Below are 230,686 nucleotides of genomic sequence, written 5' to 3'. Positions count from 1 at the left end.
TATTTGGGCAGACAGTGTAGAAGGAAAAGGCACAACGATAACTTTTACTCTTCCATATAAAGAGGAACAAGAGGATGATTGGGATGAAGCGTGAAAATATAAAAACAATATTACTTACGGTACTCGTCGTCATCAGTCTTGTTTTTACATGGAGCATATGGACATTTCAGCCTAATTTTTCTGAAGACTCGTCATCAGCAGAGTCTACGGTGCGTGAGAAGCATAAAATTGAAAAAAATATCCAAAAGCTGTCTGAAACGGTAAAACCGCGGGAAATGTTTATTCATGATGACGGTGCTCATTATAAGGTCGATGATGAAACGCTTTATGATGAAGTCTGGTCAGATTTGCCGCATTGGGATGTAAAAGGCATTAAAGATATATCGGATCAATATGATAAGGCCGGATTTAAGAGCTGGTTTTATGGAAGAGGCGGTTCTGCTGCCAAGCTTGATCTGCAATTCAGTGACACGATACCTATTGATATTATTCAAACGCTGTTTAAATGGTCCAATCAATCGTTTGAATACAGCTCGTTTGATCATATTATGATCCCATTCGATGAAACAAAAACGAATAAGAAGATTTATTTGGTATCTTACAGCAAGCAGCTTATTCTGGAAGTGACGGTTGAATCAGCAAACTACCGGAATATCATGAACGATTTAAAAAACAAAGAATCAAATATGCCTGCGTACAGCTTGTTCTCGATCGGCACAAAGAAAGAGTTTTTGCTTCCGAACAAATCGCTTACGATGGATAAAAAGGAATTTGTCACGGAATCAATTAAAACAAACACTTTTAAACAAGCGCTGTTCAGTGATCCGAGCATTGTAAGAGAAGATTCGAATTATAATAACAGAAATGTACTGACGGACGGCATCAGCCGTTTAGATGTCAGCCTGACCCAGCGGCAGGTTCAATTCCAGCAGCGTAATTTAGTGCAGAGCACTTCGTATCAAACAGGTGAATTAATCAAAAAGAGCCAGAAGTACCTAGAGGATACAGGAAGCTGGACGGATCACTATCAATTTTTTAATATCAACGACAGCCAGCAGCTGAGCTTCTATATCTTTATGGATCAGCTTCCGGTCATTAACAGCATGTCTAAACCGTTTGGCGGAACTTCGGCAATCACCGTCCAATGGGCCAATGACGATATTCTCAGCTATAAACGGCCGAACTACAGTCTTGGAACGAATCCGATTAAAACAAGTGAGACACAGCTGATGAGCGGCAGGGAAGTGAGGGTCCTTCTGTCCAAACAAACGGCGTATGATACGGACAAAATTGATCAGATTTTCCCTGCGTATCAGATGATCTCAACATCAACCAACGATGATCCTCTTGTTGAGCTTGAACCGGTTTGGGCTATGAAAATAAACGGAAAAATGGTGCCGATTACGAAGGAATTATTGACGAAGGAGGGGGCAGACAATGGAGTGGAATAAGACAAAAACAATCTTCATCGTTGCCTTCCTCATTTTAGATATTTTCTTAGGCTATCAGTTTTTTGAGAAGCGATCTAATAGTAAAGAATATGAAGTCATTAAAAATGATGTAGAGCATGACATGAAGGCAGACCATATCACGTATGAAGGTCTGGATAAAGAAGCGATAGAAGGCTATCGGATCACAGCGAATCAAAAAGTCTTCACGAAGGATGATATTGAATCACTCAAGGATCAAAAGCCTATGATGGATATGCCTAGTGATGATCATAAAGTAACGAACCTAAAGATGAAGTTTACGAGCCCGATTGCCCTTTCAAAGAAAAACATAGAGGACGATGCACAGGCGCTTGTGTCTTCTAAAATTCAAGATGGTGAAAAATATAAGCTTTGGAAGGTGGATAAATCTAAAAAAGAAATCATTTACTTCCAAACGTATGAAGGTCATTACATTTATCAGAAGACTGACAACTCCTCTAATATGATCGGACAAGTGATTTTGCACTTAAACGATAAAAACGAGGTTGTGTCATACGAGCAGTCGACGCTTGAAACCTTTAAGCAGATTCAGAAAGAAAACTTAATTACTGAGCTTGATGCGGTTGAATTATTGTACTATCAAAATCAATTAAAAGAATACTGCACCATAAAGAGTGTGAAATTCGGCTATGTGGCGCAATATCCGCTGACAAGCACGCAGGTGCTGGCTCCGGTATGGAGAGTTACGGTGGAGTATGATAAAAAAGTGAACGGCGAGAAAAAGAAAGTGCAAGAGTATTTTACTGTGAATGCTTTGGAGAGTACGATTTTAGATACAGACCAATCAAAATAATGGAGTGAACTGAAATGAGCTTGCAATTTAGCGTTCTTGCGAGCGGGAGTACGGGAAATGCGTTTTACCTGGAAACAGAGGATCACGCGTTTTTAGTGGACGCCGGTTTGAGCGGGAAAGCCATGGACGGATTAATGGCGCAAATCGGACGTAAGCTGGATGATGTGGACGGCATTTTTGTGACGCATGAGCATAGTGACCATATTAAAGGCCTCGGCGTCATCGCCAGAAAGTACAAGCTTCCGATCTATGCGAACAAGAAGACGTGGAAGGCGATGGAGAACCAGATCGGCAAAATTGATACCGATCAAAAGTTTGAGTTTCCGATGGAGACGGTGAAGTCGTTTGGCGGACTTGATGTAGAATCGTTTGGCGTCTCTCACGATGCGGCAGAGCCCATGTTTTATGTGTTTCATTGTAATGGGCGCAAGCTCGCTTTAATGACAGATACAGGGTATGTCAGCGACCGGATGAAGGGCATTATCCGCTCGGCGAATGTGTTCGTTTTTGAAAGCAATCATGATGTCGGCATGCTGCAAATGGGAAGATACCCTTGGAGCATTAAGCGGCGGATTTTAAGTGACGTCGGGCACGTTTCAAATGAAGATGCTGCGTTGGCGATGACTGATGTCATCGGCGACGAGACGTCTCGTATCTACCTCGCTCATTTGAGTCAGGACAACAATATGAAAGAGCTGGCCAGAATGTCTGTCCAGCAGACATTGGCTTCTAAAGGATTTGTGACAGGCGAAACATTTGATTTGTTTGATACCGATCCGAAAAAGGCTACTCCGCTTTGCGCTGTATAATTTTTTCTTGTGTAACATGACTATTATAGGAGTTTCTAATCCACAATATAACCATATCAACGTTCTCTGAAAGGATGGAATATGGTGGATTACGAGCGTGAGGAAGAACATAATACTCCTGAACAGCCGAAGAGAAGCAAAAAAGGTTATTTTCTTTCAAGCCTGATCGGGGTGATTGTCGGCGCTGTATTGATGGCGTTTATTATGCCGTACCTTTCAAATGAGGGGTTTGATACGGGCGAGGCGGATCAGCAGCAGACCAACGGCCGGGAATCAATTCGAACAGTGAATGTCAGTGTGAACAACGCTGTCACTCAGATTGTCAGCGATGTGTCGCCAGCTGTTGTCGGCGTCGTAAACATTCAAAAAACAGATATTTGGGGAGAAAGCGGTGAGGCTGGGAGCGGCTCAGGCGTCATCTATAAGAAAAATGACAACTCTGCTTATGTCGTGACCAATCATCATGTGATCGAGGGCGCTTCCCAAATTGAAATCAGTTTAAAAGACGGTTCGCGCGTGTCTGCTGAGCTTGTCGGCAGCGACCAGCTGATGGATCTTGCCGTTTTGCGGGTGAAAAGCGATAAAATCAAAGCTGTCGCTGATTTTGGCAATTCAGATAAAGTGAAATCAGGTGAACCGGTGATTGCGATCGGCAATCCGTTAGGCCTTGAATTTGCAGGTTCTGTCACACAGGGCGTCATATCGGGAACAGAGAGGGCGATTCCGGTAGATTCCAATGATGACGGTCAGCCTGACTGGAATGCAGAGGTGCTGCAAACCGATGCGGCCATTAACCCGGGGAACAGCGGCGGAGCTTTGTTGAATATGGACGGAAAAGTCATTGGCATCAATTCAATGAAAATCGCGGAGTCAGCGGTTGAAGGGATTGGCCTGTCCATTCCATCTAAGCTTGTGATCCCGGTGATAGAGGATTTAGAGAAATACGGCAAAGTGAAGCGTCCGTTTCTTGGAATTGAAATGAAATCGTTAAGCGATATTGCAAGCTATCATTGGGATGAAACACTGAAGCTTCCTAAACATGTGACCAATGGAGCGGTGATAATGGGTGTAGATGCCTTTTCACCTGCCGGAAAAGCGGGACTCAAGGAGCTGGATGTCATCACTGAATTTGACGGTCAAAAAATAAATGATATTGTGGATCTTCGGAAGCGGCTTTATCAGAAAAGAGTCGGTGATCGGGTGAAGGTGACGTTTTACCGCGGCGGAAAAGAAAAATCCGTTGAAGTGAAGCTGTCCTCCGCAGATCAGTTAGGAAGTTAAAAAGCAGTCTGGCACTGATGCCAGGCTGTTTTTTATGCAAAAAAACGGAACGGGGGTTACGTCCGTTCCATAGAAAATACATGGATGTTACACGTGAAACAGCATGTAAGGGCTTGTGAGCTGCAAATACTTCCGTTTTCTTTTGACAACGTAGAAGATTTCCCGGTACCTTTGTATTTGTAACCGCAATGCTATGTGCTTTTGCTTTTGTGATGGTTTCTGAACCTGATGCTTCATTACTTTCATGCTGCTGTGGACATTGAAGGTATGAAGTTTGCCATCTTCTCCAAGCACTTTAATGACATAGACGTATACGCCGTCCACTTTCTTCATTTGAGCTGATTGAACAGCTCCTTGGTATTTCCTCCTTATCATCAGATTTAAACGACAATTGAAGTGAAAAGTGAAATCGGAAGAGGAACGGTTTTTCTGATCCGGCTCCCCTCGGGTAAAGAAGATTGTTATTTTGCGTGCAGTGAAAACTTCTTCAGCCGGTATTGAAGGCTTTGTCTGCTGATGCCGAGCTCCTGAGCGGTTTTTGAAATGTTATGGCTGTGTTTTCTAAGGATGTTTTCGATCACATATTTTTCAAAGCTCTCCATTTTTTCTTTTAAATCAGCGGCGGGCTGATGCCCTGCGGGTTCCGTCTTCGAGATGTCTGCCGGCTTGATTTTCATGCGGTATTGATATGGCAGATGGTTGGCCGTAATCGTTTGTTCATCTGTCATGAAATTCATCGCACCCTCGATCATATGCTCAAGTTCGCGAATATTTCCCGGCCAATCATAGGATAAGAAAAATTGCTTCACATCTTCACTGATATGTTCGACATTCATTTGAAACAGGTGGTTGTTTTTCTGGATGAACTCTGACGCGAGAAGCAAAATGTCCTCTTTGCGTTCCCGAAGCGGCGGGATGATCAGTGTCACGACGCTCAGCCTGTAATACAAGTCCTTGCGCATTCGTTCACCCGCAATGGCATCAATCGGGTCTTCGTTCATCGTGGCGATAATGCGCACGTCAATCGGTGTATCCTTGGTCGAACCAATGCGTCTGATTTTCCGTTCTTGCAGGGCGCGCAGCAATTTTGCCTGCAAGCTCAAATTCAGTGAGTTGATTTCATCTAACAGAAGTGTGCCGCCATGCGCTTGCTCAAACAAGCCAGGCTGGTCAACGGCACCTGTAAACGCGCCTTTTTTCGTACCGAACAGGATGCTTTCCACCAGGCTGTCCGGCAGAGCCGCACAGTTTTGAGAAATGAACGGGCCGCTTGATCGGTCGCTGCCGTTATGGATACTTTGTGCGAACAGCTCTTTTCCCGTGCCGGTTTCACCTGCGAGAAGAATCGATGAAGACGTGCGGGTCGCCCGCTTGGCATTTTCGATGACATCCTGAATCGCCGGACTGGTGCCGAGAATGCTGTCAAATGTGTAAGTCGCGTTTCCTTTTTTATGCATATTCTCTCTGATCAGGCGTTCCAGCTTTGTCACGTCCTTGGCAATTTCGACAGCGCCTTTGATGTTGCCGTCTTGGACGATCGGATATGTATGATTGATTGTCGTAATTTCCTGGCCTTTATTATTGAAATAGCTCTGCTTTACATTTTTGATCGTTTTGCCTTCCTGAAGGGCTTGCACAAGTGTGCTGTCCTGCTGCTTCGAAAACATAAATACATCCATCAGGTTTTTATTTAAAACGTCCTGCTTCTCCATATCTTCAATTTGCATCATTTTGTTGTTATAAACAATCGTGTTTCCATGCTCGTCCACCACGTGCAGGCCGACATCAATTTCATCCAAAATGCTCTGAAACACTAATGTGAGGAATTCGCTGTCTTTGACCAAAGTATAAACCTCCCTCATTTATTTTCTTAATATTGCTTCTATTTTATAAAAGAATGGAGAGGATATGCAAAAGAATTTTGCACTATATGAAAATCCCGCTCAAAATATCTGAATATTTTTGCACCCTTGCCTCGAATATTGTAGAAAATACACGAATGTGCGAGTTGGCACGAAACTTGCATTTATAAAAAGGGAAAGCAGGATATAGTGTTGAAACAGAAAACAAGGGGGAATTCAAATATGCCAGCTTTATCAAAATCCAAAGAAATTATTGATCAGACGTCTCATTACGGTGCCAACAATTATCATCCGCTGCCGATTGTTATTTCTGAAGCGCTGGGTGCTTGGGTAAAGGACCCGGAAGGCAATGAATATATGGATATGCTGAGTGCTTATTCTGCGGTGAATCAGGGGCACAGACATCCGAAGATCATTCAGGCGTTAAAGGATCAGGCTGATAAAATCACGCTGACGTCTCGCGCGTTTCACAACGATCAGCTCGGACCGTTTTACGAAAAGGCGGCTAAGCTGACGGGCAAAGAAATGATTCTGCCGATGAATACGGGGGCTGAAGCGGTTGAGTCTGCGGTGAAAGCAGCGAGACGCTGGGCTTATGAAGTGAAGGGCGTGGCGGACAATCAGGCGGAGATCATTGCGTGCGTCGGAAATTTCCATGGCCGGACGATGCTGGCGGTTTCTCTTTCTTCTGAAGAAGAGTATAAAAGAGGGTTCGGCCCGATGCTTCCGGGAATCAAACTAATCCCTTACGGAGATGCGGAAGCGCTGCGCCAGGCGATTACGCCAAACACAGCGGCATTCTTATTTGAACCGATTCAAGGCGAAGCGGGCATTGTGATTCCGCCTGAAGGATTTTTGCAGGAAGCGGCGGCAATTTGTAAGGAAGAAAATGTGCTGTTGATTGCCGATGAAATTCAGACGGGTCTCGGACGTACAGGTAAGACATTCGCTTGTGACTGGGATGGCATTGATCCTGATATGTACATTTTGGGGAAAGCGCTTGGCGGCGGTGTGTTCCCGATCTCATGCATTGCGGCGGACCGCGACGTTTTAGGCGTGTTTAACCCGGGCTCACACGGCTCCACATTTGGCGGAAATCCGCTGGCATGTGCGGTGTCCATCGCCTCACTGGAAGTGCTGGAAGATGAAAAGCTGGCGGAGCGTTCTCTTGAGCTTGGCGAGTATTTTAAACAAGAGCTGGAGAGCATTGATAACCCTATCATTAAAGAAGTCCGCGGCAGAGGGCTGTTTATCGGTGTGGAACTGACGGAAGCGGCGCGTCCGTATTGTGAGCGTTTAAAAGATGAAGGACTTTTATGCAAGGAAACGCATGATACCGTCATTCGTTTTGCACCGCCATTAATCATTTCCAAAAAGGATTTGGATTGGGCGATTGAAAAAATTAAGCATGTGCTGCAAAAGGCATAAATCCGCATCATGGCGGGATATTCACTTCGTTTGTATAAATTTACAACAGAAAAATTAGCACTCCCTATTTGCTCAGCTACAGTATTTTAGTATAATGTATCTTTATGAGAAGAAGTGAATTTTATATTAAATAGATAGAGACTCTTTGGACAGCAAACTGGGATACGCACCATGTAGATGTTCCAGCTTAGATCCAATACAAGTTGCTGAAGGGGTGCAGAATGTGAATACGAACCAAGATAACGGAAATCAGCTCCAGCGGACAATGAAATCTCGCCACTTGTTTATGATTTCATTGGGCGGAGTGATCGGAACCGGTTTCTTCCTGGGAACCGGGTTTACCATTAACCAAGCGGGACCGCTCGGCGCGGTTCTGTCTTATTTAGTGGGCGGCTTTATCATGTTTTTGACCATGCTCTGCTTAGGGGAGCTTGCGGTCGCCTTTCCTGTATCAGGGTCCTTCCAGACCTATGCGACAAAATTTATCAGCCCGGCCTTCGGGTTTGCATTCGGCTGGCTGTACTGGCTCGGCTGGGCAGTTACATGCGCAATAGAATTTTTGTCAGCGGGGCAGCTGATGCTCCGCTGGTTTCCGCACGTTGATGTCTGGATTTGGTGTCTGGTCTTTGCGGCCCTAATGTTTATCTTAAATGCAATAACCGCGAAAGCCTTTGCAGAATCTGAATTTTGGTTTTCGGGCATTAAAATATTGATTATCCTTTTATTTATTATTCTCGGCGGAGCCGCTATGTTCGGCTTCATTGACCTAAAAGGCGGAGAGCAAGCGCCGTTTCTGACGCATTTTTATGAAGATGGGTTATTCCCGAACGGCATAAAGGCAATATTGATAACGATGATTACCGTGAACTTCGCATTCCAGGGAACTGAGCTGATCGGGGTTGCAGCGGGAGAAAGTGAAAACCCTGAAAAAACGATTCCGCGGTCCATCAAACAGACAGTATGGAGAACACTTGTCTTCTTTGTTCTTTCAATCATTGTCATTGCCGGCATGATTCCGTGGAAACAGGCGGGTGTTGTGGAAAGTCCGTTTGTTGCCGTATTTGAGCAAATCGGAATTCCATATGCCGCTGATATCATGAACTTTGTTATTTTAATTGCGCTGCTATCCGTTGCAAACTCAGGTTTATACGCATCGACTCGTATCCTGTACGCGATGGCGAATGAAGGACAGGCCTTCAAAGCGCTCGGCAAAACAAATAAAAGAGGCGTGCCGCTGAACGCGTTAATTGTAACGATGGCTGTGGCCTGCCTGTCGCTTCTGTCAAAAGTAGCGGCGGCCGAAACCGTGTATATGGTGCTTCTATCCTTGGCGGGCATGAGCGCACAGGTCGGCTGGATCGCGATCTCGCTTTCCCAAATCAGATTCAGACGAAAATATATCCGTGAAGGCGGCAAGACGGAAGATTTGAAATTTAAAACACCGCTATATCCGGTGCTTCCGCTGATCGGCCTGACGTTAAATACAGTTGTTCTCATCAGTCTCGCGTTTGATCCGGAGCAGCGTATCGCGCTGTATTGCGGAGTACCGTTTATGGTCATTTGCTACATCATTTATCATGTCGTCATTAAAAAACGCAAGCAGGCAAATCGTCAGCTAGAGCTTTAAAAACGTTGTCCGCAAGTCATCTTTGTTATAACCCGCATAGGACATTATCTTATATGTTGAGGTGGAATCACAGATGGATAAAACGATTTCGGTTATTGGAATGCCAATGGATTTAGGACAAGCACGACGCGGAGTGGACATGGGACCAAGTGCCATCCGGTATGCCCATTTGATTGAGAGGCTGTCAGAAATGGGTTATACGGTTGAAGATCTCGGTGACATTCCGATCAGCCGTGAAAAGATCAAAAACGATGAAGAACTGAAAAACCTAAATTCCGTACTGGCAGGAAACGAAAAGCTCGCTCAAAAGGTGAACACCGTGATTGAAGAGAAAAAATTCCCGCTTGTCTTGGGCGGCGATCACAGTATCGCGATCGGCACGCTCGCAGGTACAGCGAAGCATTACGATAAGCTCGGCGTCATCTGGTATGACGCACACGGTGACCTGAATACGCTTGAAACATCACCTTCAGGCAATATTCACGGCATGCCGCTGGCCGTCAGCCTTGGCATCGGACACGAGTCACTGGTGAACCTTGAAGGATATGCGCCTAAAATCAAACCGGAAAATGTTGTCATTATCGGCGCCCGGTCACTTGATGAAGGAGAGCGCCAGTATATTAAGGAAAGCGGCATGAAGGTGTACACCATGCACGAAATCGACCGCCTCGGCATGACAAAGGTGATCGAAGAAACCCTCGATTATTTATCAGACTGCGACGGCGTCCATCTCAGCCTTGATCTGGACGGACTTGATCCAAACGACGCACCGGGTGTCGGAACCCCTGTCGTCGGCGGCATCAGCTACCGCGAAAGCCACCTGGCTATGGAAATGCTGTATGACGCAGGTATCATTACCTCAGCTGAATTTGTTGAGGTCAACCCGATTCTTGATCACGAAAACAAGACTGGTCAAACAGCAGTAGAGCTCGTAGAATCCCTGCTAGGGAAGAAATTGCTGTAGACATGTGAAAACCCCCGCATCCCAGCGGGGGTTTTCTTTATTATCCAATCATTTTCTCAGCGACTTTCATCTCTTGTGAGTGTGATTGATGATCTGCAATAAACCAGCCGGATAAAATCACTGCTGCAACGCCTGCGCCAATTAGAAATTTTTTCATTTACATAACCTCCGTTTGTTTAATGAGTTCCTCAATCTGTATCGCTTCATAAAAAAAGTGGGCAGCTTCTTTATAAAGCTCATTTTCCCTATACCGTTCGCCAGCCAAAATGGAAAGTTCTCTTACACTGTCGTATTCTCTCTCCGACATCAACACATCCATATGTTCTTTGCATAAGTGAAACGTTTCCGCATGACCTCCTTCTGCGTAAATGGCATATAACATATCAATTTTCGCCTCACATATTTTATTCGGCTCAGTATTTAATTTTTCCTTCAATTTTTGGTAATAAGCTAGGGCCTGTTCTTTCTTTTCAATCTTAAACAGCTCTCGTATCAGCAAGTAAACAGAATGATAGTAATAGGCAGATCGGGCGTACTCTTCGTTCTGTAAAGCCTCTTCTAATTTTGAGATGGCCTTGTCTGATTTACCGCTTTGGGCATGGAGAAGTCCAAAGTTATGTAAAAGCTGGGCCTCAAAAAAATGATCCTCTAATTCTCTCGTCATGCGAATGGCTTCATCCAAATAAGTTTCCGCCTCTTCAAACTGGTTCATCTCGGTAAAATTGCCTGACATCGTAATTAATGCGGAGGCGAGTTTCTTTTTGTAATCCGTTTCTTCTCTGAACGTTTTGACCGCTTGCCGTGTATGGTTGAGAGACACCATATTTTGTCCCAGCTTATAATAGAGCTTGCCGACCTTCAGATGAAATTCGGCTTTTTCGATCGGATCGGGGATGTTGCTGAGATACTGCTCCGCTTCTTTATAGAGCCCGATGGCAATTTCGTAATGATTTTTATAGGCTTCATACATGCCTTCAAACAGAAAAAAGTAATATTTCAGCATGTCTGACGTAGCATTCATATGAGGAGACTCCTCATGCTCAAAGCCCAGCCCTCTCGCTTCATGAAGCAATACTTTATGGCGCAATTCTAATAAGGAGAAGTAGGCAAGCACCTCCTGATCCTCTTCCATATCATCCAATAAAGGCTTCACTTCTTCAAAGATATGGGCGGACTCTTCAACTTCATGTTTCTTGATCGCAAGGTACCAATCGTTGAGCATGTTAGCGATTTCTGCGGGTGCAATCTTATTCATTTGAAACTCCCTTCTCTATTCATTTATCAATCTATTTGCTTATCTTGATAGTAACACCTCTTTCTATTTTATGTAAAATCCTCTAGTCAATAAATAAAGGAGAAGCTATATGACCATCACGCTAACCCCCATGCAGATCGAAGAATTTCGATCCTATCTGACATACACGACAAAGCATTATGCAAGAGAAAAGGTAAAGGCAGGATCGTGGCTCCCTGATGAGGCCATGCTTTTGTCCAAACAGACTTTTTCTGATTTGCTGCCGAATGGGCTGCACACGCATCATCACCATTTGTGGAGTATCATCCTGAACGGAAAGGAAACGGCTGGCTGGCTTTGGATTCACGCAGAACCGGAACACCCGCAGCAGGAAGCGTTTATTTACGATTTCGGGCTGTATGAATCATATCGGGGAAAAGGTTTCGCGAAGCAAGCCTTGAACGCACTGGATGAGATGGCGAGAAACATGGGCATTCGAAAGCTGTCTCTCCACGTATTCGCTCACAATGAGACAGCAAGGCGGCTGTATGAGCAAACTGGATTTCAGGAGACTGATGTGATCATGAGTAAGAAGCTCTAGGTCTGGGGAAGGCCTTTTTTTGTGAGACAACCTTCCTGTAAATGATTTCTAAAAATTCTGTAAATCACCTAGCTACCTTCCACATTTCCCTAATATAATGTTGATAAAGGAAATCATCTTTCCTAACACACATGAAAAGAGGAGATGTTATGAGTATTAAGGGAAAAATGTTTATTATTTTGGTAGCGCTTACAATTAGCGGCGGCCTGTTTATTTCTCCCGTCAAAGCTGTAAAGGCCACGAACTATGCTGAAGAAATTGCAGCGCTTCAGCCAGGCACGACCTCAGAAGAAATCACAAAATCCGCCAGCCAGATTGCCAAACAGCAGCGCGTAAAGACCGATGTCATTCTCAAACAGTTTTACAATGAAATCACCGCCGATAAAGCAGAAGGAGACCGGCTCGCCAAGGAAAGCGGCATGTCCATGATGGGCGGCTCATCCGGTACGAAAAAACTTCCCACAAGCTCGAAAGGAAACATCTACTACACCAACTCCTACACAGCCTACTACAACCATGGCCACGTCGGCATGTACTCCGCCGCTGACAAAATTGTTGAATCTGTTCCAAGCGACGGCGTCAGACAAATTGCTTATAATGCCAGAGACGTGGAAGACAACTCCATCGTACAGACAGTCAATGTCACCTCATCTAAAAAAACATCAGCTGCCGACTGGGCGGTATCAAGAGTCGGCGACCCATACTCATTTAACTTCGTCAATAACAGAAATACCGGCCATGACGGCGCAAAAAACTGTTCGAAGCTCCTATGGTCTGCATTTTTACTGAAAGCCGGCATTGATATCGACAGCAATAAAGGGTTAGGCGTTTACCCGCGCGACATCACAAGTTCTTCCTATACGACAACCGTCATGACGATCCATTAAGGAGGCGGATATGAAAAGTTGGATGATCACCATCGCCTTGCTGATGCTCGCAGGAATCGCATTATTTGTCTTCGTTTCTCCTCTAAAAAGCCATAAAGCCGTGAGTCAGCAGGATCTCCGAGACCCTGATTTTCTGAACGACAAAGAAGTCCTGCTGTATTTCTCAACCTCAGCGGATCAAGATGCATTCGGCGGCGGGAAAAGCTATGCCCTGTTTATCAGCCAAGACGGTTCGCTGTCGTCATTTAAGATGAAGGGCCTTGAGCTGGGCTCAGCCAAGGTTCACGGCGACAGTGTGATGCTGGAGGACAAAAACACGATTTTCACGATCAAAGACGGCCTGAGCTCCCATAAAAGAGCCTATCAGCACACTGGAGACAGCGCAGGCTTTCTGCAAAATACGGATGGTTTTTACACCCTCTACAATTCCGGCTACGACAAAAAGGGAGACGGGTACCGCTCAGAGCTGTACCGCCAGATGAACGGAGAGTGGAAAAAAGACGTCATTCCTTACTACATCCGAGCCTCCGGTTTTCACGGTGGCGCCATTTACGCACTTGTCCCGACAGACGACGAGAAAGGCTATCAGCTCCTTCAAATTCAGGCCGATCAAAAGAAGCTTACCTATCACGCCATCACGGAATGGCAGTATCGGGAAGGAGCCTCAATAGAGTCTCAGCTTGCTGCGGACGATCAAGCTGTATATGTGATGGTTCGGGGGCAAAAAGCCAGCAATCTCTATCAAATGGTGAAAATCAATAAGAAAAACGGCAAGGTGGAGCTTTACGATATCGCCGAATACAAAAACGACGAACAAACAATATACAGCTCCATGCCCTTCAGCTTCAAAAACAGCTTTTTCTCTTATGATAGGCACCTGTACTTCATTGACGGCTTCGGAAAGGTGTACAAAATCGATGCAAAGACAGGAAAAAGCCGGATTGCCTTCGCCCTTTCCCCAGAAAAAATGAAGGCCGATTTCAAAGAAATCACACAAAAAGGCAGCAGCCTCTTTTTCTTCACATACATCTACAACCAGCCTGCATACATTGAACAATACAGCTTGAAAACCGGAAAGAAAGTGAAGGAAAAAGAGATCGGGAAGGTAAAGGAGATCGTGGCGCCGAAAAGTCATTTGAAGCTGTATGATTTTGAGGTGATGAAGGATTTTTAAGGTGAAGGGGGTTCCGACTTGGGAGCCGTTATACTGCTCATCGTTTTTGTTTTTCCGATGATGTCAGGCGTAATTGGTGCAGCGGGTTATTTCATATGGAAGAAAGTTTGGATTGGTCCGCTCATCGTGCTTATTGCGAGTTTGATATTGTTGTTTACGTTAGCCTCTGGTAACAGTTCATTCATGTTTTGGGTTGTGCTTTATACTGCAATTGCGTTAGCAGCCAGTGTTGTCACATTATTTCTCAGGAAATTATTATTCAACTGACCGCTGTTTATGAAGAGACTTGTGAAGTCTCTTTTTTCTGTTGCGCAATTTGATACATATCAATGATAGAACGTTGTCCAGCCTCCATCTAAACGAGGTTCAAAACTATAAAGCTCGAATGGCCTTTTCAAGCAAACAGGTGTTAATTACTGTAAAATGGATATATAAAATGGATGCAGATAAAGGAGGAAGCATATGCGCACCAAACGGGTCATTCTTCTGGCAGTTATCATCGGCATCATCTCGGCGGTTGTTGTGTTCCTGTTGAATGGAGGAAAATTGGACTGGTTTGACCTCATCGGAACCATTATCGGCTGCTTTCTTGGCATATTTGTTGTTGTAAGAATACAGAAAAAGCAGGCGTGAAAAAGGGAAAGGGTCATGCCGAACCGAAGTCATGTTCAAGGACGCAAAGTCCAAACACATGAATGGGAGGAATGGCGTTGACAGGAAACAAAGCGGTTGTTTACAAAGGCAAAGGAAACGTGGCGGTGGAGGATATCGGCTATCCGGAGTTAATCTTGAGGGACGGGCCCGGCGTTCCGAAGGCGAATGTGAATCGGAAATGTGAGCACGGGGTGATTTTGAAGGTAATTACCACAAACATTTGCGGAAGCGACCAGCACATGGTCAGAGGCCGCACGACGGCCCCTGACGGCTTGGTGCTCGGGCATGAAATTACGGGAGAAGTCATTGAAACGGGTCGGGACGTTGAATTTATCAAAAAAGGCGACATCGTATCCGTTCCCTTCAACATTGCCTGCGGACGCTGTGTGATGTGCAAAACGCAGAAAACGCATGTGTGCCTGAATGTCAATCCGGACCGGCCGGGATCGGCTTACGGTTACGTCGATATGGGCGGCTGGGTCGGCGGCCAGTCTGAATACGTCATGGTGCCGTACGCTGATTTTCAGCTGTTGGTCTTCCCGGATAAAGAAAAGGCGTTGGAGAAAATTCTTGATTTAACCATGCTGTCCGACATTTTTCCGACCGGTTTCCACGGGGCGTACACAGCGGGTGTGCAAACGGGATCGACTGTCTATATCGCAGGAGCGGGACCTGTCGGCTTAGCCGCCGCGCACTCCGCCCAGCTCCTTGGCGCTTCCACAGTGATTGTAGGCGATTTGAATGAAGACAGACTGGCACAGGCCAGAAGCTTTGGCTGCGAAACGGTCAACGTACAAAAACACGACCGCCTCGGCGAACAAATTGAACAAATACTAGGGGAACCAACCGTGGATGCCGCAGTGGACTGTGTCGGCTTTGAAGCGTCCGGACACGGCAGCCAAGGAGAAGCGCCAGCAGCCGTACTGAACTCGATCATGGACGTCACCCAGGTTGGCGGAAGTCTCGGCATTCCAGGCTTATATGTGACCGAAGACCCGGGCGCAAGCGACGCAGAGGCCAAAAAAGGCTCATTAAAAATCCGATTCGGCCTAGGCTGGGCAAAAGCCCATACCTTCGTCACCGGACAAACACCGGCCATGAAGTATAACCGCAATCTCATGAAAGCGATCCTGAGCGGCAGAGCGCAAATCGCAAAAGCCGTCAACGCCACTGTCATTTCTCTGGACGACGCGCCAAAAGGCTACAGCGACTTTGACAAAGGAGCGGCGAAGAAATTTGTGATTGATCCGCATGGAGCATTGAAATAAAAAAAAGCCGGCGGTTCAATCGAACGCCGGCTTTATTGCTGATAATCGGTTTCTTCAAAGCGATCTCCTGATTCGTCTTGGACGATTAAATCCCCTTCGATTTTGTCCAGTCCAATCAGAATATAAGGGTTTTTCTCATTTTCCTCGGGAGCCGGCTTTCGTTTCACAGTTACAATCGTTTCTTTAGGCGAGTATTTGACGTCTGACACCTCAAGCTTCTTATCCTTCTCGCTGCTTCCGAGAGACACCACGACCATTTTTTTGCCTTCTGATATGGTGAAGACTTGGTATCCTTTCACATCATCATGTGTTTGAAGGTAATTTGCGTATAATTCTAGCTCGGAACTGCCTTCACCGATCCGCGCCTTCTCTAACACCCAATAAGACGGCTGACACCCAGCAAGCAACAACATGATCACAAAAAGCCAAACCCATCTGAAGCGCATATGCAGACCTCCCCAAACATCGGTTACATCCAAACTAACATACGAGCGAAATAGAGTCATCAACAGCTTGTTTGTCGATTTGTGGATAAAACTCAGCCCGAAGCACTACTAACATGTGAATAAATAGGTTATATTGGGAAGAGAATATTTGCGAAAATGCAAGAAACCATCGGAGGATTTGAACATGAAACAAACGTATTATTCCTGTGAAGAACACATCGAAACCGTGCTGGATATGTACATAGATGACCACGAGCTGCCGCCCGAAATCAGAAAAATCGAACATACTAACAGTTTATCCACAGCCTGTGAATTATGTGGAGACCCCGCAGTATATATAGTGGGGAACGAATGATCTTACACAAAATACAGAAAAGATATCCACAATTGTGGACAACGTATATGAATAACTTGTTTCTAAAGTGGGGATGACCTGTGAATATCAATATTGTGACTATCGGAAAACTAAAAGAAAAATACCTCAAGCAAGGCATTGAAGAATACACCAAACGACTTTCGGCCTACGCAAAAATCGACATCATCGAACTCCCGGACGAAAAAGCGCCGGAAAACCTAAGCGACCAGGACATGAAAATCATAAAAGACAAAGAAGGCGACCGCATCCTATCAAAAATCAGCCCCGACGCCCACGTCATCGCCCTCGCCATCGAAGGAAAAATGAAAACATCCGAGGAGCTAGCCGATACAATAGATAAGCTGGCTACTTATGGAAAAAGCAAAGTCACCTTCGTCATCGGCGGATCACTCGGATTGAGTGATGCAGTGATGAAGCGAGCGGATGAAAAGCTGTCGTTCTCAAAAATGACGTTTCCTCATCAGTTGATGCGGCTTATTTTAGTGGAGCAGATTTATCGGGCTTTTCGGATTAATCGTGGGGAGCCTTATCATAAGTAGATAATTTATGATAAAAATATAATATAAAGGTACATTAACCAGCTTCGTCTTAAGATAGTTTTTTAACATGAAGCTGGTTATCAAAAAGTATAATTAATGTTCCATTCTAGTATATGTTGTTAACAAAGAATTGGTTTCATATGGACTGTAAACAAAATGAAATTTGAGTTGTAAAGAGCTCGTATAAAAAGTAGACATTACTAAAAAAATTATTTATGTAAGGAGAAAAAAATTATGGAATTAAGCTTAGGATCAAATGATTTTCTAAAAGTTTTTAAGCTCCTAGATACCCATGATTTTAGCAATACCGGAAGTAAAGTGAACTTATTTTTATGTCCCATAAACGCCAATAAATTCGATTACAATAGGATCATTGATGAATTAATAGAACCTTTAGCAGATTTTGCTATATCAAGAAAAGTAAAAAAAACATATTCTAATAGACCTATGACTCTTTCTAAAGTAGCTCGTGAGAAGTTTGTTGAGTATAAAAAAAATACAGGCGAACTAGGAGAGTTTTTATTATATTGCTTTTTAGAAGGCCATTTAAAAGCTCCAAAAATTCTTTCAAAGCTGGAAATGAAAACTTCAACAAGTATGTATGTAAATGGTTCAGATGGAGTGCATTTTTTGAAAACTCCTGATAATAACTATCAATTAGTATTTGGTGAATCAAAGACTATAAAAGAACTAAATACAGCTATATCGGAAGCCTTTAAATCAATATATCAATTTATTAATGAGATTAATGATAAGGGTAATAAAAAAAGTGGAATTAACTTCGAAAAAAGGCTGATAAGTGATAATTTAGATCATGAAAGCTGGACAAAAGAGGAGCAAGAATTTTTAACAAAGTTAATTTATCCAACTACCGATGAAGAATTTTACGTAGATGACGCCTTTGGTATTTTCGTTGGATTTCAAATAACTCTTACCGACGAATTGAAACAAATGAATAGTTCTAATTATAGAATAACTATTGAAGAAGAAGTTAGATCACAAGTCAACAAAGAATTAAAGCATATTGATACTATAATAAAAAAATATGAATTATATGGATACTCTTTTTATATATATGCCCTACCATTTACTGAACTAGATAGAAATCGAAAAGAAATAATGAAAGGAATAACGACATGAGTTTTCTTAAGGTACTTGCTAGCAAAGCTCTTAAAGATCCCTATTTAGAATCATTAATTTACAAATTAGAAAAAATGTATGGCTATAAGCTTGTTGGGTACTCTGAAAAAGAAAATTTGAATAAAAAAGAGTACACTGACTTATTAAGATTTGCTGATATACTTTGTAGATCAGACGAGACAGAAGCCCGTAATCTTTCTTATAAGATTATCAGTTTATTGTACAGTTTTTATAATGAAGATCAATTTTTTAAAATGCAAGCTGCAACTGTAATGGTTAAACTAGGTAATTTCCCTTCACTTCAACTGGCAATTAATAATGAAAAAATACTCTTGGATGAAGTGAAAATAGAATCCATAATTAAAGAAACTTACCAAAAGGCCCCAAATTCAAAATATATATTCTCAGATCCTCAATATAAGGTTTTTGAAGAATTGAAAGAAAGTAATCACTTTAGTTTTTCTGGGCCTACCTCTTTCGGAAAATCATTTATAATTGAATCGTTTATAGAATATCTTATAAGAGAAAGAAATGCATCAGTTAATATTGTCATTCTTGTACCTACAAGAGCATTAATAAATCAAGTAAAATTTAAACTTATAAAAGAGATATCTGAGCCAAAATACAAAATATTATCTCAACCCACTGTACCTACACTCTATAAAAATAAAGGAAATAAGTATATTTTTGTATTTACTCCTGAAAGGTTAATTTCATATTTATCAAATGACAATCCCGCGATCAATTATATATTTGTAGATGAGGCACAAAAACTGATATCTGAAAATGATTCAAGAGCACCTCTATTTTATCATGCTTTAATGTTGGCTAAAAGGAAAAGTGTAAATCTTTATTTCTCTTCACCTAACATCAGAAATAGCGAAATATTTTTACAGTTATTTGGTAACAGTACAGATGAAACTCTAAGCATTACAGAAAATTCAGTATCACAAAATAGATTCTTTATAGATTGTATAGAAAAAAAAGCATTAATGTTTTCTGAAAATGGTAAGGAAATTGAAATTCCATATAACGCCTATTCTAATGAAGAACATACTAATTTAAGAAATGCTATTAAAATATTAGGAAGAGATGTTCAAAATATAATATATTGTAATACCATTGATGACACTATTAGTTATGCTTTACAATTTGCAAAGAGTTTGAACTTTAAAAATGATCCTCATTTGGATTCATTGATAGAATTGGTGCAAAAAACTATGCATGAAGATTATTATTTAGTCGATTGTCTAAAAAAAGGAATAGCTTTTCATTTTGGAGGGCTACCACAAAGAATAAGAGAAAAGATTGAATTATTATTCCGAGATAAAGTTATAGATAATATTTTTTGCACATCTACTCTATTAGAAGGCGTTAATTTACCGGCAAAGAATATTTTCATTTTAAGCAATGCTATTGGTCTCAAACCATTTTCTGATATAGATTTTTGGAATTTAGCAGGTCGTGCTGGAAGATTAACTAAAGATTTAAGTGGTAATATTATTTGTCTAAGGTTAATTAAGAAAAAAAATAGATGGGATAAACCTAAGGAGAATTTGTTGGTAGTAAAAAATAAAAAAGTAAGCAAGGCTAAATCTATTATAATGACAGATAAAGGAAGGTTTTATACAAATATAGGAAGATCATTAGAGGGAAAACCATTTACTAGAAAAAGTGTATCAGATAGTGAAAAAAAGATGCTTGATTCTTATGGAAATATATTAGCTTATCACAGTTTATCCAAGACGGATTCAATTTTAAGGAGTAAATTTATTAATAATAACAAAGATGGGACTTTAATTCTTAATAATATTGATAATAACAACGCTGTTCCAAAGGAAATTTTAGCACAAAGTATGAATATTAAACTAAAATATCAAAATAATATCTTAGATATAGGGAGTTTTTTGTCAGAAATCCCCGAAGAAGTAAACTACAGAAACTGCCTAGAAATTCTAAATCAACTTTATGACTATTACAATTGGCGATATGAGGAGTCAGGAGGTAGGAAACCTTTAGCTAAAAATAGAAGTATTCTAACATATTATGCTGTTTTAATGAATTCTTGGATCAATTCAAAACCCTTAAATTTAATTATTAGAGATGCAATAAATTATCTAATTCTCAATGAAAAAGAAATATTTATAACAAGTAACTTGTCAGAACCTTTTAATCCTACAAATAGAGTTCATATTAATAAAATTGTAAATAATGTTATTTCGGATATAGAGAATATATTACGCTTTAAAGTGAAAAATTATATGACAAATTATATTATGCTAATCGATTTTATAAATAAGAATGAAGGATTGAAACAAAGTGTTAACTGGTCAGATTTTTTAGAGTATGGAACAAATGATTATATAATAATAGAATTACAAAACTTAGGTTTCCCTAGGCATCTAGCAACATTTCTCAAAAAAAATTATATTGAGTTCTTTAATATAGAAGATAATACTATAACTGATTTTTCTGAAGAAGGATTGAAAAATAATTTTGATAAAGAAAGATATTATGAAGAATATATGGAATTAAAAGAGATACTTGACTGGTAATTTTCTAACAAATATGTTTTATAGAACAATTTAAGGCATTTCTAAGCTTCATTTATTTTCAATCCTTGTTTTAGCTATTGGTCTTAAAAATCTTAACTATTCTTTATAAGACCAAGAATACATTTCTTGGTCTTGCTTTTGGGTTCAGGTGTCGCTCTGTGTCTATTTTTCGTATTCCTCGTTTGTCATTTGCCATTGATCTATCTGATGATATGAGACTTGATGAATGCCTATTGATCTTGTGTAATCCTTTCTATATAGTCAGGCAAATCTTCATCATCTCATTCCGTTCTTCTAATGAAATGTTCTTCCGTTTGGTTATAATATGATTCTTTCTGCTCCTGCTATCTTTTAACGTTTTATAAATCATTATAAAACTCAGCCCATCTGTTCTGAGCAGATTTATTGGAAGTTTGATACTTTATCGTAATTTCTCTTTGGGAATAGCGTACGGATAAGAAGTGCTTGCCAGGGAGCTGTTTCAGTTGTGAAGAGTAGAACTAATGATTTGTAAAAAGTTTCAGGCTTTCAATGTCAGCTCCGGCTATGTCGTGCAATGTCTTCCATTCATGAATTGTTTCGGTCTGAATGCCATATTTTTTGCAATCTCTTTCATCGAAGCATTCCCCTGCTCATATCACGTCACATTCTGAATGTGTTTGTTTTGTCTTCTTTTGAGTGCGATTATCAAACCATGAAACCCCCCAAGTTATTTATCTGTCTACCTTGAGGGAATATATTATCTTCTCTGAACCCCACATCTCTCACTTCATATACCGATACTCCCGCAAACTCTCCAAAATCGCAACTTCCTGCAACAACTCCTCACCAACATTCGTTTCCTTCACTTTCTTCCGCTCAAGCTCTTTATCCACTAATCGTTTCACCGTTAAGACGTCGGTTCCGGTGCTTAGGACTTCTGCCTTGGAGTTGAAGTGTTTATGGGCGACGAGCTGCATGCCGTAGGAGTTGTATAGCAGCGTGTAGCCGGCGATGCCTGTTGTGGATTGGTAGGCTTTGGAGAAGCCGCCGTCGATGACGATCATTTTTCCGTTTGCTTTGATTGGGTCTTCTCCTTCGATTTCTTTTACGGGTGTATGGCCGTTGATGATATGGCCATGATCTGGATTGAGGCCGAATTCTGCCAGGATGTTTCGGCAGGTTGCCTCATCTTCGCGTAAATAATAATACGGGTTTTTCTTTTCTTTATGCGTTTCCTTTTCTTTAATGAAATACCGCTCAAATGTCGTCATGGCGCGTTTTCCGAAGAGGGAAGAGTACTCGCCTGTCCATAAATACCAAGCCATATCTGTGGCAAGATCATCGGTTTCTTCCGGGTGGGCAAATGCTTCCCGTAAGAACCGCTCAAATACATCGAGCAGCTCACGGCCCGCATACGGTTTATCCTCAATCATCATCGTTTCCATATTGCCGTTTTTATCGACAGGAATACAGCCATGGATTAACAGGTTGCCGTTATATTTTAAATAAAGGCTGCCTTTTTTCATCATAAAATTCATATGGCGGCCCAGCTTTTCGGAATGCTGGACAGAGAATAGCAGCTTGTCTATGACTTCTGCTTCTTCTTCTAATAGCTGATCTGGCTGTTCCGGATTGATTGTCGCAAAGCAGGTGTTTTCCAGCTGATATGTTTTTCCGTTCAGCGTGATTTCATTTTTATCATAATCAATTTTTTCCAGTAACAGCCGTTCCTCCATATTAAAGTTCGGCCGTCTCTTGATAATCGGGCTCTCAAGCTTGAATTGGATCATGGCAATGGCTTGATGGATTTTTGTGATTTGCTTAATCTCATCCTCTGGCCTGTTGTCGTCTGCTTTTGGACGGAACGCTGGATTATCTTCGTAATATTTTTCGGCCAGATTCATCAGCGGTCTTAAATTGATGCCGTACACGTCTTCAATAATATCCAGGTTGTCGTAGCGGGCACAGATACGGATAATATTGGCCAGGCACACTTTGGAACCGGAGTAGGCGCCGATCCAAAGGACATCGTGATTTCCCCACTGAATATCGACAGAATGATAGTTGATCAGCTCCTCCATAATCCTGTCTGGCTGCGGTCCGCGGTCGTAAATATCGCCGACCACATGCAGATGGTCGACCACCAATCGCTGAACGCTGTAAGCAAGGCCGGTGATCAGCTTATCGGCTTGGCCAAGTTCAATGATCTGGTCAATGATTTCGGAGTAATATTGCTCCTTGTTGCCAGCTTGTTCTGTTTTGTATAGCAGCTCCTCCGTAATATAAGCAAACTGGGCAGGCAGTGCTTTACGCAGTTTGGAGCGGGTATACTTCGAGGAGCAATAAGAAACAAGCCTAATCATTCGGTTAATCGTTTCTTTATACCACTCGTTTAACGCTTCTTTCGCATCAAAATCATGTTTGATTAACTTCAGTTTGTCTTCCGGGTAATAGACCAATGCTGCTAAGTCATCAATTTCTTTATCGTAAATGACACCGCTGAAAATGTCGCGTATCTTCTCTTTGACTCGTCCCGAACCATTACGCAGCACGTGCTGGAATGCCTGATACTCCCCGTGCAAATCACTGACAAAATGCTCGGTGCCTTTTGGCAGGTTCAGTATCGCTTTCAAATTAATGATTTCCGTTACCACTTTTTCTTCACAATCGTATTTTTGTGCGAGTAGATCTAAGTACTTGCTTTCCAAAACCGTCCATCCCCTTTTTAGAATAAACCCCTATTTATGAGCGTGTGCATATCAGGTTAATTTAAAAGTATGTCATTATTTTTCATCATTGGACCCTTATACGATAGTAACGCATAACTCCTTTTAGAGACAATGAAAATGAGGGAAAGAGGGTGGCGAAATGAGTGAGGATAAAATGGATGAATAAAGTGAAGCACAAAAAAACCAGATTTCAGTACAAATCTGGTTTCCTATAGCCGTTCAATGCTTTTCTTTCACCATCTTCATAAAGAGGAAAAAGATAATGAATACGATAAAGTAATTCATTGGATTCTTAAAGATGCTCATCTCTAGTGAAATCTGTAATAGTATCCAGAGCACGAAGATGGCTAGTATGGCAGGAATGATGATTTTGTACATGTCGACCACCTTCCATAGTTGATTGATAGAAGAGGGGTGTTTCTTCATTAGAAGCAAGGTGCAGCTGCCCTACAACAAAAAACTATTCGCCTGCACCACAAACTGCGACTGCTCATAATGATAAGAGATTTTCGAGAAATCAAACGGCTGCCCATTTGTCAGATGAAAAATACTTTCTATATAAAGCTTGGGCAGTCCTGCCTCCAGCCCCAAGTACTCCGCTTCTTCTTCATTAAGCTGACCCACGTGAAGAAACAAATCAGAAAAGCCAATCTTCAGTCCCAATCCTTCCCGGATGTAATGAAAGATTGAGTGAGAAACAATTTCCTTGTTCAAGTACGTTACGATGGATTTGTTGTAATAGGATTCTTCGTAGCATAGGGTTTGGCCGTTGATGTAGCGGACCCTTTTGACAAAGTAGATGTCCTCATCTTGTCCGATGTTGAGGTTTTCTGCCGCTTCCGGTGTTGGCTTTCTCACGTCCAGTTCAATGACCTTTGAGGTGACATTGAAATCCTCGAGATCTTTTTTAAATCCTTGATTCGACAGGAGGCTGAGGTAGCCTTTTCGTTTATGCTTTCGGACGAAGATGCCGCTTCCTCTGAGCTGAAAGATCGCGCCTTTTTGTTCTAGTAGATCCAGAGACTTTGTGATTGTGCTTTTGCTGACCTCAAACTGGGCCATGAGGGTTTCTAGCACTGGCAGCTTATCTCCCTGTTTAAGCTCGTGTTCTTCTATATACTTTTCGATCTCCGCTGCGATTTGCTGGTACTTTAACATACGCATTCCTCATTCATTCGTTTAGTTTCACTTATCAAAATTATAGCATAAACCGCTTACATAAATGATAAAGGTATAAATACTTTGTCAGAGTATTGATAAATTATACCGGTACAATTATAATGAAAGCGTAACCAAAACAAAGGGGTGGGTGAAAATGTCGGGGAAAGTGAGAGATTATACGAGACTAGCAAAAGACATTTTGGAGGCGGTAGGCGGGGAAGAGAATGTGATAGGGGCTTCTCGCTGCGCAACCAGGCTTCGCTTGGTGCTGAAGCGGTCTAAGCCGCAAGCGAAAGATATCGTTAAATCCATGCCCGGCGTAATTACGGTCGTAGAGAACAGCGGGCAATTTCAGATTGTTATTGGACAGCATGTAGGGGACGTTTTCGATGCGTTTTCGAAGCTGGTCAATATTGATCTGTCTGGTGACCAAAGCGAAAATAAAGGAACGATCCTGAACCGTGTTATTGCGACTATGTCAGCGGTATTTGCGCCATTTGTGTACATTTTGGCTGCGGCTGGTATTTTGCAAGGTGCATTAATTCTCATTAATTTACTGTTTGATGGCTTTGAGAAAACGGGAACTTATCAGGTTTTTAGTTTCATATCATGGGCGCCGTTTACGTTTTTGCCTATTTTTATCGCGATTACGGCATCAAAGCATTTTAAGACCAACACGTATATCGCTGTAGCGTGCTGTGCCGCGTTAGTCAGCCCGACATGGGCGGAGATGGCGACTCAAATCGCAGACGGAAAGAGCATTTCCTTCTTAGGGATTGCTTTATCGCAAACGACATACACATCTTCCGTGCTGCCGCCATTATTTCTAGTGTGGATGTTGTCTTACCTTGAACGATTCTTGAATAAGAGAATGAACGAAGTGATCAGACCGTTATTTGTTCCTTTCCTATGTATGGTCATTATGGTGCCAGTAACAATTGTCCTTATTGGTCCTGTGACAACGCTAGGCGCAAATGGGATTGCAAACGGTTTCAACTTCTTGGCGGAAAACGTGCCGGCTTTGGCTGGAGCCATCATCGGCGCATTCTGGCAGGTCATCGTGATCTTTGGCGTACATTGGGGCATTACGCCTATGGTATTGGCGAACTATGATCTATACGGACGGGATTCATTCCAGGCGTATCAAACGATTGCGGTGGTTGCACAGGTTGGCGCAGTGCTTGGCGTTATCTTAAAGGCGAGAAATAAGGAAACGAGAAAAGTCAGTGTGTCAGCTGGGGTGACCGGACTGTTTGGCATTACTGAGCCGGCGATCTACGGTGTGACCTTAAGATTTAAGAAGCCGTTTATCTTTGGCTGTATTTCCGGGGCGGTTGGTGCCATCACGGCCAGTTTCTTTAATCCGTATTACTTTGCGTATGCCGGACTTCCGGGACCTCTGACGATCGTGAATGGCATCAATGAACAATTCCCGACGTCCATCTGGGGTATTTTAATCGGTGCTGCGATTGCGGTGATTCTTCCTGTTGTGCTGATTCAGATCTTTGGCTACGGTGAAGATACTGCTGCACAGACGGAAAAGGATAATCTTCTGGCGGAACAGGCAAATGAAGAGACAGTCTATGCGCCATTTAGCGGCAAGGTCATTCCGCTTTCTAAGGTGCCTGATGAGGTATTCAGCTCAGGTGCCATGGGACAAGGCTTGGCGATCGAGCCATCCGATAATAAGCTCTATGCTCCGTTTGACGGAACCGTCGTCATGGTTGCGCCTACAAAGCACGCGATCGGCCTTCGTTCGGCGTCTGGCGTCGAATTGCTTGTGCACATCGGGCTGGATACAGTGACGTTAGACGGAACTCCTTTTGCCTTAAAGGTGAAAGAGGGAGATACAGTCAAAAAAGGCGAGGTGCTTGCTGAGTTTGATAAAGCATTCATTGAACAGAAAGGGTTAACAACGATTACCCCAGTCATCATCACGAATTCACATGCGTATCAGGAAATTCTCATCGAGGATCTTGAAGTAAGTGCGTTAGACCAAAAATTATTTACAGTCGTAAGCTAGGGAGGAATATAAGATGGAAAAAATGCCGAAGGATTTCTTATGGGGCGGCGCTTTAGCTGCCCACCAATTTGAAGGAGGATGGAATCAGGGCGGTAAAGGGCCAAGTGTCGTCGATGTGATGACAGCGGGTGCGCACGGCGTACCGAGAAAAATCACGGATTCCATTGAAGAGAACGAATTTTATCCGAACCATGAAGCCATTGATTTTTATCACAGATACAAGGAAGATATCGCTTTGTTTGCGGAAATGGGATTAAAATGCTTGCGGACGTCCATCGGTTGGAGCCGGATTTTCCCGAAAGGCGATGAGGCTGAACCGAATGAAGAAGGCTTGCAGTTCTACGATAATGTATTTGATGAATTGCTGAAGCATGGAATCGAGCCGGTGATTACACTGTCTCATTTTGAACTGCCGCTCCATCTGGCAAGAGAATACGGCGGCTTCAGAAATCGCAAAGTCGTAGACTTTTTCGTCAAATTTGCTGAGGTTTGCTTCAACCGATATAAAGATAAAGTGAAGTACTGGATGACATTCAATGAGATCAATAACCAGATGGATGTGAACAACCCTCTGTTCCTATGGACGAACTCAGGTGTCGTGGTCGGAGAAAATGAAAATGCCAAGGAAGTCATGTATCAAACGGCGCACCACGAGTTACTTGCAAGCGCATTGGCAGTGGCAAAAGGAAAGGAAATCAACCCTGAGTTCCAAATTGGGGCCATGGTGTCACACGTGCCGATTTATCCTTACTCCGCTAATCCGGAAGATGTGATGCTTGCTGAAGAAGAAATGAGACAGCGTTATTTCTTCCCGGATGTGCAGGTTCGCGGTTATTATCCAAAGTATGCGCTAAAAGAGTTTGAAAGAGAAGGATACAATATCACGATCGAAGATGGCGATGACGAGATTTTGAGAAATGGAACAGTCGATTATTTGGGCTTCAGTTATTATATGTCGACAACTGTGAAAAGCGATGTCGAAAATGACAATACGGGAGATGTCGTAAACGGCGGGCTGCCGAATAGTGTTGAAAATCCGTACATCACATCCAGTGACTGGGGCTGGGCGATTGATCCGACTGGTTTAAGATACACATTAAATCGTCTCTATGATCGATACCAAATTCCATTATTCATCGTTGAAAACGGCTTTGGGGCGGTTGATACGCTTGAAGAGGACGGTACCATCCATGATCCGGAACGTATTCAATATTTGAAATCACATATTGAAGCACTGGAAAAAGCGGTCACTTATGACGGTGTAGATTTAATCGGCTACACGCCGTGGGGCATTATTGATATCGTTTCCTTTACAACAGGCGAAATGAAAAAGCGCTACGGCATGATCTATGTTGATCGTGACAACGAAGGAAATGGATCCATGAAGCGGTATAAGAAAGATTCATTTGAGTGGTACAAACAAGTCATTCAAACGAATGGTGAGGAATTATAAAGCAGATGGCCCGAGTCGAGCACTTAACCGAAGTGCCTGGTTCGGGTTTTTTTGTGATCCGAACCGATATCCAGTAATGGGAATAGATTACCAACGCTGATTGCTGTGTTATGATTTCACCTGTAAGATTCTTTTTTGTATAATTTAATATTAGAACGGAAGAAAGGGAGAGAGTTTGTGAGTAAAAAGGGATGAAAGCGGGTGTCCGGCTGAAGGTTTTAAGATCATGATAGAGTTCCCTAAGCAAATCTCCTGACAAAAATTTGGCGAGGAAGGGGCAACATCACATTGAAAAACATTTTAATAAGAGCTGGCATATCACCATTTGATACATTTAATGCAGCTGAAATGATTGTTCGCAACTCCATCGGCGGCAACGTAGGAAACCTAGTGTATGCTTACAGTGTGTTTCGTACGCTGATGACGGAAGAAACAACAATTACTCCTGATTATTATCGAATTAATCCGGCAGATGCTGAACAAATCAATAAAAAGTATGATATGTACATTATTCCGCTGGCAGATGCATTCCGAGAGGATTTTGTGCCTTCATTACGGAAATATACCCAATTAATCAAAAAACTAACCATTCCGGTTGTTGTAATTGGTGTTGGGTTGCGTGCTCCATTTGAACCGAAGTTAAATGAGGGTTTCCCATTTGATCAGGATGTAAAGGCATTTGTGAGTGCGGTGCTGGAGAGATCCAATATGATCGGTGTCCGCGGTGAGATTACAGCGAAATACCTTTCCAGATTAGGCTTCCGTGAAGGTGTTGACCATACGGTAATTGGCTGTCCTTCTATGTATGCGTTTGGAAGAGAACTGAAGATAAGAGAAACCAATATCACATCAGAATCGATGGTGACGGTTAACTCGTCAAGGCTGTCTCCTAAGCATGTGCTGGACTTCATTACGAGAAGCATGAAAGAGTTCCCTAATCATTACTTTATCCCGCAATGGCGGAAAGAGATGATTCTGACATATGCCGGTGCCCCTGCTTTAGCGAAGCCTGCCGATAATTATCCGGTCAGCATGGGAGACCCTGCTTATCAGAATGATAGAGTGCGGTTCTTTTTAAATGTGCCGACTTGGCTGGACTTCCTGAAACAAGCTGATTTGAGCTTTGGCGCAAGACTGCATGGAAATATCGCAGCGACGATCGCCGGAACACCGAGCCTTTTGCTGCCGAAAGATGCCAGAATGCGGGAATTAGCTGAGTACCATCAGTTAACGCATGTCATGGCAAATGAGATAACGGCTCAGACAAAACTGTCAGAATTAATTGAAACACTTGATTTCCATCAGCCTGAGAAACGGCAAGCACAAAACTTTGACCATTTTATCAGCTTCTTAAATAAAAATGAATTGGAGCATATTTATAAAGAGAAGATGATTCCTGATACAGTTCCTTTTGACGAAAAGCTATCTAGTACGAAGCTTCTTCCGCCTGTGACTACAGTTAGCGGCTGCAGTTCTACAGAAACAGCTAAACGCTGGGAAGCGCTTGTGGCATTAGAAAATGCCAAAAAGGAAAAAACCATTAAAGATCTGAAAAACAAGGTCAAAAAGTATCAAGGTACTTTAAATAGAAAATCAGTGCGTTTCGCTTTAAAAACAGCAAATATGCTTAGTGTGAAGTGACGATTCACACTACAATATTACAATTCTATTACAAGTGGATAAAATATGCAATATGGTGTAAAAAAGAAAGCCTCTATGCTGCCAATCAGGCAATATAGAGGCTTTCTTGTATTAGTTACGGATAAGGTAATCAAACGCGCCTAAAGCGGCAGTCGCTCCTGATCCCATTGAAATAATGATTTGGTTGTAAGGACCGTCTGTGCAGTCGCCGGCAGCGAATAAGCCTGGGACGCTTGTAGCGCCATTTTTGTCGACTACGATTTCGCCGATGCGGTTGCGTTCAACGGTTTCGTCTAACCATTCAGTGTTTGGCACGAGACCGATTTGGACGAATACACCTTGGAGTTCAACGTGTTTTTCTTCGCCTGTTTCGCGGTCTGTGTATGTGATGCCGTTTACGCTCTGATCGCCTGTGATTTCTTTTGTTTGTGCATTTTTGAGTACAGTGACGTTTGGCAGGCTGTAGAGACGTTTTTGCAAGACTTCGTCTGCCTTCAGTTCCGGCGCGAACTCTAGCACAGTGACGTGATTAACAATACCTGCAAGATCAATCGCTGCTTCGATACCAGAGTTTCCGCCGCCGATAACGGCTACGTCTTTGCCTTCAAACAATGGTCCATCACAGTGCGGGCAGTATGCGACACCTTTGTTTTTGAACTCTTGTTCACCAGGTACGTTGACATTGCGCCAGCGGGCACCTGTTGAAAGGATGACTGTTTTACTTTTCAGGACAGCACCGTTTTCGAGTTCAAGTTCGAACAGATCTTTTTTCTCAAGTCGTTTTGCGCGCTGAAGGTTCATGACATCAATATCATATTCCTTCACGTGCTCTTCAAGACTTGCAGCAAGCTTCGGTCCTTCAGTTGCTTTTACGCTGATGAAGTTTTCGATGCTCATTGTGTCGAGAACCTGTCCGCCGAAGCGTTCAGCGACAACACCTGTGCGGATTCCTTTACGTGCCGTATAAATGGCTGCACTTGCGCCGGCAGGTCCGCCGCCGACAACAAGAACGTCGTAAGGATCTTTGTCAGCGAACTCAGATGCATCTGCGCCGCTGCCCATTTTCGCAAGAATCTCTTCGAGGGTCATACGGCCGCTTCCGAAGGATTCGCCGTTTAGGTAAACCGTTGGCACTGCCATAATGTTTTTGCTTTCAACTTCTGATTTGTATGCCGCACCGTCAATCATAGTGTGAGTGATGTTCGGATTCAGTACGCTCATCATGTTTAAAGCTTGTACAACATCAGGACAGTTGTGGCATGTCAGGCTGATATAAGATTCAAAGTGGTATTCACCGCTGATCTTCTTCACCTGATCAATGACTTTCTGATCTACCTTAGGCGGTCTGCCGCTCACTTGGAGCAACGCCAACACTAATGATGTGAATTCGTGGCCCAGAGGAATACCGGCGAAAGTGACGCCAGTGTCTTCTCCGACGCGGTTCACACTGAAGCTTGGCGTTCTGTTCAATTCAGCTTTTTCAACAGTGATTTTAGATGACATGGAAGCCAGCTCATCAACGAGAGCCAGCATGTCCTTAGAAGTGTCATCTTCACCTGCACTCACTTTGAGAACAATGTCGTTCTCAATTAGCTGCATGTATTGATTTAATTGTGCTTTGATATTTGGATCAAGTACCAATTGAATGCACTCCTTAGATTTTACCTACTAGATCAAGGCTAGGTGTAAGCGTTTCGCCGCCTTCTTCCCATTTAGCCGGGCAAACTTCACCTGGGTTTTGACGAACGTATTGTGCTGCTTTTACTTTGCTGATCAGGTTGCTTGCGTCACGGCCGATACCGCCTGCATTGATTTCAACAGTTTGGATCACGCCATCTGGATCGATGATGAATGTTCCGCGGTCAGCAAGACCAGATTCTTCGTCAAGAACATCGAAGTTGCGAGAGATCGTTTGAGATGGGTCACCGATCATTGCGTAAGTGATTTTGCCGATTTTTTCAGAGCTGTCATGCCAGCCTTTGTGTACGAAGTGAGTATCTGTAGAGATAGAGTACACTTCAACACCTAATTCTTTAAGTGCAACGTATTGGTTTTGAAGATCTTCAAGCTCAGTTGGGCATACGAAAGAGAAATCTGCTGGGTAGAAGCAGAATACGCTCCATTGACCTTTTAGAGATTCGTTTGTTACATCGATGAATTCACCGTTTTTGAATGCTTTTGCTTCGAATGGTTGTACTTCTTTACCGATTAAAGACATAATGTTATTCCTCCTAAAAATGGTTTAGAAAGCAATAGTGCTTTCAATAATAATTCTAATTATATATGAATTATTAATTAATATATATTTTTTGTCAAGACAAAACCCCTTAATTATTTTCTCTTTTTCCTTTCATCGTGTAGGAAAGTGCTGGTGTGATCAGCATAAATTACACTTTGACAAATATTCAAATTTTATATGTCTGATTCTCAATTAGTTGCGATATGTGAGTTTAGCCTATAAAAAAAGCTGGCAGCTGGTATAAAAGCTCCAGCTGTCAGCCTTATCTATTAGTTTGCATCAGACCAATTGGTATGGAAAACGCCATCCATATCTGTCCGCTCGTACGTATGGGCGCCGAAATAATCGCGCTGCGCCTGTAATAGGTTGGCGTTGGAACGCCCTGTGCGGTAGCCGTCGTAGTAAGAGAGCGCGGTGCTTAAGCATGGGAATGCGCTTCCGGCGTTGATTCCCTCGCAAACGACTTTTCGCATGCCTGTCTGATAAGCTTTAAGCTTTTCTGAAAAATAAGGTGCAATCAGCAGGTTTGAGAGATCTGGCTGCTCTTGGAATGCTTCGCTGATGACGTTCAGGAAATCCGCGCGGATGATGCAGCCGCCGCGGAAAATCAAAGCGATGTCTTTAAGCGGCAGGTTCCATCCGTAAAGCTCAGATGACATTTTATATTGAGCAAAGCCTTGTGCGTAGGCGCATACTTTTCCCATGTATAAGGCTTGTCTGACGTATTCAATCCAGAGATCCTTATCGTAATGTTTTTCCTCTGTTTCCGGACCGGCTAACAATTGCTCAGCCGCCATACGTTCTTCTTTTAAGGACGACAGGTAGCGGGCAAACAAGGACTCGGTGATAATAGCGGATGGAATGCCGTTATCAATAGCTTGCATGCTTGTCCATTTTCCTGTGCCTTTCTGGCCGGTTTTATCAAGAATGACATCGATCAGCGGCTGACCTGTATGTTCGTCCTTTTTCCGTAAAATCTCCGCTGTAATCTCTATTAAATAGCTTTTCAGCTCACCTTGGTTCCATGTTTCAAAGATGCTGGCGATTTCTTCGAGCGGCAGACGAAGCGTTTCTCTAAGAAATGTATAGGCTTCAGCAATCAGCTGCATATCTGCATACTCAATGCCGTTGTGCACCATTTTTGTAAAGTGCCCTGCCCCTTTTGGTCCGATGTAGACACAGCATGGGTCTTCTCCGACTTGTGCGGCGATTTTGGTCAGGATCGGAGCGGCTTTTTCATAAACGTCTCGATCTCCGCCCGGCATGATGGAAGGCCCTTTTAATGCGCCGACTTCCCCGCCGGAAATGCCGATTCCCAAGTAGCCGATTCCTTTTTCCTTCAGCTCGTCATATCTTCTTTCTGTGTCTTCGTAGTGGGAGTTGCCTCCGTCCATGATGACGTCTCCTTCATCTAGTAAAGGCATTAACGAATGGATGACGGAATCGACCGGTTTTCCCGCTGTGACCATCAGAAAAATTTTTCTGGGTGTTTCTAGTGATTGAACAAAATCTTGAAGCTCGTAGTACGGGCTCAGCGATTGTCCATCCAGCTTTTTCACAAGCTGGTCCGTTAAATCTCTGGTGTAATTATAGACGGCGACTTTTTCGCCTTTATTTGCCATGTTTAAGGCGATATTGCTTCCCATTACGCCTAAGCCTATGACACCAATTGTATTGAACATGTGTGTTACATCTCCTTCATTAATTTCATACAACTAAACTTAACAATAATATAAATCCTAGTCCAGCAACGGAGATAATTGTTTCCAGCAAGGTCCATGTGGCAAATGTTTCTTTCATGCTTAATCCAAAGTATTCTTTGAACATCCAGAAGCCGGCATCGTTGACGTGTGAAGCGATGACGCTTCCTGCGCCTGTTGCGAGCACCACTAATGCAAGGTTGGCATCGGACTGTCCCAGCAATGGAATGACGAGTCCCGTCGTGCTTAATGCGGCAACGGTTGCTGATCCTAAGGAGATGCGCAGGATCGCTGCGATGAGCCATGCCAGCAGAATCGGCGATAATGCCGTTTCTTTGAATAAATCCGCTACGTAGTCGCCGACACCGCCGTTGATTAACACTTGTTTAAAGGCGCCGCCTCCCCCGATGATCAACAGCATCATGCCAATTTGCGAGATGGCTGTAGAACAAGAGTCCATGACGGTTTTGATTGGAATATTGCGTGCGATTCCCATTGTGTAAACAGCGACGAGCAGTGAGATAATCATGGCAGTCGATGCATTCCCGATTAAACGGATGAAAGCCAGGAAACTGTTATCCGCAAATCCTATTGTTTCTTGAAGCAAATCAATGATGGTAGCGATCGACATGATGATAATCGGAAGCATTGCTGTAAACACACTGATTCCAAAGCCTGGTGTTTCTTCAAGCTTGAATGTTTTTTGTGTGCCGAGTGACGAAATATTTCCGTTTTTCGCAAATGATGCAGGAACGATTTTTTTCGCGAACTTTGTAAATATTGGCCCTGCAATCAGGACTGTCGGAACAGCAACAATGAAGCCGTACAGCAGCACTTCCCCGATATTTGCGCCGTATTCTCCGGCAATTGCTGTCGGTCCCGGGTGCGGCGGCAGGAACCCGTGTGTGACGGATAATGCTGCGACCATCGGAATACCGAGATATAAAATAGAAATCTTCAATTCTCTTGAAATAGCGAATACGATCGGGATTAATAGAACCAATCCTACTTCAAAGAACAACGCGATTCCGATAATAAAGGAAGCAATCACAACAGCCCACTGTATATTTTTCTCCCCGAATTTGTTGACGAGCGTCATTGCTATACGCTGTGCGCCGCCTGAATCAGCAATCAGCTTGCCCAGCATCGCACCGAGACCGAAGATGAGTGCGATGTGGCCAAGTGTCCCCCCTATACCTTCTTCAATGGAGCTGACAACTTTATCAAACGGCATCCCAAGTGCCAGTGCCACGCCGAATGATACAACTAATAAGGAAATAAATGTATTTAATTTCAAGCCCATAATCAAAAATAGTAATGCTAAGATCCCAAGTGCAACAATGATTAATGGCATGATAATGCCCTCCCCTTCATGTCATGTGCTATTTGTGTGTAATTAGGCTTCTTTGATAATTTGCAATTTGGGTGTATTGATTTTCTAATGATCTTGATAGATTGATGAATATCGGCATTAATGTTCTATATTCTTTGGCTGAGTCTTCGATTGGCGTATGTCTGTACGTGCTGCCGATCATGTCGGACACGGCATCGAACGAATCGATTTTCCCTGTCGCATACAGGCCTAAAATGCAGGCGCCGAGACATGAGCTTTCGTAGCTTTCGGGAACGACGACTTCAGATTCGAATATGTCCGACATCATTTGCCGCCAAACCTCTGATCTTGCAAAGCCGCCAGTCGCTTGAATTCGGGTGACCGGTCCGTCCATGCATTCTGTTAGCGCCAGGAACACAGTGTACAGGTTGTAAATGACCCCTTCTAATGCTGCACGTATCATATGTTCTTTTTTATGTGACATGGTCAGGCCGAAAAATGAGCCCCGTACATCAGAGTTCCATAACGGAGCGCGTTCCCCGGCGAGATACGGATGGAACAGCAGGCCGTCAGAACCCGGTCTGACGCGTTCAGCAATCTTCGTCAGCACGTCATACGGGTCAATTCCCAGTCTTGTCGCTGTTTCGATTTCTGATGAAGCAAATTCATCTCTGATCCAGCGAAGAACGATGCCCCCATTGTTCACCGGACCGCCGATAACCCAATGCTTGTCCGTTAACGCGTAGCAGAAAATTCTCCCCTTTTCGTCGGTTTGCGGCTGGTCGATAATGGTTCGGATAGCGCCGCTCGTACCGATCGTAACGGCGATTTCTCCTTTTTTAATGGCATTCACACCGAGATTGGACAGTACGCCGTCGCTTGCGCCGATGACAAAAGGTGTGTCTGGATTAATTCCCATCTGTACCGCTAATTTCGGGCTGCAGTGCTGAAAGATCTCAATTGTCGGCACGAGTTTGGATAAGTGATCCGGCGTAATGCCTGCGATCGTCAGTGCTTCCTCGTCCCAATCCAAGCTTTTCAGGTTCATCATCCCTGTCGCTGATGCCAATGAGTAATCGATTACATACTCATTAAATAGCTGTTTAAAAATGTACTCTTTGATGCCGATATATTTTTTGGCTTTAGAAGCAATTTCTTTTCGTTCGTTTGTAATCCATGTAATTTTGCTTAACGGTGACATCGGATGAATGGGTGTTCCTGTTCGTTTGTAAACCTCATGCCCATTGAGCTCATCTTTAATCTTATGCGCCCAGCCTTCGCTTCGGTTGTCTGCCCACGTGATGCATGGCGTCAGCGGCTGATCATTTTCGTCCATGGCAATGACGCTGTGCATGGCGCTGCTGAAGGAAATAAATGAGATTTGTTTTTCCGGGTGCTGTTTCGTGATTTTTGCAGTTGTATGGATGACAGCCTGAAAAATCTCTTCCGGATTTTGTTCAGCTGTTGAGATGTCCGGTGTATGGAGCGGGTAGCCGGTGCTTTCTTTCTGTACCACGTCTCCGTTTTCAGTGAATAATACAGCCTTTGTGCTGGTCGTACCGATATCGATTCCTAACATATAACTAGTCATTTTGGTGTTCAGCTCCTTTTGCCAGCATTTGTTGTGAGAGCCAGAGGTCCTCTACTTTTTCTTGCACATCGTCAAAATTCTGGTGCAGAGACTGAACCATCAGCGCCCTGTCCTTTGTTTTGATCGCTTGAATATATAGCTCATGGTTATCCAGAATCCTTGAGAAATCTTCGTACTTTTCCTTTAACCGTACCCGCATTGATAAAAGAATAAAGCTTTCCATTACGGGTTTTAGATTGTTCCAGATCATCTGAATGTATGAGTGATCAATGGCGCGGATAATCGTTTCATGGAATAACACATCCTGAAATGAAAACTCGTCCGCGTCCTCGTATTTGATGGAGACTTTCATTATTTCTAGAATCTTGCTGAGATCTTTGATTAAAGGCTCAATGTCAATTTTGACAAGCCGTTCAAAGACAAACGTTTCTAATAATAAACGCACGTCATATATTTCTGCGATTTCCTTTTCAGTTAACCCAATCACAACCGCTCCCATTCGTTCTAAACGAATGATTTTTTCGGAAGCCAGTATTTTTAACGCTTCGCGAACCGGCGAACGGCTTACGGAAAACTCAGCCGCGATTGTATTTTCTGATAGAATGGTACCGCTTTCAATCATGCCTGAAATAATCCGCATTCTCAGCTCGCATGCGACGCGAACGCCGGTTGACGCTTTTGAAAGCCATTTTGCGGGATACAACAGGTCCTTGGAGTCTAGCATACGCTCACCTTCCTCACTAAGGAGTATACTTGTATACAAGTATGATAACGTGAATGTTTCATTAATGCAAACACTTTCATTTCTAATTTTTAATAAAATTTTTCCTGATAAATTGGTATATATCCCCAAAAGTAATTATGGTAAATTGAAGAAAGACAGTGTAAATCATCACTTTTTGAAAGAGGCGATTGGATGAAAATCATTATTGCACCGGATTCTTTTAAGGAAAGCTTATCAGCGTTAGAGGCTGCTCACGCCATAGAAAGAGGCTTCAAAACGGTTTTCCCCGATGCCGAATATCGGAAGCTGCCGATGGCGGACGGCGGTGAGGGGACTGTCCAGTCATTAATTGATGCCACGGGCGGAACCATAACAGAGCAGATTGTCACGGGTCCGCTGGGGGAACCGGTAAAAGCGTTTTTTGGCATAATGGGAGACGGAAAATCAGCTGTGATTGAGATGGCTGCCGCATCAGGGTTGCATCTTGTGCCCGCAGAGAAGAGGAATCCGCTTGTCACTTCTACTAGAGGAACAGGAGAATTAATCGCTGCTGCTCTTGATGCGGGTGCAGAGCGTTTGATCATCGGAATCGGCGGAAGTGCCACAAATGATGGCGGAGCCGGGATGGTTCAGGCGCTGGGCGGAAGGCTTCTTGATGAATCAGGCTATGAAATCGGCCCCGGAGGCGGTACGCTTTCTCAGCTTTCCTCAATAGATGTGGCAGGACTTGATCCCAGATTACGAAATGTGAAAATTGAAGTCGCCTGCGACGTGGATAACACGTTAACAGGGCCAAGAGGGGCTTCCGCTGTTTTCGGTCCTCAAAAAGGCGCCACGCCTGACATGGTGCGTATACTTGACCGGAACCTGTCTCACTTTGCGGATGTGGCAGAAACAACGCTTGAAACAAGCTTCAGGGAAACAGAGGGCGCCGGTGCAGCAGGCGGTCTCGGATGGAGTCTGTTTACTTTTCTTCGTGCTGATTTGAAAAGAGGCATTGATATCGTCCTCGATGCGGTTCAGTTTGAAAGCAAGGTTCAGGATGCAGATCTTGTGATTACCGGCGAAGGGCGGATTGACAGCCAGACAGTTTACGGCAAGACGCCGATTGGCGTGGCCAAAGCGGCTAAGGCATACGATGTGCCTGTCATTGGACTTGCGGGATCAGTTTCGCGAGACAGTGATGCGGTCTATGCACACGGGATGGACGCCCTTTTCAGCATCGTGCCGGGAGCCGTGCCCCTTGCAGACGCACTTGAGCATGCAGCCGAGAATATGGAAAGAACGGCAAGAAACATTGCGGCATCCTTAAAACTGGCGAAAACGATGTATCTGATATAAAGCCGGTCAAGCACATGCCCGTGCATATACACCCTCCTTTCTGGGTACAGACAGATAACCAAGCACAACCTAGAAGGAGGACACAGACATGACTGTACAAGAAATCAAAGGCAAAAAACTAGTAAAAGGGATCGCACCGAATGTAAAACCCGAAGCCTTATTAAATGATAAACGAAAAGTATTTTTGTTTGGTTCTCCGAGTTACACAAACATCGGAGACCAAGCGATTGCGTATGCGGAAGAGAAATTTATTAAAAATCATTTTCCGTACTATGAATATATTGAAATTATGGACTACGCGACGGACGAAGGCATTGAATTGGTGAAGGAGATCATCCGTGAAGACGATATTGTCTGCTTTACCGGCGGAGGAAATCTGGGGAACCTTTACCTTGATATTGAGGAGGACAGAAGGAAGGTCTTTGCAGCGTTTAAAGACTATAAATCCATTTCTCTTCCGCAATCCGTCTATTTTGAAGATACAGAGGACGGAAACAAAGAAAAGAAAAAAACACAGGATGCGTATCATCAAAATCCAAATTTAACGATTGCCGCGCGGGAGACACAGACGCTCGATGTTGTGAAAGAAACCTTCAATTCAGATGTCATCTTTACACCGGATATGGTGCTGTCTTTGGATATCGTACCGAAAGAGCTTGAACGGGACGGCGTTCTTTTTATTTTAAGAGCGGACAAGGAGAAGGTAACCGATGAAGATTTTATTTCACACATGATGAAATGGGCAGAAAAAACAACCTATGCGGAGCGTACAGACACGGTGCTTGATACGGTCGATATGATTGATTACGAGGATCGGGAAAAGCATTTCATGGAAATGCTCGACCGCATTGGTTCCAGTAAATTGGTGGTGACAGACCGCCTTCACGCTATGATCTTCTCGATTATCACAAAAACGCCATGCCTCGTCTTTGGAAATAGCTACGGCAAAGCTAAACATTCATACCGAGATTGGCTTGAAAGCTTAAACTTCATTGAATACACAGATAAAAACGATATTGAGGAATTAGAGCAAATGATTGACCGCCTGCTTCAAGCAGAGCCGAATGACGTTGATTTGTCTAAGGATTTTCAGCCGCTGATTGATTTCTTTAGATCGTAATGGGAAAAGCAGACTGGGAACAGTCTGCTTTTTTCTGTGCTAATGATGTTTTTCCAGACGCACAGTTTCATTCGTGATTCGTTCTCGCTGCGCCACTTCGTCGGAGATGATATCTTCTTTATTTTAAGCTATATTGACTCTCTACCTTATAAGCCAATGGAATTGATTACACTCGAAACATCGGAATGAACTTTATCAAATGAAAGGTGATCTTTCATTTTATCAGTGACACTATCTATTGCTTTTCCAGACATATGATGGTTGAGGATTTCTCGTTTTGTCTTTATAGCCTGCTCGGCATCAGTAATATTTTCAAGGATCGAAGACAAATTCTTACGGTCTTCCTGAAATGCATAGCTTAATTGTTTTTTGATTGAATTCATCAACGCCAATTTTTGTTCTTGTCTCTTCTTCTCTTTGAACGCCGCCAATTGTTCAGGTGTCATTTCAGAGGTATTTACATTAGTGTTTGAAAAAATCGAAGTGCTTGAATGCTGACTCGTCACTCTTTGCATAAAACGGTCAGCATCTGTTGGTTTCTTATTCATAAAATCCATGTTTCTTTCTCTCCTTATGAAATCCCCATTCGACTGGCCGCTGCCAGATCTGCATCATGATACGCATGTCCCATATGTCCGAGATCATCTGCAATCATCTGTAGAAAGTGTTGCAGATTGAGCGCTGCATCTACTGCCTGATCATATTTTTCTTTTGAGTAAAAAAGGTGGTGCGGTTTGTTCATTTTGATCTTATTGATCAGATCATCGACATCGGAAACTGATAATTCATCATAGGCGCCAAAACCAACCATTCGTGCATGCATATTCCTGACATCCTCAATTGAATCCTTTACTTTGTCATCGATTCTTTCAATCTGGCGTATCATTTTTGACCATTCCGTTTCGGCAATATGCTTCAACTGAGTACTTGTATTCATTAATACATGTGATTTGATCAGAATCGAAACACCTGTATTGGCCTTTACATTCGTTGATTTCATTTGCTTAAGCATCGCTAATGCAAAGTCAGGGTTGTTCTTTAAAACATCATCCACAGTTTGGACAGAGCCATCTGAATGGAAGCTGTATCGATCCAAGCCGTGACTTCCCATCAAGGCTTCAGCAAATAGTGTAATATCAAGAGATTGATTGCCATAATGTTTAAGTCCAAGGCCCAGCATTTTCACTTCATCAGGGAGGCTATTATTCTGTACACCATTCGGCAAAGCTTCGTCATACATCACTTTTACTTTGCCTACTTCAGCAGCATCCCGATTCAGCAAGGATAATCCATCATTTAAATTAATATATTCTGTTAAACGGCTGCGAAACTCTCCCTTTAACACCCGGGCTTTTACATCCTCAGGCAGGTTTTCATATATGTTAGGATTCTCGAAAGTGACACCGCGTTCTATAAAGTCATTCATCACGACTGCATAGCTTGCATTAGATCCGCCTAATGAGTGACCCGTTACTTGAATGTCAGCATTTTTAAAGTCTTTATGTATTTTTTTTGCATATTGATCTGCCTGAATGGCCTGGTTATCTGTTCCATCATCAAACGGCTTTTTGCCAACTAGATAACTAGTATCCATGTGAAGCCAATCTTGGATGATTTCATTTGCATATTCAGAGAAACCTGTTACTGAGTCAAAAGAAGACCCATCTTCTTCAGCTGGAATATTGATCCCTTTTTTCTCTAGTTCTTTAATGAGCTCTTCTCTTTTTCCACGCTGATTTGTTTCCTTAATCGTTTCTTTTAATTGGTTAGTGCTGATAGGTTCTGACCCGCGGTATGCGATGATGGCGTTTTGGATTTTTTCAGGGTGTTTGCCTTCATGAGAATTACGGTAATCCTCACGAGAAACAAGAGTAAGAGCGTTAAGGCCCTTTTCTGTTTTTTTATAATCGATAACGTATAGCTTTTGCCTGTTACTAGTATATATAATCTCACCAATATGATAGTTTTGAATATCGTAGGCAGCACTCGATATACGGTTATAATCCTCATCCGTAATTTTTATAGACTTATTCTTAGCCAATTACGCCACTCCTAATCTTTGTACATATCTTGTATAATAAAATAAAAAGGATGAATTGCCAATGATAACCATGAGGAAAATGATAAGTGCAGGTGCGATTATAATAATTTTAATTGCAGGTGCCTTATACTTTTATTTTGATAAAACCAATGAAAAAGAAACAACTGGAGGCAACAAAAATATGAACAGTGAAGAAAAGAGCGATCGAGAAAAAGCAGAAGAATATGCTGAAAAAATGAAGCCTAAAGTAGAAGAGACATTAAAGAAAGAAGACATTCATCATTTTATAAAAACGATAACCTTTGAAAAAGAAATAGAAATAAACCCGATGGGGAGAATCATTATAGATGGCTATGTAAACGGGGACCCAGAAAAGTTTCATTTTTCTGCTGATTTAATCTATAATTCTAACAAGGTTGATGGCATGAGTTTCTCTAAAGACTTAGCGGATCGATTTGAAAACTGGGATGATTTTGATAAAGAGGTTAAAGAAGACTTTTTAAATAGTTTGACGAAAGAAGAACGGGAACAATATTTAAAAGACATTGGAGAATTAAAATAAACAGGCGAAATGCTTGTTTATTTTGATCGGTTTACTTTCTCCTCTTTGCCATTTTCCAAGACGCCAGTTCGGCATCAGCAGCGTAAAATAGATATGGAAAAAGACTGCCCACTGAAGGCAGTCTTTTTTTGTTAAATATGAAACAGCCAGACGACGAGCGGCCCAAAGAATGAGCCGAGTACCGCACAAAGTGTCATTGAGACCGAACTCATGGATACAGCCAGTTCTCCATATTCAAATGCTTTTGAGGTGCCGAGTGCATGGGAGGCGCTGCCTAATGCGATGCCTTTTCCGAGTGAACTGCGGATACGAAGCCAGTTTAGGATCAGCGGCCCGAGAATGACGCCTGAAAAACCCGCGATCATGACAAATACGACTGTCATGGAAGGAACACCGCCAAGGCCGGCGGCAATTTGGATAGCAACTGGGGTTGTGATCGACTTCGGCAGAATGGACAATACGAGGTCATGATTGATCCCGAATGCTTCTGCGAAAATGAGTCCGCTGATCATCCCCATACACAACCCGACCAGCACACCGCCTATAATGGGAATACTGTATTTCATAATAATGTGCCGTTGTTTATAAAGCGGATATGCCAGTGCCACAACAGCCGGCCCAAGCAAAGAATTGATCCATTTTCCCCCGATCATATAGCCTTCATACGAAATATGGAACATCGCCAAACACGCGACAATCAAAATTGTCGTTGTCAGAACAGGGATAAGAAATGGAAAAGGGAATCGCTTGTAGAGCTGTACCATCGCTAAGTAAGCCGCAACTGTCAAAAGAATTATAATGATTGCGATACATGCTTGCTGCATTTCTTTTTCTCCTTTCGTTTGTTGGCTCTCTTTTCCAGAACTTGGCTGGCGGCTCCTGCTGCAATGATCGTGAAGATGGTGCTCAAAACGACTGTAATCAGCAACATCAACCCATTTAATGAAACGAGAGATGGATACTTCATCACCCCGGTCATAGCTGGAATGAATAACAATGGCAGAAAGGACAATAAAAACCCGGCTCCGTCTTCAATAATGGCAACCGGCACAATACGGAGGGCTAAGCAGATCAGCAGCAATACCAAGCCGACTATGCTTCCTGATATCGGTAAATGAAACAGATGCTGAAGTGCTTCTCCGATGATAAAAAACACATATAATATCAACACTTGCAAAATTATTCGAATGATTTTCACAGCAAGTACTGCTCTCTATTAGAACAGCTTCCTCCTTTCTGATTGACTTCCTTTTTGTTTGTTCTGAGGAATGACTTTACTTTCTTTTTATATGGTTGTACTATACAAGTAAATAAATAGATTTTATCATCCAATACTTATTCATACAGATCTTATACATTTGTATTATACAAGTATATAGAATGCTGTCAATGTCAAACATCGGAATGGGGAGCGAAAGCCATTGCAAAAACAGAATCCAGTCGAATTGATTGAATATGAGCTGACCACGTTTATCAGGAGAGCTGTTTATCTGGATCAATCAGAGAAAAGAACAGGGAATTTGGAGAGATCCTCTTACTTATTATTGAGACAATTGGATGAGTTTGGACCCGCTCGTGTAAAAGAGCTGGCGGAGTCGTTTAAGCTTGATATTTCTACTCTTTCCAGACAAGCTGCAGCTTTAGAGGCCAAGGAGCTCATCTATCGTTTTACCGATCCTTCCGATAGAAGAGTCAGTCTGTTTACCATTACAAAACTCGGCAAACAAGCATTAAAGGCAGATCAGCAGATGCGCTTAGAACGTTATGAACAGATGCTGAAAGAGTGGTCAATACATGAAAAAGAGATGTTTGGCGAACTTCTGCAGCGTATGAACAAGGCCTTTGTCGATTAACATCAAAAAACCCATGCGTTATGTTAAATCTGCATGGGTTTTTATGGTGTGCAATCAAATGATGGAAGGTCTCATTTGGTGCGTTTAACGGCAGCCCAGACACAAGCAAGCCCGACAGCCGCAGCCGCAGTTACCGCTGGGCGCTTTGTGGCCTTTACATAATAGCTTCTTGACCGAAGCCACCCTTTATTTGTCCCCCTGTCATGCATGCCGTAGCCCGCATGGTAAAGCGCGCTTTCTTCACGCGGTTTGGACGGTCTTTCCGCATGCTGGCTGCAGTACATGATTTTTTCCATCAGTCTGTCGGTCAGCCGGGGAAAGAGTGCACCCAGCATGGCGATGGCTTTTGCCTGCGAGCCGATGTACATGTCGCGTTTCGGATGTTCAGCGGCAAACAGGATGGCTTCGGCTGCAGCTTCCGGCGGGTAGATCATAGAGCGGTAATGAGCCGGCTGTTTGTCCAGGTAGCTTCTGGCGTGTTCGTTGTAAGGCGTGTCGATTCTGCCTGGATGGATGAGTGTGACCGAGACGGGTGCCTGTTCTTTTTCAAGCTCCATTCGGATGCTTTCTGTCCATCCGTGAAGCGCGAATTTCGCAGACGCGTAGGTGGATTGTATAACGGTTCCTCTGTCGCCGAACAGGCTTCCTACATTGATGAGAGCACCCGGACCGCCTCTGCTTGTAAAGTGTTTGACGGCTGCCCTTGTTCCATAGACCGGACCCCAGAAATTGGTGTCAAACACGCGCTTCATGTCTTCGGTGGTAACATCCATGGCGTGTCCGAAAACCGAAACAGCGGCGTTGTTAACCCATGTGTCAAAGCGGCCGAATGTGCTGATCGCGGTTTCTGCGATGCGGTTGACGTCTTCTTCTTTTCCCACATCCGCTTTTACATAGATGGCTTCGTGCCCTTTTTTCTTTACTTCATCAACGAGCTCCTGAAGTCTTCATTTCGGGCTGCTGCGACGACTTTTGCTCCTTTTTCGGCCGCCATTCGCGCGGTGACGAGGCCGATTCCGCTTGTAGCACCGGTAATGACGATGACTTGATCCTTTACTTTTTTCAGTTTGAGCTTCGTTTTCGGGTTTTGCTGTTTTTCAAGCTGTTCAGTATTGGTGACCGTATCATCAGTTGTCATCGAGAATCCCCTCCTAGACATGTTTGTCTACATTTACCCCATCCAGGAGGTTCTTACCCCTTTTGACAATCCCATGGTTCTTTTTTATATTATATAAGTCGCTCTACCATACCTAGGAGGGAATGTTTCAATGACTAGCAGAGGAGATTCACGTGAAAAAATCCTTCACACAGCGTCACGTCTGTTCCAGCTGCAAGGATATCACGCGACGGGCTTAAACCAGATTGTGAAGGAAAGCGGTGCTCCTAAGGGATCGCTGTATCACTTTTTTCCGAATGGCAAAGAAGAATTAGCAATTGAAGCGGTTACATATACGGGTAAGATCGTTGAACATGTGATACAGAAAAGCATGGATGAATCCTCTGATCCTGTTGAAGCGATTCAGCGTTTTATCAAAAAAACCGCCAGCCAGTTTGACAATACGGAAAGCATTCAAGGGATTCCAGTGGGCTTGCTGGCGAGTGAAACGGCGTTAATCAGCGAGCCGCTGCGCACGGTTTGCATGAAGGTGTTTAAAAGCTGGGAAGCGGTTTTCGCCAGAAAATTAATGGAAAAGGGATTTGCAGAAGAAGAAGCAAACCAGCTGGGAATGCTGATTAATTCGATGATTGAAGGCGGCATTATGCTTTCTTTAACGAATAAAGACAAAACGCCCCTTCTTCTCATTGCCGAACAAATTCCAGTATTGGTGAGGAAAAAAGGGTAGCAATTTGTTATCCTTTCCCCTACAACTATATAGAACGGTCTAGTCGGAAACCTAAAATATATAGACTGGTCTAAATTGGAGGAAACAACATGAAAACGTTAAGTAAACATTCACTGCCCAAAGAAAAAATGCCTTACTTGCTTCGCAGCGGAGAGGGAGAGCGCTATTTGTTCGGCAGACAGGTCGCGACAGTGATGGCAAACGGAAAGAGCACGGGAGGTTTGTTCGAGATCGTGCTGCTTTCTGGGGGAAAAGGAGATGCCTTTCCGCTTCATATTCACAAAAATACGCATGAAGGGCTTCTTGTTCTTGACGGTAAGCTTGAACTGACGCTTGATGGAGAACATCATCTTTTAGTAGCTGGTGATTATGCGAACATTCCGGCCGGAACGCCGCACAGCTACCGGATGCATAGCCACAGAACACGGCTGGTGTCTTACACAATGAAAGGGAATGTCGCACATATGTATTCCGTGCTTGGAACGCCGTATGATCACGCTGAACATCCACCGCACGCAAGCGAAGAGGTATCAAAAGAGCGTTTTGCAAAAGCGGCTGAGGCGGCGGACATTATATTTGCGGAGGATGAAACCCCTGCCGGTGCTCCAAAACTAGTGGAGAATACAGAACTTCCGGCTGGCGTTGTTCCATATGTGCTTGAGTCTGGAGAAGGAGACCGCCTATTGACGGGCGATCAGCTTCACCGCATTGTGGCTGCGCAAAAGAATACGGACGGGCAATTTATCGTTGTATCATCTGAAGGTCCTAAAGGCGATCGCGTCGTTGATCATTACCATGAGCATCATACAGAAACTTTCTATTGCCTTGAAGGGCAAATGACGATGTGGGCCGATGGTGAAGAAATTCAGCTTAATCCTGGAGATTTCCTGCATGTTCCTGCCAACACTGTACACTCATATCGCTTGGATTCTCACTATACAAAAATGGTGGGTGTATTGGCTCCGGGCTTATTCGAGCCGTTTTTCCGCACGTTAGGAGATCCGTATGAAGGGCATATTTTCCCGAGTGAGCCTCAAGCTTTGCGATTCGACCGTGTCTTGCAGAATATCGAGACATTAGATTTAAAGGTCATGAAACCATAATATCTCCGCCGGGCTTCCTGTGAAGCCTGGTTTTTATTGTGAAGGTGACGAGATTGTAAGGTTTTTCCTTTGCGCTGCCACCTAAATCGATGTTTCTTCGCTTCTTTTTTTCATACGATTGAGGTATAGAAAAAAGGAGCGTGATTCATATGGCTTCATTACAGCCGACTCTGACAAATGAGCGGATTGGTGTGCTTGACGTGTTAAGAGGAATTGCCATTTTCGGCATCCTATTTGTGAATTTGGCGCACTTCAGTTATCCGGATATGTATTTGTCTATGCTTGGAAAGGATAATTTTTTCACGGAAAAGTGGTCTGGTGCAGACTTTGCTGCAGCAGAAATATTGAAATTTTTGATTCAAACCAAATGTATTTTACTGTTTTCATTTTTATTTGGGTTTGGCATGGTGGTGATGATGGAGAGAGCGTTAAGCAAAGGAAAACGTTTTGTCCCGCTTTATATCAGAAGATTATTGGCACTCTTCATCTTTGGAACCATTCATGCTTTTTTGATATGGGACGGGGATATCTTAACGGAATACGCCCTGCTTGGTTTGGTTTTACTTTTGTTCAGAAAAGCAAAGCCGAAAACACTGTTGATATGGGCAGTCTCTTTGTATCTCCTGTTTTCTCTTCCGTTCATTTTGGCAAGCTTTCATCAAGCAAACGGACAAGAATGGGCACAAGCAGCCATTCAGCAAGCGAAGCAGGCGCTGCATGCTTACGGAAACGGCAGCTTGAAAGATATTGCGGAACAGCGAATCCACGATCGGCTCGTTTATATGTCAATGAATGGCATGCTGACCTATAATCCGCTGAATTTCTTTTTTGCCTCCATCCCATATTTCAGTATGTTTTTGCTGGGCGCCGCGGCGGCAAAATCAAGATTGCTGCATCAGCCGGAAAAGCACCGCAAAGCGTTAAAAAGAGTATGGCTGTTGGGGCTGGTCATTGGCATCAGCGCTCATATATTGTACAGTGTGACCGAAATAGAAGTATTTTTGCTGGTTGGAGCACCTTTTCTTATGTTTTTCTACGTCACAACGATTGTGTATCTTTATCATAAGACAAGACTGGCTAAGCCGCTGCAATACTTTTCCGCAGTCGGGAGAATGGCATTTACCAACTATCTCATGCAATCAATCATTTGTACGTGGATTTTCTATCATTACGGGTTAGGGTTATACGGAAAAGTATATCCGGCTGCGGGCGTGCTGATCACGATCGCGGTATGTGCCCTTCAAATGATCACCAGTCACCTTTGGCTGCGGGCATTCCGAATGGGACCGTTTGAATGGTTTTGGAGGAGTCTTACGTATATGAAGTGGCAGCCAATCTTGAAGAAATCATAGATAAATAAAAGTCTAGACTCATAATTGACGTCTAGACTTTTTCATGTTTTCAATTATTTATATACAACCCGTGTACGGCAAATGATGTCATGAAGGCCTTTTTTCTCTCCGAATGCCACCATGATAAAACCGATATAAAAGATAATTCCAGATACTATGTACGCAAAGTAACGGCCGATTGCCTGCCCGATAGACACGCGTCCGCCTTGTTCATTGACTACTTTCAGCCCGAGAATTTTCTTGCCGAGCGTACCTTGCATTTTAGAAGCTGTAAGCAGCCCGTAATATAACACACTGATGACGATCATAATCAGCATGGCTGGCAAAAAGGCAAGCGTTAAGTATTTCACCATATATTCGTCTTTTGTCATGTATGGGTCTGTTGCGATGGATCCAGCGATAAATACGGAATTGATAATAAATAGAATAATATAGCTAGGAACAGATACAATAATGCCATCAATCAAATAAGCTAAAACACGAATCCAAAATCCTGCCGGTTTTTCCATGTATATTTCTCTCTCCTTTGAATTAATCTGGAACAGTATACTTTGTAAAAAAAGCTTTTGCAATATGATATGGTGATAAAATCCTGATATTACTGAAAAATGAGTCTTTTATCCTTTCTTTTTTACTATATAAATCTACCACGGACGGTGAAAAAACAATCTTCATACATTAAAAGAAGTCATGGAGCAGTGCCAAATGGCTGAGGATGCGGTTCGTTATGATGAGAAAATCGGCTTGCTTCCTCCGGTTAAACGAAAGGCGAACGGCCATGTCTTTAGAGGAAATGAAGCCGTTCCTCAGCCTGCAGGAACAGACAGATCGCTTGGATGATACTCAGCGCGAGCTGCTAAGAAATTACCAGGAGAAATTGAAACAGAAGCAAAGTGACTTGCAGCAGGTGTGGGAGCTGATCGAAGCGAAGCTGGAGAAATTAAAGCGGTTTGCTGAACAAAAACAAGCGGAGCCGGCACAGGTCGCTTTGTCATGGCTGCTGCATCAGCCTGGGATTGATTTGATCATCCCTGGAGCCACTCGGCTTGGCCAACTCAAGACGAATATCAAAACAGCAAATCTTCATTTATCAGAAGATGAACTGAAACAAATGGATCAGATGTTCAGTTCTTAACATTTTTTCCAGTTATACTCTATTTCAAATGAATGGAGTATATCTTTTTTTATGGGTGTTTTTAGAAATCCCATCGATTTCTATTAGTTTTTCCTTTATGATAATAAAGGTTAATATTCCTATTTTAGGAGGTGTCAATTGATCATGTCCAGAAAAAATCGCGTGGTGATCATGACTGCGATTTCTGCATTCCTTTTTTGCGCTATGATTGCTGCGGCTTCACTTTCTCCGCTGGCAGACACGGGGTCCTCAGCCAATCAGTTCAACTCTATCGGTATGTGGTCGGCAATTGGTATGATACTTGTTTTCTATCTCATTCCTATCCTCATTTACATGCTGGGTGTGGATGCAATGAGATATGTGATGGCGGCGCTTTGCGGCATGGGTTTGCTGATTCACTTATCTACTGCCGCCCTTGTGCTGATGGTCAGTATATTCAGTGACCATCCGCTCTCTGATGTGATCACTGTGATGGGGCTCTGTCTCGCTTCAGCGGCTGTAAACATCATTTGGTTTTTTGCAACGTTTCGTTCTGCGCCAAAGAAACCTGTCACAAGGGATTTTACATAGTTTTCTATTTTGTGTTAATGCATGATTTTTCTGTGAACTACATTTATTTATTGTTATGAAACTTTGTCGGGGATGATAGAAAAAGAGAACCTGCAAGATGATGCAGATTCTCTAAATCATGTTTATTTAGCTGCTTGAATAAACACACCTTTTTCATGAGAAAACTCTTTAAATCCGTATACCCCATGGTAAGAGCCGATTCCGCTTGTATTTACGCCGCCGAATGGCAGGTTGACGTCACTGAAATGAACGACGACATCATTGATCGCTGCATTTCCTGATGTGGTGTGCTGAAGGACGTTGTCGATCAGGTCTTGGTTGTGGCTGAATACATAAAGCGCGAGCGGTTTATCGCGGTCATTTACGTAATCAATGACCTCATCGATGTCTTCATAGTTCATCATCGGCAGGATCGGTGCAAAGATTTCTTCCTGCATGATCTTCATATCTGGCGTAACGTTTTTTAAAACGGTTGGCGAGATCGTACGGTCGCTTGCATCAAATACGCCGCCGAACACGACTTCGGCGCCTTTCTCGATGGCATCGTCGTATAAAGCTCTGACGCGGTTAAAGTTGCGGTCATTGACAATTTGCGTAAATTTGTTTCGATCCGGCGTGTAATCATCTTCCATAAATCCTGCGTTGACAATGGTTTGTAAAATGCCTGCGAACTTGTCCTGCACGTCTTTTTTAATGAAGATATAATCCGGTGCGATGCAGGTTTGGCCGGCATTTACGAACTTGCCGACAGCAATTTTTTTCGCTGCGTCCATTAAGTCGTATTCACTGTCGATGATGGTCGGACTCTTGCCGCCAAGCTCAAGCGTGACAGATGCCAAGTGTTTGGCGGCGGCTGTCATGACGATTTTTCCGACATTTGTGCTTCCGGTGAAGAAAATGTGGTCGAACGGCTGATCAAGAAGCTCAGTGGCCACTTCAACCTCTCCTTCAAAAATGGCAACTTCTTTTTCGTCAAAAGCATCTCGGATGACTTTTGCGGCAATGTTGCTCGTGTTCATCGTAAAATCGGACAGCTTTACAATGGCGCTATTTCCTGCTGCGATAGAAGCGGCAAGCGGCGCCATCGTCAACATAAACGGGTAGTTCCACGGACCGAGTATAAGCGTGACGCCTTTAGGCTCGTACATAAGGATTCCGTTGGCATCAGAGCTTAAGGATGAACCGACTTCTTTGGGTGCCATCCATGTTTCCAGGTTGTTCATATTATCTCTGATCGCTTTTTTTGTACCCTCGATTTCCGCTTTTTTGACCTCGTGATATGGCTTCCGCACGTCTTTGCGGATCGCTTCGATGATTTCCTCTTCATGTGCAATGACGGAATCCAAAAAGCGCTGAAGCTTTTCTTTACGCTGTTCCGCTGTTGAAGCGCGCAGCACTTTTTGCTGTTTTTTCTGAAGCTGGAAGACGCGCTGAATGTCGTCTTTTACTTGCTGTTCCATTGTAAAATCCCCCTCATTTGCTTTCTGCTTATCTCGGAACTATTATAAAGTGGTATCTTTTCTATAAGAAAGACAACGGAGAATCATCTATACGTTACCGTACATATATCGAACATCTGTCTAAGTTTGGAGGTGACTCTTTTGCCGGAATCTGCTGAGGCTCAAATCAAACAGGCGCTTCTGGATTTATTAGAAAAAAGGGATATTCGACAGATTACAATGAAAGAAATTGCTGAACACGCACAAGTGAGCCGCGGGACACTCTATCTTTATTATGAAGACAAGTTCTCCATTATTGAGGATGTAATCGTAGACATGAAGGAAGGTCTGGGCGAGGCGCTCTATAACGCCTTCAAGCATATAGACACATTCCATTTAAATAAAAAACGGCACACCGTGCATCCGACTTTGTCTTTTGTCCACGAGCATCGATCCTTTTTTGGCACGATGATGAACAGAGGACAGTTTCATCGTTTTTTTAAGGATGTGTTTCAGCAGGATGTGTTGCTGGCACCGATTCATGTGAATTTGACGCCGATCGAACGGGAAATTTACGGACATTACCGGGCCTTGTACACGTACGCGATTATCCTGTATTGGCTGAATGAGGATGCGGAGGCGTCTCCGGAAGCCATCAGCCAAAAAGTATGGGAGCTCGTTTCTCAAAAGCGGTTTTATTGGCTGTTTGGACAGGCTCCGTCATGGGAGCGGCAGGAGGACAAGCAAATCGACAGGCGTGTGGTTCGAACGAGAGAAGCGCTGCAGAAGGCTTTGCTGGACGTATTGTCAGAGAAAAAAGACTACGCGGCCATCACGATTTCTGACATTACCCGGAAAAGCAATATCCGCCGCGCAACCTTTTATGATCACTATGCCAGTAAAGAAGAATTGCTGCAGACCATCATTCAGCAAGCGTGTGCGGAGATCATAGATCACCTGTCGATTGCCTTCAGTCCGAATGAGCTTTCTTTAGAGGAAGCGAGGGAGGCGCTCGCCAGCCTGCTTTCTGCTTTAGACCGCATGCCTATTGTCCATTTGCTCAATCGGGACTCGGGTGTTCCTCATGTGATACCCGAGATGCTCAAAGCGTTGGAATCATTTTATCTACATCAGCAAACTAATATTCCTGCGGAGAAAAAGCTTTATGCCTATTATGTATCGGCGATGATTATCGGGCTGATATTGTATCGGCTCGATGAAGGGAAGGCGTATGCGCCGGAAGTGCTGACGAGGGAGTTTTTGCAGTTTTTGGATGTGAAGAAGTATAAGGTTGTATTGCTTTGAAGTGCCCGGAGACTTAATCCGGGCTTTAGGTCGTTATGATACTTGGTCTTTTGATTTTCTTTCTTTTAAGGTGAGATTGAGAAATAGAAGAGACAAAAGAATAAAAACAATATTCACCGTCCAAGACTTCCAGCTTACAGTGGGGAACAATACTGTATTAAAGAAAAGGCGAACGATTGAAGAGAATAAAAAGAGTAAAAATAACAGTTTGTTTTGAAACATGATTCTATACGTCCTCTACCTTTCTTAAAAAAATAAAATGCCTCAAAGCAGATGCTCATCTGCTTTGAGGCATATATGCACACTTCTCTTGATGGGAATTAATGTAAGTTTAATGTATCTAAAAAATAATCAATATATCTTTTTGAATCAACAATAATAGATACATCAGTCTGCATGCCATTTTTTAAGTGTATTTTTGTTCCGTTATTTTTAACTATTTCTTTGCTTTCTATTTTGCTTTCAGCAATATAAAATTTTTGCCCATTTTGATCACTAATACTGTCTGGACTTATTTTGATAATGACACCTTTAATGGTTTGATTTGTATTTTCAATATGGAATCTTACTTCATCTTTTTCATTAATATTTGTGATCTCATGACTCGGAATATAAATGTTAGCTCTAAGCTTCTCTTTATCAGGGACAATAGTCAAAATAGCAGTGCCTGCTTGTAAATTGTCACCTGGAGATATATTTGTTAGTACATTAACATAGCCGTCACTAATTGCTTTTATTTTATATTTTTCTAATTGTAAATCTATCATCTTTAGATCATCTTCTTTTGATTTAAGAGTGGTCTGAAGATCTGTTTGCTTTTGAGATGTTTGATTTAGCAAGTTTGTTTTAAGCTGTTCAATTGAAAGCTTATAATTTGTTTCCTCTGAGTTATCGGAATCACTGTCAGAATCGTCACTTTTCATTGAACTGTTAATCTCATCAAGTGATTGATTTAATTCGTCTTTTTCTTCACTTAGTTTTACTAGCATATCTTGTTTTAAACTTTCAAGCTGTCCGTTTAGATTCTCTTTCTGCTGTGAGAAACTGTTTTTATCGAGCCCATCTTTCATCTTCCGTAGATCATCAAGCTGCTGCTCTACATTTTGTTTGTTAGTTTGATAACTATTATAGTAAGAATTGTACTTATCATCCTGTTTGGCAAAGGATTTATTGTTTTTAATGGAGTCTTGCAGATCAGAAATTCTTTGAAGCTTTAGTTTCACTTTGTTTTTTGTCTTATCCAGACTATTTTTTATGCTTATTTTCTGCTTCTTAAGTTTTTTCTGCTGAGTTTTTGCATTTTCTTTTGATGACTCTAACAAATTACTTTGTTTTTCATATGAGAGATATTGATCTTGATAACCCCAATGATCGTTCTCGCTGAATAAATTTTTGTCATTTTCAATACTTTTTTTTAGAGTTTTGTTTAACGCAGCTTGTTCTTTTAAATCTTTGATATCTTCTTTAACAGCTTTTTTCTGCGCTTGGATTTCAGTATTGTCTAGAGTTAATAGAGTATCTCCCTTTTTCACCTTATCAACCTGTTTAATATCAACTGTTTTTACTTTGCCGGCTACTTCGTTTGTTACGTTGCTGTTAGGCTTGGTATATTGGATGTCAGCTGTCGTTTTTAGAATCACTTCTTTCTTTCCATAGAAACTAAAAACAATACATGCAATAAGTAAAGCTATCAGTATATATGTAAAGAAAACACCAATTGGTTTGGGTTTTGATTCGTAGAATTCTCTGCTATCCCTCAAATCATTTAAATTGAAAAAGTTACGTTTCATCTAAATTGTCACCATCTCTCTCGATGGCATTTGGTTCTCCCACAACTCATAGTACTTGCCTTTTTTCTTCAATAAATCATTGTGGTTCCCATACTCTATGATTTCTCCATTTTCCATGACAAATATTTTGTCGCAATTCATAATTGTACTCAAACGATGAGCAATTATAATCGTAGTTACATCAACAGTCTGATCGTATATCATCTTTGATATTCCCTGTTCGGTTGTCGTATCGAGATTGCTAGTTGATTCATCCATTATGAGAATGTTAGGTTTTCTTAATAATGCTCTGGCAATTGCGAGTCTTTGCTTCTGGCCTCCAGATAAATTAGACCCGTTTTCTTCTACAAGAGTATCGTATCTCATTGGTAAATCATTGATAAAATCATGTACTTTAGTTTGTTTACATACTTCTATAATCTCTTCAAAGGTAAAACTGCCTGAGTTCCCAAGCAAAAGGTTTTCAAGAATTGATCCTTGTATAAAATGAGATTCTTGAGGTATATAACTTATGCTTTCCCTTAACGCATTGATGTGAATATCATTTATATGATAACCATTGATTGAAACCTCACCTGATTCAGCTGTATAAAATTTCATTAAAAGCTTAGTCAAAGTAGATTTTCCTGAACCGCTTTCTCCAACAAAGGCAACTTTCTCTCCTTTTTGAATATGCAGTGTAATATCTTTTAAGATGAGCCTTCGAGTTCCGTATCGAAAATTGATTTTTTTAAAAGAAAGCGGACCTGTAATTGACGACGTCGATGTTATTCGCGCCTCTTTCTCTATTAATTCGGGTTCTAGCTTTAGAATTTCTCCGAGCCTTTTGGACGCAACAGAAGCTGACTGAAGCTTAGATTGTAGGCCGATGATGTTTTGTAAAGGATTTAAGAAGTAGGTTAATAAGGCATTATATGTAATAAGCTGACCGATAGTAAGGGTGCCTTTCATGACCTGAGTTGATCCGATCCACAGTATCAATGCACCGCTTGCTAAATCCAAAAACATTTTTATGGAACTCTGAAGGTTATCAATAACTCCGTGTTTAAAAGCTGATCGTAAGTATTTCACAAATCTTTTTTCTGTTTCAAATGACATCATATATTCCGCATTGTATGCTTTAACAGTTTCGATGCCGTTAAGCGTCTCAACAATCTTTGAAGTCAGCTGCGCATTGTTTTCCATTTCTGTGTTATTTATATTTTCGTAGGGTTTTATAAAAATCCAAACCGTCAAAATATAAAAAGGTATGAAAGCCAATGTGATGAGAAATAAAGTAGTATTCTGCAGATATAAGAAAATACCAACCATAATAAGCATAATGGTATCGAGTATGACCGAAAGCGATGCACTGACAACCGCATCGATCACTTTATTAGCATCAGTAAATCTGGATATAATTTCGCCGACTTTTCTATTGCTGAAAAATTTCATTGGCAAAGTAAGCACATGTTGAAAGTATCCAAACATGATGGAGATACTTAATTTTTGACCTAGGAGAATCATTAGGTATTGCCTAAAACCTATTAAGAAAACCTTAAATAAATACATAATCAAAAGGCCGATTGAAAGAATATGTAATGTGTTACTTAATCCATTAGGTAGGATTTGATCGATGATCGTCTGAAAGTAAAAAGTACCGAGGATCCCGAAGACGGTAATAATAAAGGATGCTAAAAACGTATGTATAATCAACGATTTTTGCTGAAGAATCAACCTGAAAATATCGGCACTTATATTACTTGTCTCGGTCTGTTTTTTATAAGTCTCAGTAGGTGCTAAAAGTATTAAGATGCCTGTCCAAATCTTAAAAAAATCATCTTTTTGATATGTAACGAGCCCTTTTCCAGGATCCGCAATGATAATTTTATCTTTACTAATTTTATGTATAACAACGTAATGCAATAATTGTTGATCTATAATAATATGTGCAATTGCTGGAAGAGTAATGGACTGATCAAAAGCTGTATGCTCTGCACGCACAGCTTTTGCTGAAAACCCCAACTGTTCGGCGGCTTTTACCATTCCAAGAGCACTAGTACCTTGTGTATCAGTTCCAGCAATGTCACGTATATAAGCTAGAGAGAGCTTTGAGCCATAATGTTTTGCAATTGTTGATAGGCAGGCTGCTCCACAATCTTTTTGATCAAGTTGTCGTACACAATGATATCTATTAAAAAACATATACTACTCTCCATAATGAAGGTCATTTTTTAGAATATATATAATATAAAGAATAGACATCATTTTATTACATTTTCATGGTTTGTCAACCTTTTTAAGGTAAATATTTATTGTTATTTAGAGCTTTTGGCACGTTTATATAATATAAATGCGTAATTGATATAGATAAGATATAAAGCAAGATTAAATACACCTAAGTGAAAAAAATAAGAAAGAGATATACAAAATAAACCCCCTGCGATTATAAAGATATAGAACAATTTCATTTTACCAACTCCTATAAATGTTAAAATTCATTGTAAGATATAATAGACAAAATGTAAAATATATATGGATAAATGCAATATATAGTTTGCATAGGTTTTTTATATATGATATGCTACAGATAAATAAACCAATGGAGACTTGCCAATGAATAATAATTTGAAGTTGGAAAGAACAAGAGCGAATTTAACACAGGAACAACTTGCCGAAAAAATTGGAGTGACAAGACAGACGATTGGATTAATTGAAAAAGGGAAGTATAATCCTTCTTTACAATTATGTTTGAAAATTTGTATAGAATTGAAAGTTACTCTGAATGATGTATTTTGGACGCATAACAGGGAGGAAGAAACTAATGAAGGATGAGAGAATAAGTCATATTGAAAATAAAATAGGTCATGAAAGCTTTCTTTTAGTAATTGCTTTGGTTTTTGTCTCTTTTATACTTTCGATTATGTTTAAAATGCCGAGCACGTTAATGACAATTATCATATTGTTTGTTGGAAGCGGATATTATGGATTAAGAGCTATGTTAAAAGGCATTTTAAGAGTAAATCTGAAAAAGAAGAAGAAGAGTTCGTACTTTCTTTTAATTGTTTTTACTTTTATTCTGTATATGGCAACGTCGGTATTATTTAAAATCATTACATTCCCTTTTACAACTAAAGAATTCTTATTCCAAATTCTTATGTATATTTTATGGCTAATTCCTTTTAGTCTCATCATGTATACTACATATAAATTTTCAAACAGGCAGCAGAAAAAAGAATTAGAGAATTAATTAAGAGAGCTTAACCTAAATAACTGAATTAGGTTAAGCTCTCTTTTACTATATATAAATTGATCGATAGGTTATAGATGATTTTATGGAAAAAACTATTGATTTAGGATTTATTATGTAATATTATAATTCCCATGGTAAATTTATACTAGTTATTATTATTTACCTGAATAACTTTGAGGAGGAATATTGATGAACGCAAAAAGCATAAAAGACGTTGAACTTCAGGCATTGACTCTTGAAGAAGCTGAACAAATTGATGGAGGAAGTTATGCTAAATATCTTGGCAGTGCAGTAGTTACAGGTGCTGGCGCAGGTGTAGTCGGAGGAGTTCCAGGTGTTATTCTTGGTGCCCATGCAGGTGCAATTGCAGGGTCAGTTGGTTATTTAGGCGGGTCATTAATCGCAGGAAAATGGCTTTAAGGAGGGAATAGCATAAATGGAAAATAATAATCGTCTTTCAGAATTGAATGTAAAAGAAATGGAACAAATTGATGGCGGAGGTTGGAGAAGTGCCCTTGGCGGAGCTTTTTCAGGTGCATTAGTCGGTGCTTCAACAGTAGGCGTCGGTGGAGCAGCTGTTGGCGGACCCGTTGGTGGTGCCGGCGGAGCAATTACTGGCGGCATAGTTGGCGGTATAGTTGGCGGAATAAACGCTTGGTAATAAAAATACATAAAGAACTAGTTTGAACATTATGTAACAAGACCGGAAAGAGTATATCTTTTCTCGGTCTTGTTATATTTGTATTTATATATACATAATGTTTTGTAGCGTCTATTTATTATAAATTCTTTTAACTGACTATCTCAGTTATTTTGTTTCTTCCTTCCATTTCTCATCAATCAGCATCTTGCCAGGCCATGTATACGCCATGATGCCGCCGTCTGCGGTGATGTCTTCGCCTGTGACGTATGAGCTGTCGTCAGATGCGAGGAATAGCGCCACCGTCGCCATTTCCTTCGGCTTGCCAAGACGGCCGAGCGGCGTGATCCATTTGTTGGCTTCGCGGAATTTCTCGCCCATTTCCTGTTCCTTGGTGCCAGCTAATTTGTCAATAAGCGGCGTTTCAATCGTACCCGGTGAGATGGAATTGACCCGGATGCCGCTTCTTGCGTAATCAATTGCCATCGCTCTTGTCAGGTTTGTGATTCCGCCTTTTGCGGCGTTATAGCCGGAGCGGTCAAGGTCCGCAGCCCTGCCTGACATGGAGGAGGTGTTGATGATGGAGCCTCCCTTTTCGAGCATAAGCGGAATCAGATATTTGCTGCAAAGAAACGTGCCGCGCAGATCGACTGCGATTATGCGGTCAAACAGATCTACGGGATATTCGTGCACTTTTCCGCCTTCTTGATCGACGCCGGCGTTGTTAAAGAGAATATCAATCGTTCCGTACGCGTCTTTGAGTTGATCAGCAAATTGCTTTACGTTTTCTTCATCTGACACATCAAGGTGAAAAGCCTCAGCCTGTCCTCCGTTTTGTCTGATCGCTTCGACTGTCTCTTTCATTTGATCTTCATTCATATCGCCGACAATCACACGCGCGCCTTCATTGGCAAAAACCTCTGCCGTTGCTTGTCCAATGCCTGTCGCAGCGCCTGTGATCACAGCGGTTTTGTTATCAAGTCTTCCCATAACACGAATCCTCCTTTTTCTAGTTGTCTTCCCGCTGTGTGCAGTGATAAACATGTGAGAAAAGAAATGCCTGCATATGTTAAAATGAACTGGAAATTGTTGGGAGGTTTTATGTGTTTTGAAGATACAGCATAAGAAGGAACTTAAATTTTATTGTCTCATTACGATTCCGGCTGCGTTTGCTGTGCTGACTGTCATCTCTTTTTTATTGCAAGAGATTACGTTTCCGGTTACAGCTAGCGCATTTCTGAATGCTTCATGGCATAATCTATTGTTTCTGATACCGTTCTGTTTGTTTTTCTATCCGGTGCATATTTGGATGAAGCGGGAGTTTAGCCGATGGAATGATGCAGGACAAAAGAGAGGCTGATCCTCTCTTTTTCTTATCAGACTGTCTAGAAAAAATAGTGAAAACACCCCCAACTAATGTTAAATTTACATATATACGCATCTATTGATCTTTGATGAAAATCGTATTGACATGAGTCGTCATTTATGATAAATAGATGCTGAAAAGAGTTTACATAACATCACAAAGCATGAAAAAGGAGCGAGCTGAATGGCTAAAAAAGAGTTTAAAGCAGAGTCCAAACGACTGCTGGATATGATGATTAACTCCATTTACACTCAAAAAGAAATCTTTCTTCGCGAGTTAATTTCCAATGCGAGTGACGCGATTGACAAAATCTATTACAAAGCGCTGACAGATGATGCGCTAACCTTCGATAAAGACAATTACTACATAAAAGTCGCGGCTGACAAAGGCGCGAGAACACTGACCATCACGGATACAGGGATTGGAATGACAAAGGACGAGCTTGAACAGCACCTCGGTACGATTGCGAAAAGCGGCTCTCTTGCGTTTAAAAAAGAAAACGAACTGAAGGACGGCCATGACATCATCGGGCAATTCGGTGTCGGATTTTATGCGGCGTTTATGGTTGCCGATGTGGTGACCGTTATCAGTAAGGCGCTCGGCAGCGAAGAAGCGTATAAATGGGAATCTGCTGGCGCAGACGGCTATACAATTGAGCCGTGTGAAAAGGATTCTGTCGGCACAGACATTATCCTGAAGATCAAAGAGAACACGGAAGATGAGAGCTATGATGAGTTTTTAGAAGAATATCGTTTAAAAGCGATCATCAAAAAGTACTCTGACTTCATTCGCTACCCGATCAAAATGGATACAACGGTTAATAAGCCGAAGGAAGGCAGCGACAATGAATTTGAAGAGGTGCAGGAGGAACAGACGGTTAACAGCATGGTGCCGATCTGGAGAAAAAACAAGAGCGAGCTGACAGATGAGGACTATGAAACGTTCTACGCTGAAAAGCATTACGGATTTGATAAACCGCTCACTCATGTCCATATCAGTGTTGACGGTGCCGTGCGCTACAACGCCATTTTATTTATTCCTGAAAACATGCCGTTTGACTATTATTCTAAGGAATATGAGAAAGGCTTGGAGCTCTATTCCAACGGCGTGCTCATCATGAACAAATGCGCGGATCTGCTTCCGGACCACTTCAGTTTTGTGAAGGGTATGGTCGATTCTGAGGACCTGTCGCTGAACATTTCCAGAGAAATGCTGCAGCATGACCGCCAGCTGAAGCTGATTGCGAAAAACATCAGCAAAAAGATCAAAAGCGAGCTGCAGAGCCTGCTGAAAAAAGACAGAGAAAAATATGAGACCTTCTACAAATCGTTCGGCAGACAGCTGAAGTTCGGCGTGTACAATGATTTTGGCGCGAATAAAGATCAATTGAAGGATCTCTTACTATTCTACTCTTCCAAAGAGAAAAAACTGGTCAGCCTGGACGAGTACGTATCCAGAATGCCTGAAGAGCAGAAATATATCTACTACGCGACCGGTGATTCATACGATCGCATTGAAAAACTGCCGCAAACGGAAATGGTAGCGGACAAAGGCTATGAAATTCTTTACTTTACAGAGGACATCGATGAATTTGCGATCAAAATGCTCGCTTCATATCAAGAAAAAGAGTTCAAATCTGTATCAAGCGGCGATCTTGGCATCGATTCAGAAGAGGATCAAAAGCAGTCTGAAGAAGAGGAAAGCAAGTACAAGGATCTGTTTGAGGAAATGAAAAATATCCTGTCTGACAAAGTGAAAAACGTCAGAGTATCGAAACGTCTCAAATCTCATCCGGTCTGCCTTGCAGCTGACGGTGAAGTGACAATCGAGATGGAAAAAATCTTAAATGCGATGCCGGACAGCCAAAATGTAAAAGCGGACAAAGTGCTGGAAATCAACCCGAATCACGAGGTATTCAAGACGCTGCAGAACGCTTTCGAACAAGATAAAGAGAAACTAAGCCTGTACACAAATCTCCTGTATAACCAGGCGCTTCTGATCGAAGGTCTGCCGATTCAGGACCCTGTGGAATTTACGAACAATATGTGCAAGGTGATGGTGTAACCATAAAAAAGGAATCGTCCCGATGAGACGATTCCTTTTTCTATTTATGACGTCCGTTCATTGAGCATACGGCTTTGTCTGTTGTTCTTTCTTTTAAAACGTTGTTTCAGGCTTGCTTCAATTTCTTCTAAGCTTTTCCCTTTGGTTTCAGGAACCATGTAAAGGGCGAAGAAAAATGAGAGAAGACAAATGACTGAAAAAATTGTAAACACCCATGCGATGCCCATGGCGCTGAGCATCAGCGGGAAGACAAGCGACACGATCAGGTTGGTTGCCGATAACACCAAAGTGGTAAAGCCCGTCGCGGCCCCGCGCGCTTTGGATGGGAAGAGCTCAGGCATCAGAACCCATACAACCGGACCCCATGTTGCCTGGTAGAATACGATATAAACTCCGAGAAAAACAACGGTCAGCCAAGCTGTTGATGTTGAGAGCCCCAGCGTCAGGAGCACAGCCGATAGTGCGGCCAAGCTCAGCGTAATACCGACGCTTCCCCAGATCAGCAGCTTTTTGCGGCCGATGCGGTCGATTAAAATCATAGCTGTAATACACATGATGACGTTGAGTACGCCGATTCCCATTGTGCCGAGCACCGATGCCGATGTGCCGAGACCGGCCTTAGTGAAAATGGTTGGCGCGTAGTAGATAACCGTGTTAATCCCGACAGCCTGCTGGAAAACGGCGAGGCCGACGCCAATGAGAAGCATAGGGCGAATCCATTTGGCTTTTAGCAAGCCGAGTGTTGTTTCTTTTTTCTCTGCTTCCCCTTGTTTCATATCTGCCAGTTCACGTTCAATATCTTCTTGATCATGAGTGATTTTCATGATTCGTTTCGCTTCATCTTCACGTCCGCGCTTCACGAGCCATCTTGGTGATTCAGGCATAAAAGCGATCCCGATTAATAAAAGCACGGCAGGCACTGCAGCCAGCCCCACCATCCAGCGCCACGCTTCAAACGGTGTGAATAGATAGTTTACGATATATGCAAGTAAAATACCGGTGACAATCATTAAATTGTTCATCGTGCCGAGTGTTCCGCGGATTTTTGTCGGTGCCATTTCGGAAAGATATACAGGCACCAGCGCCGTTGAACCGCCTACGGCCAGGCCGAGAATGACCCGAGATGCGATCAGCATGGTAATGGTTTGAGAAAATGCACAAGCAAGCGCCCCGACGATAAAAATGATGGATAGAACAAATACGACTTTTCTCCTGCCCCAGCGATCGGAGCACGTGCCGCTTAAAGCGGAACCGAAAATCGCGCCGAGGAGCAGCATGCTGACAACCAATCCTTCTGTCAGTGTTGTTAAAGGGATATCATTGTTGATAAACAGCAGCGCTCCCGAGATAACGCCCGTATCATAACCGTAAAGCAGCCCCCCTAAAGCGCCGAAAAAGTAGATCATATATTTCCTTGTGTTTGTCTTCACAAATGTTCCTCCTCAGTCTTTGAGCCAATGAGTATGTACGATGTAACAAAGTTAATAGATTAGTACCCTTCTCCTAATCAATTTGAAACATTTGTTTGAAAAAAGATTGATTTCACAAAAGGAAATTTAAAGCCAAAACGAGGGATATTGGCGGTTTTTACGCAAGTTATTGATCACGAGAGCGATGATCACGATGATGGCAGACCCAATGAAAACGGGAAACAGTAAATAACTCCAAGCATACGCCCCTTGAATGACCACAATGGGATCTGCGCCGGCAGGAGGGTGAGTGGTTTTGGTCAGCATCATGAAAAAGATGGCAAGCCCTGTCCCCAATGCAAAAGTCCAGGGATGAGCTCCGAATATATGAAGGACAGCCAGTCCTGTAAGTGCAGAGATAAAATGCCCGCCAATCACATTTCTCGGCTGTGATAAAGGTGCATTCCAAGCGCTGAATACCAGCACGCAGCTCGCTCCAAAAGGGGCCATTAACCATGGGCTTGATGTATAAGAGGTCAATACTGCAAGCGCCAGAATGGTGATGAATCCTCCTAAAAAGCCTGTGACGGCGTCCTTTCCATTTACCTGTAAAGGTGTTTTTCCTTTTCCTTGCATTTTCAAAAAGAAGTTGTTTTCCAAATTTATCCCTCCCAGTATGTATAGGATAATAGCTATAAACTAACCTGTCAATTTTATTTTTAATGGTTAGTTTCAACTTCGATAAAAAAACCGTTCTCTGGGGAACGGTTTTTTACTCATTATTGATTTTTTTTATGATGGCGTGAGACTTTTTGTCTGTTGCCGCATATCTTCATGGAGCACCATTTTCGCCTTCCTGTTTTATCAAGAAAAAGCAAAATGCACTTTTCGTTTGCGCACCGTTTCAGCTGTTGGATTTCTTTTGTATGAATCAGCCATAATGCATCGTAAGCGATAAGCGATAAAATAGATTCATCTGGTTTTCCATTCGGAATGCGGGCAAGTTTGTCATCTAAGATTTGATAAGAAAAAGGAGCGGCGGCGATTTGATCTTGCAGGAAAGCGATAAAAGCTAGAGAAGGTTTACTGCCTTCGGCGATACTCTCAAAATGTTTTCTCAGCTCAGCGCGGAATTGATGAATCCGTTGCAATGGTTCTTGGACTTGCTGCAGCGTAAAAGACCTGAGAAAAGGAGCAGTTTCTCCCATTATTTCAAACCATGCCATCAGATCTTTTTCTGACTGGATGAGATCGTGCCGTTTATCATAGCTTATGATTTCAGTATTAACGAGATCGAGAGAAAGGTTTTGTGTGATAAGAGGGAATTGAGCATTTGCCATTGTAACCATTCCTTTCAAAATCATTGTAAGCGCCAAAACCTTTTTCACGCAAGGATATGAGTAAAAGGAGGCTTATTCCCATTTTATCTGTCAGGCAGTCTGCTGATCATTAGGGGCGGTGCTCTTCCCATGACCGGAAACAGCCGTTTCTGTACCTGCATTTCAAAAAACATCATAAAAAAACCTTACTCGCCCGGAGTAAGGTTCTGATTAAGACATTTTTATTCTTCACCCTCGTTGACGAAAACCAAGGCGGAGAATCCTTTTTTCTTATCAAATTGCAATTCAACGACGGTAACGTCTGGATTGAAGTTGTGGTATTCCTCTAAGAACTGAATAATGCCTTCTGAAATGTCATCTGACTCAAGCTGCTTGTGATGCAGGCCATATTTGGCTTCAGCGAAAAATCCTGTACGCTTGTTGTAAGACAGCTCTTTTACTTCAACGTCTTCAGGGTAAATCTCTTCTTCATTAGAAATATACACACAAATCCCGTCTACAATTTCTTGCTCGTTTAATACTAATTTCATTACCTAAAAGCTCCTTCTGTATGTCTTCGGTGTTTTAAATGCGCGAATGATTGCAATGACTATGATTAAAATAATGATCAAAGCGATGACATCAACGATCCAGGCAATAGGCGAAGGGCCATAAGAAACATAGCCTGGGCCCCCGACTGGATGATAAGTGTAACCCCAAGGGTGCATCATGCTGATCATAAACATGCTCGTTGTGAATCCGCTATAATAGCCAAACCATCCTGATGGCGAGAATCCTGCATTGTAATAATGATTCACTGAAACATAACGTCCGCCAACATAAGCTTTAGATGTTTTTCCGCTGTATGTCTTTCCGCTTACTTTTGATGTGGCGCCGGAAAACGTGCCTGACGATGTTTTAGAGCTTGATGAGCTTGTCTTTTCGGAAGATTTCTTTTTCAGCGAAATCGATGATGATGAATCATCAGACGTTTTGGACTTTTTGCTTGAAGAGCTTGATCCTGAACTGTAGCTTGATTTCGGGCTGGATTTATAGCTTCCGCTGTATGACGAGCTTGAACTTCGGCTGCTGTGACTGGATGATGAGCGGCCGCTAAAACTTTTTGCATGAGACATGGCTGATGGCAGCAGTACACCTAAAGCAACGGTTACTGCAACTAAGGCTTTAACATATTTCAGTTTCATTCTGTTTCCTCCATAGACCGCCGAAACGGCCCATTATTTCTGGTTTGAATCATATCAATCTTTCATATCATGTTTAGCTTTTTCAATCACTTTCTTTCTGAGATAAACTACCTTTATTTTATCGGATTCATGGCTCTTTTTGTAAGTTTTGTATCAAAATCAAACCAATTTATGGGCAAAAAAAAACAGCCTTCCCTATGGAGAAGGCTGTTTTCTTATTATGCGAACAGCTTATCAATAAACGAAATATCCTCTTGAGAAAGCGTTACATCGGCTGTTTTGATGTTATCAATCAATTGATCGGCACGTTTTGCTCCAGGGATTAAAATATCAATTTCCGGTCTTGCCAAATACCAAGCCAATACGATGTGAGGGATGTCCACGTTGTGCTTTTCAGCAATCGGCGCCAGTTTGTTGACCTTTCTGATATTTTCTTTGAAACGCTCGCCCTTGAAGTGTTCCTGTTCGTTTCGCAGGTCTCCTTCAGGGAACGTCGTATCTTCCGTATATTTTCCGGCCAGTAATCCTGACACAAGCGGGAAGTAAGGGATGAATGAAATATTGTGTTCCTTCGTATACGGGAAGAAGGTTGTTTCCGCTTCACGGTTTAACAGGTTGTATTCACCTTGGAGCACATCGACCAAACCGTCTCTGTTGGCTTCCTTCAGCTGTTCCAGAGAGAAATTGGAGACACCGATGGAACGGATTTTTCCGGCTTGCTTCATTTCATTCAGTGCGTTAACCGCTTCATCCTTCGGCGTATGTTCATCCGGAAAGTGAATGTAGAACAGATCGATATAATCGGTATTCAAACGTTTCAGGCTTTCATCAACTGATTTTTTCAGAAACTCAGGCGAATTATCAAAAACAAAGTCATTTCCTTCTTTTCTGTGCGCGGCTTTTGTGGCGATGACCACATCTTCGCGATTGAACTCACGCAGCACTTCACCAATTAGCTCTTCCGAACGGCCGATGCCATAAATATAAGCAGTGTCTAACATGGTCACGCCATTACGAATGGCCTCGCGAACCAATTCTTTTCCGGTTTCTTCATTCAGATTCGGGTAGAGGTTATGTCCTCCGACAGCATTTGTTCCTAATCCGATAGGGAAAACCTGCAAATCTGATTTTCCGAGCGTTGCTTTTTTCATGATCTACCTCCTGGAATAAAATTGATGAAAGACTCTCAACACTATTGTAAACGTTAGGCCAGATGAATGCCGATTTGGTGCTCATGGCAGTACTGCGTGTACTCGTCATCTAACGGCTGAGAGGTCACAATACAGTGCAGTCTGTCAAAGGGCGCATAGGTCAGCAGCGTTGATTTTCCGAATTTTGAATGGTCAGCCAATAAATACACTTCTTTCGCTTTTTCAGAAATCCTCTTTTTAATGTCATACTCGAGCAGATCTGAATTGGTCAGTCCGTGTGTCAGTGTTGTTCCGGTTGCAGACATAAAGGCTTTATTGATATTGTACTTCTCCAAAGTGCCCGGATCATCCATGCCGACAAAGGAGCGTGTTTTTCTTTTATAGTTGTTTCCGATAATGATTAGGTTGATATTCTTCATAGCCGATGCCGCATTGATAATGTCCAAGCTGTTGGTTAAAATGGTGACATTTTTGTTCGGATCAAGCGTATCGAGAATCGACTTGGTTGTTGTTCCTGAGTCAATGAAGATTAAGTCATGGTCTTCAATAAACCGGGAAGCATAATGGGCAATTTTTGTTTTCTCATCTTGGTGCTGGATGGTGCGATTCTCAAAAGGAACAAGTGCGGTTTTCTCTATTGATGTTACGCCGCCGTATACTTTTTCGATCGCACCTTTTTCCGTCAGCTTGTTGATATCGCGTCTGACTGTGTTTTTTGAGACATTGAAAACCTGGCACAGCTCATCTAAGGAAACAGTGCCATGCGATAAAATGTACTCCTCCATTTCCTGTATCCGCATCAGTTTCATACAAAAAACTCCTTCTTGAATCTTAAAGTAATGTAAATATATAATAAAAACCAAAAGTTAATCAATAGTTGCTTAAAAAATGATAACATTGGTATGTATCTTTTGCAAGATTCGCCGGACTTCCAGGCGGTCTCTTGCATTACTGAAAGATTAGTATAATAAAAATAATGAAAAAATTTAGTGTTTGTGATTGACTTATGGGTATTATACGATTAGAATATAACCAATAAATGACCAAGAAGTAACCTGCCGTGTGTGATTTCAGTGATGATATGGTTGCTTACATAAAAAGTGTATCTAACCATTGATTTTTTTTGTTTTTTTTGAAAGCGGTTAATTCTTATCTTATGAATCTATCCTGAACCATCCATACAAGTGTATGTGTTTACTAATGAAGGAGGCAATAAGAATGGCAGAAATCAGAAAATTAAAAAACTATATCAACGGTGAATGGGTTGAAAGCAAAACGGATCAATATGAAGACGTTATCAATCCGGCTACGAAAGAAGTGCTGTGCCAAGTGCCGATTTCTACAAAAGAAGATATTGATTACGCGGCTCAAACAGCGGGTGAGGCATTTAAAACATGGTCGAAAGTGGCGGTTCCGCGCCGTGCGAGAATTCTATTTAACTTCCAGCAGCTGCTGTCTCAGCATAAAGAAGAACTTGCTCATCTGATTACCATCGAAAACGGCAAAAACACAAAAGAAGCTCTGGGGGAAGTGGGACGCGGGATTGAAAACGTTGAGTTCGCAGCCGGTGCGCCTTCTCTGATGATGGGTGACTCACTTGCTTCTATTGCGACGGATGTGGAAGCGGCCAACTACCGCTACCCAATTGGAGTTGTCGGCGGAATCGCACCATTTAACTTCCCGATGATGGTTCCTTGCTGGATGTTCCCAATGGCCATTGCACTCGGCAACACATTTATTTTAAAACCGTCTGAGCGTACGCCGCTGTTAACGGAGAAATTGGTTGAGCTCTTCGAAAAAGCGGGCCTTCCTAAAGGTGTTTTCAACGTCGTATATGGTGCACATGATGTGGTAAACGGCATTCTGGAGCATCCTGAAATTAAAGCGATTTCATTTGTTGGCTCTAAGCCTGTTGGCGAATACGTCTACAAAAAAGGTAGCGAAAACTTAAAACGTGTTCAATCTCTGACAGGCGCGAAAAACCACACGATTGTCCTGAATGATGCGAATCTCGAAGACACGGTCACAAACATCATCGGAGCAGCCTTCGGTTCAGCTGGAGAACGCTGCATGGCTTGTGCGGTTGTGACAGTTGAAGAAGGTATCGCTGATGAATTCATAGCGAAGCTGCAGGAAAAAGTGGCTGAGATTAAAATCGGAAACGGCCTTGATGACGGCGTGTTTTTAGGACCGGTTATTCGCGAGGACAACAAGAAACGCACGCTCAGCTATATTGAAAAAGGATTGGAAGAAGGCGCGAGACTCGTTTGTGACGGACGTGAAAACGTATCTGACGACGGTTACTTTGTCGGCCCGACAATCTTCGATAACGTCACGACAGAGATGACGATCTGGAAAGATGAAATTTTCGCTCCGGTATTATCCGTCATCCGCGTGAAAAACCTGAAAGAAGCCATTGAGATTGCCAACAAGTCTGAGTTTGCGAACGGCGCCTGCTTGTTCACATCGAACTCAAATGCCATCCGCTACTTCCGTGAAAACATTGATGCGGGAATGCTCGGCATCAACCTGGGTGTGCCGGCACCGATGGCGTTCTTCCCATTCTCAGGCTGGAAATCTTCATTCTTTGGAACGCTGCATGCGAACGGAAAAGACAGCGTCGACTTCTACACGCGTAAAAAAGTAGTGACAGCAAGATACCCGGCACCCGATTTCAACTAAACGACGAACAGCCGAACGGCGTGTCTCGGCGCTGTTCGGACTCATTCTTACCATAGAAAGAGGAGGGCTTAACCATGAGTCATTTGTTGCGTAAGCCGCAGTCGAATGAAGTATCAAAAGGCGTCAAACTTGTGCATGAAGTAACGAAATCAAACTCAGATCTTACCTATGTAGAGTTTAAAGTGTTAGAACTCGCATCCGGTTCAAGCTATACAGAAGAATTGAAAAAACAAGAAATCTGCATTGTGGCAGTGACGGGAAAAATCACAGTGACGGATCATGAATCTACGTTTGAACATATCGGTACGCGTGAAAGCGTATTTGAGAGAAAACCGACAGACAGCGTCTATATCTCCAATGACCGTGCCTTTCAGATTACGGCAGAGAGTGATGCGAGAGTGGCGCTTTGTTATTCGCCATCAGAGAAACAGCTTCCGACAAAGCTGATCAAGGCGGAAGACAACGGGATTGAACATCGCGGAAAGTTTTCCAACAAACGGACCGTTCACAACATTCTTCCGGATTCAGATCCTTCAGCTAACAGCCTCTTAGTGGTTGAAGTGTATACAGACAGCGGAAACTGGTCCAGCTACCCGCCTCATAAACACGATCAAGACAACCTGCCGGAGGAGTCCTTCTTGGAAGAAACCTACTACCATGAATTAGATCCGGGCCAAGGCTTTGTATTTCAGCGCGTTTACACAGATGACCGCTCCATTGACGAGACAATGACTGTAGAAAATGAAAACGTTGTCATCGTTCCTGCGGGATATCACCCGGTAGGTGTGCCGGACGGATATACGTCCTACTATTTAAATGTCATGGCAGGACCGACACGAAAATGGAAGTTTCATAATGATCCGGCTCATGAGTGGATTTTAGAACGCTAACAAGTGAGGAGTGGCTGTTTACGATGAAGTATACATTCAACGAAGAGAAGGACTTTGATATTGTTTCCATCGGCCGGGCGTGTATTGATTTGAACGCGGTTGAATACAATCGCCCAATGGAAGAAACGATAACATTTTCGAAATACGTCGGCGGCTCGCCTGCGAATATCGCGATCGGCAGCTCAAAGCTCGGCTTAAAAGCGGGCTTTATCGGCAAAATTCCAGATGACCAGCATGGCAGATTCATAGAGTCCTATATGAGAAAAACCGGCGTAGACACAACACAAATGGTCGTTGATAAGGAAGGGCATAAAGCCGGTCTCGCATTTACTGAAATTCTGAGTCCGGAAGAATGCAGTATCTTAATGTACCGCGATGACGTGGCCGATCTTTATCTTGAGCCTTCAGAGGTAAGCGAGGACTACATCGCAAATGCGAAAATGCTGCTCGTTTCCGGGACAGCGCTCGCTAAAAGCCCGTCACGGGAAGCGGTGTTAAAAGCCGTTCAATATGCGAAAAATCACCAGGTAAAAGTCGTGTTCGAACTGGATTATCGCCCATATACATGGCAGTCAGCCGATGAAACAGCTGTTTACTATTCTTTGGTCGCTGAGCAGTCCGATATCGTCATCGGAACACGGGATGAATTCGATGTCATGGAAAACCGCACAGGCGGCAGCAATGAAGAGTCTGTCGATTATTTATTTGACCATTCAGCCGACCTCGTCGTCATCAAGCATGGTGTAGAAGGCTCGTACGCATACAGCAAATCCGGCGAAGTCTTCCGCGCCCAAGCGTACAAGACAAAAGTGCTGAAAACCTTCGGAGCCGGTGACTCGTATGCTTCGGCCTTTATCTACGGACTTGTCAGCGGCAAAGACATTGAAACGGCATTGAAATACGGAAGCGCCTCAGCCTCCATTGTTGTCAGCAAGCATAGCTCATCGGAAGCCATGCCGACAGCGGAAGAAATCGTACAGCTTATTGAAGCACAGTCATAATTGAAAAAGATCGAGTAAAGGTGGGATCGTTTGTGGGTAAGAAAATTCGCTTAACAACAGCACAAGCGCTGATTAAATTCTTAAACCAGCAGTACATCCATGTTGATGGCAAGGAAGAGCCTTTCGTAGAAGGGATTTTCACGATTTTCGGTCATGGAAATGTTTTAGGGATTGGGCAGGCGCTTGAGCAGGATGCTGGCCATTTAAAAGTGTACCAAGGGAAAAATGAACAGGGAATGGCGCATGCCGCAATGGCGTACAGCAAGCAAATGCTGAGAAGAAAAATTTACGCGGTCTCAACATCTGTCGGACCGGGAGCGGCCAACTTAGTGGCGGCAGCCGGCACTGCATTGGCAAATAATATTCCTGTTCTCTTCATTCCGGCAGATACATTTGCGACAAGACAGCCCGACCCTGTACTGCAGCAAATGGAGCAAGAGTACAGTGCGGCGGTTACAACAAACGATGCATTGAAGCCTGTATCGAGATACTGGGATCGCGTTACACGCCCTGAGCAGCTGATGAGCAGCTTGCTTCGCGCTTTTGAAGTCATGACTGATCCGGCAAAAGCGGGTCCGGCGACCATTTGCATTTCTCAGGATGTGGAAGGCGAAGCGTACGATTTCGATGAAAGTTTCTTCGTCAAACGGGTTCACTATATTGATCGCATGCAGCCGAGCGAGCGTGAACTTCTAGGTGCGGCGGAGCTGATCAAAGCCAGCAAAAAACCTGTGATCCTCGTAGGCGGAGGCGCGAAATATTCCGGTGCGCGCGATGAATTAATAGCCATATCTGAGGCCTATGACATTCCGCTGGTTGAAACACAGGCAGGCAAATCGACTGTGGAAGCTGATTTTCCGAACAACTTGGGCGGAATGGGCATCACAGGAACCCTCGCGGCAAATAAGGCGGCCCGCCAAGCAGATTTGATTATCGGTATCGGCACAAGATATACGGATTTTGCGACATCCTCTAAGACCGCTTTTGATTTTGATAAAGCGAAGTTTCTGAACATCAATGTCAGCCGAATGCAGGCGTATAAACTCGATGCGTTCCAAGTGGTGGCGGATGCGAAAGTGACGCTTGGCAAACTGCACGGCCTGCTTGAAGGCTATAGGAGTGAATTCGGTTCAACGATCAAGGAGCTGAAGGACGAATGGCTCGCTGAACGCGACCGCCTCAGCAAAGTGACATTTAAGCGGGAAGCATTTGATCCGGAAATCAAACATCATTTCTCTCAAGAGATTCTAAACGAGTACGCTGACGCGTTGAATACCGAGCTTCCGCAAACAACGGCATTGCTGACGATTAACGAGACCATTCCTGAAGACAGTGTGATTATCTGTTCGGCAGGCTCTCTTCCGGGAGATTTGCAGCGTTTGTGGCACTCCAATGTCCCGAATACGTATCACCTGGAGTACGGATATTCCTGCATGGGCTATGAAGTGTCCGGCACACTGGGGCTTAAATTGGCTCACCCAGACAGAGAAGTGTATACGATTGTCGGAGACGGCAGCTTCCTGATGCTTCATTCCGAACTGATCACAGCGATTCAGTATAACAAGAAGATCAATGTGCTGCTTTTTGACAACTCAGGATTCGGATGTATCAACAACCTGCAAATGGACCACGGAAGCGGCAGCTACTACTGTGAGTTCCGCACAGATGACAACCAAATCTTGAATGTCGATTACGCGAAAGTCGCTGAGGGTTATGGCGCGAAAACGTACCGTGCTAACACAGTAGAAGAGTTAAAAGCGGCGTTAGAGGATGCGAAGAAACAAGACGTATCAACGTTGATTGAAATGAAAGTGCTGCCAAAAACAATGACTGACGGCTATGACAGCTGGTGGCATGTCGGAGTGGCTGAAGTATCTGAACAAGAAAGCGTTCAAAAAGCATATGAAGCAAAAGAGAAAATGCTCGAATCTGCAAAGCAGTATTAGAGGGGAGGCATCATGATGGGCAAACATGAAATCCTGTGGGGGATCGCTCCCATTGGGTGGCGGAATGATGATATGCCTGAAATCGGAGCGGGAAATACACTTCAGCATTTGTTAAGTGATATAGTTGTCGCGCGTTTTCAAGGTACGGAAGTCGGGGGCTTTTTCCCCGAGCCTTCCATTCTTAATAAAGAGCTTAAGCTTCGGAATTTACGCATTGCGGGAAAATGGTTCAGCAGTTTTATTTTGCGTGACGGACTTGGTGAAGCGGCGAAGGCATTTACCCTGCATTGTGAGTATTTGCAGCAAGTCAATGCGGATGTTGCAGTTGTCTCTGAACAAACCTACAGCGTGCAAAGTCTGGAGAAAAACGTGTTCACAGAGAAACCGCATTTTACTGATGAGGAATGGGAACGGCTTTGTGAAGGATTAAATCATCTTGGGAAAATTGCCGATCAGCATGGCTTAAAGCTGGTATATCATCACCATCTCGGCACCGGCGTCCAAACAGCGGCTGAAGTGGACCGCCTGATGGAGGGAACAGACCCTGCACATGTGCACCTCCTCTACGATACGGGTCATGCGTATATTTCTGACGGCGACTACATGGGCATGCTGAAAAAGCATATCGATCGCATTAAACATGTCCATTTTAAGGATGCCCGTCTGAACGTTATGGAACAATGCAAACTCGAAGGGAAATCGTTTCAGCAATCGTTTTTACAAGGCATGTTTACGGTTCCCGGTGACGGCTGCATTGATTTTAGAGACGTATATCAGCTGCTGTTAAAGCACAATTATTCCGGATGGATTGTCATTGAAGCTGAACAGGACCCCGATGTCGCAAACCCGCTTGAGTATGCATTGATCGCGAGAAACTATATTGATGAGCAGTTGCTGGATCTGGCGTAATGGGGACTGAATATATGGGCCATACCAATGCAGATTCGGCCTTCAATAAACGGACAATCGCGGCAGCATTGGCTAACTATATAGATGCCGGTTCGATTGTGGCTGGATCTGCTGGTTTATCGTTATGGGTCAGTTACCTGAAGCTGTCAGATACCCAAATCGGATTGCTCGGCGCATTGAGTGCGAATGCCATCTCTGCCGCTGTCGGTGCTTTGCTTGGGGGATTTTTGGCGGATAAAGTCGGGCGAAAAGCTGTTTATACGAACAGCATGCTGATTTATGCGCTGGGGATTTGTTTCGTCCTGTTTAGTGTTAACTTTCCCATGCTGTTAAGCGGTTACATGATTATCGGGCTATCAGTTGGCGCTGATATCACCGCCTCATGGACGATCATCGCGGAAAACGCGCCTAAGAAAAACCGGGCCCGCCACTGCGGGGTGGCACAGGCTGCGTGGGCCGCAGGGGCAGTCGCTGTTCTGCTTCTCTCTGTGTTGGTCGGTGATTTAGGTCTGTTGGGAAATAAAATCGTATTTGCCCATCTGCTTGTCATTGCTCTTATTACGTACGTCCTCAGAATCAGGCTTCCTGAGTCAGACGCGTGGCAGCAGAAAAATAAGCCCGCAGACACACAGGCGGCAGAGAAGCCGGCTGTATTACACAAAACCTCGTATTTTGATTTGCTCAAGCCTAAGTATGTAAAAAGCATCCTGTTTTTAATGGGTGTGTACTTGGTTTGGAACTTAGCCGCCGGCGTTATGGGCTTCTTTATGCCTTACATTTATCAGCAGGTCGGCGGGGTATCTGCCAACATGGCAAATCTTTTGCAAATGGGCCTGTTTATCTTTACCGGCCTTGGGGTCGCTCTGATCTTTATGCCCTTTGCAGATCAATATAGAAAAACGGTTTTTGGAATCGCTGCTTTTATGGCCGTCATCGGCTGGACGCTGTTTCTGCTCCCGGTTGAAGGACTGCCGGTCCTGCTTCTGTTTATCGTGGTGATGGGGATCAATAACGGAGCCGGCCAGCAAGCGAATTATCAATTATGGGCCAGCGAAATTTTTCCTACTCAATACCGTGCTTCCGCACAAGGACTGATGTTTTTCCTTGTTCGTATCTCAATAGGGATTTGGAGTCTGTTTGTCCCAATGATTATCACCCATTTCGGCGTTGGAACGATGGCCGCAATTCTCCTCGGGTGTGTGACGGCCAGCATGATGATCGGGCTTCTTTTCGCGCCGAATACATCTGGCAAGTCGCTTGAACAAATTCAAGAGGAACTCTACGGATCTCCTCGGAGCCAAGTAAAGCAAGAAACTGAAAGCAAAATGATGTAACAAACAGAGGGAGTGGCTGTCAATGAGTTTACGTATTGGTGTTATTGGAACTGGAGCAATCGGAAAAGAACATATTAACCGCATCACAAACAAACTGTCCGGCGCAGAAATTGTAGCTGTAACGGATGTGAATCAAGAAGCCGCACAGAACGTCGTCGAGCACTACCAATTAAACGCAGCAGTATATCCTGATGATGACAGCCTTCTGGCAGATGAAAATGTAGACGCTGTCCTAGTGACAAGCTGGGGGCCTGCGCACGAATCGAGTGTGTTGAAAGCGATTAAAGCCCAGAAATATGTATTTTGTGAAAAGCCGCTTGCGACAACTGCTGAAGGATGCATGCGCATCGTCGAAGAGGAAATGAAAACGGGGAAACGCCTTGTTCAAGTCGGCTTTATGCGCCGTTATGACAGCGGTTACGTACAGCTGAAGGAAGCGCTCGACAACAATGTCATCGGCGAGCCGCTTATGATTCACTGCGCGCACCGCAACCCAAGTGTAGCTGATAACTATACAACGGATATGGCCGTTGTCGATACACTTGTTCATGAAATTGATGTGCTGCACTGGCTCGTCAATGATGACTACGAGTCCGTTCAAGTTATCTATCCGAAAAAATCAAAAAATGTCCTGCCGCACTTAAAAGATCCGCAAATCGTAGTCATTGAAACAAAAGGCGGTATCGTCATCAATGCTGAAATCTATGTGAACTGTAAATACGGTTATGACATTCAATGTGAGATCGTCGGAGAAGACGGCATCATCAAGCTTCCTGAACCATCAAGCATCAGCATGAGAAAAGAAGGCAAATTCAGCACAAATATTCTGATGGATTGGCAGAGACGCTTTGTGGATGCGTACGATGTGGAAATCCAAGACTTCATTGATTCGATCCAGAAAAAAGGCGAAGTCAGCGGGCCGACGGCTTGGGACGGCTATATTGCTGCCGTTACGACTGACGCGTGTGTAAAGGCCCAGGAATCTGGACAAAAAGAAAAGGTTGATTTGAAGGAAAAACCGGAATTCTATCAATCCTTTACAACAGTGGAAAACTAGGAATATGGAGGAGTGAAAAAAATGAAATTAGCATTGGATCCATCGATGTATCGAGATGATTTAACGTTGGAGGAAATGGTCTATAAAACGGCGGAGCTTGGCTATGAATATATTGAACTTTCGCCGCGCGAGGATTTTTGTCCATTCTATAAATATCCGAAAGTCGATTCAGCAAAGATCAAACAATTAAAACGGCTTTTAAGGGATACAGGTGTTAAGCTTTCATCACTCCTTCCGCTTTACCACTGGGCGGGTCCTGAAGAAGACCGCCGCCAGGCTGCGGTGCGCAACTGGAAAAGGGCAATCGAAATTGCGGTTGAACTTGAAGTGGATTTGATGAACAGTGAATTCAGCGGTTCAAAATATGATCCTTTAACAAGCGAAGAAAAATTTATCAAATCTATGGATGAACTTCTGCCAGTCTTTGAAAAAGAAGGCATTAAACTCAATCTTCAAGCCCATCCGTACGATTTTATCGAAACGCACAAAGGTGCGATGGATATGATCCGCGCGCTCGACAAGGACTGGATCAACCTTGTCTACTCGACTGCGCATACGTTCTTCTACGATGACGGAAAAGGCGATATCGCGACAATGTTTGACGAAGCCGGCGACCGTCTCACACATGTTTTATTTGCAGATACCTTTAATCATAAAGCGGCTCACGGTCTGCGCTACATCGTCAATCCGCCTGACGCGAAAGTAACGGTTCACCAGCATTTGGACATTGGTCAAGGCGAGGTTGATTTTGATACGATTTTCAGAAAACTGAGAGAGATGAAGTTCGACGGAATTGCGACGAATGCCGTGTTTGCTTGGGTCGACGAAAGAGCGGATGAATCAAGCCGATTTATGCTTGAAAAAATGAAAGAAGAATTAGGTCTGGCATAAGCTGAGCATGGAGTTCGGCGGGATATGGCGAACAGCCTTCCTGCCGAACTCCCTTCATATCTAAAACGCAGATGGGGGAGTCTGACATGAAACTTTGTTTTAATGAAGCAACAACATTAGAAAACTCAAATCTTAAACAGGATGTAGAGCTATGCGAAAAGCATGGCTATGATTATATTGAAATCCGCACAATGGATAAGCTGCCGGAGTACTTAAAAGACCATTCATTGGCCGATCTTGCGGAATACTTTCAAACCCATCACATTAAACCGCTTGCCTTAAACGCACTCGTTTTCTTCAATAACCGTGATGAAAAGGGCTATCAGGAGATCATTGCTGAATTTAAGGGCATGATGGAAACCTGCAAAACCCTCGGTGTGAAATATGTGGTGGCCGTTCCGCTTGTGACGGAGCAGAAAATCTTAAAAGAAGAGATCAAAAAGAGCTGTGTAGAGGTGCTGACTGAGCTTTCTGATATCGCCGAACCGTACGGCGTAAAAATCGCCCTTGAGTTTGTCGGCCATCCGCAATGTACAGTCAATACATTTGAACAGGCATATGACATCATCAATACTGTCAGCCGCGACAATGTCGGGCTTGTCTTTGACAGCTTCCATTTCCATGCGATGGGATCAAATATTGAAAGCTTAAAGCAGGCGGACGGGAAGAAAATCTTTATTTATCATATTGACGATACGGAAGATTTCCCAATCGGCTTTTTAACGGATGAAGATCGCGTATGGCCCGGCCAAGGGGCGATTGACTTGGATGCCCACTTATCAGCCCTCAAGGAAATCGGCTTCTCTGATGTGGTATCCGTTGAGCTGTTCCGGCCTGAATACTATAAGCTAAGTGCTGAGGAAGCCATTCAAACAGCGAAAAAAACAACGGTTGATGTCGTATCGAAATACTTCAACATGTAACGGATAAAGGAGGGGTGAACATGGCTTTTGTATCGATGAAAGAGCTTCTTGAAGATGCAAAGCGGGAGCAATATGCGATTGGCCAGTTTAATATCAACGGTTTGCAGTGGACGAAGGCGATTTTGCAAGCGGCGCAAAAGGAGCAATCACCAGTCATCGCCGCGGCTTCCGATCGCCTTGTCGACTATTTAGGCGGATTTAAAACGATTGCCGCCATGGTCGGCGCGTTAATGGAGGAAATGGCGATTACCGTTCCCGTGGTGCTTCATCTTGATCACGGAAGCAGTGCGGAACGCTGCAGACAGGCCATTGATGCCGGATTCAGCTCAGTGATGATTGACGGCTCTCATCAGCCGATTGACGAGAATATCGCGATGACAAAAGAAGTCACCGATTATGCCGCAAAGCACGGCGTGTCAGTAGAAGCCGAAGTCGGCACGGTCGGAGGAATGGAAGACGGGCTGGTCGGCGGGGTCCGCTATGCCGATATCACGGAATGTGAGCGGATCGTCAAAGAAACCAATATCGACGCGCTAGCCGCTGCCCTCGGCTCTGTACACGGCAAATATCAGGGTGAGCCGAATCTCGGATTTAAGGAAATGGAGGCTATCTCCCGCATGACTGATATTCCCCTCGTTCTTCACGGGGCATCCGGGATTCCGCAGAATCAGATCAAAAAAGCCATCACGCTCGGCCACGCGAAGATCAATATCAATACGGAATGTATGGTAGCCTGGACAAACGAAACACGCCGCATGTTTCAGGAAAACAGCGATCTGTACGAACCGCGCGGCTATATGACACCCGGCATTGGAGCCGTGGAAGAGACAGTGCGAAGCAAAATGAGAGAGTTCGGATCAGCCGGTAAAGCAGCTAAGCAGCAGGTCGGCTGAAGAGACCTGAAACCGCCGAGATGGCGGTTTTTTTGTGCGGTGTTGCGTCCGTACCCCCGAAACGATTATGATGATGGCAGCAGTGTAAGAAACGGGAGTGGTTCAGTTTGAATAAAATCATGATTGTAGAAGACAGTGAAGACATTCGCGGACTATTGCAGAATTATCTTGAAAAATACGGATACCAAACCGTGGTCGCCGCGGATTTCACGGCTGTTCTTGATGTCTTTTTGCGAGAAAAGCCTGATGTGGTGCTGCTTGATATCAACCTGCCGTCCTATGACGGCTATTATTGGTGCCGCCAGATCCGCCAGCACTCCACAAGCCCGATCATTTTCATTTCAGCCAGAAACGGGGAAATGGATCAGGTGATGGCGATTGAAAACGGCGGAGACGATTATATCGAAAAACCGTTTTCCTACGATATTGTGCTGGCGAAAATCAAAAGCCAGATCCGCAGGGCATACGGAGAGTACGCCGCAAAACAGTGGGAGAAAGTGGTTGAATATGCCGGCGTGCAGCTCTTTGTGGAACGGTTTGAACTGCGCTTTCATGACGAAAAAAGCGAGCTTTCTAAAAAAGAAAGTAAGCTTTTGGAAGTGCTGCTGGAGCGGGGAGAAAAGGTGACGGGAAGAGACAGGCTCATGGAAAAAACGTGGGACACCGACATTTTCGTCGATGATAATACACTTAACGTGTATATCACGCGGCTCAGAAAAAAACTGCGGGAGCTGAATGCGCCTGTTTCGATTGAATCGGTGCGGGGCGAAGGCTACCAGCTGAGGGCGCAGTCATGAAGCTGTTTCTCCGGTCTCATGCAGTGCTGATTCTGCTTTTTCTCCTTCAAGGGCTGTTTGTCTTCTTTTATTACTGGTTTGCGGGTCTTCATTCTTTTTCTCACTTGTTTTACATATTGGGCGTGCAGCTTCTTATTTTGGCGGGTTATCTTGCCTATCGCTGGTACAAAGACCGCGGCGTGTATCATTGGCTCAGTTCAGGACAGGAAGGGACGGACATCCCGTATCTCGGTTCTTCAGTGTTTTGTTCAGAGCTGTATGAAAAGCAGATGGAGCTGATCCGGCTGCAGCACCAGAAGCTTCATGAGACCGAAGCCAAGCTTGACGCGCGCGTGACGTATATGAATCAATGGGTGCACCAAGTAAAGACGCCGCTGTCGGTCATTAATTTAATCATTCAGGAAGAGGATGAGCCCGTTTTTGAACAAATCAAAAAAGAAGTCCGGCAGATTGAATTCGGGCTGGAGACGCTTCTTTATTCTTCAAGGCTCGACCTGTTTGAACGGGATTTTAAAATCGAAGCGGTTTCCCTGTCCGAGCTTCTCCAATCAGTCATTCAAAGCTATAAACGATTTTTTATTCAATACCGCGTTTATCCGAAAATGAACATTTGCGATGATCATAAGATTTACACCGATGCAAAATGGCTTAAATTTGCGATCAGCCAAGTGGTCACAAATGCGGTCAAGTATTCAGCGGGCAAGAGTGACAGACTTGAGCTGAATGTCTCCCGCGATGAAGACAGGACGGTGCTTGAAGTCAAAGATTACGGTTTTGGCATTCCCTCGCAAGACATCAAGCGGGTGTTTGACCCTTATTATACCGGTGAAAACGGGCGGCGTTTCCAAGAATCTACGGGAATCGGCCTCCATCTCGTCAAAGAAATTACGGACAAGCTCAATCATACGGTGGACATCAGCTCGTCTCCCGGTAAAGGGACATCGGTTCGATTTTCATTTCTTACAAAAATGTAAGGCTGCGTTAAGAAAACAACATAGCTCGTTTTGTTTCCCCTTGATAACATGGATTTATGTCAAGGGGAATTTTTATGTCGAACGCCCCGATACTACATGAAAGCAGCCCAGACCAACAAGAATAAAACCATAAGGAGGATTTTCATGGCGAATATGCTTGAAGTCAAACATATAAATAAAACCTATAAAGGACAAGTGTCCTATCAAGCCTTAAAGCAAATTTCATTTTCTATAGAAGAAGGCGAGTTCACGGCGGTGATGGGACCGTCCGGCTCCGGAAAAACAACCCTTTTGAATATCATTTCAACGATCGACCGTCCGGATTCAGGCGATATCCTGATTCACGGAGAAAACCCGCATCGCCTGAAGCGGACAAAGCTCGCTCATTTCCGCCGAAAGCAGCTCGGATTTGTGTTTCAGGATTTCAACCTTCTGGACACGCTGACGATCGGTGAAAATATCATGCTGCCGTTAACGCTTGAAAAAGAAGCGCCGTCTGTAATGGAAGAAAAACTGCAAGGCATCGCGGAAAAGCTTGGAATCGAAGACCTGCTCAACAAACGGACGTTTGAAGTGTCCGGAGGCCAGCGCCAGCGGGCCGCCATCGCAAGAGCGGTCATTCATAAGCCGTCACTCATCCTGGCCGATGAACCGACGGGAAACCTTGATTCCAAAGCGTCAAAAGACGTCATGGAAACGATGCAGAGCCTGAATCAGGATGATCATGTCACGGCTTTGATGGTGACCCACGATCCTGTTGCGGCAAGCTACTGCCGCCGCGTCATCTTTATAAAAGACGGCGAACTGTTTAATGAGATTTACCGCGGGGAAAACCGCCAAGTATTTTATGAACAAATTCTTGATGTGCTGTCTATGCTGGGGGGAAACGCAAATGACCTTTCTTCAGTTCGCTTATAAAAACGTCACCAGAAACAAAAGGGCCTATCTTGCATTCTTTTTAAGCAGCGCCTTTTCCGTTTTGATTTTCTTTACCTTTGCGATGTTCCTGTTTCATCCGGCATTAAAGGAAGGCTACCTGAATAATATCGCCAAAAAAGGATTAACCGCCGCGGAATGGATGATCTTTGTTTTTTCTTTCTTATTTGTTCTGTATTCGGTTAATGCATTTTTGAAATCGAGAAATAAAGAATTCGGCATCCTGCTCATGCAGGGCATCACGCCGGGGCAGCTAAGAAAGCTCATTACTGCGGAAAATGTGATCATCGGCGTCATGTCAATTGCAGCCGGCATTATCGGAGGACTCATTTTTTCAAAGACGTTCTTTACGGTCGGCGCTTATATTTTAGAAATGGACGCGCTGCCTTTGTATATGCCTTGGAAAGCGCTCGGTATTACGGCTGGCGGATTTCTGCTCTTATTTTTCCTTTTATCGCAGTTTACGATCCTTTTTGTCAGATCAAATACGGTTATCAAATTAATAAAGGGCACTGACAAGATTAAGCCGGAGCCAAAGCCGTCCGTGCTACTGTCCTTATTCGGCATCGCCTGTCTGTGCGGCGGGTACGGCATGGTCCTTAAAGGCAATGTCCACGGGACCGAACCGTTTATCATTTTACTGCTCACCGTCATCGGAACGTATTTCTTTTTCAGCCAAAGCAGCATCTGGATTCTGCGCGCGCTGAAGAAGTGGAAAACCTTTTATCTGCGCGGGAAAAATATCATTTGGGTTTCTGACCTTGTCTATCGTTTAAAAGACAACGCCCGCCTGTTCTTTATTGTCAGCATGATTTCCGCGGTTGCGTTTACGGCTACGGGCGTGCTCGTGATGTACAAATCGACCGTCGGGGCGGAAGAGTCCGCTTATGAGATGGAGTATATATCTTACAGCGGCAATCCAAAAGAACAGACTCATTTGAAAAAAATTGACCATGAACTGAAAACACACGGCTTTACGTATAAGAAAGACGAAATAGATGTTTCTTATGTTCGCTATCAGGAAGGAGAAACGGTTCCCCCTGTTTACATGATCAGCGAATCGGATGTATCAAAATACTTCCATGTCAAGCTGAACGGCCTGAAAAATGATGAGGCTGTCTTTTTCCCGGGTACGTATGACCGCAATTTCAAAAACGAAGCGCCGGATCAGCTGAAGCTGCTGAACCAAAAAGGCAAGCCGTCTGACCAAAAACTGTCGGTAAAAGAAGTCAAAAAACCGCTGATTTCATTAAATGCCATCATCGCGGTGAACGATAAAACCTTTGATCAGCTCAAATCACTCGGTGATAAAGCGACATTATACGGCTACAGGTATGATCATTGGAAAGACAGTCTTGGGTTCAGCCAATCCTTGAAAAATGAGATTTACGGCAATTATATCGACGTGCATTCTGATTTTATGGCAAAAGCCGGAACTTACTATGATACGGTGCAGCTGCCGAGCTTAAGTTTATTCATCGGCCTGTTTATCGCGATCGTCTTCTTTATCGCGGCAGCAAGTTTCTTATATTTCAGGCTGTTCACCGATTTAGAAGAAGATCGGGAGCGTTACCGTTCGCTGGCCAAAATCGGTTTGAGTGAGCGTGAGATGTCACAAAGCGTGACGATACAATTGGCGATTCTCTTTTTCTTTCCATTTGTCATTGCTGTCATGCATACGCTGTTTGCCTTGAGAACATTGGCCGTGGATGGCTATTCCGTTGTAGCGGGACCGCTCAGTCTCACCATCGGAGGGTTTTTCCTTTTTCAGCTTCTGTTCTTCCTCGCGGTGCGGTCAAGCTATTTGAAAAAAATGAACAAGTAAGGGGAGTGCAAAGATGAAAAAAGCAATGGCAATCCTGGCCGTCTTGGCGGCTGCTGCCGTATTATGCGGGCTTCTCTTTTTTCATAACGATGTTACAGACAGATTTAATCCGTTTATTCACCAGCAAGATGTCTATGTGCAGATTGATCGAGATGGCAAACATCTTAGCCCAGGCGGTACTGAGTATACATTAGACGGATATCATGCATCCGGAAAAAAAGAAGAAGTGACCTTTTTCGCCGGTAAAGACCTTCGGAAGAACGCGTATTTGAAGGTGAAGGCAAAAGGAAAGTATGTCGAGACTTGGGAAGAAGTCAGGTTTGAAGATATGCCGCACTCCGTACAGTCAGCATTAAAGTGAATCATAAAAAACGGCACAGTGTCATAACTGTGCCATTTTCTTTATTTTTTATTTTCTTCGGCCCGTTTGATCAGCATGTCGGTGATGATATCCACCTGTTTGCTGACAGAAATCGGATCGTACGGGTAGAACGTGTCAAAGTCATTGATAAACACGCGATTATGTTTCACAGCGTCTAGGTTTTTCCAAATGGAGGAGTCCTCCAGCTTGTCGAGTGTTTTGCTTTCGCCTTTCGGATTGTAGTCCGTAATGAACATATAATCTGCGGCATACTCAGGAATGACCTCTTGAGAGAGCTGTTTCATCTCTCCTTTTTTGATGACATCTTGTTCAATTTTTTCAGGCGCTTTTAACCCAAGCGCATTGTATACAGCTTGGCCGCCGCGTCCGCCATTGTCATTGAAGACCCAGAATTCGCCCTTGTCCGTGTTTTCATAAATGCCGAAGGTCGCATCTTTGTCGATGACGCCGGCTATTTTCTTTTTGGCTGCTTCCGCTTTTTTGTTAAAGTCAGCCATAAATGCTTTTGCTTTATCCTTGGCACCCGCAATATCTCCGAACATTGCAACGGTATCTTCGACGTTTTTCGCGGTGTTATAAGGAACGACAACGGTTGGAGCGATTTTCTTTAATTTATCGACATTCTCTTCATTCATGACAACAATTAAGTCAGGCTGAAGCTCCATGACTTTCTCAACGCTGATCGGATCACCGACATCCTTTACATCTTTCAGCTTTGATTTTAAAAATGGATTATCAAATGACCATGAGCCCGAGCCGACCACATTTGCCCCGACAGACAGCAATTCCCCGGCATAAAAATCAGTGACGATGCGTTTCGGATGTGCAGGAATGTTGACGTTCCCTTTTGTTGATTTGTATGTTCTCATTTCTGTCTTTTCGGAAGCTGAATCACCTGAGCTTCCTTTCGAAGCCGTGCCGCTGCAAGCACTGACAAACATGAGGAGCAGCACCAGCATGCCCACGAGCAATGTGTTCTTTTTCATCAAGAACCCTCCAATATGTATTTTGATCCATTAGTAATGATTATCATTATCAATTAATAATATAGCAAGAAACCTGTGCCCCGTCTATCACTATTTTAATAGGAGAAAGTTTTTGTTATACAAGTGACGCGGTATTCTTAATCGATTATTATAGGTAAATAGGAGGAGGAAAATATGGAAATCACAAAAAGAGGTGCCGCATGGGAATGGCTTCATAGCTGGTGGATGCTGTTTATTTTCATGCCTTTTGCCATTACCAGTTTTTTTGCCTTTTTATTTATTGGCATCAAGGTTAGAAATAAAAAGTGGATCATGTACGGAATCATTTATTTTTTCGTATTTGCGTTTGCTTTCGTGCTGCCTGATCCGCCCGGATTGCTTATTGTGCTCCCGTTGTGGGCTGTGACGATTATTCACGGTTTTAAAGTGCGTCCGCTGTATCTGATTCAGCTGGATGTCTACAAAGACAATGTGGAGGCACGGGCCTTTGCTGAGGCAAGAAGTGAGGCCGAGAGCAGATTTCATGCGCCGAAACAGTCTATTCAAGATATACATATTCGCAAAGAACGGTAAGAAAAAAGCTCAACACTAAACATTGTGTTGAGCTTTTTATATGCTACTGCTGATAGGTATGCTGCTGGAATGGTGTGTTTTGGCCGAATGGAAGTGTAGACACATTCGTATTCATCACGCTTGATTGTCCAGTGATTTCTTGTTGCATTTGGTTGCACATGTTGACAACCTGCTGGCACTTTTGAATGGCCATGTCGTGTCCGTGCAGCGCTTGCTGAATGGTATGTGCAGCTTGTTGTTCGTGGTTTAGAATCTGTTGCAGCATTTGAATGTTTTGCTGCTCCTGATGAAGCATTTGACGATATTGGTTGCTGCTTTGCTGTGTTTGCTGAATAAGCTGCTGAGCTGTCTGGCGGCACTGGTTCAGCTGCTGCAGGCTGTGTTGCGTATTGTGCATAAATGACCCCTCCGTATGTTCAATTGACATTTGTCGGTATTATCATGCGACCCTAACCAAAAGAAATTCTGCAAAAGGGGAACTACAATTATTTTCCTTACCCCCTCTATCTTTGAATGAAATCGGCAAAGATTGTATACTTGTAAAAACCCTTTTTATGTAAATGTCCCGCTCTGCACATAAGAATAGCGGAAAACGAAACTCCGAAATCTGGAGAATCGTATTCCGCTTTTTTCTTTTCTTGCTTCAGAAACCGCCTTCGCCCGCAGTAAATGGGATGTTTAATCTGTTTTCTACGGCGCGGAGGCGCTGATTGAGACGATTTAAGCGGCGTGTATGGCGTTCAACAGTCTGGCTTAGCTGATTGACCTGATCGGCCAATCTTGCAATTTCCCGGTTTTGACGGCGATCCTCATTCGACAGACGGGTTAATTCTCTTGTCTGCTGTTCGTTTTGCCGTTCAAGAGCAGCGATTCTTCTTTCCAATGCCGGCTGTCTGTCCGTCTGGTATGGCTGGTATACATCCTGCTGCGGATATGGATTGTATTCATATTGGCTATAGTAGGGTTCCTGCTGAGGGAGCTGCGGGCTGTAATATTGATAAGGGTTCATGTAATCAATCTCCTTAAAAAGAAATGTGGGTGAATTCCTTATAATCTATGTAGTCATTGGCACAGTGCCACGGCATTCGCCTAAAAAAGTAAGAAAGGACGGTGATGACGCTGAGCAGAAAAGGACCTGTTATTGTGTTCCTGTCTGCTGTATGTCTCATCATTTCGGGCTGCCAAAAGCCAAAAGACGAGACGCCGTTTTATTACGGAACTTGGGATGAGGGCATTATCCCCGGTCCCATGGATGGCGTGAAATCAGCAACGGTCACATTTACCAAAGACAAGGTGCTGGAGACGGAGGTGATTGAAGGGAGAGGAGAGGTGCAGTTGCCCTTTATGGAATACAAGGTGATATCTCAAAGCGCTGACGGTTCCATTGAGATCCAGTACCTTGGCTCCTATTATCCGCTCAAAAGCAAACTGAAAAGAGGGAAAGACGGGACGTTGATATGGGAGCAAAATGGTCAGGAAAAAACGATGACAAGAATCGAGCCAAAGGCAGGCAAGGAGGAGAAACATGAGAAATAAAAAAGCGGAAAGACTGGTGTTAACAGGCCTTATTTTACATATCATTCAGTGGTTGTTGGTATTATGGGCTTTTCTCAAAATCAAACATGTATTTAGTGACTATACGATCTACAATCCGAATGTCATAAACGGAACAATGCAGTCGTTATCGTTTATGCAAATGCTGCGTTCTATGATGTACTCGGGCGCCATGGTGAATTATGTTCTGTTTTTTGTGATTGCATTGCTTATCTATTGTTTAGTGCTTCATGCGGTCATGATTGTTCTGGAAATGGCTGCTTATGTGATGATCAGACGGAATCCTTCATCTTCATGGGCATATTTTTTGACGGCGGCGGGTGTGAAGCTTGCAATCTTAAATATCACGGGTATTCCATTTTTAGCTGCCGGCTTCCTGCTGATGAAACAGAAACAAGCAGAAAGCGGCGAAAAGGGTGCAGAACCAAAGCGAAAGCCGCGCACGCGGATACGGAGACAAGGCAGACGTCTAAACAGAAACAGGAGAAAATCATCGCTTTCAGTTGAATATCAAAAAGAAAAAACGATATGATGGGACTATAGCCTGAAAACGACACGAAGGAGATGCAGGATGTACAAATTAATAGCAATTGATATGGACGGAACACTTTTAAATGATCATCATGAAGTGACGGCGGAAGTCCGCGACGCACTGCATGCCGCAAAAGCGGAAGGGGTAAAAATAGTCCTTTGCACCGGCCGGCCTATCGGAGGTGTTAGGAGATACTTAGATGAACTCAATTTAATTGAGGAAGGCGACTATGTCATTGCCTATAATGGGGCGCTTGTTCAAAATACGCATACAAAAGAAGTGGTGACGGAATTGTCTCTAGGATATGATGATTTGGCATCATTATATGATCTGAGCTTAGAGCTGAAGACACCGATGCACTTCTTCGACTCAGCCAACCTGTATACGCCTAACCGTGATATCAGCGAATTTACCGTATATGAGTCGTACGTGACACAGGTGCCGCTTCATTACCGCAAGATTGAGGAGATGCCTAAAGACATTCTCATTCCGAAAGTGATGTTTATTGATAAACCAGAGCACTTAAGCCGCGTCATTACATCGATACCGAAAGACGTGAGAGAAAAGTATACGATGGTCAGAAGCGCTCCTTTCTTTTACGAAATTCTGCATCCGGAAGCAAGCAAAGGAAACGCTGTGCGTCAGCTGGCGAATCTGCTCGGAATCGAGCAGGCTGAAGTCATGAGCATAGGCGACAACGGCAACGATCTGACAATGATCGAATGGGCCGGCTGCGGCGTTGCCATGGCAAACGCCATTCCGGAAGTGCTTGAGGCCGCAAACTTTCAAACGCGCTCCAATAATGAACATGGCGTTGCGCATGCGATTCACGAGCTTGTTTTGGCTAAATAAAAAATCCAGCCTTTTAAAGGCTGGATTTTTTCGTTTTATTGATATAATGTCAATTCTTTGACGAATTGATTTGACTTTCGTTATGCTGATAAAACCAATTCGTTCACAATATGTATGATATTAATCTGAATTGAAAAGGGGACTGATCAGATGTGCACAAGTCTTACATTGGAAACTGCTGACCGTAAACATGTATTAGCGAGAACAATGGATTTTGCATTTCAGCTGGGGACAGAGGTGATTCTCTATCCGCGCCGTTACAGTTGGAGTAGTGAAGCTGACGGAAAGGCCCATCAGACACAGTACGCTTTTATCGGTATGGGGAGAAAACTTGGTAATATTTTATTTGCAGACGGCGTTAATGAAAACGGTTTATCGTGTGCTGCACTTTATTTTCCGGGCTATGCGGAGTACGAAAAAACGATACGGGAAGACACCGTACACATTGCCCCGCATGAGTTTGTGACATGGGCGCTGTCAGTCTGTCAGTCTTTGGATGACGTGAAAGAAAAGATTCGATCTTTAACGATTGTAGAGAAAAAATTAGATCTATTGGATACGGTTTTACCGCTTCACTGGATATTGTCAGACCGGACGGGACGCAGCCTGACGATAGAACCGAGAGCAGATGGCCTCAAAGTCTATGACAATCAGCCTGGTGTCATGACGAACAGCCCCGACTTTATTTGGCATGTAACCAATCTGCAGCAATATACAGGAATCAGACCGAAGCAATTAGAGAGCAAAGAGATGGGCGGATTAGCCCTTTCCGCTTTTGGCCAAGGCTTAGGAACTGTAGGCCTGCCGGGGGACTATACACCGCCTTCCCGGTTTGTCAGAGCTGTGTATTTGAAAGAACACCTAGAGCCGGCGGCCGATGAAACGAAAGGTGTAACAGCCGCTCTTCAAATTTTGGCAAATATGACGATACCCAAGGGCGCAGTGATAACGGAAAAAGACGAAATTCATTATACGCAATATACTTCCGTGATGTGTAACGACACGGGAAACTACTATTTCCACCACTATGACAATCGGCAAATCCAAAAAGTAAATTTATTTCATGAAGACCTTGACTGTTTGGAGCCTAAAGTGTTTTCCGCTAAAGCAGAAGAAAGTATTCACGAGCTTAATTAATTCACATCAATCAGCTGATTCCGGTTTGAATCCGGAGTCAGCTGTTTTTTTATACGATCGTTACGGCGTCTGAATGGATAGGCAGTTTGCTAAAAGCGAAAGCAAAGGCAAGGAAATGGCGAAATCTTATATAAAAACTTAGTCTTTGCTTCATCAGATTCAGTTTTCTTGCCGATATAGAGGTTATTGCACTAGTTGAATGAACCAATGCCGTTCCATTATGGTTACGCAAGGGTCTTTTCAGCTTAAATAGAAAAAATTAATCTCAACTCATTGACAAACTCGCAATACAAATGTACATTTTGATTTATTCATATTAAACGACTAGGAATATAGGAGTTTATTTTTCGGACTTTTCAGCCTAAAAAACATTATAAAAGGAGTAACGTCATGACAAGCAAAAAGAAGCAAATCAAATTAGGAGTTTTTCTTGCGGGGACCGGACATCATGTTGCGTCTTGGCGGCATCCGGACGCGCCTGCGGATGCGAGTATGAACTTGGATTATTTTAAAGAGCTGGCGAGAACAGCGGAGCGGGGCAAGCTGGATATGCTGTTTTTAGCAGACAGCCTGTCAATCGACAGCAAATCTCATCCGAATGTGCTTACAAGGTTTGAGCCATTTACTTTGCTCTCAGCTTTGGCGCAGGTGACTTCAAGAATTGGCCTGACAGCGACAGCTTCTACTACTTATAGCGAGCCGTTTCACATTGCCAGACAGTTCGCCTCACTGGATCACCTGTCCAACGGCCGTGCCGGATGGAATGTCGTGACCTCATCCATTGAGTCAACAGCGCTGAATTTCAGCGGGGAAAAGCATCTCGAACACCACTTGCGCTATCAGCGGGCAGAAGAATTTGTCGAGGCCGTAAAGGGGCTTTGGGATTCATGGGAAGAGGACGCCTTTATCCGCAATAAAGAAACAGGTGAATTCTTCGATAAAGAAAAAATGCACGAGCTCAACCACAAAGGAGATTATTTCTCAGTCCGCGGGCCTCTGAACGTTTCAAGAACGCCGCAGGGCCAGCCGGTCATTATTCAGGCGGGCTCATCAGGGGATGGGAAAGCGCTGGCTGCCAAAACGGCTGAAGTGATTTTTACGGCGCAAAACCATTTAGAATCGGCACAGGAATTTTATCAATCAATTAAAAAGCAGGCAGCCGAGTTTGGCCGCGATCCTGAGAAGATCGCGATCATGCCGGGCATTTTTCCGGTCATCGCAGACACTGAAGAAGAGGCGCGGGCTAAATATCAAGAGCTTCAAGATTTAATCATTCCATCTGTCGGTCTGCAAATCCTTCAGAATTATTTAGGCGGAATTGATTTGTCTGCATATCCGCTTGACGGGCCGCTGCCAAAGCTTGACGCGGATGCATCAAACGCGGTGAAGAGCCGATTTAAGCTTGTTCAAGAAATGGCTGAACGAGACAATATGACAATACGTGAGCTTTACAAATACGTTGCAGGCTCCAGAGGCCATCACATTTTTGTCGGAACGCCGGAACAGCTTGCCGACAAGATGCAGGAATGGGTGGATCATAAAGCTTGTGACGGATTTAATATCATGCCTCCGCTCCTTCCGGAAGGAATTGAACTGTTCGTTGACAAAGTGGTTCCGATTTTACAGGAGCGCGGCGTGTTCAGAAACGAATATGAAGGCACAACATTGAGAGAGCATTTTGGTTTAGAAAAACCGGTAAACCGTTATGCGAAGTAAGGAGGAACGCTCGATGAAGACGCAATATCGCCTCGCAGCTGAACGTGATGCCGAACAGCTTCTCGAACTGACATGGCGCGCCTATGAACCGATTCGAAAGCTCGGCATTCGTTTTGCCGCGGCCCAAGCGGATATGGATCTGGTCTTAAACAATATCCGAAAAAACGCCTGTTACGTCATGGAAGAAGACGGGCGGATCATCGCGACCATCTCCTTACGAATGCCTTGGGGACAGCAGCCTGGACCATATGGCGTTCCTCATATCTGGTGGTTCGCTGTTGATCCTGAAACCGGGCAAAAGGGAGTCGGGACAAAGCTGCTTCAATGGCTTGAGCAGACCATCCTGCGCGATACGTTAAAGGTTCCGTTTGTATCGCTAGGAACAGCGGATAAGCACCCGTGGCTGATCGAGATGTATGAAAGAAAAGGATATGTCCGAGCAGGCGAGAAGGATCTGGGCAAAGGACATATGACAGTCTATATGAAAAAACAACTGCGACATGACCTATAAAAGATAAAAGGCGGGAAAATCAAATGAAAATGAAAAAATGGACTGTGCTGTTAGTTGCTGCGTTATTAGCCGTGCTATCAGCTTGCGGCAATGGAAACAGCAGCAGTAAAGAGGATGACAACGTACTTCATGTGGGTGCGACCGGACAGAGCTACCCGTTCGCTTATAAAGAAGACGGAAAGCTGACAGGTTTTGATGTAGAAGTAATGGAAGCTGTTGCAAAGAAAATCGACATGAAACTGGACTGGAAGCTGCTCGAATTCAGCGGTCTGATGGGAGAGCTTCAAACAGGCAAGCTTGACACCATTTCCAATCAGGTAGCGGTGACAGATGAACGCAAGGAAATGTACAACTTCACAGAACCGTACTCTTATGCAGGAACACAGATTGTCGTCAAAAAAGACAACAACGACATCAAATCAGCAGACGATTTAAAAGGAAAGACAGTAGCTGCTGTTTTAGGTTCAAATCACGCGAAAAATCTTGAAAGCAAAGATCCTGACAAAAAAATCAATATCAAAACATACGAAACACAAGAAGGCACGCTGAAGGATGTCGCATACGGACGTGTGGACGCTTACGTAAACAGCCGAAGTGTGCTGATCGCGCAAATTAAGAAAACAGGCTTGCCGTTGAAGCTTGCCGGAGATCCGATTGTGTACGAGCAAGTCGCATTCCCATTTGCCAAGGATGACGCGCACGACAAGACCCGTAAAAAAGTCAATAAAGCGCTCGATGAACTGCGCAAAGACGGAACACTTAAAAAGCTTTCAGAAAAATATTTTAACGAAGATATCACAGCAGAACAGAAGCATTAAGAAACGGCGGTGAACCACCAGAATGAATACGATTGATTGGGAATTCATGATCTCTGCATTCCCGACTTTAATTCAGGCCCTTCCGATTACATTGTTTATGGCTGTAGCAGCTATGATTTTTGCGATTATCGGAGGACTTATTCTCGCACTCATTACAAAAAACAAAATTCCAGTGCTTCATCAGCTGTCAAAGCTGTATATCTCATTTTTCCGGGGCGTGCCGACACTTGTGCAGCTGTTCTTAATTTATTACGGGCTGCCGCAGCTGTTTCCGGAGATGAGCAAGATGACAGCTCTCACAGCTGCCATTATCGGTTTAAGTTTAAAAAACGCCGCCTATTTGGCAGAAATCTTCCGCGCCGCCCTTAACTCTGTTGATGAAGGGCAGCTGGAGGCGTGCCTGTCTGTCGGTATGCCGAAACTTCAGGCTTACAGACGAATTATCCTTCCGCAAGCAGTCAGAAATGCGATACCGGCAACGGGTAATACATTTATAGGCCTCCTAAAAGAAACCTCATTGGCATTTACTTTGGGTGTCATGGAGATGTTTGCGCAAGGTAAGATGTATGCATCTGGAAATCTGAAGTATTTTGAAACCTATTTGGCGGTTGCGATTGTCTACTGGGTTCTTACAATCATTTACAGCATCCTGCAGGACTTGTTTGAACGCGCCATGAGCAAGCCATACCGGACTTAGAGGTGAAATCAGTTGATAAAAGTAAAAAATATTCGCAAAGCGTTTAAAGATCTGGTCGTGCTGGACGGAATCGACCTTGAAGTAAAACGCGGAGAAGTGGTAGCGATCATCGGTCCGTCCGGTTCCGGAAAATCAACGCTTCTTCGGTGCTTGAATCTACTGGAGCGCCCCAATCAAGGCATCATTGAAATTGGAGAAGCCAAGCTGAACGCGGAAAAGTTTACACGCAAGGAAGCATACCAGCTCCGTCAGCAAACGGCCATGGTCTTCCAAAATTACAATCTGTTCAAAAATAAAACCGCCCTGCAAAACATTACGGAGGCTTTACTCACGGCTCAAAGAAAATCACGCGATGAAGCGAACCGCATTGGGATAGAGATTCTGAAGCAGGTCGGTTTAGAGCATAAAGCTGACAGCTACCCGATCACAATGTCCGGCGGCCAGCAGCAGCGAATCGGCATCGCGCGGGCACTTGCGGTCAATCCGCATGCGATTTTGCTGGATGAACCGACTTCGGCGCTTGACCCAGAGCTCGTGGCGGGTGTGCTTCAGGTCATCAAATCGATTGCGGAAAAACAAACAACAATGATCATCGTCACCCACGAAATGGCATTTGCAAGAGAGGTTGCCGATAAAGTGATTTTTATGGCAGACGGCCATATTATCGAGCAGGGAACGCCTGAAGAACTGTTTGACCATCCGAAAAACGAACGGACGAAACGATTTATCAAGCAGGTGGGAGAGCCTGCAGAGCTTATATAGAAGGGAAGAAGAAGAAGAATGGCCGAAGAAACGTTTCATACACGTTTAATCAATATGCGGCGTGACCTTCATGCACACCCTGAACTTTCATTTGAAGAGTTTGAAACGACAAAAAAAATCCGCCGCTGGCTCGAGGAAGAACATATAGAGATTCTTGAGGTTCCTCAATTAGAAACAGGTGTAATTGCGGAAATCAAAGGGCAGTCAGACGGACCTGTGATCGCGATACGAGCGGACATTGATGCGCTCCCGATCCAAGAACAAACGAACCTGCCGTTTGCCTCTAAGATTGACGGCGCGATGCATGCGTGCGGGCATGACTTTCATACAGCTTCCATTATCGGCACGGCCATTTTGCTGAATAAAAGAAGAGACGAGCTGAAAGGCACGGTCCGCTTTATCTTTCAGCCAGCGGAAGAAATCGCCGCAGGAGCAAGGAAAGTCATAGAAGCAGGCGTGCTGGATGATGTTTCTGCCATTTTTGGCATGCACAATAAGCCTGATTTGCCTGTCGGCACCATTGGGATAAAGGAAGGTCCGCTCATGGCAAGCGTTGACCGGTTTGAGATTGTTGTGAAAGGAAAAGGCGGACACGCCGGCATTCCCAATAACAGCATTGATCCCATAGCAGCGGCAGGCCAAATGGTCAGCGGTCTGCAATCTGTGGTCAGCCGCAACATCAGCTCACTGCAAAACGCGGTCGTCAGTATCACAAGATTACAGGCAGGCAGTTCATGGAACGTGATTCCGGACCAGGCTGAAATGGAGGGCACCGTTCGCACCTTCCAAAAAGAAGCGAGAAAGGCCGTTCCGGAGCATATGAAACGAGTGGCTGAAGGAATCGCCGCGGGCTACGGGGCACAGGCCGAATTCCGGTGGTTTCCTTATTTGCCGTCCGTTCAGAATGTCGGCACGTTTTTGAACGCGGCGTCAGAAGCTGCGGCCCGGCTTGGCTATCAAACGGTTCATGCGGAGCAATCTCCGGGCGGAGAAGACTTCGCTCTGTATCAAGAGAAGATCCCGGGATTTTTTGTGTGGATGGGAACGAACGGTACAGAGGAGTGGCATCACCCGGCGTTTACATTGGATGAAGACGCACTGCAAGTTGCATCCAGCTACTTTGCTGAGCTGGCTGTTATTGTACTGGGGTCAATCAAATGATCCAAACAGAACTGACAGCAGGTCTTGCTGAGGCCGTAAGATTATCACAGCCTGAGAACGCCACTGACGCGATGCGTGAAGCCAAAAAGGGATTGCTCGATTTTACAGCCGCATCATTTGCCGGAAAAGAAGAAAACGGCATTCAAAAGCTTTTGCATCTGATCGAAGAGGAAGGCGGCACGCCCCTTGTCCCTATTATCGGACAAGGGAAAAAGGCAGCGCCATTACAATCTGCGCTGCTCAATGGATTTATCGCCCATGCGCTGGATTTCGATGATGTCCATTCCGATGTAAGGGGACATCCGAGTGCAGTTATTTTGCCGGCACTCATTGCTTCAGCTGCCGCTCGAGAAAGTGACGAGCGGCTTCTTGGCGCTTATATTGTCGGTGTGGAAGTAATGGCAAGGCTTGGGGAGTCGATTGGCAGCCCGCACTATGAAAAAGGCTGGCACAATACGGGAACGCTCGGGGCCATAGCCGCCGCCTGTGCTGCAGGGTACGCGGAGGAACTCACTCAAGAAGAAATGGAAAAAGCAATCGGTTTTGCCGCAACGCAGTCTGCCGGAATGAGGGTGCAATTCGGCACAGAAATGAAACCGCTGCACGCAGGGCTGGCAGCTCAATCAGGCTTGCTTGCTGTTAAGCTGGCCCAATCTGATGTTGGAGGCTCTCGTACGGCACTGGATGGAGAAAAAGGTTTCTTCAGCCTATACGGTGATTTAGATAAGGCTCAAACCACGCTGTTAAGCCATTGGGGCAAACCATGGAGAATCGTGAAGCCAGGTTTATGGTTTAAAATCTATCCATTTTGTTCTGCGGCGCACCACGCGGCAGATGCCATTCGCGAGCTTATCTCTCAGGAAGCCATTTCTGCTGACAATACAGAACGGATTGAAGTCGTTTTTCCGCCTGGCGGAGATGCTGCATTAACGGCAAGATCACCAAAAACAGGAGAGGAAGGCCGCTTCAGCGTTGAATATGTCATTGCCCTTGCCCTGCACGGACAGAAGCTGATTGCTGAACATTTCAACAGCGAGCCAATACCAAATCATATGCAGGCCGCAATGCGTCATATTCAGCGTGTGTATGACAATCGCATTCAGCCAGCCTCTCAAGCGGTTCCGAAAGGCCGTTTCACCATTGTTCGGGCGTTTTTATCAGATGGACGCATATGTGAAGCGCGGGTGGACTGCCCGAAGGGAGCTCCCGGAAACGGTCTGTCTGAAGAAGATGTAAAAGAAAAATTAAAATCAGCGCTGCCAAGTGATGTGCAAAAAGCATCGCAGATCATAGAGGCCATTGAGTGCGCTGACATGAAAGAATTTATATCGCATTTAGATTAGAATCCGCCTTTCATCCCCTCCTTCAGATGATATGATAAAGCCAAATCATACGTTTGAAAAAGGAGAAAGGCCATGACGGTGAATGATGCGGTTGTATGTATTCTGGCAGTCTTTTTATTAGTGGGAGCAGCCGATTATTGCTTGGGAAACAGGTGGGGGCTTGGCGAGCGGTTTGCGGGTGGCTTTAAGGCCATGGGGCCGCTTGCGCTGTCAATGGTCGGGATTGTGTCGCTGGCGCCAGTGCTTGCGGCAATACTGATACCCGTCGTGTCTCCGGTCTATGCCGCCATTGGTGCAGACCCTTCCTCCTTTGCCAACACCATTTTGGCCATTGATATGGGAGGCTATGCGCTGGCAGAAGAAATGGCGAAAGATCCGGACGCAGGCTTGTTTTCATGGGTATTTCTGGGGACGATGATGGGGCCGGCGATCGTATTCACCATTCCCGTCGCTCTTGGCATAATTGAAAAGCAGGATCACCCGTATTTTGCAAAAGGCATTTTAATCGGACTGTGCACTGTGCCGATCGGATGCTTCGCAGGCGGGTTAGCTGCGGGATTTGAGATGGGATTGATCCTGAAAAACATTCTGATTCCAAGTCTTTTTTCTGCGGTTATCGCTTTTGGACTTTGGCGCTGCACCGACAAGACAATCCGCGTATTTCACGTTTTCGGGAAGGCTGTCAGTATTGTTGCGATCATTGGGCTTGTTGCTGTCTCAATTGAAACAATGACAGGCATTGTATTAATACCTGGCCTCGAAAAGATGGAAACAGGCATACAAACCGTAGGCACCATCGCGGTTGTATTGGCGGGCGCTTTTCCGCTGACAGCTTTTATCACAAAAGCTTTTGAGAAGCCGCTCCATACATTAGGCAGGCTGTTACACTTAGATCAGGCAGCGACAGCGGGAATGGTTGCTTCTTTGGCACATCTTATCCCCATGCTCGCCTTATTAAAAGACATGACGCCGAGAGGAAAGGTTATCAATGTCGCGTTTGCGGTCAGCGCAGCCTTTGTGCTCGGCAGCCATCTCGGCTTTGTGACGGGAATGAAGAAAGAAATGGCAGCGGCCATGATCGTCGGGAAATTAGCTGGCGGCATTACGGCTGTCGCGGCAGCTGCGTGGACGACACCCGCCTATACGGCCAAAAAGCAAAGACACGATTCTCTTGAAGGATAGTCTGTTTCAATTCTCCTCATTCGGGAAATGATACAGTAACGTTTCCGGAAAGAGGGTTGGGCACATGGATGCGAAGGACCAGTGCATCTCTAAAATAAAACAGGAAACCAAGCCTTGGATACAGCGATTCGGAAGGCTTGGTTATTTTACATTCGGCGGCGTTTTTATCTTGCTCGGCATTCTGGCATTGATGACGGCTGCCGGAGCTGGCAGCGGGGCAAAGGATTCAAGCGGAGCGCTCCAAACCTTATCACGCATGCCATACGGATCGATTCTGCTTTTCTTCATCGGGATTGGACTCATCGGGTATGTCATATGGATGGTGCTGAGTGCGATTAAGGATACAGAGGGCCATGGCACGGGAAGACGGGGCCTGTCGCGAAGAACAGGAAATTTATTCAGCGCCGCCGTATACGCATCGATTGCCTGGAATGCTCTTCGGTTTGTCTTTGATCATGGAAGCGGCAGCACTTCAGAACAGACGTGGTCCGCTTATGTATTGGCGCAGCCGTTTGGCCAGTGGCTGACGGGACTCACAGGAGCGGGCTTTATCCTATTTGCGATGGTTCAATTCATGAAAGGTATTCGGGTTTCTTTTATGAGAGAATTCGATACGTCAAAAATGAGCAAAGAAATGATATGTATTGCAAAAAACACAGGACGCGCAGGCAACATCGCCCGTGCCATTATTTTCTCAGCCATCGGTTTCTTTCTCATAAAAACCGCTCTCACCTCTGATCCGGACGACACAAGAGGCTTTGACGGGGCGCTCGCCGAGCTCGCGCAGCAGCCGCATGGCAGAGTGATTCTGATCTTTTTGGCGTGCGGGCTTGTGTTATATGGAATATACGCCATCATGAAAGGCATTTATCAATATATGAAGTGGGAAAAATAAGCTCTGGGCAGATCTGTGCCAGAGCGTTTTTCAGTTTCTTGCAAATCAGGTGGATGAAAGCTGTTGCCAGCCTGTATAATAAAAGCAAATCAAAAGCAGGTTCACCATGAACTGATCCAAGGGAGGTGCGGAATGGATCGGGAAAAACAACAATTAAGCATAGAAGCGGCAAGGCTTTATTATCAGTCTGACTACAGTCAGCAGCAAATCGCAGAGCAGCTCAGCATTTCTAGGCCGACCGTTTCCCGATTGCTGCAATACGCAAAAGAAAAAGGATTTGTCCAAATTCGCGTGATGGACCCTTTTGAGGATTTAGATGCGCTCGGTTCCATGCTGGAAGAGAAATACGGGCTTCTCGAAGCGCACGTTGTGTTTTCTCCGACACCGGACTATGCAGCAATCACACATGGCTTGAGCTGTTACGGTGCAGAATATATGCATGAAACGGTAAAAGACGGCGACATCGTCGGCGTCAGCTGGGGAACCACCATGTATCAGATCGCGCAAAACATGCAGCCAAAGCAGGTAAAAGGCGTAGAGGTCGTCCAGCTGAAAGGCGGCATCAGCCATTCCCGGGTAAACACCTATTCAGCTGAAACGATTCAGCTGTTTGCAGAGGCTTTTCAAACGATGCCGCGCTATCTTCCGCTTCCCGTCGTGTTTGATAATGCGGATGTGAAGAAAATGGTGGAGAAAGACCGTCATATCGAGCGGATCATTGAGATGGGCAAGCAGGCGAATATCGCTCTTTTCACGGTGGGAACAGTCCGTGACGAAGCGCTGTTATTCCGGCTCGGCTATTTTAACGAAGAAGAGAAAGCGTTGCTGAAACATCAGGCTGTCGGAGATATCTGTTCGCGTTTCTTTGACGAGGAAGGGAAGATTTGCAGCACCGCCATCAATGACCGGACCATCGGCGTCGAGCTTGAGGATCTGAGGCTGAAGGAACGCTCTATATTAGTGGCCGGCGGAAGCCGAAAAGTGTCCTCCATCCATGGTGCGTTAACAGGAAAATATGCCAATGTGTTAATCATTGACCAGCATACCGCAAGGGCACTTGTTAATGATTTGTGACACCTTCAGACCGTTCGCTGAACAAAATTTCAATTACCAATTTACATATGTTCAAAAGTCGGGTATGCTAAAAAATATCTTAACAAAAAAGGAAGTGTGCGAAGGATGACATTAGCCAATAAAATTGATCATACAGCTTTGAAACCGCATACACAAAAAGCGGATATTCTGAAATTAATAGAAGAAGCGAAAACATACAAATTCGCTTCTGTATGTGTAAACCCGACATGGGTGCAGCTGGCTGCAAAAGAGCTTGAGGGAACAGGAGTTGACGTATGTACAGTCATCGGCTTCCCGCTCGGCGCCAACACAACAGAAACAAAAGCGTTCGAAACGAAGGATGCGATTTCAAAAGGCGCCACTGAAGTGGACATGGTCATTAACATCGCTGCTTTGAAAGACAAAGAAGACGACGTGGTGGAAGCGGATATCCGCGGTGTGGTGGAAGCTGCAGCCGGAAAAGCGCTTGTCAAAGTTATTATTGAAACATGCCTGCTGACAGATGAAGAAAAAGAGCGTGCATGCCGTTTAGCGGTTTCTGCGGGAGCGGATTTCGTGAAAACCTCAACAGGCTTCTCAACAGGCGGCGCAACGAAGGAAGATATCGCTTTAATGCGCAAAACAGTAGGCCCTGATATCGGCGTAAAAGCATCCGGGGGTATCAGAACGAAAGAAGATGTAGACACGATGATCGAAGCAGGTGCAAGCCGCATTGGCGCAAGCGCAGGTGTTTCCATTGTAAAAGGAGAGAACGGAGCCGGCGGAGACGATTATTAAGAAGCAGACGGAAGGCACTTCGCTTTCCGTGCCCTTCTTTTCTTTCCGGGGAAATAATAATGTAAGCGAATACAAATAAAGGAGAAACACATATGAAGTATTTGATTGGGATTATCGGTTTAATCGTGTTTTTAGGCCTTGCGTGGATCGCGAGCAGCGGCAAAAAAAGAATTAAGATCCGCCCAATTATTGTCATGCTCATTTTGCAGTTTATTCTCGGTTACATTCTCCTCAATACGGGGATCGGGAATTTTCTCGTAGGAGGATTTGCACAAGGATTCAGCTACCTGCTTGGCTATGCGGCAGAAGGAATCAACTTTGTGTTTGGCGGTTTGGTGAATGCGGATCAATCGACATTCTTTATGAACGTTCTCTTGCCGATTGTATTTATTTCAGCACTCATCGGGATTCTGCAAAAATGGAAGATCCTCCCGTTTATTATTAAATACATCGGCCTTGCCCTCAGCAAGGTTAACGGGATGGGAAGACTGGAGTCGTACAATGCTGTTGCATCTGCGATTTTAGGGCAATCAGAAGTATTTATCTCCTTAAAGAAAGAACTCGGTTTACTGTCACAGCAGCGGTTGTACACGCTTTGCGCTTCTGCGATGTCAACCGTATCCATGTCAATCGTCGGCGCTTACATGACGATGCTGAAGCCTGAATACGTCGTAACGGCTCTTGTATTGAACTTATTTGGCGGTTTTATCATTGCCTCTATTATTAATCCTTACGAGGTCGCAAAAGATGAGGATATGCTCCGTGTAGAAAATGAAGAAAAACAATCCTTCTTCGAAGTGCTCGGAGAATACATCTTAGATGGTTTCAAAGTAGCGGTTGTTGTCGCAGCGATGCTGATCGGATTTGTCGCGATTATTGCTTTGATCAATGGTATTTTTAACGCTGTACTCGGTATTTCCTTCCAAGACCTGCTTGGATATGTGTTTGCTCCATTCGCTTTTCTTGTCGGTATTCCATGGAATGAAGCTGTTAACGCCGGAAGCATTATGGCAACAAAAATGGTATCGAACGAATTTGTCGCCATGACGTCTCTTTCGCAAAACGGTTTTCATTTCAGCGGCCGTACAACAGCGATTGTCTCAGTATTCCTCGTTTCGTTCGCGAACTTCTCTTCCATCGGTATCATTGCCGGTGCTGTAAAGGGTCTGAATGAAAAGCAAGGAAACGTCGTTGCTCGTTTCGGTCTGAAATTATTATACGGTGCCACGCTTGTCAGCTTTTTAACAGCGGCAGTTGTAGGTCTGATTTACTGAACATAATCGAAAAGGATCGGTGACTATAATGAGAATGGTAGATATTATCATCAAAAAACAAAACGGAAAAGAACTCACCACAGAAGAAATCCAGTTTTTCGTGAACGGCTATACGGACGGAAGCATTCCTGATTATCAGGCAAGCGCACTTGCCATGGCGATTTTCTTCCAGGATATGAGTGATCGTGAACGTGCGGACTTAACAATGGCTATGGTGAACTCCGGTGAAACGATTGATCTTTCTGCCATTGAAGGAATTAAAGTGGATAAACATTCAACCGGCGGCGTCGGCGACACGACAACACTCGTGCTTGCACCGCTTGTCGCGGCTCTTGATGTGCCGGTTGCCAAAATGTCCGGCCGCGGCCTCGGCCATACGGGCGGAACAATTGATAAATTAGAGGCGATCGACGGGTTTCACGTGGAACTGTCAAAGGAAGAATTTATTAAGCTAGTGAACCGCGACAAGGTTGCCGTCATTGGCCAAAGCGGCAACTTAACGCCAGCGGATAAAAAACTGTACGCCCTGCGTGATGTAACGGGCACAGTGAATTCCATCCCGCTTATTGCTAGCTCCATTATGAGCAAAAAAATCGCTGCCGGAGCGGACGCGATCGTGCTTGACGTAAAAACGGGAGCGGGCGCCTTCATGAAAACAGAGGAAGATGCGGCTGAACTCGCGAAAGCAATGGTACGAATCGGCAACAAGGTCGGCCGCCAAACGATGGCTGTCATCTCCGACATGTCCCAGCCGCTCGGCTTTGCGATCGGAAATGCGCTTGAAGTGAAAGAAGCGATTGACACGCTCAAAGGCGAAGGCCCTGAAGACCTGCACGAGCTTGTCTTAACACTCGGCAGCCAGATGGTCGTGCTTGCGAAAAAAGCAGGTACATTAGACGAAGCAAGAGCAAAGCTTGAAGAGGTCATGAAAAACGGCAAAGCGCTTGAGAAATTCAAAGATTTCTTGAAAAACCAAGGCGGTGACAGCTCGATTGTTGATGATCCGTCTAAGCTTCCGCAAGCGGCTTATCACATTGATGTGCCAGCCAAAGAAGCGGGTGTCGTCTCCGAAATTGTCGCAGACGAAATCGGCGTCGCTGCCATGCTGTTAGGGGCCGGACGCGCCACAAAAGAAGACGAAATCGATTTAGCCGTCGGCATCATGCTCCGCAAAAAGGTCGGCGACAAGGTAGAAAAAGGCGAACCGCTCGTGACGCTTTACGCCAACCGCGAAAACGTTGATGAAGTCATCGCGAAAGTCTATGACAACATCCGCATCGCAGCGGAAGCGAAGGCGCCGAAGCTGATTCATACGTTAATTACAGAATAAAAATAAAGCACATCCCATCCTGAGTGGGGTGTGCTGTTTTGATTAAAGGATGTGATCAATCGGATATTCCTCTTGTCCGATTTTTTTTGCTTTCGTAAGATTTCTTCTGAAATAGAAGATGAGATAGCATAGGATGATACAAGGGATTCCGCAGAAGAGAGCGATTCTTTGATTGGGATCAAAAGCGAGACCGATACAAGAAGCTGAACATAATAAAAGAGCGGCTATAGGCAGAAGAGGATAAAGCGGTGTGCGAAATGTCAGATCTTTTACATTCCCCCCTTTTTTAAGAAATCTCTTTCGGAACAAGAGTTGAGACAGCGCAATGCTCATCCAGACCACGACCCCTGCAAATCCAGCAATCGCTACCATCACCACATAAACAGTTCCAGGCGCCACAATACTGGAAACGAGAGATAAACAAGATACAGCCATACTGATGATTAAGGCATTTAGTGGAATGCCTTTAGATGTGACTTTTTTAAAACGAGCGCTGATCATGTTTTCATTTGCTAACGACCACAGCATACGGGTTGAGGCATATAGGCCTGAATTGGCAACGGACAGCAAGGCTGTTAATATAACAAAATTCATAATATCTGCGGCGTACGGGATTCCGATTTCTGCAAATACTGCTACAAAGGGACTTTCAATTACTCCTGCTTCTTTCCATGAAATCAGTCCGGATAATACGAAGACGGCACCGATGAAAAAAATGACTGTCCGCCATGCGACATTACGGATGGAACGCGGAATATCCTTTTGAGGATTTGCGGATTCTCCTGCTGTGACGCCGATTAATTCTGTTCCGGAAAAGGCAAAACTCACAGATATCATGGCGATAAATACAGCGAGAAAGCCGTTCGGAAACAATCCTCCATGACCTGTGAAATTTGAAAACATAGGGGCATCAGCCGTCCCGTTTAAAGAGATCAAGCCAAACATGGCGGCGCCTCCTAAAATGATAAATAAAATGATGGTGACAATCTTCACGCTCGAAAACCAAAATTCAGTTTCCGCAAATAATTTGACTGAAAATGCGTTGCATACGAAAAGGAGAGCTGCAAAAATCGCACTCCACATCCATACGCTGCTGTCAGGAAACCAGCGCTGCATGAGAATACCGGATGCGGTAAATTCTGAACCTACCGTCACCACCCAATTCACCCAGTACATGATGCCGACCATAAAACCGGTAGATGGCCCGATGAATGTTGTGGCGTATTTTTGAAAGGAACCGGTCACCGGCATGGCGACCGACAATTCACCGAGACATTGCATGACGAGGTACATCATCAATCCGCCGATTAAATAAGCGAGTATCGTACCGCCGGGACCGGCTTGGCTGAGCGTATAGCCCGTACTGAGGAAAAGCCCTGTTCCTATGACGCCTCCCAATGAAATCATAAATAAGTGCCTGCTTTTCATTGTCCGTTTTAGCTGATGGCCGCTTTTCTCTTGAAGACCCACCGTTTCGTCCTCCTTTTAGCTGCCGTTTATCAGGCAGATGAGTTTTCTTGTAACCAAAATACAACCTGCCGGAAGATCACTTGAATCGGGAGCGTTTCATTCCTTTTAATGCGTGTAACAGAACGTGAGCTGCGGCTCTGCTTGTCATATCTCGAAAATCGAGGGTGGGATCAACTTCAACGATTTCGATCCCTGCGACATTGGGCTCTTGTGCGATGTACTTGATTGCTTCGAGTAATTCGTCTGTATAGAGGCCGCCCGGGCCAATCGCTGGACAGCCGGGTGCATGGGACTGGTCTAAGACATCCATATCAACAGATATGAAAATGAAGTCTGTTCTAGTTTGAACGGCAGGCAGGATCTCTTTAATGGTCGGGATCAGTCCTTTTTCACGAATCATTCCCATCGTGCGGATGTCCACGTGATGATTTTTCGCGTATGTTTCATAAGCCAGGCTGTTGCTGAATTCTCTGATACCCAGTTGAATCAAATGCTGGCCTTCTATGATCTCTTCATCCAAAAGGCGGCGGAAGGGGGTGCCGTTTGTCGGCCCTCCGTCCTCCGTGTTCCGCACATCATGATGGGCATCAAATTGAATAACGGCTGTCGTTCCTTTCGTTTGCGCAATCGCTTTTATGGTGGAGTAGCTGATGGAGTTATCTCCCCCGAGTATGAGCGGTACCCAATCTGGGTGATCTGAAAGCAGAGCATGCATGGTTTGGAAGATTTGATCATGTGATTTCACGATATCAGTCACATGAATATCGACATCCCCCAGATCATAAAGAAAATCTGATACGACATGTTCCCCAAGCTCCGCAGAATAAGCCGATGAATGCTTTAGAGCCTGGCGGATTGTTCCGGGGGCAAAGGAAGCGCCGGAATGACTGATGGATGATTTTGACAGGGGGACACCTATCAGCGCCGGCCCCTTAATGCCTTGGCCATCCCATTTTTCTATCAGATCGCTCATTTTCGTTACATCCCGGTCTTTAAACGATGAACCGGCCTCTCTGAGAAAAGGGTATTTATCCAAGAATGGCTCCCTCCCTGTTGACAACAATTGTTCCGTTTTTCATGACTTGATGTACATGATTGACGCCGTAGTGATACGGAATATACATGTAATTCGAGGCTTGCCAAATGACTAGATCAGCTGAGCGGCCAGCTTTGAGCTGCCCTGCTTCTTCGCCTTTTCCTATGGCATATGCGGCGTTGACTGTGACGGCATGCCATATTTCTTCTGCGGTCATTTTCAGATGAAGCGCGGCAATCGACATGATCAGCTGAATATTTTCAGTTGGGGAGCTGCCCGGGTTAAAGTCCGTTGCCAGGCTCACACGTACGCCCGCATCAATCATGTCTCTTGCCCTGGCATATGTGTGTTTGCCGAGATAAAATGTCGTGCCCGGCAAGAGGACGGCGATGGTTCCTGATTCAGCCATTTGCTGTATGCCTTCATCAGAGGCGCCCACCAAATGATCGGCTGAGACAGCTCTTAGCTCAGCCGCTAATTCAGCTCCTCCAAGAGGATCAATTTCATCAGCGTGGATTTTTAATCCGAATCCCGCCTCAGCCGCTTTTTTTAAGTAACGTCGGGATTGACTGACTGTAAAAACGCCTGTTTCTGTAAAAATATCTGCAAAGGCTGCGAGCTCTTGTTCTTTGATTTCAGGCAAAAGGGAAAGCATTTGATCCAGAAATTGATCTGGGTCGTTTTGATATTCGGGAGGAATTGCATGGGCTCCCATAAATGTGGAAACAAGATCAACAGGCTGGCTTTCATGCAGTTTTTTTGCGACACGCAATTGTTTGAGCTCTGTATCTTTTTCCAAGCCGTAGCCGCTTTTCACTTCTGCCGTGGTCGTGCCGTAGGACAGCATTCTTTGCAGATGAAAATGGGCTTTTTGCAGCAGCTCTTCTTCTGAAGCCGCCCTGGTGTCCTTGACTGTAGACAGAATCCCGCCGCCCTGCGCCAGAATATCCAAATATGAAATGCCCTGAAGCTTAAGGTTCATCTCCTTTTCACGAGATCCGCCAAATACAAGATGGGTGTGCGGATCAACGAGACCAGGCGTTACAAGACGTCCCGAACAGTCAATAATTTCGTCTGCGTCGTAACCGGCCTCAGCCCCTTTTTGTCCGGCGAACACAATTTTCTGTTCGTGGATTCCGACAACAGCGTCTTCGATCACATGAAGATCCTGCATGCTGTTGCCCGCGCGCGGGCCGCTGCTTTCCATCGTTAAAAGCTGACCGATGTTGATGAGAATCGTATCAATTTGTTTCGGCATGTTATCACTCCCTTATTTTTGCATCGGCACGATAATGTCCTGCTTCTTCGCTACTTCAACGGCACGTTCATAACCCGCATCCGCATGGCGGATAATGCCCATCCCCGGATCGCTCGTTAAGACCCTGGCGAGCCGTTCGTCAGCCAGCTCACTTCCATCGGCAACTGCGACCATACCGGCATGCAGAGAATAGCCCATTCCGACGCCGCCGCCATGGTGGAAGGAAACCCAGCTTGCACCCGCGGCCGTGTTGACAAGCGCATTGAGCACAGCCCAATCGCCGACAGCGTCACTTCCATCCTTCATCGCTTCAGTTTCCCGGTTTGGAGAGGCGACAGACCCGCAGTCCAAATGATCTCTCCCAATCACGACAGGCGCTTTTAGCTCCCCGTTTCGGACCAATTCGTTAATGGCAAGGCCCATCTTTTTTCGTTCTCCATATCCAAGCCAGCAAATGCGGGACGGCAAGCCTTGGAACGTGACTTTTTCCTGTGCCATATCGATCCAGCGGTGAAGGGCCTTGTTTGCCGGGAACAGTTCTTTTAATAACGCATCCGTACGGTAAATATCTGCCGGATCACCGGAAAGTGCCGCCCAGCGGAATGGTCCTTTTCCTTCACAGAATAAGGGACGGATGTAAGCAGGGACAAACCCCGGAAAATCGAAGGCATTCTCCAGGCCTTCATCTTTAGCAACTTGCCGGATATTGTTGCCGTAGTCAAATACAATTGAGCCCTTTTGTTGAAATGCCAGCATGGCTTCCACATGTTTTTTCATGCTTTGTTTCGCAAGGCGCACATAAAGGTCTGGATTGTCTTGACGCAAGCGATCGGCTTCATCAAGTGAATAGCCCTCGGGAACGTAACCGATTAATGGGTCATGGGCAGACGTCTGATCGGTGACGATATCAATGGTGACGCCGCGGTTCAGAAGGATATGGTGAACCTCTGCCGCGTTTCCGAGAAGAGCGATGGAGAGAGGTTTTCCTGCCAGCTTTGCCTCTTCAGCCCACGCTAAGGCTTCCTCAATCGACGCTGTTTTACGGTCACAGTATTTCGTTTCAATTCGTTTGTCGATTCGATTTTCATCAACCTCGACGGCAATCACAACTCCGTCATTCATCGTGACAGACAGCGGCTGGGCGCCTCCCATTCCGCCGAGACCGGCTGTCAGCGTCAATGTTCCTTTTAAGCTGCCTCCGAAATGCTGTCTCGCGAGCTCAGCGAAGGTTTCATACGTTCCTTGCAAAATGCCTTGTGAGCCAATGTAAATCCAGCTGCCAGCTGTCATTTGCCCGTACATCATTAACCCTTTTTTCTCAAGCTCGTGGAAATGCTCCCAGTTCGCCCACTTTGGAACAAGAACAGAGTTTGCTAAAAGCACGCGCGGTGCCTGCGGGTGCGTACGGAACATGCCAACGGGTTTTCCGGATTGCACGAGCAATGTCTCATCATGTTTTAGTGTTTTCAGAGAATGCTCAATGGCGCGAAATGCATCCCAATCCCGAGCGGCTTTGCCAATCCCGCCGTATACGATTAGGTCTTCGGGCTTCTCGGCGACATCTGGATCAAGGTTGTTGCGAAGCATCCGAAGCACCGCCTCTTGTTCCCACCCTAAACATTCAAGCTCTGTCCCCCGGTTGGCACGGATTGATTTTTTTACATCAGTCATATGTTCATCCCCCTCAATTCTTCGTTCTGTTGATATGGTAATAAAGATTCCTTCTTCAGCCAGGCAGTCAAGCGTTCGATGTCATAGGAAAAAACGCGGTCCTGCTGAATAGACGGCACGACTTTTCTCATTTCTTGAAAAAGCTGTTTGGTGTAGGACGCTGCATGTTCTATGCCTCTGTATTCAACAGCCTGCAATGCGCAAATCGCTTCAATCGCAATCACTCTTCTCGTATTCGCGATCACCTGATAAGCATGCCGAGCGGCGATGGTTCCCATGCTGACATGGTCTTCTTGGTTGGCGGATGACGGAATAGAATCCACACTTGCAGGATGGGCCAGTGTTTTATTTTCAGAAACAAGCGAGGCAGCGGCGTACTGCATGATCATTGCACCGGATTGCAGACCGGGATGAGGGCTTAGGAATGGCGGCAGGTCATTCAGCTGCGGGTTCACAAGGCGCTCTATCCTGCGCTCTGCGATATTCGCAAGCTCTGATACTGCGATTTTTAGAAAATCCATGGCAAAGGCGATCGGCTGCCCGTGAAAGTTTCCGCCAGAGATGACTTTGTCACCGTCATTGAAAATAAGAGGATTGTCTGTAGCTGCGTTCATCTCAATCTCTAATTTTTCCTTCACGTAGCCTAACGTCTGCCAGGTCGCACCGTGCACTTGCGGAATACAGCGCAATGAATAGGCATCCTGGACACGCAGTTCTCCTTGAGAGGTCGTCAGGCTGCTGTCAGATAGATAAAAACGGATTCGTTCTGCGACATCGATCTGCTCCTGATAGCCGCGGGCGGAGTGAATATCCTCGTCAAACGCATCGATAATCCCGCGGAGCCCTTCAATCGTTAAGCTGGCAATGCGCTCTGTTTGATAGGCTAGTTTTTCCGCTTCAATATATGCGACCACACCCATAGCGGTCATAGCTTGTGTGCCGTTAATCAGGGCAAGCCCTTCCTTGGATGTCAGCGCTACCGGCTGAATGCCGGCTTTTTTCAAGCCTTTCATTGCTGGCATCCTTTCTCCCTTAAAAAAGACTTCTCCTTGCCCGATCAGTGCAAGCGCCAGATGGGAGAGCGGCGCCAGATCCCCGCTTGCACCAAGTGATCCCTGCTGGGGAATGACAGGATGGACGCGTTTATTTAAAAAGGCAAGCAATTGTTCAATCAGCTCCGCACGTACACCGGAAAAACCTTTTAACAGCGCATTGGCGCGCAAAAGCAGCATGGCCCTGGAAACACACTCAGGAAAAGGATCGCCGACACCGCAGGCATGTGAAAGAATTAAATTCAGCTGCAGCGCCGCCGAGTCTTCCTTCTGAATCAGGACATCACTGAATTTGCCAAATCCAGTTGTAATGCCGTATATTGTCTTTTCTTCGTGAACAATCCGCTCCACTGCCGCTCTGCTTTTTTTCACACGCTCCATACTTTCTTCGGAAGCCGCTGTCTCTTCAAAATCAAACAGCACTCGCGCGACGTCGGCTGTTGTCAATGAAGAACCGTCTAATGTCACCATAAGCCCAACTCCTTTGTCTTTACTTTGGTAAAGCGCCCATACAAAAAGGGGCTATGCTGTGAAAATCTGATTTCACGCATAGCCCCCTATCGTCTAAGATCTATGGGCTGTTTCATATGTGATTAATTCCAACGCCGAATGTTTCATGCTCAAGTCCTTTAATCGGCGCCCCGATTGTTCCGTAAAGCGAGACAGCAATCCAATCGCCTTCCGATTCGCTTTCATAAGGATTTCCCCTCAAAACGGCGAACCTCAGGCCAACCGTCCGAAGCAGTGATCCAAGCAGCATTTCACCTCTGGTCACGCCATGTAAAGCCTCCATCGTCGCATGATAAAGCGCATGTGACTCACGGTAACCCTCGGATTGAATGACTCCGCTCTTTTTGGAAGCGGTTTCAATTGCGGCTACTACTTTATGCGCGTCCATTGATCCTACCTTGCCGAGACAAACCTTCCATCCATCTCGCTCCAGCTCCTCGACCTGTGAACGTTCTTCAGCTTCATGAAGCAGCAGAAGAACAGACAGCCGGCCGATCCGGCGCTCTTTGTGCAGTGTCATATGAATCACTCAATTCCTAAAAATTCTGATAACTATTAACTGAGTATTATATTAATTGTTTCAGCAATAGAAGTCAAAAGGTTTTTTACAGTCTTTAACAAGTTAGATTGGTATTGTGATATCGTGACGCAGAAAGCAGGACGGGTTTTTTCAGCGATTGCACACGATATCCAGACAGGAGGCAAGCGCCGCTGTCTTACTCTCAATATGCGTTTACTAAGTCGTATTTTTCGCAAGGCATTTTCTCAAGAGCCTGCCGAATGACATCCTCAGCACCGCCAAGCCAAATGACTCCGGTGTTGACGAGCAGTCAGGCATCATCTTAAAAAATGCCGACAACGAAATGGCTGTATCACAGTCGACGACTTTACAAAAACGGACAAAGCAGTTATTACATGTACGCGAATGAAAAACAGAGTGATGAAAGAAGGAGAAACAGCAAAAGAGTTGAACTATGAAGGAGAGGATATGCAAGCAGCAGTTCTGCGCAAACAGCCAGACAATGTAAGAGAACAGTGAGAAATCACCTATCTGTTTGAATATGAAAACATTCGGCTGTTTTAATAGGCTGGGGTTTCTTCATAGAGGAATGTAAGCGTTTAAATTTTAATAAAAAAGAGAGGCGAATTGTTTAGATGTTCAACCGATTGTTTCGTGTATGTTTTCTTGCTGCTCTTCTCATGGCTTTCACCCTGCCCAACGCTGCCCATGCACAAAAGGCAGAAAAACCCGTCTTTAAAGAAGTCAGCGTCCATGATCCTTCCATCATTGAGACGAACGGCAGCTTTTATGTTTTCGGATCTCACTTAGCTTCAGCGAAAACAAATGACCTCATGCAATGGCAGCAGCTGACTAGCAGTGTCAGCAACAATAACCCTCTTATTCCCAATGTCTATGAAGAATTAAAAGATACCTTCGAATGGGCGCAATCCGATACCCTGTGGGCGGCTGATGTCGCGCAGCTGGCGGACGGCAAATACTATATGTACTACAACGCCTGCCGCGGTGACTCACCAAGATCCGCCATGGGAGTGGCCGTCGCTGACAACATCGAAGGGCCCTATAAAAACAAGGGCATCTTTTTGAAATCAGGCATGGAAGGCACAAGCAATGACGGAACACCGTATGACGCAACAAAACACCCGAACGTCGTAGACCCGCACACCTTTTTTGATAAAAACGGCAAGCTGTGGATGGTGTACGGTTCATATTCAGGCGGCATTTTCATCCTGGAAATGAATCCGAAAACTGGCTTCCCGCTCCCTGGACAGGGGTACGGCAAAAAACTGCTCGGCGGCAACCACAGCAGAATCGAAGGCCCATATATCCTCTACAATCCAGACACCAACTACTACTACTTATACCTATCATATGGCGGTCTAGACGCAACAGGCGGCTACAACATCCGTGTCGCCCGCTCCAAAAAACCAGATGGCCCGTATTATGACGCAGAGGGCAATCCAATGATTGATGTCAAAGGCAAAGAAGGCACATTCTTCGATGACCGCTCCATTGAGCCGTACGGCGTCAAACTCATGGGCAGCTATTCATTTGAAACAGAAACTGAAAAAGGAGCCGGATACGTCTCACCGGGCCACAACTCAGCCTATTATGACGAAAAAACCGGCCGTTCCTATTTAATCTTCCACACCCGCTTCCCGGGCAGAGGTGAAGAACACGAAGTCAGGGTCCACCAGATGTTCATGAACAAAGACGGCTGGCCGGTAGCAGCGCCATATCGATACGCAGGTGAAACACTGAAAAAAGTAAAGCAAAAAGACATCACAGGAACATACAAACTCATCCAGCACGGAAAAGACATCTCAGCCGACATCAAAAAAACCATCAACATTCAGCTCAACAAAGACCACACCATTTCCGGGGAAATGACCGGAACGTGGAAGAAAACTGGAAATGACGCAGCCGAAATCACGTTAGCCGGCAAGACGTATAATGGCGTATTTTTACGCCAGTGGGATTCGGTGAGAGAGAAGAACGTGATGACGTTTAGTGTGTTGAATGGCAGCAGTGAGGCTGTTTGGGGAACTAAATAAGATGGAGAAGCGCCTTCGTAGGAAGGCGTTTTTTATCGTATTTATTGACTATAAGCAAAAGTCCAACGGAAGAAAAAAACAGAACGGGAATAAGTTTAAAGACCTAAACTTAAAGTCCTCCTTGTGCTTGTTATCCCCGCTGTAAAATTGCAGACATAGAGTTTTTAGCAATTTAGAACCGGTGTAACTCTTTCTAAGACAAACCTTTTTACCTATTTATCCAATATGACCCATCATGTAATATGAAAATAGTCTGTATTGTAAAGAATTTACACAGTTTGATAGAAACACGAGGTGTTGCGGCATGCATAGTGAAATGTTGTTACATTCGGTAAAAGCCGACTTACATGAAAAACAGGAACAGATCCATCAATTAAAACGAGTGCTGCACGAAATCAGACAAATCAAACACGATTTTTCTGAGGCCCAGCATCTCATTCACCGGCCTCACCTTAACCGAGAGGCATGGAGAGGAACACATGCGGAGCGGTTTGAAGATATTCGTGAAGGAATGAACAAAGCATATCAGCAAATCAAAAGTGATCAAGTCAGCGGTATCATCGAAAGCATCGAAGGAAAAATCCACTCATTAGAGGGAGACGTCTATTCCATAAGACGCCAAATTACGAGAATAGAGCATGAAATAGAGAAGGAAAAACATAAAAAGTGAGGTGAGCACAATTGGCACAGGAAATCAAAATGGTCTATGGCACAGTGAAGCAAGGGCTTTCTCAGCTCAAGAATTCAGCTGAACTCAAGTCCTCCGTGCCCGGCCATCTCTCAGGCAGAAATCATTTAAACGTTGTGAAGTCCATCGAGCAATTAAATGAGGACATCAAAGAGCTCACTGAAGCATATGCATCCGTTCTGGCCAAACATATCGCACAAACGGAAAGCGCGGTAAACGCCATGAAGGAAACGGACGAAAACATATCATCTTCCATGAAATAAAGCGCGGGAGGACAAGGGATTGAAAACATTAGATGTCCACGCTCTTCACGAGGGCATTCAGCATACGATTGAAAAACTGGACAAGCAGAAACAGCAGCTGGAGAAGCTGGAAAAAAGCGTTGAGCATCTGGCAGGCATGAAGGATGCACTAAAAGGAAAAGGCGGAGATGCCATCCGGACCTTTTACGAGGAGTGTCACAAGCCTTTTCTCCTTTTCTTTGGCATGTTTATCGACGAATATAAAAAAGTGCTGAAACAAACACAGCATGCGATTTCCTCTGTAGAATCTGACTCCCACGGCATGATCGCAGAGGCTTTTCTCTCACACGACGCGAGACACGGGGTCAAGCATGCACGAGAAGTGACAGAGCAGCTCACAGACGCAGTCAATCACCAGACATCAGCCGTTGATCATATCGTCAGCCTGCCGACAGTCAATGATTCCTTTTTTCGGATGGAAACAGAGCAGGCTGAGCGGCTGATTACAGACACCCTGCATAAGCTCTTTCAATTTGACGGCCAGCAAACCCAAGCACTAGAAACGGCAAAATCAGATTTTCAAACGATGAAAAAATATATCGATCAGCTCGAAACGATGTACACCGGTCCGAAAATTGAAATCACAGGCTACAAAAGCGGCTCCATCTTGAAATCACAGGAAGAAGAAAAGATCAACCAAACCTTCGGCGCCATCAATCCGCAAATGAAACAGCCGGATGATTCACCGATGGAGATGATGTTGAAGAAACTGGAGAAACATAAGCAATCAAACGTTGATTCTGTGATAATGGATGACAAACAACAAAAGATCGAGCGTGAGATTTATGGTGATGACAGTAACTTGACGGTACTGCAGAAAGAAGCAGCAGCCCACCCGAAAGTCTATGGAGACATACGGGTGATAAATGATAAACTATATAATCATAAAGGATTAAAAAAGATAGATACGATAGAAGTGATTGACGAACTAACTCGTGATACTGAAAGCATCGACTACGTCGGCGGCAAATATTATGTATATGAAAACGGCCAAATTGTGAGAGAACTCTACGCTGGAGGGAAAAAGCGGCTAGAAGAAGTGTCTTACATTCCAGAGGATAAAGTAGGCGGAGCTAAGCCAATTGATTCGTTTCTTGCCGGAACTCAATATGAATTTATTGAGTGGGTAAGCCCTCAGGGTGCTGTTAAAAAATTGGCGGTCCGAGGCGGGAAGCGTGTTGTCACAGATGTGGCTAAACATGTAGTGGAGAAGGATATAAAGGGAGACGTAAAAAAGAAACCTTCTAAAGGCAGTGTTAATAGTAAGTGGTGGCATCCTGGATATGTAGATAATTTAAGCTCTTCCCAAACGGTTATAGGAATAAAAAATTCCCCTAAAGGTTTATCAACTCTTGGTAGCTCAACACGTCAGAATGCACTAGATGCAGGAAAAGGCTGGGTTGGTCAAGGAGCGGAAAAAATGTATGATAAAGCAGGAAATTTTTTAGGGTACAAAAGTGTAGATAAAATGAGAGCTTTCAGATTGCAATATAAACCAAAGGAAAAAATGTGGAGAGCGAACTTCACTGAAAATGAAATTACTGTTGTAGGATCAAAAACAGAATTAAGAAATGTACATGTTGATATTTTAGATTAAAAGGTGGGATATAATTATGTTAGAAATTAAAGCTTTAACTAAAGACTATGAAAATTGGGGTGAGGACGCTGATGATTTCTACGTTTCATTTGAACTTGACGTAGGATTGCCTGATATACCAGGTGCTTCTGATTTATTTACTTTTAATATTATTAGCCCTAAAAGATTGGATAAGATACTTGAAAGTACAAAAATTGAATTAGGTCATGGATATCTCATAATGAGAGATTTTAATATAAAAACTGTCAATTCTACTGTAGAGACTATCATGAATAAATGTAAAGACGATGACTATGATAAGTATATGAATAATTTAGCTCAATACTTTAAATTACAAGGATAACACCAAAAGAGTTGTTGGCTAGTCGCTTATAGTTATACTAAAAGAATATGAATATATCGGAACTGTAATCAATTTCGGATTTAATACACATGTTATATGATAAACAACTAGAGGTTTTTCATGTTAGAAGAGATTCCTGGTTATAAAAGTCTCACGTCATAACTATTTTAATTAAATGGTTTTGAGGGCCCTCTGGTTTGCTTCCTAGTGAGTAGCTTTAGAGTAGTGTAGTGGTAACTGTTTTACCTTGATTGGCAAAGTGCCTTTCAAGGTTTTTTAATAAAAATAATCTTTTATAAAGCTAATTCATAAACCCTTTCTCCTTTTCTCTGGCATGTTTATCGACGAATACAAAAAAGTGCTGAAACAAACACAGCATGCGATTTCCTCTGTAGAATCTGACTCCAACGGCATGATCGCAGAGGCTTTTCTCTCACACGACGCGAGACACGGGGTCAAGCATGCACGAGAAGTGACAGAACAGCTCACTGACGCAGTGAATCGCCAGACATCAGCTATCGACCACATCGTCAGCCTGCCGACAGTCAATGACTCCTTTTTCCGGATGGAAACAGAACAGGCTGAGCGACTGATTTCGGACACCCTGAATAAGATCTTTCAATTTGACGGCCAGCAAACTCAAGCACTAGAAACGGCAAAATCAGATTTTCAAACGATGAAAAAATATATAGACCAGCTCGAAACCATGTACACCGGTCCGAAAATTGAAATCACAGGATACAAAACCGGCTCCATCTTGAAATCACAGGAAGAAGAAAACATCAACCAAACCTTCGGCGCGATTAACCCGCAAATGAAACAGCCGGATGAATCACCGATGGAGTTGATGTTGAAGAAATTAGCCGAGAAAGAAAAGTCTAAAGTCGATTCAGTTGTCAAAACGCCTCATTCTAAAAAGGTAAATAAAAATATCATTCATCAGAAGATTTTAATTTCGGATTATGTATAGAACGCACAGAATATCACTATGAATTTTGTGTCTGGGGATTATCAGAAAAAAAACAAAAAATGTAGGAGACCTTGATTGGCATTAGCCTTTCAAGGCTTTTAAATATTGAGCCATAGCCTAAAGAAATCGGACTTTTGAGTTTAAGGTGATAATAGAGTGAAGAAAATAGATGAGAAATTTTTATTGAGAAAAATAAATGAATCGTTATTAATCATTCAGATTGTTTTGCCGCTAGCAGGAATATTTTTATAAATCATGACAGCCTGGTTAGCAAAGGTCAATCAAGTTCACGATATAGAGTTATATGTGATTGCTGGTTTTTCATATGGTGTATTTTTCTTTTTGTTCCCTTTAGATATTTATATATTCAGGAAAAGAATACTTATAAAAAAAATCAAATAATATAGAGGGATATAAATAGAGTTTCTAAAGGGTGAGCATACACTTGAAGAACCAGGATCTTCTATGATTTATTAGATGATGAATGATTTAAAGATTTACCCCAAAATGAAATATCTATCAGGATTATTATTCCGTTACCTCTCCCTTAAAGGAGCAAGATGACATGTTATCGATCAATAAACAAGAGGACCCTGTTTTTCAGTTTTTAGCTGGACCATTTCATCAGGATATTGAATCTCCCGATGATGCTTTACAAGAGTTATTAGCAGAGGAAAGTAAGGAATATTTGGAGGATGCTATTGTCTTTTTAATGGATTTTATAGAAAGTGAGCATTCAGATAATGAGAAAAATGATTACATTCAATCTTGCGCAGATGGCGTGTATTTTCCTGCGTTTAATTTAGAACCAATTGATTGGCTAAAAAATGTAATAGTGCAAATAAAGAAGTCTTTAAATAAAATTTAAACGATAACAATTCTTAACCTTGATTGGAAAAATGCCTTTCAAGGTTTTTTAATAACAATAATTTTTTATTGAAGTTAATAATAAGTTTAAATCTTTATAATTACCTTTGTACTAGAATCGATACTCTTAGTCAATAGTAAAAATGAAAGCGTTGACATCCCATAAATCTAGTGCTAAAGTATACCTACAAAACAAATACAGCGACCCGTCAGGATTGTTACTGCGAAAGCAGGCAAAACCTAAATGGTACAGGTGCAGGAGGAGACTCTCGCAATCTGTGTCATTTAGGTTTTTTTTATTCTCATTTTGGAGGTGATGCAGCATTAAATACAAAAAAGCTGGAGAAAGGCGGCCACCTTTCATCCAGCCGGTTCCCCCAAAAAAAGGAGGTATACACATGGATTATGATAAATTATCGAGAGACATATTACAACTCGTAGGCGGTGAAGAAAACGTTCAGCGCGTGATTCATTGCATGACGAGACTGCGTTTTAATCTTTATGACAATTCGAAAGCGGACCGGAGTCAATTGGAGCAGCTGCCGGGTGTGATGGGCACCAATATCAGCGGCGAGCAGTTTCAAATTATCATCGGAAATGATGTGCCGAAGGTGTATCAGGCGATTTTGCAAAACAGCAGCCTCAGTGATGAAAAGAGCGCCGGGGCATCTGGCCAGAAAAAGAATGTGCTGAGTGCGGTCTTTGATGTGATTTCTGGTGTGTTTACACCGATCCTGCCCGCGATTGCTGGTGCAGGTATGATCAAAGGGCTTGTTGCGCTAGCGGTCACATTCGGCTGGATGGCGGAGGAAAGCCAGGTCCATGTCATTCTGTCAGCTGTTGGTGACGGTGCGTTCTACTTTCTTCCGCTCCTGCTTGCGATGAGTGCGGCGAGAAAGTTTGGAAGCAATCCGTATGTAGCGGCGGCGATTGCAGCGGCGATTCTGCATCCGGATCTGACGGCGCTGCTCAGTTCAGGGAAAAGCATTTCCTTTATCGGGCTTCCTGTAACCGCTGCCACTTATTCATCAACGGTCATCCCGATTTTGCTTGCGATTTGGATCGCATCGTATGTGGAAAAGTGGATTGACCGAATCACGCATTCTTCTCTCAAATTGATTGTCGTTCCGACCCTGACATTATTGATTGTCGTGCCGCTGACATTGATTACAGTTGGTCCGCTGGGTGCTATTTTAGGAGAATACTTGTCTGTCGGCGTAAACTATTTATTTGATCATGCCGGGCTTGTGGCGATGATTTTGCTTGCGGGAACGTTCTCTTTGATCATTATGACGGGCATGCATTATGCATTGGTGCCGATTATGATTAACAACATCGCGCAAAACGGCCACGATTATTTGCTGCCCGCCATGTTTTTGGCGAATATGGGGCAGGCCGGCGCATCTTTTGCGGTTTTTCTTCGCTCCAGAAATAAGAAATTTAAATCGCTTGCGCTTACCACAAGTGTGACGGCGCTGATGGGAATTACAGAACCCGCGATGTACGGCGTGAATATGCGTTTGAAGAAACCGTTTGCGGCCGCTTTGCTTGGCGGTGCGGCTGGCGGCGCATTTTACGGCGTTACGGGTGTCGCTTCCTACATTGTCGGAGGCAACGCAGGGCTGCCGAGTATCCCGGTCTTTATCGGCCCAACGTTTATTTACGCGATAATTGGTCTTGTGATTGCGTTTGTTGCGGGAACAGCGGCAGCTTATCTTATTGGATTCGAGGATATACCGTCTGAAAGTAATCAGCAGCCTTCTGTGACAAATGGTCATCAGGGCAGCGGAGAAATCATTCACAGTCCGATTAAAGGGGAAGTGAAAGCATTAAGCGAAGTCAATGACGGAGTGTTTTCTGCCGGGATTATGGGAAAAGGATTTGCTATTGAGCCTGAAGAAGGAGAAGTGGTTTCACCTGTGTATGGAAGCGTTACCACCGTTTTTAAAACAAAGCACGCCATTGGCATTACGAGTGATCAGGGAGCTGAAATCCTCATACACATTGGATTGGACACTGTCAAACTGGAGGGCCAATGGTTCACGGCTCATGTCAAAGAAGGCGACAAGGTCGCGCCTGGAGATCCTCTCGTTTCCTTTGATCTGGAACAGATTAAAGCAGCTGGATATGACGTGATCACCCCGGTTATCGTCACTAACACAGACCGATATTCATTTTCGCCGGTAAAAGAAATCGGCAGGGTTCAAACAAAAGAAGCGCTGCTTGCTTTATCTTAAAAAATAAACTGATGAGGTGAACTGTAATGAGTGCAAATGCAAAACGATTTCCAGAAGGATTTTTATGGGGCGGCGCGGTCGCTGCCAACCAAGTTGAGGGTGCTTATAACGAGGGCGGCAAGGGACTTTCGACAGCTGATGTATCACCGAACGGCATCATGTCTCCATTTGATGAATCGATGACTTCTTTAAATCTGTATCATACCGGAATTGATTTTTATCATCGTTATAAAGAGGATATTGCCTTATTTGCAGAAATGGGTTTCAAAGCGTTCCGGACTTCGATTGCGTGGACAAGAATTTTTCCGAATGGCGATGAAGAGGAGCCAAATGAAGAAGGTCTCAAATTTTATGATGATCTGTTTGATGAGCTGTTAAAGCATCATATTGAGCCAGTCGTGACCATCTCTCATTATGAAATGCCGCTCGGTCTTGTGAAACATTATGGCGGCTGGAAGAACCGCAAAGTCATAGAGTTTTATGAACGCTATGCCAGAACTGTTTTCAAACGCTATCAACACAAAGTGAAGTACTGGATGACATTCAACGAAATTAATGTGGTCCTCCATGCACCGTTTACAGGCGGCGGTCTTGTTTTTGAAGAAGGAGAACATCAATTGAACGCGATGTACCAGGCCGCACATCACCAGTTTGTCGCCAGCGCCCTTGCCGTTAAAGCGGGGCATGAGATCATTCCCGACTCAAAAATTGGCTGTATGATCGCCGCGACAACAACCTATCCGATGACCTCTAAGCCGGAGGATGTCTTCGCGGCAATGGAGAATGAGCGCAAAACACTTTTCTTCTCAGATGTGCAGGCAAGAGGTGCGTACCCGGGATATATGAAACGCTATCTGGCAGAAAACAATATTGAAATTGAAATGGCTGAAGGCGATGAGGAATTGTTGAAAAAACATACGGTCGATTACATCGGATTTAGCTACTACATGTCCATGGCGGCGAGCACTGATCCTGAAGATCTTGCGAAATCAGGAGGCAATCTGCTGGGCGGAGTCAAAAACCCTTATTTGACATCATCAGAATGGGGCTGGCAGATTGACCCGAAAGGCTTGCGCATCACGCTCAATACCTTATACGACCGTTATCAAAAGCCGCTGTTCATTGTGGAAAACGGCCTTGGCGCTGTGGACAAAGTTGACGAGGACGGCACGATCCAGGACGATTACAGAATCAACTATCTGCGAGAACATTTAATTAAAGCACGGGAAGCCATTGCGGACGGCGTTGATTTAATCGGATACACATCATGGGGACCGATTGACCTTGTCAGCGCGTCCACTGCCGAAATGAAAAAACGCTATGGCTACATTTATGTTGATCGAGACAATGAGGGGAACGGAACATTGAATCGCATCAAGAAAAAAAGCTTCGGCTGGTATCAGCAGGTCATTGCCACAAACGGAGAAAGTCTCTGACAACTTTATGAATAAACATACACCCCAATTGACAATAACAGACAGCAGGCGGACAATAAAAGAGAAAGATGAACCACCCACAGTCCGAAAGGCGGGAAGCGTATGTTTAACAAAATGTTAGTTGCGATTGACGGGTCAGAAATGAGTGCAAAAGCCCTTGATGCCGCAGTGCATCTGGCAAAAGAACAGCAGGCAGAACTAAGCATCCTTCATGTGGGGAGAGAAGCCGTCGTAGCGACTTCTTCTCTGACCGGGATTGTCTATGTACCAGAACATTTTATTGATGAAATCAGGCAAGAAGTGAAAAAAGAAGGCTTACACATCCTTGAGAACGCGAAAGCGAAAGCGGCCGAGAGCGGCGTTCAAGCCGACATCATTTACGCACAGGGAGAGCCGGCACACGAAATTTTAAATACCGCAAAAGAGAAAGGCGTCAGCCTGATCGTGGTCGGAAGCCGGGGCATCAGCGGCCTGAAAGAAATGATGCTTGGAAGCGTCAGCCATAAAGTGTCTCAATTATCAACTTGTCCTGTATTAATTGTTCGATAGATAAGAAGAAAAAAGCGCCTACAAGGCGCTTTTTTTATGTATAGATTCGTAAAATAACTCTGGGTGATTTGTGGAACTGCTTCCTTTATAATAGTATCAATATGTAAAAAAGAGGATTTTCTCTTATATCTGCAGATAGCTATACTGGGGGGCATTTGATGCAGCAAAATCTCATATTACAAAAACAAAAATCAACAGCCGTGCTGAAAATGGTCATTTCCATGGTGATTTTCGGTTCCATTGGCTTTTTCTCTGAGCATACCAATCTGCCGTCGTTTGAATTGGTATTCGTTCGCTGTCTGTGCGCGACATTATTTTTAAGCTTTTGCTGGCTGGCGTCCGGTCAGCATAAAACTGAAAAATGGAGCAAGCGGGAAGTCCTTCAAACATTAGCATGCGGTTTCTTTCTGGTATTCAATTGGGTCTTCTTATTTAAGTCTTTTGAAGAAACGTCAGTTACAATTGCCATCTCTGTATACCACCTTGCACCTGTGCTTGTTCTTCTCCTGGGGAGTATTATCTATAGAGAAAAATTAAATGTGATCTCCGTCAGCTCCATTATCATCTGCTTTCTTGGAACGGCGCTGATTTCCGGGATTAACGGCAGCACTTCATTGACACAGCTGATGGGATCAGGGATCATATGGGCAGTTCTCGCCGCACTGTTTTATGCGTTCACCACTTTATTGGGAAAAGGCATTCAAAACCTCAGCCCTTACACGACCACCTTCCTGCAAACCGGTTTAGGGGTTATCATCCTGATTCCGTTTATTCACTTCGGCGCTTTTGCAAACCTGTCTCAGGGAAACTGGATCATGGTCGTCTCCACTGGTATTATTCATACAGGTATTGTGTATTTGCTGTTTTTTGACAGTTTGCGATTTTTATCAACGAAATTTATTTCGGTCATTGTCTTCCTCGACCCCGCTGTCGCGATCGTGCTCGATACCGTGTTTACGGGATTCCGCCCGGATCTTTTTCAGACACTCGGCATTGCAATGATCTTTGCGGGTATGGCTTTGACGCTTGTCAGGAGGCAGGGGAAGGCGGATGCAGCTGCTGAAGAAAAGGATTTAGAACAATTTCAATCATGATAGAAAAAAGTGTAAAGGCCTTAAATGGGCCTTTTTTTGGTTTTTTGGGTCTTTTTGCTCTGTTTAAATCTTAAAATAAGATAAATTTTCTAGAAAAATATTGTAATAATATTTCAGTGACGTTAACATTGTTGAGTAAATATTACTTTTATTACAAAAGGAGAGAGAAAATGAAAAAAAGAAAGAGGCGGAACGTTAAGAGATTCATTGCCGTATGTTTAGTGTTGGCGCTAATGATTTCATTATTGCCAGTAGATGTACTGGCAAAAACTTCAGAAGAAGAGTCCGGAAATCGTGTCGCAACTGCTGATCCGGAAGAAACCCTTCAGAATGATCAAATAGAGAAAGCTGTACCATTTAATGAGAAGGATATAAACAAAGAGGGAGAAATCACCTCAGAAAGAACGGAAAACACAAAGCTTTATTATGAAGGGGACGGTGTTTATAAACAGGAAGTATACCTTGATCCTATTCATACAAAGGAAACATCGAATGCAGACTGGGAGGAGATTTCTCCTGAATTAAAAGAAACGACAAGCAAACAAGTTGAAACTGAAAATGCTGTTTTGAATTCAGATTTTCAAAAGCAAATGAAGAACGGACTTTATGCGACTTTTGAGCACAATGATCACAAGCTTACATATTCACTTGTAGAAGCAAAAGGTCCAAATAAAACTTCACTTACTCCGAAAGATACTCCAGCAGATTATAAGACTGATGGTAATGAGATTGTTTATCCGGATGTTTTTCCGAACATTGATCTTCAGACTTTCACATTCAACGAAAACATAAAAGAAGATTTAGTCCTTCATCAGTATGATGGATACAACACATTTACATTTCAGGTGAAAACCGATTTGCAGGCAAAAGAACAAGAGGATGGATCAATAGATTTTTCTGATGAAAAAGGAAAAGTTGTTTTTTCTGTGCCTAAACCTTTTATGACTGATTCAAAACTGGATGAACTTTCCGGCGAGGTGGGACGATCAGAAAAAGTCAGCTATAAGCTGGAAAAGAATAAAGAAGGGTATTTGCTTCATCTCACGGCAGACGAGAACTGGCTGAAAGACCCTGAACGCGTGTATCCAGTGTCTATCGACCCGTCAACGTCTTTATCTGTTTCATCAGATACGTTTGTCATGAGTGCCTACCCGACGACCAACTATTCGGCATCTTCGCAGAAATGGGATGCTAATCTGAAGGCCTATGTGCTGAAAACGGGTTATTACGACAAAACAACAGGCACCAATTATGCGTTTATGAAATTTAACAATTTAAAACCGATTCAAAATATGACAGTCAGCAAAGCTACATTAAAAACATACGTAGCCCATTCCTATTATGGAACAAAGGCAACTGGTCTTTGGCTGGATACAGTCAACAGCAATTATGATCATGCAAAAGTAACATGGAACACCAAACCGGCATCTAAAAATATCGGAAAAGCCGACGTCCATAAAGGACAGTGGGCGAGTTACGATGTGACCGCCGCTGTAAAGTCATGGAACTCCGGCGGGGCCAATTATGGATTTAAGCTTCATGCAAACGGAAACGGTAAGGAATACTGGAAAAAACTAATTTCCTCAGCGAACTCAAACAATAAGCCTTATATTGAAGTGACATACACCATCCCGAAGGCGAGCACACCTGCTGTTAAGGCATACAATAACGGGAACGGCACTGGTTTTTTCAATATCAGTTGGAAAAAGGCCGAGGGTGCAAAAGGCTATAAGGTATGGATTTATAATGGTAAAGAATATCAAGCGATCTCAGTCGGCAACACGACATCCTGGAGCACAAAAGGGAAAAACATTTGGCCGACAAGTGCAGAAATTTCATCCGGTAAGTACAAGCTTCACCTTGATGGAAAAGGCGGAACTGAATTAGCGCTAGATCCATCTCCAGTGTATAAGAACTCCGGCGGAACCTATGCCACAAGCAAAAACTATTGGATCGGGGTCAGCGCGATTTTTGATCAGGGAGAAGGGGCGATGTCCGCACCGGCAAAGCCTGTTATCCCTAATGTAGGGAAAGCACAAGCACCGTCAACAAAGGCATTTAATAATGGAAATGCCACAGGATACTTCGATCTTTCTTGGAAAGCTGTATCCGGTGCAACTGGCTATAAAGTTCAGGTGTTCAATGGGAACGGCTTTGAAACACTTGATCTCGGAAATCAGACGTCTTGGACCACCAAGGGGAAAAAGATCTGGCCGACAAGTGCAGAAATTAAAGCGGGAAAATATGCTCTTCACCTAAAGGATGGAAACGGAGCAGAGCTGCCGATCAATCCCGGACCAACCTATAAAAACGCCGGTGGGGATGCAGCCAAAAAAAATTACTCATTTAAAATAATCGCCTATAACAAAGATGGCGAAGCCATTGCATCACCGGCTGCCAACCCGACACTTCCTGATATCGCTAAACCAAAGAACTTATCCGGTTATGTGTATACAAACACAAAATCAAGCCAAACCGGTTATGTGAATTTGATATGGGAAAAGGTTCAAAATGCGAAAGGCTATAAAATTAATATCTATAACGGAAAAGAATATCAGTCCTATGATGTTGGGGACGTGGATCATTGGACAACCCAAAATAAAAACATTTGGCCGACTTCTGAGGAAATAAAAGCCGGAAGCTACAAGCTGCATACAGACGGAAAAGGCCGTGAATTGGCACTTGACCCGTCACCTGTCTATAACAATGCAAATGGAAATTACAAAGGGAAGAAGAATTATTCCTTCACTCTTTCCGCCTATGATGCGAATGGTGAAACGATTCCGACAGCACCCTTTAACCCAACGTTCCATGAAGGCGCAGAATTCCTTGGAACAGAAGAATACTGGTCTATCATTGATATCCCAAGCGGCCAGTTAAACGGTGCGACAGGCAATGTTATTGTGAATGAAGAGGATCTGTCAATTGACGGGCGCGGACCGGGACTTGGCTTATCGAGAACCTACAACAGTCTTGACAGCTCCGATCACTTATTTGGACAAGGCTGGTATGCTGATGCAGAAACATCTGTCATCTCGACGGACGGCGGGGCAATGTATATTGATGAAGACGCTACTACTCATCGCTTTACTAAAAAAGCCGATGGCACGTATCAGCCGCCGACCGGTGTCTATCTTGAATTAACAGAAACAGCTGATCAGTTCATATTAAAAACAAAGGATCAAACAAACGCTTATTTCAATAAAAAAGGCGGCAAGCTTCAAAAGATAGTGGATGGCCACAACAATGCAACCGTCTACACTTACAATGACAAGAATCAACTGACAGCCATTACAGATGCATCGGGCCGCAAGCTCACATTCACATATGATGAAAATGGCCATGTGACTTCCATCACCGGACCTAAGAATAAGAAAGTCACCTACTCATATGAGAATGATTTGCTGAAGAAAGTCACGGATACAGATGGGACTGTCACAAGCTATGACTACGATGGTGAAGGACGCCTTGTTAAACAATATTCAGCCAACAGTACCGAAGCAAAGCCTGTCTTTACCGAATATCAGTATAGCGGGCACCGTCTCGATAAAGCGATTAACGCTAAGAAAGAAACATATGTCTATAGCTATGATGCTGATAAAAAGACGCTTCTCATGACACAGCCGAATGACCGGAAAGTACAGTACGGCTATAATGAAGCGGGAAATCCGATTCAGGTCATTGATGATGCGGAAGGGTTAAAAATTACAACGAATACAAAGTATGAAGGCAACAATGTCGTAGAAGATGTAGACCCAAACGACGTCGGAACAGGAAAAGCAACGGAAAGCTATCAATATGACAAAGATGGCAACGTTACGTCTGTTAAAGACGCATATGGAACTGAGACATACGAATACAACAAAAACAACGATGTCACAAAGATGAAGGATACCGAGGGCAATGTCACGGATATTGCCTATGACGGACTAGATGCTGTATCCGAAACCGATCAGAGCGGAAAATCATCTTCAGCAGCCGTTTATGATAAATACGGAAATCAGATTCAATCCAGCAAAGAGTTATCAGCCTCAACCAATATCCTGAAAGATGGAAGCTTTGAAGCGCAAAAATCCGGCTGGAATCTGACCGCATCTAAAGACAGCGGCAAAATCTCAGTCATCGCCGATAAAAGCGGGATTCTTTCCGGATCAAAGGCGTTGGAAGTCTTGAGCCAATCAACGTCTGCCGGAACAGATCACGGGTATTCGTCAGCGACTCAAACAGTTGAGCTGGAGCCGAATACAACCTATACATTAAGCGGGAAAATCAAAACCGATCTAGCGAAATCAAGAGCTTACTTTAACATTGATTTGCGAGACAAAGATCAAAAACGAATTCAATGGATTCACAATGAATACAGTGCACTAGCCGGGAAAAATGACTGGACAAAACGGCAAATCACTTTTACGACTCCAGCAAATGCAGGAAAAGCTGTTGTGTATATGGAAGTCGATCATAGAGATAAAGATGGCAAAGGAAAAGCATGGTTTGATGAAGTCCAGCTGGAAAAAGGCGAAGTATCGTCAAGCTATAACCCAGTTCAAAACAGCAGTTTCACAGCGGCAACGGAAAACTGGAGCGCAAGCGGGGCATCCGTTGATTCTGAAGAAGGCTTTAATGATGAAGTATCATTAAAAGCTGCCCGGACCAGTGCGTCCCAAGCTGGATCAGTAACAAAACAAACCATTGTCTTAGGGCAAAGTGCAAACGACAAACCGGTTTATCTCACACTGACAGGCATGTCGAAAGCAAGCAGTGTCAAGTTCACAGATGAAAAAGACTATTCTTTGCAGGCTAATGTTACTTATGCGGACGGAAGCACAGGCGTATACAATGCGAAATTCCCTTCTGGAACACAGGAATGGAACCGTGCAGCTGTTGTTATACCAAAAACAAAGCCGATTAATAAAGTCGATATCAGCATACTGTTCCAAAAAAGTGCGACAGGAACAGCGTGGTTTGATGATATCCGTCTGATTGAAGGAAGCCTTTTAACAAAAAGCACGTATGACAGCAATGGAAACTATGTGACCAAGGAAGAAGATGAACTAGGATACTCTACTTCAACTGATTACGATGAAACTGGTAAGAAAACGGCTGAAACGGATGCAAAAGGTGAAAAAACAACCTATACGTATGATCAGGCAGACCAATTGACAAACATGACGCTCTCTAACGGCACGTCTATCCTTCACAGCTATGATAAGGAAGGCAATGAGGTAAGCAAAACCATTCGGGCGGGAGCAGATCAAACCTATAAATACGAATATGATGTCATGGGCAAGCTTGTCAAAACAACTGACCCTCTGGGTAATGTGCTAGCAAGTGAATATGATGCCAACAGCAATCTAACCAAAACCATTTCACCGAATGGCAACGAAGTGTCTCTTTCTTATGATGGAACAGACCGGGTGAAATCAAAATCGTATAACGGTACAGAAAAGTACAATTTCACGTATGACAAAAATGGAAATGAAACATCGGTCGTCAATAAAGAGCAGAACACCACAAAGAAACGGACATTTGACAACAAAAACCGTTTAACCGAATTGACTGACCGCGGCGGCAGCCAAACTTGGACATATCCTAGTGACTCCGATAAGCTGAAAACCTTCTCATGGAGCCATGGGGACCAAAAAGGAACGAATCAATTTACGTATAACAAACTGGATCAAATGGTTGAGATGAAAGATAGTACATCTTCCTATTCATTTGATTATGATGAAAATGGCAACGTCCAAACCTTTATTACGGGCAACGGCGGCGGAACAAGTTTTTCATATGACGAAAGAAACCTTGTAAGCTCGCTGCATATCGGCGACAAAAATGGCGGAAGCATTCTGACGGAAAGCTATGAATACGATGCAAACGGCAACCGCACAACGATAAACAGCTCAGCAAGCGGCAAGGTGAAATATGAGTATGGAAAGCTGAATCAGCTTGTCAAAGAAACCCATGAAGACGGTACTGTCATTGAATACACATATGACGGATTCGGGAACCGGAAAACCGTTACAACTGTAAAAAATGGTTCAAGTAAAACGGTGAACGCTTCCTTCAACATCATGAACCAGCTGACAAAAGTCAATGAGGAAAGCATCTCTTACGATAAAAACGGCAACCGCACATCCGACGGCAAATTCACATATACGTGGGATGCAGAGGATAACCTGACTGCCGTTACAAAAAAAGGCGAAGACAAGCCGTTCGCAACATACAAATATGATGAAAAAGGAAACAGAATCCAAAAAACCGTTAACGGAAACGTCACGAACTACTTCTACGACGGAGACAGCCTGAACGTCTTGTATGAAACGGACGCGGACAACAAAGTCACAAAATCATACACATACGGTGACAGCGGCCAGCTATTATCCTACACAGAAAATGGCAAGAAATATTTTTATCACTACAACGCACACGGTGATGTCATTGCCATCTCAGACAGCACGGGAAAAACCGTTGCCAAGTATCAATATGACGCATGGGGAAATCCAACAAAAACCGAAGCAAGTGATGAAGTAAAAGACAACCGCTACCGCTACGCAGGCTACCAATACGACGAAGAAACCGGCCTGTACTATCTCATGGCCCGCTACTACGAGCCAAGAAACGGCGTGTTCCTATCGCTCGACCCAGACCCGGGCAGCGACGGAGACTCATTGGATCAGAATGGGTATGCTTATGGAAATAATAACCCAGTGATGAATGTTGATCCGGATGGGCATTGGGTATGGCTTGTGGTAAATGCCGGATTTGCAGCCTATGATGGGTATAAGGCATATAAATCAGGTAAAGGGTGGAAAGGTGCTGCTTGGGCAGCTGCTTCTAACTTTGGGCCTGGGAAGATATTTAAGGGTGCTAAGAGGGCTTATAGTTTTGCTAATAAGGCAAAAAGAGGTTGGTTTAATAAAGAGTCTTGGCATCATATAAAAGATAGACACGGTCCAAAGCGCTCCGATAAAAAATATGGAAAAAAGGGGAAATTCAAGAGTAACAGAGCTTTGAAACGAACAACAAGAAGTACATTAAGATCAGGGAAAGCACGTAAAGGACAATATGGTCGTACAGTTTACGAAAAGACTTTTAAAAGATATGTTGGAGTGAATGGTAATAAAAGAAAAACTAAACGTGTTCGAGTTATAAGAGATAGGAATGGGAGAATAGTAACAAGTTTTCCATATTAATTTGTAATAGAGCTGCTTTTAAAGGCAGTTCTTAACGTACTAGAGACTAGGGGGATATAATGAAAAAATTAATAATGAACAAGATAAAAAAGGAAGTAAATGAAGATTGTTTTTTTCATGTGGATAATCATGAACGCATGTACATCGGGAAAAAGGATAAAACAGGAATTATAATTTCGATCTTTGATTTGTCCGGCGATATCCGGAGATTTGAAATTAATGAACAAATTCTGTGCGAGGATATTATATTGTTTCAACAGAGTTCGGATGACCGTTATGTATTTGTTTACTCTAAGCTGCATGAGTATAAAGTTAAGGTGTTTTCAGCAGATGGAAAAGAACAAAGTGTATTTTCTCTGCCTTCAGGGGTTTCCTGCTGTCTTTTGGATGAAAAACAAAACCTATGGGCCGGTTTAAGTGATGAAGGTATTTATGGTGACGAAAACCCCAGTGAACAAAGTTTGCTGTGCTTCACTTTAGACGGACAATTAAAGGAAACTCACATTGATCAACAGCTTTCAGAAATATATGCGCCCGTGGTAGATGACTGCTATGCACTTGCAGAAAAAGATGGACTGATATACATGCTGTACTACTCTTATACAGTCATTGCCGCATTTGATGAGACGGACGTGAGACGAGTGTGGATTGTTTCTGATAAAGAATATTCTGGAGTATATGACCAGCTTGCAATTTCAGATGACGGGTTTTGGATATGCAAAGATGAACATTCACTGTCCCTCATTCCGGCTGATGTCAGTCTGCCGATACAAGAGGTGAAGTGCTGTGGTCCAGACGGGCGGGAGCTCTCGGTACAACAGCTGAAACTGACAAGTAATGCTATTTATGCAATATCAGACTCGGGGATCTATAAGAGGGATATCAGAGAGGGAAAAGCAAATGAATGAAATATCTTTTTGGCAGCTTATTGACCAAGCTTGCAGCAAGGAAGAACCTAATGAATGGCTACGTGATGAATTATTGAAAAAAGAAATCAATGAGATCGTTGATTTTGAATTTATGCTTCAGACATTTATGCACAAAAGCTATCTGTCCTCACTATGGGCGGCAGCATACATCCTCATGGACGGTTGTTCAGACGATACGTTTGATTATTTTCGCGGATGGCTGATTGCCCAGGGCAAAGAGACATTCGAAAAAGTGCTGGATGATCACGAGTATTTGGCAGCATACATAACGGAGGAAACGCTTGACGAGGAAGGCTATCCGCAAAATGAAGACTTGCTGTCGGTGGCGACAGAGGCGTTGACATACAAGAAGACTGGTGACGATGATTGGGATGATGAAGTATACGATGAGCTTTTAGATACGCTTGAACAAAAGGGGCTTGCCGAACCAGAAGATATTGAATTGGATTGGGAAGAAGAAGATTTGCCTGAAAGGTTTCCAAAACTGTGGGAGCGTTTTGGGGAAAACCCGCTAGGTGAGTTTTAAGTAGTAGAATATGAAGCTTGTATCAATAAGCGATACAAGCTTTTTTAGAACAAATCTGAATGATAAATGACAAAGAAAACAAGAGAAAGATTAATCAAATGAAAAAACTTGAGAAATTGACGGTGGAGGGATTGCGGCTCGTGCAAAAAAGATTAATCGAAAAACTCGATGAGAATAAAAGACGTTTGTTGAAAAGCGAAATCAAAGATAAACTAGTCCCTTGCGCAGAAAGAGGCTTCAGTTATCGCTTTGCTGATCTGCCGAGAAGTAAGCAGTTGCTTGAGATGGTTTTATCAAATTCAAAACCAGCCAACACCCGTGAGGTTGATGCTCTCGGAAAAACGGAAGCGAAACAGCTGATCTTGAAAACATCTCAGTCCTATGTTGCCTATGATGACAGGGACGTTCTGCTGTTTCATCAATACAGCAACGAAATTGGTGCATTAGTTTGTACCTTCGGAACATGTCTCGAGCACCTTGATGGCTTATTGGAATGTATTGAGTTCGACAAAGGGCTTCTCAATCATAGTTTTATTTTGGTTGAGCCCGAGTGTCAGTTTGGTTTATGTATATTGCACACGGAATACGGTTGCGAGCTTGTTTATTGGTAGATGCTTTCCTAGGAGGAATCCTTTTGGAATGTATCTAATCAGTACGGTGCTTTGCATACTATTAATAAATCATTTAATACTTGAATACGTGGTGATCAAATTGAGCGAGCCAAAGCTAATAGAATGCATAAATAAAATCAAAAGTGTCTTAAATGGACAAACAACAAGAGAAGAAGTGTCAGGTTGGGCGGGCACTTATGTTTATGCTGATGATTCCGAGGTAGAGGACGATAGAGTCTGGGATATGTTAATCCTCCTAAGCGGGATTGATTTGAAAGATTCTCCTGAAGCTTATTTGCATTCAACAGATGATTTAAATGATTGGATCAAACCATATACGGAGTAATTAGTTTTTCTGCTTGTTGCAATGCGTTAATGGTTAAAACGAGGTAGGAGACGACAATGTACAAAACAATTAATGATTGGGTTGATTATATAGATGAGGGGTGCAGTGTCCTTCATTTAGGTTTTAATGTGTTTAAAAAAGAGCTCACCCTTAATATCAAGGTTTTTGAAGGTGAAGGTGAATATACGCATAAGATATTATTTCAAAATGTGGCATCCACTCATTATAGTGCAGATGTTGGTGACATGAGATTGGAAAAAATAGATCCGGAAGAATATAATTGGAAAATATTTGAGCTCAGTTATCACCCAGAAGGAATCGGAAACATGTCGAATTCTAACATTGAACACTACCATTCAAACGCTAATTTTCTTATAAATATGAACAGCATGTTAATTGCGATAGAAGCTGAAACAGTTCGCTTTGATGATCAATCGTTTTATGCATACCAATTGAACACTAAGTAAGAAAAGAGAGGTTGTCAGCCTCTCTTTTCTTACTTAGAACATAACAGCAGCCAGACGAAATGTAAAAGACAACGTCATCGCGATTTAAGACTGAATTGGAAAGTAGCTTTATATCAAAACGTTAATGAAACTAGGCTGTCCGTTACTAATAGTTAATAAATGGCTTATTCTTATCACTTCATTTCTAACCTGGGAGCATAACAAATGAAAAAATTAAAAATGAATAAAATCATCAACATTGACACCCAAGATTGTTTTTTTCATGCCGATGCACAAGGACGTGTCTACATTGGAAAAGGGGTGAAAGATGATCTCACTATTTCAATCTATGATCCTTCCGGTGTTGTTCAGGATTTTAAAGTGAAAGAGCAGATTACATGCAGCGATATTCAGCTCTTTCAACAATGTGCAAATGGCTATGTCTTCGTTTATTACGAATCGTATGAGCCGAAGGTAAAGGTTTTTTCAGAAGAGGGAAGAGTGAGAAGTGCTTTTCGTTTGCCTTCAGGGGTTTCCTGCTGTCTTTTGGATGAAAAACAACAGCTTTGGGTCGGTTTATGTGATGAAGGGATTTATCATGATGAGAATCTCAAGGGTGATAGTGTGTGGTGTTTTACGTTAGATGGTAAGCAGAAGGAAATGTATATTGATAGAAAGCTTGAAGAAATGGATGCACCGGTTGTAGATGAATGTTATGGGCTTGTAGAAAAAAACGGATTGATTTATATGCTGTATTACGGAGATGCAGTCATTGCCGCATTTGATGAAACGGTTGTGAGAAGGGTGTGGATTCTGTCGGATGAAGCACCTAAATCAGAAGTGTTTGATCAGCTCACAGTAACAAAAGAAGGTTTTTGGATCGGGACGGTCAACTGTTACAGAGCAGACCTTAAGCCGTCTCTTTATTTGATTTCTGCTGATGTGAGTCTGCCGATGCAAGAGGTGAAGTGCTGTGACTCGAACGGTGAAGCCCTAGACGTTCAACAGCTGAAACTGACAAGTAACGCTGTTTACGCAGTGACTTCTTCTGGTGTTTATAAGCAGGATATCCAATAACGTGTTGATGAGATCATGATGAATTGGCGCACTTTAAGTCAGACAAAACAAGACAGCAGCTGGTCAGAAGTGAACCAGCTCATAAGATGGAAGCCTGGAAGCAGATGTCATCACATCATCCCGCCTGATCCATATCGAGTGTTTGATATCTCAAGCGGGATGAGCAGTAAAGCTGGTCATAATGATGTGAGCGGAGTGCTGAGTGATTTAGAGAATTCTATTTTAAAAGCATTTCAATCATGTACTGAAAAGAACGATGTGATGTACGCATTAGACTGGCAGCATGACGGCTATATCTTTAGCCCTCACCAGACAATGCCTAAGGATGAATTTGGCGAATGGCCTGTTCCCGTATTTCCAAACGTAGACTATTATTTCTTTTTTCATCAGGATTTTCTTGGGGGCTTTTGGGTGATCCGTGGAAATGTACAATCACTGTGTTTGGTGAAGAATTATTGAAGGCGATAGATAAATATCCGCCTATCCTGTTTCAAAATAGATGAGTGTTCTGAAAAACGGAGGTGAAACATGGGCTTTTGGGAAGAGAAATATAAGAATAAAAAGATATTCGTAAGTGATGATGGTTTGGATATTTGTCACGACGCCATCGAAGATTTTCACGCTGTGTTCCTTGAACAATTGGATCGCAAGCCTACTCTAAATGAATTTGTTTATACTCTCTTTCAGGTATTAAACTCAGACGGCGATTCATTTTTTAAAGAATTAGAAGGAAAACAAGTCACCGATATCAACCTAAAGATGAAAAACAGAACTACTTTAAGTGAAGTTAGGCCTGGTGCTGTCATTGAAATCCCTTTACAGCAAATCAATCAGTTTACATATGCATTAGTGGTGAAAGGAAATTTAACTAAAGATAAAAATGATGATCTTCTCATTCAGTATTTTGATACTTTTACAGAGGAACGCTTGAGTAAAAAAGACATTTTTCTCATGATGGCAGAAAAGCAAAGAGCCCTTTTTATTGCGAATACAGGATATACAGGCTTTCTTCAGGGGAACTGGAAGGTTGTTTCCAAGGTGCCGATAGATCTGATGAAGAAATTTGATCAATCTGCTATAACATTTGTTATGTATGAAGATGGAAAATACCTCATTAGCCATAACGATTCACTAGCGGCAGAGAGTGATTTAATAGAAGTTGACGAAAGACACGGGAAGACCTTTAGCAATCCGATTGGGCTATTTGGTCATTTGAGTATTGAGGATGTACTTAATCAATATTTCAAGGGAACCTCGATGGAGGAATTGATCAAGTATGAGTTGTAAAAAGGGACTTTTATTGGGGGCGAGGTACATATGAGCAGGTATTGTCTGGAATATGCGAATTCTGATCTTTTTCTTTTAAATGATTTTTTCAAACAATTCCCTCTGCCTATCACTGAGTATAATTGGGTAATTGGCGATATTTTGAATATGATGGATTTATCCGAGGATAAGAATCATTGGAACGATATCATCGGCGAGCGTGAAGACTATCTTTTTATCACAGGTGAGGAATTTCATCGTATATTAAATGAATTTGAGATTTATGTGATATTTTCTATTTTAACTGCTGTGCCTAAAGAGACGATACCGTACGATTTAACACAAGTTCCGTTTGTTGATGGGAATGCTGACTTTTATGAAGATGACTATATCTCCCCCGTGAAAGAATGTGTTTTTGAGGTCGGTTTTTTTGATTCGTCAGATCTTATTTTTACCGTTAATGAAGAAGGAATAGAAAGGATGTTAAAGGCTACATTCCCTGATTTGAAGCCTTACTGTGAGTATCGAGCATAGGGAAGCATCAAACGGAGGAATCAAAATTGGCAAATGAATTGAATATTTCTGGAGTTTCTCCAATTTTGTTACAGCATATCAAGAAATGGCGTCTTTATCGAGAAACAGATAGGGACGCCATTTATACGATTGAGTTAGCAGTTGTTTATCATTTCCGTTCAATTATTTTTACATTCAAAGACGTTTCAGCCGTTACGATACGAGATTTGGAAACCCTAAAGGACATGTCTGATGTGCTTCTCCGTATAAAACCGCAGCCGCAAGGCATCTACCTTGTGGAAGAATGGGAGGAGCAGACGTTTCGCTTTTATTGCCGGCAATATGAGATGACAGAAGAGAGAGGATCACGTGTTTGAAAAACTGAGAAAAAGACAGCAAGAGCTTGAAGAAACGCCGTATCCTGATGAATTGTACGGCTTTGAAGCGGAAATATATGAGTTTTTTATGCTTGTTGCTGGCAGTTTGGGTTATGTGCTGGCGAATAAAAGGATGCCCCGGCATCAGCGGTATTCGTTGGAGAAAGGCTTTTTTGAGCTGTATCCTGACATCCCGCCGGATATGATCAAAAACGATACCGATTTGTATCATTACATTCTTTTGTATGAGCAAGTCAGACAAGAGATTTGCGTTGCGCTATCCAACTGATAAGGAGAAGTTTATGGAAAAAACCTCTATAAGCAGTATCGGCAATTTGGACATGGTCGAGCTTAAGCCCGACCAAACCGTTACATCATGCGAACTTAAAGATGCTGAGTCTTTTTATCGTTTTTGGCAGGGGCTTGCCTATGAGCAAATCATGATACAGGTGATAACGGCTGGTTCATTTATAGAAGACCTGTCAGAGTTTTTCAAAGGCTATGATTACAAAGTGACGAAGCTGGCGAAAAGGCAATTTCATTTCCAATGCGTAGTACATGAAACAGACCGGGGCATTGCAGATTTTCTCTTTCTGTTAGCTTCCATCAATGATGATGTTTTTCTGATCACTGACCCTCAACCGAAAAACTATCTTTCCGAAGGCAAACTCCAGTGCCTAACGGACTCAGGCGAACGGATCATGTGGTTTGAATACGATGCTGCGGAGATCTATATGGTTGGCGATGAAACATAAAAGGAGGAGGAATCCATATGAATATCACACAATACGAGAAAATGAAAAAACATCTTTCTGATGCGGATACAGGTCCATTTACATTAAACGAGTTTTCTTTCTATATGAAAGCAGATGATCGTTATTTTCATATTCCTGTGTTTGAATTAAAACTATCCGCTCAAACCTGTGACATTCATTTGCGGTTTGAAGACATCAGTGCATCGAAGCTGGATGATCTTGAATCCATCGATGCGGTTGAATTGGAGCTTTTACCGACTGACGATCAATGGGAAAGGCTCCGTTATTATGTGTATGATCAAGAAAACCAAATGAGTTTCTATTGCGGAGGATGGGATGTGATCAAGTGTGACAAGAAGTCACACTGATTTTCCCCACTTTCCAAGCGTTCTTGCTTTTGTTGCCGCATATGTCACGAGAAACGGGATAGTCACAATCAGAAAAAACAAAGGCACCCAATTTGATAATCCGGTTACATAATGGATTGTAATGGACAAGAGAGTCAGGAAACTCAAGGTGCAGGTGACGTTTCGAACGTCTTTTTCGCTTCTTTTATATTTCTCTCTCAAGGTGGATTGATCACTGTATATCGGCGAAGTCCCGGGCACAGCCGAAAAGATATGCATACCTTGTGAAGAGCAAACATGTTCCCATCCGGCCGCTTCAAACATCTCGGTGTATTCCGCCAAGCTTTCTTCCCCAACATCATGATAATCAATACTGTAGATCAATTTCCGCGGCTCAGCTTTTCTAAGTTTATACCCCATAACCGCAAAAGAATCGAGCAACCAGCCTTTGCTGGCCATATCGCTGAGTTTCTTCATATCTTTTTCTTCTGAAAAGGCCAATCCTTCAGACATCATATATTTTTTCTGTTTCATGATGAATCCCCTTTCAATTGTTGAAAAGCGCGTTCGCCGTGTTCCGCCATCATTTTTCTGCGCTGCATTTCTTTTTTGAGTAATTCTTGGCCGTGCAGGGTGGTCTGGTACACTTTGCGGCGCGGGTTGTCGTTGTTGACAAGCTCAATGATCTCTTCCTGCAATAATTTCTTTAACAATGTATATAAGGTAGCTGGGCCGATCGTAAAGGAGGCATCGGTCATGTCTTCAATCTCCTGCATGATCGAATAGCCGTGTTTTGGCTCCAGCAAGGTTAAGACAATATAATAGGCTGGATCGGTAAGCTGATCCATTTCTTGCGGACGTTGCTTTGGCAAGCGGTCACCTCATTTCTTATATCAACTAATGATATATCAATTATTGATATAATAAAATCTTCCTTTTCTTTTGTCAATGCAATTTTTTTCTGCGTTCAGTCATCATAAAGAAACAATCACCGAGTATGCATTAATGAATGCGTTTTCATAGAGGGGGATTCTTAATGAAAAAATGGATAACGGCGGGTTTTGTGATGATGTTGATGTTGTGTTTCAGCGGGGCGGAGAGTTTGAAGGCGTCTGAGCCGAAGGTGTATCAGTTTGACTTTGGGAGCGGTTCGGTTGAGCCTGATTACATTGGGGTAAGGGCGTCTGACCGTTATAACCCATCAAAGGGCTACGGTTTTCAAACGCCGGAACATATGAAGGATGTGGCGGCATCCGGGACGGGCGTGAAAAGTGATGCGGTTCAATTTTTGGCGTATGGGACGAAAAGCGACAACACGTTTAATGTGGATCTTCCGAATGGCCTTTATGAGGTGAAGGTGACGCTGGGCAATACGGCGAGGGCAAGCGTGGCGGCGGAGGGTGTGTATCAGGTCATCAATATGACGGGAGACGGTGCGGAGGATACGTTCCAAATCCCTGTCACCGACGGGCAGCTGAATCTGCTGGTGACTGAAGGCAAGGCGGGTACCGCTTTTACGCTCAGCGCCCTGAAGATCAAGAAATTGTCTGATCAGCCGGTGACAAACCGAACGATCTATATCGGCGGCGATTCGACGGTGTGCAATTATTATCCGCTCAACAGCAGCAAGCAGGCGGGCTGGGGGCAAATGCTGCCTCACTATGTCGACAAGCATACCTTTCAAGTGAGAAACATGGCGTCAGGCGGGCAGATTGCGAGAGGGTTTCGAAATGACGGACAGCTTGAGGCGATCTTGAAGTACATCAAACCGGGTGATTACTTTATTTTGCAGCTCGGCATTAACGATACAAATCCGAAGCATAATGAATCTGAAGCGGAATTTAAGGAGATTATGCGTGATATGATCCGGCAGGTGAAAGCAAAGGGCGCGGAAGTCATCCTTTCAACACCGCAGGGCCGGGCGACAGACTTTACTTCTGAAGGCATCCATTCCTCTGTAAACCGATGGTACAGGGCTTCTATTTTGGCTTTGGCCGATGAAGAAAAAACAAGGCTTATTGACCTGAATGTCCTCAGTTCATCTTACTTTACATCGATCGGTCCGGAAAAAACGCTTGCCCTTTATATGAATGGAGATACGCTGCATCCGAACCGCGCGGGTGCCGATGTACTGGCGCGATTGGCCGTTCAGGAACTAAAAAGACAGGGGATTGATGGCTTCTAAAACGTCATTTTTCAGCAAAACACATACACCGCCGTTAATTAGAGTATAATGAGAACATCTGCAAGAGACAGGAGTTTATACATGAGTCATTTTAAAAACTATCAAATCAGTCACGACATTTTACGAGCATTGGAAGGACTGGGGTATACAGAACCGACCGAGGTGCAGCGAAACGTGATTCCGGCAGCCCTTGAACGAAAAGATCTTGTCGTCAAATCACAGACGGGAAGCGGGAAAACGGCTGCGTTTGGCATTCCTCTCTGTGAGCTGGCGGATTGGGATGAAAACAAACCGCAGGCACTGGTGCTGACGCCGACCCGTGAGCTTGCCGTGCAAGTAAAAGAGGATATCACGAACATCGGAAGATTTAAACGAATCAAAGCGACAGCTGTGTTTGGAAAATCATCTTTTGATAAACAAAAAGCCGAGCTGAAGCAAAAAAGCCATATTGTTGTCGGCACTCCGGGGCGTGTTCTGGATCATATTGAAAAAGGCACGCTGCCGCTGGATCGCCTTTCCTATCTGGTCATTGATGAAGCGGATGAGATGCTGAATATGGGTTTCATCGATCAGGTGGAGGCGATTATCAAGCATCTCCCGGTTAAGCGCACAACGATGCTGTTTTCTGCGACACTGCCAGAGGATATTGAGAAATTAAGCCGTCAATATATGCAAAACCCAGAGCATATCGAAATCAAAGCGGCCGGCCTCACCACAAGGAATATTGAACATGCGGTGATTCAAGTCAGAGAAGAGAATAAGTTTTCTTTGCTGAAGGATGTACTTATCACTGAGAACCCGGACAGCTGCATTATTTTCTGCCGGACGAAAGAGCATGTCAATCAGCTGACTGATGAATTGGATGACTTAGGATATCCATGCGATAAAATTCACGGCGGGATGATTCAGGAAGACCGCTTTGACGTCATGAATGAATTTAAAAGAGGCGAGTACCGTTATTTAGTCGCGACAGACGTCGCCGCGCGGGGGATCGATATCGAAAATATCGCCCTTGTCATCAACTATGATTTGCCTCTTGAGAAAGAAAGCTACGTACACCGTACTGGACGGACAGGCCGAGCCGGAAATCAGGGAAAAGCGATTTCATTTGTGGCGCCGTTTGAAAAGCGGTTCCTGACTGAAATAGAAGACTATATCGGATTCGGGATTCAGACATTAGAAGCCCCATCCCAAGAGGATGTCGCAAAAAAGAAACCGGATTTTCTCGCTAAACTGAAAGACCGTCCGGCGATCAAAAAAGACAAGAGCGAAGAGCTGAATAAAGACATCATGAAGCTGTACTTTAACGGCGGAAAGAAAAAGAAAATCAGAGCCGTTGATTTTGTCGGAACGATCGCTAAAATCGACGGGGTTTCTGCTGATGACATTGGCATCATTACGATCATGGATAACGCCTCGTACGTGGAAATTTTAAACGGAAAAGGCCCACATGTTCTCAAAGCCATGAAGGATACAACCGTCAAAGGGAAAAAGCTTAAGGTGAATAAAGCGAATAAATGATGAATGACCTGCTCCCAGTTAAAGGGGCAGGTCATTTTTGTGATGGCTGACATCGGCACTGTTCTCTTCCGGCACAAACGCGAGGATCGCAATTCCGATCACAAACAAAATGATCAGGCTGAACACCGCGGTCGAGGATTTCCCGGTCAGCTGGGCGGTAACGGCAATGAGCAGCGGCCCCATAATCGAGGCGAATTTCCCGAAAATATTGTAGAAGCCGAAGAATTCATTTGCATGGTGTTTCGGGACGAGCTTGGCGAAATAGGAGCGGCTTAATGCCTGAATGCCGCCCTGCGAGGTGGCGACAAGCATGGCTAGAATCCAGAAATCAAACGTCGTTTCCAGAAAATACGCATATACGCAGACAATCATATACATGACAATGCCAACGTACAGCATTGTTTTCCCTGTGAAGCGTTCCGCCAGTCTTCCGTATAAAATGGCAAACGGCGCGGCGACGACCTGAGTGACAAACAGTATGATCAGGAGACTTGTGGAGCTGATGCCCAAATCTGACCCGTAAGAGGTCGACATCGTAATAATGGTGCCGACTCCATCGATATAAAAGAAATAAGCGAGCAGAAAGAGGAACAGCGCCCGGTACTGCCGGATCCGTTTCATCGTTTGCCCGAGGCGTTTAAAGCTGTTGGCTATGATGCGGGGTTCTCTTTTGATGTAATAGCGCTGATGAACGTGTTTCAGCATCGGAATGGTAAACAGTCCCCACCAAGCGGCCGTTATAAAAAAGGACAGCTGGCTTGCGGCAGACACGGACATCGGAATCGTTTCTGCTTGTGCGAGCAGGATGACGGCGATGCTGAGGATAAATGGGATCGTGCTGCCGATATAGCCTAAGCCAAAGCCGCGGGCGGAGACGAGATTCATCCGTTCCTCAGGCGTGACGTCAACGAGGAAGGCGTCGTAGAATACATTGGCGCCGGAAAAACCGACAGCCGATATGGTGTAGAACAGCAGCAAAAGAAGCCAATGTTCACTTGGAATAAAGGCAAGCGCCGCGGTGCTGGCGACACCGGCTGACACAAAGAAACCGAAGAACTTTTTTTTGCAGCCTTCATAGTCGGCGATGGTTCCTAAAATCGGGCCGAGCATGGCGAGAATAAAGGTAGAAATCGCTATCGTATAACCTAAATAAGCAGTTGATTGAGCAGCGCTGACACCGCCTTCCGCAGCGGCTGATTTATAAAACAACGGAAATACCGCGGTTGTGACGACAATGGAATAAGCAGAGTTTGCCCAGTCATATACAACCCAGCTGTTTTCTTGTTTCGTAAAACGTTTCATCTGCAGAGCCCCTCCCCAGTAACGATACTTCTATTGTACGAGAAACCGCATAGAAAAGGATGGAACCGTGGTCAATTTTTACAAAATGTTTATGTTCTATATAGGTCAAATAATACTTTTGGTTTATTGCTGACACATCATATATCTGGTACGATTTAACTATATTTTGCCGCATTTTCCAGAAGGGTTTCAGCAGAGAGGAGACAGAGCATGAGGCGAATAGGCTTGTTGATAAGCCTGCTGGTCGCTGTTCTTGCGATGAGCGCATGTGAAAGCGAAAGCAATGTTCAGAACGCTGCCCAACATGATCAAAAGACGATCAAACAAAGCATGATAAAATCACTGGGCAGCAAGAAAAAGCAAGACTTTCAGACCCTATCAAACGATATGCAGCTGGCGGTTGTTTTCAGTTCTATGGTACACGTAAGCGAGACGTTTGATTATGGGATCGGCAACCCTGAATATTTCATTCGCAGCAGCATGACAGAAGAGGAAGCAGACATAGCGAAGAAAAATCTTGAATCCATTAAACTCGAAAACGGGCGGCTCAAAAAACAAAACAGCGAGGCATTCGCAATGCTACAAAAAACCCGGAATCAAGAAAAGAGCCGGAATGAGAATCAGCAGCTTAAAGACAATAGAGACACCTTTTTTGAGATTACCGGCAGCATGATCGCGCTCATCAATCAGGTCACCCCGAAAAACGCTAAACAAACAAGAAAACAGCTGGATCAGCTGAAAAAACAATATACGAAATACAATGCCGAAAGCATCAACTTAATGAATGGCATAGTCAAGAAGCAGGGGGCAGATAAGGAATCCTTTGAACGCCATCTTGAGGCGCTGCTTCAGAAACAGAGCGGGCAGACGGTGCTGAGTGAAGTATATTGACCGGATCGCTGCTCTTTCCCTGAAGATATTGACCTAGTACAAAAAGAATGTACAATCAAGGTGTAGTCTGTTCTTAGCTGATTGGAGGGACATGTCATGAAGATTGCGAAGGTGATCAACAATAACGTGATCAGTGTGGTCAATGAACAAGGGAACGAATTGGTCATCATGGGCAGAGGGCTCGCGTTCCAAAAAAAGTCCGGCGACGAGGTCGATGAAGCACGCATTGAGAAGGTGTTCACTCTCGATAACAAGGATGTATCAGAGAAATTTAAAACCCTTTTGTATGAAATACCGCTCGAGTGTATGGAAGTGTGTGAGGACATTATCAGCTATGCGAAGTTACAGCTTGGCAAAAAGCTGAACGACAGCATCTACGTGTCGCTGACCGATCATATTAACTTTGCCATACAGCGCAATAAAAAGGGTCTTGATATCAAAAATGCTTTGCTGTGGGAAACCAAACGGCTGTACAAAGATGAGTTTGCCATTGGCAAAGAAGCGCTGCACATGGTGAAAAACAAGACAGGTGTTTCCCTTCCGGAGGATGAAGCAGGTTTTATTGCCCTCCATATCGTGAATGCCGAACTCAATGAAGAGATGCCCAATATCATTAACATTACAAAAGTGATGCAAGAGATTTTAAGTATTGTAAAATATCATTTTAATATTGAATTTGATGAAGAATCGCTGCATTATTACCGGTTTGTCACTCACCTGAAGTTTTTCGCGCAGCGTCTTTTTAACGGAACTTATCTTGAAAGCCAGGACGATTTTTTGCTGGAAACGGTGAAAGAAAAATATCATCGCGCGTATGACTGCACGAAGAAAATCAAAGCGTATATGGAACAAGAATATGAACACAAACTCACCAGGGACGAGCTGCTGTACTTAACGATTCATATTGAAAGGGTCGTCAAACAAACATGATGAAAGCGTTGACATTTTTGTTTTCGTGTGTTAATTTTTTCTCACATCAATATATTATGATTTTAGGATTGTTACTGATAAGCAGGCAAAACCTAAATTACGATGAGTGCGGAGGATCTCTGTCTGCGCTGGTGGTAATTTAGGTTTTTATTTTTTTCAGGGGATGGTGATGGTGCAAAATTGAAGAAAAATCGAATGATGAAGTTTTATAGGATTGTTACTGGTCAGCAGGCAAAACCTAAACTACTTGTTCCTATTGTGGCAGGGGTAGTTTAGGTTTTTTATTTTTCAGCGGAAGGGATGAGGGGAAATGGGGATTCAGGCAGCAGCCAGAGACATTTTACAATTGGTCGGCGGGGAAGAAAATGTGCGTTCACTTGTACATTGTGCGACGCGCTTGCGTTTTACGCTGAACGACCGCTCAAAAGCAGACAAAGACAAAATAGAAGCTTTAGACGATGTCGTGACTGTTGTGGAAAGCGGCGGGCAGTTTCAGGTGGTCATCGGTAATCATGTTTCCGAAGTGTATCGCGAGATTGGAAAGATATCAAGTGTGCTGCAGGATGACCAAACAGAGCGTTCTGCTCAGAAAGGGAATCTGTTCGGCCGTCTGGTTGATATCGTATCGAGCATTTTTACGCCTTTGCTTGGCGTGATGGCGGGAGCGGGAATTTTAAAGGGCCTGCTTATGATCTGTACAAATGCCGGCTGGCTCAAAACTGAGGATACAACTTACACGATTTTGTATGCCACCGCAGACAGCCTGTTTTATTTTCTGCCATTGCTGCTTGCCATTACAGCTGCCCGAAAATTCGGCGCAAACGTGTTTGTGTCTGTCACGGCTGCGGGGGCGCTCATCTATCCAACCATTATTGAACTGAAGAATGGCAATGCGGATACCGATTTTTTTGGCATTCCTGTTGTTTTAATGAATTACACATCAACCGTTATACCGATCATCCTGGCGATTTTCGTGATGAGCTGCATGGAGAAGTTTCTAAACAGGCTGATTCATGACAGTGTAAAAACCTTCATCACGCCGCTGATCTGTTTAGTGACGGTCGTGCCGCTCACATTAATCGTGTTCGGGCCGATTGGCGTAAATGCCGGGAATGGTATCGCGGCTGTGATTCTGGCGATCTTTCATTTTAATCCGATGCTGGCCGGTGCCGTAATCGCAGCCCTTTGGCAGATCCTTGTCATCTTCGGCATTCACTGGGGCATCGTGCCGGTTATTTTAAACAATATTGCGGTCAACGGGCAGGATTCTATCAAACCGGCTACAGCAGCTGCTGTGTTTGCCCAAACAGGTGCTGCCATCGGAGTCATGTTAAAAACGAAAAATAAAAAATTGAAGGCGCTTGCGGGCTCCGCCGCTGTCACCGGAATTTTCGGCATTACGGAACCTGCCGTTTATGGGGTGACGCTCCGACTGAAAAAACCTTTTGTATGCGGTGTCATCAGTGCGGCTGTTGGCGGCGCGATTATCGGGCAGGCTCACAGTGTGGCCATCGCTTCAGGTGCGCCGGGTCTATTGACCATCCCGATTTTCTACGGACAGGGGTTTGCAGGCTTTATCTTGGGAATCTCGGTATCTTTTATTCTCTCAATTATCCTAACGTACATTGTCGGATTTGAAGATCCCGCGGAAAAAGCAGATGCCAAAACGGAACCGCCAGCACCTGCCACACATCATGAACAGATCAGCAGTCCATTAGAAGGAAGCGTGATTCCGTTAGCGGAAGTGAAGGATAAGGTGTTCGCATCGGAGACGCTTGGAAAGGGGATTGCGATTTTGCCGGAGAAAGGCCGGCTGGTGGCTCCGGCAGATGGCGTGATATCGACCGTTTTCCCGACTGGCCATGCATTCGGCATGATCACCCATCAGGAAACAGAAATCCTGATTCACCTCGGATTTGATACGGTGAAGCTGGAAGGAAAACACTTTTATCCTAAAGTGGTGCAGGGGCAAGCCGTCAAACAAGGCGATCTGCTGGCTGAATTTGATTTAGAGGAGTTAATAAAGGCAGGGTTTGATATGAACACGCCGATCATCATCACAAACACAGATCAATATACCGACGTCATTCAAACTGATCAAAAGCAAGTCAAAACAGAAGAAAGAATTCTTTCTTTAATCTAAAACATTGGAGGAACAGACGATGAACTATAACAAACTTGCGGCATTTCCGGAGAACTTTTTGTGGGGAGCATCAACTTCTGCTTATCAGGTTGAAGGCGCGTGGAACGAAGATGGAAAGGGACCTTCAGTGATTGACGCCCGCGACAGCTATCCTGAGGGAACGACTGATTTTAAGGTAGCCAGCGATCATTATCACCGTTATAAAGAAGACGTTGCGCTGTTTGCTGAAATGGGCTTTAAAGCATACCGTTTTTCTATCGCCTGGACGCGCATTATTCCTGATGGCGACGGAGACATCAATCCAAAGGGGATTGAATTTTACAGCAATCTGATTGATGAGCTGCTCAAATATAAGATTGAACCGATCGTCACGATGTATCACTTTGATCTGCCGAATGCATTGCAGGAAAAGGGAGGCTGGTCAAAGCGATCTGCAATTGACGCTTTTGAACGTTATTCGAAGGTGCTGTTTGAACACTTCGGTGACCGTGTCAAGTACTGGCTGACAATCAATGAACAAAACATGATGATCCTGCATGGAAGTGCGCTGGGCACACTTGATCCGAATCTGAAAAACCCGAAAAAAGAACTGTATCAGCAAAATCACCACATGCTGGTGGCACAGGCGAAGGCTATGAATCTATGCCATGAGATGCTGCCGGAAGCCAAGATCGGCCCAGCTCCAAACATTGCGCTGATTTACCCGGCATCTTCAAAACCGGAAGATGTTGTCGCAGCCTTCAACTACAATGCAATCCGCAACTGGCTCTATTTAGATATGGCGGTTCACGGGCGTTATAACACGACAGCTTGGGCATATATGAAAGAAAAAGGCTATACGCCAGTCATTGAAGATGGTGATATGGAGATTCTGCGATCTGCGAAGCCTGATTTTATCGCATTTAACTACTACACGTCTCAAACGGCGGAAGCAAGCAAAGGCGACGGCTCGGACGAGGCAGCGCGAGGAGGAGACCAGCATTTGAAAACGGGAGAAGACGGCGTCTACCGCGGCAGCGCCAACCCGAACCTGAAGAAAAACGATTTCGGCTGGGAAATTGATCCGGTTGGCTTCCGTTCCACACTTCGTGAAATCTATGACCGCTACCAGCTGCCATTGATCATTACAGAAAACGGGTTAGGCGCTTTCGATCAACTCGAAGAAAACGATACGATCAATGACGATTACCGCATTGATTATGTAAAGCAGCACATTGAACAGATTCAATGGGCGATTACAGACGGCGTTGACGTATTCGGCTACTCACCGTGGTCTGCGATTGACTTAATTTCCACGCACCAGGGCTGTTCTAAACGCTACGGCTTCATCTATGTCAATCGTGATGAATTCGATCTGAAAGACCTGCGCCGTATTCGCAAGAAAAGCTTTTATTGGTATAAAGAGCTGATTGCTTCGAATGGCGCGTCATTGAACCGATAGAAAAAATAAACAATTTATGAAAATAAATATATTTATGTAAATGATCCGAGCTCCTTGCCGATATGTATAGTATAAAATTGGAAAGGGGTTTGTATATGAAGAACAAAAAAATTGTTTCACTGCCTTTTTTGTGTACTGTGTTGCTTGTTGTTTTTAGTTTATATATGAGTTCAAATGCTGCCTCAGCGCAAAGTGTGTTAAAAGATAAACCAATCATGGAGCAGCAGGAAAAACTGAAAAAACAAAAGGAAACTGAGGATGTTTCATTAAATCAAGCGAAGCAAGTAAGCCTTAAAACGGACAATAAAACAGAAAAGATGAAAGTGAAGAAGCCTTCGAATGAGAATGTTTTTAAAACAAGTTCCATGTACAACTCCGATGACCAGGTTTTCAATACAACCTCTGTCCTGGATGAAAATAATCCTGATGATATGTACTTTTTCAGTACTTCGTCAGATCGAACCCTTATCACAAGAATTCTTTCAGACAACAGCGATTACCATCTGAAATTGTATGTTGTCAATTGGGATACAGGAGAAGCTCAGCCGTCTAATATATCAATGGCAGCAGGGAACTTAGTGCTTTTAAAAGAGCTTCCCGCTGGCGATTATATGATCCGGGTTTACTCTGAAGGAACGACGGGAGATTCATATAACATTCAGTTAAATGCGAAAAACCCTTCAAATTATTCAAGTGTAAAATCGGTAACGTCTAATTTACAAGCCTTTGTTGCTGAGTATGGAGACGGTTCCGTTTATGCTAATGGTACACTGCTGTACAATTCTAATACGAAAACATCTTCATTAGACTGGGAAAGAGAATATTATTTTTCCTATGGAGGCGGGTATAATCAGCGCACCCATTCCATTTCTGATGTGAAGGTTAAAAATATTTCTGACCCTGTCACTTATCGTTCGAGTTATGCAGGTTCAAGCTCAGCCATCATGGTTTACTTAGACACAGGCACGCTTTTTATGCATCATGTATCAGCTTATCAGTCGGGGGTAGGTTATGATGATTCTTTCCTTGATACGTTAGGTAAAAAAACACCTAGAAGGCTTGAGGCGGATGATCAGAACTATGGGGACCATATATTAATCGTTGATCTGAAAACCGGCAAAGCAATAGACTTTTTCAGTGTTTTAAATTACTACTATGCTTCAGGTGCTGAAAGCTTGCCTGTCATAAAATTTATCAATTAAATTACCAAAAAAGGATTTCCGGCAGCGGAAATCCTTTTCTCACGTTAAAACGAAATAATCCCAATCAGCAGTGCCGCAATCGTCATCACAATGGTTGTTCCCACGGCCCATTTGATCGTGAATTTTTGATGGTCGCCAAAGCTGACGCCTGCCATTCCGACCAATAAATAAGTGGAGGGAACGAGAGGACTGAGCAAATGCACAGGCTGGCCCAGCAAAGAGGCTCTGCCGATTTCTGCGGCATCTATTCCGTAAGCAGCGGCGGCTTCTGTGATGATCGGCAGAACACCGAAGTAAAAGGCATCATTCGACATAAAAAAGGTAAATGGCATGCTGACGATTGCTGTAATCAAGGGCAGATGCGGGCCCATGGCGTCAGGGATGAGTGATACGAGAGAATGCGCCATGGCGTCTACCATTTTTGTGCCCGACAAAATGCCTGTGAAAATGCCGGCGGCAAATACCATGGAGACAACGTTTAACGCATTTCCTGCATGCGCTGAGATTCGCTTTTGCTGCTCTTTTACATTCGGATAGTTCACCATCAAGGCGATAGCAAATGCGATCATAAAAAGAACAGGAAGCGGGAGCAGGCTGGTGATCAGAGCGGCCATCAGCACGACAGTCAGCAGCAGATTAAACCACTGGAGAGCGGGGCGTTTGAGCGGCGCTGTATCCGGATCGGAGGCGTGCTGGTGTTCAATTGAAATGACGCCGAGTCGTTTCCGTTCTTTTTTTCCTAGAATATAGGCTACGGCAAGCACCCAAAGAATGCCGGCGATCATAGCAGGAATCAGCGGAGTGAAGACTTCTGACGTGTCCAATTTGAGAGAAGCCAACACCCTTGCAGTCGGCCCTCCCCACGGAATAATATTCATGACTCCCGACCCGAGCATTGCAATTCCCGCCAACACCAGCCGGTTCATGCCGAGCCGTTTGTATAGCGGAAGCATCGCAGCAATGGTAATCATATACGTTGTTGTCCCATCTCCGTCCAGCGAAATGGTCATCGTCAACACCGCTGTGCCGACAGCGATTTTTAATGGATCTCCTTTGACAAGGGATAAGATTTTGGCAATGAGCGGATCGAACAAACCTGAATCAATCATGATGCCGAAATACAGGATCGCAAATAATAGCATGATGCCTGTCGGAGCGAGGCCTGTTACACCCTGAAGCATCATATCGCCCAGGTCTTTGCCGAATCCGCTGATCAGGGCAAACACAACAGGAACGACAATCAAGGCAATAAGAGCGGAAAGCCGGTTAGACATAATAAGATACATGAAGACAATGATCATCACAAAACCAAGTATGGCAAGCACGATATGACCTCCCCCATTCAACAGCACAATTTTAGTAAGCGCTTCCATCTTTCGAGAAGGCTTATTTCAAATATTTATGACCTCATGTTGACAAGTAGACCTAAAAACCTAGAGAGCAGATGAGCAGTTTATATGCAGATCGCCACGGGTAAATGTGCTGTAGAATGTTTATTTTTGAGATCTGGAATAGGAAAAGGGGGAGCAGACATGAGTGATGATCAAAACAAACGAGTCAATGAACACTCAAAAGACGAGCAGCTCGAACAGTACAGGGTCGATAACAGCGGAAAGAAAATGACGACAAACCAAGGTGTACGGGTGTCTGAGGACGAACATTCGTTAAAAGCCGGAGTTCGCGGCCCGACGTTGATGGAGGATTTTCACTTTCGGGAGAAGATGACCCATTTTGACCATGAGAGAATCCCTGAACGGATCGTGCATGCGCGCGGTTATGGCGTGCATGGCTTTTTTCAGGTTTACGAACCGATGACAGAATTCACCCGGGCGAAATTTCTTCAGGACCCTTCGGTGAAGACACCGGTATTTGTCCGGTTTTCAACAGTTGCGGGCTCCAAAGGCTCCGCTGACACGGTGCGTGACGCCAGAGGCTTTGCGACGAAATTCTACACTGAAGAAGGAAACTATGATCTAGTAGGCAATAATATTCCGGTGTTCTTTATTCAGGATGCGATCAAATTCCCGGATTTGGTGCATGCGTTTAAGCCTGAGCCGCACAATGAAATGCCTCAGGCCGCGACAGCTCATGATACGTTTTGGGACTTTGTCGCCAATAATCCAGAGTCGGCTCACATGGTGATGTGGACGATGTCTGACAGAGGCATTCCCCGCAGCTACCGGATGATGGAGGGCTTTGGCGTTCACACGTTCCGTTTTGTCAACGAACAAGGAAAGGCGCGTTTCGTGAAATTCCATTGGAAGCCGGTGCTCGGCGTGCATTCTCTCGTATGGGATGAAGCGCAGAAAATTGCCGGAAAAGACCCTGATTTCCACCGCCGCGACCTGTGGGAAACGATTGAAAACGGCGACGTTGTTGAATATGAGCTAGGCGTGCAGATGATAGATGAAGAAGATGAATTCAAATTTGACTTTGATATCCTTGATCCGACGAAGCTTTGGCCGGAAGAGCTTGTGCCGGTGAAGATCATTGGGAAAATGACGCTGAACCGCAATCAGGATAATGTATTTGCTGAAACTGAGCAAGTCGCATTCCACCCGGGAAATGTGGTGCCGGGCATTGACTTCACAAATGATCCGCTGCTGCAGGGACGGCTTTTCTCTTATACGGATACACAGCTGATCCGTCTTGGCGGCCCGAACTTCCACGAGATTCCGATTAACCGCCCGGTATGTCCGTTCCATAACAACCAGTACGACGGTTATCACCGGATGACCATCAACAAGGGGCCGGTCGCTTATCATAAAAACTCTCTGCAGAACAATGACCCGTCTCCTGCGTCAGCCGAAGAAGGCGGTTACGTCCACTATCAGGAGAAAGTAGAGGGCAGAAAAATCCGCCAGCGGAGCGACAGTTTCAATAATTACTACTCACAGGCAAAACTGTTCTGGAACAGCATGTCACCGGTTGAGAAAAAGCACATCATTTCTGCCTTTTGCTTCGAGGTCGGGAAGGTCAAAAGCAAAGATGTGCAGCGGCAGGTCGTAGATGTCTTCAGCAACGTAGATACTGTCTTGGCAGAAGAAATCGCCAAAGGAGTAGGTGTGGCGCCGCCGGCGAAACGCAAAGCATCAAAAGAAATCCTTACCTCACCTGCATTAAGCCAAGCCCGTACAGTGAAAACAGCGTCAACGAGAAAAGTCGCGGTTCTCGCCGGCAATGGTTTTGATGAAAAAGAACTGCAAACAGTGCTGGATACCTTAAAACAAGAAGGGATCACAGCGGATATCATCAGTCAAACGCTGGGGTACATCACAAGCGGCGCCGGACAGCAGCTTGAGGTCAGCGGCACATTCCTGACGACAGACTCTGTTCTGTATGACGCGGTTTATGCCGCAGGAGGACCTGAATTAAAAGAAGATAAACAAGCGATGGCATTTATCAGAGAAGCCTACAATCACTATAAGGCGGTCGGCGCGGCAAACGAAGGAGTTGACCTTCTCAAATCAGCTGTCGGCACAACAGAGGAGCCGGGCGTTGTGACGGCAAAAGACGAAGATGATTACACCGGCTTTAGCAAAGCGTTTATCGAAGCAGTTGCCGCCCACCGCCATTGGGATAGACGAATTTGATTCGCTCCTGTATCTTAGAGGAAGATACTTTTCATAAGGAGCATGACATATGAACGAAAAACAGCTCGCAGAGGCTTACGAGCGCGACGAAAATATGATGATATTAGTGTTTGCCCAATGGTGTGTGAACCATGATCTTGATCCGTTGGAGCTATATGCCAAAGCATATCCGCAGCAAAAGCTGAATGAAAGCTTGAAAAAAACAGTGGAAGAACTGATCGTGCCGAAGAACGAGTCAGAACACATACCTGACCAGACCGTCATTGCGGTGTTAGAGATGTTTGGGAATATTGATTTGGCACAAGCGGTTCACGAAGTGATTGCTGAGCGTAAACAGTAAAAAAGAGACAGTATGTTGTCTCTTTTTTATTTGGGAAAAATCGAGCAGATCGACCTAGAAACTTCTTTTCACTTCATCAGTCTATAAAAGTGTGCGTTACAGAAAAAAGGGAATGATAAACGAAGAAAATCAAAGGAGGAAATTGTATGAAATGGAATAGAATGATGAGACTCGCCGTTGCTGCTGCTGTCTTGCTTTTTAGTGTATTTGCATATGCGGCCCCATCTTTAAAAGCGGTTCAAGCGAAAACGCCGACTGTAAGCAGCCATACGTACAAAAAGATCAAGGAATTAAAGTATCCTCAGGTGCATCACATCGGGAATGCCGCGTTTGAAAAGAACATCAATCAAGAGCTGAAAGCCTACATTGAACAATCGTATCAGGAATATCTGAAAAACAAAAAAGCAGGCGAACAGCAGGGCTTCAACGCGGAATATCAAACATCCTTCAGCGTCAAATATAATGCGGCGGGCAAGCTCAGCATTCAAACGCTCAATTATATCTATTCAGGCGGCGCCCATGGTTTAACGTCTGTTCAGTCCTTCAACTACGACTTGAACACACACAAGCGGGTGACACTGAATCAGATTCTGAATACCAAAACTAAAGTCAGCAAAACGAAAGATTACCTATACAGCTATATCAAAAAACATGACACGCTGTTTTTCCCTGATGTAAAGAAAGAGGATATTATCCTTAACCAAAACACAACGTTTTACTTTACGAAAAACGGGATCGCCATCGTCTTCGGCCAGTATGACTTGGGACCTTATGCAGCTGGAATCCGTGACGTGCAGGTGCCTTCCTCTGTTTATCAATAATCAAAAGAGCCATATCCTTAAAAAGGGATATGGCTCCATTTTTCTACCACACAAACAGACCGACAATCGCAGCACTTAGTAAAGATACCGCAATTCCGCTGACGAGCAGCTTCCACACGTTTTTCCCGATGACCGTTGACTTTTCGCCGTCAAGGATCGAGTTGTACGTTCCGTAAATCATGCCGACAGTACTGAAGTTGGCAAATGACGTCAGGAATGTCGTCGCTACCGCAACTGTGTGAGGGGGCAGTGTTTTCAGATTGTTTTTCAAGTCAAGCATCGCAACAAACTCGTTCGTTGCCAATTTCATTCCCATCAGCTGCGCAACATACATCGCGTCGTGTACCGGCAGCCCAAGCAGGAATGCGAACGGACTGAAGAGATAAGCAAAAATCGTCTGGATGGTCAGGCCGTGTACGAAAACGCCAAGAATGCCATTGACTGCTGACGTTAACGCCACATATCCAATCACCATTGCCAAAATAACGATCACCATGTTCATGCCGACAAGCATACTGTTAGAAATCGTAGAGAAAAAGTCTTTTTTCTCTTCTTTAGGCGGTGTATAAATGATGTCTTCATCCTCCGGCACATGCACTGGATTCAGCAGGTTTGCGATAATCAGTGCGTTTAAGCAGTTTAAAGGAATGGCTGTAAACACGTATGTCGCCGGCACCATTGACAGGTAAGATCCAATAATGGAGCCGCTGATGCTGCTCATGCTCATTAAGCCGAATGTGAGCAGGCGGTTGTTGTTTAATACTGTGAGCTGCTGGCGAATGACTGCCAGAGCTTCTGTATTTCCCAAGAACATCATTTGAATAGAGAAAAAGCTTTCTAATTTCGGCAAGCGGGAAGCCTTTGAGATCACCCAGCCGATTTTATCAATCAGCCATGGCAAAATGCCGAAATATGTTAAAATGTCAAAGAATGTGACGATGAAAATAATTGGAAGAAGTGCGCTGAAGAAAAAGTCTACCGTTTCATTTGCCATCACAGAAGGGAAGGCAAACGCGATCCCGTCACTGGCACAAGCAATCAGCCAAGTGAAGAAATTTCCAATTTGTCCGATGGCCCAGCTGCCAATTTTTGTCCCCAGCATAAACCACGTAATCAAAAGCTCCAGAACAATTAACGTAATGATTGGACGCCACTGGATTTTCTTTTTCTGCGGGGAGCATAGGAACACAACTGCCATAATCACAATGAGACCGACAAGGTTTAATAAAAAGTACATGATAGCAACTCCTATGAGGTTTATTATGGAAATGAAAAAAGCCCTTATCCTTCACAAATTCTGGAAGTGCAGAAAGTGTGAAAAATAAGAGCAAACAGAAAAGAACTTGTCCTTTTCAACTCGTTCAAATTTATTCAAACTTTCTTGTAGTCTAGTTTTTTACGGTTACTAGGTAGAAACAATCAGACCTTATTACTGATTATATACAAGAATGTCTTTTTTCTAAGATGATAGCAGTATTTTATCCTTTCACTTTTTGAAAATCAACCTTTTTAACTATTTTCAAAATAATAAATTTATATTTCGAGGTCGAGAAAATAAAGGAAAATCACATTGGATTGCTATGCTGAAATTGTGATCAGGAATGAAGATTTCATCATCACAGGCACGTCAAGAGGAATTGGTGAAGAAATGAATACATGCTGACCATCGGCCGTACTGTATGTCAAGACAGCCTAATCAAAGGCTGATCGAACAACATGAAGCGGAGGAGATGATACAAATACCTGCAGATCAATTAACCTATGGTGATCACCTCCATTTTATGAAGCGCAACAAGCACATCAAAACGGATAAGCGAATCATGAATATCTCGTCAGCTTCCAGCTAAATATCTGCTGCCTTCACAAAGCTGCTGCCGCACGTCAAAAGCGGGGCAGGGTTCATTTTCTAAAAGCATCAGTCTGGAGCAGGCGGATCAGCTGTATCCCGGATTGATTGATACCCGGCTGCAAACTGAAATCCGATCCGTTCGTAAAGAGGATTTTCCTGATGCTGATCAATTCATTCAGTTAGAGAAAGAAGGAAGATTGCAGTCTGCTTATTAATTGACCTTCTGAACAGTGAGGAGTTCGGGCAGCCGCCTCTCGGTGAGAATCTTAGTTCCTATTCCTGGATGATTGTTGTATCATAATAGCGGGGAAACCCTCTATGCAGCAAAAAGGAGTTCTTTTTTATGATTATTCAATTCATTCGTTATAGATAATGACAGGTATAGACGACATTCCAGATCTGGCCAAAAAGTTAGATAGGCCCAGGTTTATTTGTCTATGCCTTTTTCATTTATTTAAAAACGAATGAATGAGGTGTTTTTTGTGTCAAACATAAAGAAGCATGCTGCTTATATGAATCAATTTGTCTCTCAATTTCGATGCCCGATTTGCGATTCTTCAATGAAGGTCACATCTTGGAAAAGTTTGGTTTGTTTCAAGAGCGGGCATACGTTTGATATATCCCGGCATGGGTACGTAAATTTCCTGACAAAGCCGGTCAAAAGCAGCTATCGGGCGGGGCTTTTCGAAGCAAGAAGCCGGCTGATGGCAGAGTATCATTTTTTTGCACCGCTTCATCAGGCAATAGCTGACTTGATCAGTGACCGTAAGTCTGAAAAAGAGACGTTAACCATTTTAGACTGCGGATGCGGTGAGGGGACCCACTTGAAAGCGGTGTGCGATCTGCTTCAAGAAAAGAAAACAGTTCGCGGAATTGGGATTGATATTGCCAAGGATGGCATTTTACGAGCTTCAAAAAATAGTGGCGGAAAGCTGTGGGCCGTAGCCGATGTAGCTAATGCGCCCTTTCAAGACCGGCAATTTGATGTCATTCTATCGATTTTCTCACCTTCAAATTATGCAGAGTTTCACAGACTGCTGAAAAAAGATGGTTTGGTTATAAAGGTAGTTCCTCAAAGAGATTATTTAACAGAACTAAGGCAGGTTTTATACGCAGATTCAGAAAGACGAACCTATTCCAATACACCTGCAATTGAGCGCTTTACCACACATTTTCAGCTCGATCATCTGATGAGGCTGCGCTATACCAAAACGCTTCATCAGCAAGGCGTAGAATGGCTTCTGAACATGACACCGTTAGCCTGGTCCGCATCGGATGAAAACATCAACCGGTTTAGAAAAATGGAATCGGCTCAGCTGACAGTTGATGTCGATGTATTAATCGGAACGAAATGAGTGAAAGAGGAAAGCTCCCAAAAAGGAGCTTTCCTTTCTTGTTTTCCGCAAAAACGGAATTTTCCACCGGATTGGAATAGTTATCTCGCATTTTCCGTAAATATGGAAGGGGAGAGGCTTGAAATGGTGTTCTGGCAACTGGCACAGAACTTGCATTAGAAATGACGGAAAGGGAGGGGATATTTTGTAAACGCTTTCCTTTTCTCAGACAAGCGGAAAAGAGGGATGTTTGTGGACATTATTATTATTCTTTTGGCTTTGGGTTTGCTGATGTTTGTCGCCTATCGGGGATTTTCAGTCATTTTGTTTGCTCCGATTTGCGCCTTATTTGCTGTGCTGCTGACAGATCCAAGCTTTGTGCTTCCTTTTTTCTCAACCATATTTATGGAAAAGATGGCGGGGTTTATTAAGCTGTACTTTCCGGTATTTCTGCTTGGCGCCATTTTCGGAAAGGTTGTCGAGATGTCCGGCTTGGCGGCTTCCATTGCGAAGACAATTGTCAGACTGGTCGGGGCGAAACGAGCAACACTCGCTATCGTATTGATGGGCGCCATTTTAACGTACAGCGGAGTCAGCCTGTTTGTTGTCGTCTTTGCTGTATACCCCTTTGCGAAAAATATGTTCAAAGAAGCTGACATCCCGAAGCGCCTCATACCGGGGACGATTGCTCTCGGGGCATTTACTTTTACAATGGACGCACTGCCGGGTACACCGCAAATCCAAAATGTAATTCCTACGACGTTTTTCAAAACAGACATTTACGCCGCCCCTTGGCTTGGTATGATCGGTGCGGTGTTTGTGCTGGCGGCGGGTATGTTCTACTTGGAATCGAGGCGCAAAAAAGCAGAGAAAACGGGCGAAGGCTACGCCGGTTTTCAATCGGAGATTTCTGCCGCGCGTGAGCCATCTGATCTTGCCCTGGAACAAAGCCCGCCGGTCTTAGAGCCTGACACAAGTAAGGTCCGGCACGCACTCGCTTTTGTTCCTCTTATTCTCGTTGGTGTGATGAACAAATGTTTCACCACGTTCCTTCCCAAATGGTATCCGAATGAATTTGATTTTTCCGCCATAGGATTGGGAGAGTTCGGGAAACTTGATATCTCCTCCGCGGTTGCCATTTGGTCAGTGGAGCTGGCCCTCCTGATCGGAATCATCGCAACCATTTTGTTTGATTGGAGAAAAGTGTTTGGACAGCTAAAGGAAGGACTGAATGAAGGGATCGGCGGCGCTTTGCTTGCATCGATGAATACAGGCGCCGAGTATGGTTTCGGCGGTATCATTGCTGCGCTGCCGGGGTTTCATAAGCTGAGCAGCGGCATTTCACATACGTTTACGGATCCGCTTGTAAACGGAGCTGTGACGACAACAACGCTGGCAGGGATCACCGGATCGGCCTCAGGGGGAATGGGAATCGCGTTAAGTGCGATGTCTGATCAATATATGAAAGCGATTCAGACCTATCACATACCGCCTGAAGTGATGCACCGGGTCATTTCAATGGCGTCAGGAGGCATGGATACGCTTCCGCATAATGGGGCGGTGATCACCCTGCTGGCTGTGACGGGTCTGACCCATCGCCAATCGTATCGGGATATTTTTGCGATTACTCTCATCAAAACCGCCGCCGTATTTGTGATTATCGCGATTTACAGTTTGACGGGCCTTGTATAGGACAAAACGAAAGGGGAATCAGATATGGGAAAAGTGCTGTCATCGAGTAAGGAAGCCGCAGAACTCATTCGGGAGGGGGATACACTGATCGCGGGCGGATTCGGCCTGTGCGGAATTCCCGAGCAGCTCATTCTGGCGATAAGGGATAAAGGGGTAAAAGATTTAATCGTCGTCAGCAATAATTGCGGAGTCGATGATTGGGGGCTCGGCCTTCTGCTGGCAAACAAGCAAATCAAAAAAATGATCGCCTCCTACGTTGGCGAAAACAAAATTTTTGAAAAGCAATTTTTAAGCGGAGAATTGGAAGTGGAATTGGTTCCCCAAGGGACGCTCGCTGAAAGAATCCGAGCAGGAGGAGCAGGCATACCGGGATTTTATACAGCCACAGGCGCCGGAACCACCATCGCTGACGGGAAAGAGCATAAAACCTTTGACGGACGCACATATGTGTTAGAAAAAGGAATTACTGGGGACGTCGCCATTGTAAAAGCGTGGAAAGCGGACACCATGGGAAATTTAGTTTTTCGGAAAACGGCAAGAAACTTCAATCCGGTTGCCGCCATGGCGGGAAAGATCACAATTGCCGAGGCAGAAGAAATTGTTGAGGCGGGAGAACTCGATCCCGACCACATCCACACGCCAGGTATTTACGTACAGCATGTTGTGCTCGGCACACATGAAAAGCGGATTGAAAAACGAACCGTTCAGCAAGCGAAGGGAAAGGAGGCGGCACAATGAAGGAAGCCAGAAAACGAATGGTCAAACGTGCTGTAAAGGAAATAAAAGACGGTATGAACGTCAATCTTGGGATAGGGATGCCGACACTTGTCGCAAATGAGATACCCGAGGGCGTGCATGTAATGCTTCAATCAGAAAACGGTTTGCTCGGGATCGGCCCGTATCCGCTGGAAGGAACGGAAGACCCGGATCTGATAAATGCGGGGAAAGAAACGATCACCGCCGTAACAGGCGCATCCTATTTTGACAGCGCGGAATCCTTTGCGATGATACGAGGCGGGCATATCGACCTGGCCATCCTTGGGGGCATGGAGGTTTCTGAGCAAGGGGATTTGGCGAACTGGATGATTCCGGGGAAAATGGTGAAGGGAATGGGCGGCGCTATGGACTTGGTCAACGGGGCTAAGCGAATCGTCGTCATCATGGAGCACGTCAATAAACATGGGGAATCGAAGGTGAAAAAACAATGCTCCCTCCCGCTGACAGGACAGAAAGTCGTTCATCGGCTGATTACTGATTTAGCAGTTTTTGATTTTGATAATGGACATATGACACTGACTGAGCTCCAGGACGGTGTCACGCTGGAAGAGGTATATGAGAAAACTGAAGCTGACTTCGCCGTAAGCCAGTCAGTCATCCGGCAAAAATCTTGAGCAGGAAGGTGTATGTCATGAAAAAACAAGTCGCTCTTGTGACAGGCGCAGCCGGCGGAATCGGATTTGAAATCGCAAAGGAATTCGCCCGGGAAGGCGCCGATGTCATTATTTCAGATGTAAATCCAAAAGCGTGCGGTGAGGCCGCCGCCAAGCTGAACGAGGAAGGCTTTAGCGCCACGGGCATTCCATGTGACGTAACAAAGGAAGAGCAAATCGCTGATATCGTCCATACTATCAAGACCCGATACGGACGTTTGGATACTTTGGTGAATAACGCAGGCATGCAGCATGTCGCGCCGATTGAAGAGTTTCCGACAGAACGGTTTGAACAGCTTATTCGCGTCATGCTGACCGCGCCATTCATCGCAATGAAACATGTCTTTCCCCTTATGAAAAAACAGCAGTTCGGCAGGATCATCAATATCGCGTCTGTGAACGGACTGGTGGGGTTTGCGGGAAAAGCCGCTTATAACAGCGCAAAGCATGGCGTCATTGGGCTGACAAAGGTGGGGGCGCTGGAAGGCGCGCCCCACGGGATTACGGTGAATGCACTCTGCCCGGGATATGTGGACACACAGCTTGTCCGCAATCAGCTGAGCGATCTTTCTAAAACAAGAAATGTTCCCTATGAATCGGTTCTGGAAGAGGTGATTTTTCCGCTTGTGCCGCAAAAACGTCTTCTCTCGGTGAAAGAAATTGCTGATTATGCCGTATTTTTGGCGAGTGAAAAGGCGAAAGGCGTCACAGGGCAGGCGGTCGTGCTGGATGGAGGCTACACAGCTCAATAATAGATTCTTGTATTCATAGGAGGCTCTCGTTTATCATAAGGTTGAAAGCGATTACAAAATGTGGCGGGAGCGACAGGGAGATGAAACATTCTATTAAAAGATTACCCTTTGAATGGCTGGATGAAATCATCAACCTTGCGGCGGAATGTATTGTTGTGGTTGATCATGAGGGGAAAATTCTCTATATCAATCCGGCGTACTGTGACTTTCTAAAAAAAACAGAGGAAGAAGCGATAGGGAAACCCGTTCAGGACGTGATTGAAAACTCGAGAATGCACATCGTGGCGAAGACGGGGCGGACAGAGGCTGCCGCTATTCATCCGATTAACGGCAGCGAAATGATCGCCAACCGGTATCCGCTCTATGTGAACCAGCAGCTTGTAGGAGCGGTCGGAACCGTTATGTTTCGCAATCCGCAGGAATGGATGGATTATTCAAGAAAAATTAAACCCCTCCTCAATGAACTCAATTACTACAAAAATAGATACGAAAAAGAGCTTTTCAGTAAATACCACTTTGGCGACTTGATCGGAAACAGCTCTCTCTTTATGGAAGCGAAACGGCTGGCTGAACGGGTATCTGACAGCCAATCGGCCGTTTTGCTTTTAGGAGAATCAGGCACGGGAAAAGAGCTGTTTGCCCACGCCATCCATCAGAACAGCCGCCGCAGGTATGCTCCCTTTCTGCGCGTCAACTGCGCCTCGATCCCAGAGCATTTGTTTGAATCAGAAATGTTCGGATACGAAGACGGCGCTTTTACGGGGGCAAAAAAAGGCGGGAAAAAAGGAAAATTCGAACTTGCGCATCAAGGAACCATTTTCCTTGATGAAGTAGGTGATATGCCGTTGCATATGCAAAGCAAAATCCTTCGCGTACTGCAGGAGAAAGAGATAGAGCGGATCGGCGCAAGAAGCCCGGTCCCAATAGATGTACGAGTGATTGCGGCGACACACCGAAATCTCGAAGAAATGGTCCGGGAAGGAGACTTCCGGCAAGACCTCTATTACCGACTGAATGTGATCAACATTCAAATCCCGTCCTTAAGAGAGCGCATAGAGGATGTAGTGCCGATCGCGGGGCTTCTATTAAAAAAACTTGAACGGAAATTTGGCTTTGATGGCTTGGAGCTTTCTAAAGAAGCAATTGCAGTGCTTCAGAGCTATTCTTGGCCGGGAAACATACGAGAATTGGAAAATGTCCTAGAACGGGCTGTCAACGTCCTCGACGGCAAACAAATCGAACCGAAACACCTGAATCTCACTCCTGAAGATCAACCCATCCAAAGAACAATCAAAATCCGGGAATATCAATCTATACAGCCATTAAAAGAGACAATCGCTGAGGCGGAAAAAAACGCGATCATCGAGGCGCTTGCCGCAGCAGACGGCAATAAAATAAAGGCAGCAAAGCTATTAGGCATAGGAAAAACAAGCTTATATGAAAAATGCAAAGCCTATCAAATTGAGCAGGCATAAAAAAACACACTTGCCCCGCCAGGGAATCAAGTGTGTTTTTCTGTTCCTTATTTCCAAACATCGTTAGCGATCTCAACAACATGGCGCAGCTTCGCCCATTGCTGTTCCTCGGTCAGCTTGTTGCCTTCCTCAGTCGAAGCGAATCCGCATTGCGGGCTCAGGCACAACTGATCTAGGCTGACATAACGGGACGCCTCTTCGATACGGCGTTTCACGTCATCAGGATGTTCAAGCTCACCGAATTTAGATGTCACCAAGCCTAGGACAAGCTGAAGATCAGAGCGTTTCACATAACGAAGCGGTTCGAATCCGCCTGAGCGTGAATCATCATACTCTAAGAAAAGCCCGTCCAGATTCAAGCCGTCAAAAATGGTTTCCGCCGCCGCATCATAACCGCCTTCAGCTGTCCAAGTGGACTGGAAGTTGCCGCGGCAAATATGCATGGTAATGGTCATATCATCCGGACGGTCGGCAATTGCGTCATTGATTGACTTCGCAAACAGCTGGCGAAGCTCGTCAGGCGTTGTTCCGAATGCTTCCACTTGTTTCAAGCCTTTTTCAGATAAGAAAACAGCCCATGCTGTATCATCAAGCTGGAGGTAACGGCAGCCTCTGTCATAAAACGCTTGAATCGCTTTTTTATACGCTTTTGATACATCATGCTGGAAAAGAGCATAATCGTTTTTGTATGCATCCTTTTCCAATCTGCCGCGGAAAAAGAGCATATTCGGACTTGGAATTGTCATTTTTGGCGTTGCATCACCAGCGATGCCATGTAAAAATGAGTAATCTTCGAGCATTGGGTGATTTGAGAAATCAATATCGCCTGTTACTTTGATGCCGCGTGCTTTTGTCTGTACATTATGGAACTGGATACCCTGTTCAGGTATAAACGGCTCAACGCCATCCAGATTTTCAAGGAAATCAAAATGCCACCACGCTCTGCGGAATTCCCCGTCTGTCACGACGTTCAGGCCGGTTTCTTTTTGTTTTTCCACAATGCGGATGATTTCATCGTTTTCAATCTGGCGAAGCTGTTCGGCAGTGATTTCGCCGGCCGCCTTTTGCAGCCGCGCTTTTTTGACGGGCTCAGATCTCAGCAGGCTTCCGACTTGATCCGCGCGAAACGGCGTTTTTTTTCTCTGAAGCGATTGTTTTTGTTCTGCGGGTGTTGTTTGCTGTGACATGTTGTTCATTCCTTCTTTCCATTCGAATATAAAAAAGCTCTTCCTTTGGATAAGGAAGAGCTTGCGTGAACAATCTCAACCTTATCTTCTAGAGCAAAAATCTGCTCTAAAGGATTTAGCACCATTCTGTTAAACAGCGGTTGCCGGGTATCGCAGGGCCAGTCCCTCCACCTCTCTTGATAAGGAAAACCTTTTTATGAAATTTTCTGATAGTATCTATTATTCACACATTTCTCTTTTCTGTCAATGATAGATTATTTCCACACATCATTGGCAATGTCGACCACATGACGGAGCTTCGCCCACTGCTGCTCCTCAGTCAAAAGGTTTCCTTCTTCTGTTGAAGCGAAACCGCACTGCGGGCTCAAGCAAAGCTGATCTAAGCTGACAAAGCGCGCAGCTTCGCTGATTCGGCGTTTGACATCCTCTGGATCTTCAAGCTCCCCGTATTTGGATGTAATCAAGCCCAAGACAATTTGCAGATCCTTGCGTTTCACGAAACGGAGCGGATCAAAATTTCCGGAGCGGTCATCATCGTATTCCAAGAACAGGCCGTCCAGGTTTAAACCGTCCAAAATCGTTTCCGCTACAGCGTCGTAGCCTCCAGATGCCGCCCAAGTTGAACGGAAGTTGCCGCGGCAAATGTGCATCGTGACCGTTAAGTCGTCAGGACGGTCCGCCACTGCATCGTTAATCGTTTTGGCAAACAACGCAGGCAATGTTTCCGGATCACCGCCGAGGGCTCGGACAACCTCTCTGCCTTTTTCTTCAAAGAAGAGAGACCATGACGTATCATCGAGCTGAAGATAGCGGCAGCCCACATCATAGAAAGCGTTAATCGCTTTTTTGTACGCCTGGGCCAGATCATGAAAATATTCCTCCTGATCGGGATATACGCCTTGATCAGCTTTTTCACCGAAAAACAGCATATTCGGACTTGGAATTGTCAGTTTTGCTGTCGCATCTCCGGCAATGCTGTGTAAAAATTGATAATCGGCAAGCGCCGGATGGCTGGTGAAATCCAGTTTTCCCGTCACCTTAATGCTGCGGGCTTTTGTTTTCGCGTTATGGAACTGAATTCCTTCAGCCGGGATGAACGGTTCCACTCCGTCGAGCCCTTCCAGGAAATCGTAATGCCACCACGAACGGCGGAACTCTCCGTCGGTTACAACGTTTAGGCCGATTTCCTTTTGCTTTTCGACAATGCGGGTGATTTCTTTATTTTCAATATCACGAAGCTGTTCTGCCGTGATCTCGCCGGCCGCTTGTTTTTGCCGCGCCTCTTTTACTGGGGCGGATCGTAATAAACTGCCGACATGATCGGCGCGGAAAGGGGCTTTCTTTTGTTTTTCTGATTTCTGTGCTGCAAGGTTTACTTGTTGAGCCATATCATTCGCCTCTTTTCTAAAATGTTTGCTGCATGAAAAAAGCTCTTCCTTTGTGTAAGGAAGAGCTTGAACGATCAAATCTCTGCCTCATCTGCAAGAACGCGATGTTCTTAAGGATTTAGCACCATTCTGTGTAAAACAGCGGTTGCCGGGTATCATAGGGCCAGTCCCTCCACCTCTCTTGATAAGGTAAATCTTCTTATTGGATTTTCAATTATCTTAATATTAGTATTTTTGCATGAATTGTCAACAGTTTTTTAGCAAATTGACTTATCTTCACCGTCATACAATACCATATCCAGCACAATCGTGATGGCTGTGCAAATCAGCATATCTTCCTCATGTCCAATCTGCAGACGATACGTATCACCCCAGCTGAGCCGCTTTTTGCTGACAGACATCCGCACATTCTGGCTGTAAATGTGAAAAGCATCTTTAAACGAAAAGATCCGTTGTTTCATCAATCATTCGATCATTACTGAAGTCTCCTTTTGTTTGGATAGGTTCCAGGAATAACGAAAAGGCTGCATGTATCTGCAGCCTTTTCATTTTATATGGTATGTCTTAGGAAAGATGCATCCGGCGTTTTTGGCGGATGGCGTCAAGGTCGATTAGGTTATTATGATGAGGAACGGGTGCAGGAAGAGGGCTTGTCTTTTGCGGTTTTCGTCTATTGTCTTTGCTGAATGAAAAGAGAAGATAGCCACATAATGCGATGATAATAAATAGGATCATTTTACATACCTCCCAAAAAAAGTTTTGGTATTCTCTATTGTACGGATAAAACGTCTAAAAGTATTCAAAAAATTCTAAATCAACTAATAATAAATGCGTATCCCTCAAAAATCCTTTTCTCCGATGACCTGAAAATAGTCTTGCATTAAGCCGGTGTTTTTCCTTTTGATTGGTTCTATAGTTACTATCGACGTTAAAATGAATTCCTTTATATAACTTTTAACCTAAATTTCTGTAATTCAAATTAACTATATATGGATAATGTGTTCTTCTTTGTTTGATGTATACCCTATTTTGAGGAATTGAACACAAAAAACCCAAATTACGGAGCATTTGGGCGGAAAATTGGAATGGTTGGCTGATTTGAGGGGAGTCCGGCGAAGGGTCAGAAAAAGCGTTTGAACATTCTTCTTATTTTTTTAAATGGGTTTGATCGTTTTGTTTGCATTTTGAGCGGGCGGGAAATCATCCATTTTTTGAACAGGCTTTTTGCGGCAATTGTGTTCTTCATCTTTGCATTTCCTCCTCATCCGTTGATAGTTGTTTTACGGACAGAGCTTTTAAAATGTTTCATTTTCACGCAAAAAAACCAGTCCTTTTTTGGACTGGTTTCTCAGCTTACGCCTGTTCTTCAAACAGCTTTGCAATCTCAACGATGACATTTACGGCTTTGACCATGTTGTCGGCTGAGATGTATTCAAATTTGCCGTGGAAGTTTTCCCCGCCGGTAAAGATGTTCGGCGTTGGGAGTCCCATATAGGAAAGCTGCGAACCGTCCGTGCCGCCGCGGATCGGAGAGATTTTCGGTTCGATGCCGAGGTTTTCCATCGCTTGTTTGGCAATGTTGACGATTTCGATGACAGGCTCAATTTTTTCTCTCATGTTGTAGTATTGATCGTTCATATCAAGCTGAATGCGATTTTGTCCGTATTCGTTCTGGAGCTCTTCAACGATGCGCTGCATAGTTTCTTTTCTGTTTTGGAAGATGTTTTTGTCAAAGTCTCTGATAATGTAGTGGAGTTTGGTCTCTTCTACATCTCCCTGAATGGAAAGCAGGTGATAGAAGCCTTCGTAGCCCTCTGTATACTCAGGTGCCTCATCTGCCGGCAGCATGCTGTTCAGCTTCATTGCGATCTTCGCAGAGTTGACCATTTTGCCCTTTGCCGTGCCGGGATGTACATTGTTGCCTTTGATCGTGATTTTCGCCGCGGCAGCATTGAAGCTTTCATATTCAAGCTCACCGAGCGGGCCGCCGTCAACGGTATAGGCAAAGGAGGCATTGAATCGCCCAACATCAAATTTGCGCGGGCCTCTGCCGATTTCTTCATCAGGTGTAAATGCAACTCTGATGGTGCCGTGCTTGATTTCAGGATGTTTGATGAGATAATCCATGGCTGTCATGATTTCGGCGATGCCAGCCTTATTGTCAGCGCCGAGAAGGGTTGTACCGTCTGTGGTGATCAGGGTGTGGCCTTTGTAGCCCGACAGTTCAGGGAATTGATCAGGCGATAGGATGACCTGCAGCTTTTCGTTGAGCGTGATGTCTTTTCCATCGTAGCTTTCAACGATTTGCGGATTCACATTTTTGCCGGTAAAGTCTGTGGCGGTGTCGACGTGGGCGAGAAAGCCGATCGTCGGCACGTCTTTGTCAGTATTGGAAGGAAGGGTTGCCATGACATAGCCGTTTTCATCAATGGCTGCGTCTTCCATGCCGATTGACTTTAATTCCTCAACAAGCATGTTTCCTAACGTCAATTGGCCGGGTGTGGAAGGGCAGGTGTCGACTGATTCATCGGACTGCGTGTCGACTTTTACGTATGTAGTAAACCGTTCAATGATGTCTTGTTTCATTTCCAATCATCTCCTTTGTTTTATTCTACCATGCCGGGATGAGAGATATCTATTTCACAATGCCGTTTCGAATGGCAAAAACGACTGCCTGAGTCCGGTCTTGGGCATTGCATTTTTGCAGAATTCGATGCACGTGGGTTTTGACGGTGCTTTCACTGACAAAAAGCTTGTCGGCAATATCCTCATTTCTCAAGCCATAGGCCATTTGCTGAAGAACCTCAAGCTCTCTTTTGGTAAATGGCTCTGCCAGCTCTTCAGCATGAGGCTGTTGCTTTGCGCGGAATGTCTCAGTGATGATTTTAGCGGCTGTGACTGTGCGGAAAATCGCTTTGCCTCTGAAGGCAGCCCGAATGGCGTCTATCAGTTCTTCAGGAAGCGTGTCCTTCAGCAGGTAACCGACTGCGCCTGCAGTTTCCCGGGCTTTACAGTTCTTTCCCGGTACATCGATAAGATAATAAGTATAAATACAATAAAAAAATATGGGCTCATCGCCATATCATCAAATCCTTTCTGCCATAAGTATAACGATTCTAGGAAAAGAAAACGTCAACCGGCAGATTGATTTTAGACCTGTTCGGACTGCATGAAGTCCTGCAGCATGGCGTGAAAATGCTGAATGTCCTCACTATTTCTTTTCCACATCATAAATGTCCGGGACGCCGGCAATTCAAGATGCGGCGGCGTGTTTACAGCCATCAGCTTTTTTTCGTCTTCTTCCTGTTTGATGATGTAGGTGGGGAGGAAAGAGGCACCCATTCCCGCTTTTATCATATGAACAGCCGTATCAGTCTGCCCGACAGCCATCGTTTGAAGATGCGGGTAATGTGAACGGATCCGGTCTGAAAAGGCATCCCCATATGACGGATGATCATGCGTAAGCAGCCGATAGCGGCTAAAGACAGATGCAGCATCCGCAGGCCTGCTTTCTTGGAAAGGAGCAGCCAGACACAGCGTGCCTTCGCATATGTGCTGATAATAAAGAGTGCCGGAGTTCGGGTCTTTTCGCGACAAACCAATATCAGCTTCATTGTGTTCCACCGCTAGTTTGATATCTTCAGATTCAGCTACATGAGTTGAAAGCTCGATATGCGGGTGTTTTTGGATATAGGCGGGCAGAAAGCGAGGCAATATATAGGACGCGATGTAGGGGTGTACGGCCAGTGTAAGTGCCCGGCTGTACCCCTGCTTCCATTGGCTGACTTTGTGCTTTCCGGCTTGGTATGCATTGATCATTTCTTTGGCATAAGGCAAAAACAGCCTGCCTTCGTCAGTCAGGACAACTCTTCTTCCGCTATGCAAAAATAGCTGCATGTCCAGTTCATCTTCCAATTTCCTCATATGTTGAGAAACAGCCGGTTGTGTGAGATAAAGACGCTCAGCCGTCTCCCTGAAGTTTTCTGATTCTGCTGCGGCAATAAAGGTTTGCAGCCATTTTAAATCCATGAAATACCTCCTTCATTGCAAGTAATTGATAACAAATTGTTAAGTGAAAATGCGTATTTCCTTATCTCTGATTATACTTCCATTCGTTTAGTATACTATAGAACGAAAAAATGGAGAGAGGGAACCACATGAACATATACGTAGAAGCAAATCCATATTTACATGACAAGTACTCAAAATACGCAGAAGAAAAATGGAAGAGGGAGGGGAATCCATTTGTATCCTTTCCGATTCGTTTTGAGGACATCCCGCCTGGCGCAAAGACACTCGCACTGACTTTCATCGATCATGACGCCATTCCCGTATGCGGATTCAGCTGGATTCACTGGGTAGCGGCGAACATTCCGGCGCACATCGGAGAGCTTCCTGAACATGCGAGCGAGGAAAGACAGGACTTGATGGTACAAGGGCAAAACAGCTTTGCTTCACCGCTTGCGGGAAGCATCAATCCAAAGGTGATTCATCAGTATTGCGGGCCGACGCCGCCTGACGAGGATCATACATATACGCTGACGGTTTATGCTTTAGATACTGAGCTGAATCTTCAGACGGGCTTTTATATGAACCAGCTCTATAAAAAAATGAAAGGGCATATTCTCGCTGAAAGATCTATCAAATTAATCGCAAGGGTTTAAGATGAAATATGAAAAAACCATTAATAAACGATTAAACTTCTTAAAAATGGATGTAGCCCGGTTCTAAACACTATATAATAAAATCAGGTCATTTTTTAGGAGGGTTTACATCATGGCAATACTTGTTACAGGCGGCGCCGGATACATCGGAAGCCACACATGTGTGGAGTTATTGAACAGCGGCTATGAGATTGTCGTTCTTGATAATTTGTCCAATAGTTCAGCTGAGGCGCTGAATCGTGTCAAAGAGATTACAGGAAAAGAGTTAACGTTCTATGAAGCGGATCTATTGGATCGGGAAGCGGTAGATTCGGTTTTTGCAGAAAACGAGATTGAGGCTGTGATTCATTTTGCGGGGTTAAAAGCAGTCGGTGAGTCTGTTGCGATTCCGCTCAAATATTACCATAACAATCTCACGGGAACCTTTATTTTATGTGAAATCATGGAGAAATACGGCGTTAAGAAAATCGTATTCAGTTCTTCCGCAACGGTATACGGCGTACCGGAAACATCACCGATTACGGAAGACTTTCCATTAGGTGCAACAAACCCTTATGGACAGACGAAGCTAATGCTTGAACAAATTTTGCGTGATGTGCATACGGCTGACAATCAGTGGAGCATTGCCCTGCTGCGCTACTTTAATCCATTCGGCGCGCATCCGAGCGGACGAATCGGTGAAGATCCGAACGGCATTCCAAATAACCTGATGCCATATGTGGCGCAGGTAGCCGTCGGCAAGCTGGAGCAGTTAAGCGTATTCGGAAATGATTATCCGACCAAAGACGGGACAGGCGTACGCGATTATATTCATGTCGTCGATCTCGCAGAAGGCCACGTCAAGGCGCTGGAAAAAGTATTGAACTCCACCGGAGCTGATGCATACAACCTCGGAACAGGCACGGGCTACAGTGTGCTTGAAATGGTCAAAGCCTTTGAAAAAGTATCAGGGAAAGAGGTTCCGTATCAATTTGCGGACCGCCGCCCCGGAGACATTGCAACCTGCTTCGCAGATCCTGCAAAAGCCAAGAGGGAACTGGGCTGGGAAGCAAAAAGAGGCCTTGAAAAAATGTGTGCCGATTCTTGGAGATGGCAGTCTTCGAATGTGAATGGGTACAAGAGTATGGAATAAGAATGGAGGCCTTCTCTGTTGAGAAGGCCTTTTTTAGAGAAAAAGGGTGCCTGTTAAGGCACCCTTGTCTGCTATTATTTGATTTTCACAATTACATCATTGCTGAATTTGAGTTTCCAAGTTCCTTTTGCATAAGCTTCCTTGTCGACTTCAAAAGCTTTCACATCTGTTACTTTAATATTAGGATTTAGATCACTCAATATTTTAGAGTTATCAACTTTTGTCTCAGTTGCATAGGTTGAAGAAGCATCAATATCAGAATCATAAGAAGTGCCATCACCATCAACTAATTTAACAGTTGGAATTGAAAAAGAACTTATCGGCTTTTTGGATACGTTTTTAATTGTATATTGAACAGCTACAATAGTACCTCCATCAGATGCTTTCTTTTCAATATATTGAGTGCCAACAGAATCTCTGTCTTCTACTTTTGTAACTGTCACTTCAGTTTTCTCAGTCTTAACAGTATCACCGATATTGTATGTTTTTTCAGTTTCAGCTTTGCTGCTGCTTGATGTTTTGGAAGTGGCTTCTGAATCGCCTCCGCCGCCAATAACATTACCGATAATAATGATGACAACAACTGCCAGAATAAACGTAATAATTTTATGTCTCATAAAAAAGTTACGCTGATCCTTACCACAGTTAGGACATTTTTTTACACCTTTTGCAATTTCTTGACCGCAAGCTTTACAAGGGACTAGTTTTCCTGCCATTATATTTCCTCCTATGTAATTAAATACACAAAACATATGTACTATAATGCCTATATTATTTCACTTAGTCAATACAAAATTATGAATTTATTATATTATTTATCATTGTTAGTTATATTTTCTTATGAAAATACATGCTTATTTTCTTATCGTCTCTATCATTCATATGTTAATAGCTAATTTGTATTTTCTTGAATTTTAACTTGCACTTAAATCTCAGCAAATACCCCTTGAACCTATTTGCTCAGTCCCTTATAATGCTAATATTGGAAAGTGAAAAGGATATGCTAAAACATTGGTTTTCTAGGGTTCCGCAATGCATATTGGCCTGTGACCGAGAGAAAACACATAACAGTCTGGCTGTTATGACACGGTGGGATAAAAGCCCAGGAGTTTCTGCTCTTTTGCGAGAGCGTACTCCTGGGTTTTTTTGTTGATACTATCTGAAGAAGGAGTGTTCTGTGATGAAAAAGAAAATGCTTGATGTGCTGATGCTTGTGATTGGCGCTTTTTTCTTCGCGCTTGCTGTGAATTTATTCGCGATTCCCAATGATCTTGGGGAAGGCGGCGTTACGGGGATTACGCTGATTTTGTATTATGTGTTTCAATGGTCTCCCGGGGTGACAAACTTTATATTAAACGCTTTTCTGCTATTGATCGGATATAAATTTCTCGACGGGAAAACCACGGTTTATACGATTATCGCCGTGGCAGCAAACTCGCTTTTTCTGCATCTGACACACGGGTGGAGCACACCGTCTGATGAGCTGATCATTAACACGATTTTCGCAGGGGTGTTTGCGGGTGTCGGGATCGGCATGATCATTCGGGTCGGCGGCACAACAGCCGGTTCCGCCATTCTGGCCAGAATTGCCAATAAATATTTAGATTGGAATATCAGTTACGCCCTGCTCTTTTTTGATTTAATTGTTGTCTTCAGCTCTTATTTTATTATTGGTGCGGAAAAAATGATGTTTACGATTGTGATGCTGTATATCGGAACAAAAGTGATGGACTTCATTATTGAAGGATTGAATACGAAAAAAGCGATTACTGTCATATCGGAAAATAAAGGTGAAATTGCCGAGCAGGTTAATACGCTGATGGACCGGGGCGTCACCATTTTATCAGGAAAGGGAAATTATACGGGCGAGTCAAAAGAGATTTTGTATATTGTCATTAACAAACAGGAGCTTTCTATGCTGAAGAAAATCATCAGAAGCTGTGACAAAAAAGCGTTTGTGATCGTTCATGATGTGCGCGATGTGTTTGGTGAAGGGTTTGTGGATATTTCAAAATAAGGAGGTCCCTCTGCGCAGACGCAGAGGGATCTATTTGTTTAGAACCATTGCTTCTGTATCGCGTTTCAGTTCATGCATATCCTCTTAATTGCCGTTGCTGTAAACGAAAGAGGGCCATCTAATACGAAAAGAAGCTGGAGAACATGTGCATTTCGCCTTATACTGAAAATACATATCCTTACATAGGAGAGGAGACCATATGAAGTCGCTGCTGGCTATTTATCCCGGTTCGATTGTGTCTGACAAGCTTTGTACAAAGGAAGACTGCTTATGTTTTTTTGATGAAAACAGTCAGAGATATATCTCGATCCCAAAAACGGAGATCAGCCAAAAGGAGACATTGCTGCTCCAGTCATTTTTAACGTTAGCGGAAGAGGCGGATCACATGTCTCTCAAATCGCCGGAAGAAAACAGGTGGTTTGCGTTTCTATTCTCGAAAGGAGAAGTGCCGCCGAATATCAAGAAGAGGACAAGGTTCATTCATTTTCATTTGATCGGCAAAACTGAACGGGCATCATTTGCGGAAGCGATGCGCCACTTTTGGCCGGTGTCTTTTGTGATCGTTTGGATGCATGAGGACAGAGGCGTGATTGTCGAGCAGGAAAGTGAAGCGGCAGCGGGGAAAGACGAACTGGAGTCGCTCGCAAGGGTTCTTGAAAGTGATTTCTACTTCAGTGTCCGTTTTTACGCCGGAAGGTTTTATGAAACGGATGAGCGCTTACGGAAACATTATGCCCGTGAACAAACGTATTTTCTATTTGCTGAAAAGCGGCTGCCGCAGGTTCAGCGTGTGACGTTTGATATCATGTTCCCTTTTTTATTATTGGAGGAAGAAAAGGAACAGCTGAAATCACTGCTTAGTGAAGAAGCCGAGCTATTATTTGAAAATGAACCTGAGCTGAGAAAAACAATCAAGCTGTTTATTGAAAACAACTCAAACGTGACATTAACAGCGAAAAAACTGCATCTGCACCGCAACAGCCTGCAGTACCGGATTGATAAATTTATCGAGCGGTCAGGAATAGACATTAAAACGTATACAGGCGCTCTGCTTGCGTATTTTATCTGCCTGCAAAGCGAAGGTTCAGAATAAACTGGAAATATGCACGAAAACGGCCGTGTGATTTTATGAATGCTGCCCATTTCAGTGTCGGATAAATGCTGATACACTTGATTAAAGAAAGCGTTTACAATACTAAAGGGGGATGTTAGATGGCTGAATTGCGGATGGAGCACATTTATAAATATTATGATCAGAAGGAAGCGGCGGTAGACGACTTTAATCTTCACATTGCGGATAAGGAATTTATCGTATTTGTCGGCCCGTCCGGCTGCGGAAAATCAACGACACTGCGGATGGTCGCAGGACTTGAGGAAATTTCGAAAGGCGATTTTTATATTGAAGGAAAACGGGTAAATGATGTGGCGCCAAAGGACAGGGATATCGCGATGGTGTTCCAAAACTACGCGCTCTATCCGCATATGACGGTATACGATAATATCGCATTCGGGCTGAAGCTTCGCAAAATGCCGAAGCCTGAAATCAAAAAAAGAGTGGAGGAAGCCGCTAAAATTCTCGGATTGGAAGAATATTTGCACCGCAAACCTAAAGCGCTCTCAGGCGGGCAGAGACAGCGGGTTGCGCTGGGAAGAGCGATCGTTCGGGATGCAAAGGTATTCTTGATGGATGAGCCTTTGTCGAACCTGGATGCAAAGCTTCGGGTGCAAATGAGAGCGGAAATTATTAAACTCCACCAGAGACTGCAAACCACTACGATTTATGTCACGCATGATCAGACAGAAGCATTGACGATGGCGACTCGGATTGTGGTCATGAAGGACGGCAAAATCCAGCAGATCGGGACGCCGAAGGATGTATACGAATTCCCTGAAAATGTATTCGTTGGCGGTTTTATCGGGTCACCAGCGATGAACTTTTTCAAAGGGAAGCTGTCTGACGGCACAATCAAAATCGGTACTTCCGTGTTGAGTGTGCCGGAGGGGAAAATGAAGGTGCTTAGGGAAAAAGGCTACATTGGCAAAGAGGTCATTTTCGGCATCCGCCCTGAGGATATTCATGATGAATTGATTGTCGTGGAATCGTATAAGAGCTCTTCAATTAAAGCGAAAATCAATGTTGCGGAGCTGCTGGGGTCAGAGATCATGATTTATTCGCAAATCGATAACCAGGATTTTATTGCGAGGATCGACGCCCGTCTCGATATTCAGTCAGGTGATGAGCTGACAGTTGCGTTTGATATGAATAAAGGCCATTTCTTTGACAGTGAAACTGAAATCAGAATCCGTTAAGCTGGAGAACCGGACATGGTGCGATGTCCGGTTTTTTGCATTCCCTCTCTATCTCAAGGTTTACAGCAAAAACCGCGGCGGGTAGTGGTTTGTAGAAAGGAGAGATAGAAATGTGGAATGCGGCGATGTGGGGCGGGATTTCCGGCTCTGCTGTTTTGCTGGGTGCGCTGGCGTCTATGTTTCTCCCGATTCGCAAGCGTATCATCGGTTATATCATGGCTTTTGGCACAGGGGTATTAATCGGCGCTGCCGCCTATGAACTTCTTGAGGACGCGGTGAAGAATGGCGGAATTGTCTCGACAGGAGCCGGATTTATAGCAGGCGCTGTCGTGTTTACCCTTTTTGATTACGCGGTTTCGAAAAGAGGCGCGTCTCAAAGAAAAAGATCGGGACAAGCAGCTGCAGGCAGCGGGGGGATCGCGATTTTTATCGGCACCATCATGGATGCTGTCCCCGAATCTATTATGATTGGAGCCAGCCTTCTTGAAAAACAATCTGTCAGCTTCCTTTTGGTGATTGCGATTTTTATCAGCAATATACCTGAAGGGCTGTCCAGCACGGCCGGCATGAAGAACAGCGGATATTCAAAGGCGAAAATCTTGCTGCTTTGGGCGGCGGTACTGATGATTTCTATATTTGCCTCATGGTCAGGATATTACTTCCTCGATGGCGCTCCTGAGGAGATGATGTCGGCAATCGCCGCTTTTGCGGGCGGAGGCATCATCGCAATGATTGCATCCACGATGATGCCCGAAGCGTATGAAGACAGCGGTCCGATGACAGGGTTAATTGCTGCTCTTGGTCTTTTAACGTCTTTGATTTTGAATCAGTTTTCCTAATCTGCACCGGACATGGCTACATGTCTGGTTTTTTCACTTGAAAATTCCGCAAATCAACCGATGAAAAGAAGGAAGAAATAGACAGAAAGCAGGAAAACGATGAAACGTTTTATCTTAAGCAGTTTTCTTTTGGCTAGTTGTTTGACTCTTGCCGCTTGCGCTGAAAAAGAAGCAATCGCAGAGCAGCAGATGCCAAAAGCGGAACAAAAGAAACCGGAAGAAAAGACAATACATGTGCAAAAAAAAGAAGATGATACATCCGCATGGATCAAAACAGAGAAACCGGCAAAGCTGCCGATTTTGATGTACCACAGCATCTCTTCAGGCAACAGTCTCCGTGTGCCAAAGGAAGAATTTGAGGCACATATGAAATGGCTGCACGATAACGGCTACCAGACATTAACTCCAAAAGAGGCGTATCTCATGCTGACTCATGACAAGAAGCCGAGTGAGAAATGTGTGCTGATCACGTTTGATGACGGATACACCGATAATTACAAAGACGCGTATCCGGTATTAAAGAAGTATGGCATGAAGGCGACGATTTTTATGATCGGCAAATCGATTGGACATAAACATCATCTGACAGAGGATCAAATGAAGGAAATGTCACAGCATGGCATATCGATTGAAAGCCATACGATTGACCACCTTGAGCTGAACGGTTTAACGCCAGAGCAGCAGCATAGCGAAATGGCAGATTCAAAAAAGCTGTTTGACAGGATGTTCGATCAGCAAACCGCCATCATCAGCTATCCGGTTGGGCGCTACAACGAAGATACCCTGAAGGCCGCTGAAAAAACCGGTTATCAAATGGGAGTGACGACTGAACCGGGAGCAGCCTCCAGAGATCAGGGGATGTACGCCCTCCATCGCGTACGTGTATCCCCGGGGATGTCAGGGGCGTCATTTGGCGCGTACATCGAGTCGATGAAATAAAAAATGGCGGCGATTAATCGCCGCCGCCCCCTCCGCCGTCAGCCGGAATCCCCAAAGCCTCCGTCACTGCCGCATCCATCATGGCGGGAATCGCCATCGGAAAATCCGAAAAAACCGCTGTCCGCCCACTGGCGTCCTTTGTTTACTGAAGCGGTTGATCGAGCCGATTGATAAATGACGATCATACCGAAGATCAAAGCGATAAGAATCACAATCATATGGCGTCCCCCTTTAAACAGTTATTTTTCATACGTTTTGAAGCCTGAAAAGTTTCATTTAAGGGAGATGGATTCTTTCAGCCGATCTCTCAGCCAGCGCTTGACCATGCCGTGTCCTTTGTTTGAAAGCAATGCGCTGACACGCCAATACATAGGCGGATGAGGAGAAAACTGAAAATCTATGATTCTGAAAAGCCAGCTGTTATCCCGGATGAGAGAGTTCACCTTAACTTCGTCTTCATCTATATCAGAGCAGTAGGTGTTTTGTTTCTGCAGATCTTCATCCTGGCGAACCGCCAGAATCTTTAAGGATTCGGCCATCTGCCTGTATCCGCCCTCCAGCAATGAAGCGCCAATGTGATCGGCGCGGACCTCCATCCATTGGGAACAAAATGACTGATAAAGCTGAAATAGAATGATGATTCCCATGATCAGCGCCCAAAGTGCAATTTTGTAAGCGCCGGGGTGAGCGATGTAACGCTCAAGTAAAAGAATGATCCCGATGACTGCCCCAAGGTATAAAAAGCGCAACAGCTGCATGGACAGCACATCACGTTTTTTAATATGAACAGCTTCATGAGCAAGAATACCCTCAATGACATGCGGCGGAAGGGTTAATGTAGCGCTTGTCAGAATCACCATTGATCTTCCTACATTCATTCCGACTGCCATGCCGTTGTATTCATCGCTATCCGTTTCGTATATCTCCACATGCGAAATGCCTGCTTTTCTAAAAATCTTATCTGCAGCTGCCTGAACGTCTGAATTCAGACAAGGCCTGGCATCCATTGCCGTCCGCAGCACCCGGTCAGATAGATACATATTCAAAACCCAGTACAACATCACGGCACCAGCCATGACCCAAGGGGAGGCGTGTAAGGCATATAAACCGAGCACCAATATGGCGTAAGCAGATATCCCTTTTACGCTTACGGCAAAATAAAATTTACCTAAAAGCCGTTTCACATTTTTTCGATGATAAATCGGCAGGACAGTAATAACCGTTTCCTCTTTGGTTTCGGAATCTAGAAATTCCCCGAGAATTGCTTTCCACTTTTCAGGATCTTTTACGGTCAGAAACAGCGTTTCTCCGGGAAGAGAGAGCCTTATGACTTGCTGAAAGCTTGTTGTCATATCGAGCCGGGACGAATACATGGTCAAAAGCGGATGAAGCTTTAATAAATCTGCCGTCGATTCAAGCCGGATGTCTTTCAGGTCTGAAAGCGGGTAGGTGCGGCTTTCATATCGTGAACTGATATGCCATGTTTCTAAAGACGATGAATAAAAGACTTTTACACTTAGAAAATTTAATATGCGTTTTACCAGTGCCGCGCCGCCCGAGATGAAACCGAACAGAATTACATATTTTAGAACACTGGTGTCAGGCCCGTAAATGAAGAAAACAATAGCGCCCGCAAACACAATGACAGTCAGAGCAATGTCTGAGAGGAGGCGTGTGTGGTCTCTTGCAAGCTCAATTTCCTGCCAATCGCCTGATGGTTTTTCAACACGGCTGGGCACAGTCAGATCCAATGCGGTCCAGTAGCTGGTGAACATCAATGCCAGAGAGACGATGCCATCTAAGAAAGGCTGTTGAGAGAAGATAAAGCTAGCAGCACCGATCCAAAGAACAATATCAATCCAGAGTTCTAATGCCGGAAGAAGCTTTGCTGCAAGGGCTGATATCAGCTGAATGCCCAGCCCGAGAATGATAAAGAGAAAAAGACTGGTTCCCATAGGCATGCTAGAGTCCTTTCTATCGTAATCTTTCCAACTATTACTATAGCATGCGGCAGGAACTTGTAAAAACACGGAAATGCAAAAAAGCAAGCTCTTTCGTTATACGAAGAACTTGCTTGCAGCGTATCAATAAAACTGGTGTAACAGCAATAAGGTCAAGGACACTGTGATGGCCCCGCCGATTCTAGTAGACACCTGGGCAAAAGGCATCAGCTCAAGCCTTTCAGCGGCACTTAATATCGCAACGTCACCGGTGCCTCCTTGTCCTGAATGGCACGCATTAATAATGGCTGTTTCGATTGGATACATGTTCAGCCATTTTCCTGTGAAAAAGCCGACCGTCATCATTGTGACTACGACAGACAGAATCGTAATGATATTGCTGAGATTAAAGGCGGCAACAAGCTTGTCCCACGGCGTCATAGACACGCCGATTGCAAAGAGCAGCGGATAGGTGACTGCCGTTGAAAAGAAGCGGGACACGCCAAACGCGCCGTTTTCAATTGAGGCAGGGACCAGTCTGAACAGCTTGATCAAAACAGCTAACAGCAGCATGGCAACAGGGGCCGGAAAACCGAAAAAATCGTGGGCGAGCATACCGACCAAATACAAGGAAACGGCAAGGATTCCGCCGGACGCAAACAGAGAAAGGTTGTACATGTGCTGGCCGTTTTGCGATTCCTCCAGCGCAGGTGAATCTTCTGAACGGTCAACTTTACCGTTGCCGGTCCATTCCGGTTTTTTCTTGCCGATTCTGTTGAGCAGGCCCGCTAAGATGATCGCACACAGGCTGCCGAGCATGATCGATGGAAGAACAAGTGCAAATGCTTCCCCTTGAGACATCGGCATGATATCGGAATAACCGATGGATAGAGGAATGGCGCCTTCTCCGACGCCGCCAGCCATAATAGGAATCACGACGTACAGAAGGGTGTGCTGAAATCCGAGGCCGAGCAATGTACCGACAGCCAGTCCCACAATAGCGGCCGCGACAGAACCGGCGATAAGCGGTATAAAAATTTTCATAAATGCTTTTACAAGTGTTTCTCTTTTCATGCCGAGGATGCTTCCGACAACAATTCCGGCAATAAACAAATAAAGAAAGTTTGAGTTTTCTGTAAATTCTGTGGTGGATTTGACAATATCATTTGGCAGCAGGTGATAGTAGACGACAGCAGATGGAATAAAAGTAGCAAGGATGGCCGGGCCGCCGATAGAGCGCACAATCGGTATCGATTTTCCGATTTGGGCAAAGGTAAATCCGAAAAACGCCATGACGGCAATGGATGTCAAGATGTCGCTTTTCACATCGTGATGCAATACAAAAATAGTAATTAATATAAACAGCAGGGCATATACAGGCAGCGGTATGATGCCTACTTTTATATTCATAGCTTTCGCAAACCAATTCTCTTTTCGAACCCCTTCGTGAATTGTATCCGTTTGCATTTGCAATTGAGTTTGAAGCTCTCCCATTGAAAAACCTCCCCTATTCTTGTTGCAGTGAAATTGTTCACTATGTTAAGTATACTAAAAAATTGAAATTATTAATATATTAAAAATTTACTATTCAAACTGTTTCATCTTTATGATTCAGATGAAAAGAGACGTTCTGACTAAATTCCGGATGTGCCGGAGTGCCGAGAAACGAGTGCTGATGCCGGTCAAGCATTTTATTCGCAAGGAGCGAGGCATTGATGTACGATAATAAAGGGTCATTTATCCTAGCAGCCGTCATAAATCAGCAACAAAATAGACAATAATCCGTCACATCGTGCGGGACTTTTTAGGTATTTCGGGCTTTATTTTTGAAGCAGATCGTTGTAAAGTACTTAATATGAACCATTTAGAGATCGTGCCATTCGTCAGTCTGGCAATCTTGAATCATATTGGACGATTTTTTGACGTATTTGTGAAATATTGAACAATATTTTTTTCGTCTATTTTGTGAAATACTGATCAAAGTTTCGGTTCTGCTTGTGAAGTAGTGAACAATATAACATTCTCAACCGGAAATGGAGGATAAAGCATGAGTGAATTAGTATTAGCCCGCATTCAATTTGCATCAACAACGTTGTTTCATTTCTTGTTTGTGCCAATGTCTATCGGGCTTGTGTTTATGGTTGCATTGATGGAGACTCTTTATCTTGTGAAGAAAAATGAGCTGTACCTCAAAATGGCGAAGTTTTGGGGACACTTATTCTTAATAAATTTCGCAGTCGGTGTTGTTACGGGGATTTTACAAGAATTCCAGTTTGGACTGAACTGGTCTGATTATTCCCGTTTTGTCGGAGATGTATTTGGCGCGCCGCTTGCGATTGAAGCATTATTGGCGTTTTTCATGGAATCTATTTTTATCGGATTATGGATTTTCGGGTGGGACCGCCTGCCTAAAAAAATTCATGCGCTCTGCATTTGGCTCGTGTCATTCGGAACGATTATGTCGTCTTTCTGGATCTTAACAGCGAACTCCTTTATGCAGGAGCCGGTCGGCTTTACGATCAAAAACGGCCGCGCGGAAATGAATGACTTTGGCGCGCTGATTACAAATCCGCAGCTTTGGGTTGAATTCCCGCACGTCATTTTCGGTGCGCTTGCCACCGGGGCTTTCTTTATCGCCGGTGTCAGTGCTTTTAAAATATTAAAGAAAAAAGAAGTGCCATTCTTTAAACAATCTTTCAAACTCGCAATGATTGTCGGGCTTTGTGCAGGCCTTGGCGTCGGCCTTAGCGGACACATGCAGGCTGAACACTTGATGGAGTCACAGCCAATGAAAATGGCTGCCAGTGAAGGGCTTTGGGAAGACAGCGGCGACCCTGCTGCTTGGACGGCCTTTGCCACAATTGATACGAAAAATGAAAAGAGCTCTAATGAAATCAAAGTTCCTTACGCATTGAGCTATCTGGCTTATCAAAAATTCAGCGGCAGTGTCAAAGGAATGAAAACACTTCAGGCAGAGTACGAAAAAGTGTACGGAAAAGGCGACTATATTCCGCCTGTCAAAACGACGTTCTGGAGTTTCCGCATTATGGTTGGAGCAGGTGTTGTTATGATTCTTGCTGCGTTAGGCGGCCTTTGGCTAAACCGCCGCAAAAAGCTGGAAAACAGCAAATGGTATTTGCGCATCATGATCGCATTGATTTCCTTCCCGTTTATTGCGAACTCCGCGGGCTGGATTATGACAGAAATCGGGCGTCAGCCTTGGACGGTCATGGGTTTAATGACAACGGCTCAATCCGTGTCGCCTAACGTAACGGCGGGCTCCCTGTTATTCTCAATCATCGCGTTCGGTGTGATGTATATGATTTTGGGCGCATTGCTCGTCTTCTTGTTCATCCGTGAAATTAAAAAAGGCGCGGAGCATGATGATCATCATGATGTTCCTGTATCAACAGATCCATTTAGTCAGGAGGTATACCATGGCATCTCTTCATGATCTTTGGTTTATACTCGTTGCTGTATTGTTTGTAGGTTTCTTCTTTTTGGAAGGCTTTGATTTTGGGGTCGGCATGGCGACCCGTTTTCTTGGCCATAATGAATTAGAGCGCAGAGTGCTGATCAACACGATCGGACCGTTCTGGGACGCGAATGAAGTATGGCTTTTGACTGGTGCGGGTGCTATCTTCGCGGCGTTTCCAAACTGGTATGCAACAATGCTGAGCGGTTATTACATTCCGTTTGTCATTGTGCTGCTTGCGTTAATGGGCCGCGGGGTCGCGTTTGAATTCCGCGGCAAGGTTGATCATTTGAAATGGGTAAAGGTTTGGGACTGGGTGGTTTTCTTCGGCAGTCTGATTCCTCCGTTTGTGCTCGGTGTGTTATTTACGACATTATTCCGCGGTATGCCGATTGATGCGGATATGAACATTCACGCGCACTTATCTGATTATATAAATGTATATTCTGTACTAGGCGGCGTGACCGTAACACTTCTTTGCTTCCAGCATGGATTAATGTTCATCACGCTGCGTACGATTGGTGATTTGCAGCAGCGCGCCCGACAAATGGCGCAAAAGATAATGGGTGTTGTTTTTGTGGCGGTGCTTGCTTTCGCGGCCCTTTCTGCTTATGAGACAGACATGTTTACATGCCGCGGCGAGATTACAATACCGCTTGTTGTTTTAATTGTCATCTGCTTTATGCTTGCAGCTTTATTCATCCGCAAGAAAAAAGACGGCTGGACATTTGCGATGACAGGCGCGGGGCTTGCTCTGACCGTAGGAATGATTTTCATTTCATTATTCCCTCGGGTGATGGTCAGCTCGATTCAAAGCGCGTTCGATTTAACAGTAGCTAACGCTTCTTCCGGTGATTATTCGCTAAAAGTCATGTCAATTGCAGCATTAACGCTATTGCCGTTTGTAATCGGCAGCCAGATCTGGAGCTATTATGTCTTCCGGAAGCGCGTCAGTCATAAGGAGCCTATGACTTATTAATGGGAAAAGACCTGTTTCGATATAAAGGAATGAAGCGGATTCTCACCGTGATTACTTGCTTAACGCTGATTCAGACAGCCGCTATTATCATGCAGGCAGAGTGGCTGAGTGAAGCTGTAACCGGGCTTTTCAACGGGAAGAGCATTGCCTCCCTGTTTCCGGTGATCGGCTTTTTCCTCATCGCTTTTGTCGCGCGGCACGGGGTGACAGTGGCGCGTCAGAAAATCGTCTATCATTATGCCGCCCGGACGGGAGCTGATTTGAGGAAAAGCTTTCTCGATCAGCTGTTCCGCTTAGGCCCCCGCTTTGCAAAGAAAGAGGGGACGGGGCAAATGGTGACGCTGGCGATGGAAGGCATCAGCCAATTCCGCCGCTATCTAGAGCTGTTTTTGCCGAAAATGGTCAGCATGGCGATTGTGCCGGCTGCGGTTGTCATCTACGTGTTTTTTCAGGATCGGACTTCTGCGATTATTTTAGTCGCGGCCCTGCCGATTCTGATTATTTTTATGATTCTTCTTGGCCTTGTCGCACAGCGAAAAGCGGATCGCCAGTGGAAATCATACCAGACATTGTCCAACCATTTCGTTGATTCTCTTCGCGGATTGGAGACTTTGCGTTTTTTAGGATTGAGCAAATCGCATAGCAAAAACATTTTCCACGTCAGTGAGCGGTATCGCAAAGCGACAATGAGCACACTGCGGGTGGCGTTTTTATCTTCATTTGCTCTCGATTTTTTCACGATGCTGTCGGTGGCGACAGTTGCTGTGTTTTTAGGCTTGCGTTTGATTGACGGCGATATTTTGCTTGGCCCCGCTTTAACAGCGCTTATTCTGGCACCTGAATATTTTCTGCCGGTGCGGGAAGTGGGAAATGATTATCATGCGACGCTTAATGGACAGGAAGCGGGCAAGACGATTCAAAACATATTATCTCAGCCGGGATTCAAAGAAGAGGCGACGCTTCAGCTTGAAACATGGTCCAATCAGGATGAACTGAAGCTGTCAGGCGTCTCAGCCGGCCGAGCGATGTCTGATATTACTCTTTCATTTAAAGGGAAGAAAAAAATCGGCATTATTGGGGCAAGCGGTGCCGGAAAATCAACATTAATCGATATTCTCGGAGGATTTTTGGAGCCGGATGACGGTGTTATCAGTGTGAATGGTTCAAGCCGTTCGCATCTGCAGGACGGGAACTGGCAGAAAAACCTGCTCTATATTCCGCAGCATCCTTATATTTTTGATGATACGCTGGCGAACAATATCCGGTTTTATCACCCAAGCGCTTCTGCTGAAGATACAGCCCGCGCTGCTTCCTCAGCGGGATTGACAGAGTTTGTAAACACCCTTCCTGAAGGATTAGAGGGACGGATCGGAGAAGGCGGCCGGGCGCTCAGCGGCGGTCAGGCTCAGCGTGTCGCGCTTGCCCGCGCTTTTTTGGGTAACCGCCCGATTCTGCTGCTGGATGAGCCGACCGCCCATCTGGATATCGAAACAGAATATGAAATAAAAGAAACGATGCTGGATTTATTTGATGACAAGCTCGTCTTTCTCGCGACACACCGCCTCCATTGGATGCTCGATATGGATGAAATTATCGTGCTGGACGGAGGCAGGGTAGCAGAAATCGGGACTCACGATGAATTGCTGGCGAAAAACGGTGTGTACACCAAACTCGTGAAGGCACAACTGGGGGAAAGAGCATGAAGAAAGAAGAATGGATTCTGCCGTATATCAAGCAAAATGCCCGTCTGTTTGTTCTTGTTGTCTTTTTGGGCGCGGTGACGATTTTTTCCGCTGCTTTTCTCATGTTTACTTCTGGGTTTTTAATTTCAAAGGCGGCGACAAGGCCGGAGAACATCCTGCTCATTTATGTGCCGATTGTCGCCGTTCGAACCTTTGGGATCGCCCGGTCTGTGTCACGATATGTGGAGCGCCTGATCGGACATCATATCATTTTGAAAATCGTGTCAGACATGCGCGTCCGCCTTTACAACATGCTTGAGCCTGGCGCTTTGATGCTGCGGTCCCGTTTTCGCACGGGAGATATGCTCGGCATTTTGTCTGAGGATATTGAGCATTTGCAGGATGCCTTCTTAAAAACCATTTTCCCTGCCATCTCAGCCTTGCTTTTGTATGCTGTTTCAGTGATTGCGCTTGGCTTTTTCTCTTGGCCGTTTGCCATTTTGCTGGCGCTTTATTTGTTTGTTCTGGTTGTGCTGTTTCCGGTCGTGTCTTTGCTTGTGACGCGGGCGAAGAATGCCAAGCTGAAAAGCGGGCGAAATGTGCTGTACAGCCGTCTCACAGATGCCGTGATGGGGGTCAGCGACTGGATGTTCAGCGGACGCCGGCATGCTTTTATTGATTCCTATGAAAGAGAAGAAAACGCTTGGTTTGAGCTGGAACGCAAAAAACATCGTTTTACAAGATGGCGGGATTTCGCCGCGCAATGCCTTGTCGCCGGCCTCATTTTGCTGATGCTGTTTTGGACGGCGGGGCAGCATGCAAATGGCGAACTCGCCAAAACGATGATTGCTGCCTTTGTGCTTGTTGTGTTCCCGCTGACAGAAGCTTTTCTGCCGCTTTCTGATGCGTTGGGCGAAGTGCCGGGTTATCAGGATTCTATCAGAAGAATGAACAAGGTGGCTCCTCAGCCTGAAGCTTCACAAACAGAGTCTGCGGCTGACAGGCTTGATCTCAAAGACGTCACTTTGGCGTTTCGCGATGTGACGTTTTCTTATGACAACAGCAGCCAAGTACTGAACCATTTTTCCTTTACGCTGCGTCAAGGAGAAAAAATGGCGCTGCTCGGCCGGAGCGGCTCAGGAAAATCAACATCACTCGCATTAATTGAGGGCGCATTGAATCCTGACTCAGGCTCGGTAACGTTAAACGGAGTGGACACGGCGCTTGTAAAGGATCAGATTGCTGATGCGGTGGCTGTGTTAAATCAAAAGCCTCACTTGTTTGATACAAGCATTTTGAATAACATCAGGCTCGGAAACGGAAAGGCGAGCGACGAGGATGTGCGCCGCGCCGCAAAGCAGGTGAAGCTGCATGATTACATTGAGTCGCTGCCTGATGGATATCATACTTCAGTTCAAGAAACCGGAATCCGATTTTCAGGAGGAGAGCGGCAGCGGATCGCGCTCGCCCGGATTTTGCTGCAGGATACGCCGATCATTATACTTGATGAGCCTACAGTAGGCTTGGACCCTATCACGGAACGCGAACTGATGGAAACCGTGTTTGAGGTGCTGAAAGGTAAAACGATTCTTTGGATTACGCATCACTTGGCGGGAGTGGAAGCAGCTGATAAAATCGTCTTTCTGGAAAATGGAAAAACAGAAATGGAAGGAACACACGAGGAACTGCTGGCGACGAACGAACGGTATCGCCGTCTTTATCACCTCGACGTTCCTGTAAAATAAAAGACAGCCTCTGGGGCTGTCTTTTTTGTTTGAAAAGGAAGTAGTGCAGGAAAAATAAGAAGAGAAATAAGAGGAGGTATGGATATGAATGTTCCGATTTGGACGGAAGAGCATGTAAGGGCTGCGCTCCCTGAAAGAGATGCAGCGAGCCATAAAGGTACGTACGGTACGGCTTTGCTGCTGGCGGGAAGCGACGACATGCCGGGCGCTGCGCTTTTAGCCGGGCTTGGTGCCATGCGGAGCGGTCTCGGCAAGCTTGTCATCGGCACGTCTGAAAGCGTGATCCCGCTGATCGTTCCGGTTCTGCCGGAGGCCACGTATTGGCGTGACGGCTGGGAAAAAGCGGCGGGCTCTCGCCTTAAAGAGACGTACCGGGCAATTGCGATCGGTTCGGGGCTTCCGCAAACAGAGAGGGTGCAGCAGGCCGTTGATCAAGTCCTTGAGAAGGATTGCCCCGTTATTTTGGATGCCGGGGCGCTGACAAAGCGCACGTATCCGAAACGGAAGGCGCCCGTCATCCTTACGCCGCATCCAGGTGAGTTTTCCCGAATGACAGGGGTTCCGGTGAAAGACTTGCAAAATAAAAGAGAAGAATATGCCAAGGAGTGGGCGGTTCAGCTGCAAACGGTGATCGTGTTAAAAGGAAATCAAACCATCATCGCGTTTCCCGATGGCGACTGCTGGAGCAATCCGACCGGAAACGGGGCACTCGCCAAAGGCGGAACCGGCGACACACTGACGGGAATGATATTGGGCATGCTTTGCTGCCACAAAGACCCGAAACATGCCGTATTAAATGCCGTATACTTGCACGGTGCATGCGCCGAGCTTTGGACTGACGAACACTCTGCCCATACGCTGTTCGCCCACGAGCTCTCTGACATGTTGCCTCGTGTGTGGAAACGATTTGAATGAAAAAAGCTGTCTTCATAGGGAAGACAGCTTTTCTTGATAGCCCGCTCGTTTTTTCAGTCGCGGTTTCATGAGTACATAATATAGTACAGAAGGCACGGCTAAGCCGATAATCCAGGCGATATCCCCGCCGCCAAACATTTTTGCCAATGGCCCGATGTAAAAGGATGTATTGATAAACGGAATTTCTAACAAGATGGACAGAATGAAAGCAATCGTTGTGATCCAATTGACTCTTCCATATGGCCCGTTGACATCAAACATCGCTTTGACCTCATAGTTCCCGTGGCGGACGAAGTAGTAATCCACTAAATTGATCGCCGTCCATGGAATTAAGAAATAACTGATAAAAAAGATAAAATTCAAAAACAGCTCCATAAAATTACTTTGCCCGAGAAGGCTTAGGAATGTTCCGACGACGGTGACGCCAAGGATCATGATGATTCTGATTTTCGGTGTGACTTTTAATTTCAGAAACGGCTCAAGCGTAGTCGTCGTGGACATAAAAGCTCCATACAAGTTAAAGACATTAATCGCCATCTGGCCAAATAAAACAATGATCAGCATAATGAACGAGAAGGGACCGAACAATTGCACAATCTGGGTCCCTGAGTTTGTCGTAAAATCAGGAAGTGCCGTGGTCAGCAGCGCGCCGAGCAGCATCATCCAGATGGAGCTGACAGATGTTCCTGCATAGCTGTACCAAAACGTTTGGGACGCCGGTGTTTTAATTGGCAGATATCTGGAATAATCGGCGACATAAGGCGCATAGGCAAGCTGCCAAGTTGCTACGGCGCTGACTGCCACCAAGAAAACGGGCAAGTCGACCGTCCCGGGCATCCAGCTGCCTGCCGGAATCGGTAATTGGAAAATGAGTATCGTTGCAGCAAAAAATACGGCAAAAGAGGTCCAAGAAAGGATTTTTTGCATTTTGTGAATCAAATCATGACCGAAAATGGTGAGTAAAAAACATGCGGCGCTTAAGCCTATAATGCTCCATGATCCCGGGATGGGAACAAAGCTGCTTAAGGTCCCGGCCGCCAGAATTGTACTGCTTGCGAAGAAACCAAGGTAGATAAACATGACTAAGAAGAGGGGAAGAATCGCTCCGATTACGCCGAATTGGGCACGGCTTTGAATCATTTGCGGGATGCCGAGCTGGGGTCCTTGCGCGGAATGAGAAGCCATAAATATGGCACCAATTAAGGTTCCGCAAATAATAGCGGCAACACTCCAAAACAGATTAAGTCCCATTGCAACGGGAAGAGTACCGGTCACTAACGTGGTGATATGCATATTGGCCCCGAACCATACGGGAAATAAATCTTTTGCTTTACCATGTCTTTCTTCATTCGGAATATATTCAATCGTTCGCCTTTCTACTTTCAATGCATCGTCCTCCATATATAATGAAATTTTGAAATAGACATAAAAACATAGCTTAACAGACTGTACTTCGCTTTACAAATTTAGATGTTCACGAAAACTGATGAGAGGCCAGTGAAGTCAATAGATCAAAAGAATTATAAAAAAGTTGAACGCTCTGGAATCCGGTGTCGTCTCATAAGGCAAGATAACAAAAAAAGGGGGGATCGCGGCCGTTGGATACAAATGAAGAACAGCAATTGATTCAGCAGGCGAAAGAGGGAAGCGACGAGGCGTTTACAGCCCTTTTTCAGCATTATTATTCTTTTCTATATAAATACTTGTTAAAGCTTTCCCTTCACCCTGACGTTAGCGAGGATCTAGTTCAGGAAACCTTTCTGAAAGGATACGTCCATCTGGGGAGTTTTCAAGGCCGATCCAAATTCTCCACTTGGCTGATCTCTATCGCGTCAAGACTCTACCTTGATCACCAGAAAAAGAGAAAGAGAGAATGGAAACGAAATCAGGCTGTTACAGAGGAAACGATACGCAAGATCAAGTGGGACGTGTCAACGAAAGGCTCTGAGTGGAGCGAGACGCTTGATCTCTTTTCTCAGCTTGACCCGAAGCTGCGCACGCCCGTTTTATTAAGGCACTATTACGGCTATACCTATGCTGATATCGGAATGATGCTGCATATCAAAGAAGGCACGGTAAAGTCCAGAGTCCATAAAGGGCTCCAGCAAATCAGAAAGGAGTGGACTGATGAATAAAGAAAAGCGATCTGTTCATTTAAAATCGGAATTGCAGAAAATTGACCAATGCGCCAACCCGAATATACCGAGTCAAAAAGAATTGCTTGATCAGCTGTCACAAATGAAAGCCGAACGAAGAAAAAGCGTGCTGAAAGAAGTTATCTTATTTGTGTTCTCTGCACTAGTAGTGGTAAGCGCGGCGACTCTGGCATTTACTCAAGTTCCCGCTGCTTTTGTCGTGCTTCAGGTCTGTGCGCTGGCTGTCCTGCCGATTTTGATTGCAGCTGAGAAAAAACGATACCTTGGCGAACGTGAGGTGAAACACTGATGTCCCAAACAGATTTGACGATTTTTGTGTTTGCTTATCTGATTGTATTGGCACAGGGAATCTTTTTATTCATTGATGCGAAAAAACGGGATCGTCTGGCATGGGTGTGGGGAATTGTCGGACTGATTCAAGCGCCGATGCCTCTGATTTGCTATTACTTTTTTGTGATAAGGCCTGACCGAAAAAATAGGAGGATCAGCTAATGAATATTTCTTGGGAAATGATTGTACCGCTGATTGTGTTACAGGCCGTGCTGGCAGTGTTTGCCCTGATCAGCTGTGTGAAAGAAGAGCGGACAAACGGGCCGAAATGGATGTGGGCAGCAGTGATTATATGCATCAATATTATTGGGCCGATTTTATTTTTTACCGTCGGCAGAAAGCAAAGGTGAGCGAGCATGCTATCTATTGAGTCATTATGCAAATCATACCGGCATCATCAAGCTGTACGGAATGTCAGCTTTCAAGTCAAGGAGAACGAGTGTGTCGCTCTATTAGGACCGAATGGGGCTGGTAAAACCACAACGCTTCAAATGCTGTCCGGACTGCTGTCACCCACCTCCGGGACGATCAAGCTGTACGGGGAGAAAAAGGCAGATCGCAGTATGATCGGCTACCTTCCGCAGTACCCGGCTTTTTATTCATGGATGACGGCAAATGAATTTTTAACCTTTGCCGGGAGACTGTCTGGCCTTTCAAAGAAAAAATGCCAAGAGAAAATAGGCGAAATGCTGGAGTTTGTCGGTTTGCAGGACGCGGCAAACAAAAGAATCGGCGGTTATTCTGGCGGCATGAAACAAAGGCTCGGTCTGGCTCAGGCTCTGCTTCATAAACCGAAGCTTTTGATTTTGGATGAACCGGTTTCTGCCCTGGACCCTTCAGGGCGTATCGAGGTGCTGGATATGATGAGGGAGCTGAAAAAACATATGGCTGTTCTGTTTTCTACTCATGTTTTGCACGATGCGGAGCAGGTGTGTGATCAAGTCGTGATCATGAAAAGCGGCGAGATTTCATGGAAAGGCGCTTTACAGCAGCTCAAAGAACAGCATCAAACGAATGTTTTCACTCTTACTGTGAAAGAGAAACTGAAGGGCTGGCTTGAAGAGAAGCCTTATATATCCGATGTTGTCTATATGAATCCGTCCCAAGCTGTTTTTGAGCTAAGCGATACAGGCTCTGGCAGGATATTGCTGAGTGATTGTATCCAAATGGGATTGACAGTCACCCGTTTTGAACAGAAAACAGAGTCTCTCGAAGACGTCTATCTTAAGGTGGTGCACGCATGAATGTCATGATGACGCTATTACAAAAGGAATGGCTGGAAGGCTGGAGAAGCGGAAAGCTGATCTGGCTGCCCATTGCGATGATGATCGTGGGGCTGACGCAGCCGCTGACCATTTATTATATGCCGGAAATCATTGCGCATGGGGGGAACCTTCCAGACGGTATGAAAATCAGTTTTACCATGCCTTCCGGATCTGAGGTGATGGTGAGCACGCTTTCCCAATTTAACACGCTTGGCATGGCGCTGATCATCTTCAGTGTCATGGGCAGTGTGGCGAATGAAAGAAATCAAGGTGTAACGGCTCTGATTATGTCGCGGCCAGTGACGGCAGCCCAGTATATATTGAACAAATGGATCACACAAAGCATGATCGGGATCGCGTCGTTTGCAGCTGGGTACGGACTTGCTTATTATTACGTCCGGATATTGTTTGAGCACGCATCGTTCAGCCGCTTTGCAGCAAGCCTTGGGCTCTACTCTCTTTGGATGATGTTTATTGTTACTGCAGGGCTTGCCGGAAGCACGATGTTTCGGTCTCTCGGAGCAGCCGCGGCAGCCGGAATTGGGCTGACGGCTGCCGTTTCCTTTGCTGTCTCGCTTTTTCCTGATGGTGCGAAATGGCTGCCGGCTGAGCTTTGCAAGCAGGCGGAGCATATTCTGCTTCATGGAGAGCGGGCGGACTTTTTCGGATGGTCGCTCACATTCTCCATTCTGTGCATCATGCTTCTGGCCGTTTTTTCTGTGTGGCGCTTCCGCCGGTATGAAAGCTATTAACTGATCAGTTTTCGCTTTGTGGCCAGCATCATCATCAAAGCGGCCAATGCCATCAATCCGGCTCCATAAAATACCTCGGCCAAACCGAAAATCTGTGCGATTTTTCCGGCGAGAAGGGGGCCGGTAAAGATGCCCAGCGCATAAAACGATTGATAAAATCCCATGGCTGACATTTTTAAACGCGCTGAGCTGATATCGACGACCCGGCTTAACAATAGGGGAAACACAAAGCCAAGCGCCAGACCGATGAAAGCATGGGTCATGCAAACTGTGAGCAATGAAGCTGAAAAAGGAACGAACATCAAACAGACTCCAATGACAGCAAAACAGATCAGCATGGTGCCATAGGCGATTCTTCCGGTAAAACGCAAAAACAAAAAGCTCAGGGTAGCCGCTGCATGAGGGAGAAAAAAGGCGGTCATCACCCAAAGCAGTTCGATGTCTCCCATTCCGAGCTGGTTCGTGTAAAGCGGCGTAAAACCAAACACCGTCATAAATAGCACGGCATGTGCAGTCATAGATAGAATCGTGAAAATCTTCAGCTTCGGCAGCCGCAATGTGTCTTTGATGTATTGCGGCATACGGACCGTCTTGTGATTAGCGGGAAAAATCGACGGATCTTTAATAAAGCAGCATATCACAAGGCCGATGCACGAGGCAGCCAGTGCCATCCAAAACGGAACCTGCCTGCCTAAATGCGCTGCTGCAAGCCCGCAGAACACAATGCTGACAAACTGAGGCATGACGGTGAAAAACTGCATGATGCCCATTGCTTTTGAGGCACTGCCATCTTTGAAATAATGAGCGTATAGAATCGTCGCCATCACCCACATGGATGCTGTAATCCCCGCGAGAAGCCGGGCGGTCAGGACGAAGAAAAAAGAATCAAACGCAAGAAAAAGCACGCTGCTGAGAATGGAACATCCAAAGCCGGCGATTAACAATGGCTTGCGCAGAGAAAATAGAATTTCTGACAGAAGCCCAAGCGGGAACCGCAGCAGGATTTGGGTCACCCCGTAGCTTCCGAGAATCATGCCGATCGCTCCGTATGAAAAGTGCAGATCCTCCAAATACAGGCTGAAAACAGGAACGTAAATATAGCCCGAAAACCAAAAACAAAATACCATGCATAAGAAAACGGCGTGATCTAAAGTGCCGATTGTTTTTTGCTGAGGAATCAGCGGCTGCTGAATTTCCATGCTCTCACCACCTCTTTCCTTCCAGTACAACACAATTTGTGGAAACGTTTCAATAGAGAAATGAAAAAACAGGACTTCAAAAAGTCCTGTTTTTGGTGTTAATACGGATCAGACGGATGGCTTTCCTGTTCGGCTTGCTCGGCGGCTTGAGCCGTTTCTGTCGTGCCGATCGGTCCGTTGCTGTTATTTTCTGAAGCCTTTTTCAGCCCTTCCGCCACGCGTTTTCCGTAGTCCGGATCGGCTTTTGTGAAATTCTCAATCATTTGCTCCTGAATTTCTTTTCTGCAGGTTGAAAGCGTATTGACCAGATTTGTGATGAGTTCAGTGCGCTCAAACTCAGTAAATCTCCGGTACGTTTCACCGGCTTGTCCGAAATTGTTCGTTCTGTCGATCGCTTCCCGCTTCAGGTTACCTTCGACATGCGGGGTGTGGTCTTTACCATCTTGCTTCGCTTCCTTCAGCCCGCCCATAATCGACGGTTCATAGTTGACATGCGGATTTTGACCTTCGCCGATATCCACGCGGTATTGCATTTGCCCCCCTTGCTGGTTGGTCGCGACGTGTTTTTTCGGTGAGTTGATTGGCAGCTGCAGGTAGTTTGCGCCAACTCTGTACCGCTGCGTATCGGAATAGGAAAACGTCCGGCCTTGAAGCAATTTGTCATCAGAAAAATCAAGCCCGTCGACAAGGACCCCTGTGCCGAATGAAGCCTGTTCTACTTCAGAATGGTAATTCTCAGGGTTTTTGTTTAACACTAATTTGCCGATCGGCTTCCACGGGAAGTCCTCTTTATACCACAGCTTAGTCGGATCAAGCGGATCAAAGTCGAGCTCCGGATGCTCGTCATCACTCATGATTTGGGCATACACCTCCCACTCCGGATAATCGCCGTTTTCAATCGCTTCATACAAATCCTGTGTCGCGTGGTTGAAGTTTTTCCCCTGAATCTTTTCTGCTTCCTTCTGTGTCAGGTTGCGGATGCCCTGTTTCGGTTCAAAATGGTATTTTACAAGAACGGCCTTGCCTTCCTCATTCACCCATTTGTAGGCATGAACGCCTGAACCCTGCATCTGCCGGTAGTTGGCAGGAATGCCCCAAGGCGAAAACAAGAATGTGATCATATGTGTCGCTTCAGGAGATTGAGAAATGAAGTCGAAAATACGTTCACCATCTTGGATATTGGTCACCGGATCAGGCTGAAACGCGTGTACAAGATCCGGGAATTTCAGCGGATCGCGAATAAAAAAGATTTTCAGGTTGTTCCCGACCAAATCCCAGTTTCCGTCTTCAGTATAAAGCTTAACGGCAAAACCGCGCGGGTCCCGTAATGTTTCAGGTGAATGTTTTCCGTGATTCACCGTGGAAAAACGGACAAATGCCGGCGTTTTCTTGCCTTTTTCCTGAAAAAGCTTCGCTCGTGTGTACTTTGAAATCGGCTCGTCTCCAAAACTGCCATAGGCTTCGAAATATCCGTGTGCGCCTGCACCCCTGGCATGCACAACACGTTCGGGAATGCGTTCCCTGTCAAAGTGGCTGATTTTTTCGAGAAAATCGTAATTTTCCAGCGTTGTCGGCCCTCTGTTCCCGACCGTCCTCACATTCTGGTTGTCGGTGACAGGATGCCCCTGTCTGTTCGTCAAGGTATCCTCTGACTCGTTTTTCCCGGATGTCTTATGAGAAAGTGCATCCTCACTGCCTTCGACATTTGTGCCGTGATACTCTGTTTGATGATCATCTTTCATTGGTTGAGCCTCCTTTTTGAACGGTAACAATATTCCCTTAATGGAAGAATTTTAAAACTGAAGTTTTTTTTTAGCTGCTTCGGGAATGGTACAATTACCAAAACGAAAAAAGGAGAGTACGACATTCGTGACCAGAAAAAGAAATCCGCTGCCCATCACGTTTTATCAAAAAACGGCCCTAGAACTGGCTCCTTCTCTTCTCGGCTGTCTTTTGGTAAAGGAAACGGATGAAGGGACAGCTTCAGGTTTTATTGTGGAAACAGAGGCCTATATGGGAGCCGGGGACAGAGCAGCCCACAGCTTTAACAACCGCCGGACGAAGCGGACTGAGATTATGTTTGGTGAAGCTGGCCGTGTGTATACGTATGTGATGCACACCCATACATTGCTGAACGTCGTTGCCGCAGAAGAGGACGTTCCGCAAGCGGTATTAATCAGGGCGATTGAGCCTCATGAAGGCCAGCTGTTAATGGAGGAAAGAAGGCCGGGCCGGCGTCCGAGAGAATGGACAAATGGTCCCGGAAAGTTAACGAAAGCGCTTGGCGTCACGATGAATGACTACGGACGCTGGATCACGGAACAGCCGCTTTACATTGAAAGCGGGTACACACCGGAAGACATGTCAACCGGCCCGCGCATCGGCATCGACAACAGCGGAGAGGCACGCGATTATCCGTGGCGTTTCTGGGTGACGGGAAACAGGTACGTGTCGCGTTAGCATGTTTAAACAAAGGAGAATCAGGGGAATGGTTGAGAAAAAGAAGGGAGAATCGGAGCTTTGAAAAAAATGATCAAAACCGTTATCAAATGGGCGCCGGTCATTTACCCGGTTGTTCGAAAAATCATGAAGGACCGCAAGGCGTCTAAACAAAAGAACATGTCCGCATCCCGAACAGTCGGCTGATCCCGGCTGTTTTTTTATGGGTCTGTTTTCCCTCTTGTCCTCCCGATGTTCATTGACTTGCATTTCCCCCCATTATAGAATTTATATACATTTCGCTTTCCCTTCACCACGTCCTTTCTGCCTACTTATGTAATTCCTGCATCTATCTTGATAGGAGGTTTTTCTCATGCTGCATGGGCGACTTCGTGAAATTCTGCGCTTATTGATGGCGGCTGAAGTTCCGGTGACAAGCTCGGTATTTGCCGCACATTTACATGTGACGACGCGGACGGTCCGCAATGATATAAAGGAACTCCAAGATGTGATAAGCGGTCATGGCGCTTTGGTTCAATCGGTAAGAGGCTCGGGATACAAGCTGCGCATTCATGACGAGCAGACCTTTAGAACGCTGCTGCAAGACGTGTTTCAGCAGAAAAAGGGGCTGCCGGTATTTCCCGAGGAGAGGATTACATATCTCATGAAACGGCTGCTGCTGGCGGATCATTATCTCAAGCTGGATGAGCTGGCCGAAGAACTTTTTATCTCAAAATCTACACTCCAAACCGATTTAAAGGAAGTGAAGAAACGGCTGCTTCCTTACCGCATTGTCATGGAAACACGCCCGAATTACGGCTTCAAGCTGCGCGGAGACGAGGTGCAGATGAGGTACTGTATGGCGGAGTACATTGTTGATGAAAGAGAAACAGAAATTGATTTTCTGAATGAAAAGGCTGATATTTTGCCAAAGGAAGAAATTGAGATCATCCATTCTGTGATTATGAGAAAGATTAAAAACGACCGGATTCCTCTGTCTAACCTTGGATTGAATAACCTCATCATTCATATCGCCATCGCCTGTAAGCGGATCAGAACGGAACACTATGTTTCTCTTTTCCCGGAAGATATGGATCACATTCTGCATCAAAAAGAATACCAGGCTGCTGAAGCAATTGTGAAAGAACTGGAATCAGCCCTTAGCGTCACGTTTCCGGAAAATGAAACGGCTTATATCGCCATGCATCTTCTCGGCACGAAACGAATGACACAGCCGCAGTGCGGAGAAGGCGAATTTTCAATCGATGAAGAAACAGATCGGCTGACTGCCGCCATGATCGAAGCGGTCGACCGAGAATTAAAGCTCGGCATCCTGCATGATCAAGAGCTGAAAATTGGCTTGGCACTGCATGTAAAACCCGCGGTCACCCGCAACCGGTATGGCATGAATCTGAGAAATCCGATGCTGGCAGCGATCAAAGAAAATTATCCTCTCGCCTTTGAGGCCGGAATCATCGCCGGAATCGTCATAAAAGAAAAAACGGGCATCGATATTCATGAAAATGAAGTCGGTTATTTAGCGCTGCACTTCGGCGCCGCAATTGAACGGAAGAAAACAGAAAGCCCGCCGAAGCGCTGCATCATCGTTTGTGCGTCAGGTGCGGGAAGCGCCCAGCTTCTGAGGGAAAAACTTCGCTCCCACTTCGGCAAACGGATCGATATTCTCGGCACGGCTGAATATTACAGTCTTGACCAGTTGTCTTATGAATCGATTGATTTTGTGGTCAGCACCATTCCGATCAAAAAAGAACTCCCTGTGCCTGTACTAAAGGTAAACACCATCTTAGGCGGAACCGATTTTACAAAAATAGAATCCATCCTGAATGATGAGAAAGAAAAAGCTGTCAGCTATCTCAAAAAGGATCTCGTTTTTTTCCAGAAGGATCTGCGTTCGAAAGAAGAGGTGATTCAATTTTTAGGTCAGAAAGCAGTGGACGGCGGCTATGCGAATAAGGAAATCATAGATTCTATATTTGATAGAGAAGAGATGTCGCCAACGTGCTTCGGCAACCTCGTGGCCATTCCGCACCCGCTCGTCCCGCAGACGCAAACGACATTTTGGGCCGTCTGTACGCTCAAAAAGCCGATAGACTGGGAGAATAAACGGGTTCAATTTGTTTGCCTGCTTTGTGTCGAAAAGGAAAACAAAGCGGATTTGCAAAGCATGTATAAACTGCTCGGCAGTATTTTGGATGATCCGGCAGCGGTAAGCCAGCTGTTAAAAAGCCGCACGTACCAAGAGCTCTCCGATGTGTTTGACAAAAAACGATAAACTGACAGCCTGGATATACCTTTTTTCCGTTTCCTGCGGAAAAACCTTGAGTGTTTATGAAAGCGATTTCATAATATGATGTTATCAACAGCAGGACATACAAATTCTATCAAACTCTTAGGGGGTCTTTTACATGAATATATTACTCGTTTGTGCAGCAGGCATGTCAACAAGCTTACTCGTCAGCAAGATGGAAAAAAGCGCGCAGGAACAAGGAAAAGACTATACCATTTGGGCAGTATCAGGTGATTCTGTACAAAATCATATCGATAAAGCGGATGTATTGCTCCTCGGCCCGCAAGTCCGTTACATGCTTCCTCAGCTGAAAAAACTAGGAGAATCAAAGGGTGTTCCGGTAGACGTCATTAACACAGTCCATTATGGGACGTGCAACGGAGCGGAAGTGCTGAAATCGGCTGAACAGCTTGGAAACGCGTCATAGAGAGGGGCGGGCTATGTGAATAAAGTCAATCAGTTGTTAGAAGAGAAGGTCATGCCTATAGCGGGAAGAATTGCGGGGCAGCGTCATTTGCAGGCGCTCCGTGACGGTATCATTTTAACAATGCCGCTTATTATCATCGGCTCCTTTTTCCTCATCATAGGCAACCTCCCGATTCCCGGATATGCCGATTTTATGGCAAAAACGTTCGGCAGCGCCTGGTCTGAGAAGCTCGCTTACCCGGTTGACGCCACCTTTGAAATTATGGGGCTTGTCGCCGCATTCGGCATCGCCTACAGGCTGGCGGAGAAATATGGGGTCGATGCTTTGTCAGCTGGTGCCATCTCCCTTGCGGCTTTCCTCTTAGCGACACCGTATCAAGTGCCGTTTACGCCGGATGGCTCGACGAAAGAGATAATGGTCAGCGGCGGTATTCCGCTTTCGCTGATGGGAAGTAAAGGCCTGTTTGTCGCCATGATTATCGCGATGGTGTCAACAGAGATTTACCGTCTCATTATCCAGCGCAATATGGTTTTTAAAATGCCGGATGGTGTTCCGCCGGCGGTCAGCAAGTCATTTGTCGCTTTAATCCCCGGCTTTGCCGTCATCTTCCTGATTTGGGCAGCCCGACTGATTGTTGAAGCGACGCCATTTGAAAGCCTTCATAATATTGTAAGCGTTTTACTGGGGACGCCGCTCTCCATTCTTGGCGGAAGCCTCGGGGGCAGCCTTATCGCAGAAGCCGTCAAAATGCTTTTATGGGCCTGCGGTCTTCACGGCGCCAACATTGTCGGCGGCGTTATGGCACCGATTTGGTACGGCGCCATGGATGCCAACCGGATCGCGTTCCAAGCCGGTGAGGAGTTGCCTAAGATTTTCACCCAGCAATTTTTCGATATCTGGATCAATATCGGCGGAAGCGGTGCCACTCTTGCACTGGTTGTCACGATGTTCCTTCGCGCCCGAAGCAAACAAATGAAGCAGCTCGGAAAGCTTGCGATCGGCCCGGCGGTCTTCAATATTAACGAACCGATCATTTTCGGAATGCCGATCGTCATGAACCCGATGCTCTTGATTCCGTTTATCGTCACGCCGCTTATCACACTGACACTCACATACATCGGAATGAGCACCGGACTTGTCGCCAAACCTGCGGGTATCGCAGTCCCGTGGACCATGCCGCCGATCTTTTCAGGCTACTTGGCGACAGGAGGCAAAATATCAGGCGCGGTCATGCAAGCCATTAACATTGCCGTTTCCTTTGTTGTCTACTACCCGTTCTTCAGAATGTGGGATAAACAGAAGCTGAAAGAAGAAAACGAATTAGAGCTCGTCCATACGCCTGCTGTTTCAGACGACAAAGAGGCGGCTTTGTAAAGAAAGGAGTGAGTCGCGTGAATGAGAAAATGGAGCAAATTATTTTTCAAATCATTCTTCACGGAGGAAACGGAAGGAGCTCCGCAATGGAAGCGATCGCCGCCGCGAAAAACGGCGACAGCGAAGAGGCGCGGAGTAAGCTTCAAGAAGCTGCGGATGAATTATCAAAAGCCCATCATTATCAGACAGAACTGATCCAAAGTGAAGCAGGCGGAGAAAAAACAGAAATGACACTGCTGATGGTCCACGCTCAGGATCATTTAATGAATGCCATGACAGTCAAGGATTTGGCGGCTGAATTCATTGAGCTATATGAAAAAATCACCGTGCAAGGGGGAGCAAGCATATGACAAAAGGATTGAAAATTGTAACGATTGGCGGAGGCTCAAGCTATACACCGGAGCTTGTGGAAGGTTTAATCAAACGGTACAAGGAGCTGCCTGTACGTGAATTATGGCTCGTTGATATTCCTGAAGGCGAGGAAAAATTGAACATTGTCGGCACGCTCGCCAAGCGGATGGTTGAAAAAGCCGGTGTCCCGATCGACATTCACCTCACTTTGGACAGGAGGGAAGCGCTGAAAGATGCAGACTTTGTGACGACTCAATTCCGGGTCGGACTGCTGCAGGCGAGAGCCAAGGATGAGCGCATTCCATTAAAATATGGCGTCATCGGCCAGGAAACGAACGGCCCGGGAGGACTCTTTAAAGGATTGCGCACCATTCCGGTCATCCTAGAGATTGCGAAGGACATCGAGGAGCTTTGTCCGAACGCATGGCTCGTCAATTTCACAAATCCGGCAGGTATGGTGACGGAGGCCTTGCTTCGCTACTCCAACCTGAAGAAAGTCGTCGGTCTCTGCAATGTCCCGATCGGCATCAAAATGGGCGTAGCGAAAGCGCTCGATGTAGATGTTGACCGGGTAGAGGTTCAATTTGCCGGATTGAATCATATGGTGTTCGGAATGGACGTCTTCTTAGACGGCGTCAGCGTGAAGGATAAAGTCATTGAAGCGATGGGTGACCCGAAAAACGCAATGACAATGAAAAACATCTCCGGCGCTGAGTGGGAGCCAGAATTCTTAAAAGCACTCGACATGATCCCTTGCGGCTACCACCGCTACTATTTCAAAACAAAAGAAATGTTCGAGCACGAGCTTGAAGCATCACAAACGGAAGGCACCCGTGCTGAAGTAGTGCAAAAGGTAGAGCAAGAGCTGTTCGAGCTTTATAAAGATCCAAATTTGGCGATCAAGCCGCCGCAGCTTGAAAAACGCGGAGGTGCTTACTACAGCGATGCAGCGTGCAACCTCATCAGCTCCATTTACAATGATAAACACGACATTCAGCCGGTGAACACGGTCAATAACGGTGCGATTGCAAGCATTCCAGATGATTCCGCTGTTGAAGTAAACTGCGTGATGACGAAAAACGGCCCTAAGCCAATCGCCGTAGGCGATCTGCCAGTATCTGTCCGCGGTCTCGTCCAGCAAATCAAATCATTTGAGCGTGTCGCGGCGGAAGCGGCTGTCACAGGCGACTATCAAACAGCGCTGCTTGCCATGACGATTAATCCTCTCGTACCATCCGACACAGTGGCCAAACAGATCTTAGACGAAATGCTGGAGGCGCACAAAGCACATCTGCCGCAGTTCTTTAACAAAATTGAAGCATAAAAAAACCGGCCCGTTTTGGGCCGGTTTTTTGTTTATTTGCTTTCAGTGAGCGTTGCGACTTCAGTCGTCCATCCAAATTCATCAGGAACTGTACCCTTTTGAATGCCTGTGATCGTGTCATACAGCTTTTTAGAGATTTCTCCCGTTTCACCGTTGTTGATCATCAGTGTTTCGTCATTCCAGATCAGTTCGCCGACTGGAGAAATAACAGCCGCCGTACCCGTTCCGAAGGCTTCTTCAAGAACGCCGTCTTTATGGGCTTGGATGACTTCATCAACGGCGATTCTTCGTTCTGATACCGGAAGCCCCCAATGCTTAAGCAAAGTAATGACGGAATTGCGCGTGATGCCCTCCAGAATGCTGCCGTTCAGCATCGGTGTCACAATTTCACCGTTGATTTTAAAGAAGATGTTCATGCTGCCGACTTCTTCGATGTATTTTTTCTCAATGCCGTCCAGCCAGAGAACCTGAGAAAATCCTTTCTCTTCTGCAACCTGCTGCGCTTTTAAGCTTGAAGCGTAGTTTCCTGCGGTTTTCGCATCTCCCGTTCCGCCTTTTACCGCACGGACAAATTCACTTTCCACAGCAATTTTGACAGGCTTAATGCCTTCTTTGTAATATGAGCCGACCGGAGAAAGGATGATAAAGAGCTTATACGTATGAGATGCCGCGACACCAAGGAAAGGTTCGGTTGCGATAATGAATGGACGGATGTAAAGGGACGTGCCCTCCGCATTCGGAATCCAGTCTTTATCAATAGCGATCAGCTGTTTTAAACCCTCAAGAACCTGTTCTTCATCAATTTGCGGAATACAGATGCGGTCATTTGATTTATTCAGGCGCTCCATATTTTTTTCCGGTCTGAAAAGCAGAACATGGTCATCCTCTGAGACGTAAGCCTTTAAGCCTTCAAACACCGTTTGGCCATAGTGATATACCATTGCGGCCGGGTCCATTGAAACGGCTTGATAAGGAATGATTCTCGGATCGTACCAGCCTTTATCAGATGCGTAGTCCATTACAAACATGTGGTCTGTAAACACTCTTCCGAAAGAAAGCTGATTTGGATCTGGTTTCGGTTTTTTGGCTGATGTTAATTCAACTCGAATCGTTTGTTTAGTCATGGTCAATCTCCCTGTTGTTAAATTGTTTATATTATCAAACTTATTTGAAAATATTTTATATTCTATTGTATACCTTCACCAAATAATCGCAATAGGTTTGCTCAAATTTGTAAAAAATTTATAAGAAAAAGCAGGAGAAATTAATTCTCCTGCGCATTCATTTGTTCAAATACTCTGTCGTAATCGGCACGGACCGCATTCCGCAGACCTTCGACACGTTCATTTGTAATCTCTTGTTTGCCTTCTTTTAAGCCGTCTAAGAAATATTGAACATATTCTTCAGGTGTAATGCCGCGGTACGTCAGACCTTGCTTATCGCGTGATTTTTGATTTAATCCCGTGTCAACCATAGGCGGCGCCATCTCGATCACTTCAACGCTTGTATCACGAAGCTGGTATCTGAGCGTGAGTGAGAAGGAGTGGAGCGCCGCTTTTGTTGCACAGTACACCGGATAAACAGCTAACGGGTTAAACGCGAGCCCGGACGTTACCTGAACAATTGCCGCTTCCGGCTGATTCATCAAGTGAGGCGTAAAAAGAGCTGATAAATGGACAGGCGCTTGGATATTCAGCTCTATTTCATCCCCGTCCACAAAGAGCTCCTCAGTCCCTTTTTTAAAGTCAATTTCCTTTTGAATGCCCGCATTGTTAACGAGAACGTTCAGCTTTGGAAATTCCTTCTGGGCCCATTCAAACAATGCCTCACGCTCCGTGCGGTCTGCGACATCGCATTGTTTTGTATGGAGGGCTGGGAGCTGTTTTTTTGCTTCTGCAAGACGTGTTTCGCTGCGTCCGCAAATGATCACTTCATTCCCGAGCTCAAGCAGCCGTTTGGCCAGTTCAAGCCCGATGCCTGCTGAACCGCCTGTGATCAAAACCGTATTGCCTGTCATCTTCATTGATGTAACACCTCTTATCAAGCTGGCTGTGATTCCTTTACTATTTCAAATCTTAGCAGGAAATATGCAGCCGCGTCCTAATAGATGCTCACGATGAAGTAACCTTTCCGGTTTTATAGAATTCATCAATTGCCTTATCCACATACACCCAGCCTTTCCAGCCGATGTGGATGGTATCTTTCATAAAATAAGGGTCATATTCATGACCTGAAAAATCAGCGACTTGGAAGCCCTTCGCTTTAATCTGTTTATTGACCTTTTCATAATAGTCAGTGCGCCCTTTTTTCGGGAAGCCTGTGTAGTCATACCATTTTCCGTTAACAGGGATGGTGACAAACATAGGCTCTGCGCCCGCGTCTTTCAGGATATGAAGCATCAGCTCAAAATCGCCGTATTCCGGTGACTTCGCATACGATCTGCCTTTGTTTTTCCCTTTCAGCTTAGGCACTTTCGGCTTCAGCTTTTTATAAACAGGATTGTCGATGTGAAAATCGTTAGACCCGGAGTGGCGTTTGCCTGATTCATCGGCCAGTTTATTTAATTCAGACCATGACTTATCCTTCACGGATTGTGAGATATAGCGCTTTGGTCCTGTGGTTTCCGTCGCTGAATAATAAAGGTCTTTCTTTTCTAGCATCTTGTAATATACTTTTGCCGCCGGCTTCAGCGCGTTCACTTTCCATGTCTGGCCATTCACCATCGCCTTATAAAGCTCGGAAAGTACAGCATCGTTTTGAACAGCTTTGAAGCGCAGCATACGCTTCATCATTTTCTTTTTCACGTCAGGGTCGATCTGCTCGTTAAAAGCCAAATCCAGCCCTTGAAGCGCGGAATAGTTCGGCGCAAAATGCTGTTCATCAGACCCGCGCTTAATAAACCACTGCGGAGAAACGATGAAAACAATTTTTTTGCCCTTCAGCTGATCCATATGGGCAGCGAAGTTTAAGGAGTGTATCAATGACTGGGATCCGCCTTTGCCGACAAGGTAAGGCGTAAATCCCTCATTGTTTACTTTAAAATAATTAGATGGGTGGAACTCATCCAGCCGGGAAAGCTCAGAAGACCCGTAAATCGGTAGATATTTCGGATCATTGAGCATCTGATTTTGTAAATAAAGCCCCTGAAACATACTCGGGTTTAAGGTTGTTGCTGACTCTTCAACCCGTTTATCGGTAATAAAACGAGTCAGCCATGAAGATGGAACTGCGATGGCGCCTGCGAATAGAATAAACGCCAAAATAATTGGACCGAAAAAACGCTTTTTCATTATTTCAACTCAGACAGCTGGTTTACAATGTGATTAGGCGTATTCCATACATCCCGGTCGAATTCAGTGATAGGCACCAGAATATCAAAACGGTTTTCAATCGCAAGCAGCAATTCTACTGTTCCAAAAGAATCAAGCAAACCTTCTTCAAAAATTTCAATATCAGGGTTTTCCTTTACGATGTCATCCTGGCAAACCTCTGCTAAAACGTCTAATACCTCTTGTTTAAAATCCATAGTTTTCTAATCTCCTTTAATGATGGTGATGAAATAGCTTTCCTGAGAAAATATAAAACCCAAAGCACACAAAATGGAACGTGATCACAATAGCGAGAATCGTTGTCCAGCGGTTGGACGGGAGCCATTTATATTTCTTATTCCACTTCTCGAAAAAGTTGTAACACGTCATCAGGACGGCGTGATAGAGCCCGTAGATGATATATTGCGGCGCAAGGCCGTGCCAAACCCCCATCAGCATAAACAGCAGGAAATACCCGATGTTTGAGACGGCCATACGGTTTTTGATCCACTTTTTCTTTGTCATCCAAAATACAAATCTCATAAATACATAGTCTCTGAACCAAAATGACAGAGACATATGCCAGCGGTTCCAGAAATCTTTAATATTTTTGCTGATAAACGGTTTATTAAAGTTTTCCGGCGATTTAATCCCCATAATATAGCTGACCCCGACGGCAAACATCGTGTAGCCGGCAAAATCAAAGAATAAATACATGCTGTAGCCGTACATATATAGCAGATTCCCGAGGATCTTATTGTGCGTGATCGCGGGAAGGTTCATGATGAAATACGTGTTGATCGCATAGCCGATAATGAACTTGTAAAGGAATCCAATGAATATCTTGTGAATCCCCGTATACAGCAGATCGGCATATTCCTCTTTTGTCCATGCCTTCTGCTCATCCTTGACGAATCTGCGGTACCTGTCAATCGGACCGGAAGAAATCGTCGGGAAAAACAGGATGAAATACAGCAGGCGGTGAAGCGGAAGCTGTTCCTTCAGCAGCCCGTCTCTCGCTTCCATAATCAGCTGAACGCCCTTAAAGGTTAAATACGAAATCCCTAAAAAGCTGATCAGGTTATGCGGCGTATGATGCGGCTGCGGATGAGAAAGAAACGGCCATATTTTTGACAAGAATAAAGGCAGAATAGACGCGATAACAGCCGAGCAAAAGACAAAGCCGCTGTTCGCTTTCTGCCGGTACGCCAGGTAGCCGCTGATCAGGAGCACCTGCCATATGGTAAACAGACACAGGGCGATGACGCCGTGTAAGTCATGCGAGAAAATCAGAGCCAATATAAGAATGGATATAAACATGTTGTATGCCTGGAATCTTTTCCCGTTCAAGCCGAGAATGATGGTCGGCAGAAGAAGAATGCCAAGCAATATAAAGAATAAAAACGAGCTGTAAGGCGTCATACAAGAACCTCTTCGCGGATGCGTTTCCGGTCAATTTTGCCGTTAGCCGTCATTTGAATGTGATCCTGATAAATGAACTTTCTCGGAATCATATAAGCAGGCAGGAAAGCGGCAAGCTCTTTTTTAATCGCACTCGTCAGCTGGAACTCCTTCTGGAATTCGTGCTCCTCAGGCACAATTGCAGCTATCAGATATTCGACAGTTCCGTTTGGCTGATACGGAATCACAACAGCTGAGCGCACGTACTGAGACTGTCTCACATGAAACTCAATTTCCTCCAGCTCCATCCGGTACCCGTGAAGTTTAATCTGGAAATCCAAGCGGCCTTGGCAGAAAATCTGACCATCTTGTGTATAACCAGCATCACCAGTTCGGTATGCCCATTGGCCTTCATAAGAGAAGAATGCTTTATCTGTCAGCTCAGGCTCACCGAGATAGCCGCGGCTTACACTCGGGCCTGCAATGACGATTTCGCCTTTTTCTCCATCCGGGAGCTGATTCCCCTGTTCATCCATAATCAAAATGTTCATATCCGGTTTGGCGAAGCCGACTGGCAGAGATTCGTGCCGGCTGATGATGTCACTTGTAATTTCAACGGACGTAACAGCGACTGTCGCCTCAGTCGGACCGTACGTATTAAAGATTCTCGCTTTCGGGAAACGCTCAAGCAGCGCTTCGGCTACAGAAACCGGGAGAACCTCTCCGCAAAACATAAATGTGTCCGCCTCAGGAAGCAGATCTTGTGAAAATCCAGGGTCCATCAGGCACATTTGCACAAAGGATGGCGTTGATGTCCATATATTCAGCCCGGACTTTTTGAGCTCTTCGAATAAGATCTTCGGCTTATTCACGGCGTCCTTTGTCACGCAGTGTAAAGTACCGCCTGACTGAAGGCACGGATAAAGATCCATGACGGATAAATCAAATGAAAACGGCGCTTGGTTTAAAAACGTTTTTCCTCCGTTGATCGGGAAGTCCGCGCAAATCCAGTCTGTGAAGCTTTGAAGGTTCGCGGCTGAAATCTGCACGCCTTTCGGATTGCCCGTGCTTCCGGAAGTGTAAATAATATAATACGTTTCGTGTCCCGTCACCCATTGATCACGGCTGACAGTGCCTTCGTTTTCCAGCAGTTCTTCCGCTGAAACTGTCTGAATCAGCCCGCTGTCAATATCAACAGGAAGACCAGATACATGAATCAGCAATTCGGCGCCCGAGCTTTCAATAATTTTCGCAATCCGCTCGGATGGAATGGACAAGTCAACCGGGATATAAGGGTGTCCCGCCTTGACGCTTCCTAAAAAGGAGACAATCATGTGCGGCTCCATATGTCCGTACACCAGAACAGGAGAACCCTTTTCTCCGGAAACGCGTTTTTTGATTGCGGCAGCCGCACGGTCAGACAGTGCCCAAAGTTCCTGATATGTGAGCGACTGGCCTTGAGAGCGGAAGGCTTCGGTTTGCGGATAAGCTTCCGCATGTGTTTGAATAGCATCTAAAAGTTTCATTGTTATTCTCTCTCCAATTAGAAATCGTTATAAATATAAGAACCGGTATTCGCGGTGTGAAAACCATACATAAAAAACAAAACAAGCAGTATCAACAAATAAAAGCCTGTATGACATGTCCACTTGACAGCGGGTTTTTCATACAGCTGTTTCATCAATTGCAGCATATTCAAATTCCCTTCCCGTTTTTTCGACAATTACATGAGTATATGACGAGCGGATGCGCAAAAAGTTTCATATTTTCCCTAATATCCCTCAAATTTATATATCGGCTTCTGCCTTCAGAAGTGAATTTTTATCTTTGAAAGAGTATGAATGAAGTTTCTCTGACTGATTCATTATAAAGGAAAGAATAAATGTTATGAAGAGAACTTTTTAACTTTTAAAAAGCGTAAATGATTTAAAAAAATTTTTCCGCTCCTGTTTGTAAAGGCGCAGGCAGAACTCTAATGAAATCAGGGCAGAAAGCGTATAATAAGAAGGAAAACGCCCGCTTAAGGTATCTTGTGAAATGGTGGAGAAGTCATTATGATAGATAAGGAAGCAAAACGCAAGTTTCATCAAGTGGCCGGCTGAAATAAAGTAAGCCTTTTAATAGAAAGGAAGAGGAAGATGAACCAAACAAATAAGGGTGAGGGTAAGACAGCGCCGGAAAAAGAAAGTATGGGGCAGATCCTTTGGCAATTAACGCGTCCGCATACATTAACGGCGTCGTTTGTTCCTGTGCTTCTCGGAACAGTTTTGGCGATGTTTTATGTGAAGGTTGATTTGCTGCTGTTTCTGGCTATGCTGTTTTCTTGCTTATGGATCCAGATCGCGACGAACTTATTCAATGAATACTACGATTTTAAACGCGGGTTAGATACAGCTGAATCTGTCGGAATCGGCGGCGCAATTGTCAGACATGGTATGAAGCCCAAAACGATTCTGCAATTAGCTCTCGCTTCATACGGCATTGCCATTTTGCTCGGTGTGTATATTTGCATGAGCAGCAGCTGGTGGCTGGCTGTCATCGGCCTCGTGGGAATGGCGATCGGTTACCTGTATACAGGCGGGCCTCTGCCAATTGCATATACACCGTTCGGTGAGTTATTCTCAGGCATTTGCATGGGTTCGGTATTTGTGCTGATTTCATTTTTTATTCAGACAGATAAGATCAATATGCAAAGCATTTTGATTTCGATTCCGATTGCGGTTCTTGTCGGCGCGATTAACCTGTCGAACAACATTCGCGATATCGAAGAGGATAAAAAAGGCGGACGCAAAACATTGGCAATCCTGATGGGGCATAAAGGAGCTGTCACTCTGCTGGCTGCATCTTTTGCTGTCGCGTATATTTGGGTTGTCGGCTTGGTCATTACAGGAGCTGCAAGCCCATGGCTGTTTGTCGTCTTTTTGAGCGTGCCTAAGCCGGTTCAGGCGGTGAAAGGCTTCGTCAAAAAAGAATTGCCGATGAATATGATTGTGGCGATGAAATCTACAGCGCAAACCAATACATTTTTCGGATTCCTGCTGTCAATTGGATTATTGATCAGTTATTTCCGGTAAGAAAGAAGACCGCTTTTTCATGCGGTCTTTTTTTGTTACATTCGACAGGATTTTGTAAAAAAATTCATAGAACCTAGCAGCAGGCAGGCACGTCTAGTACATGGACAGCGGATAAAGATCCGTTAAAGGAGATGACGAAAATGGATTTATCTGTAACACATATGGACGATTTAAAAACTGTCATGGAAGATTGGAAAAACGAACTGTTAGTTTATAAATTTGCACTTGATGCACTTGATACAAAGTTTTCGATTATCAGTCAGGAATACAATTTAATTCATGGCCACAATCCGATTGAGCATACAAAATCGCGCGTGAAAAGCTTTGAAAGCATCGTAAATAAACTCATGAGAAAGGGCTGCGAGATTACGACACAGGAAATGAAGGAACATATCAACGATATTGCTGGTGTGCGTATCATTTGTTCCTTTATTTCTGATATTTATAATGTCGTGAACGTCCTGAAGCAGCATGAGGATTTGCGGATCGTAAAGGTAAAGGATTATATTCAGAATCCGAAACCGAACGGCTATCGAAGCCTGCATTTGATTATTGAAATGCCTGTGAACTTAACGAACAGAGTGGAATACGTCAAAGCAGAAATTCAAATCCGCACCATCGCCATGGATTTCTGGGCGAGCTTGGAGCATAAAATCTACTATAAACTGAACAACGACGTCCCTAAACATTTAACCGATGAACTGAAGGAAGCGGCGGAGATCGCCCACTATTTAGATGAAAAAATGCTGGGGATTAAGAAAGAAGTTGATTAGAAAAGACGGCAGCAATGTGCCGTCTTTTTTTATTTGATATCTTCATAAATATCAGAGGCTTTTGCCTTGATATGTGCCTTCTTGCCGGTTGGTTTTTTCTCTTTTTTCACAGCTTCATAGACAGAGGCTGTCACAAGGTCGCCAGCCTGCTGAAGGCGTTCTTTGCTGATATGTTCGATAGAGTCTTCAGGGGTATGGTACCATGGCTCTACTTCTTCTGTTTCCGGATCTCCCCAAATAAAGTTAGCGGAATCTATGCCGGCTTCATGGAACGGCACGTGATCGGATGAGCCTCCCTGTGTCAGAGACAGGCGGTCGAATCCAATTTTTTCAGCGGCCGTATGGCTGGATTCCCAAACATCGTTAGATTGCCCGTCCAATGTGTTGACATACAGCTCAGACGCATTCTCCCAGCTTGTACCCACCATGTCTAAGTTGAAGTTCACTTCGCTTCTTTTCAACTCTTTTTCTGATAGATGATCTACATAATGGGAGGAGCCGAGCAGGCCGAGCTCTTCAGCGCCAAAGGCGATAAAGCGGATTTCCTTGTCAGAAGGGATGCTTTTCAAGACGCGTGCCATTTCCAGCATAACAGAAGTGCCTGATCCGTTGTCATTTGCGCCGGGCGAGAAAGGAACACTGTCATAATGGGCTGTAACGTACACAATATCAGGATTTGTGATGTTCTTTGGTTTTTTGATACCGATGATGTTCTGGGAGGTTTGGTTTGAGAATGCTTTTAGTTGTAAGGTTGCTTCTTTTTTCTGGATAAGAGTTTCACCGTCTTCTTTCTTAATTCCGACGACAGGAATGCTGACTGTATTTCCTGATAGATTTGGGGTGACAGGCACAAGGCTTTCCTTATTATTGTAAATGATCACAGCCGTTGCGCCGGCCGCCTCGGCATTCCTGGCTTTCTCATAATATGTCAGGTCTCCTCTTGAAATCAAAGCGATTTTCCCCTTGGCGTCAGCGGAGAAATCATCAGGATATCCTAAACCGGCGTGATACAGCGGAGCGTTGAGGCCCTTTTCTTCAGTTGGTGTAGAGCCGGATGCCGCCCGAATGAGAATCTCACGGCCTTCTGAGGATAGCGTTCCTTCAAGTCGGTCAGGAATGCCAAACGTTTGAACCTTCACATCCAGTTTTAATTTTTTGAAGGATGAAGCGATCCATAAGGCACTCTTTTTTTCGGCAGATGTCCCGGCTATTCTGGGGCCGATTGTTTCACTAAGCTGAGAAATGGTTGAGTATGCACGCTTTGCTTTGAATGGGAGCTCCCGCTGGCTATCTGATATTTGAACAGCATGCGCAGCAGGGGTGACACTCTGTGCCGGCAAGAGAACCGTGCCGGCCGTTAAAACGGCCATCGTCATTACAGTCAAAAGCTTTTTCATAAACATGAACCTCCCCTAATGTTTGGATGGGGAATATTTCGGGATGCTAAAGGATTTTCCTGCAAACTGAAGCGCATTTTTGAAAAGACAGTTCTTTATACCTGCAAAAAAAACGCTTATGAAAGCCGATTTCATAAGCGTCAGGACATCAAATTATAGGAGTTTTAAAAACTTGCGTTTGCCGACCTGGATGATCATATTCTCCTCTATCTTTGCATCGGCGTGAATGTCTGTTATTTTCTCTCCGTTAATCCGGACACCGCCGTTTTGAATCATGCGGCGCGCCTCGCTTTTCGAAGAGAGAAGATCAAGAGTGACGAGCAGATCGGTCATCGCGATCGTTTTCTCACCTTTCCAGTTCACAGCCGGAATATCCTCAGGCAGGCTGTTTTCCTGAAAGACTGTTTTGAAAGATTGTTCGGCTGCTTCAGCGGCTTCTAATCCGTGGTACATTCGGACAATCGTTTTGGCTAAAAGCATTTTGGCATCCCTTGGGTGAACGGCGCCGGTTTCTAAGTCCTTCACGAGCCGTTTTTTTTCTTCAAGCTCCAAGTCCGTTGCCAAATGAATGTATTTTTTCATCAGGCTGTCGGGCAGTGACATTGTTTTCCCGTACATGTCGTTCGGATGTTCGTCAATGCCGATGTAGTTGTGTTTCGATTTCGACATTTTCTCAACACCGTCCAAGCCTTCCAAAAGCGGCATCAGGATGACGACTTGTTTTTCTTTGTTGTATCGTTCTTGAAAATGCCGCCCCATCAGCACATTGAAATGCTGGTCTGTTCCTCCTAATTCAATATCGCTTTCCAGAACGACGGAATCGTATCCCTGCATCAACGGGTAAAAGAATTCATGCAGGGAGATCGGCTTTTGCATGGCGATGCGTTCTTCAAAGTCATCGCGTTCCATCAGGCGGGCTACTGTTATTTTGCCTGCCAAGTCAATAACGTCCTCCAGATACAATGTTTTCAGCCATTTCGAGTTGTAGTGCAGCTCGACTTTTTCTGGATCAAGCACTTTCCCGAATTGCTGGAAGTATGTTTTGGCGTTGTGCTGGACTTCTTCATCAGTCAGCTGTTTTCTGGCCGCGGACTTGCCTGTCGGATCACCGATTTTTCCTGTGAAATCGCCAATCAAGAGCTGCACAATGTGGCCATTTTCTTGAAATTGGCGAAGCTTGTTTAAAACGACCGTATGTCCCAGATGAACATCCGGTGCAGAAGGATCTAATCCGAGCTTAATTTTAAGCGGTGTGCCTGCCGCAATCGATTTGACAAGCTTGGCCTTTAATTCCTCCGGCGGTATGACTTCTTGGGCGCCTGTCATATATAGATCAAGCTGTCTTTCGACTTCTTTTTGCTGTGCTGCTGTGAGCTGATCAAATGTTTTCATTGTTCTTCCTCCTTTTTTAGAAACACAAAAAGAGCCGCATCCCGATAAGGGACGTGGCTCAATGCACGCGGTACCACCCTGGTTGAAGACATTGTCTTCCGCTCATTCGAATAACGGTTTCCCGTCCTTTGCTACTAACGTTCACAAAGAAAGCTCGGGGAGGTAATTCGCGTTTGCCTGTGTGCCGGCTCGCACCTTCCGCCGGCTCTCTGAAACAGGGAGACAAACCGCTACTGGATTCCCGTCAAAGCTTATGATGTATGAAGATTGTCCGCTACTTTTCTAAGCAGTCCTGTCAGGGTTTTTTGCTCCTCTTTTGTCATGCCCGTAATCAATTCCGTTTCCCCTTTGTGAAACTTTGGGTAGAGTGCTTCGATCGCTTGTTTGCCGGATTCAGTGATTGTGACAAAAACAAGTCGCCGATCTCTGGTATCGATGCTTTTGGAGCAAAAACCCTTTTTTTCGAGCGTTTTGATCACGTTGCTTGCTGTTGCTGTTGAAATGCCTGACAGCTCAGCGATTTTTCTCGTTTCGAGTTTGCCCCACACCCATAGATCGTAAAGAATGGAGAAAGCGGTCCAAGATAATTTGTAAGAAGAAAGAACCTCAGTCTCCATTTTGACACGGAGCCTTTGCGCAGACCGATACAGATTCGTCGCGATCGAAATGGCTTCCAGGTTGAGTGACTCAACGGGCATTTGTTTAAGCTTGCTGAGTGTGTCATGCTCTTCTTTGCGAAGCTGCTGCTGTTTATCTAAACGTTCCATTTGTCGCCGCCTTAAATTATCAGAATCATTAGCTGTGAAATGAATTGTAGCAGAGACGATGGTGAACTTCAAGCCTATATTTTTTGGTTGCATAAAAAAAGCCAAAAGAACACCACAATAAAGAAAAACCCGCAGACGGGGGTGCAGTTGTGCAAAAATATGTTCAAGGCGTGTATAAACACGATCCGTTTCATCTGTTTTCGACAGAGCATGCAGTGACATTAAGCTTGATCGGCATGCTTGCCATTCTTTTGTTTTTGTTCCGCCGGCCACTCAGCCGGCCAGCATTCAGTACATTTCTGCGCTATTTGTTTGTGTTTCTTTTGCTTGCTTCACAAATTGGTTACCAAATATGGATGATCGCCGCGGGCAGGTGGTCGGTGCGGACTTCTCTGCCCCTTCAGCTGAGTGACTTGTCTGTGTATTTATCAGCTATTATGCTGGTGACAAAGAGCAGAAAGCTGTTTGTGTTTTTGTATTTTGTCGGCATCGGAAGCTCCCTTCAGGCGCTTCTGACACCGGACCTTGGTATGTTCTCATTTCCGCATGTGCGGTATATTCTCTTTTTTATTTCGCACGGGTCCGTGTTTCTGTCCTGTCTGCTTATGGCGGTGATTGGCACGTACAGACTCAGACAGCGCTCTTTATGGGTGACTGTATTGATTGTCAATCTGTACGGAGGAATCATTTATCTGGTTGACCGCTGGCTGAAAGCGAATTATATGTATTTAACGAAAAAGCCGGGCGGCTCTTCGCTATTGGATGTTCTCGGGCCTTGGCCTTGGTATATCGCCTCAGCTGAAGCCATTACGATCGCGAGCTTTTTCATCCTTTATTGGCTTTATCGGATGTTCAAAAAATAACACCTTTTTTTGTTGTATAGCACATTCTATTTAAAAAAATATTGGAGATTAGTGTTTAATTTTCTGAAAAAGGGAATGTAACTTGTACAACACAAAGGGAGATGAATACCATTGAAGAAAGATGAAATTATGCATATCGTATCATGCGCAGATGATAATTATGCTCGTCATTTAGGTGGGATGTTCGTTTCTTTATTGACAAACATGGACCAGAACAGAAAAGTAAAGCTATATGTGATTGATGGGGGAATTGAGCCTGATAACAAAAAAAGGCTGGAAGAAACTACATTGAAGTTCGGCGTGCCGATTGAGTTTTTAGAAGTGGATGCCAACCAGTATGAACATGCTGTGGAAAGCAGCCACATTACAAAAGCGGCGTATTACCGCATTTCGATTCCTGACTTAATTAAGGATGAGAGCATTAAGCGGATGATTTATGTCGATTGTGATGCACTTGTCCTTGAGGATATTTCGAAACTATGGGACTTGGACATCGCTCCATACACCGTTGCTGCTGTAGAAGATGCGGGGCAGCATGAACGTTTGAAAGAAATGAATATCACTGACACGGGAAAATATTTTAACTCAGGTATTATGGTTATTGATATGGAACCTTGGAGAAAGCAAAACATCACAGAAAAAGTTCTCAACTTTATCAATGAAAACGGTTCTGAAGATTTTCTTGTGTTACATGACCAAGATGCGCTGAACGCGATCTTATATGATAAGTGGTATGAGCTTCATCCGCGCTGGAACGCTCAAACATACATCATGTTAAAACTGAAAACACCTCCGACACTGTTAGGACGGAAGCAATATAATGAAACGAGAGAAAACCCGGCAATCGTCCACTTCTGCGGCGGAGAAAAGCCTTGGAACTCCAATACAAAACATCCGTATCGCGATGAGTATTTCCATTACATGTCCTATACGAAGTGGAATACGATCGGAAACCCGGCTATCAATCAATAATCTATATATGAAAAAACGCTTTTGAGATGATCAAAAGCGTTTTTTTGTTTGTCAGCGGGCCACTGACCGATGATAGAAGCGCTGAATATGCATGGCGATATAGCACAGTTCTTTTTCAGGAAACTCAAAGCCGTATTCTTTTTTCACAAATGTGCCGATACTTTTGGCGCATAGGAAAGCATCCTTGAATCTTTCTTTAATGATGGCGATCATTTCTGAATCCAGCTCGTAAATGGTTTCGCCTGCTTTGATATGCTGAATGGCAAAGCGCAAATGGGTCACGAGCCTTTCGTAAGAAATGGTATCCTCCACAATGTTGATCGACAGCTGGGTTTCAATAATGCCGATAATATCACGGATCATCGTTGTAATATCAAGTGTCTGTGTCATGTCGCCGGCGTTGTTTCTCGCTGTGTGAATGTGCATGGCGATATTGCCGATTTCATCTTCAGGAATCTCAATGCCCAGTTTCTCTTTAATCAGCGCTCTAGCCCACATGCCGATTTGGAATTCCTTCGGATAAAGAACTTTGATCTCATTCAGCAGCGGATTTTTGATGACCATTCCGTTGCTCAGGCGTTCGATCGCAAATGAGAGGTGGTCTGAAAACGCAACGTGAATCCGTTCGTTGATTTTGATGTTCAGTTCTTGTTCAGCATGGGAAATAATTTGCTCGGAGATTTGAATATGGTCTTCCGGCAATGTTTCTAAAATCTCTTCGAATTGTTTATAGTCAGGTGTATCTTTTCTGACGAATGTTTTTTCGATTTTAGACGGATCGACAATATCATTTTTTCTTTTGTCGAACGCAATTCCTGCACCCAAGAGAATCTTCTCTTCATTTTGATCCTTTACGACGATTGCATTATGATTTAATATTCTTTTAATTTTCATAGCTTTTTGTCCTTTCATCCCCCGTTTTATGAATGAAATCGAATAAATCCAGTTATTCTGTCTCTTCTTTAAACCCGAGAAACAATGTAGCTATAAAAGCAGAGACGGCCGCGATCAAAAAACCGATCATATAATGAACAAAATTCGCAATGCCAAACGGCAGCACGATTGAAATCATCGGGATGCCGGTCAGTCCGTAGGAATTCGAAACGACGTGTGCCCCAACTACATACGCCCCGCCGAGAGCGCCTCCAATAGCGGCTCCGATAAAGGGGCGGATCAGCTTCACATTTACTCCGAAAACAATTGGCTCCACAATGCCTAAAAAAGCGGTAAGGGAAGCGGGGAGCGCGATTTTCTTCAGGCCTGACTGCTTCGTTTTGAAGAAAACCGCCAGTCCCGCTCCGCCTTGCGCCACATTCGCCATTGACCATATCGGCACCAAAAAGTTCACACCCACATGAGGGTCAGCAAGCAAAGTCGCTTCAATCGCATAAAAGCTATGATGCAAGCCTGATAGAACGATAGTGGAATAGATACCCCCGAAAAGAGCTCCGGCAGCAATGCCCGCGTGGTGATAAATGTATTCAATCGATTGTGATATGACCTGGCCGATGATAGCTGCGGCGGGGTTCATCACAATCAGCGCGAGACACCCTGTCACCATCACAGTGATAAAGGGAATGATCACGACATCAAGTGACTTGGGCACAATCGTTTTTAAAAGCTTCTCAATTTTGCTCATGATATAAATGGAGAGAAGAATCGGTATAATGGCGCCCTGATAGCCCATCAATGGAATGTGCAGCCCCCATATGTCTAAGGAAGCGGGGGTTTTGCTGCCGAGCATGGATGGATCAAGCAAATCAGGATGAGTCAGAAGCCCTCCTATCAATGCCCCTAAAAATGGGTTGCTGCCAAATTGTCTGGCGGCACTGAAGCCAACCAAAATCGGCAGCAGAATAAAGGCGGTGCTGGACACGAGATCCAGCATTTTGATCCACGGGCTGTCGGCAGAGAACCAGTGAAAGACCTGAATCATGCCGATCAGCCCCATGAGCAAACCGTTTGCTGTTATCGCCGGGATAATCGGCATGAAAATATCGGACAGCGTTTTAGCAAATGTTGTGACGGGGTTCAGTTTGCGTCTGGCATGTTTCTCTTGAACAGCCTCTTCAGAAGGCGATGCCTCCCACACACAAACGACTTCTTTATAAATTTTGTTGACGATACCTGCCCCAAAAATAATCTGGAACAGGCCATATCTGAAAAAGGTGCCCTGCACACCTTGCAGATTCTCAATAGCACGTATGTCGATTTTCGTTTCATCCTTTACTTCAAAACGAAGACGAGTTGTACAGTGGCTGATGCTGATAATGTTGCTTTTTCCTCCTGCGAGGAGCAATAATTCTTTCGCAATTTCTTTTTGCAAACAATAAAAACCTCCTCTGCTGAAGAAAAGTCGGCTTGTTCATCGTATCAAATGAAAAGTTGACAATCAAAATGAAAAAAGTGAGAAAAATGTAAAGCGTGCAGAGCCATCAAAAAATGCCCTCGTCGGGTGACGGGGCATTACGAAACATATAAAGCAGAAATGTCATTGGCGCCGTTACGAGCCCAACACGAAAAGAAGAGTTAAAATGCCTTCTTTTTCTAGGCACTAATACTCCCTTTGCATCGTTGGGTCTTGCCTGCTTGCCAGTCACAATCCCGCAATATGCAGTTGATATCTGTAATACCGTTCATTTTATGCTGTTCACAGCAGGATAGCAATAGTATGAAAAGCCTGTGAAGCAAATGGGAAAAAGGTTGCGTACACAGTTTAACAGACGAAAAAACCTTTAAGACGTAACACTCGTCTTAAAGGTTTTTTCAATTATTTCTTCGGCTTAACGGCGTTCAGCCGTTTTTGCAGCTTTGTTTTTTCATGGGATGCTTTTAATTGATTTACTGCGGACTGAGCGGCTGTTTTTGATTTTTTTGTCTTGTCTTTTTCCGCTTTTTTCACTTTGGCTTTGGCCGTTTCGACTTTTTTGGCTTCAGCTGCCGCCACTTTTTTCTTCACTTTATCTAACCGTTTTTGCAATGACGTTTTGTCTTTTCCGGACTGAAGTTCATTGACGGCCTTTTGGGCATTCGCCGCGTTTGCGTCAGTTGATTTCTTTTCCGCTGCGGCGACTGATTGCTGCGCCTTTTTTACATTGCTGCTTTTCACTTTGTTGAGACGCTTCTGCAGGGACGTTTTTTCTGAGCCTGCCGGAAGCTTGCTGACTGCCGATTGAGCGCTGCTGACATCTGTTTTCTTTTTGCTTTTTTCCACTTTGGCGACTTTGTCCTTCGCTTGCTTTGATACGATATAGCGCTTGACCTGATCTAACCGTTTTTGCAGGTTCTTTTTATCCGTGCCGTTCGGCAGTTTGTTGATCGCGGCTTGTGCTGTATCAACGGTTTGCTGGGTTTTATACTTTTCTGCCTTTGCCACTTTGTCCTTCGCGTCTTTTACATTTCTGTATGCCTGAATGTTATCCAGTCTTTTTTGCAAAGCTTTTTTGGCGCTGGAATTAGGCAGCTTGCTGACGAGCTTTTTCGCTTTGTCGATATCGGCTTGTGTTTTTGTCTGTTCGGCTTTTTTGACCGCTTGCTCAGCCGCCGCGTACGCTTTATCTGCCTGCTGGGCTTTATACCGGATCAGGCCATAGCCGAATTGCTGATCGCGGCCCGTAATTCCGAGATCAACGATGTTTTTCTGCATGAGGGCGCGAAGCTGCACGTTCGTGTTACCAGGATCACGCTGTTTTAATAACGCAAACATGGCAGCGACGTGCGGTGTCGCTTGGGATGTGCCGCTTCCCGTCGCGTAATATTGATGTAAATACGTGCTCGTGATGTCTGTTCCCGGTGCTGAAAATTCAACTTGATTTCCTGTTGTTGAAAAGGCTGCGAGCTGATTGTGTTGATTTGTCGCTGACACTGCAACGACACTGCTGTATGCCGCCGGGTAATTTACTGGCTTGCCGTTTCCTTCATTTCCGCTTGCGGCAACGAGCAGTACGCCTTTTTCATATGCTTTGTCCATGGCGTCATGAAGAATCTGGCTGTCTGAAGACGTGCCAAGGCTCATATTGACGATATCCATTCCATTCGCTATCGACCAGTCGATCCCTTTGAGAAGACCTTGAAGATCTCCCGAGCCGTTCTGATCCAGCGCTTTAACCGCATATATTTGTGCTTCCGGTGCGATGCCGTCAATTCCGTAGCCGTTATGCTTAGCGCCGATAATCCCGGCGACATGTGTTCCGTGGCCGTTATCGTCTTTGTAAGAAGAGGTGTAACTGACAGCTGAGTACCCGCCGGAAATCGACAGGTCGTCGTGGGGGGAGATCCCGCTGTCAATGACAGCAATTTTGACGTTTTTGCCTGTCAGCCCCTCCTTCCAAGCCTGTTTGACCTGAATCGGTTCAAGATTCCATTGTTCGAAGTTGTCAGTGGTGTCGGCGTTCTCTGACAGTACTTTGAGTTCTGTATTGTCCGCTGCAGTGAACGTGACATTGTTTTCGACATACAAAATATCAGGATCCTGTTTGAATTCTTTTACTGTCTCTGGATCTGCTGTAACAGCTACCGCCGGAAGATGCTGATACTGCTGCTCAACCTCAGCATCACTGTCCAGGACGGTTTCCTTGCCGTCTTTGTTTTTATAGACCACAATGACCTCTTTCTCGCTGCTGGTTTCTGCATGTGCAAGAGGCTCTAGGGCGAGAAAACTGAAAAACAGAGTGACTGATACAACAAGTTTGCAAAACATGTTTTTCATGGTTCTTCTCCTTTTTCTATGATGTTTGATATATATATCGGAGGAAAATGTGATTTTGATAATAAGAAGGAAAGATTTTTTCATTGAGAGGGTTGTTCAGAAGAATGCAGATTTTTTCCGCAGAAAGAGGAAATTTTCCGCATGAATTTGTAAGCGTTTTCAAAATAAGATAAAGAAAACATTGCAAAGGTTGTTTACAAAGCAGTGAAAAAAGGGGGCTTTTCAGATGAGTGCGTTCAATCGGGTGATGGAAGAAAAAATCATGCCTGTCGCTGGGAAAATTGCCGGGCAGCGGCATCTCAGCGCTTTGCGTGACGGAATTGTTTTGACCATGCCGCTGATTATTATCGGTTCTGTCTTTTTGATTTTAACCAGTCTGCCGATTCCCGGTTATGCTGATTTTATGACGAGTGTGTTTGGGGAACAGTGGGCGGATAAGCTCGGCTATCCTGTTAATGCTTCATTCGATATTATGGCAATGATTGCGGCTTTCGGGATCGCCTATCGGCTGGCGGAAAGCTACGGTGTTGATGCCCTGTCGGCCGGAGCGATTTCAATTGCAGCCTTCTTATTGGCAACGCCGTTCGAGGTGCCTTTTACGCCGGATGGCTCAACAGAATCAATCATGGTCGGAGGCGGAATTCCCATTACATTGCTCGGCAGCAAGGGACTGTTTGTCGCCATGATCATCGCCTTGTTTTCGACTGAAGTCTATCGGTACATCATTCAAAAAAATATTGTGTTTAACATGCCTGACGGCGTGCCGCCGGCGGTAAGCAAATCATTTGTCGCGCTGATTCCCGGCTTTATTATCGTATTTCTTATATGGCTGGCGCGTCTTCTGATTGAAATGACGCCTTTTCAAAGCCTGCACAATGTCGTCGGAGACCTGCTCGGCACGCCGCTTTCCATCCTTGGAGGCAGCCTCGGCGGGAGTCTGATCGCTGAATTCGTGCAAATGCTGCTTTGGGCGTGCGGCATTCACGGCGCTTCGATCATCGGCGGTATTATGGCGCCGATTTGGTATGGCGCCATGGATGCAAACCGTCTCGCGTTTCAAGCGGGCGAGGCGCTGCCGAGTATTTTTACGACTCAGTTTTTTCAAATTTGGATCAATGTCGGCGGAAGCGGAGCAACGCTGGCGCTTGTACTCACAATGCTTGTGCGGTCCCGGAGCAAACAGATGAAGCAGCTCGGCCGATTAGGGATTGGTCCTGCGCTATTTAACATCAACGAGCCGATCATTTTCGGCATGCCGATTGTGATGAACCCGCTCCTTATCGTTCCGTTCATCATAGCCCCGCTCCTCACAATTACCGCCACTTATATCGGCATGAGCACAGGACTGGTGGCAAGGCCCGCCGGAATCGCCGTGCCATGGACCATGCCGCCGCTCATATCAGGGTACCTGGCGACAGGCGGAAAAGTATCTGGAGCGGTCATGCAGCTGGTGAACCTGCTCATTACATGTGCTATCTACTATCCGTTTTTCAGAATATGGGATCATCAAAAATGGAAGGAAGAGAGTGCGGTTGAATCCGGGGATAAAAATGTGACGTGATGTAAGCTGTAATAGATCATCAGCTGTTAAAGGGCTGATGATCTTCTACCAACTATAAGTAAATGTTAGAATATGTAAAGGGGGTGCCCATGCTAGAATACATATGGTTAGATGACGAATCACCAATCTTGAAACAAATACCAGTTGAATATACATCAGCTGCTATTTTATTTTCTCCTTTTATTCAAATGCCTGAAGGGTGGGAAAAAGGTAAGAGAAAAAATGAGTATGAGCATATTTATCCAAATGATCAAGAAGTAAGGGAAAAAGGAAAAGCAGTTACATGGAAAGAGATCATGTCTTCATGCGGATTCCAAACACATGCAGAGCTGGCGCTGGCTTTGAAGACATCGATATTTGCTTTAAGGGATGAGTACGCGAGAGAGGATTTGGCTGAACTTTTACATGTGAACTTAAAAGGAAATCTCTTTTATCCCAGTGAGGACCATATTTCAAATTTTCATATTCCCGGTATGGTAAAAGTGCTTCGTTACAACGGGTCCAATCGGTTTTATTACTCAGAACCAATTGTGGAAAACAGCGGCTTTCTGGACACAACTGAGGCTAACTTGCGGACGGTTCTTGATGAAGCCGACGCAGAGCTCATATTGACTGATGAGAAAATGGATTTTGTGTTTATGAGTGTATACGACTCATTCATAAATGTTTTTCTTGCGAAAGATGAAAAGATTCATGACATGGTTCAGGGTATGGGCTGGGAAGCCATGTTTTGCGATGAGTCAACGTATATCAGTTGGTATAGATAAACAAAGAACGTACATGACAAAATGTACGTTCTTTGATTTTTACCGCTGAAAGAACTCAATCCACTCGCCGTCAGGGCCTTCGATATAAAAATAACGATACCCGTTTGGAAGTGTTGTAATCTCTTCATCGATAAATTTCGCATTCATTCTTTCTGCTTTTGTATATTCGGCCGCGATGTCATCAGTCAGCAGGGCAATGTGATGCACTTTACCTTCGGCAGGAAGCTCGCTGCTGTAGCCTTGAATCAGTTCGATTTCTGTTTCCGGACCATCTTCAAAGCCAAGAAAAGCAAGCTCGATAATACCGTTCGTATGAGTGATGCGGTCTTTCAATTTCATGCCGAGAACCTCTTCATAAAATGAAATAGACGCGTTAATATCTCTTACCATAATGCCTGTATGGTCAATTCGTTTTGCCATGCTGTTCCTCCTAGAAACTCTTTTTGTCTATCGTAGAAAAACCTTTCCTTTCTGTCAATGAAGACATCTTGGCGTTTTGTGGTACGATAAGAAAAAGCAAACAGAAAGAGGACGAACATATATGAAGCTACTCACCCTAAAGCAAGCACATGCTGCAAAAATCAAAAAAGGCTATCCGCTGATCGAAAAGGAAGCCCTCACCGGCAGTGCGGGGCACGTCAAAGAAGGCGACCTCGTTGATGTCATGTCTGAAAGCGGCGAGTTTCTCGCAAGGGGCTATTACGGCCTGCAAAACAAAGGGGTCGGCTGGACGCTCACCCGCAATAAAAATGAACAAATCGACCAAGCATTTTTCCTCAGTAAATTAACAAGAGCGGTACAAGCGCGTGCAAATCTTTTTGCGACGCCTGATACAACGGCTTTCCGTCTCTTCAATGGTGAGGGCGACGGCATCGGCGGCGTCACTGTTGATTATTATGACGGATACCTGCTGCTCCAATGGTACAGCAAAGGCATTTACACCTTTAAAGAAACGCTCATTGCCGCTCTGGATGAACTGGATATTGAATATAAAGCGATTTACGAAAAGAAACGCTTCGATACGGCTGGACAGTATGTCGAGGATGATGACTTCGTGAAGGGAGAAAGAGGCGAGTTCCCGATCATCATTCAAGAAAACGGGATACAATACGCGGTTGATTTAAACGAAGGCGCCATGACAGGCATCTTTTTAGATCAAAGACATGTGCGCAAAGCGATCAGAGACCGCTATGCCAATGGAAAAAACGTCTTAAACACGTTTTCTTATACAGGTGCGTTCTCAGTGGCGGCAGCGCTTGGCGGAGCGGAGAAAACAACAAGCGTGGACGTGGCAAATCGAAGTCTGGCCAAAACGATCGAGCAATTCAGCGTGAACAAGCTGGATTACGAGGCGCACGATATTAAAGTGATGGATGTTTTTAAATACTTCTCATATGCGGCGAAAAAGGATCTGCGCTTTGATCTGATTGTTCTCGACCCGCCATCCTTTGCCCGCACAAAAAAACGCACCTTCAGCGCGGCCAAGGATTATAAAAATCTGCTGAAGGAAACGATCGCCATTACAGCCGACAAGGGCATCATTGTCGCCTCTACAAACAGCAGCGCCTTCGGAATGAAGAAATTCAAAGGCTTTATCGATGCCGCGTTCAAAGAAACAAATGAACGCTATACGATCATAGAGGAATTTACATTGCCGGAGGACTTTAAAACGATGTCAGCATATCCGGAAGGCAATTACTTAAAGGTTGTCTTTCTGCAGAAAAAATAAAAAGAAAAAAGCTGCCCCGGTGCAGGGCAGCCTTTTTATGTAGAAATGATTTGCTGGACGCGTCCGATACGGCCATCTTCAAGACGGACTTTAATGCCGTGCGGATGATAGCTAGATTTCGTTAAAATATCCTTCACTGTGCCTCGCGTCAGTTTTCCTGTTTTTTGATCCGCTTTCAATACAATATCTACCTGCAATCCTTTAGAAATGCTGCTCCGTTCTTGCCCGTTCATAGCACACTTCCTTCCTTTTTATTCATTATAGTCGTTATGGTTTAAAAGTAACAGCCGGCTGATGAAGCGTATGTTTATTTTTTTCTGCTTTTATTAAATATAATGTCAGCCCTGCGCCCGCTATGCTGAGAATGGCGAAGAGCAGATAGACCGCGAAGATGGAAACGTAGTCAAAAATGTATCCGCCAACAAACGTACAGAACCAGTTGCCGAATCCGTTGCCGATGGCGGCGTACATGGTTAGCGCTGTCGCCTCCACATGGCTTGGGGTAATCTTTTTGACGTATTGCAGCGCCGCCGGAATAAATAAACCAATAGAAACGCCTTGGAGGCATACCGTCGCATAAATGATCCATAACGAAGGCTCTGTGAAGTAAAGCGTCCATCTGAATAATGAAACCCCGCCGGACAGTATGATGACATTGAGCAATCCCATTTTATCTATGAATTTCTGCGCAAACCTCATAAACGGAATCTCTGAGATCACTCCGATAAAAAATAAAAGGCCAATGGCGGAAAGAGACGCGCCGCTTTTGTCGAGAAACAGACTGAAGTATGTATTGTTCGCTAAATTTGGTGCAAATGTCGTAAAGGTGATGATCATAAAGATAAGGAAAGTTTTGTTGCTGACCAGCTCCCGGAACCCTTTGCGGATATTGATCTTTGTTTTTGTTTTCTGCTGGCCCGGCATCTGTGAGGCCAATATGGCTGCCATGCACAGAAAGGCACAGCCAAAGATAAAGATGACGTGAATGGGGTACAGCTGATTCGTCACCTGTCCCATGACAAACACCGCAATGCCGAATCCGAGAGAACCAAACAGGCGGATTCCGCCGTAGTTTCCGTTTGTTTGTTGTGTGTAGCGTAAAGAAATGCTGTCTGACAATGGAATGATTGTGCTCTGAAAGGCTGCAAAACAGGCCGCAATCAGAATAAACAGGGGAAAGCCGTCAAATGCGATGTAGCCGAGCCCGATGACACCTGTTACTGATGTACAAACCGCAAGCAGGCTTTTTGTTTTTTGCGTATAATCACTCAGCATACCCCAAAACGGCTGGAAAAAGATCATCACAATCGGGCCGAGTGACATAATCAAGCCGACTTGTGAGCCGCTTAAATGCTGTTCCTTTGTTAAATACATGCTGAGCAGCGGAATGATACTGCCTGTGCCCAGGAAAGCAAACAAATAAAATCCTTTTAACGCTGCGTAGTGCCGTTTCACCTGCAAGTTATGCATGGGGGTGCCTCCTTTGGTATCCACAAATTACATTATATTGTAATTTTGCAGCTTTTCAATGGAAGGAGACACAAAAAAACTGCCCTTGCCAGGACAGTTTTTTCTTCCTACATAAATGAAAGTAAAAACGGCGCCGCGCAAAGCGTCATAATCGCCGCAAGGATCATTGACACGCTGGAAATCGTGCCGGACACTGAGCTAAGCTCAAATGCTTTGGATGTGCCCGCTCCATGTGCGCTTGTGCCGAGCAGCACGCCCCGCGCAATTTCGTTATCAATGCGGAAATAGCGGATGACCATCGGCCCGATGACGGTGCCGAACAATGCAGTCAAAATGACAAATATGGCTGTGACCGCAGGCATTCCGCCGATCATTTCAGATACGTTCATGGCGATCGGCGTTGTCACTGATCTTGGAACAAGGCTGTCAATCAAGCCAGTTCCGAGGTGAAGCCATTTCGCAATAAGAGCTGTAGAAATAATCGCGATGCATGAGCCGAGGGCGACGTTTAAAATAATTTCCACTGCGTATTTCTTTAAAACAGGGAAATATTTATAAAGCGGGATCGCAAATGCCACGGTAGCCGGCTGAAGCATATCGGTCAGCACTTCACCGCCGAGATTATATGTCTCGTACGGGACATTCACCAGCAGCAGCATACCGACTAACACAGCGGGCGTCACCAATAGCGGCGACGTATAGACTCGCGGAAAACGAGAATATACTTTTTTTGCTCCTAAATACACCAAAACCGTTAATAACAAACTTACAATTCCGATGAACACGTATGTTTTTTCTCCTTTCTTTTCGCAATGATTTGTGTAAGCGTTCCTGTGGACACCATCACGACAAACGTGCTGATGATGACAACAAGCAAAATGCTGACACCGAATTTTGACATAATGTCTCCGTATTCAATCACTCCGACGGCAGACGGGATAAAAAATAAAAGCAGCTCCCCAAGAAGCCACGCCGCGCCAAGCTCTATCCATTCAAGCTTGATGATGTTAAAGTGTAATAATGTGAAAAGAATCACAATTCCAATTATACTGCCGGGAATATTTATATGAAGAAGGGCTGTCACCCAATTAATCAGCCGAGCAAATATAAATAACAGAGCGATTTGAATAACGGTTAGCAACAGTTTTTTCATATTGATGCCTCCCTTATATTCATATTGTACATGAGGTTACGCTATAGGTAAAATATATATTAAGCATAATAAGTATTCCTTTTGTCTATAGAAAGGGTGAAACAAATGGACATCCGCCATTTAACATATTTTTTGGAGGTCGCCCGTCTGAAAAGTTTTACGAAGGCGTCCCAATCACTTTATGTTTCCCAGCCGACGATATCGAAAATGATCAAAAATTTAGAAGCAGAGCTTGGGATCGAGCTTTTTTACCGAAACGGCAGACAGGTGGAGCTGACGGACGCCGGCCATAGCATGTACGTGCAGGCGCAGGAAATCATTAAATCATTTCAAAACCTGACATCCGAGTTAAATGATATTATGGAGGTCAAGAAGGGGCATGTGCGAATCGGACTGCCGCCGATGATCGGCTCAGGTTTTTTCCCGAGAGTGCTCGGCGATTTTCGGGAAAATTATCCGAATGTGACCTTTCAGCTTGTTGAGGACGGCTCTATCAAAGTCCAAGAAGGCGTTGGGGACGGTTCTCTTGACATCGGTGTTGTTGTTCTCCCCGCAAACGAAGACATTTTTCATTCATTTACGATCGTAAAAGAAACATTAATGCTTGTCGTACACCCTTCCCACCGGCTGGCGGGTGAGAAAGAGAGCCGATTACAGGATTTGAAGGAAGAGCCTTTTATTTTCTTCAGGGAGGATTTTGTTCTCCACAATCGAATTATGATGGAATGTATCAAGGCCGGATTCCGACCCCATATCATTTACGAAACCTCACAATGGGATTTTATCAGTGAGATGGTGTCAGCCAACCTGGGGATCGGACTTTTGCCGGAACGCATATGCCGCGGCCTTGACCCGGAAAAGGTCAAAGTCATCCCGCTTGTCGATCCGGTCATCCCTTGGCATCTTGCGATTATATGGAGAAAGGACCGCTATTTGTCCTTTGCGGCAAGAGCTTGGCTTGAACATACGAAATCGTATTTATGGGATTCGAAAAAAAGAGAGAGTAAAGGATGATGCTAATATGGATGCACAATCAGCAGCAAAACGTCTAACAGCCGTCCGGAAGCATAGCCCTCTGGTGCACAGTATAACAAACAATGTTGTGACAAATTTTACAGCGAACGGCCTGCTCGCCCTCGGTGCATCACCCGTAATGGCTTATGCGAAGGAAGAGGTCGCCGACATGGCGAAAATCGCGGGTGCGCTCGTTTTAAATATCGGAACGCTAAGCAAAGAAACCGTCGAAGCTATGATCATTGCGGGTAAATCAGCGAATGAACATGGCGTACCCGTCATTCTTGATCCCGTGGGGGCTGGAGCGACACCGTTCCGCACTGAATCGGCACGTGAGATGATTCGTGAGGTGCGCCTCTCTGCAATCAGGGGAAATGCCGCGGAAATTGCACATACCGTCGGTGTTTCGGATTGGATGATCAAAGGAGTCGATGCCGGTGAAGGCGGAGGCGACATCATCCGTCTGGCTCAACAGGCGGCGCAAAAACTGAACACGGTCATTGCGATTACTGGGGAAGTCGACGTAATTGCCGACGCATCTAACGTATACACTCTTCATAACGACCACAAACTGCTGACGAAGGTGACAGGCGCCGGATGTCTTCTGACTTCAGTTGTCGGTGCGTTTTGTGCAGTGGAAAAAAATCCGTTATACGCTGCCATCGCTGCGATTTCCTCATATGGTGTTGCGGCACAGCTTGCCGCGCAGCAGACAGCTGACAAAGGTCCGGGGAGTTTTCAGATTGAATTGCTGAACAAGCTGTCTTCTGTCTCTGAACAGGATGTATTAGAGTTAGCGACAATAGAAAGGGTGACAGTCTCATGACACGTATTTCTCGGGAAATGATGAAAAAGCTATTATCTGTTTACTTCATTATGGGTTCAAACAATACGAAAGCTGATCCTGTGACAGTCGTGCAAAACGCATTAAAAGGCGGTGCCACTCTGTACCAGTTTCGTGAAAAGGGCGAAGGCGCATTGACAGGAGAGGAGCGGATTGCCTTCGGCGCAAAGGTTCAGGCGGCATGCCGTGAAGCCGGAGTCCCTTTTATTGTCAATGATGATATGGAGCTGGCACTGAAGCTGAAGGCAGACGGTGTGCACATCGGCCAAGAGGATGCGAAAGCAAAAGAAGTACGTGACGCCATTGGCGATATGATCCTTGGCGTGTCCGCCCATACGATGTCTGAGGTGAAGCAAGCCGAGGAGGATGGAGCAGATTATGTCGGTCTTGGTCCGATCTATCCGACGGAAACAAAAAAGGATACAAGAGCTGTGCAGGGTGTGTCTCTGATTGAAGCGGTGAGACGTCAAGGCATCAGCATCCCAATTGTCGGCATCGGCGGCATCACAATAGAAAATGCCGCTCCCGTCATCGAAGCGGGGGCTGATGGTGTCAGTATGATCAGCGCTATCAGTCTGACGGAAGATCCGGAAGAAGCCGCACGCAAATTTTACGATGTTATTCACACATATAAGACCGGCAGATAACCCGATTTGCCTTCAAAAGGCTGTCCTGTAAAGGGCAGCCTTTTTGCTGTTCCGCCAAGGTTTTCAGACCTTCAAATTTTCATTGACAAAGATCGGGAACTGGCTATGATTATGATATACAATGATAATCATTTTCAATTATAGGAGGAACATGATGGCTCGGGGGCTGACACTTATATTACTCAGCTTGTTGATGTTTTTCGGTTCGGCGGTGCATGCGGAAAATGATCCGATTGCTTCCCTGCTTGAATTAAACAAGCAAATGATCAAATCTGTACGAGACGGAGATATAGATTCCGCACAGCAAACATTTGAGACCTTCAAATCGTCGTGGAAAAAGGAAGAACCATCTATTAAGAAGGAAAACCTTTCATCCCACAGCAAAATGGACTCGAATATCGCTATGATTTCTCTTTCTTTCATTAATCAAGACGCGAACAAACTCGAAACACAGCTTGAAGAGCTTTCTTCTCACTTAGAAACCTACCAGCAGGCTGTTGTACTGAAGAAGGCATCCTCGGGTCAATCAAGGACGTCCTTAACAGCCTATATTCAAAGCTTAAAAGACACAAAACAATTGATAGAAAAAAAACAGATGGGTGAAGCGTCAGC

Annotated in this window: 218 protein-coding genes, 10 pseudogenes, 4 riboswitches and 1 other annotated feature (2 of these 233 only partly in view); of the genes and pseudogenes, 151 read left to right on the top strand and 77 right to left on the bottom strand. The window is 44.6% G+C overall.

The genetic code is table 11. The features are described from left to right. The 5 genes from walK to htrC all read left to right on the top strand — a co-directional run. Positions 1 to 94, top strand: partial view of a cell wall metabolism sensor histidine kinase WalK gene (gene walK / locus NSS75_RS21735; protein ID WP_010332598.1) — the end only. 1,742 nt of this gene lie to the left of the window's left edge; 94 of the gene's 1,836 nt are visible here — the last part of the coding sequence; the start codon falls outside the window, past its left edge; it ends in the stop codon at positions 92 to 94. After that, positions 84 to 1,451 (top strand): two-component system activity regulator YycH, encoded by a 1,368-nt coding sequence (yycH, locus tag NSS75_RS21730; protein ID WP_339235144.1) that lies wholly within the window; start codon positions 84 to 86, stop codon positions 1,449 to 1,451. Before walK ends, yycH begins: the two co-directional genes overlap by 11 nt. Next, positions 1,438 to 2,283 carry a two-component system regulatory protein YycI gene (gene yycI / locus NSS75_RS21725; RefSeq protein WP_024123516.1) on the top strand — a complete coding sequence of 282 codons (846 nt, stop codon included), beginning with the start codon at positions 1,438 to 1,440 and terminating at the stop codon, positions 2,281 to 2,283. The genes yycH and yycI overlap by 14 nt, the downstream gene beginning before the upstream one ends. A gap of 14 nt (positions 2,284 to 2,297) precedes the next feature. Continuing rightward, on the top strand, positions 2,298 to 3,092 hold the full coding sequence (locus tag NSS75_RS21720) for an MBL fold metallo-hydrolase (RefSeq protein ID WP_339235140.1): 795 nt from the start codon (positions 2,298 to 2,300) through the stop codon (positions 3,090 to 3,092). An 81-nt stretch (positions 3,093 to 3,173) separates the two neighbouring features. Then, the gene (gene htrC / locus NSS75_RS21715) at positions 3,174 to 4,373 is read left to right on the top strand and encodes a serine protease HtrC (protein ID WP_216394741.1); all 1,200 of its coding nucleotides are present in this window, start codon (positions 3,174 to 3,176) and stop codon (positions 4,371 to 4,373) included. Positions 4,374 to 4,834: 461 nt separating this feature from the next. Here the strand turns inward: htrC and rocR are convergent, their stop codons facing one another. After that, positions 4,835 to 6,217: an arginine utilization regulatory protein RocR gene (rocR, locus tag NSS75_RS21710; RefSeq protein WP_339235137.1), complete on the bottom strand. Its 1,383-nt coding sequence runs from the start codon at positions 6,215 to 6,217 to the stop codon at positions 4,835 to 4,837. A 240-nt stretch (positions 6,218 to 6,457) separates the two neighbouring features. Between rocR and rocD the strand changes: the two genes are divergently transcribed. The 3 genes from rocD (at position 6,458) to rocF (ending at position 10,254) form a co-directional block, all read left to right on the top strand. Continuing rightward, positions 6,458 to 7,663 carry an ornithine aminotransferase gene (rocD, locus tag NSS75_RS21705; protein ID WP_024123511.1) on the top strand — a complete coding sequence of 402 codons (1,206 nt, stop codon included), beginning with the start codon at positions 6,458 to 6,460 and terminating at the stop codon, positions 7,661 to 7,663. A gap of 223 nt (positions 7,664 to 7,886) precedes the next feature. After that, positions 7,887 to 9,290 carry an amino acid permease gene (locus tag NSS75_RS21700; protein ID WP_101859655.1) on the top strand — a complete coding sequence of 468 codons (1,404 nt, stop codon included), beginning with the start codon at positions 7,887 to 7,889 and terminating at the stop codon, positions 9,288 to 9,290. Between the two features lie 73 nt (positions 9,291 to 9,363). Next, complete coding sequence (gene rocF, locus NSS75_RS21695) at positions 9,364 to 10,254, top strand: arginase (protein ID WP_024123509.1); 891 nt, start codon at positions 9,364 to 9,366, stop codon at positions 10,252 to 10,254. Between the two features lie 40 nt (positions 10,255 to 10,294). Here rocF and NSS75_RS21690 read toward each other — a convergent pair whose 3' ends face one another. Both NSS75_RS21690 and NSS75_RS21685 read right to left on the bottom strand, forming a co-directional pair. After that, entirely contained in the window at positions 10,295 to 10,411 is a 117-nt protein-coding gene (locus tag NSS75_RS21690) for a Phr family secreted Rap phosphatase inhibitor (protein WP_010332587.1), read from the bottom strand. After that, positions 10,412 to 11,509, bottom strand: coding sequence for a Rap family tetratricopeptide repeat protein (locus tag NSS75_RS21685; protein WP_339235133.1), 1,098 nt, complete (start codon positions 11,507 to 11,509; stop codon positions 10,412 to 10,414). Positions 11,510 to 11,618: 109 nt separating this feature from the next. On the opposite strand from NSS75_RS21685, the gene NSS75_RS21680 reads away from it, so the two are divergent. The 6 genes from NSS75_RS21680 (at position 11,619) to fdhA (ending at position 16,072) form a co-directional block, all read left to right on the top strand. Next, a complete protein-coding gene (locus NSS75_RS21680; protein WP_339235131.1) occupies positions 11,619 to 12,089 on the top strand; it encodes a GNAT family N-acetyltransferase in 471 nt (156 codons plus the stop codon). A 149-nt stretch (positions 12,090 to 12,238) separates the two neighbouring features. After that, the gene (locus NSS75_RS21675; protein WP_188323412.1) at positions 12,239 to 12,976 is read left to right on the top strand and encodes a YiiX/YebB-like N1pC/P60 family cysteine hydrolase; all 738 of its coding nucleotides are present in this window, start codon (positions 12,239 to 12,241) and stop codon (positions 12,974 to 12,976) included. A 10-nt stretch (positions 12,977 to 12,986) separates the two neighbouring features. Beyond that, a complete protein-coding gene (locus tag NSS75_RS21670) occupies positions 12,987 to 14,150 on the top strand; it encodes a hypothetical protein (protein WP_339235128.1) in 1,164 nt (387 codons plus the stop codon). A gap of 18 nt (positions 14,151 to 14,168) precedes the next feature. Next, complete coding sequence (locus NSS75_RS21665; protein WP_326331362.1) at positions 14,169 to 14,417, top strand: DUF2651 family protein; 249 nt, start codon at positions 14,169 to 14,171, stop codon at positions 14,415 to 14,417. Between the two features lie 195 nt (positions 14,418 to 14,612). Continuing rightward, positions 14,613 to 14,783 (top strand): hypothetical protein, encoded by a 171-nt coding sequence (locus NSS75_RS21660; protein ID WP_024123503.1) that lies wholly within the window; start codon positions 14,613 to 14,615, stop codon positions 14,781 to 14,783. 62 nt (positions 14,784 to 14,845) lie between these two features. Next, positions 14,846 to 16,072, top strand: a complete 1,227-nt coding sequence (fdhA, locus tag NSS75_RS21655; protein WP_198098253.1) for a formaldehyde dehydrogenase, glutathione-independent — start codon at positions 14,846 to 14,848, stop codon at positions 16,070 to 16,072. Between the two features lie 32 nt (positions 16,073 to 16,104). Here the strand turns inward: fdhA and NSS75_RS21650 are convergent, their stop codons facing one another. Next, positions 16,105 to 16,518 carry a hypothetical protein gene (locus tag NSS75_RS21650; protein WP_198098252.1) on the bottom strand — a complete coding sequence of 138 codons (414 nt, stop codon included), beginning with the start codon at positions 16,516 to 16,518 and terminating at the stop codon, positions 16,105 to 16,107. A 184-nt stretch (positions 16,519 to 16,702) separates the two neighbouring features. Between NSS75_RS21650 and NSS75_RS21645 the strand changes: the two genes are divergently transcribed. From NSS75_RS21645 to NSS75_RS21630, 4 genes are all read left to right on the top strand, one after another. Then, positions 16,703 to 16,873, top strand: a complete 171-nt coding sequence (locus tag NSS75_RS21645; RefSeq protein ID WP_003236479.1) for a CxxH/CxxC protein — start codon at positions 16,703 to 16,705, stop codon at positions 16,871 to 16,873. Positions 16,874 to 16,953: 80 nt separating this feature from the next. Beyond that, a complete protein-coding gene (gene rlmH, locus NSS75_RS21640; RefSeq protein WP_003226975.1) occupies positions 16,954 to 17,433 on the top strand; it encodes a 23S rRNA (pseudouridine(1915)-N(3))-methyltransferase RlmH in 480 nt (159 codons plus the stop codon). Between the two features lie 234 nt (positions 17,434 to 17,667). Beyond that, positions 17,668 to 18,573, top strand: coding sequence for a DUF1837 domain-containing protein (locus NSS75_RS21635; RefSeq protein ID WP_339235123.1), 906 nt, complete (start codon positions 17,668 to 17,670; stop codon positions 18,571 to 18,573). Further along, entirely contained in the window at positions 18,570 to 21,128 is a 2,559-nt protein-coding gene (locus NSS75_RS21630) for a DEAD/DEAH box helicase (protein ID WP_339235120.1), read from the top strand. Before NSS75_RS21635 ends, NSS75_RS21630 begins: the two co-directional genes overlap by 4 nt. 764 nt (positions 21,129 to 21,892) lie before the next feature. On the opposite strand, the gene fbp is transcribed toward NSS75_RS21630, so the two are convergent. The 3 genes from fbp to NSS75_RS21615 form a co-directional block, all read right to left on the bottom strand. Beyond that, positions 21,893 to 23,818 carry a fructose-1,6-bisphosphatase gene (gene fbp / locus NSS75_RS21625; protein WP_339235116.1) on the bottom strand — a complete coding sequence of 642 codons (1,926 nt, stop codon included), beginning with the start codon at positions 23,816 to 23,818 and terminating at the stop codon, positions 21,893 to 21,895. A gap of 240 nt (positions 23,819 to 24,058) precedes the next feature. Beyond that, positions 24,059 to 24,217 (bottom strand): hypothetical protein, encoded by a 159-nt coding sequence (locus NSS75_RS21620; protein ID WP_106019867.1) that lies wholly within the window; start codon positions 24,215 to 24,217, stop codon positions 24,059 to 24,061. A gap of 69 nt (positions 24,218 to 24,286) precedes the next feature. Further along, positions 24,287 to 24,997: a GntR family transcriptional regulator gene (locus NSS75_RS21615; RefSeq protein ID WP_339235111.1), complete on the bottom strand. Its 711-nt coding sequence runs from the start codon at positions 24,995 to 24,997 to the stop codon at positions 24,287 to 24,289. A gap of 157 nt (positions 24,998 to 25,154) precedes the next feature. On the opposite strand from NSS75_RS21615, the gene NSS75_RS21610 reads away from it, so the two are divergent. The 3 genes from NSS75_RS21610 (at position 25,155) to NSS75_RS21600 (ending at position 30,117) form a co-directional block, all read left to right on the top strand. Then, positions 25,155 to 27,023: a beta-glucoside-specific PTS transporter subunit IIABC gene (locus NSS75_RS21610; RefSeq protein ID WP_339235108.1), complete on the top strand. Its 1,869-nt coding sequence runs from the start codon at positions 25,155 to 25,157 to the stop codon at positions 27,021 to 27,023. A gap of 13 nt (positions 27,024 to 27,036) precedes the next feature. Next, positions 27,037 to 28,476, top strand: coding sequence for a 6-phospho-beta-glucosidase BglA (gene bglA, locus NSS75_RS21605; RefSeq protein ID WP_339235105.1), 1,440 nt, complete (start codon positions 27,037 to 27,039; stop codon positions 28,474 to 28,476). 288 nt (positions 28,477 to 28,764) lie between these two features. Continuing rightward, complete coding sequence (locus tag NSS75_RS21600; protein ID WP_339235102.1) at positions 28,765 to 30,117, top strand: polysaccharide pyruvyl transferase family protein; 1,353 nt, start codon at positions 28,765 to 28,767, stop codon at positions 30,115 to 30,117. A gap of 111 nt (positions 30,118 to 30,228) precedes the next feature. Here the strand turns inward: NSS75_RS21600 and ahpF are convergent, their stop codons facing one another. The 6 genes from ahpF to gntR form a co-directional block, all read right to left on the bottom strand. After that, complete coding sequence (gene ahpF / locus NSS75_RS21595) at positions 30,229 to 31,758, bottom strand: alkyl hydroperoxide reductase subunit F (RefSeq protein ID WP_095712603.1); 1,530 nt, start codon at positions 31,756 to 31,758, stop codon at positions 30,229 to 30,231. A gap of 13 nt (positions 31,759 to 31,771) precedes the next feature. Next, positions 31,772 to 32,335: an alkyl hydroperoxide reductase subunit C gene (gene ahpC, locus NSS75_RS21590; protein ID WP_339235098.1), complete on the bottom strand. Its 564-nt coding sequence runs from the start codon at positions 32,333 to 32,335 to the stop codon at positions 31,772 to 31,774. Positions 32,336 to 32,625: 290 nt separating this feature from the next. Next, positions 32,626 to 34,038, bottom strand: a complete 1,413-nt coding sequence (gene gnd, locus NSS75_RS21585) for a decarboxylating NADP(+)-dependent phosphogluconate dehydrogenase (RefSeq protein ID WP_339235095.1) — start codon at positions 34,036 to 34,038, stop codon at positions 32,626 to 32,628. A gap of 25 nt (positions 34,039 to 34,063) precedes the next feature. Next, a complete protein-coding gene (gntP, locus tag NSS75_RS21580) occupies positions 34,064 to 35,410 on the bottom strand; it encodes a gluconate permease GntP (protein ID WP_024123483.1) in 1,347 nt (448 codons plus the stop codon). A 28-nt stretch (positions 35,411 to 35,438) separates the two neighbouring features. Continuing rightward, positions 35,439 to 36,980 carry a gluconokinase gene (gntK, locus tag NSS75_RS21575; protein ID WP_339235092.1) on the bottom strand — a complete coding sequence of 514 codons (1,542 nt, stop codon included), beginning with the start codon at positions 36,978 to 36,980 and terminating at the stop codon, positions 35,439 to 35,441. Next, positions 36,973 to 37,704, bottom strand: a complete 732-nt coding sequence (gene gntR, locus NSS75_RS21570; protein ID WP_339235089.1) for a gluconate operon transcriptional repressor GntR — start codon at positions 37,702 to 37,704, stop codon at positions 36,973 to 36,975. Before gntR ends, gntK begins: the two co-directional genes overlap by 8 nt. Before the next feature lie 192 nt (positions 37,705 to 37,896). Here gntR and NSS75_RS21565 point away from each other — a divergent pair, with 192 nt between their 5' ends. Then, positions 37,897 to 39,045, top strand: a complete 1,149-nt coding sequence (locus NSS75_RS21565; protein ID WP_339235086.1) for a glycerate kinase — start codon at positions 37,897 to 37,899, stop codon at positions 39,043 to 39,045. Between the two features lie 88 nt (positions 39,046 to 39,133). Then, complete coding sequence (locus NSS75_RS21560) at positions 39,134 to 40,165, top strand: polysaccharide pyruvyl transferase family protein (protein WP_101859675.1); 1,032 nt, start codon at positions 39,134 to 39,136, stop codon at positions 40,163 to 40,165. 146 nt (positions 40,166 to 40,311) lie between these two features. On the opposite strand, the gene NSS75_RS21555 is transcribed toward NSS75_RS21560, so the two are convergent. Together NSS75_RS21555 and NSS75_RS21550 are read right to left on the bottom strand one after the other, a co-directional pair. Continuing rightward, positions 40,312 to 40,722: a hypothetical protein gene (locus NSS75_RS21555; protein ID WP_024123478.1), complete on the bottom strand. Its 411-nt coding sequence runs from the start codon at positions 40,720 to 40,722 to the stop codon at positions 40,312 to 40,314. A 14-nt stretch (positions 40,723 to 40,736) separates the two neighbouring features. After that, the gene (locus tag NSS75_RS21550) at positions 40,737 to 42,206 is read right to left on the bottom strand and encodes a lipase (RefSeq protein WP_339235082.1); all 1,470 of its coding nucleotides are present in this window, start codon (positions 42,204 to 42,206) and stop codon (positions 40,737 to 40,739) included. Between the two features lie 61 nt (positions 42,207 to 42,267). On the opposite strand from NSS75_RS21550, the gene NSS75_RS21545 reads away from it, so the two are divergent. Further along, positions 42,268 to 42,768, top strand: a complete 501-nt coding sequence (locus NSS75_RS21545) for a DUF1433 domain-containing protein (protein WP_198098237.1) — start codon at positions 42,268 to 42,270, stop codon at positions 42,766 to 42,768. 131 nt (positions 42,769 to 42,899) lie between these two features. Here NSS75_RS21545 and NSS75_RS21540 read toward each other — a convergent pair whose 3' ends face one another. Both NSS75_RS21540 and NSS75_RS21535 read right to left on the bottom strand, forming a co-directional pair. Beyond that, complete coding sequence (locus NSS75_RS21540; protein ID WP_095712609.1) at positions 42,900 to 43,592, bottom strand: LrgB family protein; 693 nt, start codon at positions 43,590 to 43,592, stop codon at positions 42,900 to 42,902. Then, the gene (locus NSS75_RS21535; RefSeq protein WP_095712610.1) at positions 43,562 to 43,966 is read right to left on the bottom strand and encodes a CidA/LrgA family holin-like protein; all 405 of its coding nucleotides are present in this window, start codon (positions 43,964 to 43,966) and stop codon (positions 43,562 to 43,564) included. The genes NSS75_RS21540 and NSS75_RS21535 overlap by 31 nt, the downstream gene beginning before the upstream one ends. A gap of 223 nt (positions 43,967 to 44,189) precedes the next feature. On the opposite strand from NSS75_RS21535, the gene NSS75_RS21530 reads away from it, so the two are divergent. Continuing rightward, positions 44,190 to 44,621 carry a MarR family transcriptional regulator gene (locus NSS75_RS21530; RefSeq protein ID WP_095712611.1) on the top strand — a complete coding sequence of 144 codons (432 nt, stop codon included), beginning with the start codon at positions 44,190 to 44,192 and terminating at the stop codon, positions 44,619 to 44,621. A 71-nt stretch (positions 44,622 to 44,692) separates the two neighbouring features. Here the strand turns inward: NSS75_RS21530 and NSS75_RS21525 are convergent. Continuing rightward, positions 44,693 to 45,759: pseudogene (locus NSS75_RS21525) on the bottom strand (SDR family oxidoreductase). Between the two features lie 130 nt (positions 45,760 to 45,889). On the opposite strand from NSS75_RS21525, the gene yxaF reads away from it, so the two are divergent. From yxaF to NSS75_RS21510, 3 genes are all read left to right on the top strand, one after another. Further along, positions 45,890 to 46,465 carry a transcriptional regulator YxaF gene (yxaF, locus tag NSS75_RS21520; RefSeq protein ID WP_326373955.1) on the top strand — a complete coding sequence of 192 codons (576 nt, stop codon included), beginning with the start codon at positions 45,890 to 45,892 and terminating at the stop codon, positions 46,463 to 46,465. Positions 46,466 to 46,554: 89 nt separating this feature from the next. Then, positions 46,555 to 47,568, top strand: coding sequence for a quercetin 2,3-dioxygenase (locus tag NSS75_RS21515; protein WP_339235072.1), 1,014 nt, complete (start codon positions 46,555 to 46,557; stop codon positions 47,566 to 47,568). Between the two features lie 149 nt (positions 47,569 to 47,717). Continuing rightward, entirely contained in the window at positions 47,718 to 48,920 is a 1,203-nt protein-coding gene (locus tag NSS75_RS21510) for a DUF418 domain-containing protein (protein ID WP_095712615.1), read from the top strand. Positions 48,921 to 48,973: 53 nt separating this feature from the next. On the opposite strand, the gene NSS75_RS21505 is transcribed toward NSS75_RS21510, so the two are convergent. After that, on the bottom strand, positions 48,974 to 49,429 hold the full coding sequence (locus NSS75_RS21505) for an RDD family protein (protein ID WP_024123472.1): 456 nt from the start codon (positions 49,427 to 49,429) through the stop codon (positions 48,974 to 48,976). Positions 49,430 to 49,625: 196 nt separating this feature from the next. On the opposite strand from NSS75_RS21505, the gene NSS75_RS21500 reads away from it, so the two are divergent. The 3 genes from NSS75_RS21500 (at position 49,626) to NSS75_RS21490 (ending at position 50,625) form a co-directional block, all read left to right on the top strand. After that, positions 49,626 to 49,760 carry a hypothetical protein gene (locus tag NSS75_RS21500; protein WP_339235065.1) on the top strand — a complete coding sequence of 45 codons (135 nt, stop codon included), beginning with the start codon at positions 49,626 to 49,628 and terminating at the stop codon, positions 49,758 to 49,760. Continuing rightward, the gene (locus NSS75_RS21495) at positions 49,699 to 50,055 is read left to right on the top strand and encodes an aldo/keto reductase (protein WP_339235062.1); all 357 of its coding nucleotides are present in this window, start codon (positions 49,699 to 49,701) and stop codon (positions 50,053 to 50,055) included. The genes NSS75_RS21500 and NSS75_RS21495 overlap by 62 nt, the downstream gene beginning before the upstream one ends. A 144-nt stretch (positions 50,056 to 50,199) precedes the next feature. Next, complete coding sequence (locus NSS75_RS21490; RefSeq protein WP_213418170.1) at positions 50,200 to 50,625, top strand: DUF5391 family protein; 426 nt, start codon at positions 50,200 to 50,202, stop codon at positions 50,623 to 50,625. Between the two features lie 122 nt (positions 50,626 to 50,747). Here the strand turns inward: NSS75_RS21490 and NSS75_RS21485 are convergent, their stop codons facing one another. Next, positions 50,748 to 52,085: an aldehyde dehydrogenase family protein gene (locus NSS75_RS21485; protein WP_339235058.1), complete on the bottom strand. Its 1,338-nt coding sequence runs from the start codon at positions 52,083 to 52,085 to the stop codon at positions 50,748 to 50,750. Between the two features lie 141 nt (positions 52,086 to 52,226). On the opposite strand from NSS75_RS21485, the gene NSS75_RS21480 reads away from it, so the two are divergent. Continuing rightward, positions 52,227 to 53,369 carry a TetR/AcrR family transcriptional regulator gene (locus NSS75_RS21480; protein WP_339235056.1) on the top strand — a complete coding sequence of 381 codons (1,143 nt, stop codon included), beginning with the start codon at positions 52,227 to 52,229 and terminating at the stop codon, positions 53,367 to 53,369. 320 nt (positions 53,370 to 53,689) lie between these two features. Here NSS75_RS21480 and NSS75_RS21475 read toward each other — a convergent pair whose 3' ends face one another. Both NSS75_RS21475 and NSS75_RS21470 read right to left on the bottom strand, forming a co-directional pair. Further along, entirely contained in the window at positions 53,690 to 55,159 is a 1,470-nt protein-coding gene (locus NSS75_RS21475) for an HlyD family efflux transporter periplasmic adaptor subunit (protein WP_268542295.1), read from the bottom strand. Further along, positions 55,160 to 57,343 carry a peptide cleavage/export ABC transporter gene (locus NSS75_RS21470; RefSeq protein WP_024123465.1) on the bottom strand — a complete coding sequence of 728 codons (2,184 nt, stop codon included), beginning with the start codon at positions 57,341 to 57,343 and terminating at the stop codon, positions 55,160 to 55,162. A 411-nt stretch (positions 57,344 to 57,754) separates the two neighbouring features. Between NSS75_RS21470 and NSS75_RS21465 the strand changes: the two genes are divergently transcribed. The 4 genes from NSS75_RS21465 (at position 57,755) to NSS75_RS21450 (ending at position 59,052) form a co-directional block, all read left to right on the top strand. Next, a complete protein-coding gene (locus NSS75_RS21465; protein ID WP_024123463.1) occupies positions 57,755 to 57,973 on the top strand; it encodes a helix-turn-helix transcriptional regulator in 219 nt (72 codons plus the stop codon). After that, positions 57,963 to 58,388: a DUF6773 family protein gene (locus NSS75_RS21460; protein WP_024123462.1), complete on the top strand. Its 426-nt coding sequence runs from the start codon at positions 57,963 to 57,965 to the stop codon at positions 58,386 to 58,388. The genes NSS75_RS21465 and NSS75_RS21460 overlap by 11 nt, the downstream gene beginning before the upstream one ends. 192 nt (positions 58,389 to 58,580) lie before the next feature. Then, on the top strand, positions 58,581 to 58,811 hold the full coding sequence (locus NSS75_RS21455; RefSeq protein WP_024123461.1) for a hypothetical protein: 231 nt from the start codon (positions 58,581 to 58,583) through the stop codon (positions 58,809 to 58,811). Positions 58,812 to 58,827: 16 nt separating this feature from the next. After that, positions 58,828 to 59,052, top strand: a complete 225-nt coding sequence (locus NSS75_RS21450) for a Blp family class II bacteriocin (protein WP_024123460.1) — start codon at positions 58,828 to 58,830, stop codon at positions 59,050 to 59,052. A gap of 147 nt (positions 59,053 to 59,199) precedes the next feature. Here NSS75_RS21450 and NSS75_RS21445 read toward each other — a convergent pair whose 3' ends face one another. Then, entirely contained in the window at positions 59,200 to 60,021 is an 822-nt protein-coding gene (locus NSS75_RS21445) for an SDR family oxidoreductase (protein ID WP_095712620.1), read from the bottom strand. Between the two features lie 118 nt (positions 60,022 to 60,139). Between NSS75_RS21445 and NSS75_RS21440 the strand changes: the two genes are divergently transcribed. Continuing rightward, entirely contained in the window at positions 60,140 to 60,391 is a 252-nt protein-coding gene (locus tag NSS75_RS21440; protein WP_024123458.1) for a hypothetical protein, read from the top strand. A gap of 189 nt (positions 60,392 to 60,580) precedes the next feature. Then, entirely contained in the window at positions 60,581 to 62,461 is a 1,881-nt protein-coding gene (htpG, locus tag NSS75_RS21435) for a molecular chaperone HtpG (RefSeq protein ID WP_024123457.1), read from the top strand. Between the two features lie 44 nt (positions 62,462 to 62,505). Here the strand turns inward: htpG and NSS75_RS21430 are convergent, their stop codons facing one another. From NSS75_RS21430 to iolR, 7 genes are all read right to left on the bottom strand, one after another. Beyond that, on the bottom strand, positions 62,506 to 63,891 hold the full coding sequence (locus NSS75_RS21430) for a sugar porter family MFS transporter (RefSeq protein WP_095712623.1): 1,386 nt from the start codon (positions 63,889 to 63,891) through the stop codon (positions 62,506 to 62,508). Between the two features lie 126 nt (positions 63,892 to 64,017). Beyond that, complete coding sequence (locus NSS75_RS21425) at positions 64,018 to 64,506, bottom strand: HPP family protein (RefSeq protein WP_240312878.1); 489 nt, start codon at positions 64,504 to 64,506, stop codon at positions 64,018 to 64,020. A gap of 143 nt (positions 64,507 to 64,649) precedes the next feature. Next, on the bottom strand, positions 64,650 to 65,210 hold the full coding sequence (locus NSS75_RS21420; RefSeq protein ID WP_339235041.1) for a CGNR zinc finger domain-containing protein: 561 nt from the start codon (positions 65,208 to 65,210) through the stop codon (positions 64,650 to 64,652). A 221-nt stretch (positions 65,211 to 65,431) separates the two neighbouring features. After that, positions 65,432 to 65,740 carry a DUF2653 family protein gene (locus NSS75_RS21415; RefSeq protein WP_024123453.1) on the bottom strand — a complete coding sequence of 103 codons (309 nt, stop codon included), beginning with the start codon at positions 65,738 to 65,740 and terminating at the stop codon, positions 65,432 to 65,434. A 3-nt stretch (positions 65,741 to 65,743) separates the two neighbouring features. After that, complete coding sequence (locus NSS75_RS21410) at positions 65,744 to 66,394, bottom strand: hypothetical protein (protein WP_268496367.1); 651 nt, start codon at positions 66,392 to 66,394, stop codon at positions 65,744 to 65,746. A gap of 218 nt (positions 66,395 to 66,612) precedes the next feature. Beyond that, complete coding sequence (locus tag NSS75_RS21405) at positions 66,613 to 67,545, bottom strand: aldo/keto reductase (RefSeq protein WP_024123451.1); 933 nt, start codon at positions 67,543 to 67,545, stop codon at positions 66,613 to 66,615. A 53-nt stretch (positions 67,546 to 67,598) separates the two neighbouring features. Then, positions 67,599 to 68,354, bottom strand: coding sequence for a myo-inositol utilization transcriptional regulator IolR (gene iolR, locus NSS75_RS21400; RefSeq protein ID WP_024123450.1), 756 nt, complete (start codon positions 68,352 to 68,354; stop codon positions 67,599 to 67,601). A 409-nt stretch (positions 68,355 to 68,763) separates the two neighbouring features. Here iolR and iolA point away from each other — a divergent pair, with 409 nt between their 5' ends. The 15 genes from iolA to NSS75_RS21325 all read left to right on the top strand — a co-directional run bounded on the left by iolA (position 68,764) and on the right by NSS75_RS21325 (position 84,964). Beyond that, a complete protein-coding gene (iolA, locus tag NSS75_RS21395) occupies positions 68,764 to 70,227 on the top strand; it encodes a methylmalonate-semialdehyde dehydrogenase (RefSeq protein WP_024123449.1) in 1,464 nt (487 codons plus the stop codon). Between the two features lie 74 nt (positions 70,228 to 70,301). Beyond that, the gene (iolB, locus tag NSS75_RS21390; protein WP_024123448.1) at positions 70,302 to 71,117 is read left to right on the top strand and encodes a 5-deoxy-glucuronate isomerase; all 816 of its coding nucleotides are present in this window, start codon (positions 70,302 to 70,304) and stop codon (positions 71,115 to 71,117) included. Positions 71,118 to 71,140: 23 nt separating this feature from the next. Continuing rightward, the gene (iolC, locus tag NSS75_RS21385) at positions 71,141 to 72,118 is read left to right on the top strand and encodes a 5-dehydro-2-deoxygluconokinase (RefSeq protein WP_339235032.1); all 978 of its coding nucleotides are present in this window, start codon (positions 71,141 to 71,143) and stop codon (positions 72,116 to 72,118) included. 32 nt (positions 72,119 to 72,150) lie between these two features. Next, complete coding sequence (gene iolD, locus NSS75_RS21380; protein WP_216394713.1) at positions 72,151 to 74,064, top strand: 3D-(3,5/4)-trihydroxycyclohexane-1,2-dione acylhydrolase (decyclizing); 1,914 nt, start codon at positions 72,151 to 72,153, stop codon at positions 74,062 to 74,064. A gap of 15 nt (positions 74,065 to 74,079) precedes the next feature. Then, the gene (gene iolE / locus NSS75_RS21375) at positions 74,080 to 74,973 is read left to right on the top strand and encodes a myo-inosose-2 dehydratase (RefSeq protein ID WP_024123445.1); all 894 of its coding nucleotides are present in this window, start codon (positions 74,080 to 74,082) and stop codon (positions 74,971 to 74,973) included. A gap of 14 nt (positions 74,974 to 74,987) precedes the next feature. Beyond that, a complete protein-coding gene (locus tag NSS75_RS21370) occupies positions 74,988 to 76,307 on the top strand; it encodes an MFS transporter (RefSeq protein WP_339235024.1) in 1,320 nt (439 codons plus the stop codon). 22 nt (positions 76,308 to 76,329) lie between these two features. Continuing rightward, a complete protein-coding gene (iolG, locus tag NSS75_RS21365; RefSeq protein ID WP_339235021.1) occupies positions 76,330 to 77,364 on the top strand; it encodes a bifunctional inositol 2-dehydrogenase/D-chiro-inositol 1-dehydrogenase in 1,035 nt (344 codons plus the stop codon). Between the two features lie 21 nt (positions 77,365 to 77,385). Beyond that, positions 77,386 to 78,255, top strand: coding sequence for a sugar phosphate isomerase/epimerase (locus NSS75_RS21360; protein ID WP_024123442.1), 870 nt, complete (start codon positions 77,386 to 77,388; stop codon positions 78,253 to 78,255). Positions 78,256 to 78,341: 86 nt separating this feature from the next. Then, positions 78,342 to 79,178, top strand: coding sequence for a 2-keto-myo-inositol isomerase (gene iolI / locus NSS75_RS21355; RefSeq protein ID WP_103672021.1), 837 nt, complete (start codon positions 78,342 to 78,344; stop codon positions 79,176 to 79,178). Between the two features lie 20 nt (positions 79,179 to 79,198). Further along, positions 79,199 to 80,071 (top strand): 6-phospho-5-dehydro-2-deoxy-D-gluconate aldolase, encoded by an 873-nt coding sequence (gene iolJ, locus NSS75_RS21350; RefSeq protein ID WP_024123440.1) that lies wholly within the window; start codon positions 79,199 to 79,201, stop codon positions 80,069 to 80,071. 107 nt (positions 80,072 to 80,178) lie between these two features. Continuing rightward, positions 80,179 to 80,868: a two-component system response regulator YxdJ gene (gene yxdJ / locus NSS75_RS21345; RefSeq protein WP_339235016.1), complete on the top strand. Its 690-nt coding sequence runs from the start codon at positions 80,179 to 80,181 to the stop codon at positions 80,866 to 80,868. Further along, positions 80,865 to 81,842, top strand: coding sequence for a two-component system sensor histidine kinase YxdK (yxdK, locus tag NSS75_RS21340; protein WP_339235014.1), 978 nt, complete (start codon positions 80,865 to 80,867; stop codon positions 81,840 to 81,842). The genes yxdJ and yxdK overlap by 4 nt, the downstream gene beginning before the upstream one ends. A gap of 144 nt (positions 81,843 to 81,986) precedes the next feature. Then, entirely contained in the window at positions 81,987 to 82,760 is a 774-nt protein-coding gene (gene yxdL / locus NSS75_RS21335; RefSeq protein ID WP_101859696.1) for an ABC transporter ATP-binding protein YxdL, read from the top strand. Further along, a complete protein-coding gene (gene yxdM / locus NSS75_RS21330) occupies positions 82,735 to 84,603 on the top strand; it encodes an ABC transporter permease YxdM (RefSeq protein ID WP_268496383.1) in 1,869 nt (622 codons plus the stop codon). The genes yxdL and yxdM overlap by 26 nt, the downstream gene beginning before the upstream one ends. A gap of 13 nt (positions 84,604 to 84,616) precedes the next feature. Beyond that, positions 84,617 to 84,964, top strand: coding sequence for a YxeA family protein (locus NSS75_RS21325; RefSeq protein ID WP_339235008.1), 348 nt, complete (start codon positions 84,617 to 84,619; stop codon positions 84,962 to 84,964). Positions 84,965 to 85,005: 41 nt separating this feature from the next. On the opposite strand, the gene NSS75_RS21320 is transcribed toward NSS75_RS21325, so the two are convergent. Continuing rightward, positions 85,006 to 85,971 carry an iron-hydroxamate ABC transporter substrate-binding protein gene (locus NSS75_RS21320; protein ID WP_103672017.1) on the bottom strand — a complete coding sequence of 322 codons (966 nt, stop codon included), beginning with the start codon at positions 85,969 to 85,971 and terminating at the stop codon, positions 85,006 to 85,008. Positions 85,972 to 86,145: 174 nt separating this feature from the next. Between NSS75_RS21320 and NSS75_RS21315 the strand changes: the two genes are divergently transcribed. Then, on the top strand, positions 86,146 to 86,544 hold the full coding sequence (locus NSS75_RS21315; protein ID WP_024123433.1) for a hypothetical protein: 399 nt from the start codon (positions 86,146 to 86,148) through the stop codon (positions 86,542 to 86,544). 43 nt (positions 86,545 to 86,587) lie between these two features. Here NSS75_RS21315 and NSS75_RS21310 read toward each other — a convergent pair whose 3' ends face one another. After that, entirely contained in the window at positions 86,588 to 86,941 is a 354-nt protein-coding gene (locus tag NSS75_RS21310; protein WP_103672015.1) for a hypothetical protein, read from the bottom strand. A gap of 246 nt (positions 86,942 to 87,187) precedes the next feature. After that, positions 87,188 to 87,553, bottom strand: a complete 366-nt coding sequence (cotNE, locus tag NSS75_RS21305; RefSeq protein ID WP_024123431.1) for an inner spore coat protein CotNE — start codon at positions 87,551 to 87,553, stop codon at positions 87,188 to 87,190. Between the two features lie 104 nt (positions 87,554 to 87,657). On the opposite strand from cotNE, the gene NSS75_RS21300 reads away from it, so the two are divergent. The 18 genes and pseudogenes from NSS75_RS21300 (at position 87,658) to NSS75_RS21215 (ending at position 104,159) form a co-directional block, all read left to right on the top strand. Beyond that, positions 87,658 to 88,080, top strand: a complete 423-nt coding sequence (locus tag NSS75_RS21300) for a DUF3255 family protein (RefSeq protein WP_038954322.1) — start codon at positions 87,658 to 87,660, stop codon at positions 88,078 to 88,080. Further along, positions 88,070 to 88,630 (top strand): hypothetical protein, encoded by a 561-nt coding sequence (locus NSS75_RS21295; RefSeq protein ID WP_101859701.1) that lies wholly within the window; start codon positions 88,070 to 88,072, stop codon positions 88,628 to 88,630. The genes NSS75_RS21300 and NSS75_RS21295 overlap by 11 nt, the downstream gene beginning before the upstream one ends. 39 nt (positions 88,631 to 88,669) lie before the next feature. Then, complete coding sequence (gene yidA / locus NSS75_RS21290) at positions 88,670 to 89,482, top strand: sugar-phosphatase (protein ID WP_106019826.1); 813 nt, start codon at positions 88,670 to 88,672, stop codon at positions 89,480 to 89,482. 150 nt (positions 89,483 to 89,632) lie between these two features. Further along, positions 89,633 to 90,619, top strand: coding sequence for a penicillin V amidase (gene yxeI, locus NSS75_RS21285; RefSeq protein ID WP_024123427.1), 987 nt, complete (start codon positions 89,633 to 89,635; stop codon positions 90,617 to 90,619). Beyond that, positions 90,615 to 90,822 (top strand): annotated as a pseudogene (locus NSS75_RS21280) (hypothetical protein). The gene yxeI and the pseudogene NSS75_RS21280 overlap by 5 nt, the downstream one beginning before the upstream one ends. Positions 90,823 to 91,009: 187 nt before the next feature. Next, the gene (locus NSS75_RS21275) at positions 91,010 to 92,335 is read left to right on the top strand and encodes an LLM class flavin-dependent oxidoreductase (protein WP_024123426.1); all 1,326 of its coding nucleotides are present in this window, start codon (positions 91,010 to 91,012) and stop codon (positions 92,333 to 92,335) included. Positions 92,336 to 92,348: 13 nt separating this feature from the next. Continuing rightward, positions 92,349 to 92,846: a GNAT family N-acetyltransferase gene (locus NSS75_RS21270; RefSeq protein ID WP_339234997.1), complete on the top strand. Its 498-nt coding sequence runs from the start codon at positions 92,349 to 92,351 to the stop codon at positions 92,844 to 92,846. A gap of 23 nt (positions 92,847 to 92,869) precedes the next feature. Continuing rightward, the gene (locus NSS75_RS21265) at positions 92,870 to 93,664 is read left to right on the top strand and encodes an amino acid ABC transporter substrate-binding protein (protein ID WP_024123424.1); all 795 of its coding nucleotides are present in this window, start codon (positions 92,870 to 92,872) and stop codon (positions 93,662 to 93,664) included. Positions 93,665 to 93,686: 22 nt separating this feature from the next. Then, entirely contained in the window at positions 93,687 to 94,361 is a 675-nt protein-coding gene (locus NSS75_RS21260) for an amino acid ABC transporter permease (protein ID WP_105991051.1), read from the top strand. Positions 94,362 to 94,373: 12 nt separating this feature from the next. Beyond that, complete coding sequence (locus tag NSS75_RS21255) at positions 94,374 to 95,123, top strand: amino acid ABC transporter ATP-binding protein (protein WP_339234989.1); 750 nt, start codon at positions 94,374 to 94,376, stop codon at positions 95,121 to 95,123. 18 nt (positions 95,124 to 95,141) lie between these two features. Next, positions 95,142 to 96,284 carry a M20 peptidase aminoacylase family protein gene (locus NSS75_RS21250; RefSeq protein ID WP_326230192.1) on the top strand — a complete coding sequence of 381 codons (1,143 nt, stop codon included), beginning with the start codon at positions 95,142 to 95,144 and terminating at the stop codon, positions 96,282 to 96,284. Next, positions 96,281 to 97,627, top strand: a complete 1,347-nt coding sequence (locus NSS75_RS21245; protein WP_339234980.1) for an MmgE/PrpD family protein — start codon at positions 96,281 to 96,283, stop codon at positions 97,625 to 97,627. Before NSS75_RS21250 ends, NSS75_RS21245 begins: the two co-directional genes overlap by 4 nt. A 72-nt stretch (positions 97,628 to 97,699) precedes the next feature. Further along, a complete protein-coding gene (eutH, locus tag NSS75_RS21240) occupies positions 97,700 to 98,809 on the top strand; it encodes an ethanolamine utilization protein EutH (RefSeq protein WP_339234977.1) in 1,110 nt (369 codons plus the stop codon). 64 nt (positions 98,810 to 98,873) lie between these two features. Next, on the top strand, positions 98,874 to 99,704 hold the full coding sequence (locus NSS75_RS21235; RefSeq protein ID WP_268496388.1) for a DUF1206 domain-containing protein: 831 nt from the start codon (positions 98,874 to 98,876) through the stop codon (positions 99,702 to 99,704). A 132-nt stretch (positions 99,705 to 99,836) separates the two neighbouring features. Next, complete coding sequence (deoR, locus tag NSS75_RS21230) at positions 99,837 to 100,778, top strand: DNA-binding transcriptional repressor DeoR (RefSeq protein ID WP_339234972.1); 942 nt, start codon at positions 99,837 to 99,839, stop codon at positions 100,776 to 100,778. Between the two features lie 105 nt (positions 100,779 to 100,883). Beyond that, a complete protein-coding gene (deoC, locus tag NSS75_RS21225) occupies positions 100,884 to 101,555 on the top strand; it encodes a deoxyribose-phosphate aldolase (protein WP_024123415.1) in 672 nt (223 codons plus the stop codon). Positions 101,556 to 101,647: 92 nt separating this feature from the next. After that, a complete protein-coding gene (gene nupC / locus NSS75_RS21220) occupies positions 101,648 to 102,829 on the top strand; it encodes a nucleoside permease NupC (protein WP_024123414.1) in 1,182 nt (393 codons plus the stop codon). A 28-nt stretch (positions 102,830 to 102,857) separates the two neighbouring features. Beyond that, on the top strand, positions 102,858 to 104,159 hold the full coding sequence (locus NSS75_RS21215; protein ID WP_024123413.1) for a pyrimidine-nucleoside phosphorylase: 1,302 nt from the start codon (positions 102,858 to 102,860) through the stop codon (positions 104,157 to 104,159). A gap of 42 nt (positions 104,160 to 104,201) precedes the next feature. Here the strand turns inward: NSS75_RS21215 and NSS75_RS21210 are convergent, their stop codons facing one another. The 6 genes from NSS75_RS21210 to hutP form a co-directional block, all read right to left on the bottom strand. Beyond that, positions 104,202 to 105,629 (bottom strand): amino acid permease, encoded by a 1,428-nt coding sequence (locus tag NSS75_RS21210; RefSeq protein WP_101859715.1) that lies wholly within the window; start codon positions 105,627 to 105,629, stop codon positions 104,202 to 104,204. 76 nt (positions 105,630 to 105,705) lie between these two features. Next, complete coding sequence (gene hutG / locus NSS75_RS21205; RefSeq protein ID WP_024123411.1) at positions 105,706 to 106,665, bottom strand: formimidoylglutamase; 960 nt, start codon at positions 106,663 to 106,665, stop codon at positions 105,706 to 105,708. Then, positions 106,658 to 107,923 carry an imidazolonepropionase gene (gene hutI, locus NSS75_RS21200; RefSeq protein WP_339234964.1) on the bottom strand — a complete coding sequence of 422 codons (1,266 nt, stop codon included), beginning with the start codon at positions 107,921 to 107,923 and terminating at the stop codon, positions 106,658 to 106,660. Before hutI ends, hutG begins: the two co-directional genes overlap by 8 nt. Before the next feature lie 12 nt (positions 107,924 to 107,935). Then, on the bottom strand, positions 107,936 to 109,594 hold the full coding sequence (gene hutU / locus NSS75_RS21195; RefSeq protein ID WP_095712654.1) for a urocanate hydratase: 1,659 nt from the start codon (positions 109,592 to 109,594) through the stop codon (positions 107,936 to 107,938). Further along, positions 109,591 to 111,117 carry a histidine ammonia-lyase gene (gene hutH / locus NSS75_RS21190; protein ID WP_286109108.1) on the bottom strand — a complete coding sequence of 509 codons (1,527 nt, stop codon included), beginning with the start codon at positions 111,115 to 111,117 and terminating at the stop codon, positions 109,591 to 109,593. The genes hutU and hutH overlap by 4 nt, the downstream gene beginning before the upstream one ends. A 112-nt stretch (positions 111,118 to 111,229) precedes the next feature. Further along, positions 111,230 to 111,676, bottom strand: coding sequence for a hut operon transcriptional regulator HutP (hutP, locus tag NSS75_RS21185; protein WP_339234954.1), 447 nt, complete (start codon positions 111,674 to 111,676; stop codon positions 111,230 to 111,232). 343 nt (positions 111,677 to 112,019) lie between these two features. Here hutP and NSS75_RS21180 point away from each other — a divergent pair. From NSS75_RS21180 to NSS75_RS21050, 27 genes and pseudogenes are all read left to right on the top strand, one after another. Continuing rightward, a pseudogene (locus tag NSS75_RS21180) lies at positions 112,020 to 112,195 on the top strand (hypothetical protein). A 116-nt stretch (positions 112,196 to 112,311) separates the two neighbouring features. Beyond that, positions 112,312 to 113,730 carry a glycoside hydrolase family 43 protein gene (locus NSS75_RS21175; protein WP_339234951.1) on the top strand — a complete coding sequence of 473 codons (1,419 nt, stop codon included), beginning with the start codon at positions 112,312 to 112,314 and terminating at the stop codon, positions 113,728 to 113,730. A gap of 304 nt (positions 113,731 to 114,034) precedes the next feature. Continuing rightward, positions 114,035 to 114,400 carry a DUF5082 family protein gene (locus NSS75_RS21170; RefSeq protein WP_009968400.1) on the top strand — a complete coding sequence of 122 codons (366 nt, stop codon included), beginning with the start codon at positions 114,035 to 114,037 and terminating at the stop codon, positions 114,398 to 114,400. Between the two features lie 11 nt (positions 114,401 to 114,411). Further along, positions 114,412 to 114,681: a YwqI/YxiC family protein gene (locus NSS75_RS21165; protein ID WP_044160050.1), complete on the top strand. Its 270-nt coding sequence runs from the start codon at positions 114,412 to 114,414 to the stop codon at positions 114,679 to 114,681. A gap of 19 nt (positions 114,682 to 114,700) precedes the next feature. Continuing rightward, entirely contained in the window at positions 114,701 to 116,317 is a 1,617-nt protein-coding gene (locus tag NSS75_RS21160) for a T7SS effector LXG polymorphic toxin (RefSeq protein ID WP_339234949.1), read from the top strand. 16 nt (positions 116,318 to 116,333) lie between these two features. Continuing rightward, entirely contained in the window at positions 116,334 to 116,660 is a 327-nt protein-coding gene (locus NSS75_RS21155) for an Imm8 family immunity protein (RefSeq protein ID WP_014481380.1), read from the top strand. A 295-nt stretch (positions 116,661 to 116,955) separates the two neighbouring features. Next, positions 116,956 to 117,597: pseudogene (locus tag NSS75_RS21150) on the top strand (T7SS effector LXG polymorphic toxin); the annotation flags it as partial. A 598-nt stretch (positions 117,598 to 118,195) separates the two neighbouring features. Continuing rightward, on the top strand, positions 118,196 to 118,498 hold the full coding sequence (locus tag NSS75_RS21145) for a contact-dependent growth inhibition system immunity protein (protein WP_185848441.1): 303 nt from the start codon (positions 118,196 to 118,198) through the stop codon (positions 118,496 to 118,498). A 397-nt stretch (positions 118,499 to 118,895) separates the two neighbouring features. Then, on the top strand, positions 118,896 to 120,734 hold the full coding sequence (locus tag NSS75_RS21140; protein ID WP_339234944.1) for a beta-glucoside-specific PTS transporter subunit IIABC: 1,839 nt from the start codon (positions 118,896 to 118,898) through the stop codon (positions 120,732 to 120,734). A gap of 26 nt (positions 120,735 to 120,760) precedes the next feature. After that, positions 120,761 to 122,170 (top strand): aryl-phospho-beta-d-glucosidase, encoded by a 1,410-nt coding sequence (gene bglH, locus NSS75_RS21135; protein ID WP_339234941.1) that lies wholly within the window; start codon positions 120,761 to 120,763, stop codon positions 122,168 to 122,170. Between the two features lie 102 nt (positions 122,171 to 122,272). Continuing rightward, positions 122,273 to 122,719, top strand: a complete 447-nt coding sequence (locus tag NSS75_RS21130) for a universal stress protein (RefSeq protein WP_024123397.1) — start codon at positions 122,273 to 122,275, stop codon at positions 122,717 to 122,719. 158 nt (positions 122,720 to 122,877) lie between these two features. Continuing rightward, complete coding sequence (locus NSS75_RS21125) at positions 122,878 to 123,813, top strand: DMT family transporter (protein ID WP_101864244.1); 936 nt, start codon at positions 122,878 to 122,880, stop codon at positions 123,811 to 123,813. Positions 123,814 to 123,983: 170 nt separating this feature from the next. Next, positions 123,984 to 131,003 (top strand): DNRLRE domain-containing protein, encoded by a 7,020-nt coding sequence (locus NSS75_RS21120; protein ID WP_339234935.1) that lies wholly within the window; start codon positions 123,984 to 123,986, stop codon positions 131,001 to 131,003. Between the two features lie 59 nt (positions 131,004 to 131,062). Next, complete coding sequence (locus NSS75_RS21115) at positions 131,063 to 131,911, top strand: DNA-binding protein (RefSeq protein WP_339234932.1); 849 nt, start codon at positions 131,063 to 131,065, stop codon at positions 131,909 to 131,911. After that, complete coding sequence (locus NSS75_RS21110) at positions 131,904 to 132,458, top strand: DUF4240 domain-containing protein (protein WP_168749160.1); 555 nt, start codon at positions 131,904 to 131,906, stop codon at positions 132,456 to 132,458. The genes NSS75_RS21115 and NSS75_RS21110 overlap by 8 nt, the downstream gene beginning before the upstream one ends. 140 nt (positions 132,459 to 132,598) lie before the next feature. Next, positions 132,599 to 133,069 carry a hypothetical protein gene (locus NSS75_RS21105; RefSeq protein WP_216394757.1) on the top strand — a complete coding sequence of 157 codons (471 nt, stop codon included), beginning with the start codon at positions 132,599 to 132,601 and terminating at the stop codon, positions 133,067 to 133,069. A 28-nt stretch (positions 133,070 to 133,097) separates the two neighbouring features. Further along, positions 133,098 to 133,415: a hypothetical protein gene (locus NSS75_RS21100; RefSeq protein ID WP_263463436.1), complete on the top strand. Its 318-nt coding sequence runs from the start codon at positions 133,098 to 133,100 to the stop codon at positions 133,413 to 133,415. A 56-nt stretch (positions 133,416 to 133,471) separates the two neighbouring features. Beyond that, positions 133,472 to 133,882, top strand: coding sequence for a hypothetical protein (locus NSS75_RS21095; RefSeq protein ID WP_263463437.1), 411 nt, complete (start codon positions 133,472 to 133,474; stop codon positions 133,880 to 133,882). Between the two features lie 204 nt (positions 133,883 to 134,086). Next, positions 134,087 to 134,413, top strand: a pseudogene (locus NSS75_RS21090) (DNA-binding protein); the annotation flags it as partial. A 72-nt stretch (positions 134,414 to 134,485) separates the two neighbouring features. Continuing rightward, the gene (locus NSS75_RS21085; RefSeq protein WP_095712771.1) at positions 134,486 to 134,938 is read left to right on the top strand and encodes a hypothetical protein; all 453 of its coding nucleotides are present in this window, start codon (positions 134,486 to 134,488) and stop codon (positions 134,936 to 134,938) included. Between the two features lie 15 nt (positions 134,939 to 134,953). After that, positions 134,954 to 135,441: pseudogene (locus NSS75_RS21080) on the top strand (DUF2716 domain-containing protein). 25 nt (positions 135,442 to 135,466) lie between these two features. Further along, positions 135,467 to 136,225 (top strand): Imm26 family immunity protein, encoded by a 759-nt coding sequence (locus tag NSS75_RS21075; RefSeq protein ID WP_283912702.1) that lies wholly within the window; start codon positions 135,467 to 135,469, stop codon positions 136,223 to 136,225. A 30-nt stretch (positions 136,226 to 136,255) separates the two neighbouring features. Beyond that, on the top strand, positions 136,256 to 136,738 hold the full coding sequence (locus NSS75_RS21070; RefSeq protein ID WP_268504264.1) for a hypothetical protein: 483 nt from the start codon (positions 136,256 to 136,258) through the stop codon (positions 136,736 to 136,738). 26 nt (positions 136,739 to 136,764) lie between these two features. Next, positions 136,765 to 137,094, top strand: a complete 330-nt coding sequence (locus tag NSS75_RS21065) for a hypothetical protein (RefSeq protein WP_339234918.1) — start codon at positions 136,765 to 136,767, stop codon at positions 137,092 to 137,094. Beyond that, a complete protein-coding gene (locus NSS75_RS21060; RefSeq protein WP_339234915.1) occupies positions 137,087 to 137,383 on the top strand; it encodes a YxiJ family protein in 297 nt (98 codons plus the stop codon). The genes NSS75_RS21065 and NSS75_RS21060 overlap by 8 nt, the downstream gene beginning before the upstream one ends. Before the next feature lie 13 nt (positions 137,384 to 137,396). Further along, the gene (locus tag NSS75_RS21055) at positions 137,397 to 137,849 is read left to right on the top strand and encodes a hypothetical protein (protein WP_339234912.1); all 453 of its coding nucleotides are present in this window, start codon (positions 137,397 to 137,399) and stop codon (positions 137,847 to 137,849) included. Positions 137,850 to 137,866: 17 nt separating this feature from the next. Beyond that, positions 137,867 to 137,995 (top strand): annotated as a pseudogene (locus tag NSS75_RS21050) (hypothetical protein); the annotation flags it as partial. A 213-nt stretch (positions 137,996 to 138,208) separates the two neighbouring features. Here the strand turns inward: NSS75_RS21050 and NSS75_RS21045 are convergent. Then, positions 138,209 to 138,730 (bottom strand): DUF2812 domain-containing protein, encoded by a 522-nt coding sequence (locus NSS75_RS21045; protein ID WP_095712673.1) that lies wholly within the window; start codon positions 138,728 to 138,730, stop codon positions 138,209 to 138,211. Then, positions 138,727 to 139,068, bottom strand: coding sequence for a helix-turn-helix transcriptional regulator (locus NSS75_RS21040; protein WP_095712674.1), 342 nt, complete (start codon positions 139,066 to 139,068; stop codon positions 138,727 to 138,729). Before NSS75_RS21040 ends, NSS75_RS21045 begins: the two co-directional genes overlap by 4 nt. Positions 139,069 to 139,232: 164 nt before the next feature. On the opposite strand from NSS75_RS21040, the gene NSS75_RS21035 reads away from it, so the two are divergent. Beyond that, complete coding sequence (locus tag NSS75_RS21035; protein ID WP_095712675.1) at positions 139,233 to 140,381, top strand: GDSL-type esterase/lipase family protein; 1,149 nt, start codon at positions 139,233 to 139,235, stop codon at positions 140,379 to 140,381. An 81-nt stretch (positions 140,382 to 140,462) separates the two neighbouring features. Beyond that, positions 140,463 to 141,902: a DEAD/DEAH box helicase gene (locus tag NSS75_RS21030; RefSeq protein WP_339234907.1), complete on the top strand. Its 1,440-nt coding sequence runs from the start codon at positions 140,463 to 140,465 to the stop codon at positions 141,900 to 141,902. Between the two features lie 18 nt (positions 141,903 to 141,920). On the opposite strand, the gene NSS75_RS21025 is transcribed toward NSS75_RS21030, so the two are convergent. Then, positions 141,921 to 143,204: an MFS transporter gene (locus NSS75_RS21025; protein WP_268496427.1), complete on the bottom strand. Its 1,284-nt coding sequence runs from the start codon at positions 143,202 to 143,204 to the stop codon at positions 141,921 to 141,923. 210 nt (positions 143,205 to 143,414) lie between these two features. Between NSS75_RS21025 and NSS75_RS21020 the strand changes: the two genes are divergently transcribed. From NSS75_RS21020 to NSS75_RS21000, 5 genes are all read left to right on the top strand, one after another. Then, positions 143,415 to 144,095: a hypothetical protein gene (locus tag NSS75_RS21020; RefSeq protein ID WP_101859732.1), complete on the top strand. Its 681-nt coding sequence runs from the start codon at positions 143,415 to 143,417 to the stop codon at positions 144,093 to 144,095. Positions 144,096 to 144,191: 96 nt separating this feature from the next. Further along, positions 144,192 to 145,025, top strand: a complete 834-nt coding sequence (locus tag NSS75_RS21015; protein ID WP_185848448.1) for a PRD domain-containing protein — start codon at positions 144,192 to 144,194, stop codon at positions 145,023 to 145,025. A 310-nt stretch (positions 145,026 to 145,335) separates the two neighbouring features. Next, entirely contained in the window at positions 145,336 to 147,168 is a 1,833-nt protein-coding gene (locus NSS75_RS21010) for a beta-glucoside-specific PTS transporter subunit IIABC (protein WP_339234900.1), read from the top strand. Positions 147,169 to 147,187: 19 nt separating this feature from the next. After that, on the top strand, positions 147,188 to 148,609 hold the full coding sequence (locus NSS75_RS21005; RefSeq protein WP_024123380.1) for a glycoside hydrolase family 1 protein: 1,422 nt from the start codon (positions 147,188 to 147,190) through the stop codon (positions 148,607 to 148,609). Between the two features lie 95 nt (positions 148,610 to 148,704). Next, positions 148,705 to 149,811, top strand: coding sequence for a hypothetical protein (locus tag NSS75_RS21000; protein ID WP_339234897.1), 1,107 nt, complete (start codon positions 148,705 to 148,707; stop codon positions 149,809 to 149,811). Between the two features lie 44 nt (positions 149,812 to 149,855). Here the strand turns inward: NSS75_RS21000 and citH are convergent, their stop codons facing one another. Further along, entirely contained in the window at positions 149,856 to 151,136 is a 1,281-nt protein-coding gene (gene citH, locus NSS75_RS20995; RefSeq protein ID WP_010332446.1) for a citrate transporter CitH, read from the bottom strand. Positions 151,137 to 151,343: 207 nt separating this feature from the next. Here citH and NSS75_RS20990 point away from each other — a divergent pair, with 207 nt between their 5' ends. From NSS75_RS20990 to NSS75_RS20980, 3 genes are all read left to right on the top strand, one after another. After that, entirely contained in the window at positions 151,344 to 153,404 is a 2,061-nt protein-coding gene (locus NSS75_RS20990; protein ID WP_103672447.1) for a catalase, read from the top strand. A gap of 49 nt (positions 153,405 to 153,453) precedes the next feature. Next, positions 153,454 to 153,744, top strand: a complete 291-nt coding sequence (locus NSS75_RS20985) for a hypothetical protein (RefSeq protein ID WP_024123376.1) — start codon at positions 153,454 to 153,456, stop codon at positions 153,742 to 153,744. A 146-nt stretch (positions 153,745 to 153,890) separates the two neighbouring features. Continuing rightward, positions 153,891 to 154,565, top strand: coding sequence for a DUF3298 and DUF4163 domain-containing protein (locus tag NSS75_RS20980; RefSeq protein ID WP_213418137.1), 675 nt, complete (start codon positions 153,891 to 153,893; stop codon positions 154,563 to 154,565). Positions 154,566 to 154,608: 43 nt separating this feature from the next. Here the strand turns inward: NSS75_RS20980 and NSS75_RS20975 are convergent, their stop codons facing one another. Beyond that, a complete protein-coding gene (locus tag NSS75_RS20975) occupies positions 154,609 to 155,802 on the bottom strand; it encodes a NupC/NupG family nucleoside CNT transporter (protein WP_010332441.1) in 1,194 nt (397 codons plus the stop codon). 127 nt (positions 155,803 to 155,929) lie between these two features. After that, a riboswitch (purine riboswitch) is annotated at positions 155,930 to 156,031 on the bottom strand. Positions 156,032 to 156,926: 895 nt separating this feature from the next. On the opposite strand from NSS75_RS20975, the gene NSS75_RS20970 reads away from it, so the two are divergent. From NSS75_RS20970 to NSS75_RS20945, 6 genes are all read left to right on the top strand, one after another. Beyond that, complete coding sequence (locus NSS75_RS20970) at positions 156,927 to 157,769, top strand: methyltransferase domain-containing protein (RefSeq protein WP_038954317.1); 843 nt, start codon at positions 156,927 to 156,929, stop codon at positions 157,767 to 157,769. A gap of 231 nt (positions 157,770 to 158,000) precedes the next feature. Further along, positions 158,001 to 159,440, top strand: a complete 1,440-nt coding sequence (locus NSS75_RS20965) for a GntP family permease (protein WP_339234890.1) — start codon at positions 158,001 to 158,003, stop codon at positions 159,438 to 159,440. 24 nt (positions 159,441 to 159,464) lie between these two features. Beyond that, on the top strand, positions 159,465 to 160,178 hold the full coding sequence (locus NSS75_RS20960) for a CoA transferase subunit A (RefSeq protein WP_305934234.1): 714 nt from the start codon (positions 159,465 to 159,467) through the stop codon (positions 160,176 to 160,178). Continuing rightward, entirely contained in the window at positions 160,175 to 160,831 is a 657-nt protein-coding gene (locus tag NSS75_RS20955) for a CoA transferase subunit B (RefSeq protein ID WP_024123370.1), read from the top strand. Before NSS75_RS20960 ends, NSS75_RS20955 begins: the two co-directional genes overlap by 4 nt. Positions 160,832 to 160,848: 17 nt before the next feature. Beyond that, positions 160,849 to 161,622, top strand: coding sequence for a 3-hydroxybutyrate dehydrogenase (locus NSS75_RS20950; RefSeq protein WP_024123369.1), 774 nt, complete (start codon positions 160,849 to 160,851; stop codon positions 161,620 to 161,622). Between the two features lie 80 nt (positions 161,623 to 161,702). Beyond that, positions 161,703 to 163,097 carry a sigma 54-interacting transcriptional regulator gene (locus NSS75_RS20945; RefSeq protein ID WP_339234883.1) on the top strand — a complete coding sequence of 465 codons (1,395 nt, stop codon included), beginning with the start codon at positions 161,703 to 161,705 and terminating at the stop codon, positions 163,095 to 163,097. 47 nt (positions 163,098 to 163,144) lie between these two features. Here NSS75_RS20945 and NSS75_RS20940 read toward each other — a convergent pair whose 3' ends face one another. The 8 genes and pseudogenes from NSS75_RS20940 to NSS75_RS20905 all read right to left on the bottom strand — a co-directional run bounded on the left by NSS75_RS20940 (position 163,145) and on the right by NSS75_RS20905 (position 169,701). Next, positions 163,145 to 164,284 carry a 5-methyltetrahydropteroyltriglutamate--homocysteine S-methyltransferase gene (locus NSS75_RS20940; RefSeq protein WP_059335375.1) on the bottom strand — a complete coding sequence of 380 codons (1,140 nt, stop codon included), beginning with the start codon at positions 164,282 to 164,284 and terminating at the stop codon, positions 163,145 to 163,147. 78 nt (positions 164,285 to 164,362) lie between these two features. Beyond that, positions 164,363 to 164,470, bottom strand: a riboswitch (SAM riboswitch). A gap of 68 nt (positions 164,471 to 164,538) precedes the next feature. Then, positions 164,539 to 165,672, bottom strand: coding sequence for a 5-methyltetrahydropteroyltriglutamate--homocysteine S-methyltransferase (locus tag NSS75_RS20935; RefSeq protein ID WP_326323547.1), 1,134 nt, complete (start codon positions 165,670 to 165,672; stop codon positions 164,539 to 164,541). Between the two features lie 84 nt (positions 165,673 to 165,756). Further along, positions 165,757 to 165,863: riboswitch (SAM riboswitch) on the bottom strand. Positions 165,864 to 165,929: 66 nt separating this feature from the next. Beyond that, positions 165,930 to 166,133 carry a hypothetical protein gene (locus tag NSS75_RS20930; protein ID WP_326323548.1) on the bottom strand — a complete coding sequence of 68 codons (204 nt, stop codon included), beginning with the start codon at positions 166,131 to 166,133 and terminating at the stop codon, positions 165,930 to 165,932. 103 nt (positions 166,134 to 166,236) lie between these two features. Next, positions 166,237 to 166,515 (bottom strand): annotated as a pseudogene (locus NSS75_RS20925) (hypothetical protein). A 277-nt stretch (positions 166,516 to 166,792) separates the two neighbouring features. Continuing rightward, the gene (locus NSS75_RS20920) at positions 166,793 to 166,918 is read right to left on the bottom strand and encodes a hypothetical protein (RefSeq protein ID WP_010332428.1); all 126 of its coding nucleotides are present in this window, start codon (positions 166,916 to 166,918) and stop codon (positions 166,793 to 166,795) included. A 107-nt stretch (positions 166,919 to 167,025) separates the two neighbouring features. Continuing rightward, entirely contained in the window at positions 167,026 to 168,258 is a 1,233-nt protein-coding gene (pepT, locus tag NSS75_RS20915) for a peptidase T (protein WP_339234876.1), read from the bottom strand. A gap of 49 nt (positions 168,259 to 168,307) precedes the next feature. Further along, positions 168,308 to 168,667 (bottom strand): annotated as a pseudogene (locus NSS75_RS20910) (response regulator transcription factor); the annotation flags it as partial. Between the two features lie 155 nt (positions 168,668 to 168,822). Then, entirely contained in the window at positions 168,823 to 169,701 is an 879-nt protein-coding gene (locus NSS75_RS20905) for a LysR family transcriptional regulator (protein ID WP_339234873.1), read from the bottom strand. 128 nt (positions 169,702 to 169,829) lie between these two features. On the opposite strand from NSS75_RS20905, the gene NSS75_RS20900 reads away from it, so the two are divergent. After that, positions 169,830 to 170,336, top strand: coding sequence for a YbhB/YbcL family Raf kinase inhibitor-like protein (locus NSS75_RS20900; protein WP_101859742.1), 507 nt, complete (start codon positions 169,830 to 169,832; stop codon positions 170,334 to 170,336). A gap of 112 nt (positions 170,337 to 170,448) precedes the next feature. After that, on the top strand, positions 170,449 to 171,468 hold the full coding sequence (galE, locus tag NSS75_RS20895; protein ID WP_339234868.1) for a UDP-glucose 4-epimerase GalE: 1,020 nt from the start codon (positions 170,449 to 170,451) through the stop codon (positions 171,466 to 171,468). A gap of 74 nt (positions 171,469 to 171,542) precedes the next feature. Here the strand turns inward: galE and NSS75_RS20890 are convergent, their stop codons facing one another. Further along, on the bottom strand, positions 171,543 to 172,085 hold the full coding sequence (locus NSS75_RS20890; protein ID WP_142367090.1) for a DUF4352 domain-containing protein: 543 nt from the start codon (positions 172,083 to 172,085) through the stop codon (positions 171,543 to 171,545). Between the two features lie 391 nt (positions 172,086 to 172,476). Then, positions 172,477 to 172,579, top strand: a riboswitch (guanidine-I (ykkC/yxkD leader). A gap of 69 nt (positions 172,580 to 172,648) precedes the next feature. On the opposite strand from NSS75_RS20890, the gene NSS75_RS20885 reads away from it, so the two are divergent. The 5 genes from NSS75_RS20885 (at position 172,649) to NSS75_RS20865 (ending at position 177,573) form a co-directional block, all read left to right on the top strand. After that, on the top strand, positions 172,649 to 173,485 hold the full coding sequence (locus tag NSS75_RS20885; protein WP_003218811.1) for a YitT family protein: 837 nt from the start codon (positions 172,649 to 172,651) through the stop codon (positions 173,483 to 173,485). A gap of 199 nt (positions 173,486 to 173,684) precedes the next feature. After that, positions 173,685 to 174,578: a helix-turn-helix domain-containing protein gene (locus NSS75_RS20880; RefSeq protein WP_024123358.1), complete on the top strand. Its 894-nt coding sequence runs from the start codon at positions 173,685 to 173,687 to the stop codon at positions 174,576 to 174,578. A 119-nt stretch (positions 174,579 to 174,697) separates the two neighbouring features. Beyond that, entirely contained in the window at positions 174,698 to 175,795 is a 1,098-nt protein-coding gene (gene msmX / locus NSS75_RS20875) for a maltodextrin ABC transporter ATP-binding protein MsmX (RefSeq protein WP_024123357.1), read from the top strand. 110 nt (positions 175,796 to 175,905) lie between these two features. Continuing rightward, a complete protein-coding gene (locus NSS75_RS20870) occupies positions 175,906 to 176,634 on the top strand; it encodes a zinc transporter (protein WP_024123356.1) in 729 nt (242 codons plus the stop codon). Between the two features lie 99 nt (positions 176,635 to 176,733). Then, entirely contained in the window at positions 176,734 to 177,573 is an 840-nt protein-coding gene (locus NSS75_RS20865; RefSeq protein WP_268542429.1) for a polysaccharide deacetylase family protein, read from the top strand. 13 nt (positions 177,574 to 177,586) lie between these two features. Here the strand turns inward: NSS75_RS20865 and NSS75_RS20860 are convergent. The 3 genes and pseudogenes from NSS75_RS20860 to cimH all read right to left on the bottom strand — a co-directional run bounded on the left by NSS75_RS20860 (position 177,587) and on the right by cimH (position 181,007). Next, positions 177,587 to 177,788 (bottom strand): annotated as a pseudogene (locus NSS75_RS20860) (hypothetical protein). A gap of 57 nt (positions 177,789 to 177,845) precedes the next feature. After that, positions 177,846 to 179,534: a M56 family metallopeptidase gene (locus tag NSS75_RS20855; protein WP_339234856.1), complete on the bottom strand. Its 1,689-nt coding sequence runs from the start codon at positions 179,532 to 179,534 to the stop codon at positions 177,846 to 177,848. Positions 179,535 to 179,657: 123 nt separating this feature from the next. Next, positions 179,658 to 181,007, bottom strand: a complete 1,350-nt coding sequence (cimH, locus tag NSS75_RS20850; protein ID WP_339234853.1) for a citrate/malate transporter CimH — start codon at positions 181,005 to 181,007, stop codon at positions 179,658 to 179,660. 553 nt (positions 181,008 to 181,560) lie between these two features. Here cimH and cydA point away from each other — a divergent pair. The 5 genes from cydA to NSS75_RS20825 all read left to right on the top strand — a co-directional run bounded on the left by cydA (position 181,561) and on the right by NSS75_RS20825 (position 188,309). Beyond that, positions 181,561 to 182,967, top strand: a complete 1,407-nt coding sequence (cydA, locus tag NSS75_RS20845; RefSeq protein ID WP_339234850.1) for a cytochrome ubiquinol oxidase subunit I — start codon at positions 181,561 to 181,563, stop codon at positions 182,965 to 182,967. After that, the gene (gene cydB / locus NSS75_RS20840; protein WP_339234847.1) at positions 182,951 to 183,967 is read left to right on the top strand and encodes a cytochrome d ubiquinol oxidase subunit II; all 1,017 of its coding nucleotides are present in this window, start codon (positions 182,951 to 182,953) and stop codon (positions 183,965 to 183,967) included. Before cydA ends, cydB begins: the two co-directional genes overlap by 17 nt. Then, complete coding sequence (gene cydD, locus NSS75_RS20835) at positions 183,967 to 185,670, top strand: thiol reductant ABC exporter subunit CydD (RefSeq protein ID WP_339234845.1); 1,704 nt, start codon at positions 183,967 to 183,969, stop codon at positions 185,668 to 185,670. Before cydB ends, cydD begins: the two co-directional genes overlap by 1 nt. Further along, on the top strand, positions 185,667 to 187,394 hold the full coding sequence (gene cydC / locus NSS75_RS20830) for a thiol reductant ABC exporter subunit CydC (protein ID WP_024123350.1): 1,728 nt from the start codon (positions 185,667 to 185,669) through the stop codon (positions 187,392 to 187,394). The genes cydD and cydC overlap by 4 nt, the downstream gene beginning before the upstream one ends. An 84-nt stretch (positions 187,395 to 187,478) precedes the next feature. After that, positions 187,479 to 188,309 carry an NAD(P)H-hydrate dehydratase gene (locus NSS75_RS20825; RefSeq protein ID WP_339234842.1) on the top strand — a complete coding sequence of 277 codons (831 nt, stop codon included), beginning with the start codon at positions 187,479 to 187,481 and terminating at the stop codon, positions 188,307 to 188,309. A gap of 12 nt (positions 188,310 to 188,321) precedes the next feature. Here the strand turns inward: NSS75_RS20825 and NSS75_RS20820 are convergent, their stop codons facing one another. Next, positions 188,322 to 189,695, bottom strand: a complete 1,374-nt coding sequence (locus NSS75_RS20820; RefSeq protein WP_339234838.1) for a cytosine permease — start codon at positions 189,693 to 189,695, stop codon at positions 188,322 to 188,324. A 212-nt stretch (positions 189,696 to 189,907) separates the two neighbouring features. On the opposite strand from NSS75_RS20820, the gene sigY reads away from it, so the two are divergent. The 6 genes from sigY to NSS75_RS20790 are packed head-to-tail and all read left to right on the top strand — an operon-like array spanning position 189,908 to position 192,812. Beyond that, positions 189,908 to 190,444 (top strand): RNA polymerase sigma factor SigY, encoded by a 537-nt coding sequence (gene sigY / locus NSS75_RS20815; protein ID WP_095712702.1) that lies wholly within the window; start codon positions 189,908 to 189,910, stop codon positions 190,442 to 190,444. Next, entirely contained in the window at positions 190,437 to 190,754 is a 318-nt protein-coding gene (locus tag NSS75_RS20810; protein WP_103672465.1) for a YxlC family protein, read from the top strand. Before sigY ends, NSS75_RS20810 begins: the two co-directional genes overlap by 8 nt. Continuing rightward, positions 190,754 to 190,957: a sigma Y negative regulator YxlD gene (gene yxlD / locus NSS75_RS20805; protein WP_059292240.1), complete on the top strand. Its 204-nt coding sequence runs from the start codon at positions 190,754 to 190,756 to the stop codon at positions 190,955 to 190,957. The genes NSS75_RS20810 and yxlD overlap by 1 nt, the downstream gene beginning before the upstream one ends. Continuing rightward, positions 190,957 to 191,145 (top strand): sigma Y negative regulator YxlE, encoded by a 189-nt coding sequence (gene yxlE, locus NSS75_RS20800; protein ID WP_024123344.1) that lies wholly within the window; start codon positions 190,957 to 190,959, stop codon positions 191,143 to 191,145. The genes yxlD and yxlE overlap by 1 nt, the downstream gene beginning before the upstream one ends. 6 nt (positions 191,146 to 191,151) lie before the next feature. Then, positions 191,152 to 192,039 (top strand): ABC transporter ATP-binding protein, encoded by an 888-nt coding sequence (locus tag NSS75_RS20795; protein WP_103672466.1) that lies wholly within the window; start codon positions 191,152 to 191,154, stop codon positions 192,037 to 192,039. Beyond that, positions 192,036 to 192,812, top strand: a complete 777-nt coding sequence (locus tag NSS75_RS20790; protein ID WP_024123342.1) for an ABC transporter permease subunit — start codon at positions 192,036 to 192,038, stop codon at positions 192,810 to 192,812. Before NSS75_RS20795 ends, NSS75_RS20790 begins: the two co-directional genes overlap by 4 nt. Here NSS75_RS20790 and NSS75_RS20785 read toward each other — a convergent pair. Beyond that, on the bottom strand, positions 192,809 to 194,011 hold the full coding sequence (locus NSS75_RS20785) for an MFS transporter (protein ID WP_339234831.1): 1,203 nt from the start codon (positions 194,009 to 194,011) through the stop codon (positions 192,809 to 192,811). The genes NSS75_RS20790 and NSS75_RS20785 overlap by 4 nt on opposite strands. Positions 194,012 to 194,109: 98 nt before the next feature. Beyond that, complete coding sequence (katX, locus tag NSS75_RS20780; protein WP_339234828.1) at positions 194,110 to 195,753, bottom strand: catalase KatX; 1,644 nt, start codon at positions 195,751 to 195,753, stop codon at positions 194,110 to 194,112. Positions 195,754 to 195,880: 127 nt separating this feature from the next. Between katX and NSS75_RS20775 the strand changes: the two genes are divergently transcribed. From NSS75_RS20775 to licH, 7 genes are all read left to right on the top strand, one after another. Continuing rightward, positions 195,881 to 196,471 (top strand): DNA-3-methyladenine glycosylase, encoded by a 591-nt coding sequence (locus tag NSS75_RS20775; protein ID WP_101859756.1) that lies wholly within the window; start codon positions 195,881 to 195,883, stop codon positions 196,469 to 196,471. 69 nt (positions 196,472 to 196,540) lie between these two features. Next, entirely contained in the window at positions 196,541 to 196,657 is a 117-nt protein-coding gene (locus NSS75_RS20770; RefSeq protein WP_339237713.1) for a hypothetical protein, read from the top strand. 166 nt (positions 196,658 to 196,823) lie between these two features. Then, the gene (gene licR / locus NSS75_RS20765; RefSeq protein ID WP_101859757.1) at positions 196,824 to 198,743 is read left to right on the top strand and encodes a transcriptional regulator LicR; all 1,920 of its coding nucleotides are present in this window, start codon (positions 196,824 to 196,826) and stop codon (positions 198,741 to 198,743) included. Positions 198,744 to 198,876: 133 nt separating this feature from the next. Next, positions 198,877 to 199,185, top strand: coding sequence for a PTS lichenan transporter subunit IIB (gene licB, locus NSS75_RS20760; protein WP_024123336.1), 309 nt, complete (start codon positions 198,877 to 198,879; stop codon positions 199,183 to 199,185). A 15-nt stretch (positions 199,186 to 199,200) separates the two neighbouring features. Next, a complete protein-coding gene (gene licC / locus NSS75_RS20755; protein ID WP_268496469.1) occupies positions 199,201 to 200,559 on the top strand; it encodes a PTS lichenan transporter subunit IIC in 1,359 nt (452 codons plus the stop codon). A 17-nt stretch (positions 200,560 to 200,576) separates the two neighbouring features. Beyond that, on the top strand, positions 200,577 to 200,909 hold the full coding sequence (gene licA, locus NSS75_RS20750; RefSeq protein WP_024123334.1) for a PTS lichenan transporter subunit IIA: 333 nt from the start codon (positions 200,577 to 200,579) through the stop codon (positions 200,907 to 200,909). Then, positions 200,906 to 202,234 carry a 6-phospho-beta-glucosidase LicH gene (gene licH, locus NSS75_RS20745; RefSeq protein WP_044159985.1) on the top strand — a complete coding sequence of 443 codons (1,329 nt, stop codon included), beginning with the start codon at positions 200,906 to 200,908 and terminating at the stop codon, positions 202,232 to 202,234. Before licA ends, licH begins: the two co-directional genes overlap by 4 nt. A 32-nt stretch (positions 202,235 to 202,266) precedes the next feature. Here the strand turns inward: licH and NSS75_RS20740 are convergent, their stop codons facing one another. From NSS75_RS20740 to NSS75_RS20710, 7 genes are all read right to left on the bottom strand, one after another. Then, positions 202,267 to 203,358, bottom strand: a complete 1,092-nt coding sequence (locus NSS75_RS20740; RefSeq protein ID WP_339234817.1) for a branched-chain amino acid aminotransferase — start codon at positions 203,356 to 203,358, stop codon at positions 202,267 to 202,269. 140 nt (positions 203,359 to 203,498) lie between these two features. Then, positions 203,499 to 204,257 carry an SDR family oxidoreductase gene (locus NSS75_RS20735; RefSeq protein WP_316961148.1) on the bottom strand — a complete coding sequence of 253 codons (759 nt, stop codon included), beginning with the start codon at positions 204,255 to 204,257 and terminating at the stop codon, positions 203,499 to 203,501. 88 nt (positions 204,258 to 204,345) lie between these two features. After that, a complete protein-coding gene (dltD, locus tag NSS75_RS20730; RefSeq protein ID WP_339234810.1) occupies positions 204,346 to 205,524 on the bottom strand; it encodes a D-alanyl-lipoteichoic acid biosynthesis protein DltD in 1,179 nt (392 codons plus the stop codon). Next, a complete protein-coding gene (gene dltC / locus NSS75_RS20725; protein ID WP_024123329.1) occupies positions 205,524 to 205,760 on the bottom strand; it encodes a D-alanine--poly(phosphoribitol) ligase subunit DltC in 237 nt (78 codons plus the stop codon). Before dltC ends, dltD begins: the two co-directional genes overlap by 1 nt. A gap of 16 nt (positions 205,761 to 205,776) precedes the next feature. Further along, on the bottom strand, positions 205,777 to 206,964 hold the full coding sequence (gene dltB, locus NSS75_RS20720) for a D-alanyl-lipoteichoic acid biosynthesis protein DltB (protein WP_024123328.1): 1,188 nt from the start codon (positions 206,962 to 206,964) through the stop codon (positions 205,777 to 205,779). Further along, complete coding sequence (gene dltA, locus NSS75_RS20715; protein WP_101859761.1) at positions 206,961 to 208,469, bottom strand: D-alanine--poly(phosphoribitol) ligase subunit DltA; 1,509 nt, start codon at positions 208,467 to 208,469, stop codon at positions 206,961 to 206,963. The genes dltB and dltA overlap by 4 nt, the downstream gene beginning before the upstream one ends. A 17-nt stretch (positions 208,470 to 208,486) precedes the next feature. Further along, positions 208,487 to 208,636 (bottom strand): teichoic acid D-Ala incorporation-associated protein DltX, encoded by a 150-nt coding sequence (locus tag NSS75_RS20710; RefSeq protein WP_010332387.1) that lies wholly within the window; start codon positions 208,634 to 208,636, stop codon positions 208,487 to 208,489. Positions 208,637 to 209,081: 445 nt separating this feature from the next. Between NSS75_RS20710 and NSS75_RS20705 the strand changes: the two genes are divergently transcribed. Next, positions 209,082 to 210,017 carry a 1,4-dihydroxy-2-naphthoate polyprenyltransferase gene (locus NSS75_RS20705; RefSeq protein ID WP_339234804.1) on the top strand — a complete coding sequence of 312 codons (936 nt, stop codon included), beginning with the start codon at positions 209,082 to 209,084 and terminating at the stop codon, positions 210,015 to 210,017. A 140-nt stretch (positions 210,018 to 210,157) separates the two neighbouring features. Beyond that, the gene (ywaC, locus tag NSS75_RS20700; RefSeq protein ID WP_010332385.1) at positions 210,158 to 210,790 is read left to right on the top strand and encodes a GTP pyrophosphokinase YwaC; all 633 of its coding nucleotides are present in this window, start codon (positions 210,158 to 210,160) and stop codon (positions 210,788 to 210,790) included. Between the two features lie 29 nt (positions 210,791 to 210,819). Here the strand turns inward: ywaC and NSS75_RS20695 are convergent, their stop codons facing one another. The 3 genes from NSS75_RS20695 to NSS75_RS20685 all read right to left on the bottom strand — a co-directional run bounded on the left by NSS75_RS20695 (position 210,820) and on the right by NSS75_RS20685 (position 214,346). Further along, positions 210,820 to 212,187: a M28 family metallopeptidase gene (locus NSS75_RS20695; RefSeq protein ID WP_268542464.1), complete on the bottom strand. Its 1,368-nt coding sequence runs from the start codon at positions 212,185 to 212,187 to the stop codon at positions 210,820 to 210,822. A 153-nt stretch (positions 212,188 to 212,340) separates the two neighbouring features. Continuing rightward, a complete protein-coding gene (tyrS, locus tag NSS75_RS20690; RefSeq protein WP_339234799.1) occupies positions 212,341 to 213,579 on the bottom strand; it encodes a tyrosine--tRNA ligase in 1,239 nt (412 codons plus the stop codon). 44 nt (positions 213,580 to 213,623) lie between these two features. After that, positions 213,624 to 213,836 (bottom strand) — a binding site (T-box leader). Further along, positions 213,831 to 214,346: a MarR family transcriptional regulator gene (locus NSS75_RS20685; RefSeq protein ID WP_024123319.1), complete on the bottom strand. Its 516-nt coding sequence runs from the start codon at positions 214,344 to 214,346 to the stop codon at positions 213,831 to 213,833. (Overlaps the previous feature by 6 nt.) Positions 214,347 to 214,495: 149 nt before the next feature. Here NSS75_RS20685 and NSS75_RS20680 point away from each other — a divergent pair, with 149 nt between their 5' ends. Further along, on the top strand, positions 214,496 to 215,209 hold the full coding sequence (locus NSS75_RS20680; protein WP_185848473.1) for a TIGR02206 family membrane protein: 714 nt from the start codon (positions 214,496 to 214,498) through the stop codon (positions 215,207 to 215,209). Between the two features lie 111 nt (positions 215,210 to 215,320). Next, positions 215,321 to 216,181, top strand: a complete 861-nt coding sequence (locus NSS75_RS20675) for a glycosyltransferase family 8 protein (RefSeq protein WP_044159962.1) — start codon at positions 215,321 to 215,323, stop codon at positions 216,179 to 216,181. A gap of 51 nt (positions 216,182 to 216,232) precedes the next feature. Here the strand turns inward: NSS75_RS20675 and sacY are convergent, their stop codons facing one another. The 3 genes from sacY to NSS75_RS20660 form a co-directional block, all read right to left on the bottom strand. Further along, positions 216,233 to 217,075, bottom strand: coding sequence for a transcription antiterminator SacY (gene sacY / locus NSS75_RS20670; RefSeq protein WP_044160381.1), 843 nt, complete (start codon positions 217,073 to 217,075; stop codon positions 216,233 to 216,235). A gap of 52 nt (positions 217,076 to 217,127) precedes the next feature. Further along, positions 217,128 to 218,507 carry a sucrose-specific PTS transporter subunit IIBC gene (locus tag NSS75_RS20665; protein ID WP_105954469.1) on the bottom strand — a complete coding sequence of 460 codons (1,380 nt, stop codon included), beginning with the start codon at positions 218,505 to 218,507 and terminating at the stop codon, positions 217,128 to 217,130. Positions 218,508 to 218,951: 444 nt separating this feature from the next. Continuing rightward, positions 218,952 to 220,889, bottom strand: a complete 1,938-nt coding sequence (locus NSS75_RS20660; protein ID WP_339234791.1) for a S8 family serine peptidase — start codon at positions 220,887 to 220,889, stop codon at positions 218,952 to 218,954. Positions 220,890 to 221,115: 226 nt separating this feature from the next. Here NSS75_RS20660 and celB point away from each other — a divergent pair, with 226 nt between their 5' ends. Together celB and NSS75_RS20650 are read left to right on the top strand one after the other, a co-directional pair. Then, positions 221,116 to 222,450, top strand: a complete 1,335-nt coding sequence (gene celB / locus NSS75_RS20655; protein ID WP_339234788.1) for a PTS cellobiose transporter subunit IIC — start codon at positions 221,116 to 221,118, stop codon at positions 222,448 to 222,450. An 89-nt stretch (positions 222,451 to 222,539) separates the two neighbouring features. Then, a complete protein-coding gene (locus NSS75_RS20650) occupies positions 222,540 to 223,217 on the top strand; it encodes a DUF2711 family protein (RefSeq protein WP_339234785.1) in 678 nt (225 codons plus the stop codon). A gap of 39 nt (positions 223,218 to 223,256) precedes the next feature. Here the strand turns inward: NSS75_RS20650 and glxA are convergent, their stop codons facing one another. Next, positions 223,257 to 223,637: a glyoxalase GlxA gene (gene glxA / locus NSS75_RS20645; RefSeq protein WP_010332375.1), complete on the bottom strand. Its 381-nt coding sequence runs from the start codon at positions 223,635 to 223,637 to the stop codon at positions 223,257 to 223,259. Positions 223,638 to 223,758: 121 nt separating this feature from the next. Here glxA and NSS75_RS20640 point away from each other — a divergent pair, with 121 nt between their 5' ends. Next, positions 223,759 to 224,946, top strand: a complete 1,188-nt coding sequence (locus NSS75_RS20640; RefSeq protein ID WP_339234782.1) for a class I SAM-dependent rRNA methyltransferase — start codon at positions 223,759 to 223,761, stop codon at positions 224,944 to 224,946. 35 nt (positions 224,947 to 224,981) lie between these two features. Here the strand turns inward: NSS75_RS20640 and NSS75_RS20635 are convergent, their stop codons facing one another. The 4 genes from NSS75_RS20635 to NSS75_RS20620 all read right to left on the bottom strand — a co-directional run bounded on the left by NSS75_RS20635 (position 224,982) and on the right by NSS75_RS20620 (position 227,569). Then, entirely contained in the window at positions 224,982 to 225,179 is a 198-nt protein-coding gene (locus NSS75_RS20635; RefSeq protein WP_010332373.1) for a YwbE family protein, read from the bottom strand. 34 nt (positions 225,180 to 225,213) lie between these two features. Next, on the bottom strand, positions 225,214 to 226,416 hold the full coding sequence (locus NSS75_RS20630; protein WP_024123309.1) for a major facilitator superfamily domain-containing protein 6: 1,203 nt from the start codon (positions 226,414 to 226,416) through the stop codon (positions 225,214 to 225,216). Between the two features lie 107 nt (positions 226,417 to 226,523). Further along, positions 226,524 to 227,201 (bottom strand): CidB/LrgB family autolysis modulator, encoded by a 678-nt coding sequence (locus tag NSS75_RS20625; protein WP_339234776.1) that lies wholly within the window; start codon positions 227,199 to 227,201, stop codon positions 226,524 to 226,526. Continuing rightward, positions 227,183 to 227,569 carry a CidA/LrgA family holin-like protein gene (locus NSS75_RS20620; protein WP_015714922.1) on the bottom strand — a complete coding sequence of 129 codons (387 nt, stop codon included), beginning with the start codon at positions 227,567 to 227,569 and terminating at the stop codon, positions 227,183 to 227,185. Before NSS75_RS20620 ends, NSS75_RS20625 begins: the two co-directional genes overlap by 19 nt. Before the next feature lie 105 nt (positions 227,570 to 227,674). On the opposite strand from NSS75_RS20620, the gene NSS75_RS20615 reads away from it, so the two are divergent. The 4 genes from NSS75_RS20615 to NSS75_RS20600 form a co-directional block, all read left to right on the top strand. Next, positions 227,675 to 228,583, top strand: coding sequence for a LysR family transcriptional regulator (locus NSS75_RS20615; protein ID WP_095712727.1), 909 nt, complete (start codon positions 227,675 to 227,677; stop codon positions 228,581 to 228,583). 7 nt (positions 228,584 to 228,590) lie between these two features. Then, positions 228,591 to 229,409, top strand: a complete 819-nt coding sequence (thiM, locus tag NSS75_RS20610) for a hydroxyethylthiazole kinase (RefSeq protein ID WP_339234771.1) — start codon at positions 228,591 to 228,593, stop codon at positions 229,407 to 229,409. Next, on the top strand, positions 229,406 to 230,074 hold the full coding sequence (gene thiE / locus NSS75_RS20605) for a thiamine phosphate synthase (protein WP_103671826.1): 669 nt from the start codon (positions 229,406 to 229,408) through the stop codon (positions 230,072 to 230,074). The genes thiM and thiE overlap by 4 nt, the downstream gene beginning before the upstream one ends. Positions 230,075 to 230,228: 154 nt before the next feature. Further along, positions 230,229 to 230,686, top strand: the 5' portion of a protein-coding gene (locus NSS75_RS20600) for an FTR1 family protein (RefSeq protein ID WP_339234767.1). The gene runs 988 nt beyond the window's last position; only the first 458 of its 1,446 coding nucleotides appear in the window; it begins with the start codon at positions 230,229 to 230,231; the stop codon falls past the right edge of the window.

Source organism: Bacillus sp. FSL K6-1012 (assembly GCF_037964915.1).
Classification (GTDB): Bacteria; Bacillota; Bacilli; order Bacillales; family Bacillaceae; genus Bacillus; species Bacillus halotolerans.
Note: the sequence above shows the minus strand (reverse complement) of the source record. Positions and strands in the feature narration are given on the sequence as shown.

Excerpts from the sequence above, each read along its gene's own strand:
- sacY (WP_044160381.1), bottom strand. The coding sequence starts at position 217,075 with ATGAAAATTAAAAGAATATTAAATCATAATGCAATCGTCGTAAAGGAT.
- NSS75_RS20650 (WP_339234785.1), top strand. The coding sequence starts at position 222,540 with ATGCTAGAATACATATGGTTAGATGACGAATCACCAATCTTGAAACAA.
- NSS75_RS20710 (WP_010332387.1), bottom strand. The coding sequence starts at position 208,636 with ATGCTGCAATTGATGAAACAGCTGTATGAAAAACCCGCTGTCAAGTGG.
- fdhA (WP_198098253.1), top strand. The coding sequence starts at position 14,846 with ATGGGAGGAATGGCGTTGACAGGAAACAAAGCGGTTGTTTACAAAGGC.
- celB (WP_339234788.1), top strand. The coding sequence starts at position 221,116 with ATGAGTGCGTTCAATCGGGTGATGGAAGAAAAAATCATGCCTGTCGCT.
- iolE (WP_024123445.1), top strand. The coding sequence starts at position 74,080 with ATGGGCAAACATGAAATCCTGTGGGGGATCGCTCCCATTGGGTGGCGG.
- rocD (WP_024123511.1), top strand. The coding sequence starts at position 6,458 with ATGCCAGCTTTATCAAAATCCAAAGAAATTATTGATCAGACGTCTCAT.
- NSS75_RS21720 (WP_339235140.1), top strand. The coding sequence starts at position 2,298 with ATGAGCTTGCAATTTAGCGTTCTTGCGAGCGGGAGTACGGGAAATGCG.
- yxdM (WP_268496383.1), top strand. The coding sequence starts at position 82,735 with ATGACCTTTCTTCAGTTCGCTTATAAAAACGTCACCAGAAACAAAAGG.
- iolI (WP_103672021.1), top strand. The coding sequence starts at position 78,342 with ATGAAACTTTGTTTTAATGAAGCAACAACATTAGAAAACTCAAATCTT.
- thiE (WP_103671826.1), top strand. The coding sequence starts at position 229,406 with ATGACACGTATTTCTCGGGAAATGATGAAAAAGCTATTATCTGTTTAC.
- NSS75_RS21470 (WP_024123465.1), bottom strand. The coding sequence starts at position 57,343 with ATGTTTTTTAATAGATATCATTGTGTACGACAACTTGATCAAAAAGAT.
- yxaF (WP_326373955.1), top strand. The coding sequence starts at position 45,890 with ATGACTAGCAGAGGAGATTCACGTGAAAAAATCCTTCACACAGCGTCA.
- deoR (WP_339234972.1), top strand. The coding sequence starts at position 99,837 with ATGGATCGGGAAAAACAACAATTAAGCATAGAAGCGGCAAGGCTTTAT.
- cydD (WP_339234845.1), top strand. The coding sequence starts at position 183,967 with ATGGGAAAAGACCTGTTTCGATATAAAGGAATGAAGCGGATTCTCACC.
- NSS75_RS21005 (WP_024123380.1), top strand. The coding sequence starts at position 147,188 with ATGAACTATAACAAACTTGCGGCATTTCCGGAGAACTTTTTGTGGGGA.
- NSS75_RS20905 (WP_339234873.1), bottom strand. The coding sequence starts at position 169,701 with ATGGATTTAAAATGGCTGCAAACCTTTATTGCCGCAGCAGAATCAGAA.
- NSS75_RS21215 (WP_024123413.1), top strand. The coding sequence starts at position 102,858 with ATGAGAATGGTAGATATTATCATCAAAAAACAAAACGGAAAAGAACTC.
- NSS75_RS20865 (WP_268542429.1), top strand. The coding sequence starts at position 176,734 with ATGAAACGTTTTATCTTAAGCAGTTTTCTTTTGGCTAGTTGTTTGACT.
- NSS75_RS21035 (WP_095712675.1), top strand. The coding sequence starts at position 139,233 with ATGAAAAAATGGATAACGGCGGGTTTTGTGATGATGTTGATGTTGTGT.
- NSS75_RS20955 (WP_024123370.1), top strand. The coding sequence starts at position 160,175 with ATGAAGGAAGCCAGAAAACGAATGGTCAAACGTGCTGTAAAGGAAATA.
- NSS75_RS21680 (WP_339235131.1), top strand. The coding sequence starts at position 11,619 with ATGACCATCACGCTAACCCCCATGCAGATCGAAGAATTTCGATCCTAT.
- katX (WP_339234828.1), bottom strand. The coding sequence starts at position 195,753 with ATGAAAGATGATCATCAAACAGAGTATCACGGCACAAATGTCGAAGGC.
- NSS75_RS21450 (WP_024123460.1), top strand. The coding sequence starts at position 58,828 with ATGGAAAATAATAATCGTCTTTCAGAATTGAATGTAAAAGAAATGGAA.
- NSS75_RS20660 (WP_339234791.1), bottom strand. The coding sequence starts at position 220,889 with ATGAAAAACATGTTTTGCAAACTTGTTGTATCAGTCACTCTGTTTTTC.
- hutP (WP_339234954.1), bottom strand. The coding sequence starts at position 111,676 with ATGACACTGCACAAAGAGCGCCGGATCGGCCGGCTGTCTGTTCTTCTG.
- NSS75_RS21540 (WP_095712609.1), bottom strand. The coding sequence starts at position 43,592 with ATGCAGCAAGCATGTATCGCAATCATTATAATTCTTTTGACAGTTGCG.
- hutU (WP_095712654.1), bottom strand. The coding sequence starts at position 109,594 with ATGACTGATGTAAAAAAATCAATCCGTGCCAACCGGGGGACAGAGCTT.
- NSS75_RS21500 (WP_339235065.1), top strand. The coding sequence starts at position 49,626 with ATGGCTGAGGATGCGGTTCGTTATGATGAGAAAATCGGCTTGCTTCCT.
- NSS75_RS21110 (WP_168749160.1), top strand. The coding sequence starts at position 131,904 with ATGAATGAAATATCTTTTTGGCAGCTTATTGACCAAGCTTGCAGCAAG.
- gntR (WP_339235089.1), bottom strand. The coding sequence starts at position 37,704 with ATGCTAGACTCCAAGGACCTGTTGTATCCCGCAAAATGGCTTTCAAAA.
- NSS75_RS21075 (WP_283912702.1), top strand. The coding sequence starts at position 135,467 with ATGGGCTTTTGGGAAGAGAAATATAAGAATAAAAAGATATTCGTAAGT.
- yxlD (WP_059292240.1), top strand. The coding sequence starts at position 190,754 with ATGTCCCAAACAGATTTGACGATTTTTGTGTTTGCTTATCTGATTGTA.
- eutH (WP_339234977.1), top strand. The coding sequence starts at position 97,700 with ATGACGGTGAATGATGCGGTTGTATGTATTCTGGCAGTCTTTTTATTA.
- cydB (WP_339234847.1), top strand. The coding sequence starts at position 182,951 with ATGGCATCTCTTCATGATCTTTGGTTTATACTCGTTGCTGTATTGTTT.
- NSS75_RS21055 (WP_339234912.1), top strand. The coding sequence starts at position 137,397 with ATGGAAAAAACCTCTATAAGCAGTATCGGCAATTTGGACATGGTCGAG.
- NSS75_RS21405 (WP_024123451.1), bottom strand. The coding sequence starts at position 67,545 with ATGAAAAAAGCAACGCTCGGAAAATCAGATTTGCAGGTTTTCCCTATC.
- hutH (WP_286109108.1), bottom strand. The coding sequence starts at position 111,117 with ATGGTGACATTAGACGGTTCTTCATTGACAACAGCCGACGTCGCGCGA.
- yycH (WP_339235144.1), top strand. The coding sequence starts at position 84 with ATGAAGCGTGAAAATATAAAAACAATATTACTTACGGTACTCGTCGTC.
- NSS75_RS21155 (WP_014481380.1), top strand. The coding sequence starts at position 116,334 with ATGTTAGAAATTAAAGCTTTAACTAAAGACTATGAAAATTGGGGTGAG.
- NSS75_RS21315 (WP_024123433.1), top strand. The coding sequence starts at position 86,146 with ATGGAAATCACAAAAAGAGGTGCCGCATGGGAATGGCTTCATAGCTGG.
- bglH (WP_339234941.1), top strand. The coding sequence starts at position 120,761 with ATGAGTGCAAATGCAAAACGATTTCCAGAAGGATTTTTATGGGGCGGC.
- deoC (WP_024123415.1), top strand. The coding sequence starts at position 100,884 with ATGACATTAGCCAATAAAATTGATCATACAGCTTTGAAACCGCATACA.
- iolC (WP_339235032.1), top strand. The coding sequence starts at position 71,141 with ATGAAGTATACATTCAACGAAGAGAAGGACTTTGATATTGTTTCCATC.
- NSS75_RS21125 (WP_101864244.1), top strand. The coding sequence starts at position 122,878 with ATGCAGCAAAATCTCATATTACAAAAACAAAAATCAACAGCCGTGCTG.
- yycI (WP_024123516.1), top strand. The coding sequence starts at position 1,438 with ATGGAGTGGAATAAGACAAAAACAATCTTCATCGTTGCCTTCCTCATT.
- NSS75_RS21115 (WP_339234932.1), top strand. The coding sequence starts at position 131,063 with ATGAAAAAATTAATAATGAACAAGATAAAAAAGGAAGTAAATGAAGAT.
- NSS75_RS20785 (WP_339234831.1), bottom strand. The coding sequence starts at position 194,011 with ATGGAAATTCAGCAGCCGCTGATTCCTCAGCAAAAAACAATCGGCACT.
- iolB (WP_024123448.1), top strand. The coding sequence starts at position 70,302 with ATGAGTCATTTGTTGCGTAAGCCGCAGTCGAATGAAGTATCAAAAGGC.
- licB (WP_024123336.1), top strand. The coding sequence starts at position 198,877 with ATGAATATATTACTCGTTTGTGCAGCAGGCATGTCAACAAGCTTACTC.
- NSS75_RS21260 (WP_105991051.1), top strand. The coding sequence starts at position 93,687 with ATGAATACGATTGATTGGGAATTCATGATCTCTGCATTCCCGACTTTA.
- yxdL (WP_101859696.1), top strand. The coding sequence starts at position 81,987 with ATGGCGAATATGCTTGAAGTCAAACATATAAATAAAACCTATAAAGGA.
- NSS75_RS20890 (WP_142367090.1), bottom strand. The coding sequence starts at position 172,085 with ATGAGACATAAAATTATTACGTTTATTCTGGCAGTTGTTGTCATCATT.
- NSS75_RS21445 (WP_095712620.1), bottom strand. The coding sequence starts at position 60,021 with ATGGGAAGACTTGATAACAAAACCGCTGTGATCACAGGCGCTGCGACA.
- thiM (WP_339234771.1), top strand. The coding sequence starts at position 228,591 with ATGGATGCACAATCAGCAGCAAAACGTCTAACAGCCGTCCGGAAGCAT.
- NSS75_RS21660 (WP_024123503.1), top strand. The coding sequence starts at position 14,613 with ATGCGCACCAAACGGGTCATTCTTCTGGCAGTTATCATCGGCATCATC.
- NSS75_RS21455 (WP_024123461.1), top strand. The coding sequence starts at position 58,581 with ATGAACGCAAAAAGCATAAAAGACGTTGAACTTCAGGCATTGACTCTT.
- NSS75_RS21490 (WP_213418170.1), top strand. The coding sequence starts at position 50,200 with ATGTCCAGAAAAAATCGCGTGGTGATCATGACTGCGATTTCTGCATTC.
- NSS75_RS21300 (WP_038954322.1), top strand. The coding sequence starts at position 87,658 with ATGACGCTGAGCAGAAAAGGACCTGTTATTGTGTTCCTGTCTGCTGTA.
- NSS75_RS21170 (WP_009968400.1), top strand. The coding sequence starts at position 114,035 with ATGCATAGTGAAATGTTGTTACATTCGGTAAAAGCCGACTTACATGAA.
- NSS75_RS20880 (WP_024123358.1), top strand. The coding sequence starts at position 173,685 with ATGAAGTCGCTGCTGGCTATTTATCCCGGTTCGATTGTGTCTGACAAG.
- NSS75_RS21645 (WP_003236479.1), top strand. The coding sequence starts at position 16,703 with ATGAAACAAACGTATTATTCCTGTGAAGAACACATCGAAACCGTGCTG.
- htpG (WP_024123457.1), top strand. The coding sequence starts at position 60,581 with ATGGCTAAAAAAGAGTTTAAAGCAGAGTCCAAACGACTGCTGGATATG.
- yxdK (WP_339235014.1), top strand. The coding sequence starts at position 80,865 with ATGAAGCTGTTTCTCCGGTCTCATGCAGTGCTGATTCTGCTTTTTCTC.
- cydA (WP_339234850.1), top strand. The coding sequence starts at position 181,561 with ATGAGTGAATTAGTATTAGCCCGCATTCAATTTGCATCAACAACGTTG.
- NSS75_RS20630 (WP_024123309.1), bottom strand. The coding sequence starts at position 226,416 with ATGCATAACTTGCAGGTGAAACGGCACTACGCAGCGTTAAAAGGATTT.
- NSS75_RS21560 (WP_101859675.1), top strand. The coding sequence starts at position 39,134 with ATGACTGTACAAGAAATCAAAGGCAAAAAACTAGTAAAAGGGATCGCA.
- NSS75_RS21235 (WP_268496388.1), top strand. The coding sequence starts at position 98,874 with ATGGATGCGAAGGACCAGTGCATCTCTAAAATAAAACAGGAAACCAAG.
- cydC (WP_024123350.1), top strand. The coding sequence starts at position 185,667 with ATGAAGAAAGAAGAATGGATTCTGCCGTATATCAAGCAAAATGCCCGT.
- NSS75_RS20735 (WP_316961148.1), bottom strand. The coding sequence starts at position 204,257 with ATGAAGATGACAGGCAATACGGTTTTGATCACAGGCGGTTCAGCAGGC.
- yidA (WP_106019826.1), top strand. The coding sequence starts at position 88,670 with ATGTACAAATTAATAGCAATTGATATGGACGGAACACTTTTAAATGAT.
- NSS75_RS21505 (WP_024123472.1), bottom strand. The coding sequence starts at position 49,429 with ATGGAAAAACCGGCAGGATTTTGGATTCGTGTTTTAGCTTATTTGATT.
- NSS75_RS20990 (WP_103672447.1), top strand. The coding sequence starts at position 151,344 with ATGAGTGATGATCAAAACAAACGAGTCAATGAACACTCAAAAGACGAG.
- NSS75_RS21565 (WP_339235086.1), top strand. The coding sequence starts at position 37,897 with ATGAAAATCATTATTGCACCGGATTCTTTTAAGGAAAGCTTATCAGCG.
- NSS75_RS20640 (WP_339234782.1), top strand. The coding sequence starts at position 223,759 with ATGAAGCTACTCACCCTAAAGCAAGCACATGCTGCAAAAATCAAAAAA.
- NSS75_RS20615 (WP_095712727.1), top strand. The coding sequence starts at position 227,675 with ATGGACATCCGCCATTTAACATATTTTTTGGAGGTCGCCCGTCTGAAA.
- NSS75_RS20870 (WP_024123356.1), top strand. The coding sequence starts at position 175,906 with ATGTGGAATGCGGCGATGTGGGGCGGGATTTCCGGCTCTGCTGTTTTG.
- NSS75_RS21320 (WP_103672017.1), bottom strand. The coding sequence starts at position 85,971 with ATGAAAAAGAACACATTGCTCGTGGGCATGCTGGTGCTGCTCCTCATG.
- NSS75_RS21415 (WP_024123453.1), bottom strand. The coding sequence starts at position 65,740 with ATGAAATTAGTATTAAACGAGCAAGAAATTGTAGACGGGATTTGTGTG.
- NSS75_RS20855 (WP_339234856.1), bottom strand. The coding sequence starts at position 179,534 with ATGCCTATGGGAACCAGTCTTTTTCTCTTTATCATTCTCGGGCTGGGC.
- NSS75_RS20940 (WP_059335375.1), bottom strand. The coding sequence starts at position 164,284 with ATGTCACAGCAAACAACACCCGCAGAACAAAAACAATCGCTTCAGAGA.
- rocF (WP_024123509.1), top strand. The coding sequence starts at position 9,364 with ATGGATAAAACGATTTCGGTTATTGGAATGCCAATGGATTTAGGACAA.
- dltC (WP_024123329.1), bottom strand. The coding sequence starts at position 205,760 with ATGGATTTTAAACAAGAGGTATTAGACGTTTTAGCAGAGGTTTGCCAG.
- NSS75_RS20920 (WP_010332428.1), bottom strand. The coding sequence starts at position 166,918 with ATGAAGAACACAATTGCCGCAAAAAGCCTGTTCAAAAAATGGATGATT.
- yxlE (WP_024123344.1), top strand. The coding sequence starts at position 190,957 with ATGAATATTTCTTGGGAAATGATTGTACCGCTGATTGTGTTACAGGCC.
- NSS75_RS21650 (WP_198098252.1), bottom strand. The coding sequence starts at position 16,518 with ATGCGCTTCAGATGGGTTTGGCTTTTTGTGATCATGTTGTTGCTTGCT.
- NSS75_RS21410 (WP_268496367.1), bottom strand. The coding sequence starts at position 66,394 with ATGAAACTGAAATATGTTAAAGCCTTAGTTGCAGTAACCGTTGCTTTA.
- NSS75_RS21460 (WP_024123462.1), top strand. The coding sequence starts at position 57,963 with ATGAAGGATGAGAGAATAAGTCATATTGAAAATAAAATAGGTCATGAA.
- cimH (WP_339234853.1), bottom strand. The coding sequence starts at position 181,007 with ATGGGAGAGCTTCAAACTCAATTGCAAATGCAAACGGATACAATTCAC.
- NSS75_RS21140 (WP_339234944.1), top strand. The coding sequence starts at position 118,896 with ATGGATTATGATAAATTATCGAGAGACATATTACAACTCGTAGGCGGT.
- NSS75_RS20885 (WP_003218811.1), top strand. The coding sequence starts at position 172,649 with ATGAAAAAGAAAATGCTTGATGTGCTGATGCTTGTGATTGGCGCTTTT.
- NSS75_RS21245 (WP_339234980.1), top strand. The coding sequence starts at position 96,281 with ATGATCCAAACAGAACTGACAGCAGGTCTTGCTGAGGCCGTAAGATTA.
- msmX (WP_024123357.1), top strand. The coding sequence starts at position 174,698 with ATGGCTGAATTGCGGATGGAGCACATTTATAAATATTATGATCAGAAG.
- NSS75_RS21485 (WP_339235058.1), bottom strand. The coding sequence starts at position 52,085 with ATGGAACAGCAAGTAAAAGACGACATTCAGCGCGTCTTCCAGCTTCAG.
- NSS75_RS21495 (WP_339235062.1), top strand. The coding sequence starts at position 49,699 with ATGTCTTTAGAGGAAATGAAGCCGTTCCTCAGCCTGCAGGAACAGACA.
- NSS75_RS21370 (WP_339235024.1), top strand. The coding sequence starts at position 74,988 with ATGGGCCATACCAATGCAGATTCGGCCTTCAATAAACGGACAATCGCG.
- NSS75_RS20740 (WP_339234817.1), bottom strand. The coding sequence starts at position 203,358 with ATGACTAAACAAACGATTCGAGTTGAATTAACATCAGCCAAAAAACCG.
- NSS75_RS21270 (WP_339234997.1), top strand. The coding sequence starts at position 92,349 with ATGAAGACGCAATATCGCCTCGCAGCTGAACGTGATGCCGAACAGCTT.
- NSS75_RS21325 (WP_339235008.1), top strand. The coding sequence starts at position 84,617 with ATGAAAAAAGCAATGGCAATCCTGGCCGTCTTGGCGGCTGCTGCCGTA.
- yxeI (WP_024123427.1), top strand. The coding sequence starts at position 89,633 with ATGTGCACAAGTCTTACATTGGAAACTGCTGACCGTAAACATGTATTA.
- NSS75_RS20960 (WP_305934234.1), top strand. The coding sequence starts at position 159,465 with ATGGGAAAAGTGCTGTCATCGAGTAAGGAAGCCGCAGAACTCATTCGG.
- cotNE (WP_024123431.1), bottom strand. The coding sequence starts at position 87,553 with ATGAACCCTTATCAATATTACAGCCCGCAGCTCCCTCAGCAGGAACCC.
- NSS75_RS21095 (WP_263463437.1), top strand. The coding sequence starts at position 133,472 with ATGTACAAAACAATTAATGATTGGGTTGATTATATAGATGAGGGGTGC.
- NSS75_RS20935 (WP_326323547.1), bottom strand. The coding sequence starts at position 165,672 with ATGGCTCAACAAGTAAACCTTGCAGCACAGAAATCAGAAAAACAAAAG.
- dltA (WP_101859761.1), bottom strand. The coding sequence starts at position 208,469 with ATGAAACTTTTAGATGCTATTCAAACACATGCGGAAGCTTATCCGCAA.
- NSS75_RS20705 (WP_339234804.1), top strand. The coding sequence starts at position 209,082 with ATGAACCAAACAAATAAGGGTGAGGGTAAGACAGCGCCGGAAAAAGAA.
- NSS75_RS20975 (WP_010332441.1), bottom strand. The coding sequence starts at position 155,802 with ATGTACTTTTTATTAAACCTTGTCGGTCTCATTGTGATTATGGCAGTT.
- NSS75_RS21420 (WP_339235041.1), bottom strand. The coding sequence starts at position 65,210 with ATGGCAAATGCTCAATTCCCTCTTATCACACAAAACCTTTCTCTCGAT.
- NSS75_RS21100 (WP_263463436.1), top strand. The coding sequence starts at position 133,098 with ATGTATCTAATCAGTACGGTGCTTTGCATACTATTAATAAATCATTTA.
- iolA (WP_024123449.1), top strand. The coding sequence starts at position 68,764 with ATGGCAGAAATCAGAAAATTAAAAAACTATATCAACGGTGAATGGGTT.
- galE (WP_339234868.1), top strand. The coding sequence starts at position 170,449 with ATGGCAATACTTGTTACAGGCGGCGCCGGATACATCGGAAGCCACACA.
- NSS75_RS20695 (WP_268542464.1), bottom strand. The coding sequence starts at position 212,187 with ATGAAAAAGCTTTTGACTGTAATGACGATGGCCGTTTTAACGGCCGGC.
- NSS75_RS20795 (WP_103672466.1), top strand. The coding sequence starts at position 191,152 with ATGCTATCTATTGAGTCATTATGCAAATCATACCGGCATCATCAAGCT.
- NSS75_RS20945 (WP_339234883.1), top strand. The coding sequence starts at position 161,703 with ATGAAACATTCTATTAAAAGATTACCCTTTGAATGGCTGGATGAAATC.
- NSS75_RS21620 (WP_106019867.1), bottom strand. The coding sequence starts at position 24,217 with ATGTACAAAATCATCATTCCTGCCATACTAGCCATCTTCGTGCTCTGG.
- NSS75_RS21555 (WP_024123478.1), bottom strand. The coding sequence starts at position 40,722 with ATGGATTTTATGAATAAGAAACCAACAGATGCTGACCGTTTTATGCAA.
- NSS75_RS21465 (WP_024123463.1), top strand. The coding sequence starts at position 57,755 with ATGAATAATAATTTGAAGTTGGAAAGAACAAGAGCGAATTTAACACAG.
- NSS75_RS21120 (WP_339234935.1), top strand. The coding sequence starts at position 123,984 with ATGAAAAAAAGAAAGAGGCGGAACGTTAAGAGATTCATTGCCGTATGT.
- gnd (WP_339235095.1), bottom strand. The coding sequence starts at position 34,038 with ATGTTCAATACAATTGGTGTCATAGGCTTAGGCGTAATGGGAAGCAAT.
- NSS75_RS21635 (WP_339235123.1), top strand. The coding sequence starts at position 17,668 with ATGGAATTAAGCTTAGGATCAAATGATTTTCTAAAAGTTTTTAAGCTC.
- NSS75_RS21275 (WP_024123426.1), top strand. The coding sequence starts at position 91,010 with ATGACAAGCAAAAAGAAGCAAATCAAATTAGGAGTTTTTCTTGCGGGG.
- NSS75_RS21295 (WP_101859701.1), top strand. The coding sequence starts at position 88,070 with ATGAGAAATAAAAAAGCGGAAAGACTGGTGTTAACAGGCCTTATTTTA.
- NSS75_RS21545 (WP_198098237.1), top strand. The coding sequence starts at position 42,268 with ATGATAACCATGAGGAAAATGATAAGTGCAGGTGCGATTATAATAATT.
- NSS75_RS21615 (WP_339235111.1), bottom strand. The coding sequence starts at position 24,997 with ATGTTAAAGTACCAGCAAATCGCAGCGGAGATCGAAAAGTATATAGAA.
- NSS75_RS21265 (WP_024123424.1), top strand. The coding sequence starts at position 92,870 with ATGAAAATGAAAAAATGGACTGTGCTGTTAGTTGCTGCGTTATTAGCC.
- NSS75_RS20635 (WP_010332373.1), bottom strand. The coding sequence starts at position 225,179 with ATGAACGGGCAAGAACGGAGCAGCATTTCTAAAGGATTGCAGGTAGAT.
- NSS75_RS21175 (WP_339234951.1), top strand. The coding sequence starts at position 112,312 with ATGTTCAACCGATTGTTTCGTGTATGTTTTCTTGCTGCTCTTCTCATG.
- hutI (WP_339234964.1), bottom strand. The coding sequence starts at position 107,923 with ATGCCGAAACAAATTGATACGATTCTCATCAACATCGGTCAGCTTTTA.
- nupC (WP_024123414.1), top strand. The coding sequence starts at position 101,648 with ATGAAGTATTTGATTGGGATTATCGGTTTAATCGTGTTTTTAGGCCTT.
- bglA (WP_339235105.1), top strand. The coding sequence starts at position 27,037 with ATGGAAAAAATGCCGAAGGATTTCTTATGGGGCGGCGCTTTAGCTGCC.
- NSS75_RS20790 (WP_024123342.1), top strand. The coding sequence starts at position 192,036 with ATGAATGTCATGATGACGCTATTACAAAAGGAATGGCTGGAAGGCTGG.
- NSS75_RS20900 (WP_101859742.1), top strand. The coding sequence starts at position 169,830 with ATGAACATATACGTAGAAGCAAATCCATATTTACATGACAAGTACTCA.
- ywaC (WP_010332385.1), top strand. The coding sequence starts at position 210,158 with ATGGATTTATCTGTAACACATATGGACGATTTAAAAACTGTCATGGAA.
- NSS75_RS20825 (WP_339234842.1), top strand. The coding sequence starts at position 187,479 with ATGAATGTTCCGATTTGGACGGAAGAGCATGTAAGGGCTGCGCTCCCT.
- NSS75_RS21030 (WP_339234907.1), top strand. The coding sequence starts at position 140,463 with ATGAGTCATTTTAAAAACTATCAAATCAGTCACGACATTTTACGAGCA.
- iolR (WP_024123450.1), bottom strand. The coding sequence starts at position 68,354 with ATGAAACTGATGCGGATACAGGAAATGGAGGAGTACATTTTATCGCAT.
- NSS75_RS21130 (WP_024123397.1), top strand. The coding sequence starts at position 122,273 with ATGTTTAACAAAATGTTAGTTGCGATTGACGGGTCAGAAATGAGTGCA.
- NSS75_RS20810 (WP_103672465.1), top strand. The coding sequence starts at position 190,437 with ATGAATAAAGAAAAGCGATCTGTTCATTTAAAATCGGAATTGCAGAAA.
- NSS75_RS21310 (WP_103672015.1), bottom strand. The coding sequence starts at position 86,941 with ATGCACAATACGCAACACAGCCTGCAGCAGCTGAACCAGTGCCGCCAG.
- ahpC (WP_339235098.1), bottom strand. The coding sequence starts at position 32,335 with ATGTCTTTAATCGGTAAAGAAGTACAACCATTCGAAGCAAAAGCATTC.
- NSS75_RS21145 (WP_185848441.1), top strand. The coding sequence starts at position 118,196 with ATGTTATCGATCAATAAACAAGAGGACCCTGTTTTTCAGTTTTTAGCT.
- NSS75_RS21675 (WP_188323412.1), top strand. The coding sequence starts at position 12,239 with ATGAGTATTAAGGGAAAAATGTTTATTATTTTGGTAGCGCTTACAATT.
- NSS75_RS20770 (WP_339237713.1), top strand. The coding sequence starts at position 196,541 with ATGATCAAAACCGTTATCAAATGGGCGCCGGTCATTTACCCGGTTGTT.
- NSS75_RS20985 (WP_024123376.1), top strand. The coding sequence starts at position 153,454 with ATGAACGAAAAACAGCTCGCAGAGGCTTACGAGCGCGACGAAAATATG.
- NSS75_RS21070 (WP_268504264.1), top strand. The coding sequence starts at position 136,256 with ATGAGCAGGTATTGTCTGGAATATGCGAATTCTGATCTTTTTCTTTTA.
- NSS75_RS21610 (WP_339235108.1), top strand. The coding sequence starts at position 25,155 with ATGTCGGGGAAAGTGAGAGATTATACGAGACTAGCAAAAGACATTTTG.
- htrC (WP_216394741.1), top strand. The coding sequence starts at position 3,174 with ATGGTGGATTACGAGCGTGAGGAAGAACATAATACTCCTGAACAGCCG.
- NSS75_RS21045 (WP_095712673.1), bottom strand. The coding sequence starts at position 138,730 with ATGAAACAGAAAAAATATATGATGTCTGAAGGATTGGCCTTTTCAGAA.
- tyrS (WP_339234799.1), bottom strand. The coding sequence starts at position 213,579 with ATGAAAACATTTGATCAGCTCACAGCAGCACAGCAAAAAGAAGTCGAA.
- NSS75_RS21020 (WP_101859732.1), top strand. The coding sequence starts at position 143,415 with ATGAGGCGAATAGGCTTGTTGATAAGCCTGCTGGTCGCTGTTCTTGCG.
- NSS75_RS21690 (WP_010332587.1), bottom strand. The coding sequence starts at position 10,411 with ATGAAAAAATTTCTAATTGGCGCAGGCGTTGCAGCAGTGATTTTATCC.
- NSS75_RS21250 (WP_326230192.1), top strand. The coding sequence starts at position 95,142 with ATGGCCGAAGAAACGTTTCATACACGTTTAATCAATATGCGGCGTGAC.
- NSS75_RS21000 (WP_339234897.1), top strand. The coding sequence starts at position 148,705 with ATGAAGAACAAAAAAATTGTTTCACTGCCTTTTTTGTGTACTGTGTTG.
- NSS75_RS21515 (WP_339235072.1), top strand. The coding sequence starts at position 46,555 with ATGAAAACGTTAAGTAAACATTCACTGCCCAAAGAAAAAATGCCTTAC.
- NSS75_RS20980 (WP_213418137.1), top strand. The coding sequence starts at position 153,891 with ATGAAATGGAATAGAATGATGAGACTCGCCGTTGCTGCTGCTGTCTTG.
- pepT (WP_339234876.1), bottom strand. The coding sequence starts at position 168,258 with ATGAAACAAGACATCATTGAACGGTTTACTACATACGTAAAAGTCGAC.
- NSS75_RS20685 (WP_024123319.1), bottom strand. The coding sequence starts at position 214,346 with ATGGAACGTTTAGATAAACAGCAGCAGCTTCGCAAAGAAGAGCATGAC.
- gntK (WP_339235092.1), bottom strand. The coding sequence starts at position 36,980 with ATGACTAGTTATATGTTAGGAATCGATATCGGTACGACCAGCACAAAG.
- NSS75_RS21010 (WP_339234900.1), top strand. The coding sequence starts at position 145,336 with ATGGGGATTCAGGCAGCAGCCAGAGACATTTTACAATTGGTCGGCGGG.
- iolG (WP_339235021.1), top strand. The coding sequence starts at position 76,330 with ATGAGTTTACGTATTGGTGTTATTGGAACTGGAGCAATCGGAAAAGAA.
- NSS75_RS20970 (WP_038954317.1), top strand. The coding sequence starts at position 156,927 with ATGAATCAATTTGTCTCTCAATTTCGATGCCCGATTTGCGATTCTTCA.
- NSS75_RS21360 (WP_024123442.1), top strand. The coding sequence starts at position 77,386 with ATGAAATTAGCATTGGATCCATCGATGTATCGAGATGATTTAACGTTG.
- NSS75_RS20620 (WP_015714922.1), bottom strand. The coding sequence starts at position 227,569 with ATGAAAAAACTGTTGCTAACCGTTATTCAAATCGCTCTGTTATTTATA.
- NSS75_RS21425 (WP_240312878.1), bottom strand. The coding sequence starts at position 64,506 with ATGCAAGGAAAAGGAAAAACACCTTTACAGGTAAATGGAAAGGACGCC.
- NSS75_RS20930 (WP_326323548.1), bottom strand. The coding sequence starts at position 166,133 with ATGAAACAACGGATCTTTTCGTTTAAAGATGCTTTTCACATTTACAGC.
- NSS75_RS20950 (WP_024123369.1), top strand. The coding sequence starts at position 160,849 with ATGAAAAAACAAGTCGCTCTTGTGACAGGCGCAGCCGGCGGAATCGGA.
- NSS75_RS21015 (WP_185848448.1), top strand. The coding sequence starts at position 144,192 with ATGAAGATTGCGAAGGTGATCAACAATAACGTGATCAGTGTGGTCAAT.
- NSS75_RS21630 (WP_339235120.1), top strand. The coding sequence starts at position 18,570 with ATGAGTTTTCTTAAGGTACTTGCTAGCAAAGCTCTTAAAGATCCCTAT.
- licR (WP_101859757.1), top strand. The coding sequence starts at position 196,824 with ATGCTGCATGGGCGACTTCGTGAAATTCTGCGCTTATTGATGGCGGCT.
- gntP (WP_024123483.1), bottom strand. The coding sequence starts at position 35,410 with ATGCCATTAATCATTGTTGCACTTGGGATCTTAGCATTACTATTTTTG.
- NSS75_RS21510 (WP_095712615.1), top strand. The coding sequence starts at position 47,718 with ATGGCTTCATTACAGCCGACTCTGACAAATGAGCGGATTGGTGTGCTT.
- dltB (WP_024123328.1), bottom strand. The coding sequence starts at position 206,964 with ATGACGCCTTACAGCTCGTTTTTATTCTTTATATTGCTTGGCATTCTT.
- NSS75_RS21025 (WP_268496427.1), bottom strand. The coding sequence starts at position 143,204 with ATGAAACGTTTTACGAAACAAGAAAACAGCTGGGTTGTATATGACTGG.
- glxA (WP_010332375.1), bottom strand. The coding sequence starts at position 223,637 with ATGGCAAAACGAATTGACCATACAGGCATTATGGTAAGAGATATTAAC.
- dltD (WP_339234810.1), bottom strand. The coding sequence starts at position 205,524 with ATGAAAAAGCGTTTTTTCGGTCCAATTATTTTGGCGTTTATTCTATTC.
- iolJ (WP_024123440.1), top strand. The coding sequence starts at position 79,199 with ATGGCTTTTGTATCGATGAAAGAGCTTCTTGAAGATGCAAAGCGGGAG.
- NSS75_RS21475 (WP_268542295.1), bottom strand. The coding sequence starts at position 55,159 with ATGAAACGTAACTTTTTCAATTTAAATGATTTGAGGGATAGCAGAGAA.
- NSS75_RS21670 (WP_339235128.1), top strand. The coding sequence starts at position 12,987 with ATGAAAAGTTGGATGATCACCATCGCCTTGCTGATGCTCGCAGGAATC.
- licH (WP_044159985.1), top strand. The coding sequence starts at position 200,906 with ATGACAAAAGGATTGAAAATTGTAACGATTGGCGGAGGCTCAAGCTAT.
- NSS75_RS21685 (WP_339235133.1), bottom strand. The coding sequence starts at position 11,509 with ATGAATAAGATTGCACCCGCAGAAATCGCTAACATGCTCAACGATTGG.